Origin of the sequence: Arenicella chitinivorans (assembly GCF_014651515.1) — a bacterium.
GTDB lineage: Bacteria > Pseudomonadota > Gammaproteobacteria > Arenicellales > Arenicellaceae > Arenicella > Arenicella chitinivorans.
This window is the reverse complement of record NZ_BMXA01000002.1, coordinates 403700-634385: the sequence shown is the minus strand read 5'-3', so window position 1 is coordinate 634385 and position 230686 is coordinate 403700. Positions and strand designations below refer to the sequence as shown.

Below are 230686 nucleotides of genomic sequence, written 5' to 3'. Positions count from 1 at the left end.
CTGCTCATCGATCTCTACCATGCCCTGATAAATCTCGGTATCCGGCTTGAAATAGTCGATGAAGCGGTTTTCTACGGTGAGATTAGCGATTCCATAGATTGCCGCCACAGCGATCACGGTAAAGAACAAACTGACTAACACGCCACGCTGGTGCATAGATTGCGCGCCATTTAGAATGAGTTTGCTCAATGGATCGCGATTGTGTTTCACCGCCCGCGGTCGCATCCACACTGCCAATGCCGGAAACAGGGTAAAGGTGGTAATAAATGCCACCACGATGCCCAAACACATGATCCAGCCAAAATCGATGACTGGACGTATGCCGCTCACAATCAGGGACGCAAAAGCAACAATGGTGGTCAGCGCAGTATACAAACACGGTATAAATTTCGAACGCACCGTACTGCTCAACAAGGCGGTTTGATCATGATCTGGGTGCAGCTTAGCCAGCTCACGATACCGTACAATTAAATGGATATTCAGTGACAGTGTGATGATTAACAGCAGCGACAGAAAATTTGATGACACTACGGATATCGGCCAGTTCAACAAACCAAGTAAACACACAATAATGAACCCGGTTGCAGCGCAGTTGATTAAAGGCATCACGATCCAACCGAACTGACGGAATGCGATCGTCAGTATCAGGACGATGACGGCGAGTGCGGCGAGGCCGAACGTCATCACGTCTGCATTTATATATGCCACAGAGTCGGCCACGATCATTGGCAGTCCACCCAAGAACAACTTGGCATTAGCTTCATGCTCTTGCATGATGCCGCGCACCTGAGCAATCATCGCCGCTTGACGAGCTTGTGCCGCATCCGCCTTCACCTGGTGCTCTTTGGTGACTGCCTCGAGCTCGGCCGCCTCCGCCGACGACAATGTACCTTCGGCACGCTTTTCACGCAGCGCGTTGCGCTTGTCCAGCAAAGCCGACACTTCCGCATCCCCAGCTAAAGACATCACAATCGCGGTAGTCGACAGGTCGTCACTAACCAAGAGGTCGCGATATAGAGCACTGCCGGTCAACTCTTGCTTTGCCAAGTCGAGGTCAGTACGCGCGTCGCGAAGCGTCTGTGGATTCGTGGCAAGCTCTGCCAAGGTGACTGGCGGGCTTTGTGTCAGCGGGGCATCGAGAATTGAGATGATCGACTTAACTAGATCCAGTGTTAGCAGTTTTTCACGCAATGCGCCGAGATCATCCAAGGTCGCGCTGGCAAACAAGTCACCATGAGGCTTGTAAGTCACAAGCAATAATTCATCGCCCGCGTATTGGCTGACAACCTCGCGGAAGTACTTCAGCGATTCATCATTTTCCAGCACCAACGAGTCCGACGATGCGTCCAGGCGAAACTCTTTAGCATACGGCGATAAGGCACCGGCAATCAGAATAAAGAGCAGTAACACCCATTTTGCATGGCGAAAAACCAGGGTGTCGTAAAGAGAATTTGATTGAGACATATGATGTGATCGGAAAAGGCACTCGATACCTGAGTGGCTGCTATAAACGTGTGAGAATAACGAAATCCCGAGGGAAAGTCTTGATCGAAAAGATTATCCGCTCAATCAAATAGCAAGGCCAGCGATTGCAGTCACAATCGCTGGCCCTTTGGGAATCTGATGTGATTATTTCGCTTGCATAGTGAATTCGCCTTCGATTTCCACTTTAACATCGGCACCGATATTGGGTGCGTAATTACTTAAGCCCCAAACCGTGCGGTCAATGGTGGTAACAGCAGAAAATCCAATCAACGGCACCTTCTTAAATGGGTGACTCGGCGTGAAACCGTTCAATTTTGCGTCCAAAGTCACTGGGTGCGTGTTACCCATCAAGGTCAAATCACCTTCGATCGTAAAGGTATTATCTTCCGCCAAGGCACTGACCTTTTTAGAAACAAAGTTGATGGTCGGGAACTCGCCACCTTTGAACCATTCCATCGACAGTTTTTTATTGAAGTCTTCTTTTTCTGGAAATGGGAACGCCGTCTCCAGCGAATCAACTTGGATCTCAACGTCGACCGAGCTCTTAGTAAAGTCCTGAGTATCCAACACCAGGTCCGCATCGAAGTTTTCAAAGCGGCCGATATAGGTTGAAAAACCCAGATGGCTGACTTTCCACAGTACACTGGCGTGAGTCAGATCGAGATCATAGGCGCCAGATGGCATCTCACTGAGTGATGCAGCCATGCTGTTGGAGAAAGGAACCATCATGACCGCCGTCAATGCGATCAATACTTTTCGACGCAAGGTATTTTTTATGTTCATAAAGCCTTTTCTGTGTGGTGTTTGGTTATACGAAGACCGACCATTGTACTCCTTAACAAGTGAACGAGAGGTATTACAAATTTGACAGGTTCACAGGTTTTGCACGACCTCTTTGCTTGGCGGCAATACTGTCGCAATGTCATTCTTGCCGCGGCGGCCAACTCGAGCACATTCGATGTGTCAGTCGCCCCACATAAAGCGCCAAGCCCGTCGATTCCTAATTATTTGGTTACACGGGCGAACCGTACACCTCAGTCGCGGGTACCCCCGACTGAGGTGAGGTGGGTCAACTACCGATAAATTGCGTGTCTGCCATCTGTACGAACGTATCGTCCAATTCAGCCACGAGATCGAATTTGGCAATCGCAGTGGGCAGTTCGTATTTAAAGAAGAACTTACAAGCCGCCAGCTTCCCGTGATAGAAAGGTTGATCGTGCGCACCACTCTTGGCCAAGCCATCGAGCGCGGCCTGCGCTTGTTTTAACCACATCCAGGCAATCACAACATGCCCCATCGCATCAAGGAACGCGGTTGCATTGGCAAGGGCCAGTGTCATATCAGGGGCCTTACCTATCGCCCCCAACGTTGCCTCTACTTTAGACAAAGCCGCTGCAAGCTGTTGGCAGTAATCACCTAATTCAGGATGAGACTGCGCCGCAGTGAGGCTCTGCTGAATCTCTTCGGCCAGAGCTTTTAATGCCGCCCCGTCGTGCATCCGCACTTTGCGACCCAAAATATCCAGGCCGTGTATCGCGTGCGTGCCTTCGTGAATATGATTCAAGCGATTATCTCGATAGTAGCGCTCAACTGGGTATTCGCGAGTATAACCGTAACCACCCAAAATCTGGATCGCCAGCTTGTTGGCTTCGAGACAAAATTCCGACGGCCAGGATTTACAGATCGGCGTCAACAAGTCCAATAGCAACGCGGCACGCGTTCGCTCAGCATCAGTGGTCGCCAGTTTCTGCTCATCCAGTAATTTAGCCGAATACAGGATCAGCGCCTGCGCGCCTTCAACATAGGCTTTTTGAGTGAGCAGCATGCGTTTTACATCCGCGTGCTCCGAAATCATCACCATTGGCGTATTCGGATCTTTATTGGTTAGATGTCGACCCTGAGGTCGATTACGGGCGTAGTCCAGCGAGTACAAATAACCACCTAAGCCAATTACCGTGGCCGCAGCACCAACCCCAATCCGTGCTTCGTTCATCATGTGAAACATGTTTGCCAGACCCTGGTTTTCCTCGCCAACCAGGTAACCGATGGTGTCGCCGCTCTCACCAAAATTTAATAGACAGTTGGTGGTGCCACGGTGCCCCATTTTATGATTCAGGCCAGCCAGGGCGATATTGTTGTTGTCACCGATGGTACCGTCATCGTTCACGCGATGCTTGGGTACCAGAAACAATGAGATGCCTTTTACCCCTGCCGGACCACCAGGAACTTTCGCCAATACCATGTGAATGATGTTATCGGTCATTTCATGATCGCCACCCGAAATCCACATCTTCGTGCCGGTTATTCGATAACTGCCATCGGGTTGCTTTTCAGCCTTGGTGCGAATATCCGCCAACGAGGAACCCGCTTGCGGCTCGGACAAGCACATGGTGCCGAACCACTCGCCTTCGACCAGTTTGGGTAGATACTTTGCTTTAAGCGGCTCCGAACCGCAAGCATGCAGCATATTCGCGACACCTTGCGTTAGAAAGGCATAGCTGGACACACCGGTATTGGCAGTCACAAACATCCCGTTCAATGCCTGATGCACAACCCAAGGCAATTGCATACCGCCAAGATCCTGGTCATAGCCAGTGAGGAACAAACCCGCGTCGCGGTACGCCGCCAGAGCCTGTTTCACCTCGGGTATGATCTCGACCTTACCATCGACGTATTTAGGCTCGTTTTCATCCAAGTGACCGGCAAACGGTTGAAACTGTTCTTCCGCAACCGACTGTGCCAGGTCGAGAATCGCAGCGATGGCCTCGCGGTCATAATCCTGATAACGCTCAGTGGCGAGGATTGAATCCAAGCCCAGCGTTTCATACATCAAAAAGTCCAGGTCGCGTCGATTAATAATGGTAGACATACATTCTTCTCACTGAATTCGAAATTAAAGCTCGGGCCATTATTGTAAAAACTCGACTCGCCAGCGCCTATGACATTTCACACCAACTTATGTGCGAGTCTTGACCTTTTCACCGCCAACAAGTGTGCGAAAGGACACGTTATAGTTGCGCCCGCAGCGCTTTTTTATCAATTTTCCCAATGTTCGTTAGAGGAATTGCATCCACAAAGTGCACCTCCTTCGGTACTTTGTACGGCGACATATGCTTGCGACAAAATGCCACCAGCTCGGTTTCGAGCTCTTGAGGATCTCGGTTGGCGTGCTCGGGCGACAGCTCAACGAAGACCACCACGATATCATTACCTGAGCGCTCAGCATCCGCCTTACCAACCACCGCGGAGTTCGCCACGAAGTCCAAAGTAATTAGCTTATCTTCGACCTCCACTGAGAAAACTTTGTAACCACCAACAATCAGCATATCTTTGGCACGATCGGCGATGTAGACATACCCTTCATCGTCCATATAGCCGACATCGCCAGTGTACATCCAAGTCTTGCCGTCAAGCTCGCGCATGGCCTTGGCGGACTCCTCCGGCAAATTTAAATAGCCCTTCATGACATGTGGCCCAGAAGTGATAATTTCACCGGCCTCGCCCACCGGCATCTCGCGGGTCCCGGTTTCCACATCAACGATTTTCACGTCTGCGCCCGGCACTGGAATGCCAAGTGCAGCAGGTTTTATTCGATGTGGCGGATTGACGATATAGACCGGCGATGTCTCCGTCATACCAAACGCGTCGCAAACTTTATCTTTGCCGATCACCGCTTCAATTTTGCGACGATCATCAGCGGTCAGCGGTGCCGCGCCGGATACCGCCATTTTCAAGTTGGACCAATCGATCTGGTGGAATTCTTCTTTTTGCAACAGCATTTGATACAACGTCGGTACCGCACCAAAGATCGACGGTGGATTCTGTTTGAGCTGCTGGCAGATATAGTCCAGATCCCTAGGATCGGGCACCAAAATACCGCACAAGCCGGAACGCAAACCACTCACCGCACCACCGACACCAGCGATATGAAACATGGGGAATGGGGTCAAAAAGACATCCTTACCGGCCTCTCGATGCGTAAACGCGTATTGCGTCACTGGGCAGCGAACGATGTTTCGCACTGACAGCATCGCCCCCTTAGGTCGCCCGGTTGTGCCACCCGTGTACTGAACCAAAAACGTGTCGTTCCAATCTACCGGTCGTTGCGCAAATTCATCACTTGCTTGTGCCATCTCGGATAGCATACGAACCATAGCTACCCCGCCAATCTCGGGCAGGTCAAATTCAGCCGGTTGCAGATAGTCGGTCGCACCGGTCACCACCACGGTTTGGAGACATTCCGGCACTGTTTCCATGCCGGCCAGACTAGCGTTGGCCAAGGCATCCAGAGACACCATGACACGGATGTTGGCATCTTGTATCTGATACGCTAACTCACTCGGGGCCAGCATCGGCGACACACCAGAACCGGCACAGCCAATCTTTGCCACAGCTAATAAGGCAATTACATATTGTGGAATATTCGGCATGTGAAACCCAACCACATCGCCTTTAGAAACCCCCAAACCAGTCAACACATTGGCCATCTTATTGGCTAACTGATCAAGTTCCCGGTAACTCATATCACGTGAGTAAAACTTCAAGGCTGGGAAATCCGGAATACTCGACGCAAACTCCTCAACATAGAGACTTAATGCCTTTTCATCGAACGGCGGCACGCTGACACCAGCGTCTCGATAGATAAATTCCCAGGGTTTTGACTGCTCTGACATACTTTTACTCCTCACTGCATTTTGGTAGATCATTTTTGTTCTTATAGTACGCGCACCACACGATTTGTTGACTCACGAAAACTGGTAGTCATCCGGGTTGAATGCCGCTAAGCGCCGTTGGTACTCCCGCGTGCCGCCGACCCAATTGTTGGTTATCTTGCCATGATGCATATACCAACTAGTATCAATCTCACTAAACGCTAATGACTGCATACGTCCTTGCACCTCGGCATTAAATTCGGTTTCTGGCGCAACTCGCACTTCACCACACAGTTGACCCAATTTCTGCTGGTGCGTGATCAAGCGAATCACGTAGTCCGCTTGCGCCTCAAGCATAATCAGAATCGAGGTGTGCCCCAGATTGGTATTCGGCCCATAGAGAAAATGTAGATTAGGAAAGCCATGCGTTGAAATACCAAGGTAGGCATGGGCACCATCCGCCCACGCGGAATGCAGTCGCTGTTGGTCTCGGCCAAGCACTTCAATGTCGGCTAGAAACGGATTGGTCCTAAAGCCCGTGCCATAGATTACAACGTCGCATGCTATCTCGTGTCCAGCCTTGGTTCGTAGGCCGGTTTCGGTGAACTCGGAAACAGGATCCGTGCACAGCGTCACATTATCGCGCGTCAACGCTGGAAAATACTGATCCCCAAATAGGACTCGTTTAGCACCTACGGGGTAGTCTGGTGTAAGCTTATGCCGCAATTCGGGATCCTTCACAGCACGTCGTAAGTTGCGCAAACACAATTGCTTTATGAGCCAGCGACGCATGGGCTTACCCTGGATCGCTGGGAACAACACGTACTCACCCAAGGCCCAGATAGCCCAACGATAAAGTTTAGTAATCGTCGGGACCCGAGCCGAAAGTCGTTGCTCCCAGCGCGAATAGTGGCGATCCACCTTCGGTAAAATCCAATTTGGACTGCGCTGGAATACCGTCAACGCTGCTGCCTGTTCAGCCACCTTCGGAATGAACTGAACCGCACTGGCGGCATTGCCAATCACCGCGACCCGCTTGCCCTTAAGGTCGAGGTCATGCCGCCATTCGGCGGAGTGGAAACACTTGCCAGTATAGGCCGCGGCGTGCGTAATATCTGGCACCGACGGATGATGCAGTTGACCAACCGCAGACACCACATGCCGAGCCTGATACTGCGTACCATCGATGGTGGTCACATTCCACACAGCCTGGTCGGCGTCAAACTGTATGGCATTAATATGTTGCCCATACCGAATGTGCGGCGCCAGTTTATGCTGCTCCGCCACGGCGTGCTGATACGCTAAAATTTGCGCTTGGCCGGACCAAATTGATTCCCAGCCCGCGTTGTGCGCGAACGAATAACTGTAAAGTGCAGATGGAATGTCACAGGCCGCGCCCGGGTAGGTATTCTCACGCCAGGTACCACCCAGATCGTCCGCCTTTTCTAAAATGACAAAGTTCTGGAGGGCGGCTTCGCGCAGTTTCACACCCATACAAAGGCCGGCGAAGCCAGCGCCAATAATAACAACGTCGTAAGGGTTACTTGACTCATTGTGCATCAGTGGTGCCACTCCAAGCTAAAATAGACAGATCGAGGCTGACCTGGGAAATACCGATCTCCAGTGAAACTGGTAAAGTCAGCACGCTCCGCATACCGCTTGTCCAACACGTTGTTCAACTGCATGGAGAGCGCCCATGTTTCATTCAACTTGAGCTGACTGCGCAGGTGTAGCAAATTATGCCCCGGGTAGCGATGCTCATTTTCAGGGTCGGTAAAATAGTCGCCCATATGTTGCCACTCAACCTGCATCGAAAAACCGGTGTTGGGTGACCAACCAAGCTGCGTACTACCAAACTGCTTCGGTGCAGTATCGACTAGATTACCGTTCAGGTTCACTTCGCCGACCAGTTGCTCAGACGCATAACGATGTGTCGCCCAACTGCCGTTTACAGACCATTGCCACGCTGAATTAATTTGCCATTGTACGGCCAGCTCCAAACCATGACTGTCCACGGCTTGACCATCCACGTTGAAAAAATCGCTGTCGCGGATAATCAGGTTTTTAAATTGCGCGTCGAACGCGACCAACGATGCCACCAATTGATCTGACGTGTAACGCACGGCAAACTCAGTACTTAACGCATTCACCACGTCCAGCTCGGCCACGTTTTGTGCGCGCTGCAAACGGTATAGCTCCGTTGCCTGGGGGGCTCTAAACGCATCCGCAAGTCGCATCGACCAGCGCCAACGCGAATCTGGCTGATAACGCAATTCGAGCTTGGGCGAAACATGCTGAAACTGATCTCGTCGATCTGCTGGCCGACTGTAGCGACAACCGCCAAAACCGCACTCAGAACCATCGTCACGCGTACGGCCGGCCAATGTCAGGTTGTCGTAGTCATAGTGCATCGATTCCCAGCGCAGGTCCGCTACCACACCCAGTGTCTCGGTCAGCTGCCACTCCATCTGACCGAATAGTGCCAGTTGCCGTGCGTCCACCTCATAATCATAGTGAATTCCGGTCGGGATGGTCTCGCGCAAGAAGTCTGACCCCGGTGTCGGCTCGGCTTGAGACTGGGTTAAGGTCAGCGCGTTCAATTCACCATCAAACCCCATTGCCCACTGGAGTGAGGCCGACTGCTGATGGCGCCAGACCGACTGCCAACCAAAGCCGGTCTGTGTGTTTTCTTCCAGCGGATCACCAGGCAGAAAGTGTTGCAGGAATTCCATCGACGTGTCTCGAATATACAGTGTGGCGTTGACTTCGTCGTCGGTAGTGAGTTGACGCGTCGCGCCCAGCCAAGCACGCGCAGAGCGCGAGTGACGGTAGGCTTCCGGGTCTAGGTTTTGGCGTGCAAGACGCGCATCCAAGTAGCTGTTTTCACCAATAACAAACCCGGCTGTCTCCTGATCAAGTCGCGTCATAGTGGCACCAATGTTGACTGTCCAATCGTCAAGCCGATGTTGGTGTCGCCAACTCAGCTTGCGCTGATCGTAGCCTGCCTCATCCCGATATCCACCATCGTCGGTGAGCGTCAAAAACAACGCACCAAGGGAGTCTCCAGCGGTCTGATAACTGGTCGCCGCGCCAAGGCGTCGATAATTGTGAGAACCGAGTTCGACGCGCACATGGTCAGAAACATCAGGCGACAACACCACATTAACGCTGCCGTTTAAGGCGTTACTGCCATAGAATGCAGAATTCGCACCACGCACCACTTCCAGACTCGCTGCTTGTTCGAAATGTGTATCGAATAATTCATTCACATTACATGCGCCCGCACCGCGCACCGGAATGCCTTCTTCCATCACCAACACACTGCCACACGCTCCAGCGCCAGTTTGCACCGCCGATCGAATCGCCGGAAGTGACTCTTGCCCGTTCCCGCGCTGCATACTGACGCCGGGGATCTGGCTTAGCGCTTGCTGAATGTGTACCGCACTGAGCTCACGTAAACGCTGATTACCAAGTACCGACACATTCGCGGGCAGATCAACTACCGGGGTCGCCACTCGGCGACTGATCACCGCCACTTCTTCCAGCGGACGCGCAGAATAAGGACTGTCGTCACTCGATTGTGCAAACGCTGCGACGCTGCTGGTGACCATGACCAACGGCAAACAAATTTTCGAACACTGCATGAGCTTAGTTTGGGAGCCTATGGGTTAGATTATGGTTCTTCTTGGGGCGGCGCGGCAGCATCAGCTTGGTACTGCAAACCAGCCAATTCAGTCATCAGGGTGACCATATCCGCACCTTCACGGACGCGCTTTGCATGATACAACACGTACGCCTTGATCTCGTCAACCTCACCCGGCTCCAAAATATCGGCGAAACTGGGCATACCCTGCTCGGCAAAAACACCCTGCTGCAAAATTTGCTCGTACATCGCAAACACACCATCATCTGAGCGAATAAGATCCGGCACTGCACCTCCGCCCAGTCCCAGTTCGTGACAACTGGAACACAGGTTCAGGAAACTGCTAACACCACGCCCGATTGTCAGCGGGTCAGCGGTGCTGGGCAAGGTAGTTATCGGCTTGATAGAGTCGGTTGATCGCGACGGCGCAATGGCATTACCACCGATTTTCCAGGTGTAAATTGTGCCCGGCGCCAAGATCGGCACAGCCTTTGCTAGCATACCCTGGCTGCCGCCCCAACCGACCGCCAGAGAAATGTATTGCTCACCATCGACTGCATACGTCACCGGTGGTGCTAATACCCCAGACCGCACATCGGCCTGCCATAACGCCTCTCCAGTGGTCGCATCACGGATGGTGAACATACCCTCAGCATCACCCTGCATGACCAAGCCCGAAGCCGTGGTTAACACACCACCATTGTAGAAAAATGGCTGATCCACACCCCAAACTTCTTTATGCTGTACAGGGTCATACGCGATTAAGCGACCGCTCCGTTGCCCCGGAGGTGGGGCATTCGGGTCAAACAACGGCGGATTGTAGAGTTTGCTTTCTAAGCTAATATTGGCTCCAGTGCGCCCTGCAATCGCTTCGTGCGATGCGTACCCGATCGCTGGATTGTAGGTGTAGGCCATCGACTGCCTTCCCGTTGGGATGTAAACCAACCCCGTATCGCGATTGAACGCCATCGGAAACCAGTTATGACCACCCAGTGGGCCTGGTGTGAGCCAATGCGACTGACCACTCAAATAACGTGCACCCGGTGCTTCGATTGGGCGCCCTTGGTCATCCAGTCCCGTGGTCCAGTTTTGATACACGTAATTATCACCAGAAATAAACTCACCGGTGATGCGATCTAACACGTAGAAGTAGCCATTTTTAGGTGCTTGCATCAGCACTTTGCGCGCCGCACCATCGATCTCAAGATCGGCAAGAATAATTGGCTGCGTGGCCGTGTAATCCCAACTGTCGCCCGGTGTGGTTTGAAAATGCCAGCGGTATGCTCCAGTGTCGGCGTCCAACGCCACAATGCTGGACAGATACAGGTTGTCGCCCCCACCGGGGCTGCGAATTTCACGATTCCAATGTGAACCATTACCGACGCCGATGTAAACCAGATTCAGTTCTGGATCGTAATTGATGGCATCCCAGACGGTACCGCCGCCGCCTTGCTGCCACCACTCACCGTTCCAGGTTTGTGCTGCTGCTGCCAGATCCGGATGTTCGAACTCAGCCTCCGGGTTGCCGGGTACGGTGTAAAACCGCCAGGCCTGCTCACCCGATTCGGCATCATAAGCCGTGACGTAACCACGCGCCTTAAATTCTGCGCCACCATTCCCGATTAGCACGCGCCCTTTCACAATTCGCGGTGCGCCGGTAATCGAATAAAACTCACCGGTCGGCACCGTTTGTACGGACCAATTTGGCTTGCCGGTAGTGGCGTTTAATGAAATCAATCGGCCGTCGAGTGTGCCGACGAAGACATCGCCTTGATAGATCGCCACACCACGATTGACCACACCGCAACACAGTCGAGCGGCGATGTCACGCGGGACGTCAGGATCGTACTTCCAAAGTATCTGACCATCACGCGTATTGATGGCCCAGACTACTGACCATGGCCCGGTCACAAACATGATGCCGTCGACCACGACCGGCGTGGCTTGAATGCCCCGCTTGGTACCCAAATCTAAGGCCCACGCTAGACCTAAGTCGGGCAAAGTTTGTTGATTAATTTGGGTGAGCGGTGAATAGCGATCTTCTCGATAATCACGGCCGTAACTTAACCAATCTGCGGATTGACTATGCGCGTTCTCCAGTTGCGACTGGCTGACCTGCGTCACCTGTTGCAGGTGCGCGTCACTGCCTTTGGCTACGATCTCTGTTTGGGTCCCAGGATTATCTGCTACCGGTTCTTCAGGCGCACACGCTGCCAGCACCAACCATACCAATACAAGCGCGATTAATCGCGCGCCTCTCTCCGCCATACTGTGCCTCCGCTGATGCGCTAGCGAGCAAAGTCGAGGATAAATTCAGTCCCGTCTCTCTCTCGATAACGTTGGAAATTGCCATCTTTTAGCTGATGGTCTGTCCAGAATCATAGCACCTGCATTTCCTATTTTGAAAGCATCATGACCATTAGATTGTATTAAGCGATACAAATCCAGACCTGCGCTGTAGGCTGCAACCGTCGTTATTCGACCATATCTGGCCGTAAATTGCGGTCGAAAAAATTGCTAATCGTATAAAACAAATGAATCTGTGTGTTCTTGCCACGAATGCTGTGTTTCTTACCAGGGTAGTCCATCGACTCGAACGGAATCGCACTATCCTGCAAGTGCTTGTACAGCATAGTCGCATGCGTAAACAGCACGTTGTCGTCGGCCATCCCATGGTAAATCAACAGCGGCCCGCCTAAGCCGTCAGCGTGCGGAAACACTGAAGCGGCCGTGTACGCATCATCGACCTGACGTGGATCGCCCATGTAACGTTCTGTGTAATGGGTGTCGTAGAGCCGCCAATCTGTCACTGGGGCACCGGCAACACCAGCGGCAAAATAGTCTGCGCCTTTGAACATACTCATAATGCTCATATACCCGCCATAGCTGTGTCCGTAAATACCAATTCGCTGCGGGTCCACGTAAGGCAATGTGCGTAAAAACTTAACGCCTTCTATTTGATCTCGCACTTCGACCTCACCCATCTTGAGGTACAAGGGGTCTTCAAAGGCTTTACCGCGATATTTCGAACCACGATTATCAATTGAGAAGACGACGTAACCCTTGTTGACCCAATGCTGCATCAGCAAACCACGCTGACCGTACCATTTGTTCGTCACGACTTGTACGCCCGGCCCACCGTAGACAAACACAATCACTGGGTGTTTGTGTTTGATCGTTTTAGGCTTGTATAAACGGTAATGAAGCCGTGCGTCGTCCTGCGTGGTGAGTGTGCCGAACTCAGGCTGTACCCATTGCGTTTGGTAAGGTGCTAATGGGTGCTCGGCATTGATCGCGTTTTCGGCCAACCAGGTTAGCTGTTTGCCATTCGCCTGATGCACGCTGACCTGCGGTGGCGAATTAATGGTCGAAAAGTTATCGACATAAATCAGCGCATTCTCACTGAACTTAACGGAGTGGAACCCATCACGTTGACTCACGCGCACGACCTCACCACCACCCAACGGAACCCGGTAAACGTGGTTCTCGATCACGGAGTCCTTGCGGCCGCTGAAATAGACCTGCTGATTCGTTTCATCCACCGCATCCAGCGAGGTCACCACCCAGTCCCCCTGCGTGAGCTGTCGTACCAAACCATGTTGCAGATGATAGAGGTACAAGTGTTTATACCCATCGCGTTCCGAAGCCCAGATAAAATGTGCCTGGTCGTCCAAGAATCGCAAGGCTTTATGGAGATTTACCCAGGTATCGCTCGTTTCGGTAATCAGCGGCCGTTGTTGATCAGTGTTGATATTGAAGGCCCACAGCACTAATTGCTGCTGATTGCGCGATTGGATTTGATAGGTGAAGTGCACATTGTCTTTGGCCCATTCGCCCCGTGCCAGATAAATGTCTTTCTCCTTACCCAGATCAATCCACTGACGCTTACCGGACGAGACATTCTGAATCGCTAACTGCACATCGACGTTGTCGGTCCCGGCCAAGGGGTATTTTTGCTCGATCATCTCAATCGAATCGGCGTAGATTTCACTGCGCGTAATCACCTCCACGGGGGCTTCATCGACTCGCGTGAACGCAATGTGCCGCTCGTCTGGCGACCACCAGTAGCCAGTTAATCGCCCCATCTCCTCCTGCGCAACAAACTCCGCCATGCCGTATTTAATGTGACCGCCGCCTTGACGCGTGATTGCGGTTTCTTTGCCGGTCTCAATGTTCAGAACATATAAATTCTGATCACGAATAAAGGAGATATACGTGCTGTTGGGCGACAACTGAATGTCGGTTTCGAACTCTGGCGTATCGAGTAGTTTCTTCACGCTCGCCGCTCGTTTGCCATCCGCCAGTTGGTAGTAATACACATCTCCAGCAAGGGGAAACAAGAGCGCCTTACCATCGCTGGACCAGCTGTAATCAACAATGCCGCTGCCCGACAAACGCAAACGCTCCCGGCGTGCTTTTTCCTCGTCAGACAACTGCTCATCACCCTGATGCAGATCGTCTGAATTTACCAGCATCTCCGTCTTGCCGGACTCGATCTGATACGCCCATAAATCGTAGCGCTCGTAATCGTCTTGCTTGCCACGCAGAAAGGTTACGCGTTGCCCATCCGGTGAAATCGCCAATGTGCGCGGCGCAGAACCATCCAAGGAGGGCGAGCTGAAAATACGTTCGATACTGAGCGGCGTCTGACCAAACGCACTGACACTGACACTAAGTAGCAGCAAAAATGCCAAGAGATGTTGCATGAGATTTGTCCGATTACATTGAATGCGGACTAGTGTAGAGCATGGGGATGCAAAGCCCAAGCATGCAACGTGCTGGGACTAGCACGAAAAAAATCCCCACGCTTGGTGGGGATTTTTACTCGTTTGGTTTAGGCGTCTAGCTTTTGATAATAGTCCATCAAAATTTTGGCCACTTCCGGACGCGAGAATTCGGGTGGCGGTGCGATACCGTTGCCAAGCAATTCGCGCACCTTGGTGCCGGATAAAATCACAAAGTCTTCAAACGCATGATCGGGCACGTCGCGCATCATCACTACTTTGTTTAACTTCTTCGAGTAAGCAGTGTGATCGGCACGAAAAATCTCGATCTCCAACGCGCCTTCGGGCACGTCGGTATCGAAAATGGTCTGTGCATCGAAGGCACCATAATAATCGCCCACTCCGGCATGGTCACGACCAATGATGAAATGCGTGGCGCCCATATTTTGGCGGAACAGCGCATGCAGAACCGCTTCACGTGGGCCGGCATACAACATATCAAAACCGTAACCAGTGACCATCACTGAATTTTCCGGAAAATAGTTTTTCACCATCTCGCGAATAGACGCATCGCGCACGTCGGCAGGAATATCGCCTTCCTTCAATTTGCCGAGCAGCATATGGATCACGCAGCCATCTGCGTCGGTCGCTTCCATGGCCATTTTGCACAACTCTTCGTGCGCGCGGTGCATTGGGTTACGGGTCTGAAATGCCACTACTTTATTCCAGCCACGCTCTTCAATTTCAGCACGAATTTGCACCGCAGTACGAAACGTTTCGGCGAATTCGGTCTCAAAATAGCTAAAGTTCAATACCTGAATTTCACCAGCAACCACATAACGACCTTGCGCTAAAAAGGCGGCCACGCCCGGGTGTGCGGCATCGGTGGTGCCATACACCGCTTGCGCCACCTGCATCAATTCTTGCTCTGTTAACTCATCGATAGCCGAAATGGTTTGCACTGCAATGACCGGGTTGCCTTCGACATTCGGGTCAAGCAGGGCGATCTGATCACCAACTTGCGCGTTGATTTCTGGCAATAGGTTTAATACCGGCACAGGAAAGAATACGCCATCGGTGGTGCGCATCGAATCAGCGACGGACAGCGCATCCGCTTTAGTCATATAACCTTGTAATGGGGTAAAGTAGCCGCCGCCCAACATCACGGCATTGGCCGCAGTGGCGGAGCTAACCAACACTTGCTGAAAGTCTTGCGCAGCCGCACCCAGTGCATCGCGCTCAGCGGGGTCGACAACAAACAATGGCATCAGGGCATCTGCCCCATGAGGTTTAATCACGGTAATCTCCGAGTAATAATCAGTGGCTTTAGCTGTGAAAATCGGGCACAGCTGCGTTAAATTGGTTAGTCAACAGAGCTTACTTGTACAGAATCAAGTAACGATGCTCTTGCAAATAATTCAGAATGATTTCCACCTCTTCTTCCAGACTCATTTTGTCGGTATGCAAGGTGATTTCTGCGGTCAATGGCGGCTCATAAGGGTCATCGATCCCAGTAAAGTTTTTTATTTCGCCGGCACGTGCTTTTTTATACAGCCCCTTCGGGTCGCGTCGCTCAGCACAGGCCAGCGAACAATCAACGTGGACTTCGATAAAGTTATAACCACCTTCTTCATGAATTCGACGAACCTGATCTCGGTCTTCACGGTAGGGGCTGATAAAACTATTTAAGGTGATGATGCCGGTGTCGCAATAAAGCTTGGAAATTTCCCCGATACGACGAATATTCTCGGTGCGGTCTTCGGCTGAGAAGCCCAGGTTTTTATTGATCCCTAGACGGATATTGTCGCCATCCAATCGGTAGCTGAGCTTGCCCAATTTGTGCAACGCTTTTTCAACGGCTACTGCAACGGTACTCTTACCGCTCCCAGACAGACCCGTGAACCAGAGTGTCACGCCCTTCTGGCCTAAACGGTTAAAACGATCAGCACGGGTAACTTCACCTTCGTGCCAGGTGACGTTGGTTGCGACTTGCGGTGTGGTCGGAGTATTCATAATAGTTTGTAATCGGTTAAAAGTATTAATTCAGTACACCGCGCAAAACTAGGTCTGCGCACTGCTGGATTGTGTCAAAAAGATCAAGCGACTCATCACGCACCAGATAAGCGCCCCATGAGTTGCACATGCCAATGATCGAGTACGCAACAAAATGCGTGTCAATATCAGCGCGAATAGTTCGCTGCTGCACACCTTCCTGTAACGTGTTCTCGAGCATCTGGCGATACCGTGTTCCCAGTTCTTTCAGGTGTTGTCGTCGCTCTTTCGGCAAGTACAGACGCTGATCGTTGTGAACTTTCATTGCGTTATTTTTTTGTCGGTATGTGGTGAGGTGCGAAGTAATAATCATTTGCATCTTGGCTTCAAACGGTTGCGCTTTACCGCAAATTTTTTCCATCTGCTGCACATAGTTTTCAAACCCATACTCACAAACGTCCTGCAAGGCCTGCTCTTTTGACTTGAAGTAGTAATACAAGCTGCCTTGTTTAATGCCCATCACCGTCGCAATATCTTGCGTGGTGGCGCCATGAAACCCTTTTTCTGCGAATACCTGCGCCGCCGCCGCGATGGCCGCAACCTTTTTGCGCGCGTATTTTGTTCCTGCCGCCGTCGACGTGGAGTGCAGTTCAAATGGGGTATCAATGCTAGACATGCGGCGCATTATAGCCAGATGCATCATTTTTTCTATAGGTTTATAGATTATTTTTTATTTGCTGCTTATAAGCCCATATTATTAGTCGTTTTCTTTCTATAGCGTGACTGAACTATCGGACTGTTACCCTTACAGCATTCGAGCTACCATGTAGTCTGGCTCAGATTGACAACATACGAACAAGAATGCGACTTAAACTTCCCACACTTGGCCCGGGCGTTATGGTGACCGCGGCATTTATTGGCCCCGGCACCGTCACAGCATGCACTTTAGCGGGCGCCAACTATGGATATGCTCTGCTCTGGGCTCTGCTGTTTGCTACCCTAGCCTGCATCGTGTTTCAAGAAATGAGCACACGCCTTGGCACCGTGACACAGCAGGGACTGGGAGAGTTTCTACATAACGCATTACGTGCGTCTCCATGGAAATGGCCATTGATCATTCTATTGTTCATCGCACTTTTCGGCGGCAACTCAGCGTATCAAGCAGGCAATCTGGCCGGTGCAGCCCTCGGTGCCGGCGTTATTACTGATTCGCCGAGCGCGAGCAACTGGATCATACTTGGGCTGGCGGGAGCCGCCGCGAGCATCCTATTGCTCGGCAAATACCGACTAATTGAGCGCCTTTTGCTGAGTTTGGTGACACTAATGAGTATCGCTTTTTTAATCAGTTTCTGGGCAACACGACCCGATTTTTCCGCGTTGGTATTCGGTTTGATTAACCCCAAAATTCCAGACGGCAGCCTGCTTACGGTGGTTGCACTGATCGGCACCACGGTGGTGCCATACAATTTATTCCTACACGCGGCTGCGAGCAAGGCACGTTGGCACGGCGTCGACGATTTACCCAACGCACGCACAGACACGATAGTCTCGATTAGTTTGGGCGGGTTAGTTGCGATCCTGATCGTATCGACTGCCGCAGCCAGCATGTTTGCACACGCCATCAATGTTCAAAGCGCGGCCGATATGGCAATTCAGTTAGAACCACTATTTGGCAGCGCGGCCAAATACATGTTAGGGCTGGGCCTTTTGGCCGCTGGCCTCAGTAGCGCCATCACTGCCCCATTGGCTACCGCCTTTGCACTGACCGAGTTGAGTGGCCAATCATCCGACGTGCGCAGCACGCTGTTTCGTGGACTTTGTTGCCTAGTGTTGCTGATCGGAACGGTGTTTGCGTTGGCCGGAATTAAGCCAATCAAGCTGATACTGCTGGCGCAGTTTGCTAATGGTCTGTTACTGCCCATTATTGCTGGCTTTTTGTTGTATGCACTGAACCAACGGACCCTGCTAGGCGTTCACCGAAATGGCGTCATCAGTAACCTGTTGGGCGTGATCATCTTGCTGATCACCATTGTGCTCGGCGCGCGTTCTATCCTAAGCGTGCTGGGTCATATTTAAACCACAGACTCGTCGATAGCTAGCCATCGACGCATCAACACCGCAATCAGATAGCCAAGCAATAAGCCCAACCCATTGGCCGCCAGATCCAGCCATTCTCCATAGCGATTTACCATAGGTTGAATCAATTCGATACTGCCACTCCAGACAAAGAAGCCCAACGCGAGCCAAACTCGGTGGCGCAATTGAGCGAAAGCCACCGGAAACATCAGCGCTGCATAAGCGATAAAATGATGCAGCTTATCGGTGCCCGGCATCTCAGGCAATTGTGGCAATGGGGTCAATGACAAGACCGTGATCACCACCAGCAGCCCGAGTGAGCAAAGGAGCGCATGGGCTTTGACCCAGGCTAACAGCGACACCAGCTTGTGAACCAGAAGTTGTGGAATTCGCATGCAGCGTTAACGCGATCGTCGAGTGCTGCTGAGAGAATCTCTGCGCACTCGACGAAGCAAATCCTAAGCTGCGTTCATGCGTTCGCTAATTAGGGTTTCAAGCTTGACCTGATCCACTGCAAAGGCGCGAATTCCCTGCGCCAATTTCTCGGTCGCCATGGCGTCTTCATTCTGCATCCAGCGGAAAGTTGCTTCGTCCAATGATAATTTTGTTTGTGGATCGCCGGTGCTTTCAGTCGACAATTGACGCACCAACTCGCCGTCATCGCTACGCAATTCTTCTAAGTAGTTTGGACCGATAGTTAGGTAATCGCAGCCGGCCAGTGCTTCAATTTCACCTGTGTTACGAAAGCTCGCCCCCATCACAATGGTCGAGTAACCGTGTTGTTTATAGTAATTATAAATCCGAGTGACCGACAACACGCCGGGGTCTTCCAACGGTGCGTACTCTTGCTGACCGCCATTGGCTTTGTACCAATCCATGATGCGACCGACAAACGGCGAGATCAGAAACACTCCGGCTTCGGCGCAAGCCACGGCTTGTGCAAAACTAAACAATAAGGTCAGATTACAATTAATACCTTCTTTTTCCAGTTGCTCGGCGGCTTTAATACCTTCCCAGGTTGACGCAATTTTGATCAACACACGCTCACGCTCAATCCCACGTGCCTGATACAGCGCGATCAGCTTCTTAGCTTTTGCCACGGTTGCGTCAGTGTCGAACGATAAACGTGCATCCACCTCAGTCGACACACGACCGGGAATGATCTTTAGAATCTCGCAGCCGATATCGACGCCGAAGTTATCCACCGCGTCGACCAAATCACCATTGGCTTTGGCGATAGCACGATCAATAATCGGTGCGTAGTTCGAGTCCATCGCCACTTTCAGTAACAGGGACGGATTGGTGGTGGCATCCTGCGGTTTGTATTCTTCAATCGCAGGCAGTTCGCCAGTATCCGCCACAACGACGGTCATTTCTCGGAGTTGTTGTAGTTTGTTCATACGTTTTCTATGCGTTGTGAACCCAGAGCTTAAGCACGCTTACTCGCGCAGCCACTCGGATTCTTAGTCAATTTGAATTTCGTCTGGCGTCGCAGACGCCTTCTCAGTTGTGATCGCTTTTACGGCCTGGAAACCCTTAGGAAGTTTGCGTCCGCGTTTGCCACGTTCGCCCATATAATGATCAAGGTCCTGCCCTTTTAGTCGCAGATAGCGCTTGCCAGCATGCACCAGCACATGTTGCCCCCGTTTGAAGGTCGTAGCCCCTAACACATACTCATCGCGCGCTTTTAACAACTTGGACGGAATATTGATCAGTTTAACACCCTTGCCTTTAGCCAGCTCAGGAAGTTCAGTAACCGGATAGATCGTCAAGTAACCCGAGGTTGTTACTACCGCGATATACACTTGATCCAACTCGGCAATTGGCAGTGCCGGCAGGGCGTGTGCTCCCTTGGGTACGCTCAACGTGGCCTTACCTTTCTTGTTCTTGGTGAGCATGTTTTCGACAGCGCAAATAAACCCATAACCCGCATCGCTCAGCATGACATATTGGTCTTGATCCGCGCCCATCATGATGGCTTTGAAGGTCGCGCCCGATGGCGGAGTGACGCTGCTAGTCAACGGCTCACCCTGGCCACGCGCAGACGGCAACTTATGGGCTGGCACGGCGTATGTACGTCCAGTGGAATCCAGTGCCACCAGCATTTGATTAGATCGACCGCGCGCAGAACTGGCGTAGCCATCACCAGACTTGTAACTCAACTCACGCGGATTGATGTCGTGACCTTTGGCGGCACGAATCCAGCCTTGGGTCGATAATACTGCGGTGATTGCTTCACTTGGAACCAACTCACTGGCATCGATGGCTTTGGCAACATCGCGCTCCACCAAGGGTGAACGGCGCGCATCGCCGAACTCCTCGGCGTCGTCACGCAATTCATTTTTAACCAGGGTTTTCAATCGTGCGTCGGAGCCTAACAACAATTCAAGTCGCTGCCGCTCTTTCTCGAGCTCGTCCTGTTCACCGCGAATTTTCATTTCTTCGAGTTTGGCCAAATTGCGCAACTTTAGATCGAGGATCGCATCCGCCTGAATGTCAGAAATACCAAAACGCGCCATCAATGCCGGCTTCGGTTTATCTTCACTACGAATGATTTCAATCACTTCATCAATGTTCAAATACGCCGCTAACAAGCCTTCTAAAATATGCAGTCGATCAACGACTTTGTCATAGCGGTATTGCAAACGTCGACGCACGGTATGCAGCCGGAAGGTGATCCACTCTTTTAGCGTTTCGCGCAGATTGTAGACATGCGGTCGGCCATCGAGTCCAATCATATTCATGTTGACGCGGAAGCTTTTTTCTAAATCCGTGGTGGCAAACAAGTGGCTCATTAAGGACTCTACGTCAACTCGGTTAGAGCGTGGCACCACGACCAAGCGAATGGGGTTATCTTGATCCGACTCATCTCGCAGGTCGGTCACCATCGGTAATTTTTTCGCCTGCATCTGCTGTGCAATCTGCTCCAACACTTTAGAACCAGATGACTGGTACGGTAAGGCATAAATCACAATATTACCGTCTTCCATTGAGTAGACGGCACGTTGACGTACCGAGCCGTTTCCAGTCTCGTACATCTCGTGAATCTGCGCACGCGGCGTCACGATTTCTGCTTCGGTCGCAAAGTCAGGTGCTTGAACAAACTCGCACAAGTCCGCCACTGTGGCTTTGGGGTTTTCAATCAAGTGCACGCAAGCATCGACCACTTCACGCACGTTATGCGGCGGAATGTCGGTGGCCATACCAACCGCAATTCCGGAGCCACCATTCAACAAGATATTCGGCAGACGCGCAGGCAAATTGGTTGGCTCCTGCATCGTGCCATCAAAATTTGGCTGCCAATCCGTAGTACCTTGCCCCAACTCTGACAACAAGCTCTGCGCATACGGGGCTAGACGTGATTCGGTATACCGCATGGCTGCGAAGGATTTGGGATCATCAGTCGACCCCCAGTTACCTTGTCCGTCAATCAAGGGATAACGATAGCTGAATGGTTGTGCCATCAACACCATGGCTTCGTAACAAGCGCTGTCACCATGCGGATGGAACTTACCGAGCACATCACCAACGGTGCGTGCCGATTTCTTGTATTTGGCTGCGTTATGCAGGCCTAATTCGGACATCGCATACACGATCCGCCGCTGCACTGGCTTGAGACCATCACCGATAAACGGTAGGGCTCGATCCAGTATCACGTACATCGAATAATTGAGGTAGGCTTGCTCAGCGAATTCCGCTAGCGGTTGTTGTTCGAGATGTGTACTCATAGAGTATTCAGTATCCGGGTATGCTTTTTATTTGAGACTCGACTCGGGCTTTGACGACTGTTTAATGTGTCCTACTGCGCCGAGCAATTAGCAACAGGAAGACTACTCAAACCGTCAGCAATCAGCAATGCCAATTTAAAGTTTAGCGGCAAATTCCCCCCGTAGTCGCACCGGATTGATTACAATTGGAGGATCATCACTTACCCCACCTCGGCATGATCTATCCGCGCGACGTACAATTTGATATCGACACTCTAATTAACGATGCACAACCGAAGACTATTTTGGCCTTGGGTGATTTTGACGCCGCCCTGTTCGACGAATATCGTGCACAAAAAAGTCTCCTCCAACAACCCTGTGAAGTCGAACATGTGTCGGTGTCGGATTGCATGCAGGTCATGCGCATGGCGACGCGCTTTGACGTGGCGGTGGCGTTTAATTTGTTTGAGCACATCAGTCGGCAACACGGCATGCAGATTCTAGCCCGACTGCGAGACGTGGTCGCAGCGCAGTACTGTATCTGTCTGCCACTTGGCAAACACGACGATCAGAGTCACTGGCAACTGACTGACTTATTCAGCTTCGCCTTGAAGCGAGTGAGTACCTACACCACACCAGAAGCCGAATTCAGCCTGTTCAAGTACAGCATATACGATTACAAAAGCACACCAGACTGGCTCAACCCAGACAACTGGGCCAACCCGCACATGTGGAATAAATTTCGCTGGTAAGCTCATCGACTGGCGCTGTAACACGATTGTAAAAATACGCTATACGTGCTAACAAAAGCCATGCTAACATCGCACAAATGGTTCGCACCGCGTCTCGTTCAGCGCAGTTTGAACCGTCCGCTTAAAAGCAAACAAAAACAGACTGAGTACATAGCTAAATGAAAGCTACTGATATCAGCAATCCGGAGTACTTTCATAAAGTAGTCGATTGCCAGTATGCGTGTCCTGCGCACACTCCCGTCCCCGAGTATATTCGTCTTATTGGTCAACGTCGTTACAGTGACGCCTACATGGTTAACTGGGAATCTAACGTATTCCCAGGCGTGTTGGGGCGAACCTGTGACCGCCCTTGTGAGCCTGCTTGTCGGCGTGGTCGCGTGGACGAAGAGCCAGTGGCCATCTGCCGTCTAAAGCGTGTTGCCGCTGACCACAAGGACGATGCCAATGTTGCCATGCGCCTGCCAACCATCCCTACCGAGAAGAATGGCAAACGCATCGCATTGATCGGCGCTGGACCTGCGTCACTGACGGTTGCGCGCGACCTAATGCCACTGGGGTACGAAATCGATCTGTATGATGAAAATGCCAAAGCCGGTGGATTCATGCGCAGCCAGATTCCCTCCTTCCGTTTGCCGGAAGAAGTACTGGATCAGGAAGTTGGTTATGTATTGGATATGGGTGTCACCCAGGTGTTCAACACCCGCGTCAACAGTCTGCGAGAGATTCTAGATAAACAATATGATGCCGTGTTTGTTGGCACCGGTGCGCCGAAAGGAAAAGACCTTAGGATTCCGGGCCGAGAAGCAGCCGATGCCAATGTGCATATCGGCATTAATTGGTTGGAGAGCGTGGCCTTCGAACACACCGATGGCATCGGCAAAAAAGTAATCATTGTTGGTGGTGGTAACACGGCGATGGATTGCTGCCGAACCGCCAAACGCATTGGCGGCGAAGAAGTCACTGTGACCGTGCGTTCAACGTATGAAGCAATGAAAGCCTCGCCTTGGGAAAAAGACGACACACTGGCCGAAGGTATTCCTATATTAGCGAACCACAGTCCACGAGAATTCATTGTCGAGGATGGCAAGCTGGTTGCCATGACCTTCAATGTGGTCGAATCCAGTTACGACGAGAACGGCAAACGAACGATTTCCGAAACCGGCGAGATCGTGAAAGTCGAGTGCACTGACGCGATTATGGCCATCGGTCAGGACAACGCGTTCCCCTGGATCGAACGCGACCTGGGTATCGAGTTCGGCGATTGGGATATGCCAGTGGTCGACAAACACAGTTTTCAGTCGACTAACCAGAAAGTTTTTTTTGGTGGTGATGCGGCCTTTGGTCCGGAGAACATCATTACCGCAGTGGCGCACGGACATCAAGCGGCAATTTCCATCGACCTTTTCTTGTCAGGCAAATCCGTTCATGATGAACGTCCCACGCCTGGCACTAACCTCGTCAGCACCAAGATGGGCATCCACGAGTGGGCGTATGACAGTCAGGTAATCGATGATGACCGCCAAGCTTCCGCCCACCTCCCTGTTGAGCAGGCGCTATCAAGTCGTAAAATTGAGTCTGAACTCGGCTTCTCAGCAGAGGTCGCCTTCACCGAAGCAGAGCGTTGTTTGAACTGTGATGTGCAGACCGTGTTTGTGGAAGAAAAGTGTATTGAATGTGATGGCTGCACTGACATCTGTCCAACCAACTGCATCACCTTCACCGAGAATGACGCGGAACAAGATTTGCGTCACAAACTCAATGCACCGAGCAATAATAAAGAGCAAGATCTGTATGTATCACACGGCCTGCCAACGGGTCGCGTGATGGTCAAAGACGAGGATGTGTGTCTGCACTGTGGCCTATGCGCAGAACGTTGCCCTACCTCCGCTTGGGATATGCAGAAATATTTGTACACAGTCACCAAGGCGGGGAATCAGCCTGCCCCGATTCTGGTTGAACAGGCCGGTCGTGGTTCCAAACAGGAGGAAGCCGCATGAGTCCGCTGAATACGCCACCGGCACTGGCTCCGGTCATCAATGACTTTGTTGTCAAATTCGCCAACGTCAACGGTTCAGGCTCAGCCAGTGCCAATAGCATGTTTGCCAAAGCCATTTTCCGTATGGGCATTCCAGTCAGCCCGCGCAACATCTTCCCTTCCAATATTCAAGGTGCGCCGACCTGGTACGAGGTCCGTGTGTCAGAAGCCGGTTTTCTGGGACGACGCGGCGGTCAAGTCGAATTAATGGTGTCGGTGAATCCACAAAGCATGGCGGAAGACGTAAATAGCGTCTGCCCTGGCGGCTATTTCTTTTACGACAATACGTATCCGCTGGATTTCAAACTCATCCGTGACGACATCCACTATATTGGTTTACCGTTAACACAGATCACCAACAATACGTTCACTAATCCGCGTCAGCAGCAGCTGTTCAAAAACATTATTTATGTCGGCTCATTGGCCCACTTGATCGGCATTGAATTCAGTGCGCTTGAGAGCATTGTAAACGACACGTTTGCCCGCAAACCTAAGTTGATTCCGCCGAACATTCAGGCGCTGCAACTTGGCTTTGATGAAGCTAAAACAGCGCACCCAGACCCATTGCCGCTACAACTGCAACGCAGAAATAAGAACGACGGCAAGGTCTTGCTGGAAGGTAATGCAGCCTGTGGCCTTGGCGCGGTCTATGGTGGCGCGACGGTGTGCGCTTGGTACCCGATTACGCCATCGACTTCGGTCGCGGAGGGCTTCGAGAAATACGCTAAGAAATTTCGGGTTGATGCGAAAACGGGCAACAACAATTTCGCCATTATTCAAGCAGAGGATGAGTTGTCCGCCATCGGCATGGTAATCGGGGCAAACTGGAATGGCGCGCGCTCTTTCACCGCCACCAGCGGCCCGGGCGTGTCTTTGATGCAGGAATTTCTTGGTCTGGCGTATTTCGCAGAAGTGCCCGCCGTGCTGATCGATGTGCAACGCACCGGCCCATCCACCGGTATGCCAACTCGCACCCAGCAATCCGACATTCTGATTTCAGCCTATGCATCCCACGGCGACACCAAGCAAGTGTTGTTGTTTCCCGCCACACCAAAAGAGTGTTTTGAGTTGACTGCGCAGGCTTTTGATATCGCCGAGCGCTTACAAACCCCCGTGATCATGTTGACCGATTTGGATCTTGGCATGAATGAGCACATATGCGACGAACTAGCCTGGGACGACACACACAGCTATGATCGCGGTAAAGTATTGTCCGCAGATGAGCTCGAGTCCGGCGCACGTTTTGGGCGTTACCTGGATGTCGATGGCGACGGTATACCGTACCGAACCATTGCCGGCACACACCCCGAGAAAGGCGCATTTTTTACGCGTGGTACATCACGCGACGAGTATGCGGCGTACACCGAGAAAGGCGAAGCCTACCAACGCAATATGGAACGGCTCTCGGTTAAATGGGCGACGGCACCCAAGTATTTGCCAAAACCAGTATTAACCGAGCGGGACACCACGCAAGCAATTGGTGTTATTCATTTTGGCACGAGCCACGAAGCCACGCGTGAAGCGTTGGAAACGTTGGCGACATCAGGCCATGCGGCAAACGATTTGCGAGTCCTGGCGTTTCCGTTCCACGATGAGATTAACGCGTTTATCGAGGCACATGAGCAGGTATTTGTCGTTGAACAAAATCGTGACGCGCAGTTTAAATCTCTGTTGGTGAATGAACTTGAAATCAATCCAAAATCGTTGATCTCGGTGCTGCATTACAACGGCGACCCGATCAGTGCACGAGTTATTCACGACACCATCGAATTGCACCTGGCGGCACCCGTTTCGTCAGCGGCCCAGAACCGAGGCTGACCTATCAGAACGTAATCATGAGTTTTTATAAACCTAGTTTTCGACACCCGGATTCACCGACCAATCAGCTTGGGTTGACGCGTAAAGCCTACGAAGGTGGTATCTCAACATTGTGCGCCGGCTGCGGTCACGACTCAATCAGCGCCGCGATCATACAAGCGGTGTGGGGCCTCAACATCGAACCGCATCGGGTCGCCAAAATGTCCGGTATTGGCTGCTCATCAAAATCCCCCAATTACTTTCTAAACAAAGCACACGGCTTTAACTCGGTACATGGGCGCATGCCGTCCGTCACCACCGGTGCCAATGTGGCGAATCGCGATCTATTGTACATCGGGGTCAGTGGCGACGGTGATACCGCGTCCATTGGCATGGGGCAGTTTGCCCATGTTATTCGACGCAATCTAAATATGACCTACATCGTAGAGAACAATGGCTGCTATGGTTTGACCAAAGGTCAAGATTCAGCGACCGCAGACGAAGGGTCACAAAGCAAAAAGGGTAAAATCAATCCATTTGAAGCCATCGACCTAGTGGCACTTGCATTGGAACTCGGAGCCACGTTTGTGGCACGGAGCTTCTCGGGTGATAAACAACAACTGGTGCCATTACTCCAAGCCGCAATGTCACACAAAGGTTTTGCCTTGATTGACGTGGTGTCACCTTGTGTCACTTTCAACAACCATCCTGGCTCAACCAAAAGTTATGACTACACACGTGAGCATGTGGAAGCTGGCGCCGTCGTAGACTTTGTGCCGATGGCGCAAGAAATCACGCTGGATCAGGTCAAAGGCTCAACTCAGAAGGTCGCACTGCACAATGGCGACTCTGTTGAACTCAGCAAGCTCAGTGACAATTACGACCCAACTGATCGCGTTAAAGCAATTCAAACTTTGCACGAACACAAGTCAAAAGAACGTCTACTAACCGGTCTGATCTATTTGGAGCCTGAGTCCGATAATTTTCACGACATCCTTAACATTCCGGATACACCACTGAACCAACTCGATGAAAAAACGTTATGCCCAGGCTCAGATGCACTGTCGCAGATCAACCTCGGTTTAAAATAGCTTAAACCTAGATTTACCAGCCATACCACGCGAGACGTGCGTATGGCCGGCAAACCATCAACGGAAAACACCTGACCGCCAAGGCAGCGGCATCCGTAAAGCCACCACCTTGTTATCCAATCCTTGAAACAGGGCAGACTAGTTCAGCAGCGTAACAAGAGTAGTCTAATTTAATATCATCAATATTGCTGATGTACTCCGGTTAGCGTGCACAACACAAGTTACGCGTATCACTTGTGTTTACACACACTATCAATGTTATACTATTACATTGAACAAAAAACGGACTCATCGCGCGATAGCCGCCATGCCTAATTCAACCTCTCTCGACAAATTTGCGATTCTATTATCAGGCGTGTGCCTGGTGCACTGCTTGATTGCGCCAATCGCACTGACCCTATTGCCCATGGTCTCGATCAGCGCCGTGGCCGAAGAGGTTCTATTCCACCAATTACTACTCTGGCTGGTAATCCCCATCAGCATCGTCGCCCTGTTCATCGGTTGTCGTAAACACCGTCGCTGGCCAATCGTCATCACTGGTATAATCGGTATGGCCATCCTGATTCTGGTGGCCTTCGTTGGTCATAGCGTATTTGGCCTGACCGGCGAAAAAGTGGCCACCTCAGTTGGTGGGTTGGTTCTGGCAGCATCGCACTATTTGAACTACCGCGCCTGTCAGTCCATTACCTGCGCATCGAGTAACTGCGAAACTCGCCATCATCATTAAGAACCTCTGCCGAGCCGTTGCTCAATAACTGACACGAGGCTATAGTGAGCATCAACTTACCTCAAGCCGGCGCTTGCCGGCTTTGAGTGTCGACTGCCACTATTGGTCCCCCGACCAAATACTGAGGAGCCTTATGAAATTCTGCTTGCGTCTTACCTTCCTGCTGTTGATCAGCCTGCCCGCTAAAGCGCAGGTTACGGTTGTAACAAATGCGACGATCTACACTGTGGACCAACGTCGCCCAGTGGTGTCTTCCTTTGCTTATCAAAACGACAAGATCATTGCGGTAGGTAATGAACAGGCATTGCTCGCCACCTATCAGGGTGCGCAGCAACTAGATCTAAACGGGGCGACCGTGGTGCCTGGGTTTATCGATGCGCACGGCCACCTGTTAGGTCTGGGTCAAAGCTTGAGTTACGCGAACCTTATGGGCACTGAGAGCAAACAAGAGATCATTGCGGCGCTTAAAATCAGCGCTCAATCGTTGCCTGAAGGCGCTTGGCTACTGGGGCGCGGCTGGGATCAAAATGACTGGCCCGAAAAAAACTTACCAACTGCTGCTGATTTGAATGCAGCCTTCCCTAACCGACCCGTGTGGTTGGAGCGCGTTGATGGTCATGCAAGTTGGGGCAACGACAAAGCCATGGGTTTTGCCACCCGTGACCTTAACGGCGCGTGGCAACCAGAAGGCGGTGAAATCATTCGCGATGAAAAGGGCAACGCGACAGGCGTATTTATCGACAATGCCGCGCAGTTAATCCAAGTCCACGTTCCCGTCGCGGATCAAGCTACGCTGGCTGCGCAGCTCAAACTCGCTATGGCAAAAACTGCTGAGGTCGGACTCACCGCGATGCACGATGCCGGCACCTCTTTGCAAGTTTGGCATCTGCTCGAGTCATTGCAACAGGAGAAGCAACTTAAGGTTCGCGTCTACGCCATGGCAGACGGCGCGAATCAGATGTTGAATTACCTGTGCGAAAAAGGGCCGATTGTTGATCCGTCCGCCATGCTGAGTGCGCGCGCCATCAAATTATACAGCGACGGAGCCTTGGGTTCGCGCGGCGCGGCCCTATTAGCTGACTACAGTGACGCACCAGGCAATAAAGGGCTGTTAATTGAAAGTGAGCAAAGCCTTACCCAGCATGCAACTCGGGCTGCTAAATGCGGACTGCAAGTCAATATCCATGCCATCGGAGACCGTGGTAATCAAGTCACTCTGAATGTCTTAGAAGCGGCGACTAAGCTGGACAATCCTGGCCGACACCGCATTGAGCACTCTCAGATAGTGGCGCAAAGCGATTTCGCGCGATTCAAACAACTTGCCTTGATTGCCTCGGTTCAGCCAACCCACGCCACCAGCGATATGTACTGGGCAGAAGACCGAGTAGGCGCCGAACGAATCAAAGGTGCGTACGCCTGGCAACGCTTTCTCGAACTAGGAATTCCGCTGGCCTTAGGTTCAGACTTTCCTGTAGAGCGACCCGAACCCCTGGAAGGCTTTTACGCCGCCGTAGCACGCCAGGATGCCAAAGGCTGGCCCGACAATGGTTGGTATGCAGAGCAGTCATTGACTCGTGAGGAAGCACTGTACGGATTTACACTCGGTGCCGCATACGCTGCATTTCAAGAAGACAAGCTCGGCTCCATCAGCGTCGGAAAACAGGCTGATTTTGTGGTGCTGTCACAAGACATCATGCAAATACCGGTCGATAAACTGCTGGAGACCAAAGTAAAAGCCACCTATTTAAATGGACAAGCTATCTACCAGTCTGAGTAAACAGCTGCGCCTTACGCATGAATTCTCTTCGCGGCTTGAAACAAAGCTAGACACGCTCATTTGAATATGTGTACACTATTCAAATGAGCGACATAAAAAACACACATGGTGGTGCGAGACCTGGCGCAGGACGCCCCAAAGGCAGCGGTAAATACAATGAACCGACCAAAGCCATTCGTGTGCCTGAAAGCAGCGTTAGCTACATCAAAGAGTTTCTAACAGGGTACCCAGACGTCATTGAATTTGGGCATGCTGCGCCAGAGCAGGCCGCCAATGTGCATCGACTCGAAATACCCTTATTCAGTTCGCGCGTCGCGGCAGGCATACCCTCACCTGCCGAAGACCATGTTGAAGATACCTTAGACCTGAACGATTATATGGTTCGTCGCCCAGACAGCACCTTTATGTTGCGAGTTGAAGGCGAATCCATGAAAAATGCGGGAATTCTGCCCGGCGATATCCTTATCGTGGATCGGTCTCTTAAAGCCGAACATAACAAAATTGTGATTGCTGCAATTGATGGAGAGCTAACGGTTAAGCGCCTGTATCATCGCGGCGGCTTGGTCAAACTTCTCCCTGAAAATCCCGCCTACCCGGACATCGAACTGGAATCTGAATCAGATCTGGTGATCTGGGGCGTTGTTATCGGCAGTTTCCGCCGCTTTCAATCATTTTGAAACTGGATTCATCTTCCCAAGAGGCACTGATTATGGAACGTATTGATTACCTGGCTGCGCAAACGTCATTAGCCAAAACCATGCGCCGTGTCTGTGAAACCGAACAGGCCATTGCCATTGATGGCGCGGGGAAAGACCAAGTCGTGATGCTCTCATTGCAACAGTATCAAGCACTCGCTGCGCAGTGCTGTGCGCCCGAAACCGAGAGCAGCCCTCAACGTCAGGGCCGACCTTGAGTACACCTCAGCTCTCAACAACCGCAGGTGCTTAACCACAGCATTCAGTAGTAGTCGTCAGCGCGAGTATCTATCGCTATAATTCGGCAAATGACGACCTGCCTGCGATTAACGCTCTTGACGCTACTGCTGTTGCCCGTTTCCTCAGTTGCGCAACCTTCAGCTATTTCACCTTCAGTTCAGCTCTTATTACTGGACGATAACAATTCGCCGCATACGAGCATTCCAGAATTTGGTGCCCCACCCGTCGATGAGTCGAGCCGACCGAAACGAGACTGGATTAGCGCCTTTGATGGTGTAACCGCAACACCGCTTTCAGGGTCACTACAAGCGGCAATAGACGATTGCGATGGCAGCACACTCTGCGTTATCGAAATCGGCCAACTGCAATTGAGTGGTACAGTCTACCTGTATCGATCTAACCTTAAGCTGATCGGCGCGGTTGACAACAAAGTCACTTACACGGGCACTAACAGCGTTTTTTTGATCCCCAGCGGGGTCCACAATATCATTATTGAAGGCTTACAGATCGACGGACGAATTAACAATACACCAAGTTCCCGCGACCCTGATATCTATGGCATTCTGCTATACGGCGACAGCATTGACCGCGTCCTGATTAAAAATAACCATCTACACTACTTACATGGCAAGGACAACGCGCACGGTATCGCAGCTTTGGGTACAGGCAGCAGTGAGGGCTCAGCAATTAGCAATATTATTATTGAACAGAACCGTCTGGAAGACCTGCGCACAGGTTCCAGCGAAGCGATCGCGATCAATGGCAATGTGCGCAACTGGGAAGTCACCCACAACCAGATATCGCGCACGAACAATATCGCGATTGACGCCATCGGTGGAGAAGGCACCTCACCAACACAGACAGTCGCAGGCAGAATATTGCCTGGTAGGCTGGACGCCGCACGCCATGGTTTTATTGAATATAACCAAGTCACTGATATGAGCACGGTGACGAACCCGGCCTATGGCAATCAACATTCGTGGGCTGCGGGAATTTACATCGATGGTGCACGGGACATCACCGTGCGCCACAATACGGTGCAAAATGCACCCTGGGCGTTTGAAGTCGGGGCTGAAAATTGTATCGAAACCAGCAACATCACCCTGACAGACAATACTGCGTCGGACAGTCGATATGGCGACCTGCTAATCGGTGGTTACGCCAGCCGTGGCTACCTTGAGCACTCAGACATAAATTGTGACCCCAACGCCAGCGCGGATGCCGAAGAAGGCCATGGCTACGTGCACCACACCACGATCAAACAAAACAACTTGCAAACCACATCGCCGTTGGAGAGCACGCTCGAAATTTCTAACCGTGTTCGCAATACCATGATCATTCATCCCGGGATCAACGCGCAAAACCCGCAAGGTCAGGTTACCGGCGACCAAAACTCGATTCGGGTCTCGGAGCCTTGATAACAAGAAGAAACTAATCGTTATGAAAATCACTGCACTGCTCATAATCTCAATGACTTACATGATGCTCGGCACAGCTGTGAGCGCAGCGTCCGGCAATAAAGTGAACAACCAACCACCTGCCAGCGTGGTTGAGCTAACCATTCTATCGCAACAACAACGAATGCCGGGCCTCGCGTATTTAGCTCGTGGTCACGGCCCACATCCAACGGCGGTTCTATTGCATGGTTATCCCGGGAATGAAAAAAACCTCGACGTGGCACAAGATCTGCGTCGCCAAGGTTGGAATACGGTGTTTTTCCATTATCGCGGCGCATGGGGCGCGGAAGGTGAATTCTCATTTCTGAATGCTGAACAAGATGTGCAAGCGGTCATCCAGTACTTACAGGCGCAAGAAAACGCGCGCAAACTGCGCGTCGATCCGGCACAAATTTCACTGATTGGACACAGTATGGGTGGGCATATGGCGCTCGCGGGCCTGCTTGACAACCCAAGCGTGCGTTGTGCAGTCAGCTACGACGGCGCTAATCTTGGTGCAGGAAACAAAGGCTTTCTGAGCTCGCCGGAGTCCGCCAGTCTATGGATGGATTACAGCGACACGCTGTTCATGCTCTCTGGCTGGTCGGGCGCCAAGATGCAGCAGGAAGTACTGCAGCACGCAGCACATCTGAACCTAGTGAACCGTGCCAGCCAAGCTAAAGGGCGCCCGATTATGATGATCGTAGCGGACACTGATGTTATTCCGATTGATGAGCACATCACGCCCTTGCGCAATGCACTCAATAATGACGGAGCAACGAACGTGTCGTATCACTTATTATCGGATGATCACAGCTTTTCCAATACACGACCACGTTTAAGCGATCTGACCTACGAGTTTATCGATGGGAACTGTCGCGATTGATGAGTCAGGAAAGCCAGGACAGCGCGGGACAGCTCACGCCAATTCAGTGACTGCAACAGTCGCGCCCTGCACGGTTACTGCTGATGGAAAGCACGTGTTCGATGCTCACTCTGGGTCCGGCATCAACGCAATCATCTGCGCCGAGCTTGTATCTGACTTAGAGGATAATGCGTCGCGCACACTACGCCGATTCTCGACGGGTTGGTTTTGGCTGAGCTTCCATTTTCCTTCGATCGAGTCTATCTGCAATTCGAGACCGACAATTGCTCGCAATAAGGTTCGTGTGTATTTTTCTGGCGCGTCTTCGATGCCCCAAGGTTTGCGTTGGTCGGATTCATGCTGAGACGTAAGCGCCTGTAAAATCGTTCGTATCTCATCGGCATCGTGCTTGAAATAGACGCGACCGCGCACGTGTACCACAGCATAATTCCATGTTGGCACGACGCGCCCATGCTCCTGTTTAGTGGCGTAGTAGTTTGGCGATATATATTGGTTCGGACCGTGAAATATCGCCAACACGGGATCACCGTCTGGTACGGCTTGCCACACTGAATTAGCCTTGGCGACATGGCCAAGCAATCGCTGCCCACTGTCGCTGCCGCACAGCAAAAGCGGCAGGTGCATGGCGTCAACGCCATCGCTGCCAGACCAGGCGAGCGTGGCAAATGGATGATCGCGAATCAGGGCACCTAATTCATCGGCATCCGACTGGCTAAAATGTTTAGGCACATACATGACGCGGTATACACAGTGCAGGAGACTTATCTTCCAAGTCTATACCAGAAGCCAAGCACCCATGCCAAGAAAACTTAAAAATCCAATCACATCGGTCAAGGTGGTCAACACCACCGAACCAGATAAAGCCGGGTCTAGTTTTAATTTCTCTAACGCTACCGGTATTAGCAGTCCGGAAAATGCCGCAGCGAGTAAATTTATCAAAATTGCACAGCCAATCACCAAACCCAGAGTCGCGTTACTAAACCACCAAAACGCGACCAAACCAACCGTCACCGCCCACAAGATACCGTTCAACACGGCGACGCCGAGTTCCTTGACTAATAACGGTCGAATATTGCTGTCGTTAATCTTATCCAATGCTAGCCCCCGAATCACAATCGTCAGTGTTTGACTACCCGCGATCCCGCCCATGCTGGCGACTACAGGCATCAGCACCGCCAGTGCCACGACTTCCTGTAACACAGCTTCAAACTGACCAATTACGAACGAGGCCAAAAAGGCAGTCAGCAGGTTGATACCCAGCCACACTGCCCGTCGTTTTGAAGAAGACACCACTGGGGCAAACAAGTCGTCTTCTTCATCCAGGCCTGCCATACTCATAAACTGGTGATCGGCCTCATCCTGCATAAATGAAATGGCATCGTCGGCGGTAATTCGGCCAAGCAACGTGCCGTGCTCGTCCAACACCGGTGCAGAGATAAAGTGCTTGCGTCGAAATACCATGGTCATATCGGCCAGCGACATCTCTGGGCTGAGAACCGTCGTGCTGTCGATCAGCGGCAGTTCTTTGAGCTGTTCCCCCTCTTCCGCTTGAAGAATGCTCGCTAACGCCACTGCGCCTCGATACTTTTTATCGTGACCAACAATAAATACCTGATCCGTATAGGTTGGAAGATGGTGTGTCCGAATATAACGTAATACTTGCGCGACAGAACGATTCGCGGATAAGGCAATAACATCCCGTTTGAGCCAACGGCCAACCGTGTCCTCGTCATAGTCTAACGACGCTTCGACCGAGGCTTTATCAGCATCTGACAAGCTATCGATAATTTCCTGTGCGACATTGTCCGACACCAAGTCAATAACATCCGCGACATCACTGGCTTCCATGTTTTCTGCCAACTGGACCAGCTCATCCGCCGACGTATTGTCGAGAAGCGCGATCTTGATCTCGTCATGCAGATACGGTAGTGCCTCGCTACGCTCCTTCTGCGACAACGCCAGCCACGCCTCGGCTCGCTCAGCCAGCGGCAAGCTTTCGAGGTTGTGCGCCAGCTCGGTTGGCGAGATACTTGTGTCAAGCGTTTCAGTTACTGCACTCATAATGTTCCGGTCATCGATCCGGCAATGATTGGTTAGCGTTTGTGTGTTGTTGACTGCTGGATAATGAATCAGACAACCCTAACTCATTGCACCCTGGGCAGATCTTATTGTGTCAAATTATGGTCGGTCTTTAGCGGCATCGAGTGTGCCTTTAGTCGACTCAGTGTCAGGCGAATCTGCCTCCATCAAGGTTGATTTACCCAGCGGTTCTGCAGGTTCAATACCCATATTGGCTCGGTAGTCCGACAGACAATTCTCGATGTAAGTGGCAGCGTCTTCTGGCAATAAGCCTTCTGCCGCCTGTTGGCACAGAGCATGTGGATCATACTCCTGAGCCAACAACGAGGTGCTTAGCGGCGTCAAACAGAGCACGACACCGCCGAAGTAGTAGACGGTCTTCAACATATTGCTTCTCCTACGCTACTTGATAGCTGTTCTACTCCACTATTGTTACGAGCATCCGCGTTCCGGGTCAAGCATTGGGACTACACCTGTCCCATTTCGCCCAACAGGCTGGTTGACATGGTTTGGATGTTATCTGCAATGTCTTCCTCTTCTTCGCTAAAGAACGCGATATGGAACATCGCATCCCCTTCTTGCACCAAAGGGATGTTCTGTTTCCCGATGATAATCCCAGTTTTATTCGCCACCACCGAGCCGAAATTCTCTCCCAATGGGTTGCCAATACGAGCCAACACGTCACCTTTTTGCACATAATCGCCTAAGTTGCGTTTGCTCGTGCTCAAACCGCTGTGGCTGGCACGCACCCAGGAACTGTTGTTTGCCACATAGGGCGTAACCTTAGCCCTTGGGGTTTTCAAACGGATCATACCAAGCTTCGACAAGACGCGCTGGATACCGCGCACGCCCGCGCGTATCGACAACTCATCGTAGCGCAGGGCCTGGCCAGCCTCGTACAATAAAATTCGTGTGTCTTGCTCCAAAGCCGCCTGACGTAAAGAACCATCGCGCAAATTGGCATTCAATAACACCGTGACACCGAAGGCCTCAGCCAATTCCAGCGTTTCATCATCTTTTAAATTGGCACGAATCTGCGGCAAATTGGAGCGATGAATTGCGCCCGTATGCAAATCGATGCCGTACTGGCAGTGCCGGACAATCTCATGCATGAATTTGTGTGCCACGATACCCGCCAGCGAGCCCTTAGACGAGCCAGGGAAACAGCGATTTAAGTCCCGTCGATCTGGCATATATCGACTCTGATTTAATACCCCGTAAACATTTACTATCGGTACCAGTATCAACGTTCCTGCGGTCAGTTTAAAGCTTTTCATGCGGATCAGGCGTCGTACGATTTCAATCCCATTAAGTTCATCTCCATGAACGGCAGCCGACACAAACATGGTTGGTCCGGGCTTGCGGCTGCGCATGACATGAACGGGCATGCAGATGTCTGTATCGGTGTACAAACGCACCACCGGCAACTCAATTTGGCGAGTGGCACCAGGTGGAATCGAATGCCCGCCAATAACGAGAGGCGTGAGCGTGTCAGGCTTGACCGCCACTAACCTTTGCCTCGCGTACGAGTGCGATGCGGCTTCGCATTGTCCTCAATAAACTGAAAAATCAGCTCCCCCACATCTTTTCCTGTGGCCTTTTCAATTCCCTCAAGACCGGGAGTTGAATTGACTTCCATCACGACCGGACCGGACGCAGATTGTAAGATGTCGACACCACAGACGTTCAAGCCCATGACCTTAGCAGCATTAACGGCTGTGGCGCGCTCTTCTTTACTGAGCTTAACCAGCGTGGCAGACCCGCCGCGATGCAGGTTAGAACGAAACTCACCGTCCGCCCCTTGGCGTTTCATTGCTGCGACCACTTTACCGCCAACCACAAAACAGCGAATATCGGCACCGCCTGCTTCCTTGATGAATTCCTGCACCAGGATATTGGCGTTCAACCCCATAAAAGCTTCGATAATACTTTCAGCGGATTTATTGTTTTCAGCCAGTACCACACCAATCCCTTGCGTACCTTCTAACAGTTTCACCACCAACGGCGCACCACCAACCGTTTTAATCAGATCCTTAATGTTGGTGGATTTGTTCGCAAACCCAGTCCGAGGTAAGCCCACATTGCGGCGTGACAACAATTGCAGAGAGCGTAGTTTATCGCGCGATCGACTAATGGCCACCGATTCGTTCACAGAAAACGTGCCCATCATTTCAAACTGACGGACCACTGCCGTGCCATAAAAGGTAATCGAGGCGCCAATTCTTGGAATGATCGCATCGTATCGTGGCAACTCCTTGCCGCCATAACGCACTACCGAGCGACTTTTGGTGATGTCCATATAACATTGGAGCGTATCAATCACATCGACCTCATGACCACGAACTTGGCCTGCCTCGACCAGCCGTCGCGTTGAGTACAGTTTTTTATTGCGAGATAAAATCGCGATTTTCATTCAGATTCCCTGACAAGATAAGAGTTTGATGGCGCAAAATTGCGATCACGACTATATCAGATCGGGTCTAATCACAATATTGCGATAAACTGGTTTTTAGCGTTCACACAGCCATTTAACCAACGGAGCTCGCACATAGAATAGACGCACAAATGCCAAAAACCGGTATACTTAGCGGCGCTCTAACACATGACCTCCGACCGGTTTGCCAAGCGCCGATGCAGCCATGGAAATAAAGTTATTTTTTGCCATTTTTTTCTCAGTATTTCTCGCCGAACTAGGTGATAAAACGCAGCTAGCAACCATGTTGTTCGCGGCAGACAAGGATGTAAATAAGTGGCTGATATTCGCGGCTGCCAGCAGCGCGCTGATTGTCGCCACCGCATTAGGCGTTGCCGTCGGCGCCTGGTTGTCGCACCATATTGAAGAACGGTACCTTCACCTGGCCGCCGGCATCGGCTTCATTGCCATTGGCGCCTATACGCTAATGGGTGCAGTCAGCGCGTCGAACTAGTTTGACGCACTGATTTTATCGAACAGTGAACGAGACCGCCGGTGTCAGCATTGGCCGAGCAGCCATGCTGAATACCCGCGCCTGAACTCTAAAATGCCCGCCTTGAAGGGGCCAATCGTAGTGCGCTGTGTGCGTCGTCGCCACCAACTTATCATTCACCAACCACTCCACCTGTTGCACGCGTTCAGACTGATTTAGTCGCAACTCGAGCGCCTCAAACTCGTCGGGTATTCTTGGGTCGCGCGCAACCAGCATCTGATCCACTGGCTGAGCCAATCGATACTCAAGCGCTTGCTCGTGAGTGCGCTTTTCAGCCGGCAACGAGGTTGGCAGAAACCACTCATCCCGCGAAGCGCAATTACCGTCACTAATCAAACCGGAGTCGATACACACCGCGTGTCGTTGTAAATCACGCGCTAAGCGTAAAGGGCGCGTGGCCGTGTGACGATTGAGCTCATTAAACATCGCCCGCATAACCATTGCTGGCCCGGTTGACCCGGTAATATTCTGCATTGGTTGACTGTCGAGGTTGCCCATCCAGACACCGACCAAGTAACGATGATTAAACGCCATCACCCAGGCATCTCGGTAGTCACTGGACGTGCCGGTTTTTACTGCGGTCTGGATCGGCAAATGCAGTGCGCCGCCACGCCCGAATTCTCGACTTCGTGCATCCGCATCGGACAGAATATTAGCGATCAACGTACTGGCCGCATCCGAAAATACACGCTGCCCACTCGCCTTCGAAGCAGCCGAGGTCAGCACGGATAACGGTCGGTAAATACCGCCGCGCGCGAGGGCAGCATAAGCTTCGGCCAACTGGAACAAGCTCAGTTCCGCATTTCCCAATGCGATACCATGCCCATAGTCCACCGAACGCAATGCCAAGTCACGGATGCCGAGCGCGTGAAGACGCGCCAATAAAGGCTCAACACCAACATATTGGGCCGCTTTGATCGCTGGAATATTCAGTGAATTCCCCAGTGCCTCACGCAGTGGGACTTCACCGTAATACTTATTACTGTAGTTCCGGTAGGCATGGACCCCACGCCCCACACCTTCGGTCAACGGGCTGTCGTCAATCAGCGTCGCGGCCGTCCAGCCTTGCTCTAACGCACTGGCGTACACAAACGGCTTGAGTGTGGAACCGGGTTGTCGCTTTACCAGCAGGGTGTCATAGGCAGTCGGCTCTGGGTTAGTGTCAGCGTTGCCCACCGCCCACACCAATACCTCATCTTGCTGATGATCAACCACAATTAACGCCCCATGTTGAACTTGTTGAGTGGCGAGCTGACTCAAGCGACGGTTTAATAACTCTTGTCCAAGAAACTGCAAAGGTGAATCCAAGGTGGTGACAATCTGTGATTTTGGGTCCGCCACCTGACTCTGAACAAACTGTGCAAAATGCTGAACATCCAACGTCGGGCTAGGACGTTGTACTGTCAGTGTCTGCTGCTTCACAGACATCGCTTGTGTCACCACGCCAGCATCCACTGCACGGTCGATCAACAGATTCAACCGACCTTCAATTCGCGCCGTGCTTTTGTATAAATCGAATCGCGATGGTGCCCGTACAAGCACCGCCAGCGCCAGCATTTCTTTTTCGCTCAGCGTTTCAAGATCTCGATCAAAATAGTACGCGGCGGCTTGCGCTACCCCACGCCGTTGAGCGGCATAGGGAACCTGATTCAGGTAGAACTCTAAAATGGTGGCTTTGTCGAACTGACGTTCCAGTAGACGGGCTTCCCAACCTTCAAGCCAGCGCGCCCAAACCGACCTTGGTCGTGGATGCACCATGCGCACCACCTGTTCACTGATGGTGCTTGCACCGCGCACGCCCTCGAATGCCAGTATGTTTTGCAATAGCGCGTTGACACGTGCAGTCCAGTCGATGCCGGCGTGCTGATAAAATCGCTTATCCTCGGCCAAGATAAACGCGTGTTGTAACACCTCAGGGATTCTTTCTAAACGTACTTGCTGATGCACATTCCATTGGTTCTGAAAGGTGACTGTCAACGGCCGATGATCACGATCTAGAAGCTGCGGCTTATTGATCTGGTTGACCACAGCATGAAGGTCTGTGGGTATTGGCCGCATGGCGCGTTCAGTTACCACCGCAAGCACCACTGCCGCAAGAACGCTAATAGCAGCGGCAACCCGCAAGGCTTGACGCAGCCAACGTGGCACGCGACTACTCAGCATGTTCGACCTTTAGGCTGGCGGGAACGCCCATCCCGTACACATCGGGGTCATACATTTCCTCTACTTTTAGTGGCATAACGGAAAAGGTACCGCCCGCAATTGCCTGCGCAGTGTAGCTCAGATAATAGTCACCGGCAGGCAAGTAATCAGAGTAAAAGCGCGCGGCATTGTGGCGCAACTCCTGATGATAAAAACTATACCCAAATCGTCCATAGCCCTGCCAGCTATCGCGTGCGTACCACCAGGAACTTGATGCCCGACCAACTGTGGCCTTATTTGCATCGACCACGGAACTGGTCGCCAGATCACGATTCACCGGCTCCAATCCGCCTGGCACTGGATCATCGATGACCACGAAGTGCCGTGCAGTCGGGGTTGACACAAACAGATCGACCCGCACCAGTTCGCCCTTACGCAATTGCATCGGGCTGGATAATAACTGCCATTGCCCGTCCCGTTCCACCGAGTACTCGCGTCGCACCTCCAACCCCGCATTGACCGGTTCGGCCGCGTCTTCCGTCTTGGCGTAGCGCATACGCACGCTGTAATACACCCGGCCATCACCCTCGCGATCAAGCACCACATCACCGCTTAAACCCGGTTCAACGGGCAGCGCCTCGTCGGCCAGCACCGCCGGCGTATCGCGTAGGTCAGAAAAAACCGCTGCACCTATTGATTGAGATCCGTAGGCGTTGGTGTGCATACTTGCCGTGACGCGAAAATCCGGTTTTGTGCGCTCGTAAAGTCGACTGTAGTCAATCAACGCATTCAGACAGAATAAGTTCTCTTGCGTGTTCTCCCAATGCGCACGGTTGCCGCGAGTCTGAGAGATAGCACGCACTTGCTTAAATGGGATGTCGCCAACGGTATTTAAGGCCGCCGCCGAACGCTGCGATAGGTCGAGCAGCGTTGTTAGAATGGCACAATTAGAACGCAACGGCGTGTGTAACATTTGCGCGTAACCGGGCGAGAGTGTCTCGTTGAACTGAAATTTTCCGCCGGATTGAACACTGTAAGACAGCAAGTTCTGCGTCAAGTTTAAGACCTCATCCTCGGGCGCACCCAATTCCGTCGCCGCCTGCAGAAAATGGGCTTTGCCGAATAAGTCCATGTTTTCCCAATGGGAGCGAAAACGATTTACTTCCGCCAGGTCAACTTGCTTGCGTGCTGCCAATGCAGCCAGCGCTACCGCACGAATCGAAGACCGCATCCCATGCATCGATCGCTCTTGATTGGTAAGGTTGGTTTCATCTCGCCGCAAGTAGGTTTTAAGATACGCATGCAGTTTCTGTTCCACGGTTTCCGGCACGTCATACCCTGCGTCACGCAGCCACACAAAACCCATCGCGGTATACGCACTCAGGTAAGGACTCACGTAGCGATTGTCGTTAATCCAGTAGGTCATGCCGCCATTCGGTGCTTGAAAACTCGCGGCACTGGCTAAGGTTTCGGTTACCAGCTGCTGGTTATTCTCCCAAGCCAAACTCGCTGGCAGATACGCCTTCAACTCCGTGTATTGTGCGGCAGCAAGTCCTTTACTTAGGCGCTGTTCCCAGCAGAAATATGGGTAATCGCGTAGGTATTCAAAAGCACCGCTGATATTCGCGATAACCGAGGGCGATACATGTACACTCAAGCCTCCAACATCTGAGTAAATACCACTCGGGAATGCGAACGGTTCCTGCACGCTGGCTTGCGTGGTGGTGCCATAAGTTGCCGCGGTGACGAGCGATCGCCGCTGACCAACCGTCAAATGATGCTCGATTGCGTCCTTATCTTCAGCGTCGCCGGCTTGTGCGTAAAAGGCAATTTCGCCGGGCTGATCTGCGGAGATATCCATCCACACCTGAGCGCGCTGGTACGGCTCAAGATCAAGCCTCATGGATTTGCTAACCGGGTGTGCTAAGGCGCTCCCGGCGGCACGCAGGTCGACATTCAACGTACGCGCTTTGTCGGTTCGATTCATCACACTGAAACCGGCCTGTACAGTGTCCGATGCCGTTAGTTGGTTCGGCATCACTGGTCGCAACTCGGTCGGCCGATTGACCTTAAACTGCGCTTCCCCCAAGCCCATTTTCTCATCTTTGCTGACCGCCATCGCAAACACACGCCAGCCGGTCAGATTGTCGGGCAGCGTGAAGTCCACCTCCGCACGACCACGCTTATCCAACGCCAGCGCTGGATTCCAGTAGGCGACAAACTTCATGATGTTTCGAAGATCAGTACTTTCTTCACTGCCACCCCCGCCTGGGCTGGCACCTTTCTTTTCAAACTTCTGACGCCCGACTAAGCGCATTAACAGGTTATAGTTCATCACGCCAAGTGACTCTAGGTGATTAAACCCGTGAAGTGGATCATAATAACGCTTGCCACTGAGATTAAGGTCGAATACGGCTTCATCAATCACCACCAACGCGACTTCAACTGGCATTTTTTTACCGATTTTTGGTTCAGCAGCCAGCTCGATGGTGACCTTCTCGCGTGGGCGATAAATTTCCTCATTCGTGGACACCGACACCACCAGTTCTTTGGCATCGTCATTCACGGTCAGCTTTGTGTACCCCAGCTTGAATGCCGGCTTGCCAAGGTCTACTTGATTCTCGCCTAAAGGTCGATCCACGCGGGGCGAGGCCAGCAACACAGAAACATAAATACCAGGGTAATCATCACCTTCGATAGGAACTTGGATAATCGGTGTACTTACGTCCAGTACTTGCGTCCACTGACGGCGTACACCATAGCGCTCCACCGTGATTAGCGCTTGTGCGCCGGGGTACGGATTTTTCACCAGAATGTTGGCAGTATCACCAAACCGATATTGCTCCGCATCAGCTATTAACTCCAGCTCTCGGTCGCTATTTCCCCAAACAACATGCCCCTTGCCGGTAACCCAGGTTGACAACACAGCACTGTTCGAGCGCTGATGTGTATCGTTGATCTGTGCTGTGACCCGGTAGCTTCCAGCCTCGCTGGGGGTAAATTCACAGACTTGAGCCTTTGCCTTTCCGGTGAGCTGGCATTCTGCGACGTTAACCCATTTTTGCGTGTATTGGGTCAAGTATGCGCTACCGGCACTTTTAACGCGTGCAGCCTTAGTTGCAAAATATTCCACGACCACGCTAACCGGCGTGTCATCAACTGGTGTCCCGTGTGCGTCGACCACCAATACCTCGGTGCTCGCGATTTTGCCGGCGGTGTGCACCCATTTGGTATTTTTAAGACCAACAAAACGATCGCGGCCAATAAAGTCCGCCGTGGCACTGCTGGCAACGTATTTTCCGCGCTCGTCTCGCACTGCGGTTTCAACCATTATGCGGCCAAACTGCGTACTGTATTCTTCCAAACCAACCTGCGTGACCAATTCGCCTTGTGGGTTCACTTTGGCTACCGATTGATGGACGGTGTGCCTACCCTGACTCGATTGCGCGGCAAACCGAAACCCTTTGGCAACAGGGTGCGAACTGCTGAACTGTCTGGGCCGCAATATAGCCGTCACGCGTGCCTCCGCATCCGCGTACGGACCACCAGCATGCATGGCAGCGACTGAATCGACTGTCATCATGTCATTAGGACCAAACTGGTCACCATTCAGTTCTGTCGTTACGCGAAATGGCGCTGGCGTAAAATCGCTGATCAGTACCCGCATGGGCGACAAACTGGTTGTTTGATTCCCCTCTTGGCGCCGTAGGTTAAACTGATACCAACCGACCGGCGCAGTCTCTGGCACGGTGAATTCGCCGTCCACGGCGCCGAACTCAGACAGCGTTAGCGCCTTGCGCTCTGCCACCACCTGCCCTTTCGGGTCGATGATTTGCAAGGCGTAGCCCGAACTCGGTGGCGCTACCCAGTGATCATTGCTCTGGTTACGGACGTAGATTTTGTATTGCACGGTATCGCCAATTTTGTACACGCCTTGTGCAGTAGTCCCCCAAGCGTATAAATACCCATCGCGGGCCTGCATTTGCGGCCACACATTACTCCAGACGAGATAACTATTATCCAACGGCAACACAGCCATGTCAGCGCCTTTACTGAGCTTGAGGATGAGGCGTTGATCATCGAAATAGTTCACGTAACGCCATTTCAGTGTTGGGTCTATCTCCGCCTGACCAGGCAACTCGGCAACGCCATGGCGGTCAGTGATGACGACATCTGTGACCGCCTTAGTCTCGTCACTCAATGCCGTCATTCCGCTGTAACGATCCAAATCCAATCGCACCTTCACACCGGCAACTGGTTTTCCGGTCTGTAAGCTGGTAACCCAAACCATACTTTTGAAATGCCCGAACTTTAGGTGCACTTGAAACGGGGTTACCTGCGCCACAAATTCTGGCCGGTAGTGATCCAAGCCCGGATACGTAGACTCCGCACTCAGGGTGCCCGTTACCAACCCGGATTTGCCGCCCAGCATCGCGCGCACGCCCAGCGGCACGGCGTAAGCAATGTCCTCCACCTCGGGGAGTGGTTTGCGGTAACTCAACCCGGTTTCTGCCTCGCTCATCGTGGTTCGTGTGTACCCATCAACCACAAGCTCGTCCAGATTGGTGACCGTCACCGGCAGCTCGGTATCCAACGTTTTTTCGAATACCGCATGACGGTGATCCAACTGGTAATTAGGCAGCCGATGCGCGGTCAAAAAACTCATGCTAATGGGCCTATCGAGCGTTCGATGTAACTCATCACGTAACTCAGCGACAGACTCCAGTTTGTACTCGTCGTAGGCTTTTAGCACTTCCGGCAGCACCATTCGATACGGTCGATTGTCGCCGAACCGAAAACGGCGGTTAAAAAAGTTCTCGATGAGGTAACGATCCTGACGCGTCGACCAAGGGTCGTAATCGGGTATGCCTCCTGCCAAATCCGGCGTGACGCTAAGATGTGCTTTTGCTGTTTGATAACTCACAGGCGTCGAAAAAACCAACGCAGCAGATTGCAATGGTAGACATTCCGCCAAGCCATCGTAGGCGTGATCACCTGTGTCCGATTCGCGCAACTGAGTTTGCGCTGAATATCGTGGTTGAATTCGATTGGAGGTGACCCGCATGTTACCGTCAGTGTATGACTGCTGTCGGCACTCAACACCCAGAAACTCAAATTTGGGCAAGGCACTGAATGTGTGTACTTTATTGTCTGTAGTGCCGCGCACCGCCCCCCACACCGAACGGAGTCCAGCAGTCAGTTGCAATCGAACTAAGGCACCGGCAGGCAACGCGTTCACCGGCGATAAATTCCACGCATAACGAGCTTGATCGTAGGCATTTCTGCGCGCTTGCAAGGCCAACTGCACTTCGGGCGCAGGTTCGGCATCGTCACGTGGTTTAGGCAATGGACTCTGGCTTTCAAAAGCAGATTGCGCGGTTGCCTGCAAGAATAAGGCGTCGTAGTCCGAGTTGTGCGCGTTGTCGGCTTGTAAGTCGATGGCATTCCCCTTAGATCTGAGGCGCAAACTGGCCAGTACCGACGCGCGACTTACTGGCTGGTTGAACTGAACCCGCATCACCGGCCGCGCTGCGTCAGTCCACTGGTGCAGGTACACACCTTGGATTGCGGGTCGAATGGTGGTGAAGCTGAATTGCTCAGCGTGCGGCATCGTGACGCCGTCCAGTGTTTGAATTCCAGGGTTAACGTGTATCGTGTAGCGCGTGGCAAGCTGCAGCGCATCGGCTTTATCCAATTGGCATGCTAACGAGCTGGTGTCCAGCCAGAGCCACGCACAATTCACTTTCGGCGTGATCGAAATAGGCACTGCGTCGGATTCGCGCTGCATATCACCTACCGCCACCACCGGCTGATTGAACTTGAACACGATCTGTCGATTGGACACCGGCACTTCCTCGCCGCTCGGCGTCACGCGCAACAAGGCAAGTTCATCCTTGGCTTGATTGAACGTTGCCGAATCAAAAGTGGCTTGTGCCCACGCGCCATGACTGACGCTTAGACACAACCCGCAAAGCAATTGAGAGAAAAATTTTAGAGTTTGCATCGACCAGATCTCGTTTTGGATTTCCTTACTGAGTATGAGTATGCCGACACACACCGGCATCCTGCATGGTGTTTTTGTGAATAATGTGTGTGGTGGTACTACATCATGGCACTCCGTGTCCCATTGAGGCCACCCAAATGCGGTACCACTGTTCCTGACTTAAACTCAGATTTAACGCGTCTACTGCCCGCTGAACTCGCGTAATATCACCACTGCCGATAATCACCACCGGTTTAGACGGCAGGCGGCGTACCCAAGCGTAGACCACCTGATCAATCGCGTCGACGCTAAGTTCATTGGCAATATCTTCCAGCGTATGGCGTAGACGCGTCATCTGCGTGGACTGATCACCAAAGATATGCCCACCGGCCAAACATGACCAGGCCATTGGGCGAACGCGATGCTGTTGTAGAAATTCCAGCGTACCGTCGTTCACGGTGTTCAAATTTACGGGATTGATTTCCACTTGATTGGTCACCAATGGTTTTTCGAGTCGGGACTGTAATAAGGCAAACTGCGTGTTGGTGAAGTTGGACACTCCGAAGTGTTGCACCTTGCCCTCTTGGTGCAGCTCGTTGAAAGTGTCCGCCACGGCGTCGGCGTCCAACAATAAATCTGGTCGATGGAGCAGCAGCACGTCCAAATAATCCGTGCCAAGTCGGCGCAGTGAGGTCTCCACTGACGCGCGTATCGCGTTTGGGCTCGCATCGTAGTGATTGACCCGCACATCCTGATGGTCGACCAACTCAATCCCGCACTTTGAAACGATTTCCAGCTTACTGCGTAAACTCGGTTGCAGTTTTAGCACGTCACCGAACAACGCCTCGCAACTCGGATCACCGCCATAGACATGCGCATGATCAACCGTCGTGATACCTAACTCTAGGTGTTGTTCAAGAAAACGAAGATGCGACTGCAATGAACGATCCCACTCGCCCATTCGCCAATACCCTTGCACCAATTCGGAAAAAGCCGGTCCATCCGGCACAACATGTACTTTTTGCATTTTTCAAAGATCCAAAAGGATTAGGAAACCACCGAGACATTAAAACGGTCTCAGATTGATGCGCATTGCCAGTGTATCAATGTGTTTCACATCTTGTGCAGAAAGCGACTGTCCACGAGTAACACATTGAGTCACGACACACTCAAAGACCATGCACCGACAGCAATAACCGATCGATGACTCCCTAGGTTGTCGAAGTCACCATGGTAACGCACTCCGTTGCTAGAACGAACTCCAATCCACTGACGGTCAAATCATACTGGACGCCACACTGCTTCCGAATTAAGCTAGTGGCCCCGCGTATGGGATGCACTCAACAATACAGAGGAATTTATGAAAAACTGGCTCTCCAAATTCACACTGGCTGCGGTACTTCTGCTCGGGTTAACAGCCTGCATCGAGGAACGCGTCGTTGTCAAAGTTAAAAAAGACGGCTCCGGTTTCGTCGAGCACTATTCGTATAACAGCATGGAAGATGCGATGAGTGGTTTTCTCTCAGGGTTAGCCGATGAACAAGGTGTTGAGGGCGGAGCCGATGCGGCCGAAGCCAAACTCAAGAATGAGTATGATGATCAGTATTTCGAAGACTTTGCGCGCGAAATGGGCGACGGCGTGACGGTCAAACAGTATCAGTTGGGCAGTAATGAAATGGGAATGCGCGGTTACCACGCCACGTATGCGTTTGATGACATCAATAGCATTGCAGTGAAAATGCGTGAGTCATTGGGTGATGAAGAGAAAGGCGCCGAAGTCGCAGAGCAAAAAGATGCACTGACCCAAGTGCCGGACTTCTCGATGCAGGATGGTGTGTTGAAAATCCGCATTCCACACGAATACGACGCCAACGACCAAGTCAATGTCAGCGACGATGGCATGGACGATATGCCACCACAAATGTTGGGCATGATGGCTGCAATGTTCCAAGGTATGCGTATCGCCATCAGCATTGAAGGTTTGGACGACATCAAATCAACCAACGCGATTCACCACGACGGCAACACTGTCGTTTTGACCGACTTCAAAATGGATAAACTGATGAGCAATATGGATAACCTGAAAAAAATGCAGTCCTTTGGTTCGCTACCACGAGAAGAAATGCAAGCACTCTCCAATCAGCTGGATGGGATGGACATCGATTTGCAGGAGCAAATAGTTATCCGCTTCTAACCTCGCTATTTTCGGCCTGAATCATGTCCAAGATTCAGGCCGCTTCGCTCGGCTTAAATCATGCCATTTCGACCAGGATGATCGAAAAAATTAAAAGCCACACCTCGTTGAACTTTTACGGCTCAAGGCGACACTCATGATTGAGACCAGCGCTTTGCGCACTGGCTTCAACAACGGCGACATTCTGCAATTACCCACTGATAAGCCCGATAAACCAACATTTTTAAACGCAAATTGCGTCATGATTCATGGTCATTCGCTTTGAAGTCTGGTGAGAAATATGCTCATATGCTGAGCAGTGGTCCTCGAAAATGGTCCGATCAAGTGCAATATTTTTTTCAATGTGACGGTCAGAAGTAATCTCGCTCTGCGATTCTACTTTGTATCGGAGCCGCAATTGTTCTAGCCCTTGGACGAGAAGTAAGCAGTGATAATGCCGACCTAGGTCGCACAATCTAAGGTCATCCGACGCAAGTTCAACATTGCTAGCGAGTATGAACGCGCAGATGATCACCGACAACAACTAACACTAATACACAACATTAGTACTCCAGCACATAGGATATATCGTTATGGGTTACATTCGGGTTTACTGTGGTAATGAGTTAAAGACACAACTGGAACTGGGTGAAGAGCGCATCACACTCGGTCGGGTCGACGACAACACGATCGTCCTGCCCGACCCTGGGGTATCGCGCGTTCACGCCGCCATCGAATACCAGGACGGCGATTATTACGTGGTTGACCTTGAGAGTCAGAATGGTGTTTTTCTCAACAATGAAAAAGTTAACCGCGAGAAACTGAAATACTGGGATGAAATTCAAATTCATAACTTTGTCATCAAATTTATGGCGAAGGCTGGCATTGGCGCCACGAACGACCAAGATTTGGATGCTTCACAAAGCGTCGCGTCAGACAAAACAGAGTTCTATAACCTGACCGACAAGACTGAGCTTGATAAGCTAAGACAGAAGACCAAGCAGTGTTATGTGACCTATAAAACGGCATCCGGCGAACCGCAAAAACTGCTCATCCAGAAACCGCGAACGATTATTGGTGGCGGTAAAAATGCCGATATCAAAACGTCCGGCTGGTTTGCCCCGGCAATCGCGGCAACGATTGAACGCCAAGGCAGCAGCTACGAGCTAGTTCCGCATAAACGTGGAAACGCTATTTTTCAGAACAAGCAAGTTGTCGACCCCGTCAAACTGATCGATGGCAGCGGATTCATCGTGCGAGACATTGAATTCGAATTCTTTAATCGACTCGATTAAAGCTCGAAACTCAGCGTCATGCCCTGGAATTGCGTAGTCGATACCGAGATCGGCGATCGAGATGAGCAACAAGATCGCTTTTTGATGGCACAAAGCCCCACGGGTGAACGGTGCCTGTTGGTGGTGGCGGACGGTGCCGGCGGACACAAAACCGGTGGCGCGGCGGCGGAAGCTGCGATTGAATACATACATGCACAGCTGACGAACTTGCTAAACAGTCAGAATCCACAAACCGCCCTGCACGAACTAATTCAGGACTGTAATGAACGCGTTCTCAATGTCGGTGGTGACGAACTGGCATGCACCACACTGGTACTCGTGCTAACACACGAAGACCAACTATTCTGGGGGCACGTTGGTGACAGTCGCGCCTACTTGATTCGAGATGGTGAAACCGTACTCAGAACCACAGACCACTCCATGGTCGAATTGCAGCGTTCGGATCCGACAGCCGTGCCTGAGACTGAGGATGCGGTAACGCCAAATCAACTTTATATGTGCCTGGGAGCGCTCGACGACGTGCTCCCCGATACTGACAGCAGCGTGGCGCGCGAAGGAGACACCTTACTGCTTTGTAGTGATGGCCTTTGGAGTCAAGTCGATATGCAATCGGTAACTCGCGCGCTCAGCAGTGCACCGATGACCACAGAATTGCTACGCAAATGGGCAGGTTTGGCAAAAGCGGGCGGTGCAGGCCAGAGCGACAATATAACTCTGATCGCAGCGCGATATTACACCAAACCAAGCCTGCTTGAACGTCTCTTCTCCGCCATCAGAAAGCCAGTAGACAAACTACGTAATTGAAAAGCCGATAGCGGTTATCACTGCTCAGCAGCCCGGCCGCCGAACACCCTCCATGACAAAACTGGACGGACCAAATGAATAAAAACACACCACGCCTACACCAATACAACCACCTCAAATGCCTACCTCTGCTGTTGACTGCATGGTGTGCGACACCTGCGCTCAGCGAAACGCTCGACGTGCAACTTGAAGTCAAGGCAAACTACCGCTATAGCGACCAAACACGGTTCCCAACTGGCTTTCCCTTTAGTCCAATTCAATTACCCGTCGGTGCAGAGTCCGCATTTATTGAAACTGTCGACGAAGGCGGCCATGCAGAGATTTCGCTCATTAGCGCCGCAGGCAAGTGGCAACTCGCTGACGCCGTGCAGTTGCAATTTAAGCTTGACGCCATTGACCTGTACGATCGAAACCCAACCTCAGGCGACCACAAAATAGATGTCGATGCTCTGTTTCTGCGCTACGGAGATGCCTTCGGAGCCACTCGCCTTCCAACACGCAACAGCGCGTACGCGCAGATCGGAAAATTCAAGAAGTTTGAGCAACAACGCGAGCGCCGGACCGAGAGCTATGGCGTGGTGTCAACCGCATTTAATCGGTTGGAAGATAGCGGTATTGAAGCCGGTTTTGACCTGGCTTCCGGTTTTTACGGTCGACTCAGTTACACAACCGGTAACCCAGTCTTTATCCGCGATGCACACGCGTTAGCCGGTGACAATGGAACGGAAGAATTCCGCGTCCCACCGAATAGTAACCCCGACCCCGAGCTCAAAAGCGGCATCGTCATGTTGTACGATGCCGAGGTTGAGGACTTTGATTTATCGAGCAACCCGGAGCTTGGCATCGGCCTCGGATATCGATTCAATTCCGCTGATCAAAAACACAGACTCGGACTGCTCGCATACCATTATGAGCGTGATCTGGCGAAGACACGCAAATTAAATGGCACTTTTTATGGCGGCGACTTGGATTTACTGGACCTGAGCGATGTTCCGGGCGCAGAAGGTATTCGCTTGCCCACCACGTCCACGCAGAAAACGGAGAGTGGTATTAACGCCTGGTACTACATGGGTGATTTTGCTCTCTTCTCTCAATACGTCAAACAGGACTTGGCTGGCCTGGATCGCGACGGTTTCGAAGTGGAAGCCAGCTATGTGTTTAATACCCCGATTGCCATCACACCGGTGATTCGATACTCCAAACTAAGTAATGATTTCGCTGGCCACCCTGCGTTTCCAACCCCCAGCCTAACCTGGGACTGGCGCAAAATCGATTATGCGCTGAATGTGGATTTTTCCGACCGGCTGCGCCTGATCATCGAATATGCCGACAATCAAGTAGAACGTGCCGGTCGCTGGGAGGACCACGATGAATGGCTACTGACATTACGCTGGCAAATGGGCTTCAAGCGCTAGGCTGATCGCACTAGACTTGGCTGAGCTGTTCCAACATCTCGCGTACCGATTGGTAGCGATTGGCCGGATTTTTCTCGGTGGCCTTACGAATAATCTGATCAAGCTCACCCGTAATGAGACCGTCCACGCCTTGAATCAACGGCAGATCTTGGTGCACATGCATCTCAGCTAGCTTCATGTAATCTTGATGTGTGAACGGCGGCTCACCACTCAGCAGGGTGTATAGAATAATGCCGATGGCGTAGATATCGGTGCGCTGGTCCAGCTCTTCGTGCAAAAACTGCTCTGGTGCCATATAGCGCGGCGTGCCCATAATCTGAGTCCCAGTTTGGTCGGCAGAGCGCACTTCCTGACTGGCCACGCTGCGCGCCAGACCAAAATCCATGATCTTTAGAATACCCTGCCGATTAACCATCATGTTACCTGGTTTCAAATCCAAATGAATGACGCCCTCCTCATGCGCGGCGTTCATGGCTGAGCAAATTTGCCGCCCCATCAACAGCGCAATATAGCGATCCTGCGCACCGCGTTTTTTAAGTAAAAAATCCAGGTCATAGCCGGGCACATACTCCATACTGATATAAGTAAACCCATCCCAACTCCCCATATCAAAGGTGCGAAGAATATTTCGATGCGTGATCCGACGCGCCAATCGAATTTCTTCTTTAATACTCAGTGCATCATTGTCTGAAAACAAATCGCGTGGCAGTAATTTTAGTGCGGTGCGTTCATCCAGGTCTCGATCCTGCACCAGAAGCACCAGTCCCATGGCACCTCGTCCAATCGGCTTGAGCACCTCGTAGCGGTCTGCGATCACCGTACCCGGTGCAATCGATGGTGTCGACTTACCAACAGCTGTGTGGTCTGCAACGGGAGCGGCTTCCGCACTCATGAGTGCGACCCCGCCCGGCTTTAGGGTGTCATCCAACGCCATGCCAACACCCAAATCACTGTTGGTAAGCGCCGTGTCTGTGTTCAGTTCATTGGACATCTGGGCCAGATAGTTCTCCAGTTCCGCCTTCTCTTTTAAGGTGTTCCCCATGTCCACCACGGCGCGGTACAAGACGCCTATCTCATCGTTGGTCTTGGGCGCAGAGTCTTTGCTGGGAAAAACTCCTTCTCGAATATCGCCGGTCACCGAGACCAATTCAATAATTGGGCGACTGATACGAAACGCTACAAACGCCGCCAGCATGAACGCCACAATTAGGCACAGACCACCAATCACCAGCACGGTATTTTGAATTCGCGTGAACGGTGCCAGCAAGTCGGCACTGGAACGCAGAATCAACACGAAACCTAAGGGGTCACCACCCGCGTTTCCTACTCGTCGAGCAACCGCAAAATACTCCTGCTCATTGAGGGTCATCTGCATGTTCTGAACCGCCGCCTTGGTGTCAAACATGGGCCTCCAGCGCATGCTGTCGTCCTTAAAATACTGATTCAACGCGGTGCTCAAAGCATCGTCGGTAACATAAATATTGTTCACACCGCTGACTTGACGACTTGCATCTCGAGCAAAGCTGAAGAAACCAATATCACTCACTGTAAGCGAGACAATTTCATTCGCCATCGCATTACTAAACTCATACGCGACGGCCACAGTGCCACGAACCACATCCGTAGCGACATTATCGAAGATCGGCTCAGTCACGATCTGCATCAAGCGTCCTTGACTCACGAAATAGCCCTGCCCAGATTTTCCGGATAACGCCGTATCAAAAAACGGTGCCTTCCCGGCCATATTCTGACCGACCGCATCAGGTCGATCTGAGCGTGCCAAGATATTTCCCACGCCATCAGTAAAAAAGAGGATGTCAAAATCCAACTGCTTCTGAAATTCCTGGCTTTGATCTTGCAACGTCAATACTTCGCTTTCATACACCAACGGCAGTATTCGACTGTCCCGAGCAATACTCCTAGCGACCTCGCCGATTGAGTTAAAACGGCTCTCGATCTTGGTATCGAGCACGGTACTGGATTGTCGCAATGATTGACCAATGGTATCCGCTGAGACCTGTCGAGCTTGTACACCTATCTGCCAGAATGTAGTCAGTATTAGCGCGCCAAAGGCGACCAATATCAGAAAAAATAGCTTCTCACGAAGCCCAAACCGAATCTTGGGGGTCGACATTAGTAGAACTCATCTTCGAACAACGTGGCGTTTTTAGAATATTTTCCCCCAAATTTATTCTTATGCGGCTCGACCTTGAATGCCGTGGTATCAATACGATCAATCACGTTGGTAGTCTTCCCGGCACTCACTTTAATCTCTTGTTTTGTTTCACCACGAATATTCCAAATACTCATCTCATAGGTACCGGGCAAAACATCCTGAATACGATAGCGGCCTTGGTCATCCACTTTAGTACTCAACCCCTGATTACCGACCGCAATGAAAGTCGCCATCTCGGAATGAATATTACAGTAGATTTTGACGATACCGGGTTCCTTTAGTGCCACAGCGCGCTTCAGCCCAGCGCCGTAAGTTCCCAGGTCGAACGCATTGTTCCCAGACGACGAAAACACGTTGTGCCGAATATTATCTTTATTCACAAACACGACCTGATCGCCAGCATGGATCGCTGAATAACGAGGTTGGTAAGCTTTATCTTCCATATCAATGATGTGAACTTGCGGTTGGCGATCCAGCTCATTTTGACTCATCGTTGTGGGCGTCAATGTAATCATGGTGCCGGTGCTGGGCAATGCTTGACCTTCACCACCGGTGAGTACCACTTTTCCCGCCACAGAACCGTATTCGATGGCAATTTCATTGAGCGCGGTCTCATGCTCCGTTGGCGCTGCGCTGGGGACAGTCGCCACCGGTTTAGGTGGTGTTACGCGTGGTGTTGGTTTTGTTGGACTGCTATCAACGGGTGATGAATGGGCTAGTGGCGCTGCTGGCGCTTCCTGTTTGTCGACAGCTGTAGCCGCCGCATTCTCTGGCCTGCTTACCTCTTCAACTTCAGCTACCTCTTCAACTACAACTACCTCTTTATCTGCAGGTGTTGCTTGGTTGCCGCCATCGGCACTGATCTCGGTTGGGTACTGTTGCTCGGTGGTTACCAACGGTCCGACTTGGGCTGAGCTGTTTCGAAACAATACCCGGTCGACACCCGGAATAAATGTGGTACAGCCAGTCTGCAGGCCGCAAATCAGCGTCAACCAAAGCATGCGTTGTGAAACGACCAATTTGGCGTGTGCGCGGGTCTGTCCTAATCTAAGAGTCATAATCGCAGTGTTAACTAATTTGGATACAGAATGACACCCAAAGTACAACGTTAATGAGCAAAGGACAATGAGTTCATCAAAAATACCCAGATACCACCCAGCTCTTTATTGGTCCCAGTGACTCGTGTGTCACAATCCTTGTTCCATTGGGAGCCATCAAAGGGTTGTTTGCAGAACCTTAAATTGAGTGCCCTCTGCCCCGGAAACCACAAGCGCGCAGGCTCCGTAAGACGCAGGTATTTTAAACTCGGCGTCAACACGAACTGGTAGTGATACACGTCGCGCAGAACACTTGAGTTTCAAATCCGAGATTTCACCGCGTACGTCGTGCAAGCTAAACCGCATTTTAAATAAATCGAATCGCCAAATACCAGACTCCGCCAACTCACCAACCACCTGATAGCTTCCCGGCGTAGACTTCAGTGCCAGAATTTGAGTGTGAAGTTGCTGGTACTTTGCTTCCAACCCTCCACTTTCATCGAGCTTTGTCATCCTGCGATAGGTATGTAACGCAGACACATAATCTTTGGTCTGTACCTCTAGGTTAAATTTTAGCTCCATCGAACCAAGGTAAAGCTTTGAGGGGAGATAGCCTTCTTGACCCTGACCGTCCACCGCACGAGACAAGAATCGTAGTTGTGTTACATCCGGTTGATCAGTCGCGACGGCGTAATTAAACCGTGCGATATTCAGGTATGCATCCTCGTACAAGTTTCGAATGTCCATCGTGTCAAGCTTGGCCATGATTCGAGAGGCTTTATCCACATCGTTACGCTTCAATGCGTTCATTAAACTGCGAAAGCGGCGCACGAACTTTGGATAAGCAGCTTTCAGTGAGCCTTGTATCTGAAATCGAACGCGCATTTCCTGACTTGCTTCAATGGGTACGCCATTTTGCATCGCCGGAGAGTATAGCCCCTTCTCCAATGCCTGCACCGCTTGCTTAATAAATGCCTTGGCGCCACTGCTGTCGGTCACCTCTATGTCAAATGGCTGCCCGGTCTCGCTCACCATAAAACTGAGATCGACCCAAGCCTCTTTGCCATACAACTCTTCAACAGGCGGGTATTCAACGATGACGGACCCTTTAACCACTTTAGGCGCAGTGTAGCTCAGGATCTGATCCGAAGCTGCGTGAGCGTTCGTGCAACTAAATAAAAACCAGCCTAGGGCCGCCATTCGAAAGAGAGTTCTCACCATAATCTGATACCGAGGTTGATCAATGCGACAAGGCTTGAAGGTGATTAGATTGATTAATCGGAAAGAGTGTCAGTTTACAAGAATATCCAGTACCGCAGGCAAGGTCTGAGGCCAAGTCGGCAATAAACAGAACCTCTCCGTGCATAACTGACCTAACGAGGCAGCGCGCCCCGTTGTTAGGCCCTCAAGATATACGTCTGCCAATGCCTTCTTACTTGAAAGGCGTTTAATCGCTTTCGTTTCGGGTTCAATCAGCCAATGGGTCACCCGTTCAGGTTGCGGAGCATATTCATTCACCGGTGAGCTGTAGACCAACAGCTGGTCTTGCAGGCATTCCACCAGCCCTACTCGCTGCTTTGGATCATGTGAATCCTGCTTAATGACAGACACGGTTCCATTACCACCTATTGACACAACACGGTGGGCAGAGTTTGAAGTGAGCACAGCGTGCGCTTTATTATCGATGACACACATTTGCTCTTGTCCGAATGTATTGCTGACATTAGCAAACTGAAAAACTTGGCGCTCTTCTCCAGCAACGCCAGTGGTCATCCACAAACCTGTTGCGTCCTTGTACACAATCTGGTCATTTACAACGGTGAGCGCGCCAACCACACACTTGTCTGCCAGCTTCTGCAATGAATCATTATTGGACAGTCGCCATAATGCGCCGTTGTCATGTAGCTTGCCATCGAGTTCGGTGCAAAAGAAATGACCCTGTGAGTTCGACACCACCTGAAATTGTTGACCTCTGTTGTACGTGTAAGACCAAGATGTAGTCGGGCCAAGTTGACCAATTTTGATTACCGCGCGATTACTGTTGGTTTTCCAAAGCTCATTAGAATCTGGCCGGAAAAGGTACACCGAACCTGGTTCATTTTTTGCTGCGAAGGCCCCCAACTCAGTCCATATGCCGTCTGACCCGGAATACTTCCATGTGCCTGCGGCTGTACCATCACTTCGCCAGAGCGCTGGTGACTCAGCGTACTCACCAAACACACCATTCGAAGCGACTTCTTCTGAGTATTGAAAATAGAAAACGCCATCGATCACAATGCCCTTTGATATCGCATTGAATACACCGTCTTTGGTGTTGTAGACACCAAATTGATCAACCAGGGTCGTGCCACTTTTTGTGCCATCGGAGACGTAAAGATCACCGTCTAAAACAATATAGGCGACGGAACCATCCGAATAGACCTCAGTGTAGATAGCGTTGTCTTGATAATTGGTTGGGGTTGGAACGACTAAAATATCGACGGACTGGTAGCTCTTAAGGTCATAGACAAACACTTTAGTATCGCCCTCGAATTGCTCCGTGGCAAACAACACTCGATCGCCCTCTAAGCGGCTACGACTACCAGGTGCTATTGACCCCTCTATCTCAAGGTTGGGCAGCTGGGTTGCACGCAGGCTGGCTGCGTTCAGCGTTAGTGAGTAAAAAAGAGTGATAAGTCCGATCCCTAAACCGAGTGCTTTCATAGCAATCCTCCATAGCAGCAAAACTAGAATGTGTACGTTATCACGTTCCAGTCACCGCAGCCACTTCCACTTGATAGAGCAAACGATCAACACAAAAACCACTATATATTGCGGTTTTATTTCTATTAAAAACAAGATATAGTGCAATCACTTTGCAGGGGAAGCTGGTGAAAATCCAGCACTGTCGCGCAACGGTGATAGCCTGAACCGTATTGGTTTACGCTTTAGTCCGATTACCTGCCTGGTCACGCAATGCCTCGCGTCAAGGTACGTTGATCGACATCTCACCAGCCCTGTCTGGCCACCAGTGCGTCCGCATTGGGTCGAGCACACTCTTTGATCCTGGCATTTGCCAACTTCTTAGCAACCATCAAAGAGGCGTCAAATGCACACACAACCGGCTCCTTCTGCGCCGACAGAAGCCAATCCGATTATTAAATCGAATACCAAATCGGAATCCAACTACCAAGTCAAAAAACGCTCCGGCCAAACCGTCCCCTTCTCGGCCGACAAAATCACTGTGGCAATCAGTAAAGCCATGCTGGCCGTTGAAGGCCAAAAAGCCAGTGGCTCACAGCGCATCCATGACGCGGTTCAACAGCTTACTGATCAAGTACTGTCAGCCTTGCAGCGCAGCTTGATCGCCTACCCTGTCGTGCATATTGAAGATATTCAGGATCAAGTCGAACTCGCACTCATGCGTAGCGGCCACCACAAGGTAGCACGCGCCTATGTACTTTACCGCACTGAACGCGCACAGCAGCGCGCCTCATCCGAGGCCTCCCCTAAAGTTGGGTTCTCGATCCTTGAGAGCGATGGTCAACACTCCATTTGCAGCTTAAATGACATCGAGGCGCTATTACACGATCACTGCGATGATCTCACGGATGTGTCCGTCCCAAAGCTTTTAAAACTGATCGAAAAAAGCATCTTTGACGGCATTTCACGCAATGATTTTAATCAATCATTGGTTCTGGCGGCACGCGGTTTGATCGATCTCGACCCGGATTACAGCAAGGTCACGGCACGACTTCTGTTGCAAAACTTGCGGGATTCCGCCTTCAGTTACCTCGCGGTTGCGATCGACAATAGTCAAGACCTCAACTATGCCGACTATTTCCACCGCTATATTCATACAGCCTGCAAGCACCAATATCTTGACGAGGAACTGAAGTCGTACGACCTTGAACGTTTAGCAGACGCCCTTAACCCGTCACGCGATCGGCAGTTTGAGTATTTGGGGCTGCAGACATTGACCGACCGTTATTTTATCAAGCACAACACCGTGTGCTTGGAACTACCGCAGGCGTTTTTTATGCGAGTTGCCATGGGTTTGTCAATCAACGAGGTCGACCGCGAAGCACGCGCCATCGAGTTTTATAACGTGCTCTCAAGCTTTGACTTTATGGCATCGACACCAACCTTGTTCAATTCCGGCACCCTACGCCCTCAGCTTTCATCCTGTTATCTCACCACGGTGCCGGATGACCTGAGTGGCATTTATTCAGCCATCCACGACAACGCACTGCTCTCAAAATTTGCAGGCGGGCTAGGCAATGACTGGAGTCGAGTCCGCGGACTCGGTGCGGTCATCAAGGGCACGCATGGCCAATCTCAGGGGGTTGTACCGTTTCTCAAAGTGGCAAATGACACGGCTGTGGCGGTAAACCAGGGCGGTAAACGCAAGGGTGCGGTGTGCGCGTATCTGGAGACCTGGCATATCGATGTCGAGGATTTTCTGGATCTACGCAAGAATACCGGCGATGAGCGACGTCGCACACACGACATGAATACCGCAAACTGGATACCCGACTTGTTTATGCAGCGCGTGGTCGAAGATCAAATGTGGACACTATTCTCACCGGACGACACGCCGGACCTCCACGACCTGGTCGGGAATGCCTTCAAACAACGCTATGAATACTACGAAGCCCAAGCTGATGCTGGCCAGATTCCTCTGTTTCGCCGACTCAAGGCGGTAGACCTGTGGCGCAAGATGTTGAGTATGTTGTTCGAGACGGGGCACCCCTGGATTACCTTCAAAGACGCCTGCAATGTGCGGTACACCAATCAACACCAAGGTGTGGTCCATAGTTCGAACCTGTGCACCGAAATCACCTTACACACGAATGACGATGAAATCGCGGTGTGTAACCTGGGGTCAATCAACTTAGTGAATCACCTAGTCGACGGCGAAATCGATCAAAGCAAGCTTGAAACCACGGTTCGCACCGCCATGCGGATGCTGGATAATGTGATTGAGTATAACTATTACAGTGTGCCGCAAGCGCGCCGCTCAAACCTCAAACATCGACCCGTTGGTCTGGGCGTTATGGGCTTTCAGGACGCATTGTATTTACGTGCGCAAGCCTATGACAGCGATGAGGCAACGCAGTTTGCGGATAAGTCGATGGAGGCAATCAGCTATTACGCGATTCAAGCATCGAATGAGCTTGCTCAAGAACGCGGCACTTACCCAAGTTACGACGGCTCACTTTGGAGTCAAGGCATACTACCGATCGACTCAATCGACTTGCTAGAAAAGTCCCGCAGTAACTACTTGGATCAAGACCGATCTCAAACCCTGGATTGGGATAGTCTACGCAGTAGCATCAAGCAGACTGGTATGCGGAACAGTAATTGTTTGGCAATCGCGCCAACAGCGACCATCTCTAACATTTGCGGTTTGAGTCAATCGATTGAACCGACTTACCAAAACCTATACGTCAAATCGAACTTATCGGGCGAATTTACTGTAGTAAACAAACACCTGGTGACTGCGCTCAAAAACCTGGGGTTATGGGACGACGTCATGGTGAACGACCTCAAATATTACGATGGCTCAGTACAAGCCATAGAACGTATTCCCGACCACGTAAAAGCGTTGTTCAAAAACGCGTTCGAACTCGACACCCGCTGGCTAATCGAAGCCGCCTCCCGGCGTCAAAAATGGCTCGATCAGGCACAGAGTCTCAATCTGTATCTGGCCGAACCTTCGGGTAAAAAGCTGGATCAGATTTACAAACTGGCCTGGGTTCGTGGTCTCAAAACTACTTACTACCTACGTTCATTGGGCGCAACTCAGATGGAAAAAGCCACCTCGCAGTCGATTGAAACCGAGCCAACTGAAACCAAGGTTTGCTCGATTTTGGATCCGGACTGTGATGCCTGCCAATAGCAACGGAGATAGATTATGAAACACAACTGGGACGACCCGATCGCCGCGTTTAACGGCATGAACACCAACCAATCTCCGTTGCAAGACACAGAGGCATCGCTAAACTCAACTACAAACAGACCGACTTTGTCTCAGCACGCGGCGCCCAAACCCGTCGACGTCAGCGATAAGCGTGTGGTCAACGGACATGGTGACATCAATCAACTCGCGCCGTTTAAGTACCCATGGGCTTGGCAGTATTTTTTAAATGCCAATAAAAACCATTGGACGCCGTTAGACGTCAACATGACCAAAGACGTACGAGACTACCATCACGTACTCACTAGCGAAGAAAAACATGTTTATGAGCACGTGCTGGCGTACCTCACCACGTCCGATATTCTAGCGATGCGGAACATCGGCTTGGCGGTCATGGAAAAAATGACTGCGCCGGAACTGCAAATCTATCAAGCGCGACAAGTGTTCGAAGAAGCGATGCATACCTGGACCTACCAGCACTGCATCGAAACCATCGGGCTTGACCAGAAAGAAATTTATAATCGGTATCGCGTCGTGCCGGAGATTTATCAAAAAATCAAACTGGCGAACGACCGACTCGACACCGTACTTCGCCCGGATATCGATCTGAACCAACCCGACGAATTAGACACCTTTGTGCACTCCTATCTGTTCTTTGCTGGCGTGTTCGAAGGGTGCTGGTTCTATAATGGCTTCAGCCCAATCTTCGCCTTGCAACGGCGCGGTTTGATGAACGGCACTGCGGAGCAATTGCAATACATTATGCGTGATGAAATCCTGCACAGCGGGTTTGGCATACGCGTGGTGCGAGAGATTGTCAAAGAAGAGAACCTTACTCTGGATGAGGCGCGTCTACGCCGAATGTGGGATGAGTGCGAAGCCGCCGAAGAAATCTACGCTGGCTTTTTGCTTGCCGATCCGATCGTTGGCTACAACAAAGAAGACCACATGGAACAGTTTCGCTTTATTGCCAATCGCCGCGCGCGACAGCTCAAGATTACTGAACCGTTTCCTGGTGCTGAAAACCGCTTAACCTGGCTGGACGAACAATCCAATCTACGCAAAGAAAAGAACTTCTTTGAGACCCGTGTTATTGAGTACCAGACCGGTGCGGCACTTAACTGGGATTAAATAATTCTCACGGGCGGCCAGCCGCATGACTGACCGCCCGTGTGAGGCGCTAAAAAATAGCTTGGCTACACTTAACTAAGGCGAAACCAATACCGCCAAATAACGCGATTCGACCAAGCCAAACCACCGCGCGATACCAGCCTTTTTGCCGCATCTTGGCTATTCTGATTTCGTCGAGATCCAAAGCCAGCTCATGCTCGAGCTGTTGTTCTTGGTTCAACGCGATGTAGCGAAGTAAGGTACTGTCTTGCTCAATCGAGTCCTCGGCCAGCTCACTGAGCGCGGTAAACACGGGTGAAAAGCTCGACAGCATTTCTGCTTTGGTTGGCTGTACGAAACGGAAAAACAGCGCCGAGCTGTCCTGCGTGTTAAATGTATGAATATAAAATGGTGCCGCCGTCATACCACGCAACCTCACCATAATCTGCTCTAACCAAATAAAACTCACACTCGGAGCAGCTTCAAAAAACAGGGTTAGTGTAGGCGCTTCAAAACGCGGCGCACCGTCAAGACTCAAGGTACCCTGTCGACCAACCAAGGCCTGCTCGTCTAAGCCGAATACCAACTCAGGGACAGACGCAGTTCGATCCTGCATAGCACGCTCAGTGCTCGAAACCAACGATTGCGCCACAGCCGTGTCACAATCAGGTATATGGATTACCAAATAGGTGGATGACATCCTTTTCTCCAGATTGTATCAAGGCCCCACTGCGTCAAGTCGTGCGGGGCCGAGATAATTACACGTTAAATCGAAAATGCACAACATCGCCGTCATGCATCACATAGTCCTTACCTTCTAAGCGGAAACGGCCGGCCTCTTTGGCACCTTGCTCGCCACCGTACTGATCATAATCGGCAAAGCTGATTGTCTCGGCGCGAATAAACCCGCGCTGAAAATCAGTATGAATCACGCCTGCAGCTTGTGGCGCGGTATCCCCAACGCGAATAGTCCAGGCGCGCACTTCCGTTTTGCCCGCAGTAAAGTAGGTTTGCAGCCCCAGCAGCTGGTAGCCAGCGCGGATAACGCGATTCAGTCCTGGTTCTTCCTGACCAATTTCTGACAGAAACTCAATTTTCTCATCATCATCTAGCTCAGCAATCTCTGACTCCAGTGCAGCGCAGATCACCACCACATTCGCATTCTCTTTTGTGGCAATAGACTGCACGGTGTCCAGGTGTGGATTGTTTTCAAAGCCAGCTTCGTCGACATTGGCGATATACATGGTTGGTTTGGCTGTCATCAAGCACAAGTGTTTGATGAGCTGACGGTCGTCTTTATCAAGATCCAGCGAGCGCACCGGCTCACCGGTATCTAAGTGCGCATGGACTTTTTCAAGCACGGCCTTTAATTTGATCTGGTCTTTGTCGCCCGATTTAGCACGCTTAGCGGCACGCTCAATACCCTTGGCCACCGTGTCCATATCCGCTAACGCGAGTTCGGTGTGAATCACTTCGATGTCAGACGCTGGGTCCACTTTGCCCGCGACGTGCACCACGTTCTCGTCGTTAAAGCACCGCACCACATGTGCGATGGCATCGACCTCACGGATATTCGCCAAAAATTGATTACCTAAGCCCTCACCTTTGGACGCGCCCTCCACCAATCCAGCAATATCCACGAACTCCATCGTTGCGGGAATAGTCTTGTTCGGCTCTGCCAGCTCAGTCAGACGCTGCAGCCTTGGATCAGGTACCTCAACAATGCCGACATTAGGCTCAATGGTACAGAACGGATAATTTTCGGCCTGAATACCAGAATTAGTTAATGCATTAAAAAGCGTCGACTTGCCCACGTTAGGCAGCCCGACGATGCCACATTTAAATCCCATATCAATTCCCAGATGGCCCGTTATTTAGCCAACACAGTATGTAATTCATTCATTGCACGCGGAAACTCACCGTGTGCGACCAGGTCCAATACACGCAAGCTTTCTGCTATCGCATGCTCTATTTTTGATTGCTCATCCCGGTTTGGTTGCTTAAGGACATATGCGGATACATCTCGCCCAACGCCCGGATGCCCAATACCAATGCGCAACCGCGCAAAGTCAGTCGTCGCACAGCGCTGTGCAATATCTCGGAGACCATTGTTGCCGCCGTGCCCGCCGCCCAGTTTGAGTCGTGCAACGCCAGCACCCAAATCGAGGTCATCATGCACAACCAATGTTTCTTGCAGAGTAATTTTATAATATTGCGTCGCTGCCAACACCGATTTGCCACTCAGATTCATAAATGTATTCGGTGCAAGCAATCGAACATCACCACCGGCAATTATTGCGTTGGCGCTGTGCCCAAACAGCTGTTTATCTGCCTTCAGGCGAATGTCCAGTTGTTCGCACAAAGCGTCCAAAAACAAAAACCCGGCATTGTGCCGGGTTTTCGCATACTTCTCGCCCGGATTGCCTAAACCGACAATCAGTTTGATCGGCGATGATTCCATTGATCTACTCTTCAGAGTCGCCCTTATCTTCAGCTGCCTCAGCACCTGCTTCACCGCTTTCTTCAGATTCCGCCGTTTCAGTTTGCGGTTTCTTCGGCGCGAGGACAGAGGCGACCGGCAACTCCAGGTCAGCTTCCTGGATGGTGGTTGCGAACTCAACACCTTCTGGTAGCTTAAGTTCACCCAGGTGAACCGACTCGCCCATACCCAAAGCAGAGACATCGACCTCGATATACTCAGGCAGATCGCTACCCAAACAAGTGATGTCCACAGACACCATATTGTGTGTCATGATGCCATGCTCAGTTTTCACACCCGGCGCGTCTTCTTCGCCCATGAAGTGCAACGGCACCGTCATGGAGATCGTGTCTTTACGACTGACACGCTGGAAATCTAGGTGCATGATCTGTGCTTTAAAAGGATGCATTTGCACATCACGCAGTACTGCGCGTTGCAGGTCATCACCAACATGCAATTGAACCAATGCGGAATGGAAAGCTTCAACCTCTAACTGATGGATCATCTTGTTGTGATCAACCAGTAAGTATTGCTCATCTTCTCCACCGCCATAGACCACCACTGGCACTTTTCCATCACGACGTGCACGACGTGACGCAGCGCTACCAGATCCGGTTCTTACTTCAGCTTCTACTATAAAATTAGCCATTACTTCATCTCAAAAATAAAACTGAGCAAACTCGATGCCTACTCAGCGTTTCCAAAAACACATTGGCAAATTGCCTCTATGCGTAGACTTCAAATTGTTTGTCTGAGCTTAGTCCTCATCCACAAACAATGAACTCACCGAATCACTTACCGTGATCCGACGAATTGATTCGCCCAGCAGGTGCGCAATCGACAATTGTCGGATTTTATCACTTGCTGCGGCCGCGTCAGACAGCGGAATCGTGTTGGTAACCACCACTTCATCCATGCTGGACGCATTAATTCTATTTACTGCCTCACCCGACAACACGGGGTGAGTACAATACGCACGCACTGCTGTTGCGCCCTGCTCTTTCAAAGCATCAGCGGCTTTGCACAGCGTGTTTGCAGTGTCGACCATGTCGTCAATCAAAACACAGCTACGACCATCCACATCACCGATAATGTTCATCACCTTTGCTACGTTCGCTTTCGGACGTCGTTTATCGATAATCGCCAAGTCTACGTCCAATCGTTTTGCTAACGCGCGGGCGCGAACTACACCACCGACGTCCGGTGAAACCACCACTAAATCTTTCGTACCTAGGCTGCGAATATCATCCAACAACACGGGTGAGCCGTAAATATTATCCGTTGGAATGTCAAAAAAGCCTTGGATTTGATCGGCATGCAGATCCATCGTCAACACACGGTCTGCACCAGCGGTGCTCACCATCGATGCAATCAGTTTGGCACTGATCGGAACCCGTGAATTGCGTGGGCGTCGATCTTGTCGTGCATAACCGTAGTACGGCATAACCGCCGTGATGCGGTGCGCTGATGACCGGTTACAGGCATCAATCATCAGCAATAGTTCGATTAAATTCTTGTGGCTTGGAGCACAGGTCGGCTGGATAATGAAAACATCACGCCCGCGGACATTTTCCTGAATCTCCACCGTGATTTCTCCATCGCTAAACTGCTCGACGCGCGCTTTGCCAAGCGGGACTTTAAGGTAGTCAACCACTTGGGCTGACAAGTCGGGGTTAGCATTTCCGGAAAAAACAAGTAGGTTGTCGATCGCCACAGTGACCTCGCTCTCGTAATTATGATGCTTTTTAGACTAGGGATAATATCAGACCGGTTCGAGAAACTTAAATCGCCCGGAAGTCTCGAAGCCTGTGCCTCGAATCGTTAAAGCGGGTCCACACTATTGACCAGTCTAGTGGCGGATCGAATAATCAGGAATTACCGCAAACTTACATCAAAGCAGCGAGATGGATGGCTGGGGTGGAAGGATTCGAACCTTCGAATGCCGGAATCAAAATCCGGTGCCTTAACCGCTTGGCCACACCCCAGTATCGGAGTCATCCAATTTCGAGCTTGTCACAGCCTCTCGATACACGATCAGCCGATGCTGACTTGACGCTCAAAATTGATGGTATTGAGTGTACGTATTCTGACTACGTCGTTTCAATGCTGAAAGTTTATGCTTCCGACATCAATAAAGGGTGAATATTCATCCCTTTGGCAACGAAGCCAGCTGTATTTAGAGGCTTGTCGGCCAACAACTGCAAGCCCTGTTGCTGAGAACTGAGCGCCATAAAAACACAGCCCCCAGACCCAGTCATACGCGGATTACCATGTTGACCAAGCCACTCGAGTACGTTATTCACCTCTGGATACTCAGCGCGAACAATCGGTTCGAGCTGGTTATCTCCAAGTGATAACAAGGTTTCAATGTCAATCACATCGTCGCCTTCATCGAGAGCGCGTATTTTCTTCATCTGAGGGGTCGCTGTCAAATGTTTATTGGAAAAAATTTCACCTGTTGACACCGACACAGGCGGGATTAAAACCAGATACCAGGGCTCTTGCAATCGAAGCGGCGTTAATAGCTCACCGATTCCCTCTGCCCAAGCCGCGTGACCGTGAACAAAAACCGGCACATCAGCGCCCAGCTGTAACCCTATGTCTGCCAGTTGCGTGCGAGTTAATCCAAGCTTCCACAAAGAATTAAGCGCCAACAGCACCGTGGCTGCGTCAGAACTGCCGCCGCCCAGACCGCCCCCCATTGGCAGACGCTTAATCATATCGATATGCACACCCAAATTATTTGTTACTAAGGGCTTCAACAAGTTTGCTGCCCGCAGACAGAGATCAGACTCCAAAGCGAATCCTAGATCGTAGCCTCGAGTAATCGCACCATTGTCAGTGATCGTGAAACGCAACTCGTCGCCGTAATCCAGAAACTGGAACACGGTTTGCAAATCATGATACCCGTCCGAACGCTTACCAGTTACGTGCAAAAACAGATTTATCTTGGCGGGTGCAGGCCAGGTGCGATTATCGGTATCTATTGCCACGACTTGCTCACCAGACGCACAACAACTTCGCCTTCGCGAACTGGTTTGCGAGCCACCACTTTTCGGGGTAACCAGTCGCCATTCTCAAATTGCCGGTACGCGGAATAGCGAATTTCCCAGCCCTGTTGGCGTAGCGCTGACACACGCCCATCATCGCTCAACTGATACTGATAGACTGCTGCGGGGTTCGGCAGGGCAAAGAGCCAAAAGGTCAGTGCTTCCAACGGAATCGGCCACCCAACAATTCGATTCAGCAGTCGCTCAGCACTCCGACCTCGATGCACCTCACCTTTGTTGTCACTAACAACCACACCTTTTGAGTCAAAATCGATAACCACAGCGCCCGCACCCAGCGGTCCGTAGAGTCGAACCCTGTGCGAATCGTCATCTCGCTGCCATACCAAATTAGCGTTCTCGTTCGCTTTGGGTGTGCGCACGCCAACTTTGGCGTTATAACGCCAACTCAAACGCTGATCATGATGTTCTAATGCGGTACTAAAAAACTGTTTGTCACGCGACCATGCCTGTGAATTGTCACCTGGGACAGACGGCAGAGAGGTGCAGGCACTCAACAATAAAATACCACTGAGCGCTAAAATTCTACCAGCGCTATTCATCTGAATCATATTATTGCTTCGATACCGTATTGGATGGAAACTGAATCCCATATCGTTTGAGCGTTTTATTCAGCAACGGATTGTCACTGTGCTCTCGAAACGATTGCTCCCACAGTAACGTAGCCCGCTCTTGCTCACCAGCCTCCCATAACACCTCACCCAAGTGCGCGGCAATTTCGACCTCAGGACTGATCGCATAGGCACGCTCCAAATAAGTGATCGCCTGAGGGTATTCTCCCATTCGGTATAACACCCAACCCATGCTGTCCAGAATATGCGCGTCATTGGGTCGCAACGCTAATGCCTGTTCGATGAGGTCTCGCGCTTCTTGAAAACGATCAGTACGATCTGCCAAGGTGTAACCCAGTGCGTTTAGCGCATTCGCGTGCTTGGGCTGTTGCGCTAATACCGCGCGCAGGTCCTGTTCGGCCATCGGTACGCGATCCAGTTCAGCGGCCACCAGCGAGCGCGCATACAACAGGTCGACATGATTTGGCACATACACGATGGCTTCGTTGATGTATCCCAGCGCCTCTTCGTAACGGAAAGCACGCATCAACAGAAAGTGCCGTGTCTCAACCAGCTCCAACCACTCTTCGTTGGTGGTCGGCTCCAATCCCCATAGATACTCCACGGCCGCGTCCACACCGTCGGTTTCAAAGCGCATATTTGCTACCTGGATCTGAGCACGAAACAGCATGTCCGACTGCTGTATGTCGCGAAAAAACCGTTCGGCTTTGGCATACTGACCGCGAGACGCTGCCATTCGTGCAAGCGACCACCGCACATCATCGTTGTTCGGCTCATACTGCAGCACCCGTCGATAATAATTCTGCGCCTTATTCGGCTCCTCCATAACTTCAGCCAACGCACCTGCATATTGCAGTGCGCCCACGTTGTCGGGGGCGTCTTTCAGCACTGCTTTCATTAAAGCGTAGGCCTCGGCGAATTTTTCGGCGCGTGCTAACTCCGCCGCGTGATTAATACGCATTGCGATCGAGCGCGGGTTATTTTCTACAAATTGTGCAATGAACGCCGCCCGTTCATCGAGACGCTCCTCTGAATACAGTAAATTTGCCTTCATCTGGGCCGCCAGATCCCATCTCGGGCGCAAATTGAGCGCCTGATCGACCCACGCCTGAGCGGCTTCCATCAAATTGAAAGATTCGGCCACGTAAGCGGAACTCAATAAAACCTGGGCAGAGTTCGGATTCTCCTCGACTAAATAGCTGGCGATGGCGAACCCGGACACATCATTTTTTTGTCGCACTAACAGCGCTGCGAGCTGTTTTACATATTCGTCAATGTCACGCTCATCTAACGCCGCTTCGATTACGTCGATAGCTTCAGATGTCTGACCGGACCCGACCAATGCCATCAACAGCATATTATGCGCATCGACACTGCTCGGTTTCAGTTCATGCCACAATCGTGCCATTTCAGCAGCGGCTCGATAGTCATCTTTGCGCATCGCCAGCATGGTCGCCAAGCGTGCCACACGATAATCCTGTGTGGTATTCGCCGCCTGCTGCGCATTGCGCGTAGCTTGTTCCCAATCGCCAACAAACGAGGCCAGATTCATCACCAGCAGCTTTTCCAACAACGCTGCATCAAGGTCAAGCTTTGGCAGTGCGGGGTCCTGCGCCAGCTCATGATCTGGTATGACTCGGACTTGATCGGGGTTTGCTTGTATCACCTCATCTGGCGCGGCCGTTTGGTCCGGCTTCAAGGCAGTGCTAGCACAACCCAACATACTTACACCAATCACACCACAGGTGATTGATCGAATGAAAGTAGCGGTAAATTTGGGCAAAGTAAACGTGTTCGACATCGGGTGACGGTATCCTTGGAGGCACTCTGGTGTGCTTTAACGACAATTATATACTTAACTTTAACAGGCTGAGTAACTACAATCTTCACCTTACTAACTTGTAAAGTTGCAGATCCACCATGCCGACTAGCATCACAATTCTATTAGCCGCACTAGGCTTTATCGCTTTTGGCTACTTGAGCTTGGTGCGCAGTATCAGCAAGCACAGCTTCGCTGCACACGACGGAAAGGTAACGGTCGCGGGCTTTTTCGGCGGAAAGTTACTACGTAATCTGGGCAGCAGCGCCTTTTTTGTGAGTTTGCCAGCGACCAGCTTACTTTTATTTTGGGGCTGGGGACCCGCTGTCATGTGGTTGCTAGCCTTTCACTTACTGATTGAATCGCTATGCCACCTACAATATAGCGCACAATCTACTGAACTCGGTGTTGCTGATCACCTGTTGCGTGCTCAGAAACCACTACATGCGGGTATTGAGCAAGGCCTGATTCAAGCCTTCTTCCTTGTATCGATGGCGGTGGTTACTGCACTGATGGCCACGCTGATCGACCGACAATCCGGCCTGCTGTTTGCGATTTTGTTTCTGCTCCCAGCGCGAGCCCTGTGGCGACACCCTAGCACTAGCTTTCCAACGATAGCGCGTATTGTATCCGGTCTTGTCCTATTAGGCATGGGCCTGGCAATGAGCGACCGGCTTGGCTTCTCTATCTACGGCGACTGGGCTCCCTTTGGTGACACACTGAGTTGGCTAAGATTTAACAACCCGACCGTGATCGCGGCGGTTTTAATCGTGGCGATTCTACAATTGGAACAAAATCAGGGTTTTAAACAGGATCTGTCGTCACTGGCCGGATTAATCATTTGTCTGCTGGTGATTATCGTTTGCGTCACCATTGTCTGGCAAGCGCCGCTGCTGGATGCCCCAATGAACAGCGCACAGGTCCGGAGTGAGGGCCTCCCATTATTCGTTAGTATTTCTCTGTTTGTTTTTGCCGGTTTCTCGGCATTATTAATCCGTCTATTGATCGAAGAAGAGAACAGCACTGCACACTCGAAGCAGCAATTCTATCGCTTGCAATTTGGCAGCTTCATACACTTGGCGTTCTTGATTTTGCTGATACTGAGCTTGGCCGCGGCGATTGGAATTGGCGCGTGGAAAACACACTATATCGAGTGGACTGCATCGCTTAACATACTCGATCAGCTCAACTTGAGCATTACCACGATTCTAAATTTGGTACACGATCAAGCCGAGACAGGTAGCGTAATGCATACGCTGTTGCTGGCAGCGCTGTGTTTTACCGGGTTTAGCTTTATGTTGATGTGTGCCGACCAATTGAGCCTGGAAGAGCGCGAGCCAGCGACCCTGACCTCCCTGGTATTAGAAGCTAAGATCCCACAAGCAATTCTTATCTTCATCGCCACAGCCTATTTCATTGCGCATGGCATCAGCCTGCAGGTATGGCTGCTCATTGGCATGCTCGGCTGGGTTCTGTTTACACACTTAATGCTTGGCATGACACTATCGCAAGCACCCTCAGGTCGACGCAAGATCTATGCCGGCGTGTGCGGCCTCTTAATTGTCACAGGGTACATCCAAGCCTGTCTGGTAATTTTATACTGGGCACTCGCAGGGCAGATCGTTTTTGTTGGCTGCGCACTGGTAATTCTCATTTGCACCACCCTACTGTGGCCAAGCGCTATTCGTGAGTTGCTCACCGCATTCCAGTCAGCACCCGAAGAGCAGCTGTTCTAGCGGGTTGATAAGCTAAGTAAATGATAACGATCTGGTAGGTAAAAGCGCTCAAAACAAGGTAAAATGCGTGCAACTATCGGGGTCGTTGCCCCGACACAATACTGATCATGCACGTATTATCCGTAGGCCTAAATCACACCACTGCTCCCGTTGAGGTGCGCGAACGCGCGGCCTTCGCGGCCGAGCACCTGGACGAAGCGCTGGCCGACATCGCAAAACAGACCGACATCGAAGAAGCCACTATTCTATCGACCTGCAATCGAACGGAAGTGTATTGCCACGTCTCGGACCCAAAAATCGATGCCGTTCGTCACTGGCTGTGTAACTATCACGCTTTAAACCCGGATCAGGTGAATCCGTTTCTGTATACACTGCCGGACCATCAAGCAGTACGTCACGCGTTTCGAGTTGCTTCCGGACTGGACTCCATGGTTATTGGCGAACCGCAAATCTTAGGACAAATGAAAACTGCCTTTGCGACTGCGCACAAAAACGGCACCACCGGAAAAGTTCTGAATCGGCTGTTTCAACACACGTTTTCCGTCGCTAAGGAAGTTCGTACCAGCACCCATATTGGCAGTCATGCGGTTTCTGTGGCTTACGCAGCGGTGGCTTTATCGAAGCAGATATTCTCTGACATTTCAAAACAAACAGTGTTGCTGATCGGTGCAGGCGAAACCATTGAGCTGACTTGCCGTCACCTTTATGCGCAGGGTGTGCGCAACATCATCATCGCGAATCGCACGGTATCACGTGCTGCCGGACTGGCTGCCGAATTCGGTGCTACGGTGATATCCCTGCATGAATTACCGACCCGCCTTCCAGACGCCGACATGGTCTTTAGTTCCACAGCCAGCACGCTGCCAATCCTTGGAAAAGGCGCTTTTGAAAGCGCATTGAAGAAACGTCGAAACAATCCAATGTTTGTGGTCGACTTAGCCGTCCCACGTGACGTAGAAGCCGAAGTCGGCAACCTAAACAACGTGTATCTTTATACCGTGGATGACCTGAACCAGGTGGTCAATGAGAACCTGAAATCACGACAATCTGCAGCACTGGAAGCCGAAAAAATTGTCGAGCAACATACTCTCAACTTTATGCATTGGTTTGATAATCTCCAGTCGATCCCAACCTTACGCCAGCTTCGTGACCGCACTAGCCAAATCACACAAGGCGAATTGGAGGCAGCTCAACGTCGTTTGCAGGCAGGTGATGACCCCAGCAAGGTGTTAGAGCACTTTGCCCATGCTTTGTCGCAGAAATTTATGCACCACCCGACTGAATCACTCCGTCAAAAGCACGACGACCGCTTATTGGAAGCAACGCGTGAGCTGTTTGGACTGGATCGCAGAAAGTAATCGCATAACAATAATAAAACCCTTTTAAGAGAACACTTTGTGAAAGATTCGATACGCTTCAAATTAGAAAACCTGGTGGACCGTCAGGAGGAACTGAACGCCCTCCTATCACAACCAGAAACCATGAGTGACCAGAATCACTTCCGCAAGCTCAGTATTGAGTTATCAGAAATCGGCCCGGTGATTGAAAACTACCTTGAGTACAAAGGTTTGGAAGACGACGCCGAGGCTGCGCAAATGATGCTTGAGGAAGACGACAAAGAAATGCGCAAAATGGCGCACGATGAGTTGCAGGAGATCAAAGGGCGGCAAGAAGTGCTGCTCGCTGACCTGCAGAAGCTGTTGTTGCCGAAGGACCCCAATGACGACAACAATATCTTTTTGGAAATTCGTGCCGGTACTGGTGGGGATGAAGCCGCAATATTTTCTGGCGACCTCTTCAAAATGTATCAGTCGTATGCCGAATCTCAAAAATGGCGTGTGGAAGTCCTGAGTAAAAACCTCGGCGAGCATGGCGGCTACAAAGAAATCATTTCGCGAATTGAAGGTCACGGTGCGTATTCCAAACTGAAGTTTGAATCAGGGGCACACCGAGTTCAACGTGTGCCCGAGACTGAGACTCAGGGGCGGGTTCACACCTCCGCCTGCACTGTGGCTATCTTGCCAGAAGCAGATAATGTGGACGATGACATGGAGATCAACCCAAGCGATCTGCGGATCGACACGTATCGTGCGTCTGGCTCCGGCGGGCAGCACGTGAATAAAACGGACTCTGCAGTTCGACTTACACACTTGCCTACTGGCACTGTGGTGGAATGTCAGGACGAACGTTCACAACACAAGAATAAAGCGCGCGCAATGTCGATGCTCAAAGCTAAGATTTTGGATGCAGAGCGTCAGGCACTGGAGGCAGAGCAAGCACAGACTCGAAAAAGTCTGGTTGGCAGTGGTGATCGCTCTGAACGTATTCGCACTTATAACTACCCGCAAGGGCGTGTCACGGACCATCGAATCAACCTCACGTTGTACAAACTGGACGCAATTTTGGCAGGTGACCTCGGTCAGATCGTCGACCCGCTCACGACCGAGCACCAGGCAAACTTGTTAGCAGAGCTGGGCGACGATGCCTGATGTCTACTCAGCCTGTCAGTTACAAACAGCTGATTGAGCTCGGCTACCAACGGCTATTTGACAGCAGCGACACGCCACGGATCGACGCTGAATACCTGTTACAACACGTTACCGGCCAATCCATGGCCTGGTTGATTGCATGGAGTGATTCGTTCGCCAGCACCAACCATGTCGCAGCGTTTCTAGCCTTGCTCGCACAACGTGAGCAAGGAACCCCTATCGCGTATCTGATTGGGGAGCGCGACTTCTGGACACTTACGCTCACCGTTAACCGACACGTATTGATACCGCGCCCAGACACCGAGGCCTTGGTCGAATGCGCACTCAACAAATTGCCAACAGATCAGCCACTTCGGCTACTCGACCTCGGGACCGGCAGTGGTGCGATCGCCCTGGCATTGGCTAAGGAGCGCCCGCTCGCTAGTGTGTTTGCGGTCGACTCACAGGCCGACGCTCTGGCCGTGGCGAATCACAACGCCGAGCGTAACGCCATCACGAACGCGACATTCTTGCAAAGCGACTGGTTTGAGCAGATCGAGGGCCGCTTTGACTTGATCGCCTCAAATCCGCCATACGTTGCTCCCGGTGACCCCCATTTGAGTCAGGGCGACTTACGCTTTGAGCCCGACAGCGCGCTGTCGGCAGCCAATAATGGTCTGGCCGACTTAGAATCAATTATTCAATCGGCACCCGACTACCTGCACCCGAATGGCTGGTTAGTCGTCGAACATGGTTTTGATCAGGCCGAAGCGGTCAGAGATTTATTCACGCTTAATCACTTCCGCGAAATTCACCTGCATTCGGATCTCAATGAGCTGCCTCGTTGCACCGCTGGGCGCCGCAGTTAGCTCACCTGCGGCAGTGTGTGTAATCCCCAACCACTGCGTGCCTAATCCACCAACCGCCACAGCGAGATCAGAATGCGAGCCGAGCACGGCCCGTTTTAGAAAGCCACACTTCACAATATAAACAAAGACTTAAGATCTAAATAAAGCTCACAAACACGCACTGGCACGCTCTATGCTTGGTTCATGATACTTAGACTATCTCAACAGGAGAAACGAATCATGATCGAAACAATACTTGCCATCATTCACCTTGCATTAGCGCTTTGGGCAATTATCAATATCTTTGGAGCCAAAGTCGGATTAGTTGAGAAACTACTGTGGCTGGTGTTAGTGCTGGTGCTGCCATTGATCGGATTGATTATCTGGTACTTTGCTGGGCCCAAGTCGGCCTAAGCGCCGCCCTCACAACCTCACTCAGGATACACATTCATGACGGAACTCGACTTACGCAAACAGGGATCACCACCAGCGCATGTAGACTCAGCGCTGGTGGTAAGGTCGGTGTCAATTACCGGCATCTTCGTCATACTCGCCGTGTTTGCATTGCACGCGGCGGCGGACATCCTGATTCCCATCACCATCGCCTACTCGCTTAACCTGCTGTTGTCACCGCTGATCAGAAGACTCAGCAAGTTGCGCATCCCTGCGCCGCTGAGCGCAGCCGTTGTCGTGATCAGTTTCCTGGGCATTTCGCTACTGAGCATTTACGCTCTTTTCGAACCTGCCGAAGAATGGATTCAACGAGGCCCGCAACTAACCGAACAGGTAAAACAAAAAATACGCCCAATGCTGGGTTCAATCGAAGGCGCGCAGAAAGTCGCCGCGGGCGTCGACACGCTGATCGAAGACAAATTGGCTCAGGAGCCACCACTGAACGTCAAAGTTCAGCCTGACGCCAGCCGGCTAGAGCGAATGCTAACAAACACTTCGAGCGCCTTGGCCAGCATCGGCATCGTTGTGGTGTTGCTCTACTTTCTACTGGCAGCTGGTGACACTTTTTTAAATAAGCTGGTGTCTATCATTCCTAAGTTCAAAGATAAACGCCGTGCAGTTGAAATCATTCGTGAAATTCAACGTGACACTTCACGCTACCTGATTACTCGCACCTTGATCAACATTGGCCTCGGTGCAGTGGTGGCATTCGCATTGGCGATGCTTGGCATGCCCAACCCTATTTTATGGGGCACGCTGGCTGCATTGTTGAACTTTGCACCGTATGTTGGCCCCGCAATCAGCCTATCAATTATGACCGTGGCCGCTATCATCAGTTTTGATACATTGCCGGAAGCCTTACTTGTGCCACTGACGGTGTTACTGATCAATATCCTCGAAGGCGAGTTTATTAGCCATCAGCTCATTGGCAAGCGACTCGCGCTCAGCCCAGTGATCGTATTTATGAGTATTGTATTTTGGGGTTGGATCTGGGGCATCGCTGGGGCGCTGATGGCAATCCCGATCATTGCAGCGATTAATGTGGTTTGTCAGCATGTGGATAGCCTGAATCCAGTCTCTGAATTTATTCGTGACACGAACGACTAACCACCACACCACTCACCACAATGGCGTTCCTAAAACTCCTTCTGCAGGCGTCGAAGCAATGGTACCGAGATGACCCTTGGCGCCATGCGGCGACCATTGCCTACTACGCGATATTTTCCCTGCCTGGGTTGTTAATCATTATCATCTGGACCGCTGGCACCTTGTTCGGACAGGACGCAATTCAGGGCCAACTCAGTCGCAACCTAGGCGACCTATTGGGAGATAATGGCGCACAAGCGATTGAAACACTGATTGTCAATGCCCGCTTGGATCAGGAAAACTACTGGATGCGTGCACTTGGTGTGGGCACTCTCGTGTTTGGTGCTACCACCTTATTTCTTCAATTACAGACCTCATTAAATTCAATTTGGGGCGTTCGATCGACACCGAAACATGGTGCGATCAAATTCCTTGCCGACCGCGCCACCTCACTTGGCATCATCGTTGTGATCGGCTTTCTGCTTCTGGTATCACTCATAATTTCAACCGCACTGTCAGCATTTGGACTTTGGTTTGCGGCATTCTTTGGCGAGCATGGATTGGTGATTGTCAGAGTGTTGAATGTGTTTCTTTCTCTAAGCGTAATCAGCCTATTATTCGCTATCATGTTTAAAGTTCTGCCCGACGTAGAGATTGGTTGGCGATCAGTTTGGGTCGGGGCACTCTCTGCGGGAGTGCTGTTTACGATCGGAAAAACAATCCTGAGTCTGTACTTTGCGTATAGCAACCCTGGGAGTGGTTTTGGTGCCGCCAGCAGCGTGATCCTGATCATGCTTTGGGTTAATTACACCTGCTTGATTCTGTTTTTTGGCGCCAATTTAGCACAGGCATATGCGGTGTCACACGGACACCCAATTACACCATCTGACCACGCAACCTGGATTAACGGGCAACCCGCCAACTAATCCAACCCCGGAGTATGCGTCAAGCCGACAACGGTGGTGGAATTCCCCCGCTACCAAACCACCGGATTGGGGTTTATACCCAGCATCATCCTGCCTCAACATCGTCCATACCTCTTCCCAAGTAATATTTATTCCTTAATTAACAGGAACTTACGATATTTTCACCAAATTCCTTAAGTTGGCACGGGGTTTGCTGAACCGTTACTGAGCGGTCACCACCGGGTGACCAAAATTTAAACCACTCAACAACTGAGTGAACGGATTAAACAAACAGTGAGATTATTATGAAGAACATGACCAAAACAAAATCAAACAACCCATTGACGAAACTTGCCTTGTCATTAGCACTGGCTGGCGCGGCCATCACAGCACCAAGCATTGCGGCTGCGGATGACGACACCGGTTTCTACCTTGGTGCCACCTACAACGATGTCGGCATCGATTATAACGCCGGCGACCGAATTCGTTTCAGCGATGATGAAAAAACCGTAGGTTACCGCGCTGGTTATATGTTCAACAACACACTGGGTGTTGACCTTGGTTATATGGATCTAGGTACCTATGCAGAGTCGAATGTTGGCTTGCTGGATGGTACGCGGCTAGAAGCAGAAGCGACCACACTGTCACTGGTACTTAATTTGACGCCGGTGGACTATCTTGACGTGTACGCCCGTATCGGTGCGGCCAAGATTGAGCAAGACCGTTCTATTGTGGTGGCGGGCGCACCCGTGAACTTCGACCCTGAAGACGACACGAAGCCTTTTGGCGCTATCGGTATCGCTTTCGACCTCGGTGCGATCGATATCTTCGCTGAATACTCAAAACTGGACACCGATAACAACGACACCGACCTCGACATTGTTAGCGCAGGTGTGAAGTTTGAATTTGGTTCGAACTAAAAGACGATCGATCAGCCAACTAGGCGGGTCCGAGAAAAGCGGTGGACAGTCCACCGCTTTTTCATTATCTGCGCCATTCGTCTGTACATCAGAAACCTGAACCGGGTCACAGTGCGCCATCGCCTCCACGTAAATCAGTGATTCCCGAGCTGCCAAAGATACAACACCAACACCCGTAGTCGCCGGGTGTCGAGTCGCCCAAATACTTGAGCAAAACTAGCCTCAGGTCGGTGCTCAGCGAGTTCTTCGCCCACATCGACACGCGGTTGCAGAATATCCGAAATCGACGCCCCAGCTGCGGCCAACGCAAGATTTAGAATCGCCAAAGCAGCTTCCATTTGACTCACTCTTTCCTTCCATCTACTTGACCTGACACGAACACCAGCCGCGGCAAACGCTCAACGATGGGCTGTGAAGGCCCGTTGATCGAACTGCCATAAAGCCCCTCAGGGTTGCTTCTTTAAATTGCCATCATGTTCTCCACTTGGTCAAAATTAATGCGGCAACAACCTAGGGTTCACACGGACTTCGACACACAAGCAGGGCTTGCAGCCATGACTAACCGGTGTTCAGTCACGCATTCGATTTCTCTCGTATTTGAGATAGGACCCATGCCAAAAAAGGGTCGCCCTTAGTGCTCGGATGATATACGACACTCACCGCAAAACCGGGCGGCGAAACCGCCAACGGTACGACCGAAAGCCCGTCGATTAGCGGCAGGCGGGTTGGCAGCAAGGCAACTAGCCGGGTCTGCTGAACGGTACGCTGCGTCGCTTGAAAGCATGGGGATGACACCTGAACCTGATGGGGAAAACCAACCCGATCGAACCAGTCATCTGCGGCCCCCTTGAAGCTCCCAACACTGGGGGAGGTCACCACAAACGGGTACTTTGTTATCTCTTGCAATGATACTGGCGAAGCTCTATGCAGTGGGCGAACCAACGTCACGCATTGGTGCATTTTACGAGTCAGCTCCGCACTTTCTATGCTGGATACCACCACTCTAACTTTTGGCGCCAGCTCGGCGACTTGCGTGATTAACGACGATACCACCGTATGTTGGGTGCAATCCGTCGCAGCAATCGACAGCACCTGATTGACTGATATCGGTGAAAATGCGGTCGGCAACGGAATGTTGTGCATGGCCGCCAGCACTTGCTGAACATATGGTTCAATGTGTTTGGCATACGACGTCGGCACCACGCCTTGGCCACTGGCGACAAACAGGCGATCATCTAGAATTTGCTGAATTCTCTTGAGCAGTAGGCTGACTGCTTGTTGTGAAATGGCAAGGGATTCTGCCGCAGCCGACACAGTATCAAATCGATACAACGCATCTAAGGTCTTTAAATGACTAATCTCTAAATCCAGAATCATGGATAAGACTACGCAGTTGTTGTCAACGGGTAGTCCATAAGTATCCCTAGATTGAGCGCGTTCTAGATAAAGCCTGCCAATCAGCAAAGTAATACGCTCTCTAAATCCTAAATCGTCACATTAACAGGCAAAAAAAAAGCCAGGGACTTTGCCCTGGCTCTCTTTTCTAATGATGGAGAATTGCTTAGTTGTTGGTAGCGTCTTCCACGTCATCCGCCGCGTCTTCGACTGCATCACCGGCATCGTCAACTGCTTCGTCGATTGATTCACCGGCTTTCTCCATTGGTCCTTTTTCTTCACAACCGGTCAAAGTCGCCATACCAGCAACCAGAGATAACAAAAGTAATAGTTTCAAATTTAAGGTTTTCATAGAGGGTCTCCCAAGTTAATTGATGTTGATTCCCATGGCATTTATCAAATAGAGAAGTTCGATTCAATGATGCCAGGGTGTGCGACTCATGCCGCTCACTTTAGACCTAGCAGGGATCATGCCAATTTATTGTTATCACCTCATAAAACCAGCTAAGTGGCTGTATTCAATAGATTATGCACAAGGTCGCACCTGTCGATCGCGGTTTGGACTCACAAACTATAAACCAACAACCACCAAAATCGGGGCATATCGCCAACAGGGTGTGTGATTACCCCAATTTTAATCTCATCCAAACTATGCCTCAGATCTGAACTCAACGAGTTAAGATAATTTTTAACGCATATATATCAATGACTTAATAAACAAATTGAGCGATTAAATAGCGAGTTGGCACGGTCCCTGCTGAGTGGAGACCGACATCAAGACAAACGCAGTACACGCTCTTGACGACACAAGCGGCGATCAATCGCCGACCGTTTAATCAATAAAATTTAGGAGAATATTATGCTTAGCTGGGCACTTACTTTTTTTATCATTGCAATCATCGCTGGTGTACTCGGCCTTTCAGGTATCGCAGGCACAATGAGCTCAATCGCGTACATTCTGTTTGTTGTTGGCCTAGTACTTGCAATCATCTTTGCAATCACTGGCCGAAAACCGAGCATCTGATATCAGGCGCAAAGAGTAAGGGCGGAGTCATTTGACTCCGCCCCTTTTAGTTTTATCGATAACTCGTGCCGCGCTACACACCAGCGCGCCTCAGACGAACCAACCCCAACTTGTTTGCACAGTAGGACCCGTAAATGCGTCATACCAAGAATTACAAAGGAATCCGATCCAGCATCACTGTACTGGCACTGTTCGCCAATGCCATAACAACGGCGTCAGCCGACGAAATATCAAGCTCGGAACTGTTTCAACAATGCCTGTCCGAACTGGTTATTACAGCCGACCCCAATACGACAATCAAGGAGCTGCACGCCACCTGCAATGCACAACTCGAACCGGTCGCTGACAGCATCGACACGGCAACGGAAAAACGGCAACTCGGTCAGCAAGTGGTGGCGCACAATCAGTTTACTCTGCTACAACACCGAGCCAACTACTTATTGCCATTGGCCTACAACTTCAAAGCCGCCGACAACGAACCGATTGGACCAAATGGGGAACTACGCAATTTAGACCCAACCGAATTCAAATTCCAAATCAGCTTTAAGAGTTTGCTTTGGGACAACATCCTAGGCAGCGACACTAACTTGTACGCTGCATACACTAACACCTCCTGGTGGCAGGCCTACAATAAAGACAACTCCAGCCCGTTTCGTGAGACCAATCATCAACCGGAGTTGTTTATTGATATCCCCAATGACATCTCGATTGGCGACTGGGAACTGGCAAATATACGACTCGGGATCAGTCACCAGTCTAACGGCCGCGCAGGCGACTTTTCACGAACTTGGAACCGCGCGTTCGCTGAATTCGCGATCTCCGACGAGTTCAACGAAATACGTCTACGCCCCTGGACCAGTTTGTCAGACATCGAAGATAACCCCGACATCGAAGAGTATCGCGGTCGCTTTGAGCTTGGCGGCACGCATCTAGTCGGTGACCACACATTCGCTTGGGCCGCACGCCACACACTGGATCGCAATAGCCGTGGCTCGTTCAAGCTGGACTGGAGCTTTCCGATCGCCGAGCGCGATGACCTACAATTTTTTGTTCAGTACTTCGATGGCTACGGCGAAAGCTTAATTGATTACGACGTGAAAAGTCGTCGTTTAGGCTTGGGCTTTAAGCTCGGGAATTAACCATGCGTATTTCTAAGTCTGTCAAAATTGCACTGCTGAGTTTACTTCTTGTCGGATTAGTGATTCGCGGATTACTTCCTGGCTTCGTGCGAGATCACTTTAATTCGATGATCGCTGAAAACGCTAAGACGAGCGGCGGCGTCAAGGATGTTGATCTGTGGTTGTTAAGCGGCCGTATCGAACTGCATGAGCTGTCGATAAGCAAAGCCGATGCTGAAATTCCAGCGCCGATATTTACCGCAAGTCGAATCGCATTCTCAATCTCTTGGCGCGATTTGTTTAAAGGTCGATTGTTTGGTGACATCGCCATGACGCAACCGGTATTGAACATTGTCGATGCGCCGTCACCTAACAAAACCCAAACTGGCACTGAAGTCGACTGGCGCGCCGCATTACAAAGTTTTTATCCCTTTGAGATCAACCGAGTCTACATCGAGGGCGGCGAGGTACATTTCCGTAATTTTAATTCAGACCCGCCGGTTGATCTGTATCTGGCCAACATTGACGGGTCAGCGCAAAATATCACCAACGATCTTCGTCAGAACCAGAATAAACAAGCGCACATTCGCGCTACGGCGACCACCATCGGCAATGGCGATGTTGAAGTCGATGCCAGCTTTAATTTACTCAAGCAACCGTCGGTCGGTGACTTGACGGCTAAGGTGAATAAACTTCAACTCACCGCACTCAACGATTTTACCCGAGCTTATGCCAACCTGGACATTCAACGCGGCGAACTAGAAATCAATGCGCACATTAATGCCGAGGAGTCGGATGGCAAAACCAAGCTCGATGGAGAGTTAACGCCTGTGGTTACCAATATGAATATTCTACGCTGGCGGACCGACGTCGAACAACAGCACGACCCGGGCATCATCTTGGTGTGGGAAGGCAGTCTCGATTTGATCACGCGCATCCTAGAAGTTGGCGAACTCGATCGCATGGAAACTTCGGTGCCAATCGAGGGCACACTAAAAGAGCCAGATGTCGGCGTCTGGAGCGGTCTGTTCGGTCTGGTGAAACACGCTATTCTTGGCCGGCTAGAAAACGACTCATTGAGAGAGACAGATTAAGGGTCCGGAGTCATACTGCACTGACCCAACACCGCAAGACCCGCGCTCTAATGCGCCTCGCTTTCACTCTGGATTTATGTCAAGATTATAGCCAGGTACAACACCGACAGTTCATGGATAGGAATTCGTATGAGCATCACACTAAGAATACTCGGCATTGTCGGTGTGGCGTTGTTCGGCATCTTATTTACCCTCACCTTTTTGAGTCCCACCCAACTAGAAACCTCCGCCAAGCGGTTTGTTCAACACCAAATTGAGCAGGAGATTCGCACCAAGTACAACGCCGCGCAAGCGTCTTCTGTAACACAAAAGGCCAAAATTTTGGCTGACAAACTGGGCCTTGAGACCGACGAAATCGAACAAAACCTGGATGATGAATTACCACAAAAGATTGCCAGCGTCATCGCATCCATGTGTGGCTTTGACTGCGAGCGCAAAAAAGCGGTGGCATCCTCCATCACACAGGGCTACCTGGACCGCATCAGGAATATCAAAATCGCCGAAGACTCCCTCGGCAATATCATCAAAGGCAAGTACCTTCAAATCGTTGAAAACTTACGCTTCGACCTGCGAATTTTTCTCGGCACGAACCTCTTATCGTTCCTAGTTTTGCTGGTTGTTTCCTTCGCCAAGCCGCGAGCCATTCAGCATTTATTCTTACCCGGCATCCTGTTATTGGTGGCCACGGTGATCTCAGCCACCATCTATATCTTCGGGCAAGACTGGTTCTACACCATCTTGTACAACGACTACATGGGCTACGCCTACTCGGTTTATCTATTGCTGATCTTCGCCTTCTTTATGGACATCGTGTTCAACCGCGCACGCATCACCACCGAAATCATCAACGCCATCGCCAATGCCATCGGCTCCGCCTTCTCGGTGGTGCCGTGTTAGGTCGTAGGTTAAGCAAATATAACCATACGCACTGCTACCAAAAAACTGTCGAGAAGGTAGATCGCAAATCATCTAATCGGTACTCAGGTACGATTCATCGTTTTATTAACAGGGCCACATACCTAGAGTAAAACACTTTTAGCACTACCCAACTTAGTCATCCTGAGCGCAGCGAAGAATCCAATATCATTGAAACGATCAAGAATTGACCTCATGACAATCGCATGTAGCTACTTTCGTCTGTTTGCCTTCAAATCAAATACAACGGCAATAAAATACCCTACCGCAGCCCCGGTGATTGAACCGACTAATAAATCCTCAAATTAAAGGCGCCATGTTTTTCGCTCCTATTAAGAGGCCGATAGTTGCGAAAAAACCAACCCAAAATAGATATCTCTTTGTCGTTGCTGACATTTGTTAGAACCGAATGTAATAAGACAACGATTTTATACTCGACATTCCTATTTGTAGACAGTCACTTTTCCATTTATAGCGCGAGTCTTGCGCCCAATGGACTCCTGCGTCAACCATGGTTCGTCGGTGACAACCCCTTGTCCTCCGGCGCGCCCGCATTGGGCGGTGCTTGTTTATGAAGGGACTGACTCAACCACCGTGTCGCTTCCGCTGCCACTAAACTAAGACCAATGCCGACGAGTTCTTTGGTCATGCCGGAGACGAGCGAGTGAGGCTCGCTTGCGGGTTTTGCGTCTGATTTGGTCTCGTCTTGGGATTTTTCTGTCTTTGTTGGTGCTGGTTTGGGTCTTAGCATAAACCAGCCGGCGGTTGCCCCAGCCGCGAAGGACGAGACCAAGGCCATGGGTGAGGTGAGTAAGTGATGTGTTTGAGATTTGACCTGACTAACATTATGGTCGAGTTCGGTCTTTTTTTGTTTTACCAGCTCTGCCTGTTGCAGGATCTGTTTGCGCATCGAGAGTAAGCTCATCATGTCACCTAGTTTAAGTCTTTGTGGTCATGTGATCGCAACATCTCTCGGGTCTGCGGGAATGCCAGCGGTTTGGACAACTGTGCCAACCATACGAGCAATACAAGCGCGGCGAGCAAATTGATGCCTGCGACCAGTAGCGTCGACTGCAACAATGAAAGTATATCCGCACTGGTGAGCCAAAGCACGAGAGCGTAGTTGAGCAATCCCCAAGCGCTGAACAATAAAAGCACCGACAGCAGGCCCGCGATTAGCATAAGGATCACGCTGTGCGCCGCCAGCCTCGCTTCGAGCATGGCAAGATCTATGTTCGCTCGAACGTAGCCGAGTGCCGACGCAAATGCGGCAGTGAGGCCATGCAACAACGTGTGATCTGGCTGCGGCGAGGAATGACCGGCGGACGGCTGACCGTCATCGGCCAGCCGTTGCTCTGTTTTCGATTGCTGCGCCATCTACTATTTACGCAATATCGCGGTTGCAATCACGCCCGCACCAAAAGCGATACCCAGTGCTTTCATTGGGTTGTCGTTAACATAGTCAGTGACTGTTTGCTGCGCGTTAGCCGAGGCTGTTTTCATGGTGTCGACTGATTCATTGGTTTTGGCTTTGACCTGTTCTGCGGTTTCTCGCACACGCGCATCCACGTTTTCTGCAGCGTCGGCAGTTTTGTCTACTGCGTCATGCGCTTTGTTTGCAACCTGTTGAATTCGTGTTGTGCTTGATTTAGCCATGATTTTCTCCTAATCAATTGTAAGTTAAATATAACACTGTGATCCCATTAGGATGTCAGTGTACTCACTAAACACTGAGCAAAGCCCATGCCAACATTGATGTTTTGTTTAATTTCAACAACTTACAATAGATGCCCTGCGATTTCGGCCCAAGTTGGTTCAACAACCGGTGGATATCCACAGTAACAGGCTGTGCTTTTCCACCGATCTGACGACTGCGCGTATAATACCGGCTCGTCGCCACCGCCATTTCGTTTTGAACGCACTTTAAAGCACCATGCAACACGTCAACCGTCAACTTCTGAATCTAATCCTAGAAACAGATCCAAAACAAAAGAGTGAAGGCGTGCTGGCCTTGGCGCTGTCGGATGAGATGCTGACTCAGGGCAGTCGAGATGACACACCGGCCCGTAAGATTGACCAACCCGGCTACCCGTCGGCCCTTCAATTGGTTGCGCCAAAGGACTTAAAACGCCGTGGTATCAGCACCCAACAAGGGCGCAACATCCTGATGCATTCAGTTGCGCACATCGAATACAACGCCATCAATTTGGCCTTAGATGCGGCCTATCGGTTTCGCCAACAACCACGACAGTATTACATCGATTGGCTTCGTGTTGCGCAAGATGAGGCACGCCACTTTCAACTGATTAACCGTTATTTGACCAACCACGATTGCGAGTACGGTGCCTATCCAGCTCACAATGGCTTGTGGTCCATGACTGTCGAAACCGACTACGATGTGCTGGCGCGCATGGCGTTGGTGCCGCGCGTACTTGAAGCACGTGGGCTGGACGTGACGCCTGGCTTGATTGCGCGACTGGACCGAGTTGAAGATCAAGAGGCTATTGATATTTTGAAGGTTATATACCAAGACGAAGTGGAGCACGTGCGTATTGGCTCTCATTGGTTTAAATACCATTGCGGGCAACGAAATCTGGACCCACGCACCACGTTTAAGGCGCTTATCCAGCAACATTTTCATGGTCAACTGCGCGGGCCGTTCAATATTCCGGCGCGCTTGCTGGCGGGGTTTGACGAAGAAGAATTAGCTGAACTCGAATCAATAAATCACCCTTACCATGCAGTCGATTCGCCGCGTTCCTAATCTACTCAGACTGGCTTTAGCGCACTTAAATGATGCTTGACTGCATTTATGGCCATGGTTTGCCAGTCCCACTTGGGCTTCGTATGCGTGTGATGCACGATACTCACGTAGCCATGTAAAATCGCCCAAACATCCATCGCTAACACCCACCGGTCACCCTGCAGTTTCTCGGTTTGCAAAAACAAGCCGAGATGAGACACCAGACTACCAAATGCGGTTTCAGCAGCGGCGCGCGCACGCTCAGACGGTTCGTATCCCGCGTCTGCTTCACCAAATATAAGTCGGTAATGCGCCTCATGCTGCTTGGCAACACGCAGATACCCACGCGCGGCCGCTAACACATGCTCCAGTGTGACATTCTCATCCTCTGCCACACTCATCGCTGCGGACACCAGTTCAAACCCTTCGATGTAGAGCGCATCCAGAATGCCCTGTTTGCCCTGAAAGTGACTGTAGATACCAATGGTCGAAAGCCCAGCCTGCTTGGCAATTGCACGCACGCTCAACGCCGCCACACCACCGGTGAGAAACAGTTCGGACGCCGCATTTAGAATTTTGGTTTGTGCACTCATTCGTGATTTCAACAAAATCATAACTTGACATAAATAACACTGTTATCATATTTTATAACACTGTTATTCACCAGCTCAAAATTCACAGGAAGTTATTATCATGCCAGTCACTCAACTCGAAACGGACTACCTGATCGTCGGCTGCGGCGCGGTCGGGATGGCGTTCGCCGATGTGCTCTTACAAGAGACCGACGCCAACATCGTAATTGTGGACAAACACCATAAGCCCGGCGGACATTGGAACGATGCCTACTCGTTTGTCACCCTGCATCAACCTTCGGCCTTTTATGGGGTAAGTTCCCACGAACTCAGTACCGGCCGCAAAGACCTCGTCGGCTTAAATCAAGGTCTGCATGAACTGGCCTCCGGTGACGAGGTACTGGCGTATTTCGATCAAGTCATGAAACATACCTTCTTGCCTTCCGGCCGAGTTCAGTATTATCCCATGTGCGCGTACCAAGGCGACGGGCGATTTTCGTCCATGCTGTCGGACACCGAGTACTCGGTAAAGGTGAACAACAAAATCATTGATGGCACATACTTTAAAACCTCAGTACCGGCTACACACACGCCGAATTTCGAGATTGAATCCGGCGTTAACTTTGTGCCGCTAAACGCCCTTCCGAATACCCATTCACCTCAAGACGGCTATGTAGTTGTTGGCGGTGGAAAAACTGGCATCGACGCATGCTTGTGGCTGCTGCAAAACCAAGTCAATCCCGATGACATTACTTGGATTATGCCACGCGATGCTTGGTGGATTGATCGCCAGAACACACAACCGACTCGCGAGTTTTTCCAGCACTCCATCGGTGCGCAGGTAGCCCAATTGGAGGCAATGGCGACCGCCAAAACGCTAGATGAATTGTTCGAGAAGCTAGAGAATAGTGGCGTGTTGCTGCGTCTCGACCCCACGGTCAAACCATCCATGTTTCATGGCGCGACCGTAAGTCAGGCAGAAGCCGCTCTGTTACGCAAGATCAAAAATGTGGTGCGACATGGCCGAGTTACTCGACTCGGATTAAATGACATTCAATTTAACGGGGTCACGATCCCAACCACACCGAACACCCTGCACATTGACTGCTCAGCGCGCGCCGTTCCGATTACCGAGCAGTACCCGGTGTTCGAAGGCAATACAATCACGGTGCAAACGGTACGCTCCTACCAGCCCGTGTTCAGTGCCGCTTTCATCGCGCACATAGAAGCCAACTATGACGACGAGGCAATCAAAAACGACCTCTGTAAAGTAGTACCATTACCCAATCACGATGTCGATTGGCTGGTCGGCGCGGCGGCCCAAATGCAGAATCAGTACCGCTGGTCGCAGGAACCCGGCCTTCGTGATTGGCTGATTGAAAACCGGCTTGATGGCTTTACCGCGCTGGTTCAACAAACGGATGAGGCGACACCCGAGCAGCTGGCGCTGTTGGGCAAAATGAAAGCACTGGTGCCTGACGTCATCGCCAACATTCCGACTTTAATGGCCCAGGCCATGCAACAACACCAACGTTACGCCACCCAAGCGTGAGGAATACCATGCAAGAACTACAAACGAATAAAAAAGACTTTAACCAATGTCGCCTGTGCGATGCACCCGATGTCGACCTGGCAGATGGTGAGATCAAATTAAAGGTCGACCGCTTTGCGTTTACAGCCAATAACATAACTTACGCGGTCATGGGGGAAAAACTGAAGTACTGGGACTTCTATCAACCCTCCGGCACAGACGCCAGCGACTGGGGCATTATTCCGGTTTGGGGATTCGCGGACGTGGTCGAATCCAAGACTGATAAAATTACGGTTGGTGAACGTTTATTTGGCTATTTTCCACCGGCGGAATCACTCACGCTTAAACCAGTCAACGTCACACCCGGTACGCTGATCGAAGGTGGCGCATCACGTGCGCATTTGCCAGTTGGTTATAACCTGTATCGCCGTGTCAACAACGAGCCCGGTTACAACCGATCACAGGATGATGAACGCATGCTGTTATTCGTGTTGCACTTAACAGCGTTCTGTATTCACGACATGTTGGAAAGTGCCAACTGGCATGGTGCTGAGCAAGTGGTTATCATCAGCGCATCCAGCAAAACCAGTTCGGGTCTTGCCGCCGGGTTATCCGTGGATGAGCAAGCTCCAACCGTGATCGGACTGACATCTGGCCGCAACCTACCCTTTGTAGAAAGTACCGGTGTTTATGATGAGGCGTATACTTACGATGACCTGACTCAGATCGACGCAGCAAAACCAACCGTGGTGGTGGACATGTCAGCCAACACTGACGTGCTCAGTCGATTGCACACGCATCTGGGTGACAATATGCGTTTTTGTAGCAACGTTGGACTGACACATTGGGAAGAGCCGCAACACGCCGCCGGCATCAACCAAGCTCGTAGTCAAATGTTCTTCGCGCCGGGTCACATTCAACAACGCATTCAAGATTGGGGCGGCGAAGAGTTTGAACGCCGGTCCACCGCTTACGTGATGCGCACCATTGGCATGAGCCGAAAATGGCTTTCCATCACCGAATTAGATGGTCTTGCTGTACTTGCAGAGCGTTACCCAGATATCTGCGCCGGTCGAATCCCAGCCGAAGAAGGGTTAGTCGTACAACTCTAAGTGAGCTGCTTCACGATCCATACCATTTTTTAACGTCTCCAATTGGTGTTGTTGTTACAATGCTGTCACGTTTAACCAATTGGAGATTCACATGCCTAAATCAACGGCGCAAACTTCCGCCACGCGGAGCCCTTCAAAGCTAAGATTATCGCTCGTCACTCTGTCAGTCGCCGCTGCGCTGACTGCTTGCGGTCAAGCAGACCAACCCGCAGCAAATGTTGCGACCGAGCCCGCGCCACAGGTAAGTGAATCGGTAGTCGATAACGTTGCCGAAACGATCTCGGAATCTGAAAAAGCCAATGCGATGTATGAGCGCTTCTTTGAAGAATCCGTCGCCCGTAGCCCGGAAACACTGACTTATTTGGGTCGTAAAGAACGAGCTGATGAGTGGACTGATCGGTCAGACAAAGCAGCAGAAGAGAACCTTGCGCTGACCAAAAAACAGCTGGCAGAATTGCAGACGCTGGACAAAGCCAAACTCGATCAAGCAACCTCGTTGAGTTACGACTTATTGAAACAAGCACTGGAAGAGGAAATCGAAGACCATAAATGGCGCTTGTACAATTATCCGGTTAATCAAATGTTTGGCACGCATTCTGGCGTTGTCTCACTCTTGATCAACCAACACCGCATATCCAGCGTGAAAGACGCGGAGAACTATGTGGCGCGTCTCAATGGTGTCAAAGGCTTATTTGATCAATTGGTTACCAATATTGAAGCGCGCACGGCGGCCAATATTATTCCGCCAAAATTTGTGTTCCCGCATGTCATTCGTGACAGCAAAAACATTATCAGCGGCGCGCCGTTTGATGATGGCGAACCAAGCACGCTGTTAGCCGACTTCACTGGCAAACTCGATGCACTTGCGGCGAAAGAAGGTTCAGAACTGACCGAGGAAAAGAAAGCTGAACTGCTCGCAGCGGCCACCTCCGCGCTGACTACCTCAGTACAACCCGCCTATGAAAAACTGATCGCCCACTTGACCGAACTGGAAACCAAAGCCACCACCGACGACGGTGTTTGGAAATGGAAAAATGGCGATGAGTTCTACAACGTGGCGCTCAAGCGCACCACCACGACTGACCTCACTGCGGATCAAATCCACGAAATCGGCTTGAGTGAAGTAGCTCGCATTCACGACGAAATGCGCGCCATTAAAGACAAAGTCAAGTTTGACGGCGAATTGAAAGCGTTTATGCAATTTATGCGCGAAGACGATCAGTTCTATTACAACAACGACCAAGCTGGCAAAGACCGTTACCTGGCCGAAGCCACTGCGTTGATTGACAATATGAAAGGTCAGCTTGATGCGATGTTTATCACCAAGCCCAAGGCGGACCTGAGTGTGAAAGCCGTGGAACCGTTCCGCGAGCAGTCAGCGGGCAAAGCGTTTTACCAACGGCCGTCTGAAGATGGCTCACGCCCAGGTTTGTACTACGCCAACCTGTATGACATGAAAGCGATGCCAACGTACCAGATGGAAGCTCTGGCTTATCACGAAGGTATTCCAGGCCACCATATGCAACTGGCGATCCAGCAAGAACTGCAAAATGTACCAAAGTTCCGTAAGTTTGGCGGCTACACTGCGTATACCGAAGGCTGGGGTTTGTACTCGGAGTATTTGCCCAAAGAATTCGGCGCGTATGAAGACCCATATTCAGATTTTGGTCGCTTGGCGATGGAGCTTTGGCGCGCTTGCCGTCTGGTCGTCGACACCGGCATCCATGCGAAAAAGTGGACGCGTGAAGAAGGCATTGCTTACTACACCGACAACACGCCCAACGCGGTGTCTGATGGCGTCAAGATGGTCGAACGTCACATTGTGATGCCGTCACAAGCCACGGCCTACAAAATTGGCATGATGAAGATATTGGAGTTGCGCAAACAAGCCCGTGATCAATTGGGTGACAAGTTCGACATTCGTGGATTTCACGACGAAGTACTGAAATACGGCGCGCTGCCGCTAAATGTACTGGAAGACAAAATTAACGCCTGGGTAACCAAACAACAGGCCTGATTTAGTCGAACCACGTCATCCATGACGTACGGATAAAAACGCGCTCATTGGTGATCACCATGAGCGCGTTTTTTTATGGTCGATCAGTTGGCTTGAGACTGATAATCAATGGTCAGTTCAACCAGCGCCTGAACACCTTTAATCAAGGCTGATTCATCCACATAGAATAAGGGTGAATGATTGCTTGGCGCGGCTTTCGGATCTGTTCCAGCAGGAGTTCCACCCAAAAAGAAAAACACACCCGGTGTCTCCAGCGCGTAATATGAAAAATCTTCCGCCCCGGTAATCAGTCCAGGATCCACAACACGTCCTTTGCCAAACACACGTTCGAGCGTCGGCATCATTTGAGTTGTTAAGCTTGGGTCATTCACGGTCACTGGGTACCCGAGATCAATTTTGAAATCGACTGTCGCACCCTGTGCTTCGGCGGTATTGCGCACGATCCGTTCGAGACTCTTATGAATGTCGTTACGAATCTGCATATCAAAGTTGCGAATCGTGCCGACCATATTCACCGAATCCGGAATAATATTGCTGCGAATCCCGCCTTTAATGGCACCAACCGACACCACAGCCGGGGCTTTCGTAACGTCTGTTTGTCTCGCCACGATGGTGTGCAACGCATTCACTATTTGCGCGGACACGGTGATTGGGTCAACCCCATCCCAAGGGCGAGAGCCGTGTGTTTGTCGGCCGTGCACCGTCACATCAAACGAGTCTGATGCCGCCATTAGTGGGCCTGAACGTACACCGATCATGCCGGCAGGGATACTGGATGTGGTATGCAGTCCAAATACGGCCTCGGGTGTTTGTGGTTTGAATAACCCCTGTTTCAACATCAGCTCGGCACCGCCTTCTTCACCTTCTGGCGCGCCTTCTTCCGCGGGTTGAAAAATAAACATTACCGAGCCCTTTAGTTCGACCTGACGTTGCACCAGCACTTCTGCCACTGCCATTAGGATCGCCACGTGCGTGTCGTGCCCACAGGCATGCATCACACCCACTTCTTCACCACGATAGGTGTCGGTTACCTTGGATGCAAACGGCACGTCGGTTTGCTCAGTCACCGGTAACGCGTCCATGTCAGCCCGCAAACCAACTAACGGGCCAGGCTGCCCACCTTTGAGCACTGCCACCACACCGGTATGCGCTATGCCGGTCTGCACCTCAAGCCCTAAACCCCGCAAGTGGTCGGCAATGTACTTCGCCGTTTTGAATTCGCGATTGCTGAGCTCTGGGTTCGCGTGCAGATGTCGACGCCACTCAATTAGCTTTGATTCAATGGCACTGATATCGGCCGGTAATGCCGAGCGATCCGGCGCGGTAGCCGCTTGTGTAGTGCCAATAGACAAGATCGCTGTGAACAGCGTTAGCCAAGCCAACCGGCGCATAAGAGATGTTAAGTTCATAGATAAGTTACATAGACAATTCGTTAAAAGGAGCCCACAGTCATCCGATGATTGAGTAGCCAAGATTCAGTTGAACTAACGTGACGCTGTACAAGAGAAAGAAACCAGCTAGCAACGCGGTAACCCAAGGCTTCATAATATCAACCCAGGTAAATGTCACGCGTGCAGCCTGGCCATGGTAGAGGAAGATCACCGCAGCGGCGATCACCATAGTTACCCCAGACAACAACGCTGCCCAGCCCCAAAACGCCGTCAAATTCACTACGCCATAGCCCACATTCCACAAGCCGCAGACACTCAGCAAGAAAGCGCTAATAACCACCATTGGCAAGGCCACGGTCTTGTTTGGCTCATGACGCCACGGCGTCGGTCGCAATACGATCAAGCCAAACAGCATGGCTATAGTCACCACAATTCCCATAGATCAGCGTTCATTTAGTTACTGCGTGGCCCACAGTATAGCGAACAGTTGCATGATCTGTACAAAACTCACACAGCAACTTCGCGCGCGCGCGTTGCCAGCCGCCACAACAGCAACAAACCGACGATAAACAAACTTACCACCATGGCAAACCACATCCCTTTGGCCCCCGTTAAGCTGGGTGCGCCGTAGCCAAACGCGAGCGCCATACCTATCGGCAAACCAAAAATCAAAAAGGCCACTACTTGGTACTTCGGCGGGCTGCTGGTGTCGTGGTATGCACGCAACGCGCATATGACCGCCACTTGCAACGAATCCGCCAATTGGAACGCAGCGCCAAAGTACAGCAACACGACCGCAAGCTGAATTACGGCGGGATCGTCGTTAAATAAGCGGATCAATGGCTCCGCGAACAAAACAAACAACACGCAAATCACGGCCGCTATCGCCAGATTAAACGCAGTGCCCGTCTTGACGGTATACCATGCGTCATCAGGGCGTTCCGCACCTAAGAATTGGGATGCGCGAATTGTGACCCCTTGCCCCAGCCCCATGTAGAGCATAAAGCTCATCGACGCGACCGTGATGGCCACGGCATGAGCACCTGCCTGTACCACACCGAACAGCGCTATCATCATACCAGCACCGGCAAACATACTCAGCTCGATCACAATCGACACGCCGATCGGCAGACCTAGGCGCAACGTTTTAGCTATGGTTGGTATCGAGGGGGCCTCGAAACGGTGAAACAATCGTTTTTCGCGAACTGCGCCATGGCGATGGATTACCAGCCAACACGCAATCATCACCAACCACATGAGAGCGACTGTCGCCCAGGCGCAACCGACTCCGCCCAGACGGGGCAAACCGAATAAGCCGTTGACTAAAATATAATCCAAGGGGATGTTCAGTAAAAACGCCAAGAAGTTTACGATGAACACCTCGCGCGTCAAACTCATACCTTCCAGTGTCCCGCGCACCGCGGGGATCAAGGTAATGGGTATCGCGCAAAAACTGATTGCCAGAAGGTAGCGCTGCGCGATGGTGCGCATATCGTCTTCAAAAGGCGCGAACTGGAATAGCGCGGCACAAGCCCAGACCACTAACGTGGCTAACACACCAAGCGCGAAGCACATCCAGATAGACTGATGTAATTGGTGCTTGACGCCAGCATCATTCCGCGCACCGTAATGCTTCGCGATTAATGGCTGAGTCGCAAAACCAACGCCCATGAAGAAAAAGATAATCATATTCCAGGTATTGGCACCCAGATTCATTCCAGCCAGTTCTAGCGTACCAGCTTGACCTGCGATGGCCACATCGGTGGCTGACATACCAACCAGACATAACTGGGTCAGCGACACCGGCGCAGCCAGCATAACCAGCGACTTTAATTCGGGAATTAAACGACTCATAAACTAGAACTACGCTTAGAGAGTGCAGCAAAGATCGCTGAGCTGCAGCGCCACTGTCATGATAATGTCACAGTCAAAAAATATGTTACACACTTACACTACCCTCGCAACATGCGCCTTTGCAGTTGAACTTCCTCATGATTCGAAAAATTATCGTATTTGCCGCTTCCGCCTTATTCTCGCACTTCGCTGCTGCGGATGATAGCCAAATCACCGGCACGCAGACAATCCAATTGCGCGCCCTCGGGACATTTAAATCAGGCCCATATGATCACGGGGCGGCCGAGATTGCCAGCTACGATGTGGCCACCCGACAAGCGTATGTTGTCAACGGGTTTGCTAACGCAATTGATGTATTTAACCTCGCTCAACCAGACAAGCCGGCTTTGGTGAATCAGATCAAACTCAAGGACTACGGGTCGCCCAACAGCGTGGCAGTCAAGCGTGGATTGGTCGCGGTAGCCGTCGCAGCTAAGCCAAAACACGACCCGGGTTCAATCGTGGTATTCGACCTAACGGGTAAACACCTCAACACGTTTAAGGTCGGCGCCCTACCCGACATGGTCACCTTTACCCCTGATGGCAATGTGATTTTAAGCGCAAATGAAGGGGAGCCAAACGATGACTATACGATCGACCCGGAAGGGTCGGTCAGTTTAATTCCTGTTGGCGAGGACATTCGTCAGCAAAGTCAGGCGGATGTGCGCACCGCTGATTTCAGTGCATTCAATACCCAGACGCTCGACCCGGCGATCCGAATTTTCGGCAAAAATGCCTCTGTCGCGCAAGACCTTGAACCGGAATACATTACGGTATCAGCCGATTCCCAAACGGCTTGGGTAGCCTTGCAGGAAAACAACGCCCTTGCTGTTATCGACATTGCGGCATCGAAGGTGACGGCGCTGCTTCCGCTTGGAACCAAGTCACACGCGCTTCCGGGCAATGGCATCGACGCCAGTGACGAGGATGGCGGTGTCCACATCCGAACCTGGCCCGTTGAAGGGATGTATCAACCGGATACCATCACGAGTTATGCAGTCGACGGCGAAACCTTTATCGTTACCGCCAATGAAGGCGATGCACGTGACTACGATGGCTACTCAGAAGAAACCCGTGTCGGCAAGATGAATTTGAGTAAAACACTCATCCAGGCGTATCCGAAACTCACCAGCAAAAATCAGCTTGGTCGGCTTAAGGTGAGTAAAGTCGGTGCAGACACCGATGACGATGGCAAAGCCGATCGTTTGCTCGCCTACGGTGCACGTTCATTTTCAATTTGGTCTGCACAGGGCAAACTGGTATTCGACAGCGGTGATCAGTTTGAACAGATTACTGCGCAGCACGATCCCGGATTGTTTAATATCGACGACGACCGCAGTGACAACAAGGGACCCGAACCCGAGGCGTTAGCATTGGGCGAGGTCGATGGCCGGGTCTACGCCTTTGTTGGCCTCGAACGAACTGGCGGGGTCATGGTCTATGACATTACTAACCCCGCCGACGCAGCCTTTGTGGACTACTTTACGACCCGCAATACCGAAGCAGTTGAAGACTTACCTGAAGCTGGTGATATTGCCCCAGAGAGCATCGTATTTGTCTCTGCTGATGACAGCGCCAGCGGACAACCGTTTCTTATTACCGCGAACGAAGTTAGCGGCACGGTATCAACTTACGCCATCTCGGTTCGACCCGAAAAAGATTAGACGGTTTGTCGGCCCTTGCCCACGGTCAGCGTCCGCCGGGAGAGGCAGCCCAACGTTTGGTGGTGCCCCGGCAGTCGCTTTTTATCAAACTTCGGCTTACATTCAGGAAGCTTTTGACTTTCGCTAACGAGCGTGTTCCACTCGCGGCATGAACGCATTAATACTCGGAGTCACCGGTCAGGACGGCGCCTACCTGGCGCGACTGTTGCTGCAAAAAGGTTATACCGTCTATGGCACGTCACGCGATGCGGTTGGCAAAGTCCGCAGTAACCCCAACGTGCTGGGTATCGATCAGGACATCCACTATATGACGGTGGATATCACCGATTATAAATCGGTTCTGAGTGCGTTGAACGAAGCGCAGCCCGACGAAATCTATAATCTGGCTGGGCAAAGCTCGGTCGGCATCTCCTTTCAATTGCCGTTTGAAACCATCCGATCCTTTACGCTGGGCGTATTAAATGTGATGGAAGCCATGCGGTTTCTGGGACTCAAAAGCCGCCTGTTTAATGCTTCTTCCGGTGAGTGCTTCGGTGATACGGATGCACTGCCAAATCACTTGGCAACCGAGCACAGCCGCTTGGCACCCAAGAGCCCCTATGCGGTGGCTAAAGCATCGGCGTACTGGTCGGTGATTAATTATCGCCAGGCCTATAACCTATTCGCCTGCTCCGGAATCTTGTTCAGCCACGAATCGATATTACGCAACCCGAACTTTGTCTCCAAGAAAATCGTTGCTGCGGCCTGTCGTATCTCCAGAGGGCTCGAGGATTCGCTGACGCTTGGCAATCTAAACATCAAACGCGACTGGGGTTGGGCGATCGATTTTGTGGAAGCGATGTGGCTCACATTACAAAACGACAAACCTGATGACTTCATCATCTCTACCGGTGCCGTGTACACCCTAGAAGACTTTGTGCGCTTGAGTTTTGAGGCAGTAGATCTAGATTATCGCGATTATCTTACGGTCTCCGACCAATTTGTGCGCCCGAATGATGTGACATGCAGTGCGGGATCACCTAAACATGCGTACGATAAGCTGGGTTGGCAGGCCAAATCAACCTTACCGGATGTTGTTGAGCAGATGGTCGCCGCTGAACTCTCGGCGATGCATGACTAATCCTGAGCCAATTCGAAGTCAAAGACCCGCTCAGCATCTGATTCAAACTGCGACAAACTGACTGGCGCGCGCCATAAAAATGCAGGCGGTAAAGTAACGCTCTCAGTCTGCGTTTGCGCCGTCCATTTCTCATGCTCAGGTTTTAGCCACTCATCGCTGCGGAACAGTCCGACGATAGTTAAAACCAGCAACGTAGAAAACACCCATTTTGAACGGCGCTGCATATGCGTGGCAAAAGTCAGCGCACCGACCAGCAATAAAATCGCAATAGCAGAATACGTCACTGTCGACAGCAGACTGCCGACATCAACTCGCTGCAAATTGAAGCGCAGAATTGCCAGTAGCAAGGTGGCTATCTCAAGCAAGCCCAGAATCAGGCAACCGAGCACCCAAAAAGCGCGCATATTACCTTCGCCTCGCAGCAGCTTGCTCCCGAAACTCATCAGCAGTGTCCAAGCTACCAACACCACAAGAGCGGTAATCACAATGGTCACCACATCATTGGCCAGCACTGGTTCACTGGCGAATAGCCAGGACGAAGCCAGATGCAGCGCCAGTGCGACCAGTGTTAATCCGAGTACAGCCGGCACCCCTTTGAATCGATCGATGAGTAGAAACCAGCTGGAACGGACTGCCGCTGGAGCCACACCATCCGCCGCATCGTAAATCTGCAGATTAGTATCGCCAATCCGAATAACGTCCCCAAACCGATAGACAGCACTGCCCTCGACTGGCTTACCCGCAATGGTCGACCCGTTAGTCGAATCAAGGTCGCAAACGTGTAATAAGCCTTCATCGGAAAGTTGGATACTAAGGTGGTCCGCCTCGACAAACTTGTCCTGTACAATGACATCGCTATGCCAGGCACGACCAATCACACTCGCCTGCGTGTTTTTTAGCCTGACCCGCTCCATACGCTCACCGCTTTTATCATTCACCAGTACGATCAGCGTTCTCATTGTACGTGCTCCAAAAACTTGTGATTTATTTGCTGAATTTGGTCTTTCTCAACGGCCGAGACAGACAAATGCGCGACCCACTTTTGTTCGTTCTCAACCTGCTCCAATAACAACAGAGAGTCGTATAAACCTGCCATTTTCTTGTATGTTCGCACGCACACGGTTGCGCGCTGAAACATGTTCTCAGATGCGCTACCACGCAAGAAATCTACATGACATTGATAATTGGTTGAGTGTGTAAAATTCGAATCATTATTGGCCGACATCCAGGGCCGAATGGTGCTGGCAAACTGCGTTGGCGAGAGCGTTAAAGAGCGCGAGTGTGCAAAACTGAAATACAGCTCACCGGCGTTAAGGTCATGGTTTAGATACAGTGTGTTGCTGGCCCGACAGGATTTAGATGCGTCGGCGACTTTGCGTGCTTCCTCGTCGTCATTGGTGTAACCCCAACATTGAAAGTCTTTACGAATCTCGCCGAACAACGGTTTACCCGCGAACTCTTCGGTTGGCCAAGGGCTGTCTATTAGCGCTTGCACACGCACGCGTTGCCACACTTTGATTTGTCGCGCGATCTCAGCTTGGTAGTCCTGCTGCAATACTTCACGATCGGCAGCCACCAGCGCTTTGGCTTTTGCCACCGGCACCAAAAAGCTCAACTGGCTTCCCGCAGTCGCCACGTTCACACCGACTACCTCACCATCGCTGTTTAGAGCTGGACCACCACTCATTCCGGGATTGAGACTGGCTGAAAACAGAATCTGTGCGTCGTAGCTGTGTTCCACCAACCCATTGTTCGGACCTTGAACTAGACTGGTACCATAATCGCGAGGATTACCCAGCGCGTAGACAGTTTGGCCTTTCAGCAAGGCGACATCAGACATGCGCAGTGTCTTTTCACTTGGGTTCGAGTGCCGAAGCAGCGCCAGATCATTGACGACATCAAAGTCTAACAGTGTCAGGCTGCCCTTTTGACCGGTGTGTGACTGATATTCAATTTTGTGGCGCTCAGGGGCGTGTACATAGGCGGCAATCACATGGAAATTCGTGATGATCAAACCATCTCGACTGACCTGAAATCCAGAACCAATCGACGACTTACTTCCCGCCTGCGGCGAAATCACGCGTATCTGATACACCTGGCTGTAATACTCGGCGAAATCTTCCTTGGCCCCACTGGTTGGCGACCAAGTACTTAAAATGAGTAGCAGCACCAAAATTTGGTGACGCGTCACAGACCTAAGCCGCACATCAAAAGCGGAGCTGGCCGATTGTTTCATCATGTTCCTCATGCGTCCTGCTGTGTCAACCAGCAACATCGTAAAGTCTCGATTATACATAGGGAAACCGATAAAACCTTAGGAGCGACCATTTCACGACGATTGTTAATTTTTTATCGGTCAGCATTGTAAAACGCACCGACAGCCCCCAAAGTTTATACACTAACTAATTTTTTGAGGTGCCCTATGTCAGATCAATATGAAGGAAATACTGGATGGATGCGCGTGCTGTTTGTTGCCGTGTTCTGGTTCATCTTTTACCTGACTCAACTAGTGATTGCCGCCGTGGTGATTGCACAATGTCTGTTCACCCTGTTGACATCTAAACCGAATGACTACCTGCTTAAATTCGGCGAAAGTTTGAGTAAATACGTACAGGAAATTCTTCGTTACGTCACCTTTAACACCGACGTGCGTCCGTTTCCGTTCTCGGACTTTCCGAAATCCGATATTGTGATTACCGCAGAGTCTGGCGAGTCGCAATAACACTCTGGGTACAGCGTCCTCAGTTACTTTTCGTAACTGGGGACCACGGCAAACCAAACCTCACCTCACTCATGGGCTTTGGGTTTATCGCCCAATAAAAAACGTGGGCCAGCCCCAAATTCGCTGGCACTGTCCTCCTGATTGTAGAGATGACAGTTCTTCAGTGACAAACAGCCACAGCCGATACAGCCACTTAACTTCTGTTTAAATCGGGTTAGTCGGGCAATTTGTTGATCGATGTCCTGACTGAATTGACGCCCGAGTCGATCCCAATCCGCCTTGGTTGGCGTTCGGTTGTCCGGCAAGGAAGCGAGTGCATTACGAATCTGTTGCAGACTGTAACCTAAATTCTGCGCAATCAAGATAAATGAAACCCGCCGAATCACCGAACGCGCAAAATATCGATGGCCGCTGGCGCTGCGCATACTCGGAATTAAACCCTCATCTGCATAAAACCGGATCGCCGACACATTCGTCCCGGTGCGCTTTGCCACTTGCCCAATACTGAGACTTGGATCGTTCACCATAGAAAACTCACACTCCACTATTGATCTAAAGTTAAGTTTAGATATTAGAGTACAATTTTCAACCTCTAATACGGAGATTTTCACACATGCCAAAACTCGAACACACCAACTTAACGGTGACCGACCCTGATACCCTTGCAGAACGCCTGTGCCAGTTATTTGATTGGCAGGTCCGCTGGTCTGGCCCCGCTTTGGATGATGGCTACACAGTCCATGTTGGTGGCCCAGAGAGCTACCTGGCTTTGTATCGTCCACCAAATCACAAAACCAGTGACCTCAATCATCTCGTGATTGGTAATCTAAACCACATTGGTATCGAGGTGGATGATCTGGCGAAAACCGAACAGCGTATGCTTGATGCTGGGCTTAAACCATTCAAACATGCAGATTACGATCCAGGAAAACGATTTTACGTGATGGTGGACGACAATCTGGAGCTTGAATGCATCAGTTACGCGGCATAAACGCTCATCGCCAGCGCTGGCTCGAACGAGCATAGGACACCATCGACAGCAGCATGAGTCCGGCTAGAGCAAGCCCGGTTACTGTGAGCAGCAGACGATACCACAAGCCAAGTTCGCCGGTGTGTAACGGATAGCTGAATCGAAACAGACGCTCCAGTGCCGTCCATGACTGGGCATCGGATTTGGTAATGGCTGTCTCATCTTCCGCTATGGCAAAACGTAGCGAAGAGATGCCAGTCGGATTCAGCGAATCAGATTGTTGAAACCCGATACTGTGTGCTGGAAATCGCTCGCTCGCAGGCGAGATCCAGCGCACCTCGGCGCCGGGAAACTGTTGGTGCACAAAGGTGATCCGTTGACGCCAATCAGCAAATTCCTGATCGCTATGGATCGTCGTCGGCGTCGCGGCCGGTACCCAGGGGCTCACCAATACCGAACGCGACTCACTGGGATAAACCAGAAGTACACCAGTGAATGCAAGCAACATGATTGGTAGCGCGAAACTGACCCCGAGATTACCATGACTTATTAGCCAGGCTTCGCGCCGCGTGCTTTTAGGGCGGATCCCTAGCCGGTAGCTACGGCGTCGTGGCCACCAGATAATGCCGCCAAGAATGCACAGTAAAAACACCAAGATACCCGATACTCCGGCAATGTTGAGTCCGACAGTATTGCCAAGAAGAAATCGGTGATGCAGATCAAGCAACCAGTCTTCAAAACGCTCATTGGAATGCCACTGCTGTACAAAATGACCTTGCTGATCAAACCACGCATAGCGGCGTTCAGTCAGATACACTTTGTGGATCGCCAAACCGAGGCTGTACAGCCGCACCGAACGCACTTCGCCAGGTGCATAGTGGGCCTGGATACGATCCATCGCCACCGGCACCCATTGTCGTTCCACCTTAGCCTTTGCACCAGGCACGCTAAGCCAGAGGAATTCCTTTTTCCACACCAGCAAGACGCCGGTCACACTCATGACGAGCACAAACGCGCATACCGAAATGCCAAGCACACGATGAATCCGCTGCAACTGGCGACGCCAAGTTAGCATTGACACCAAGACCGTTAAACCGTAATTCTATCAGCTAATAACCAGCCGCATGACCGTCTTTACGCGTTTCGGTCGCGCCCCAGTAAACGCCATTGTCCGCGCGATGAATGGCCTGATAGCCTCCATAAGGGCCATTTGCGAATTGCACTTTGTGACCCAAACGCATAAGTTCGCGAATGGTAGCGTAGGGGTATCCGGTTTCCAGATTCAGTATACCGCCGTCCATCATCTGCTCGCCGGTTGGCTCAGAGGATCCGGTGTGGTGGATACGAGGCGCATCGCCGGCCGCCTGCACATCGAGATCAAAATCAATCATGTTCACGATAATCTGCACGTGCCCCTGTGGTTGCATGGCACCGCCCATCAAACCAAAACTCATCCAAGGCTTACCGTTCTTGGTCACAAATGCAGGAATAATGGTATGAAAAGGTCGTTTACCGCCTTCAAATTGATTGAAATGGCCCGGTTCCAGCGAAAACATTTCGCCGCGATCCTGCAAGATGAAGCCCAGGCCCGGTGGTGTCATACCTGACCCCATGCCGCGGTAATTACTTTGAATCAGAGATACCATATTGCCTTCAGAGTCGGCCGTGGTCAGGTAAATGGTGTCGCCTTCCGACAGAATATTACCCGCAGCGAACGCGTCACTGGCATCGCTTAAATCAATCAGCTTGAGCCGCTCGCGAGCGTACTCTTTGGACAACAAGGTTGCCAACGGAATCGTGTTGAAATCTGGGTCTGCATAATATTTTGCACGATCCTCGAATACGACTTTTTTGACTTCGGTAAATAGATGCACGAATTCAGCTGATTCGCGCCCCATGGCCTCCAGGTCAAACTCTTCCAGCATATTCAGCATCTGTAATGCGGCAATACCCTGCCCATTGGGCGGTAATTCCCAAACGTCGTATCCACGGTAATTGGTACTGACTGGATCCACCCAATTGCCCCGATGTTCAGCCAAATCCGCTACCGATAAAAAGCCGCCATTCGCTTGCATGTACTCGGCAATCACCTTGGCAACTGGGCCCGTATAAAATCCATTTCGACCTTGTTCAGCAATTATTTTAAGAGTTTTAGCCAAATTCGGATTACGCCAAATCTCCCCTTGCTTTGGTGCGCGCCCTTGCAGCGTGAACTGCTCCGTAAAACCCGGCCATTTTGACAGGATTGGTACTGAGCGATTCCAGTAATAAGCGATAAGCTGTGTAACCGGAAACCCTTGCTCAGCATACCGAATCGCTGGGGCTAACAACTCAGACATCGGTTTGGAGCCAAAACGATTATGCAGCATGAACCAGCCATCCACAGTGCCTGGTACCGTTACCGGTAGTGGCCCGTGCGACGGAATGGACTCATAACCCTGATCGTTGAACCATTGCAGGCTCAGTGACTTGGGCGATCTCCCCGACCCGTTCAATCCGACCAATTTTTTGCTTTTTGCATCCCACACGATAGCGAACAAATCACCACCGATTCCGTTACCAGTCGGCTCAACCAGCCCCAGAACGGCGTTGGCCGCGATCGCTGCATCGATGGCATTGCCTCCGCGCTGCATTATGTCTAGCGCCACTTGGGTGGCCAACGGTTGCGAGGTGGCGGCCATCGCATTGCTGGCCAACACCGGAGATCGAAGGGCGAATGTCTCACCACTAACGCGATCAGCAGCCGTCGTAGTGCCTGCGCTAATCAATGTTAATACTGCTGCGAGAGTAGAATAAACCAAACGGAAAGAGATCATGGGCATAAGCTCCGTTGATGAATGTATCCGGACCTTAACACAGGTCTGAAAGTTATGTGCCAGCCAAACTCCTGCCTACTCAACCGCTTTCGCAATGGCGCGTTCGAACGCCGGTCGCGCACGGCATCGCCCCAAATACGCCTGCAAGCTGGGATACGAGGTAAGCAGGCCCAGGCGCTCGGCCATGGAAACCATGTAACAGATACCAAAGTCAGCACCGGAGAATTCTTGTCCTAGGATATACGGCCGATCTCCCAGTTGGTCCGCGATGTGCGCAAAATGCAACGCGATTTCAGCGTCACTGAACGGGCTAATTACTGGATGATCGACACCACTACGCAGCGTCAGCATCTTAAGCAACAAAGGCGCGAACACCGAGCCTTCTGGATACGCTAACCATTGGTTGTACTGCGCCCAAACAGCGAGATCACCTCTGTCCGGATGCAGTTTGTGCTCGGTATCGAACTTTTCAAGCAAGTAAGCGGTAATAACATTCGATTCGGTGAGCAACAGCGGCCCATCTTCAATGACTGGGCTTTTACCCAGCGGATGTACCGCCTTCAAATCCGCCTGTGCACGCATGGTGTCCGGGTCACGATGGTAGACCTTGAGTTCATAATCAAGCGCCAGCTCTTCGAGTAACCAAACAGTAAAAATGGAACGCCCAATACGCAGATGATGAAGTGTAATCATGATTTGAATCTATTCGTTAGGTGGAAATTATTCGGTGTTGTGAGCGCCGAGTATACGTTGCCTCGGCATGACCAGTGTGAACTGAATTGCTAGGGTAGAAATGGCACCAATGCTTGCCGATATTTTTCGGTCTGCGCCAACTTGCGTACTTGCCGCATGGTGTCGTACGGCGTATCGACCATCAGTAAGTTGGTGAGCCACGCCGGAATCGCACCATTTGGGTCAGCATACACGAAGCTTTCTACCAATACCCGGCCCTCGGCCTGCGGCGTAAAGCGCCATTCAGACATCGCATCAGTCACCCGAATCACGCCCCGACGAACGTGATATTGATCATCCGACAGCGCGTGACTGCGCATTAATACGATGCCTGTGTGCGCATCAACCGTCCAAACGACTCGGGAATACGCAACACGATCTCGAACAGGGAACGGCAAATTATTATGTGAGTAAACAATACTCTCAGTCGGCGATAGGCGCGTCACAATGTGCGCCCGCTTACAGGTCGGCGCCCACTTCTGACAGTTTTCCAGATCCGTAATCAACGCGACTAGGCTGCGTACTGGCGTCTCCACCACCATCTGGGCTCGCATGGCTTTGAATTTGGAGTCAGCGACCTTACTGACATACACTTGAATGCCGTCACGATCACGCTTTAAATGCCACTCATACTCAACCTCGGTGTGTGTCGAGCTAGCCGAACTCAACACCGCAATGCAGAGCATTCCCACGATCACCGGAACTTGAATTCTATGCATTGACCCCGAGCCTGTGTGGCAACCCGCGCAAAAATCGACTCGCCATGCTTGCCGCCATGATTTTCGCTGAGATTACTCTTGTAGTTATGAGCCAACATCATACTTAAGTTGCGTCAAATAGGAAGTCACGCGTAAGTTGGTTTACACTATTGTAAATATAAGAAACCGCCAATGAGGAGATCATGCACGCAAATTTCAATAAAATGTCAGACAGCACCGCCGATGACTGGCAGGCGATTATGGGCGAACAGATGCAGTTTTTTTCCAAGCTGCCGGACCGTATTCTTGCTCACATGCAATTGCTAGACGATGACTACGGTGGTTTCCCTGTGGATCGCTTGCAACACAGCCTACAGACGGCAGAGTTGGCGGCCGAGGCTGGCGAAGACGAACAGTTTGTGGTGTGCGCCTTATTGCATGATATTGGCGACACGCTCGGCAGCACCAACCATGCCGATGTTGCAGCGGCAATCTTGCAACCTTTCGTGTCCGAAGCTAATTATTGGATGATTAAGCACCATGCGATTGTTCAAGGCTATAACTTCTTTCACCACATCGGCTTGGATCGTAATCTGCGTGACACACTTAAAGGCCATGCTCATTATGCGCAAACAGAACGTTTCGTTAGCAAGTATGATGATTTAGCATTCGATGCACGCAAACCAAAGCTGGCGTTAAGCCTATTTGAGCCGATGGTCAGAAACGTATTCGCCAAACCGATTAACAGCATCTACCAAAAAGCATTGAATAAAGCCAGTTAACCTCCTAATCTAACACTATGTACAAAGGCGAATTTTTCAACAGCATCAGCCACTTGGTGGGCACCGTGTTTGCATTAGTGGGCTCATCGGTATTGATCACGCTGGCCGCGGTTGAAGGCAATGCACTGAAAATTGTGAGCTACAGTGTGTACAGTTCAACCTTGTTTACTCTGTACCTTAGCTCCACGCTGTATCACAGCTTTCGTGGTCGAGTAAAAGAGCTGTTTCGTAAATTTGATTATCACGCGATTTACTTACTGATCGCCGGAACCTATACCCCGTTTGCCCTGATTGCCCTGCAAGGCGCAACAGGTTGGTGGCTATTCGGCGTGGTTTGGGGCCTCGCAGTGGTCGGGATCATCGTCGAGAATCTGCCGATTCCCGGGCCGCGGGTCCTGCCGATTGTGATCTACATTGCCATGGGCTGGGCGTGTGTCTTCACGCTTGAATCCATGATCGCAGGCATGTCACCACTGGCATTTTATTTTTTGTTAAGTGGCGGCCTGATCTACACGGCGGGCGTGGTGTTTTACGTGCTCGATCATTGGTATCCTTGGTGCCACGGCGTGTGGCACCTGTTTGTTATCGCGGGCAGCGTGTGCCATTACATCGCCATCATGATGTTATGATGCAGCGCGCATACGCACCAACTTACCCGGCCTTGCGTCCAGCACCGCATCATTTGCCACCACTTGCTCACCACTAACAAATACCGCTTTGTAACCGCTTACTGGTTGCAATAAACGCTGACCGCCAGCGGGTAGGTCCTGCACCATTTTTGGCACACCCAGATTCAGTTGCTCAAAATCGATGATATTGACGTCGGCTTTGAGCCCAATCTTTAATCGACCTCGATCAGTTAAACCCAGGTAATCCGCACCATCCGCCGTGAGCATCTGAATGGCGCGCGATAATTCGATACTAGAACGGTTCTTTTTAGCGCGATCTCGTGCCCAGTAAGTCAAAAGGTAGGTCGGAAAACTGGCATCACAAATAGTGCCAACATGCGCCCCACCGTCCGACAGCCCAGGAAGCGCATCTGGGTGCGTGAGCATGGTGTAGACATTGTCGTAATTCATCTCGGTGTAATTGAACACCGGAAAATACAGCAGCGCATGACCGTCATCTTGTAACAAAATATCGTAGGTTGTTTCCCACACGGATACGCCATCAGCCCGCGCCATACCGGCAATCGATGTGTCGCTGTTTTGCTCGTAATCCACCACACCATCGCGGTCTAGCTTAAAAAACTTTTCAGCCAATTGCGGGTACTGCGCAATCATCATGTCGGCTAAGGGTGGTACTGATGACCCCTTACCCGCCAAGGCTACCGGCGACTCGGACAACAAGCGTTGTTTAAACTCTGGGTCACGCATAATCGCCACGCGCTCGGCGAGCGGTTTGTCCCGGATTGTTAGGTAACTCGGATGCGCCATCAACGGATGAAACGTGCAGTTTAAGCCATTGAAAACGCCAATCGCTCTGGGTGCCACCTGCAGTTTGATGTCCAGTCCTTCGTTGTTCAACTGTTCACAACCAGCAATAATCTTTCGCCAATCATCAGGCGCGAAGTCGCGCTGCATTAATGACATCGAACCCGGTCGACCACCCGCACGAAAAAAATCTGACATCAGGTCAAATTCTTTATCAAAATTGTCTTGTGGTCGAACCATGTCAAAATCATTCACTGCTTGCAACACACCGTACGACAGCCCTTGAAACGCTTCCGCAATCCCAACTAACTCGGCACGACTGGCTTCACTCGCGGGCGTCCAATCACCGTCCGCAGTTTTATGTGAATCACTACGTCCAGTGGAAAACCCAACCGCACCGGCTTCCATTGCTTCACGTACGGTGGCCTGCATCTGTTGAATATCGTCATCGGTCGCCAACTCATCGAACATCGCTCGCTCGCCCATCACGAACACACGCAATGGGTCGTGCGGCACCATCACAGCGAAGTCCAGAGTGTGAGGAATTTTTTCAATTGCATCCATGTATTCGGGAAAAGTCTCCCAGTCCCATTGAATGCCCTCGTGCAGGGCCGTGCCGGGAATATCTTCCACACCTTCCATCAGCTTGATGAGTTGGTCACGGTCTTGCGCTCGGCAAGGTGCGAATCCAACGCCGCAGTTGCCTAACACCACCGTAGTCACACCGTGATTAACGGATGGCTGCAACTCCTCGTCCCAAGACACCTGACCGTCATAGTGCGTGTGCACATCGATAAAGCCTGGCGTGACAATCGCGCCTTCAGCATCCAACGTGTGTTTTGCCGGTGCATTACAATCACCGATCTCAGTGATAATACCTTGACTGATCCCAATATTGGTTCGCACTGGTACGCCTCCGGAACCATCGTAAACCAAGCCATTAATAATTTTTGTATCAAACATTGTCTACCTCCTCCTGCAGTGCACAAACTTGGCACTGCACTCCTCTAATCGAAACCCGCTGCATGTATTATTATTCGCAAAGGTCTAATATTATGGTTATGTCATTAGTTTGGTGTCGTGCCAGCATTGCTCAGTCGAAACACCATAACCAGTACCAGACCTGCAATCAAATGCCAGGTGCCCCACAATCCAACCACGGCTGCGGCGCCGCCTAACCCACCCAGTTGCGTGAGCAGTATCACGATTCCTAAACCACTATTCTGAATCCCTACTTCGAATGTGATTGCACGCTGTTTAGCCTTATTGGCACCAACTGCTCGGGCCACCAGGTTTCCCAGTCCAAAGGCCAAAAAATTATGCATCGCGACGACGCCGAGCAAGCTGACGCCGATCTGCAAAAACTCGTCCAAATAGCGTAGCACACTGACCGCGATGATCACCATTAACGCGACGCCACCCAAGGCCACAACTGGGCGTCGAATCGCATCCGCGAAACGTGGTGCAAAATGGGCGATCAACATGCCTACAACCAAGGGTAATCCGAGAATAGCGCTGGTGTGTATTAAAAAAGAAAGTGAATCGAACTCCAAGGTGGTCAGCAAGTTTGCGGTAGGTGGATACAGACTACTCCAAAACACAATCATGACTGGCGTGATGAATGCGGCGCAAATGCTCGATGTGGCAGTTAACGACACCGATAAAGCGACATCCCCTCGCGCGAGTAAGACCAGCAGATTGGAGACATTTCCGCCGGGACAACACGCAATCAGAATCATGCCCAAAGCCACTGAAGGAAGCGGACCGAGAATAAAACACAAGGCCAGCGTCAGTAGGGGAAGCCCTAATAGCTGGCCGAGCAAGCCCGCAAAAAATACCCGAGGCTCGGTACGGAAAAATGCAAAATGACTGGTTCGCAAACCGAGGGCAACGCCCAGCATCATCAGTACTAGAGCAACAGAAAGACCAATTTCGGAGCCTTGACCCAGATCAAGGGTGAAGTCGTCGATCGCCGCCCCATTCACGATGGCAAGCTCCGTGGTCTCTTCAGGGTAGCCCGCACTTATTCGGGCGTCACGCGTTCGACTTCGTACAGCTCGATTTTTGCTATGTCACCTTTGGGCACGGTGTAGGTCATCACTCCAGTATAACGATAAATCTCTACCGCAAGCGACGAGCCAGTGACCGTCAATAAGCGGCCTTCGATTGGGGATCGGTCCTTGGTTCGCTGAATCCGCACATGCTTATTGATGTAGTCGCGAGCCTGGCCAACGCTGATGGCAGTGTAAACCACTTTCTTCTTCGGCTTAACTACGGCCTTTGGTTTTTCCTGCTCTTTAATTTCTATTGGAATCGCTAAGCCATCGACGCTGACCTTAAGGTTCAGCTTTTTAATTATGTCTTTGCTTTTCATTGAACGCGATCCGCCCATCTTCAACAGTTCTTTACTCGGTTTCATCACGAGATCGGCCTGCACGCCGCCCTGCATAAACTTCACCAACGACTCACGAAACTCCGGCCCGTAATCCACACCAAAGGAGTTGAACGAATATTTGGCAGATCCAATGATCTTGTTGAAGTAATCTTCCGAACTGATTTTGAAGACACCCGCACAATATTCGCCCACTGCGGCTGAGACCTCGGCATTCAAGTTCGCGGTAAGAGAAATTTCTTTTAATGGTGTATCACCGCCTACCATCGCCAGTTCTAGCGCACCGGAATCAAACACCCATTCCATGCTCAATGAGCCGGTATCGTCCTGATAATAGAGGTTCATGCTGGCGTTATAGGGGTCACGGAAATCAAAACCGAACTGTGCATCAGCCTCGATACGGTCCAAACCAATCTGCGTGTAGGCGTAACTAGACCAGATATCCCGACACGGCTTAGTGTCGGTCGACATATCAAACATCGCCGAATCAAAGCCCATACCATCAATGTTCAAGTTTAATTTATCCGGAAACTTGCCGTCTTTGAAATACGACTTGCCGCGCAACAACAGAAAGCGATCCGACGAGGACAAGGATATTTTTGAGATGCTAATATCGTGATCTAGCTCGGCCGGTTTAACCACCACACCCGTCACCGTCAGGGAACCGTCGTAGCCCACCTTAAGATCTTGATACCGCGCATCCACCATCGAACGCGCACTGATGAGCATTTGATCAAGCTCCTTCTTGTAACTGTATTCGATATAGTATTTGCCTCCCACCACAAGTAGCGCCAACACTACGAGTACAATCACTAGGTTTTTCATGTATATGCCATCAGTATAAAATTGGTCGTCTAGATTATGACGCGCAACGCAGAGAAAATCCACGCGAGTTCATGATTGCCTGCGGTAATGTCCAGCAGAAAAGGACATCGAGCGAGCAGCCATGCATCACGCGCTAGACAGTGGTTGCCGAAGTCGCTTTTACGTATTTACGCACAGCGAGTCGAATCAGAACCGTACCAATAACGGTTGGCGCCAACCACGGCAGCATCGACCAGTAGCTCTGGAACACATCACCGATAAGCCGTGTTGCCCCAAACGCCAGAAACGCAGTGTGTGCCGCGATCCCACTGGTTCCCATACCTTCTATATGACGATGCAGCCAGTGTCGCCCAGCGTACGGTGCGCCACGCAACTGTGCGACCACCTCCCCAAGGTTAATCACCCCCAAAAATCCAAATACATACATCAGGATGGCAGTACCCAGAGACGGCAGCGACAGACCAAATGCGATAAGCCCGAAACCCGCCACCACATTGGCGACATTCAATGCTAACAAAGTTCGCTGGTAACCTGGTTTCACGCTGCGCTTGTTCGACAGAATCGCTACGCCCATCCACAAAGGTTTGCCCGTAAGCAAGGTCAGAAATCCCAAAAATGCCGCGTTAACCAGCTCAACTTGAACCAGGTTAATGATGCAAAGCAACAACGACGTCCAGACCACAACCCACATCGCCTTGACATAAATGCGCCCAGTTTGGCGATGCACACGCCCACCTTTGCGAACCAATACCGGCAACCAAAATGTAAGCAAAGCAAGCGTACCAGCCAATACATGGGCAAGTAATAAAACCGGATCGAGAATAGCCATAACGAGTTGCTCCTGAAAGTGAAATAACACACAAGGAGCTTAGCGCCAGCGCACTCCCAGCTGGTCCTAAAGTGACAAATCGCAAAGTGGCTGTGACGAAGTCACAATTTAGTGGGCTGAATTCCACAACGCTGGGGCGGATAACAAGTTAAATTACCAAAACTACCACTCAGTCACCCTAAACAAGAAAGTACATCATTCTGAGCTAAACCTATCCGTGACTCTGAGCGAAGCGAAGAATCTTCCACCTCACCAATCAACTCAGTCACACGCAATTGAATAAGAGCGCGAACTATGAGACCGTATCCTTTATTTATTGACTATTTATTGTTATCAGGGTGTCCTTTCATTCCCTCTTCCTTTTCTTACTTATCCTCATTACAACGCTGCTTGGCTTCAAGCAATCGAGACTCTACGTGACTCTGGATATCTCGCCAGTGCGGAAGTGCGGATCGAGCAAAGTCGTATTCAATTATTAAACTTTCGTCGAAAATCTGTCTAAACCTACATTCAAACTGTAACCCTGAAGCAGTGGTCGGGCAGTCACCTACGTAGTAAGTGCTTAAAGGCACCTCCGAAATAGAATCATCTCCCAGATTCAGTGATTCAGCCAAAAAAAAGTAATCGCCTCGAATGCTTTCCTGTTCAACTTGATATACAAGTAGGCCTAGCTCTTCGTTGAGTAGAGGAGAAACCTTGTTTAAAAAGTTGGTAATGCGCTTGTCTCGCCGAAGATATTGATCACCGCTGACATTTAAATCGTTAATCCACATAAACAAAGAAGTCGCTGTACTCGGGTTGCGCTTATTGGCTTGGCGCACGGCGACGTTAAATCCGCTAACCTTAATAAATATTTCGTGCTTCGGAGACCTTGATTTTTTAGGACTACGATGCTCGTATACTTCTTGCGACGAAAAACAAAGTCGCCCTTTATCGTATTTATAGGTGCTAAATTCCGCACTGAAGCTAACGTCAGAAATCAGAAAGATGGAAAGCAAAATAAATTTCCACATTTATAGTACTACTCCATTAGTTTGGGGGATCAAATAAATCAAAAAGTACCCCGAACGTTACCATAACAGCATCCTCCTCTGGTTTTCCTAGGAACGGGGTTCCACCATATAGCCCCCTTGGAATACCCTACTTATCAAATACATTGTGGTGAAAATCTGTAGCTTGTTGGTTTGAGAGCACTCCAAAATATACGCCTCTTCCTGAGCGGTCAGCTTCAAAGGGAGGGTATTCAATCTTTTTTGCGACGAATAACAAAGCCACACACACCAATTCATCTGGAATTTATCATATCGAATTGCTGCATTGAATATCGGTATAAGTTCAACTAGATTCCTAAATTTTCCAGCTTAAATAGCTCTCGTACATCTTCAGAACTCAATTCACCATCGAACTTTCTTGTAGCCGCCTCTGGACACCGTCCAGATTCTTTAAGCTCGAAAACCATCCTGTAAACTAAATTAGAGATTTCTTCTCCACACGCGACTTTATGGCTACCCAGCTTATAATTGCAACCAACAAAGTAACTCTCCAAGTCGTCCACCACGTCACATTTACCTCGTTCATTGTGGATTTTGGCCAGCTTGAAAGACGTCCACGGGTCGTAAGGCTCCGCTGAGAGTAGTCGCTCGTATAAGGACTCAGCCCACTCCAAATCTCGCCCCCTGGAAACAACCTCATTAGCCACATTATTCAAAACTCCTGATCCTGTCCTACCATACGGCTCCAGAGCAGCATAATGTTTCTCAAAAAGGTCTTTGCGCCCCAAACTACCGTAAACTTCGGATGCAACCAAATTTGCCTCAGGCGCGAACTCTGATAAGTTGAGTGCTTGTTCGACGTAAGAAGCGGCTTTCTTATAATTTGGATAGTACAGCCAGGCCCTCGCTCTTCTTATCAACAGGTCATAGTCATTGGGCTGATAGCGAGCTACTATTTCCAAAAGTTCGTCGCCTCGTGTGTACGATTGAACACTAGTAAACGCAGATGCCAGTGCCTTTCTGTAACGCATCGACCCCGGGTTGCTCTTAAGCGCTCGCTCAAAAGACTCTCGAGCTGCCCAAGTTTCACCGCCAATCAATAAGTCTCGTCCTCGATAATACTCAACTATTCCTGATAGTTCCGAGAGATTAGGGTTATCTTGAGCAAGGTTATCGATATACCTCAACAAATCTAATTCAACCGCCTTGCTCTCACTGCTCTCTCGAAGAACGTCGACAGCCGCAAAATAGAGATCAACCGACTCTGGAGATTTCTGAATCGCATTTGCTACTAACAAGCTGGTTGGCTCATTAGAAATTTTAGATTCACACCGCAATCGAAGATCTGCAAAGAGATCGTCATATAGGCCTAGCTCGTCACTCTGTTTGAATAAGCGGTGTGCGCGACGAAGATTACGCTGATACTCAGCCAAGCTTCGTTCCGGGAGTTCCTCTAAAGGCTGCCGCCCTCTCCAAGCCAATGCGTCCATATAGTAGTGCATTCCCAACGCCACACTACTGGACCATGACGCGCTCTCAGAATTCCATTTGATAAGCGCTTTCCGTAACTCGGGCGAAACGAGTCCGAACGAGTTAAACAAGTATCGGATATCTCTCTCGTGCAAGCGCTTATCTTGGTAGTCACCTAAGTTTGACTGCAGAGTCGTCTCAAGCTCAGCATAATCGCCGGCTTTTGCTAACTCTATGAGGGTAAAACGAAGGTCAGGATCAACTCGTAATTTACGTCCATCGTCCTCCGGGTCATCAAACTCAGGTTTCCACGTGTTGTGCCAAGGGTTGAATCGATCTCTGGCCAAATTCTCCGGCGGCGTCTCCACGAAGCTCGGTTCGTCTGGCGCAGTCGCCATAAAAAAAACGGCCCCACCTAGGCAAGTGGTGACCACCAAGGTGACTAACAACCAAAAAGTCTTTGAATATTGCATTAATAAATCGACCTCCGAGCTAAATCGTGTCTTGTTCAGGAATTAAATGTTCTAAGTCGTACTCCTTAATCAGATCGTCGAGAGGGATTTCGCCATCGAATGTTTTTTCGAAAACTTTTGGACAGTTTTGAGCGTCCTTCAGCTGTTGTACAGTTTGCCATGCCCAATCCTGGTTTCTGGTCGTACAATAGTATTCATGTTGCCCAACTTGGTTATTGCACCCGATGAAATACGTATCGAGCGAGTCCACGGCATCGCAACTCCCGTTTTCTAAATATATTTCAGACAGTCGGAAAGACGCCCACGGATCAAAGCGCCGAGCTTCGAGTGCGCGCTTGTAAAATTTTTCGGCTAACTCAACCTCGTTAAGATGGTTTCGGTACATAGATGCGATTAAGTTGAGCTCGTATGGCTCCTCGCTGGCGAAATAAAGTACTCTCTGTATCGCGTTTTCCGCCGCTTCTTTGTTACCGGCGGAGGAATGCAATCGTAGAGCAAACAAATTTGCGTCCCGATGATTGAGATCCTGTTGGAATAGACGGTCTAATACAGTCAGTGCCTCTTCGGTCTTTCCTAACCCATTTAATGCCTTGGCCCGCAGGTGTAACAATTCGACTCTATTTGGGCGATACCTATCGACGATATCCAACACCTCGAGGGCTTTCTCGAACCTCCTTATCTCGATATATAATTCAGCAATTGCAACTCGATAAGCGGTCGATTTTGGATTCTGCTTGATCGCCTCCCGATAGCTTTGGATGGCCTGCCAACTGTTCGCTTTCTCGAAGCCTATTGCTTCGTAATAACTGGTTAACCCCTTCAAGGAGGAAAGTTTCTCATCTTTATTGGCTAATTTCTCTGCGCGATAAATTAGCTCTCGTCTCTCCATCTCTTTCCCCCCCCATTTGGGTTGCATAAAATTTGCAGCCAGATGGTACAGTTTATCTACATGAGGGTAATCTTTGAGTGCGCTGGTGATAATCGTTTGCTTCGAATCAAGCCCCAGATTGAGTTTGGTAGTCACAAGGTAATTAATAAACACATCATCCCTAGGCTTGCCCGTCAACGCTTGCTGAAAGTGATCATATGCATATTGCAGATACTCCTTGTACTTCCTGCGATTCAATTCAGGCACATCCCGCCAGTAAGACGTATCACGCCACTCCCAGGCATTCCTAAATGAGTAAACTCCGTTCGCCACTAAAGAAGACCATGTGCGCGAGTGTTGCAACCAAGAGGCTAATTTCTGTTCATAGTCGGGGTTTGCAACCTCAAACGTTTTGAAGAGATACTCGATGTCTTTACGCCTCAATTCTCCAGAGTCAAAAAGAGAGACGTACTCCTCCAGTGTACTCTCAAGAGTTTCGAAGTCACTTTGTTGGAGAAGTTCCATTAGTTGAAACCGCAGGTCAGGATCGATCGAGAGCATGATATCAGTGGCCTTCGGGTCTTGTATTTCCGGAGGAACTGGGGCTTTATAGCGCTGCGATGCCTGTGCTCTGGACTGCTGCTCCGTCGAGTAGTGCGATCCATTAAGCATTTCTGAGATCCGAGGGGCAGATAAGATGATCAGCAACAGAGTTAGAAGGCTGAGTAGCAGGAGTTTGGGGTTCACAGAGGTTCACCGTTTTGGGTAAATCGAAAGTTCATTTAAAACTCTAAACAATACAAGGTCAATACAATACGCTGTATATCCACCTACACTGGGGTCACCGTACTACTTAGTTCCACCGAGGAAGACACATTTCCATCGTATTCCCCTGACCTTTCAATGCTTAAATCTAGGCACAAATGAGTGTCTTCAACGTTAAATAGATCAACGTACTTTCCAAAGAAATCACGCATTTATCCAATCACCTTCACGACACCAATCACCTTCACGACACCAATCACCTTCACGACACCAATCACACCACGTTGCCATAACGCGCGTTGGAGCTGCACTCGCATGGACATAAGTTTTTCGTCCACTCTGTCGCAACTCATCCTCCTTGGCGAATCGATCATTTTCTAAACGGGGCAGGGGCGAAAATTTAATCGCATCTCGAAATACGCGACCACCCATGTCTCCCGACCAAGGAAGGTGACAGATGTGACAGTGAGTTTAGCTATTTAAATATCCGTATCTTAGGACATCCATGGTTCGTAGGTTTTTTTAGATTACCACACAATTTAAAATAGACATACCGTACAGTTGACTGTTTATTAACATCCCGATCAACAACAGGAATGCAGAATAGTCGAGACCGCGTCGTACGTCAGATTGATCAGTACTCAACCTCGAGAAAGCTCATCATTTGATCCCACTCCCGAACCATCTCATCATACCCCTGCCCGCGAAAACGCACTTTCGCACCCGGCAATCGCTGACTCAGCGCGGCACCGGATCGCTGGCTAATGCAACCGAGTTTGGGGTAGCCGCCCATGGTTTGGCGGTCGTTGAGAAGCACAACTGGGTTGCCATCTGGCGGTACTTGAACGGCACCGTAGGCGATGCCTTCCGAATAGAGCTGCTCGATTTCATGGGCGACTTTAGCCCCTGCCAATTGGTAGCCCATGCGGCTGCTGGCGGGTTGTACTTCGAACTCAGTTTTAAAAAATGTTGCAATGCTTTCGGTGGGAAACAAATGCGCTTGGTATCCGAGCAGTAGGTCCAGTGTGAGCGGTTCGTTGTAATCCGGGACAAAGCGTGTGGGCACTGCTGTTTGGAAAGCATGCGGCTGGATTTGATACAAACGCAGCACACCTCCCGGCTTGAGTACTGGGGTTCCGGGTAACGCTTCTTTGTCGACCCAGGAATAACTGTCGTAGATTTGCGGCCAGTCAAGCGCTCCCGCGAAGGCTAGGTAAGCGCGTAGACCGGAGCGCGGAAAACCAAATGCAAGCGTGTCGCCACACCGTAAGTTATATGACTGCCAACCGTCCATCGGCGAGCCATTCAATGTTGCATTAAGGTCGGCGCCGGTGAGCGCAATGCGTACATCGTGCAAGATATCGAACGCAACATCGCCGACGGTAATTTCCAGCATGGCGGTATCGTGCTGCTGTTGCAACAAGCGATTCGCCCATAGAAAGGCCTGACGGTCCGCAGCACCGGACTCGGTGATTCCATGATGCATACTTTGTTTGCGCCCAAGGTCTTGCACCTGCACCACACCGCCCGCTCGCGTTAATCGACAGACCTGTGTCATACCATTGATACGCCAGCCAGTCGGTCGAAGTGAGCGCGGTCTATGGGCACGAATTCGACGGTGTCACCGGCACTAAAGTCACCCGGTGTGGGCAACTGTGGTGCGCGCCCAATAATCTGCCAGCCGCCCGGGGACGCGCTCGGGTAGATTGCAGTTTGACGATCAGCAATTGCCACACTGCCAGCAGGAACAGTCGCACGAAAAGTGGCTCGTCGCGGTGCCGACAGACGCTCATCCACGTGACCTAAGTAAGCAAAACCAGGTAAAAAGCCAACGGCAAACACGGTGTAGATTGCCTGACTGTGGATTGCCGTCACGTCGTCAGGCGTGAGCTGTTTAAGGGCTGAAAATTCGTGCATGTCCAGCCCGAGATCAGGATCGTAACACACCGAAATTCGATGATGACGGCCAGCGAATTGAGACGTTGACTCGAACTCAGCGAGCCAGGTTCGAATGGCCGCCTCAACGTGAACCCAATCAATCGACCGCAGATCGATCTGCACCATCAAACTGCAATACGCGGGCACAGTATTGACCATGGCTGCACCGAAATGTGTACGCAAATTGTTCGCCAATTTACCGATCACGGCAACCAAATGTGCGTCTGGCAAGGCGCCTTGATCGAGCGGCCAAGTCAAAAGCCAAGTATCGACCGATACCGGCGCGATATGAACGTCGGAACTCATGCCGATCCAAGCTGACGGCCTAATTGCTTCGCGGCTTGGACCGAAGCTGGGTTGTCCCCGTGTAGGCACACCGAATCTGCCTTCACAGGCACGGCCTCACCACCGAGTGCAATAACCTGCATTCGATGCTGTAATTCATCGACCTGCGCCAAAATTACATCGACAGAACCGTGGACCGCATTTGAATCTGTCCGAGCGGTTAGCTGGCCATTGACTTGATACAAGCGGTCTGCGAAGGCCTCGAAGCATAAAGGCACACCCGCCTGCTCTGCTGCTGAACGCATGGCCAGCGTGGTAGCCGTCGCAGACACCATCCATATCAGAGGCAAATCATAATCCATCAACCACGCCAACACGCGCTGAAACAAGTCGACATCGCGACTTACATCGTTGTACAACGCGCCGTGTAATTTAAGATAACTGAGAGGCGCGGCGGCACGCTCACACACAAGACGCAATCGGTTAACTTGCTCGGTCAATGTTTCTCGAAGTGCGTGATCAGACATTGCCATACTGCGGCGCCCGAAGTGATCACGATCTGGGTAGCTGGGATGCGCTCCGATCGTTACCGAATACGCCAGACAGGCTTGTACTGAGCGAGTCATGGTGGCGCTGTCACCAGCGTGGCCACCACAGGCGATGCTGGCCTGATCCAGATGCGGGTAAAGTGCCAGATCGGTATCTAAGCCTTCGCCGAGGTCTGCATTGAGAAGCAACGGTCTGTCTGTCTTTTTGGTAACGCGAGTCATGCGCCGAGCTTGCCATGCACACCGCGATCTCGCAATCACCTTAGGCAAAAAAAGATGAGCATAAAAAAACGGCCACCCGAGACATCGGGTGACCGCTTATTCTTAGACAACGCGAGCTGAGTTACCCGCGCTGTGATTTGCCAATCAATTAATTGGACGAAGCCTGTAATCGTACACCAGAGTACGCTCTATAACCGCGTATTCGAATGTACCAGGTTCCCGCTGTCGGGCTATTGATCGTACAGGTTTCATTATTGCCAGTAAGGTATGGACGGCAATCGTAGGTGGATGTGGTTGGGCTACTGCCGTAACGCACATACAAGTCCGCATCGCCCGAACCACCGCTGATTTGCACCACCAGTTGGGATTGACCGGCGGGTACATCCAGCGTGGCTTCTTGCCAGCTGTTACGCGCACCAGAGATACCAGAGATATCGATGCTCTCAGCTTCACCGCCACCACCAGTTGTGTAGTCAGCAACCAACGTCACACCGGAGTACGTCGAGTAACCTCGAACCATCACGTGATAGGTGCCCGCACTTGGCGCGCTGACCGTGCACGTTTCGTTGTTACCGCTCAACCATGGACGACAATCGTAGCTTGACGTTGTTGGCGCAGAGCCAAAGCGTGTGTACAGATCCGCATCGCCGGTACCACCAGAGATGGTGAACGTAAGATCACTGGCGCCTGCAGGGACTTCCAGTGTGAAGCGCTTCTCATTACCCGCTGAGCCAGACAGACCCGTTTCAGGCACGCCTTTCTCCAATACACCGTCACCGCCAGGAGGTGGCGTGATACCAGAGGCTGCGGCAACCGCTGCAGCCGCATCGACAATGCCAGTACCACAGCTAGAGCATGACCCTGGAAAGCTGCGTGCAGTTGACTTCAGAATGCTCTCAACTTCCGCGGGCGTGATCCCTGAATCCACGGCATACAACAGAGCCGCTGCTCCAGCAACGTGCGGAGCGGCCATACTGGTACCCTGAAAGTAGGCATAGCCGTCACCCGCTGGGGCACCTGAACCGGTGTTCACAGTAGACAACACACCGTCTGAGGTGCCGGTGCTTTGATCACCACCCGGTGCAGCCACGTCGACCACACTACCAAAGTTAGAGTAGTACGCTTTCGAACCAGAACGGCCCACGGACGCCACAGTCACCACATTGTTGCAGTTCGCCGGATTGGCGTTCGAGGCGTTAACGTTGGAGTTACCGGCCGCAACCACCACCGTGGCACCGAGGCTCACCGCAGTGTTAATCGCGCTTTGTGTGGTTGACCCACATGAACCGCCGCCACCGAGACTCATATTAATGACGTCAGCTGGATTCGCATTGGCTGGGACCCCAGGCACCGAACCGCCGGCTGCCCAGATAATGCCATCAGCGATATCTGAGGTGTAACCACCGCATTTGCCGAGTACTCGCACTGGCACAATCTTGGCATCATACGCGACACCAGCCACACCGACACCGTTGTTGGACACCGCGGCAACCGTACCGGCCACATGCGAACCGTGCCAGCTGCTACCACGTGCGCCTCGCCCGTCGCCACACTCATTGGCTGCGGTCGCATCCCCAGTATCACGAGCATCTGAATCACGACCATTACCGTCGTTAGCGATGCCTGAGTCACTGATCATATCGTAGCCTTGAAGGATGTTGCCCATCAGATCTACGTGCTCGGTATAGCCGGTGTCTAACACCGCTACGACCGTACCAGAACCGGTTGAGTCATCCCATGCATCTGGCAAGTTCAAACCTGCAGTTGACTCATAGTAATGCCATTGATTTGAGTAGCTTGGATCGTTAGGCGTCGCCATTGGCTGCATCAACTGGTCGATTTCGACGGAGGCCACACCAGCCTGAGAAGCCAACTTAAGCATGGCTGCTTGTGCTTGTGCTTTGTCGAGTCGTTTGTCGAGCTTGAATACATGCGAGCCCATCGCAGTTTTACGCACGTACTTCATACCTACCCCGGCCGCACGAGTAGCGGAGGCAGCCATACTCGATGCTGAATTTGTGGTAAGAAGCTGGGCGTTGGCGCTGGATTGATCGTAGGTAACGATGAATCGATCAGCAAAAGTGGATGTGGAAGTGGAAAGTGTTGTGTTGGAAGATAGTGCGGTTGCTAATTCTGCTGCGTCGTCCTGCATGACGACAGCGTTGGCGGTCATTGTTATAAGGGTTAATGACGCACCACAAAGTGTGCCCCGTAGAGCACTTTTTCTTATTTTCATGATTTTTGTATCCTGAGTTTAGCGTTGTAGGAGTCACGCAGATACTCACAATTTTGCACCAAACGACAGTACAAAATAACTGCGTGCGCTGTTTCTGATAAATCAGAAGCCAATCAATCTATACAAATTTTTCACAATCAAGAAATAATTAACGTTTTGTTAATCTTTGTCTTTATGTAATGCGAATCGACTAACCCGAGCTAACGCTTCCTTGTGGGCCTTTTGTGCGGTGCGCGATGCTTGAATTCACTGGGTTTAACGAACCGCCACTGCCCTTCTTCCAGTCGCCCAAGACGCAACTCACCAATCCGTACCCGTTTCAGACCTGTCACATGCAAACCGACGGCTTCGCACATACGTCGAATCTGTCGCTTTTTGCCTTCCCGTAAAATAATCTGCAATTGTTCTGGGTTAATCTGCCTGACCTTGGCACGTTTTAACGGTTTGCCATCCAGCCGTAAACCGAAGCATAATTTCTCAATGCACGCTGGTGTAACATCGCCTTGGACCCGCACCAAGTATTCCTTCTCCAACTCCGAATCCGCACCAATCAGCTGTTTGGCAATACGACCATCCTGCGTCAACACCAACAAACCTTGCGAATCAATGTCTAATCGGCCAGCTGGCGCTAAACCACGGAACATGGAAGGTTTGAGTTGCTTGGAGGACGCATCCGTTTGCGAATGAGTCTCCGCGGTAATCAAACGAACCGCTGGAATGTAGCCGTCTTCGGCCTGCCCGGAGACGTAACCCACCGGCTTATTGATCATAATGGTGACTCGTTCGGCTTGCTGCGCCTGACCTTGTTGCGTCAGTTCAATGCTAACTGATTCGGGAAACTTAGTTCCGAGCGTCGACACGACCTCACCATCGACTTTGACCAACCCCTGCTCAATCAAACGATCCGCTTCACGACGTGAACAGAGCCCACGTTGCGACATCAATTTAGATAAGCGAACTGGATCAGACACAATTAACTGCGCGCGAGCGTTGCCGCTAGGCCAACATAAGACGACGGGGTCAGTTTTGCCAGTTCGTCTTTGACAGATTTCGGCACATCAAGCGTGTGAATAAACTCCGCCAGTGCGGCCTGATCAATACCTTCCTTACCGCGTGTCAACGCCTTCAACTTTTCATAGGGCTCAGGGATGTCATAACGACGCATCACGGTTTGAATCGCTTCACCGAGTACCGCCCAGTTTTGCTCTAGATCTGCTCTTAGTGCGGCTTCGTTGACCGCCAGTTTGCCGATGCCTTTGAGCGTTGCGGCGCAGGCCAACACGGTATAACCGAACCCAACACCAATGTTCCGTAAGACCGTCGAGTCCGTCAGGTCTCGCTGCCAACGACTGATCGGCAGTTTATTGGCTAAGTGATCGAACACCGCGTTAGCGAGACCTAAATTGCCCTCAGAATTCTCAAAGTCAATCGGATTTACCTTATGCGGCATGGTAGATGAACCTACCTCGCCAGCGACCACTTTTTGCTTAAAATATCCGATCGAAATATAACTCCAGATATCGCGATCAAAATCCAGCAAAATAGTATTGAAACGCATCACGGCATGAAACATCTCGGCCATGTAATCATGTGGCTCAATCTGCGTGGTTAAGGGGTTCCAGGTCAGCCCTAAAGACTCAACGAAGTGTTTGGAAAACTGCGCCCAGTCGACCTCCGGGTAAGCCACTGTATGCGCGTTGTAATTTCCAGTAGCCCCGTTGATCTTGCCTAACAAATCCACTTTTTTGATCAATTGCAGCTGCCCTTCGAGGCGCGCTACCACGTTGCGCATTTCTTTACCCAGCGTGGTTGGTGACGCCGGCTGCCCATGTGTGCGCGCCAACATGGGAATATCCGCATAGTTGCTGGCGAGCTGACTGATCGCATCGATCACACTCTGGAATGTTGGCACCACCACCTGGTCACGTGCGTCCAACAGCATCAACGCATACGACAAGTTATTGATGTCTTCAGAGGTGCATGCAAAATGCAAAAACTCGGAAACTTTGTGCAATTCCGGGATCGATTCGCAGCGTTGTTTGAGAAAATACTCGACTGCTTTCACATCGTGGTTGGTAGTCGCTTCGATGGATTTGACGACTTCCGCATCTGCCACGGAAAACTGATTGATAATGTCTTCCAACGCCGCCACCGCAGCGTCGGAAAATGCCGGCACCTCGGCAATATGTGGCTCCTTGGCCAAGGCTTGCAACCAGCGGACTTCCACTAAACATCGATACTTAATCAAGCCAAACTCACTAAATATAGGTCGAAGCTCAGCAGTTTTGCCGCCATAGCGACCATCAAGTGGGGTCAACGCGGTGGTTGCAGAAAGGTCAAGATCAAGCATGTTAGAAAGCCCTGTGTCATGCCCGTGAATCACGGAAAAGGTAACTATTTGAGGAGCGGAATGGTACCATACTTTGATGCAATTTGACTGGTCAAACTACAGCGTATCCGAGCTGCGAGCGCACGCAATTCAATCGTTTCGCGACGGCGGCGGTTCCCGTCCAGATGTGCTTCTGATTGAGATCGACGGGCAACGCGCTGTGTTAAAAGATCAAGCCGGAGCTGACAAATGGTTTGCCTTGTTAATCGGCCCAATTTTAAACTGGCGTGAATGCAAAGCCCTGCGTAAACTTGCCTCGCTGAGAAGCGTTCCGGACCTGTTGGCGGTGCCAAGTCGGCGGGCGTTTCTCATGAGCTATCATGAGTCCGAACAAATCACACGTCTACAAAACAACACGCCAGACTGGCCAGTTTTTTTCCGTAAACTCAATCACGAGATCAACTTAATGCACCAACTCGGTGTCGCACACAACGACCTGCGCAACCCGACTAACACCTTGGTCACACCTCAGGGCGATCCTGTCATGGTGGACTTGGTCGCGTGCTTTTGTCGCGGTCACCGTTGGAACTTACCCAATCGGTGGCTATTCAATAAATTCAGTCAGGTTGACCAATCCGCCATCACCAAGTTGAAAAGCAAGGTTGCACCGGCGTTAATTACCAGTGATGATGTGATCGCGGAACAAATTGCGGGTAAAGCGGGCATGGCCGCCAAGGGGCTCGGTCAATGGATTCGACGCGTTGCGCGTAAGCTATTCACCTAAATTCGGGACTTGTTTGGCGCAGCTATTAAACTTGCCCCAGCGTCCAAAGCACTATGCGGTCCCAGAAGTAATGGTCAACCAACATCGCTGCAAACAAATACATTAGGTACTTGATCGAGTAAAAGAAGGTTTTGCGTGACAAGGCATCACTGTAGTTGCGATACAACGTATACACGTAATACATAAACCGCGCATTCAAATACACCGCTGCAGCCAGATACAACGCCCCAAACATATGGATTGTGAATGGCAAGAGCGTGACTGCTACCAGAATGTAGGTGTACAGCAGAATTTGCAGGCGCGTAAACTCTTCACCATGTGTGACGGGCAACATCGGCACACCGGCTGCCGCATATTCCTCTCGTCGATACAAAGCTAACGCCCAAAAATGCGGCGGCGTCCAGGCAAATATAATGAGAAATAATAAACACCCTTCCGGCGTGATGGCATTCGTCATCGCTACCCAGCCGAGTAGCGGAGGCGCAGCACCGGCAGCACCACCGATTACAATATTTTGGGGCGTGGCTGGTTTTAGAAATACGGTGTAAATAATGCCGTAGCCAACCATTGAAATAAAGGTAAGCACCGCAGTCAGAACATTGACCCAAAGCACCAATACCAACATGCCCAACCCACACAGCAGCAAGGCAAAGACGACCGCCTGCCAGACTTGCAATCCACCGGTTGCCAACGGACGATTCTGGGTCCGCGCCATGATAGCGTCGGCACGCATATCGATAATTTGATTCATCGCCGCGCCCGATGCGGCCGCCAACCAGATGCCGACACAGGCCAGCACCACGGTTTTCCAGTCTGGCATACCTGGGACCGCCAACAACATCCCAACGAATGCTGTAAATACGATGAGCATCACCACCCGAGGCTTAGTCAGGTCATAGTACTGCTGAATAGCGCCACTTAAACTGGCGTCAACAGGTGCAGGTTTTGAGGTCGATTGCTCTGACATGGTTTAACCAATTTGTGATGCTTTGAGTAAACGCTTGATGTCCTTTTTCATCAGGTTTGGATCGGCAGATGGCGGGTAGCTCATCATGAGATTTCCAGCCGGATCAATGATATAAAAACGGTCATCTTGCGCCTCAGCTGGTGCGTCCGGAATGTTTAAAATTTCAGTCCACTTTTTATACGCTTCGGCTTCCACTGCGTAGGTTTCAACCGGTGTGTATTTGGCCGCCAGATCTGTCGCCTGATCCGCACTCAAATTGGTGTGAATAAACACGGTCCGGATCCGCGACATGTCATTGTTTTGCATAAAACGTAGTTGTCGCGTCTTTAGGACATTGCCTTCACAGTCGGCATTGCATTCACCATCGGCCACCACCAGAAACACCCATTGGTGGCGCAGGCTATCCATTTCCACTGGCCCATCAACACCCTGCATTTGTAAATTCGCGACCGGTCTAACGGGCTGATAAATATCGCCATAATTGTTGAACTTGGTCGGCTTATAGAAAAATGCAGCGACAATCGGCGCCGCGAATACAACGAGGATCAAAATCATCTGCACGCGGTTCCAAAACTGCGCACGTGGTTTGGGTGAGGCCGAGGTTGGTGAAGACTGACTCATGAGCGATCGGGTCTAGGGCTTTTCAATAATTAACGTGGTCACGCAGCTGCACTGCGCATCTGGCACCGCATCATACACGGAAGCGCGTAGAAACACAGCGTCGAAACAGTAAACCATGACATGCATGCTAAGCGTCTTCGTTTGCGGTCTTACGGTGTTGACGACGAAAGACCAATACCAAGCACGCCACCACAAACGCAGCCGCCATCGCGAACCATTGAAATGCGTAAGCTGAATGCTTAGCCACCCATTGATCATCAATAGCCGGCCATTGGATTTTAAAACCGACTGGTGCCGGCGTCGACGGCGCTAATTCTAACATCAACGGCAATACCGCAAAGCCCAAACGGGCCTCTAGCTCGGCTTCCGGCAAAAACTGCCAGACCTCATCTAGCATAACCGAATACCGCTCATCCCATAATGGGGGCGGCGGTGTGAGTACGTTTAATCGGCCGCTCAATTCGACCGATTCAACGGGCGTGCGTATATCGGGCAACGCCTGACGGTCATCGCCGGCAGGGACCCAACCGCGAGCGACTAGCATAACGTCATCTGTCCCAGTGGGACGAAAGGGCGTCACCACCAAGTATCCGACCTTCGTTTGCATCACCTGTCGGTCTACAAACAATGTGTGTTCGGGTAAAAATCTGCCATCAATACGTACTTTTCGGTAGCGGTAGTCTGACTTGAACCCTGATGATTGAATTGCTGCACGTAAGGACTTGGCGTCCAACTCGTCTGCTTTACTTCGTGTCTGCAATTCAATCAGAATTTGTTTTTTCTGCTCAGCACGATCCATTTGCCACACTGCTAGTCGCAGCATAACCAGCACTATGATCACTGCCAATACCAACAGAGCTGGCAATTTCCACACGGAACTGGTTTTACTCTTAGACATCGTTCGCACCTTATTGATTGAAATAAGCTAAACTCAGCGCACTGAGCCGCAGGCTCCTAACTATCTGCATGAAATTATGAGCAAAATTGTTATTGTTGTCTTGTTACTCGCCATGATTGCCAGCCTAGGTGCGGGCTTGTTTCACCTGTTAAAAACACCCGATGAGCGTAACCAGGGTGATCAGTTGTTTAAGTCCCTTACCTGGCGTATCAGCATCTGGGTCGTGCTATTTTTATTCATATTGTTATCAATGAAGCTGGGCTGGATAAAACCTAGCAATTCCGTCAATCCGAAGAACTTTAACGAGCAACAGCAACAACGGATAGAACAACAATAAAGACATTCACATACACCTTAAAATTAGCACGTAGACAAAAAAAAGGGCGCCATAGCGCCCCTTTTTATGCGGTTTTTTCGAGCGTTTATAAGATATAAACGAAGATAAACAAACCTACCCAGACGGTATCCACAAAGTGCCAATACCAAGCACCTGCCTCAAAAGCAAAGTGACGCTCAGCGGTGAAATGGCCCTTGATGCATCGAATTAATACAACAAGCAAAATAAACGCACCCAAACAAACATGGAAGCCATGGAAGCCAGTTAATAGGAAGAAGGTCGAACCGTAAACACCAGTCCCCATGGTTAAACCAAGGTGTTGATAAGCCTCAATATACTCTTCGGCTTGGAAGAACAAAAACACAGCACCCAGAGCGACGGTGGCCGCCAACCAAAAAATCAGGCTACCACGCTTATTCTCTCGAATCGCGTGATGCGCGATCGTGAGAGTCACGCTTGATGCCAACAATAACACCGTATTTAGAAGCGGCAGATGCCAAGGGTCAATGATGGCGTATTGAGTACCTTCAGAAATAGCGTCAGCGGACGGGGCAGAACCATCAGTTAACAATGCAGCACCCTGCGGACCAGTAGATGGCCACGAGGCTTCAAAACCAGGCCAGAGTAACTCAGTCTCAGCCAACCAAGGAATTGCGAGGTGTCGCAAATAGTACAGCGCGCCAAAAAATGCCGCGAAGAACATCACCTCAGAGAAAATGAACCACGTCATGCCCATACGGAACGATTTATCTACGTCCATATTGTAAGCAGGGCTCTCGATGATCACTTTACGAAACCAAATGAACATGAGGGACGCAATTCCGATCAAACCAACCGTCATCATTTTTGGTCCGAATGCGTAGCCGTTCAACATACTGGCAGCACCCATCGCTATGAAAAACAAGGCGATCGAGCTCACGAATGGGTAAGCACTAGAATCGGGGACAAAATAATGGTCTTGTGAATGTGAAGACATCTGGTTTTCCTCTTAAGTCAACCGTGTTAAATCGAGTGTAACTGGTTTAAGCCAGCTTGTTAAAATTATTGCCCTGCATATTTTGAATTATCAAAAAATGTATAGGACAACGTCAATTCATGCACGTCATCCGGCATTTCGGTATCCAGCATGAATCGAACTGCCATTTCTTTCTCTTCGCCAGGCTGCAAAACCTGTTTGGTAAAACAAAAGCACTCCGTTTTTTTGAAATGAAACCCTGCGCGCGGCGGAGTAACATTAAACGTGGCCATGCCGGTAATCGGCTTATCCGAGTAGTTTTTGACGTAGAACACCGCGTCTTTTACCTCACCAACCTTAACGTTCATCGCGCCGGTGAGTGGTTTGAACTCCCAAGGCAACGCGGTATGACTGTGTGAAGTGAACGTCACATCAACAACACGATCACTAGCCTCAATTGCGCTCGCAGCGGCCTCTTCAATAATATCGGTCTTGCCACCGAAGCCCGTGATCTTACAAAACGCGTCATACAGAGGCACCAGTGCATAGCCGAAGCCGAACATCAGCATCGCAATAAGCACCAGTTTAACGACAATGTTTCCTGATTGACGGTTCATAGTTAACGTTGAATAAAAAACGAGGCCACAAACAACGCAACGGGAATCAGCGCGATCAATAACGCTAAACGCGCATTGCTACGCTTTTTTTTGTTGCTAACTTCCTGCTGTGGCAAATTATCGGATGACACGACTACCTCTCGATCGACTGCGACACTGAGACTAGGACAGATTATGTCACCAGCCTCAGTGGCATACTCGGCCTATTTTACTGTTGGTGGCTCATCAAACGTGTGGAAAGGAGCCGGACTAGGCACCGTCCATTCCAGACCTTCTGGATTATCCCAAACTTCTGCAGTGGCTTTTTTACCGCCGCGCACCGTTGAAATAATGATGTAGACGAACAACAGTTGTGAGAATCCCAAAACAAATGCGCCGAATGACGAAACTTGATTAAATTCTGTGAATTGGATTGGGTAATCCGCGTAGCGGCGCGGCATACCTGCAAGGCCTAAAAAGTGTTGCGGGAAGAACGTGATATTAAACGCGATGGCAGTAATCCAGAAGTGGATCTTACCCAAAGTCTCGTTGTACATATGCCCGGTCCACTTAGGCAGCCAGTAGTAGGTACCACCCATCATCGCCATCACCGCACCGGCAAACAACACATAGTGAAAGTGCGCCACTACAAAATAGGTATCGTGGTACTGGAAGTCCGCCGGTGTAATGGCCAACATCAAGCCGGACAATCCCCCCATAGTGAACAGGAACACCACGCCAATAGCGTACAACATAGGGGTTTCAAAGGACATCGACCCGCGCCACATGGTGGTCACCCAGTTAAATACCTTCACACCAGTTGGTACTGAGATCAGCATGGTTGCGTACATAAAGAACAGCTCACCTTGCAACGGCATACCAACGGTAAACATGTGGTGCGCCCAAACGATGAACGACAGGAACGCGATAGCCGCGGTCGCAAACACCATGGAGCTATAACCGAATAATGGTTTGCGCGCAAAGGTCGGAATGATGTGCGAGATAATGCCGAACGCCGGCAAGATCATGATGTACACCTCAGGGTGACCGAAGAACCAGAAAATGTGCTGGTACAACACAGGGTCACCACCGCCGGCTGGATTGAAGAAGGCCGTGCCGAAGTGACGATCTGTCAGCAACATGGTCACCGCGCCAGCGAAAACAGGCATTACTGCAATCAACAAGAATGCCGTGATCAGCCAGGTCCATACGAACATCGGCATCTTCATCAGTGTCATGCCAGGCGCACGCATGTTCAATACTGTTACGATCACATTGATCGCGCCCATGATGGATGAGATACCCATCATGTGAATTGCCACGATCCCCATGTCCACACTCATGCCGCCTTGAATCGTCAGTGGCGCATAAAGAGTCCAACCAGAAGCTGGTGCACCGCCTGGAACGAAGAAGCTTAATAGCAGAATACTGAACGCGAACGGCAGAATCCAGAAACTCCAGTTATTCATCCGTGGCAGTGCCATGTCTGGTGCACCAACCATGAGTGGCAGCATCCAGTTTGCGAAACCCACAAAGCCCGGCATAACTGCACCAAACACCATAATCAGTGCGTGCACAGTGGTCATTTGATTAAAAAAGTGTGGATCAACAAATTGCAGACCCGGCTGCCAAAGTTCTGCGCGGATTACCAGAGCCATGGCGCCGCCAACAAACAACATGGTCAGCGAAAAAATCAGATATAAAGTACCGATATCTTTGTGGTTGGTAGACATAAACCAACGCTTGAAACCAGTTGGCATATGGTGATCATGATCGTGATGATCGTGCGCCGCTGCTGCGTGTGACATGGTTATTCTCCTACTCTCTAAGCTTAATTACGCTTGGCTTTGATGTCGGATGGCAAAACCACATCCCCAACATCGTTACCAAATGCATTACGTTGATACGTGATCACCGCAGCGATCTCTTCGTCGTTCAATTGACCCGCAAAGGCAGCCATCGGCGTACCAGCGCGACCAAACATAACGATATTGATGTGCTCGTCAACCGGGCCGGTTGCGATTGGGCTTGCTGCGATTGCTGGGAAGACACCGGGCATCCCTTTACCGTCGACACCGTGGCATGCATTACAGGTAGCAGAGACCTGCTCGCCTTTTGCCATCAGTTCATCTTTAGTCCAGGTCTTTGCAGCGACCGGCTCAGCTACCACTTCGTCACTCGCTTCGGCTGCTGGAATAATGGCGTCAACCACCGCCTCAGCAGCGGCTTCAGTTGCGCTTGGCGCGTCGTCGCTGGCAAGCGTGGAGGCATCGAAGCTACCACCAGCAGCAACCCAGGCATCAAACTCTTCCCCGGTAACCACCTTAACCACAATCGGCATGTACGCGTGGTCTTTACCGCACAATTCGGCACATTGCCCACGGTAGTAACCTTCTTTACCCTCGTCGACCTTGAACCACAACTCGTTGATATAGCCGGGAATCGCATCTTTCTTAGTACCGAAGGCTGGAATCCACCACGCGTGAATTACATCGTTGGCGGTAATCAAAGCACGGACTTTACGCCCCGAAGGCACGACAACCACATTGTCTGTTTCCAGCAAATAGTTTTCACCTTGTTCTTGCGTATTCTCTTTATCGAACTGATCAATCTGCGCACGTGGCGTGGACAGCGTGCTGTAAAAGCTAATACCACTGTCTAAGTACTCGTAACCCCATTTCCACTGATAACCAGTGATCTTGATCGTGAGATCAGACTTGGTGGTGTCTTCCATGTCGATCAGCACTTTTGTCGCAGGAATCGCCATAACCACCAGAATCAAAAATGGGATAACGGTCCAAACGATTTCAACTGTGGTGCTGTGGCTGAATTGCGCAGGCACGTAGTTTTTGCTCTTACGGTGTTTGAAAATCGAGTAAAACATAACGCCGAACACACCAACAAAAATGCCCACACAAATGTAAAAAATGACCATGTGCAGCCAATAAATGTCCCGTGCCACTTGAGTAACCGGGTCCTGGAAGTTCAAACGATATTCAGCCCAAGCCAAACCGCTGAATAAAGATATTGCTAGTAGCGAACCAAGCGCGCCTAATTTGACGGCCAGTCTAGCGTGTTGAGAAAACACCATAATTAGAGGTACTCCAATTAAAATATTGTTTGGACAATAAAGGCAATCAATTCAACAGCTTAGAAAAAACCAAACCGGCGACAACCGAGCCTGTTTTGCGTCAGACTGTCGCGAACCGAACACCGATTATCTCGCTGTTGGATATTATCATTATGATTTGTTGCGTCTTTCACCTTAGTGATGACCACCGAGTCGCGTCGAATCAGGTCCAACAAAAACCCAAAAAACGCCCAAATCGGGGCGGTGGAAAGGTATCACAGGCACACTTGAGCATCAACAAATTAAGCCGCTAATCTTAACAAAAAGTTAGACCGCACGAAGTGCTTCGACCCAGTCCATCCCAGCTCGGATTTGCACCTCGACATCCGCTTCCTGGCTTGCAAACGGCACTTCAAACAGCAGCGGCGCAGCAATTCTTGCCACCAGTGTTTCTCGATTCTCAGCCGCGCACTCGAAATCGGGTGTTACGTGGTTCGCCACCCAGCCAGCCAACCGCACACCACTGGCTTTAATCGCATCGACGGTAAGCAATGCATGGTTCAAGCAACCTAGGCGCATTCCAACAACCAGAATGACTGGCAGACCCAGCCGAGATGCCAACCCCGCGATACTGGCCTCCGACTCAGTATTGCGCATACTCAGTGGCACATGCCAGCCGCCAACGCCTTCGACCAAGACCCAATCCGCCCGCTGTCTAGCATATCTCACGTCATCCGACACCAAGCCGAAATCGAGCTCAACACCCTCCATTGCAGCAGCAATATGCGGTGCGATAGCCGGCTTAAACCCGTATCGATTAACCCGCTCCAACGGTAGATTGCACGAGGATGCCGCGCACAGCTGATCAACATCGGCATTTCGCCATGCGCCGTCGACCAGCTCAAAACCGCTAGCAATCGGTTTCAAACCAACGACGTTGTGCCCTTGAGCCGACAACGTGCGCAACAACAATGCGGTGATGAAGGTTTTTCCGACATCTGTGTCAGTGCCAGTTACAAAGAAGTTTGTTGACATATCGCTACCTTGGGGATGTACCGATTGATTGCTGACCCACGCTTAACAGCAAAGACTCGGGTCACGTGATAAGGCAGCACAAAGAATCCCTCTTGCGCAATTTCTGCTTCTACATGCCGACGGATTTGGCGATACCTATTTGGCGACATTAGACCAGCCTGATTCGTTGCACCTGCACCCAAACCACGAATGCTAGCAACCGCATCCGCAAACGACCTGAAGCGTGGACGATATACCTCAGTCTGGATCTCGAACGACTGTAATTCTAAACTCGCAAGACAGTCGCGGATACCAGTCGGCGTGACAAACCATCCATCATCCTGAATTCCCCAGAGCGATCGCCAGGCAGACAGCGTGCCACGTGTGAAGGTACTAATAAGCAAACGTCCACCGGGCCTAGTGATCCGCACCGCCTCTGCCAACGCAAGTTTCAAGTCACACCATTGTAATGCTGAGCTGGACACCACCAGATCCGCGCAGGCCTCTGGCAGGGGAACCGCCTCGATGTCAGCCAATACCACGCCGGCCTGCGGAACTCGATGGCGCGCATGCGTGAGCATCGCCGGTGCGATATCGATTCCGACCAGCTGCTCATGACCGGCAGCCGCCAGTATTGCTAAGCCTTGACCCGTTCCGCAACCCAGATCCACTGCCAACGCACTCGGCGCAATGGCTGTTTGTAGCAGGTCAGCAAGTATCTGTTGCTGAAGGCTGCCAAGCACGTCATATTGCGCTGCACCATGATCAAACTGGCGCTGAATCCGCGACTTTTTCATACACGCGATCTCTCGGCTGCTTTGACATCAACAATTAGGGAATGCACCACATCTATAACTTCTCGCTGATGAGATAGAAACGGAGCATGCCCACTGTGCAGTTCAACATATGGACAGCGCAATGCCCTCGCCAGTTGCATGCCCGCTTCAGGGTGTGCCACCCGATCCAAGCGCCCCGAAATCACTCGCGCAGGTATCGCGAGCTCCGATAATCGGTCTCGCAAATCCACTCGCTCAAGACACTCAAGCCCCCAGCGCAATGTCGCCAGAGCCGGTGCCGGATGGCCACTCACCAGTTCGACTATCTGCCTAACCTGATCACGCGCTCCTTGTACTGAACCCGTTTGCATCAACAAAAAGCGCTCTAGCATGGCGCAGTAATCGCGGCCAAGCGCATCAGCAAACTTATGAAATGTTGCTAATTGAACACCGTAGCGCCAATCATCAGACTCGACGAACTTGGCACTGGCACCGATCAACACTAACCCTGTAACCACGCTTGGCTGAGCTTGCAGGGCCGCTTCTAGTGCGAGCATACCCCCAAGAGACCAGCCAACCCAGATTGCATTATCTGGTACCCGTTTCCGGCACTGCTCAGCCAACGACTCAAAACTGTTCGGCAACGCACTATCGATCCGACTACCGTAGCCGGGTAAATCTAGATGATGGATACGCAATTCAGGCCGCATTTCAGATAAAGCAGCCGAGAATTTAACCCAAACGGCGGAATTTAAACCCCAACCATGCACCAAAACGACGTCGCGGAACTCAGACATTGAGCACCTCGTGCAAGGTTGTGGCAAGCGCCTGGACCAACGCTTCAATTTGACTGTCCGTGTGAGATGCACATAAGCTAACGCGCAATCGTGCGGTCCCCTTGGGGACCGTTGGCGGCCGAATCGCAACCACCCAGAAACCCATATGCTCCAAGCGTTGACTGATCTTCACGACCTGGTGCTCGCAGCCGACCTGTATCGGCTGAATCGCGGATCGAGACGCGCCCAGAGTTAGGCCATGCAACTTGGCCAATTGCCGAAACAAGGTAATATTCGAGTCCAACCTAGCGCGCAGATGATCACCACGTGTTCCAGCGATCACTTTCACCGCCGCCCGATTTGTTTCGGCCACGTATGCGGGCACCGCCGTGGTGTACACGTAACTTCGGGCAAATTGCTCAATATGGGCGATTAAGTCCGCATCACCAGCAACGAACGCACCAAACCCACCCACAGCTTTGCCCAGCGTCCCAATCATTAGAACATTGTCGCGCGGATTCAACCCAAGCGACTCCAAGGTACCCGCACCGCGTTCTCCACACACACCAAAACCATGCGCGTCATCCAATACTAACAGCGCACCGACTTCATCCGCCAAACGCTTAAGATCAACGACAGGCGCAACATCACCATCCATGCTAAATATGGTGTCGCTCACCAACATGCAACGCTGCCTGCGCGACGTAAACGTTGCTAACCTTTTTCGCGCGTGGTTCGCATCACCGTGTGCATACCGCAGACTCGTGGCCGAACTCAATACGCCCGCATCGATAATAGAGGCGTGGTTTAACTTGTCTTGCAGGATCACATCACCTCGTGCGAGCAGTGCGGACACCACGCCAAGGTTTGCCATATACCCGGTTGAAAACAAAAGCGTACGCTCTGCGCCAACGAGGCTTGCGATGTCGGCTTCGAGATTTTCATGCGGTGATTGGTGACCACACACCAGATGCGACGCCCCAGCACCAACGCCCCAGCGAGTAACAGCCGAGGCCGTGACCTGCTTTAACGCGGGATTATTTGCTAAGCCCAAATAATCATTACTGGAAAAATTAATCAGGTCTCGCCCACCGACGACACAGGACACCGATTGCGGCGAGGTTAATTCGCGCCGTTCACGCCACAAACCGGCTGCATCGCGCTCTTGCCGCTGACCAATAACGAAATCCGACCAGTTAGAAAACATCTATATAAAGGAAGCTAGACTTCGACGGCCATTCCTAGATTGCTGAGCAACGCCTTGTCATGCGCGACACTCGCATTCCCTGTTGTCAACAACTCCTCGCCGTAGAAGATCGAGTTCGCGCCAGCCAGAAAGCAGAGCGATTGCATTTGATCGTTCATGGCTTCACGCCCTGCTGATAATCGCACATAGGACTTGGGCATGGTAATTCGAGCCACAGCGACGGTACGGACAAACTCAAACTCGTCAACCGGTTCTGAATCCTCAAGCGGTGTACCGGCGACCCGGATAAGATTATTGATCGGCACACTTTGCGGCGGTTCTGGCAGACTGGCAAGCGTCGCCAACATACTAGCGCGATCTCGGCGGGTCTCCCCCATTCCAACAATGCCGCCGCTGCAAACGTTTATACCTGCACCTCGTACGCGCTCCAATGTATCCAACCGATCTTGAAACGTGCGTGTCGTGATTATCTCTGAATAAAAGGATTCTGAAGTATCCAGATTGTGGTTGTAGTAATCCAAGCCTGCTGAACGCAAACGCGCTGCTTGCTCATCATCCAGCATACCCAGCGTGGCACAGGTCTCCATTCCCAATTCTTTCACTTGACGGATTGCGTCCTCGACAACGCTCAGGTCTTTATCTTTTGGACTCCGCCAAGCCGCTCCCATACAAAATCGCGTGGCGCCGGCTTGCTTAGCCTGCTTGGCCGCAGACACGATGTTTTCCAGCCGCATCAATCGCTCAGCCTGCAAACCTGTCTTATAGCGTGCACTTTGGGGGCAATATTTACAGTCTTCAGGGCACGCACCGGTTTTAATGCTCAACAAACTGCTTAGTTGCACTTGATTCGGATCGAAGTGAGCTCGATGCACTGACTGCGCCTCAAAAACCAAATCATTGAACGGTTTTTCATATAAGGCAAGAACGTCGTCATCAGACCAACGTGGTCGGCTGGGTTCCACGACGATTAACGGATCCTGTGGTTGCGGATTAAGCATGGTATTATTTGGTGGTTTGATCAGGATAAGGATTTCCGTCGCACCAAGCGTGGCTTCAAAGACACGCCGCCGGCAACGACAACTCGCTCAGATCAGGTTAAATACAAACGACAGCAAGGAGCTGTAAACCAAAATGGATTCTACACTTTACAAAGAGTTTCGCAACACTCGTCTTAAAAAATTATTAAACTGGTTGACGCCAAAAACGTGCATCGAATGTAAATCACCGCTCGCTAACACTGCGCTTCCCTGTTGCACAAGGTGTTACCCCGAACTTCCGTTTCAAAGTGATGCGTGCACCTACTGCGGCCAGCGATTCAGTGGACCGACTGAAGTATGCGGACCGTGTCTCACTCAGCCCCCACCTTATGACCGTTGCTTTTGCCCGTTTGAATACGCACCACCAATGGATGAACTCATCAGAAAACTGAAGTATCAAGGGAATCCCTACATCGCGCGCGATATAGCCGCGATGCTGGCTACCGAACTACGAGAAGCCAACATTGACTTACCTGAGATGCTCATTCCAGTACCGCTGCATCGCCAGCGCCTGTTTCAACGCGGATATAACCAGTCAGCCTTACTGGCCAAGCAACTCGGCAAACAATTTGGCATCGCGGTCGACTATCGAAGCCTGACAAAGCACAAATCCACGGCAAATCAAGCTGAACTTTCGCTCAAGGCACGACAAAGCAACCTAAAAAACGCCTTTAAGATCGCACGTCCAATTATCGCTTCGCATGTAGCAATTATTGACGATGTCATCACCACTGGCTCAACCGCGAGAGAAATTGCTAAAATTTTAAAACGAAACGGTGTAGACTATATTCAAGTTTGGGGAGTTGCTCACACTCTCTAGCTGGGGGAAAAAGAACAGGTAATACAGAGGCATACGTGATTTTTACGATGCCCCCTCGAATCACAGCCCACGCGACCATAACGAATAAATCTATGACCACCAAACCAACAGATTTAATTGCAATCGCCAACCCAAATCTAGCTCGCAAGCTGGCGGAAAAAGAGGAAAAAGCCCAAAATACCGCCACGCAACCCGAACAGAACAACAACGACGATGGCTTCCACAAAAGCTTTCGCAAAGACATTTGGAAAGCGGTTTTTATACTCAACATCATGCGCTACGCGCTGGCGTTATTTTTCCTATTTTTGCTAGCCCTGCCTTACTTGATACCCGGCGTGGTTGCGATCGATGACCTTATATACCCCAACCTCTTCTTGGCAGGAAGCGTGGCGTTGGTCGTGTCTGCGGTTTGCTTTACGATTTTTACCAAAACTCGAAGATTCGCATTGGAACAAATCTTGGTCACTCAATTTGCCACGGATTTAGTCATCACGGCCACACTTGTCCACGCCACGAGCAGTATCGGCAGTAGTTTTACGATGTTGTTCTTTTTGATTGTCACCACTGGCAGCGTGGTACTAAAAAGAAAGCACGCACTCGGACTCGCCTCTGGCGCAATAATTCTATTATTTTACGAGCACACCTACAGCATTTTCATGTCTAACGTGAATGCCAGCCCTAAGCTCGGCATGATGGCAGGCTATGGTATTTTGCTCATGTTCTCAGCCTGGATTATTTCTTACATGGCTCAGCGTGTTAGGCTCGCGGAGCGCAGTGCGTACATCCCCAACAACGAATCCATTGAGGAATACTTGATCCGAGAAGAGATTCGAGCACTAAAATCGGCCTTAGCAAGCACCGACGGAAACAAAACAGAGGCCGCCAAGCTTCTCGGTATGACGTTTCGCTCGTTCCGCTACAAATTAACCAAGTATGAGATAAGCTGACAATAATTGTCAGGCTTTTCGATAGTAAAAAACACACAGTGACAAACAATATTTCGCTTTATTATCAATGACTTACAATGAATTAATTTTTTACACAAAGTGTTGAAATAAATTCTTACAAACCCCGCCAGATTTGATATAAATACCACCACTGGGGCGACAATTACCCAAGTACAGATGAGCGGGTTCACTGACTCAAGCGTTCTCTCTCTCAATTTTTCGGACAACCTCAAAGAGGAAATTTTACGATGAAAACTATTCAAATGAAGCGTGCAAACGCAAAGGGTTTTACCCTGATCGAATTAATGATCGTGGTTGCGATCATCGGTGTATTGGCTGCAGTAGCATTGCCAGCATATTCTGACTACACAGTTCGCGCTAAAGTGAGTGAGATCATTCTTGCTGCTTCTTCTTGCCGTACTGACGTAACCGAGTTTGCACAAACAAACAACGCTCTGCCTTTGACTTCTGAAGCTAACTGTAGTGGTTCTTCCAAGTTCGTTGATTCAGTGGATTGGACAGGTACGGGTGGTACTACTGGCGTGGTAACTGCGACAGCCACGAACGACGCTGAGTTAAAAACTGCTGCGGGCGGAACTATCACTCTGACACCAACTTTCGTAGCCAATGATGGCATTCGAGAGTGGGAATGTAGCGGTACGATTCCTGAGCAATTCCGCCCAGGTAGCTGCAGATAATCTGCTGAGTATCTTCGGTGATCTGATTTAGGTCAGTCACTGACTAAAGAAGGGAGCTGCTAAAGCAGTTCCCTTTTTTTATGCCCAGACCGGCAAAAAGTGCCGCAGCCAAGACACCATCAAACGCACTCAAGTTTGACGCCAAGCCCACTTATTGAAAATAATGAAAGCTGAACTATGATTCAGCATGATACTTACAGCGGACGGATTTCACATCGTTATGACATCCCATGACCAAGCAAATATTCAACTACGCCCGACACTTCTGGCAGTCTCGGCGGCACTGTTACTCACCGCAGGGCTCTTTAGGAGCATACCCACTGGAATTGAGCTCGCTTTAATCACCTTAGCCTGCATAGCTGCGCTCACGGCCACATTGGGGAAAACAGAACTCAAGGGCACGGCATTGTTACTCTTGGCCACCGCCCTTTTGCTCATTATCCATACGTTTTGTTTCTCGCCATTCCTAGGCAGATCTTTAGTTCAAGCATTCTACTTTTTCTCGGCCACATTGATTTACATCTGCTTTGATACGGCCCAAAAAACCGCTTCTAAGCAGCTCGAAAGCACCTACACTGTGTTCTTAGGATTTAGCATTCTCCACGCAGCGGCATTGATCGCGCTTTACTTAGAGAAGCCGATTCGAGTTACGGGTCTGATGGAAGACTACAGCCAAGCATCACTACTGATACTCTTCGCGTTCGCCCTAAACTATTCTCGGCTCAAATCAACCAGATACTTCGGCGCAATCAGCCTCGTGTTGTTTATTGGTTTTTTCACAACATTCTCACGGACTGCGAATGCAATTCTGATCTTGTTTCTAGTGAGTTTGGCGTGGTTTGAGTGGCGACACGGACACATCAAACATCTCGTGAAAACCTCAATCTTTGCGCTGCTCAGCGCCATCTTAGTTTATTGGTACCCAAAACTAATCAACCTAGCCGCAGTCGACCGCGGTGGACTCTCTCACTTTAGCACTCTAAACTCTAGGACAATCTATTGGCAAAGTGCCTGGGATGCAATAAAGGAAAAGCCATTTCTGGGCCACGGTTTAGGTAATTTTGAGTGGACTGGAATTAAAGAGGCCCGCCCATTCAAGGCCATACACCATGTACACAATGATTACCTGCAGGTGTGGCATGACCTAGGGGTAATTTGGTTTTTAGCACTATTACTGACTCTCGCTTGGCTTGGCATCAAGCATCTACCGATGCGAACATTGTTTGGCTCAGGGCATTCTGAATCTCAACTGAGTGAGGAAGGCTATTTTTCTTGGGTACTGTTATGTTGTCTATCGCTGTATATGATGATTAATTTCGCTCTCTATTCAATACCTATTCAAGTGGCCATTATTCTCTGCTTACTGAAGATTCGCCATGCACATTAAGACCTCTATTTTCGTCGCTTTATTGACAGTGACAATCGCCTGCGTGGTTCAGTTTTGTTCGTACACGAGTGCGCTGAGCCCAAACAATGAGTTTTGTAAAAAACCGACTGTAAAGCGTCTAGCGCCTTGGACAGCTGGTTGCGTGTATCAGGCCTATTTTGAGCAGAACCCAGCACTAGAAACAGTGCTTGATGAGGCGAACAGACTAGCGAATTTCGCACAACGGAACGGAAAAGCAGCTGACGTACTCTGGTATCGATCAGTATTTCATCAACGATTTCAAAACGAACTGAGAACTTCTTATCAAGACATCCATGGAATGCATCTACAATATACACGTGCACAGCACATTCGCATTGACTTGCAAATGAACTATCTCCAGTTTCTTCTCGAGCGTGACTTAGCTCCCTTAGCCCAAGCCACGCTGGATAAATACTGTGCGACTTATATCCCTCAAAATCGTCGCGACTTGATTGAAGAAATAAACTGGCGCATCGATAGAAGAGGCCTCAAGTTGTCCTCGACCAAATGTGAAGCAAGAGTGGGAAGCTAGCAACAAAAGAGACACTCCGCAGCATCAACATTGCTTTTTCGCAGGCGCAGATTACCACCTCTTGCTTCGTCGTATTAATTCACCGCTAAGCAAAACTAAGACTCTATATCAAACTATGCTAAAGGCTAAACTTAAAGCGTCACTTATCCGACTCGTTATCAGTGGACTGTTGTTAATACCGCTGGCAGTAGTCAGCCTAACCCATTGGTATCCCAACGAACTAATGTGGGCTGGAGGCATACAGGGTTTAAAGTTGATATCACTAGTTGATATCGTTCTTGGACCCATTCTGACTTTTATCGTTTATCAGCGTGGCAAAAAAGGGTTGCTTTCAGACCTAATCATCATTGGTTGCTTACAGTGTATCTGTTTCGCCTTGGGGTCATGGGCACTCTACGATCGACGTCCTGTCGCTATCGTGCTTGCGGATGATGGTGTTCACATATTGTCCAATCACACCGTCAGGCAATACACTTTAAAGCTCCCGGAATCCGAACCCAGTCCAACCCTGGTGTTTCTGGAACTTCCGTCCGACAGTTCAACTTGGGGAACGATCAAGTTTTCAACTGAATTTGCCGACGGCATACCTCTCTCGTACAGAGACGATCTGTACAAACCACTTACCTCAATTTCGGACATCGCCTTCAAGGAGAGAATAGATGACATTCGAAATTTCTCAGACTATAGCAAGCCATCTAATCGGTCAGAGACTGAACACAAGAATGAAACACAAATGCCTTGCTTCTGGATCCCCATGTACTCAAAGGATTTAAAAGGCGAAACTTGTTTTAATAAAGCTACCGGCTTAGTAACGCTTGTCAGCCACCCTGACTCGAGACCTTAGAGCACCTATGAACAGCGTCAGCACGCCATATTACAAACTACTGGATTTCTCTTTGGTATTGGTTGCATCAATCGTTGCATATTGGATGCGATTTGGAGATTGGGGCCTTCCACCTGAGTATGTGGCCCCCTCATTGACCCTTGCCGTGTTTTGTACGTTCGGTTTTTCAGCGACCGGTTTTTATTCCGAAACAAATTCAATCGTTTCATTTCGACACTTCTATGCAGCAGCAATGGGCATTGTTCTTGCCGCATTCGCCACGGCAAGTTTTCTGTATTTGACTAAAACGGGCGAGCTTTTTTCGCGGATATGGTTTGTAACAGGAGTGGCACTGAGTTTCAGTTTTGTCACGACTGCCCGAGCATGTATTTTTCGCTTCTTCTCAACCAGTATCAGCGGTAAGGTAATTGTAATCGCTGGCGGTAACCAAACCGCGTTTGCGGCATTAGAAAAAATCAAAAAGCACCTCCACGATACAAGTCACATCCAGGTTTTAGAACATTTTTCTCCGAATGAAGGACAAGAGACCAAGAACTATCTTGAAAGAATAGTAAGATGGGTAAAAGAGTTTCGACAGACTCAGCAACATGGAGACTACGAAATTGAGATTTGGGTTACGGCCGACATATTTAATTCAATTGACTTTTCGCTAGTACAACTAATGCTTAGCGATACCGCTGCGAACGTTGCCTATATCCCCGAATATCCCCACAATGAAAACACGGACGTGCTGGAAGTTCAAAACGTGCTTGGCATCCCGGTAATCAACTCCAGTCTTAGCAAAAGAAAAAAAATTAATAGTGCACTGAAGTACCTGGAAGATAAATTACTGGGCATCGTATTGGTTGTGGCCCTGAGCCCATTGCTCGGCTTGATCGCGATTTTAATTAAAATTGACTCCGACGGACCGGTCTTTTTTAAGCAACGAAGGCATGGTTTCGGAGGAGATGAGTTTAAGATATATAAGTTCAGAACAATGACTCATGAAAGCTCAAGAGGCACGTTTAGCCAAGCCACTAGAGACGACGCCAGAATAACGCGCATGGGCAAACTACTAAGACGAACATCTCTAGACGAGCTACCTCAATTAATTAATGTGATTAACGGTACTATGTCGCTTGTTGGGCCACGTCCCCATCCAATCGAGCTTAACAACAGCTTTCAACATAGGATTGATCGATTCATGACTCGTCATTGTGTCAAACCTGGCATCACCGGATTGGCACAGATACGAGGATTCAGAGGAGAAACGTCCACTCTCGAAATGATGGAAGGCCGAATTAAATACGATCTGGAATATGTTCAGAATTGGAGTGTATGGCTGGACCTAAAAATCATGATTAAAACAGTCGCTCACGTTATTCAAACGGACAAAGCATACTAACCGAAACTAACTGCGCCAAAAACCCTTTCTATAAACAACACTTACACTGATCACAGTGATGCCAAAAAAAGTACTCGTCGTTGCACAGACACCGCCTCCACACAATGGTCAATCGATCATGAATGAGAACTTGCTCTCACTGGAATTTCGCGACGTAGAATTGCTGCATGTCCGCATGGCGTTTTCGACCACAAGTCGCGACATAGGCCGATTTCAAGTATTAAAACTCTGGCACTTGGTTGCAACGATCGCAAAAATAGTGTGCATTCGAATTAAATACAAGCCCGACGCTCTGTACTACCCACCCGCCGGTCGCAACTTGGTCCCCATGTATCGAGATATCATCATTCTCTGTACAACCAGGTGGTTATTCAAACAAACCATTTTTCACTTTCACGCGGGCGGCATATCTGAACTCTACGACACACTGCCAAGACTGATAAAATGCTTGTACCGCCGCGCGTACTTCTCTCCGAACACATCCATCATTTTGTCTAGATTAAACCCACCCGACGATCAATTCATCGAGTCCAAAGCGTCATTTGTTGTTCCCAATGGTATCCATTGTGTTCGTGATTTCAAAAGTGAAGATAAGCCAGACCACCACGGCATCAATATATTGCATGTAGGCTTATTATGCGAATCAAAAGGCGTACTGGTTTTACTGCGATCTCTTGCGACATTGGCAAGCGAAAATGTGAGGTTTCAAGCCTGTTTCGTTGGCAACTTCCAATCTCGCCAGTTTCAAGATACTTGTGAGGCTTTTGTAGAGTCTAACAACCTTCAAGAGCGAGTCGAGTTTAAGGGCGCATTGACCGGTCGTGATAAATGGCGAGAATTTCACCGCGCCGACATTTTTTGTTTTCCGACATTCTATGAAGCCGAAACCTTCGGCTTAGTGGTTCTCGAGGCAATGCAATACAATCTGGCAATCATCGCAAGTTCGTGGCGTGGCGTCCCTGATCTGATCGAGCATGAGGAGACTGGTCTACTCGTTGAACCACGAAGTAGTGACGAGCTTACCCACGCACTTCGCAAGCTATCACAAGACCGAGCACTCATGAGCAAGTTAGGCCAAAACGCCCACAGTCGATTTACAGAAAAGTTCACAATCGACAAATTTAGAGAAAACATGCAAGACGTATTCGACCAGCTAAGCTAAAAGAGGTTGTATCTTGCCCCAATGAGTATTGATTGTGATAACGATAAAGCGTAGCAAATTCCCGCCCAACGCAGCCAAATACATTCACGCCAACCTTTGGCTGATCTCGGAGCGATTAACAAGTTTCATTGCGGCGTTTCTAGTTGGTCTTGCAGTAATCCGATACCTTGGGCCAACGTTGTTTGGAACATACAGCTACGTGCTCGCATTTTCGTCGCTCTTTGCCATACTGACGAAGTTTGGCACAGACATGATTATTGTCAGGCGACTCACGGATGAGCCTGATACTCCCGGCGCAACATTGTTGTCAGCATGGACAATCAGGTTTCTGACCAGCACTCTGATCTTAGTGATACTGATCCCAGTGGTTATTTGGTCATCATCGACCGACACACGATACCTGCTACTGATCGCGGCGATCGGCGTACTCCAATCCAGTTGGGTGATCGAGCCAGCGATGCAAGCCCATCAAGAATATAAACAATTAGCGTTCTGCAAAATAGCTCAAAACGTATTATCCTCGATCGTTCGCTTAACACTGATTCTGTGTGATGCGGACATTGCCTTGTTCGTATATTCAATCGCACTGGACACGGTACTGCTTACAACCATATATCTCTTCGTCAACCATAAACAGCGCGCGTATATTGCTGGTTGGCAAACCGCAACTGTCAACCAAGTGTGGGCCATTACGAAGAACTCATTACCGGTATTTTTTTCGTCACTGTCCGTGATTTTGTATACAAAGATGGACCAATGGATGATCGCGCACATGCTTGGCATTAGCCAACTTGGTATTTACTCTACCGCAGTAAGAACCGTTGAGGCTACCTACTTTATTCCGGTAGTAACCGCAACTGTGGCACTTCCACTCCTACTCAAAGCCAACAAAGCGAACTCGACCACGTTTTTAAATTTGTTGCGTCAACTACTGACTTTAATGTTTTATACGGGGTTGGCAGTCACGCTGTTCATCTCGCTTCTAAGCGATGAGATAGTTTTGTTTTTATTTGGCCCCGAGTACACCGATGCAGCCTCATGCTTAATGTTGTTATCGCTTGCTACCATATTTGTGTACTTTGGCACGATCACCACACCGGCATTGATCGCAATAAACCTTGAAAACTATATCTTCATCAGAACAGCAACCGCAGCGGTCGCTAATTTCGGATTAAATTTTACATTGATACCTCTCTACGGGATCAATGGTGCGGCATTGGCAACCCTCATAAGTGCCTTTTTGGCGGGTTTTGTTTTCGACTCGCTCGCCGCAAAAACCCGTTTTTTAATCCCCCTAAAATTGAGGTCCGCCTCGCCCAAATCACTCTTGCGTGCGATCAATTGATTCAAGATATATCAATACCCCTATTACGAAATACATAAAAATCTGGCGTAACACTAAGCATACTTTGATAGCTCCGGGACTCAGTTCACTCCGTCAAGGTATTCTCGATCCCAATAGCAAAGCGCTCAACCATATTCGCTAAGGTAAACTGAGTAGCACTCGCCCTTCCACCTTCTTGCAATCGAGCATGCAGACCCTGGTCTTTAAACAGCATAACCACCTGCTTCGAAAACTCATCGATATCAACCTTCGTAATCAACGAGTTCTCACCAGAGATCAAATAGTCGAATTCTGGACTGTGAGTTTCAATTTCTGTGGTGACCATCGGAGTGGACGAAACAAAGGAATCAATAACGACCAAACCAAGCGCTCCAGGCATGACGAGGCACCGAGCCAAAGTAAAGTAAGCCGCTTTTTCCTGACCGGTTATGGGCCCGACTACATGCACCCAAGGCCTGCTGGCAGCAAACTCCTTAAGTTCCATCATTTTAGGACCATGCCCAATAAATATGATGTTGAATGCACTCAACTCATTTTTAATCCGATCACAGGCCTGAAACAAGAAGTCAAACTCCTTCCGTTCGTCAAGTCCCCCACAAAACAAGCCGATTGTGTCTGAGTCAATCTCAAGGTCACGTCTGATTTTTTCAATCTGCGCATCCGAACACTGCGATAATTCGAATTGTAGCTTTGTCGTGTCGATACTGTTGTCTACAACGGTGACATTGCGCCGATCGAAACCTCTCTCAGTCAAGATATTCATCGACGAGGTAGTGTATGCAAAGAAGTGATCAACTTGCTTCAAAAGCAAATTCTTTAGGACACTCTTGATACCAACTTCCGGACATTGAAAGTTTTGCCCATGCCCCCAATAAGCAAGCTTAAAGCCGTAAGTACGTTTCGATAAATGGATCAAGTAATTCAGTGTTAAACGGCTCGCCTGCTCGACAATCACTAAACAAGGTTTACCCCGAAGAGCGCTAAAACCGCCCTGAAATACAATTTCCTGCCCGAAAATACTCAGGTATCGGTTATTAACCTTGACCGCCCATTCCTGATCGATATCAACACCTTCAGGCACATAGCCGTCCCGGTGATTTCCGTACACCAGTTGCATTTCAATGCCGACTTTCTTGAGACGCGTATGCAACGCCTCAAAAAATCGAACTCGATAATGAGGAACTATTCGTTGATAAATTAGAACACGCACTCTTTATTTCACTCTCTTAATTGCCAAACTGCCTCGAGATAAATATTGCCCCGGCGTTAGAGTCATTTTTTCAGCCCAAGTGTGTGCTTGGCAAGTGCCCCAATCGCAAGCAGAACGAACAAACTATTGGTGTACAAATACCGTTGCCACAAGCGCCTTGGCTCTTGGCCTAATCGAAACAACCATTCCAACCCGAAATCCTGCATCCACCCGGGCGCCGTTTTTTGATCTCCGGAGAAAAAGCTAAATGCCGCGCCAACGCCCATCAGGGCTGCGGAGATGTCATGCTGTTGTTGCGCTATCCACTTTTCCTGCTTCGGGCAACCCAGTCCAACCAGCACCAAATTCGGTTGCGTCGCGTTCACCATCGCCGCGGTAAGGGTCTGCACATCAGCGCTATCCTCACGATACCGACCACAGACCCGAACATTGGTATAGGTGGTCTCAATATGATCAATAAAGGCCTGCTGAACCGCCGGTGTCCGGCCGCCGTACACATACACTCGAAACTCTTCAGTGTGGGGGCCAAGCAGTACGTGGCGAAGCAACGTCGGTCCGTAAACGCGATCAGCTAAGTTTGCATCATGCAACCAATTCATCATCCAGCGTATAGGCTGACCGTCAGGTACGATCATGGTTGCAGAATCGCACGCCTGTGCGAACTCGTTATCCCTTCTGCGTTCTATGACACCGTGCACCGGCAATGCGTACAAGGAAAAATGTCTTTTTTCATGGGCAGCTTTCAATACCAAATCAGTCGCAGCCTTATAGTCCGTGACTGAGTATTTAAGACCCAAAACATCAACGGTTCGAGGTAAATTCATTTTAGATGACTATTTTTGTTGCGTTTCCCTAGCCGGATACTAGCGCAGTTTCACTCTATTTACTTAATGGCTCACGTTTCAGTAGACTGCAGACATTAGCCAGCCCATTAAAGTTTGAATACACTGTATTTTAAGCACTCAACCAATATTTAGAGTATATTTGAATCAGTCAACTTATGTTCAAAGCTCAGAAATTCTCAAATGAATAAACCACTACCAGCACTCGCGCAAACGCTCATCAACCTCGATCTCGCGGATCGGAGTGACATTGAAGAAATAGTCGTAGAACATAATGAGCCCAAGGAAATCGTTCAACAGCTAAACCAGCGAGGTGTTCTGTCAAGCTATGATCTGAGCAAACAGTTCTCTGATCGATTTGGAAGTCCGCTATTCGACTTAGGTGCTTTTGATCTGACTCAAATACCGACAGACTTAGTCGATATGAAGCTGGTCGAGCGGCACACCGCGCTGCCATTGTTTAGGCGTGGAAAAAATTTATTCGTGGCAGTGTTTGATCCGACGAATAAATCAGCCATTGACGAGATTAAGTTCTACACCGGACTCCAGGTTCTACCGATACAAGCCGAGCTCTCCGCGCTTGAAGGTGCAATTCAAAAAATTCAGGAAGAGCAGAGCGCCACACTTGAGGACTTCCTGGGTGATGGCGACATGGAGCTGGATCTTGAAGATGACACAGGAAGCGACGACAAACCAAGAGATGATTTAGACTTCGATCCCAACGAAGCCCCCATTGTAAAGTACGTCAATAAAATCCTAGTAGACGCGATCAATCGTGGCGCTTCAGATATTCACATCGAGCCGTTTGAGCGCGAGCTCCGAATTCGTTTTCGTATCGACGGCATCTTACATAAAATCACCACGCAGCCGATCTCGTTCGCGCCTCGCATTGTGGCGCGCGTCAAAATTCTCGCCAAACTCGACATAGCCGAACGACGTATCCCGCAAGACGGCCGGGTAAAATTAAAAGTCGCGCGCAATAAAGCCTACGATTTTCGTGTAAATACCCTGCCAACAGTGTATGGCGAGAAAGTTGTTATGCGTATTCTGGATTCCAGTGCAGCGAATTTGGACTTGACAACACTTGGCTTTACGAAAGAGCAGTTGGGGCTTTATTCCGCCGCCGTTGCACGACCGTACGGCATGGTACTTATTACGGGGCCGACCGGTTCTGGTAAAACCGTAACGCTGTACTCCGCGCTCAATATGCTTAATGAGCCCACTAAGAATATTTCCACCGTGGAAGACCCGGTTGAGATTCAACTCCCAGGGATTACGCAGGTAAACATCAACGAGAAGGCGAACATGGGCTTCGCTGACGCACTTCGCGCCTTTCTTCGTCAGGATCCAGATATTTTGATGCTGGGTGAGATTCGTGACCTCGAAACCGCAGAAATCGCCATCAAAGCCGCACAAACAGGTCATATGGTACTGAGTACACTGCATACCAACGACGCACCAGCAACGCTGACTCGATTACTGAATATGGGGGTTCCTGCATTTAACGTCGCGTCTGCGGTGCAACTAATTGTGGCCCAACGACTAGTGAGACGTCTTTGTCAGCAGTGCAAAATAGACGCAGAACTACCCGAGAAAGCGCTTCTTGATGCTGGCTACAAGCCCGAAGAAATCGGCACATTCACTCCGTTTACCGCGAACCCCAAGGGTTGCGCTTCTTGCACCGAGGGGTATAAGGGTCGAGCTGGTGTATTCCAGGTCATGCCAATATCAGAAGCGATTAAGACCATGATTATGGAGGGCTGTACCGAGCGAGATATTGAACGACAAGCTGAAAAAGAAGGTACGATAGACCTCCGGCGGTCCGGCCTGATCAAGGTGAAAGGCGGTTTAACCTCACTTGAGGAAATTGAACGCGTCACCAACGTATAATATACTCTACTGGCTATTTCTCTTTTTACATCAGTGGTTTACTATAGGAAAACCATGCTCAACGTTAAGTTTTAAGAAGTTCAGGTTGTTTACTGAATCGGCACCGATATAGCCGACTGCTTGTCATACTTGAATCCGTGAGCTTACCGACAGCAATAAACTTGTACCCACGTTTAAAAACCAAGAATAATCAATATGGCCAAAACCAATCAGAAAAAAGTTTTCGAGTTTGACTGGGAAGGAGTGAACCAGAAACGCGCCACCACCGGTGGTAGCATCGAGGCCCCAACGCTCTCTCAAGCACGTGCGATATTGCGGCAACGTGGAGTGCGCGTCACCAAGATTAAACGCAAGCCCAAACCGCTTTTTTCAAGCAGCAAACCGATTAAGTCGGTCGACATCTCATTCGCATCGCGACAGATGGCCACTATGATTGGTGCAGGTATTCCGATTGCTCAGACCCTGAGAGCAATCGGTAAGGGCCATGACAGTCAATCCATGGAAAAGCTGATGATGGAGCTGGCACGCGAAGTTGAGTCTGGAACCTCGCTCAGTAATGCGTTAAAAAAACATCCCAAGTACTTTAATCGGCTGTTTACCAGTTTGACAGAAGCCGGTGAAGAATCCGGTAAGCTCGATACAATGCTGGATCGCGTAGCGACCTACAACGAAAAACTTGAGGCAATCAAGAGCAAGGTTAAATCTGCGATGATGTACCCGTTGATTGTATTGTTCGTGTCTGTCGTCGTTACAATCCTGCTTTTACTGTTCGTTATTCCACAGTTTGAAACTTTGTTCCAAGGCGTCGGGGCAGACCTACCCACATTGACACGCATAATCGTAGATATGTCCGAGTGGATGCAAGAATACTGGTGGATGTTCGTACTCGGGATAGCGGGCGTGGCAGTTGGTTTCGTCTTCTCCTACAAACGTTCAGAAAAGCTGAAGTTCACGATGGACAGAGTGCTCATTCGGCTGCCTGCGTTCGGGGTAATTCTTCAGAAATCCGCTCTTGCAAGGTTTGCCAGAACCCTGTCGATTATATTCGGGGCAGGTGTTCCATTGGTTGACGGCATGGATACAGTTGGTGCATCAACCGGTAATCGAGTTTATCAAAAAGCCGTCAGCGACGTGAAAGCCGATATCAGTACCGGTCGAGGACTCGAAAACTCCATGGCGCAAACCAAAGTTTTTCCTAATATGATGCTGCAGATGGTAGCAAGCGGCGAGGAATCAGGTGAACTCGAAATTATGCTCGATAAAGTAGCCGATTTCTACGAGCGTGAAGTTGACGACGCTGTCGATGCATTAAGTAGCATCATCGAGCCGATGATGATTGTCTTCCTTGGCGGTATTATTGGCACAATGGTATTAGCCATGTACATGCCAATCTTCAAAATGGCTTCTGTATTCTAGAACTTTTTTTACTATGCTAGAACAGCTTTCGACGCTGCCCAACGGTGCACTTGCTTCGTTGGGCATGCTATTTGGCTTGCTGATTGGCAGCTTTCTGAATGTCGTCATATTTCGTTACCCTAACATGATGATGCACCAATGGACTGTCCAATCTAAGGAGTGGTTAGAGTTACCGGTTGACGATACCGATCCGCCCACATTAATGAAACCAGCGTCACACTGCAGTCAATGTAAGACGCCGATTAAAGCTTGGCACAATATTCCCTTAATTAGCTATCTGCTATTACGTGGAAAATGCGCGTCATGCGGTGCACAGTTTGGTCTACGTTACCCCTTAGTTGAACTTCTAACCGGCGTTCTGACTGCGATCGTCGTGTACCAGCTAGGTTGGTCACTTCAAACTGTATTCGCGGTACTTCTGACTTGGGTTTTGGTTGCTCTGGCATTTATCGACATCGATCACAAACTACTGCCAGATGACATCGTTTTACCCACGCTGTGGCTCGGCCTTGCCATGAGCCTATGGCCAGTGTTTGCCGACACACGAAGCGCGATAATTGGGGCGATCGCTGGTTATCTCGTGTTCTGGATTGTGTTCCAGGTCTTTCTCCGAGTAACCGGCAAAGAGGGCATGGGTTTTGGCGACTTTAAACTGATGGCAATGCTCGGCGCGTGGCTTGGCTGGCAGTATTTGCCACAAATGATACTGGTTTCGACAGTCCTGGGCAGCGTGTTCGGTGTTACGTTTATGATCATCAAAAAAGCCAGTAGCAAACTCGAAATCCCGTTTGGTCCGTACATAGCCGTCGCAGGATGGGTCGCTATGTTATGGGGCGAAGAAATCAATCGTGCTTATTTGAATCTGACTGGATTCTAGGCACTCACACATCAATCACAGACTCGAAGCGATGAGTTTTATAGTAGGGCTAACTGGCGGTATCGGCTGCGGAAAAACAGTCATCTCGGACTATCTTGGCGGCCTTGGCGTGCCAGTCATCGACACCGACGTCATCGCACGTGAAGTTGTTCGCCCCGGACAACCTGCGCTCGAGGAACTGGTGAAAGAGTTCGGTGCGCAAATACTACTGCACAATGGCGAATTGAATCGCGACAAACTGCGGGGTATCGCTTTTTCATCGCAACGCAATAAACAAAAATTAGATGGCATCACACACCCAGCAATTCGTCGCGAGTGTGAGCAACAGATCAAGCAGATCGATAGCGCTTATGGATTGGTTGTTGTGCCCCTGCTCACTGCAAGTTCACCTTTCTTAAAACTCATGCAACGGGTATTGGTGGTGACCGCCGAACGAAAATTACGCATCCAGCGTGTGCAAACCCGTAGCAGCCTGACGCGTGAACAGGTAGAAGCCATCATGGCCACGCAAATTAGCGACGAACAACGCTTGGAGTTTGCCGATGACGTGATCGCCAACAACGGTACCATTCAGGAAGCGCAACGTGCCGCACAACGACTGCACGAAACCTATCTAAATCTAGCCCAAGGTCAATAGCTGCCTTAGCGACTCAGGTACCGTAGCGGGCTTTAAGTGCCTCAATTATCGGCTGATTACCAGCGAGAAAGTCCAGTTTCTCTAATTCGTCAAAGTTCACCCAAGCCAGTGCTTGACCTTCGAGGGGAGTAACTTCACCACTGAACTGCGAAATTAAGTGCACGTGTAAGCGAACATGTCGATCAGGGTAGTCGTGCTCCAGCTCGATTAATGGCTTGGATACCGTCACTGAGATGCCAACCTCTTCGCGAAACTCACGATCTAAGGCAGATGAAACCGATTCGCCGGCTTCTATCTTCCCACCGGGAAATTCCCATTTGTTAAAATAGTGATCCTCCACTACGCGCTGTCCCACTAGCAATCGACCGGTGTCATCCATAATGACGCCCACGGCAACTTCAATCCTTTGCATTTTTGCTATTAACTGCGATAGTCCGCATTGATCGACACATAGTCATGCGATAAATCACTGGTCCAAACATGAAAACTTGCTGCGCCAAGCCCCAGATCAATGGTGATACCAATCTCGGCCTGCGAAAACACCTGTTTACCCAGAGCTTCATGGTAAGTGGTAGCCGGCTCTCCTTTCACAATCAGCGCAACATCTCCAATCTGGATGTTAACCCGGCTCATCTCAAGCGCACTCACATCAGCCTTACCCAGAGCCATAAGTATTCGTCCCCAATTCGGGTCACTGGCAAACAGCGCAGTTTTAACAAGTGGCGAATGGGCGATTGAAAATGCGATCGCTTTTGCATCGTCTACCCGCTCAGCATGACGCACGTCAATACGCACAAACTTGGTCGCACCCTCAGCATCACGAACAATCGCGGTCGCTAATTCCACCAGCACTCGCTCAAGGGCATTATAAAACTGTTGGCCAACCTCAGACTCGAGGTCCTTAAGTTCAAATCCTGACTTACCGGTAGCCATCAGCACTAAGGCGTCATTTGTCGAGGTATCGCCATCCACGGTAATTCGATTAAAACTATCATCAACACCACGATGCAAGCATTCCTGTAATAGCGCTTGAGGCAAAGCCGCGTCGGTAGCTACATAAGCCAGCATGGTTGCCATATTTGGACAAATCATGCCGGAACCTTTTGCCATACCGGTGATGGTCACCGGTTTACCCGCCAACGTTACCGTGGTAGAGACTGCTTTAGCGATAGTGTCTGTGGTCATTAAGGCTTCGGCGGCCGAAAGCCAGTTATCAACATCCAGATTTGCTACCGCCTGCGGTATGCCCGAAGTCATAGCCGACATATTGAGCTGCTCACCAATCACACCGGTGGAGAACGGTAAGACCTGGCTGGCATCGACGCCCATCGCTTGAGCGACCATGGCACAACTTTGCTCAGCATTACGCATGCCCGTCTCGCCGGTGACCGCATTTGCATTGCCAGAATTAATTACCAGTGCACGTACTGACGCCGCAGCAAGATGGTCTCGCGCCAGCGTCACCGGTGCAGCACAGCATTTATTCTTAGTGAATACCGCCGCACACGTCGACCCTTCACACAAGCTCAACACCACTAGATCAGCGCGATTCGAATAACGGATACCCGCTTCAGCGATCCCCAATTCAATGCCCTGTACTGGCGCTAATTTTGCGGGCGGATTTAAACCTACAGCCATTTCAAAACCCTCTGCTAGCCGTTCATCCTAGGTTAACTTTCCATGGCATTGCTTGTATTTCTTGCCAGAACCACATGGGCAGGGCTCATTTCGGCCCACCTTGGGATGCTCACGCACAAATGGTGCTGCCTCACCACCGCCATTTGGATCAGACTGAGCTTGCGCACCGGCGTCAGCATGTTGCATTTCAAGATCACGCTGTGCGGCCTCTTGTTGGCGCCGTTCCAGCTCACCGACTTCCGATTCTTCACGCAATTGCACCTTCGCCAGGATCGTCACGACTTCAGTTTTAACCCGCTCCAACATGGCCGTAAACATCTCGAAAGCTTCGCGTTTATATTCTTGCTTTGGGTTCTTTTGCGCATAACCACGCAAGCCGATCCCCTGACGTAAATAGTCCATTTCAGCCAAGTGTTCTTTCCATTGCGTGTCTAGCGTCTGCAACATAATTACTTTTTCAAGATGTCGAATGATCTCGCTACCATATTTAGCTTCTTTGGCTTTGTAAGCATCTTCAACTTCATCCAGAATTCGATCTCTAAGCGTTTCTTCATAGAGTTTTTTATCATCCGCCAACCATTGAGACACCGGTAGCTCAACACCAAACTCAAGCTTGAGGTCATCTTCCAATTGTTCGATGTCCCATTGCTCCGGCATACTTTGCGCCGGAATACTGCGATCAATTACTAAATCAACCACCTCTTCACGCATAGACTCGACGTTCTCCGACACATCATCGGTAGACATAAGCTCATTACGCTCGGTGTACACGAGCTTGCGCTGTTCATTAGCCACATCGTCGTATTCAAGCAGCTGCTTGCGGATATCGAAATTGTGACCCTCGACTTTACGTTGGGCATTTTCAATCACGCGAGACACTAAACGGCTCTCGATGGCTTCGCCCTCTTCCATGCCGACCCGTTGCATCATGTTTGAGATGCGTTCCGAACCAAAAATGCGCATCAAGGTATCATCCATGGACAGATAAAAACGCGTCTCACCGGGATCACCTTGGCGGCCTGAACGTCCACGCAATTGGTTATCAATACGCCGCGATTCGTGACGTTCGGTACCGATCACGTATAAGCCGCCATTGTCCAACACTTGCTGATGGTCCTGCTCCCATTCACGCTTGATCTCAGCGCGCTTGGCTTCGTCTTCCACGCCTTCAAGTCGCATATCCAGATTACCGCCTAAGACGATATCGGTGCCACGACCAGCCATATTGGTTGCAATCGTTACCGCACCGGGTCGACCCGCAGTAGCAATAATCACGGCTTCGCGTTCATGCTGCTTCGCGTTGAGGACTTCGTGCTTGATTTTATGCTTCTTAAATTCGCGTGACAGCAGCTCGGAAACTTCGATCGAAGCCGTACCGAGCAATACCGGTTGCTGTGCCTCATTACGCTCACGAACATCTTCCACGATAGCGGCAAATTTTTCCGGCATAGTCCGGAAAATAACGTCGGGCTGGTCCATTCGAACCATGGTCTTATGCGTCGGGATAACCACTACTTCTAGCCCATAGATTTCCATGAACTCGACCGCTTCCGTGTCTGCCGTCCCGGTCATGCCAGACAGCTTGTCATACAAACGGAAATAATTTTGGAAGGTGATCGATGCTAACGTCTGATTCTCACGTTGAATCGCTACTTTTTCTTTGGCCTCAATTGCCTGATGGAGGCCATCTGACCATCGCCGACCCGGCATTTTACGCCCGGTAAACTCATCAACAATCACAATCTGATTGTCTTCGATCACATAGTCGACATCTCGATGGAACAAGGTATGCGCGCGGATCGCCGCGTACAGATGGTGCAGTAAGGTGATGCTGCCAATGTCATACAAACTTGCATCGGCGGGCAATAAACCGATGTTAACCATCAGTTGTTCAGCCTTTTCATGACCGGCCTCGGTCAAGTACGCCTGCTTGGACTTTTCATCCACTGTGTAATCACCGTCACCATCTTCATCTTCTTGACGCGTCAACTGCGGCACGATCACATCAATCTTACTGTAAACGTCAGCTGCCGTATCTGCAGGACCGGAAATTATAAGCGGTGTTCGAGCCTCATCAATCAGGATTGAGTCGACCTCATCCACAATGGCAAAAGTAAGCTCTCTCTGGACTTTCTGGTCCGGCGAAAACGCCATATTGTCGCGTAAGTAATCGAAACCGAACTCGTTGTTAGTCCCGTAAACAATGTCACAGGCGTAGGCAGCTTGCTTATCTTCAGGGCTTTGCCCAGAGCGAATAGTGCCTACCGTCAGCCCCATGAAATTGTAAACCTTGGCCATCCACTCAGCATCACGTGCGGCAAGATAATCATTCACGGTCACCACATGAACGGTACCTGCCAGCGCATTCAAATAGGCAGCCAACGTTGCCATTAACGTCTTACCTTCACCAGTGCGCATTTCTGAAATCCGACCATCGTGCAAGACCATCCCGCCGATCATCTGCACATCATAGTGGCGCATACCCAGCGCCCGAACCGAGGCTTCTCGCACAGTCGCAAACGCTTCATTTAAGATGGCATCCAAGGTTTCGCCCGCATCGAGCCGCTGACGGAACTCAGTGGTCTTCGATTTTAGGTCTTCGTCGCTTAATGCCTGGAATTCCGGCTCAAGATCATTAATTTTTTTAACACGTTTCGACATTTGTCGAACCAGTCGATCATTGCGACTGCCGAAGATTTTTTTAAACACTGGGGAACCTAATTATTGTTATTGCAGGACGTTGTTATGACTCCGGTCATCTGGGCCGGCATGGATAGATGTTAGTAATAGGCAAATGTGGCCAAATAATACACCAAGTATAAGGCTTTGATTCCAAATTCCAACCCAGTGACTGGTAACAAATTCAGGAACCTAATTCAAGACGGGTAAAAAGCAAAAAAGGGCGCAATGCGCCCTTTTCGGATTCCGCGACCCAGACTGATCGACCAACTAGATAATCGCCTTAGGACTTTTTGTAAAGATACTTCACCGGATTGATGTTTCTATTATCCTTGGCGACCTCAAAATGCACATGCGGCCCAGTCGAACGGCCTGTGGAGCCAATTTCAGCAATGCCCTGACCTTTGACTACTGTCTCACCAACCTTTACTAGGTTCTTACGGTTATGCCCATACAAGGTGGTATAACTGTCACCATGATCAATTTCAACCATCCAGCCATAATTACCATTTTTCTCTGATCGCACCACAACGCCATCCGCTACCGCAAGCACCAGCGCACCCGGCTTACCGGGTATATCTACGCCGCGGTGGAATTGCTTTTTCCCGGTCATCGGATGCATACGAGATCCAAAGCTTGAGGATACCCAACCGCCTTTAACAGGCCAGCCGGCGGGAGTTTGCTGAGATTCAAGATTATTGCGCGACAACAAAAAATCAACCGCAGCAATTTCAGATTCACGGATCGACAATTCTTTCTCAATCTCACGAATCGCATTTTCGATATCGACTTCCTCTGAATCCGATTCAGACGAACTGGCACCACCAATAGGCGGATCTTGTTCAAATTCGAAGTCGCTCAAGTTAACGCCAGAGGTCTCGGCAATACGCATCTCGACCGCTTTAATACGAGAGACCTGTGCTTGCAAGCTGCCAATTCGTCGCCCAAGAACGTCCATATGTTGGCGTACATATTCTCGTGTTTTGAGCATTTCTTCCTGCTGCTCGTTGACGCGTGTCTCCACAGCTATGCGGTACTCTGGGTCTACAAAAGGGTTCAAGGCACGGTCGATTTGCGACACAACCCAATAGCTGCTCAGACCTAGAGCTAGGGGTAAGGCGATGAAGCAAACAGCGCCTAACGCGATTAATTTGCGACCTGACCAGCAAACTGCGCCATTTCGACATGCATCATCTTTTATTAAAATTACTTTCAAAATAAACCCAACAACTTTTATTGAACACCAATGAGTCACACCGAATCCAGCAACATCAGCTGCAAAGACTACTTGCAACCGGCGCTGCTCTAAACACAATACACTTTACACAGCATATTCCGTCAAATCAGCTAAACTACACTTATGGCCAAGTTAAAATCAACCGACAATTCACAAGCGACCAGCCCAGAAACCGCTATGGCCAGCAAAACAACGTCGTCAGAACCCAACTTACCGCCAGTTCGTCGCAAACGCCATTACGCGCAAAATCTCGCGAATATCGTCCATAGGCTGCCTTTTCATCAACAGCTTAGTGCTTCACAGTCTCTGTTGTTGAAGCTCACACCGGTCTGGCACGACTGGTGTGAACAACAACGAAAGCAACGAGGAAAACAACAGTTTTCAGCGACGAACGATGCGCAGTTGTCACACATCGAGCAAGAACGCCTCACTATCAGTTGTCGCAATCAACACTCAGCCACGATGCTTAACCACCTCAAGGTCAGTCTGCTTACCGCGATTCACCATGCCGGATTCCAACAAATCCAGCAGATCAAAATTCGCATGGCACTGCAAACACATACCGGTGCTCAACATTCGAGCGAAGCAATGACTCGACTCCCTCTAAAGGAGTTCGTCAACCGCAAAAAACCGCCTGTTGCTTCGATACAATCTGTCGAAGCAGTTCAACATCGCGTCAAACATGAGCCATTGGCGAAAGCACTAGAGCGTTTAGCACAGACCCTTAAAAGCCAATAGGTCGACGCTTTGTAACGCTGCGGCCTAGCAGCATCGTCCACGTGGGCAAAGTCGACACCATCATTAGCGACGACAACCCCACACCAAAAAAATGGACTAGCTACTGAGACTCCGCTGTCTCCACCATTACTGATCATGCCGGTCGGAGCAATCCGACCAAAACACGAGGTAAAACGGTTAAATCTCTTCTTTTTGTTATTTGTTTTTATTTATCAAGCATTGGCCAAATGCATAAATGCAATGGGCGCATCCGCCGGGTCATCATACGTGACCAATTCCCACGCTTCTGGCTGAGCCATGAGTGCGCGGATTAATTTATTGTTCAACGCGTGACCTGACTTAAACGCGCTGAATTCGCCGATCAACTGGTGCCCTAGCAAATACAGGTCACCAATAGCATCGAGAATTTTGTGTTTCACGAATTCATCTTCGTAACGAAGACCATCATCGTTCAAAATCGTGTAAGAATCCATCACAATCGCGTTGTCATGCGAGCCACCCAGCGCCAAGCCTGCTTCGCGCAGGGCTTCGACTTCATGCATAAAGCCGAATGTGCGAGCGCGACTGACTTCTTTTACGAAAGAGGTGGTTGAAAAATCAACCGTGGCTTTCTGGGGAGACTTTGCGAAAATAGGATGATCAAAATCGATGGCGAAAGAGACCTTGAAGCCATCAAAAGGTTCGAACTTAGCCCATTTATCACCGTCTTCGACGATGATAGGTTGTTTCACACGAATGAATTTCTTTGGCGCATCCTGCTCGACAACACCCGCAGACTGAACTAGGAAGACGAACGGTGCTGCGCTGCCATCCATGATTGGCACTTCTGGGGAAGACAGTTCCACGTACACATTATCAATGCCCAACCCAGCCAAAGCGGACATTAAATGTTCAACTGTGGAAACCGTCACATCACCCTCTTGCAATGCCGTAGAGAGGCGTGTGTCGCCGACGCCAAAGGGTCGAGCTGAGAGCTCAACCACAGGATCCAAATCGACTCGACGGAACACCACACCGGTATCAACCGCGGCGGGTCTGAGTGTCAGATAAACTTTTTCTCCGGTATGCAACCCCACACCGGTGGCGCGAATCACGTTTTTAAGCGTACGCTGATTAATCATGCCTTATGCCGTTTTTTTTGTATTTGCCAACTGCGCATGTGCATTCAAACACCTTTAACCCAAAAAAGATGAGATCGATGGAAGCGTCGTTCTTCCAAAAGCACAGTGCAAAAAATCGAGTCTTTTCAAGCACATAATTTGCATATTCAGGTACCTCTTAATGCATGGAGACATCCAGCACCCAGCAAATATATAGCCAAGCCGCAAATCCTACACGAAACGGGAGAAATTGTGTAGCTTCGCAGCATAACATTAATAATGCAGTGCATAACGCCTCCAGACACCGACGACCTCACTCAACACGACTACTTTAAACACCTGAGAGAAAGAACAAGCGCTTAACGACTCATAACGAGACTCACATTTAGTCAGCCTGACGCCGCAAAAATGTCGGCACATCCAAACCCGATTCACCTTCGGAATCAAACAACGGCAGTTCACTTGAACCTAACCCGCGTCGACGCGTCATCAATTGTGGCTCGGCCGGGCCGTCATTATCCAGCATGGACTCATATGAGCTACCAACGGCTTTCGCAATCGGCTCAACGACTTCCATCTTGCGTGGCGCGGCCTGAACCGACCCGTCCATAATCCCCGTCGCCACCATGGTAACGCGCAGCTCATCTTTCATTTCAGGGTCAATCGAAGTACCGATCACAACCGTTGCATCATCGGATGCCATGTCACGAATCATCCCACCGACTTCACCAAACTCGCCAATTGATAGGTTCGGGCCCGCGGTCACGTTGACCAAAATACCTTTCGCACCTCGGATATTGGTGTCCTCTAGCAACGGACTGGACAACGCATTGCGCGCGGCTTCGGCAGCTCGATTTGCACCGGTCGCTGAAGCGGCTCCCATCATTGCTTGGCCCATTTCTGACATCACAGTTTTCACGTCCGCAAAATCCACGTTGATTAACCCAGGGCTGGTAATTAACTCCGAGATCCCTTGAACTGCGTTTCTTAATACATCATTCGCCATCGCAAACGCATCCTGTAGGGACGCTTCTTTACCCATGACTTCCAATAGCTTTTCATTCGGAATCGTGATCAGCGAATCAACAGAATCTTTTAATAATTTCAAGCCCTGATCTGCTAATTTAGAACGACGCTGGCCTTCAAAACCGAATGGTCGCGTGACTACCGCCACCGTTAAGGCGCCGATATCGCGCGCAATTTCAGCAATCACCGGCGCCGCACCTGTCCCCGTTCCGCCGCCCATGCCAGCGGTAATAAATACCATATCAGCGCCGGCCAACGCCTCCGCTATTCGCTCACGATCTTCGATCGCTGCCTGACGACCGATGTCCGGATCGGCGCCTGCGCCCAACCCTTTGGTGAGGTTCGCACCAAGCTGTAAGATCGTGCCACATGGCGAGCTTTGCAGCGCCTGTACATCGGTGTTGGCGTTGATAAACTCAACCCCTTCGATGTTGGACTTTTGCATATAATTGACGGCGTTACCGCCACCTCCACCAACACCGACGACTTTAATGATCGCCTGTTGGTCTACGGTATCTAATAATTCAAACATTTCGTTCTCCCGTTTTTAAAAAAATAAAGTGCAGTACCATCACGTAAATTGGTTGTTGCGCCTGGTACGCACACTTCGCATGGCTAGGTTAAAAATTACCTTGAAACCAGTGCTTTATTCTTTCGAATAAAACCCGGAATCGAGATTCTGATTGAGCCTTTTCTCGAGGCTCTGACTGATTTCGGTGGCCGAATAACACCAGACCGACGCCAGTCGAATAAATTGGATTCTTTACTACTTCGCTCAGTCCGCCCAGATACTTCGGCATCCCAAGGCGAACTGGCAAGTGGAATATCTCTTCGGCCAGTTCGATCATGCCTTCCATTTTCGAACTGCCACCAGTGAGTACCACACCGGACCGTATCAGGTGCTCGAACCCATTACGTCGAAGATCGGTTTTAATCAGCTCAAACAATTCCTCAACTCGCGGCTCAACCACTTCGGCCAGCGTTTGCTTTGACAACTTACGTGGCGGTCGGTCCCCAACTGTCTGCACCTCAATGCTCTCGTCCGCAGGTGCGAGTTGACGCAGCGCGCAGGCATATCGCTTTTTGAGGTCTTCTGCTGACGCGGTAGGTGTCCGCAATGCGATGGCTATATCGTTGGTAATCTGGTCACCGGCAACTGGAATCACCGCCGTATGACGCACCGCGCCCTCGGCATAAACCGCAATATCCGTTGTACCGCCACCGATATCCACCAGGCACACGCCTAGCTCTTTTTCATCATTGGTCAACACCGACTCGCACGATGCCAATTGCTCAAGAATAATATCGTCCACCTCTAGTCCACAGCGGCGAATACATTTTTCAATATTCTTTTCGGAGCTCACTGACGATGTCACCATGTGCAGGTTTGCTTCGAGGCGGATCCCGTTCATGCCTATTGGATGACGGATACCTTCTTGGCCATCGATAATGAATTCCTGCGGCAACACATGGAGAATGGACTGATCATTCGGAATGGCAACGGCTTTCGCCGATTCGATTACACGATCGACATCGTTCCCGTCAACCTCGCTGTCCCGCACCGCGACCACGCCGTGCGAATTGAAACTGTTAATATGCGCGCCAGCAATCCCGGCATACACTGAGTAAATCTGGCAGCCCGCCATTAACTCGGCTTCCTCTACGGCGCGCTGGATTGCGGTCACGGTTTCCTCAATATTGGCCACAACACCCTTGCGCATGCCGGTTGCTGGGTGATGACCGTAACCGATAATCTCGACGTCTCCATCTGCATTAACTTCCCCCACAATGGCAAGCACCTTGGAGGTTCCAATATCCAAACCGACAATTAATTTACTTTCGTTCTTTTTGCTCATTACTGTTCTACCTTGGGCATTCAGTGATTGGCAGCCAGAGCATCAGGGCCCATGGCAAGGTCAGGTTCTATTGGTTCAAACTTCACGGCTAAACCGTCTGGGTAGCGGGCATCCACGTGTGTCAACCGTCGCGTACCATCCCGAAATTTTTGATCAAACAGAAATTCAAAGCGCGCCAAACGATTTGCAACATCATTGCGTCCCAATTGAATTTCAAATTGCGCTTTCTGTGGCACATAAACCACACCCAGCGTCCACGCCTGGCTACTACTTAGGCTGACAGACTTCAGCTTAAGGTGCCGTGTAGCCAATTGCTGCTTCCAGTTGAACGCTGCCTGCAACATACGGCTGGCATCCGCCTCGCGGCCGTGCAAAACAATCGCATTACTGAGCTCGATGGCATCTTCCGGGGCAATCACCTGACCAACCGAGCTCACCCATTTATCCTTACCCCAGCGCATTACAGGCTTGTGCTCCTCCACATAAAGTTCAAGCGTATTTGGCCATTCTCTGCGCACATTCGCACGGTAAACCCAAGGCAAGGCTTCAACCACGGACTTAATTGCCAGCAAATCAACTGAGAAAAAGTTACCTAGGTCTTCATCTGCCAGTGCTTCACGCACCTGCTCAGTGGTCACGTGGTTAAACGCGCCACGAATTTTAAGCTGACTTATCATGAAGGTATCAGGACGATACAGCTGATCAGCCGCCAATAATCCGACCGTGGCAAAAGTCAATGCGGTTGCCATCGCCAACAACAGCCCACGCGCTAGTTTCTGCAACCGCTGTAGTTGCATTTCACGTTTCTGGTTGGCAAAAGCGCGCTCTTTAGCCATTGCTGCCCTCCGACTCAAGCGTCTGTGCCAGAATCTCAAGCACCAATTGTGTGAAATCGATACCTGCCGCCGCCGCTGCCAACGGCACCAAGCTGTGATCAGTCATACCCGGCACGGTATTCGCCTCAAGCAGTAACGGCTGCTGCTGGGCATCCAACATGACATCTACTCGGCCCCAGCCATGACAAGCCAGCGCCTTAAATGCGGACACAGCCAAGTCTTGAACAGTCTTGCTCAAGGTGGAACTTAACGCTGCAGGGCATTCATAGATTGTGTCATCTGACAGGTACTTGGCCTCGTAGTCATAAAATTGGTTAGCGGTACGCATCTGAATGATTGGTAGCGCTTCGTCATGCAGGATCGACACTGTTAATTCCGCACCGGGAATGAATGTCTCCGCAATCACGTCATCACCACATTCTGCTGCTGCTTGGTAGGCAGCGAGCAAACCGTGTTGGGTTTCCACCTTGCCAATGCCGACGCTGGAACCCTCACGCGCAGGTTTTAAAAACAGGGGCAGGCCGAGTGACTCAACCAATCCATCCAGATCGGCTTCGGACGTGAGCACTCGAAACGCGGCCGTTGGCAACCCAAGCGATTGCCAAATTTGCTTACTCCGCACCTTATCCATGGCCAGCGCACTGCCCAGAACCTGACTACCCGTATAGGGCAAACCAATCGCTTGCAACGCACCTTGCACAACACCGTCCTCGCCCCAACGACCGTGCAGCGCGATAAACACACGATCAAAGTCATCGGACTTTAAAACAGCGATATTATGTGGGCCAGCATCTATGCCATGCGCGTCCACGCCGGCCTGCTGCAAAGCGGCCAAGATTGCCCCACCGCTTTTAAGGGACACCTCACGCTCCGCAGAAATGCCGCCCATCAGCACCGCAACTTTGCCAAAACGAGTGACATCAAACGTCATAGGTCACCCCCAGATTGCAATGCATCGAATAACTGTCGCGACGCTTTTCCGATGGTACCGGCGCCCATGGTGAGTACGACATCGCCATCTTGCACAATGGGTTCTAATACCGAGCGCAATTGATCGAGCTCAGCAACGAAAATTGGATGACTGGTACCCCGCACCCGGATTGCTTGACACAGGGCTTGTCCGGTTGCACCACTTATCGGCGTTTCCCCAGCGGGGTACACTTCACAAATCAACAAATCAGTCTGACTTGCGAGCACACTGACAAAATCATCGAATAAATCAAACGTACGCGAGTAACGGTGTGGCTGAAACACGGCGACAATGCGCCGATCGGGCCAACAGCCACGTGCCGCGTTCAGCGTTGCGTCCAGTTCAACCGGGTGATGCGCGTAGTCATCCACCACCGTGATGTTGGCTCCATTGACATCCACATCGCCAAATATTTGAAAACGACGCCCAACCCCTTGAAACTCACGCAATCCGGATTGAATCGCGGTGTCGTCGACGCCTAAATGGCTAGCAATCGCGATCGCTGCAGTGGCATTCAGGACGTTGTGTGTGCCGGGGATCGACAACTCAACATCCAGTTCCGGTGTGCGATTTGGACGACGCACTTTAAAGCGCATCCGCGTTGCGTCCTGTGAAAGGTCATAAGCCTGATAATCACTCGACTCACTCAAGCCGTAGCTAACTACTGGCTTATGCACATCAGACCGAATAGCGCGCACGTTTTCATCGTCTTCACACAAGACCGCGAGCCCGTAAAACGGCAAGTTCTGTAAAAAGGTCACGAATGTCTTCTTCAAGGTATCGAGATTGCCTTGATAAGTCACCATGTGATCTTCATCAATATTCGTAACGATGGCCATCTGCGGTTTCAAATTGAGGAACGACGCATCACTTTCGTCTGCCTCCGCCACCAAATAGTCGCCCTGACCAAGCTTCGCGTTGACACCCGCGCTATTGATCAAACCGCCGACCACAAACGTAGGATCCAACCCGCCTGCAATCAAGATAGCCGACACCAGACTGGTTGTCGTCGTCTTGCCATGCGTACCTGCGACCGCAATCCCATGTTGAAAACGCATCAACTCACCCAACATCTCAGCACGCGGAATCACCGGAATGCCGGCTTCTATAGCCCCGTGCACTTCAGGGTTGGTTTTATCTATGGCTGACGAGACAACGACCACGTCACTGCCTTTGATATTGTCTACATGATGACCAATCACCACGCGGATACCTGCATTGCGAAGGCGCTGAGTAACCGGCCCATCAACAATGTCCGACCCGCTCACTTGGTAGTTGGAATTAACCAGCACCTCGGCGATACCAGACATACCACTACCACCAACACCGACGAAATGTATATTGTTTACTCGGTTACGCATCTAAGTACTCCTGGCACACTGCAACCACATCCCTCAAAGCATCTGGCTTATGTAATGACTGTGCTTGCAAGCCCATCGCACGCAAACTGTCGCGGCTCGATAACATGTCCTGCAACGTAGCAATCATTTCAGGTTGCTCGATTTGCTGGTTCAACAACATCCGTGCACCTCCCGTAGCGACCATCGCCTCGGCGTTTTTAACTTGGTGATCACCAGCCGAAAAAGGATACGGGATCAGCAACGCAGGCTTGCCCGCAGCGCAACATTCGGCCACTGTCATTGCACCGGCTCGACAAATCAACATATCTGCCCAGCGATACGCTTCTGCCATATCATCAATAAACTCGGTAACTCTGGCGGGCACACCCTGCGCCGCATAATTTGCGGTCACCTCGGCACTATTCCCGCGACCGGACTGGTGCCAGATATCAATATTCATCTCCGACAACGCGGACACTACCGCTGGTAGCTTGGTGTTAAACGAGTAAGCTCCCTGGCTACCGCCTACGACCAGCACCCTCAGCTTGGTACGCGATTCAGTCTGCCCATCAATGCTTGGTTTGATCGTCTCTCGCACCGGGTTCCCCACCCAGTCTGCGGTACCTGGCAAGCCCTGCACCTGTGGAAAGCCGGTGAGTACACGACTGGCTATTTTTGCTAGGTATTTATTGGTCAAGCCCGCAACTGCGTTCTGCTCATGCACGATCAATGGTCGCCCCATCAAGCGCGCCATTAGGCCACCCGGGCCAGCAACGAAGCCACCCATGCCAAGCACACAATCCGGCTTGACACGACGGATTACGCGCATGCTCTGCCACATTGCGCGCGCCAACTTGAATGGTGCGAGCAGCAACGTGAGCGCGCCTTTACCTCGTAAGCCCTCCACCGATACCCAGTGCATCGGTATGTTGTGCGCAGGCACAACCCGTGATTCCAAACCACGATGCGTACCAAGCCAGGACACCGCGACGCCCTGCTTACGCAGCTGGTTGGCCACCGCCAGCGCAGGATAGACATGCCCACCAGTGCCGCCGGCAACTACCAGCAAGTGTGGAACACGACTCATCGCGCCCCCCCCTTTTTCAGCTCGCCGGAACGATTTTGGCGGTCCACACCAAACAGCAGCCCGATGGCAATACAGCACACCAACATACTGCTACCACCATAGCTAATAAACGGCAGTGTCAAACCTTTAGTCGGCAGCACGCCTAAATTAACGCCAATATTTATCACCGCTTGAAAGACCAGCAAAATCCCAATACCTTGCGCCAATCGCGCTGCATAGACGCGACCGACCAGCTCCGCCTGACGCGAAATCAATAGCGACCGTTGCAACAACGTCCCGTATAAGCCGATGACGAGAAGGATACCGACCAGTCCCAATTCTTCTCCTATCACGGCCAGAATAAAATCGTTGTTCGCGTGCGGCAGGTAATACAATTTTTGAATACTGGCACCGAGCCCGACCCCAAAGATTTCACCGCGCCCAACGGCAATTAATGCTTGCGTTAACTGGAACCCGGCACCGTAAGGATCCGCCCAAGGATCGAGATAACTCATCAAACGATCCATACGATACGGCGACATACTCACCATAAAATACATGGCAATCGCAACCACAGTCAGGCACAACAAGGTATGACTTACGCGAATTCCACCCAGAAACATCATCAGACCCACGGTCGCGGTCATGACCACAAAACTACCGAAGTCCGGCTGCATCAAGAGTAAGCCCCCCATCAACGCGATAACGACGGCTATATTGACAATACCCTTAGAGAACTTTTTGATTTCCGCTTGTCGGCGTGTCAAGTAACTGGCGGTGTAGAGTACGATGGCAACCTTGGCAAATTCCGCTGGCTGAAAACGGAATCCAGCCAATGAAAACCAACGGCGTGAGCCATTGACTTCAATACCGATAAACAACAAGACCAACAACAGCAGGAATGACAAGCCTAACAATGTCCAGCTTAACTTGTCCCAGACCCAAACAGGGATAGAGGCCACCAGCACGGTCAACCCAACACCCACGATCACATGTATCAACTGGCGCCAAAAATGCGCGGTATTGGTGTTTAAGTTTTGATCACCCATCGCAATGGTTGAAGAAAACACCATGATTAACCCCAACATTAGCAACGAAATGAATACGCCAAGCAACACCGAATCAACGCCGACGGAGTTGTCTTGCGGCGTGAAACGTGTCGCTTGTAGAGCACTACCACTCATGCGGCACCTCGCTCTATGTGGTTTCGCACACACGCAGCAAAGGTATCGCCACGATGTTCAAAGCCACGATACATGTCGAAACTGGCACAGGCTGGTGATAACAGTACGACTTGCCCAGGCTTTGCAGCTTGCGCAGCAAGTGCCACTGCCTCCGCCATATCCGACGCCGATACGATACGCGTACGCCCATTGAGCGCGGCCTCAAGTTTTGGCGCGTCAATTCCAAAGAGTATGAGCAACTGAACGTTGTCCGTGACCGCATCAGCCAATGCGGTGAAGTCTGCCCCCTTGCCCTGACCACCAGCGATCCAGATAACCGGCTGCTCCAGGCTCAGAAGCGCGGTACTTGTGGCACCCACATTAGTCGCCTTCGAGTCATTAACCCAACGTACACCGCCGTGCATTGCAACCGTTTGCATTCTGTGCGGCAGACCGACAAACTCTTTTACCGCACGCACTCGCGCGTCCAATGACAACGCCAAGAAATCAGTCAGTGCGAACGCACTCAATACGTTTTTCACGTTGTGCAGCCCAGTCAGCGCAATGTCGCTGAGCTTCATTAAGCGTTTCTTGCCCTGCATTAACCAGCGCCCATCGTGTTGCCGCTTGACACCGAATTCATCTTCATTGGCCGGTTCATCCAACTCAAAGCTCAATAGCCTGGCAACTTGGGTTATTTGCGACAACTGCTCGTCATGCCTAGGGAGTATGGCGCGTTGCGCGCCTTTTAAAATACGGCTTTTCGCCAATACGTAATCACCCATGGAACGGTAACGATCCATGTGGTCCTCACTGATATTTAGAATTGCGGCCGACGCCGCACCGACGTGAGAGGTTGTTTCCAGTTGGAAACTGGACAGCTCCAGAATCGCAACATCGTAATCCAGTGCATTTGTTATCGCATCAAGTACAGGCACACCAATATTACCGGCAACCAGTGGCCGCAAACCGCCCGCAGCGACCATGTCACCGACCAATGTGGTCACGGTACTTTTACCATTCGAACCCGTAATAGCGATTACCGGTTTGGTATTTGCTGCCAAAAACAACGCCACATCACCGACAATTTGGGCGCCTTGTCGCCGCACCGATTGCAACATGGGTTCCTGTAACGACACGCCCGGACTGGCAACAATTAAACTATTCGCATCAAGGCAGCCATCCACAAACGCGCCGCAACGCACATCGACGTCAGGAAAAGACTCGGCTAACTGCGCGGCTAATGGCGGGTTGTCGCGTGAGTCAAGCACAGACACAGCAAGCCCGCACGAACGCAAATAACGTACCGCGCTAAAGCCGCTAATTCCCAATCCAATTACCGTAGCACGCTGATAACGAGCTAACAGGTCTGGGCTAATATTGTGTCGTTGATCAACCATTTAAATTAACGCACCTTCAAGGTCGCCAAACCAATCAACACCAACACTAGGCTGATGATCCAGAATCGTACAATCACACGTGGCTCCGGCCACCCCTTCAATTCAAAATGGTGATGGATCGGCGCCATCCGAAAAATTCGCTTACCAAAAAACTTATAACTAAATACCTGCAGAATGACCGACACCGTCTCCAACACGAAAATGCCGCCCATAATGAACAGCACCAGCTCCTGACGCACGATCACGGCCACGACACCTAACGACGCACCCAAGGATAGTGAACCGATATCCCCCATAAACACCTGTGCGGGATACGTGTTAAACCATAGAAACCCGAGTCCAGCCCCCACTAATGCCGCACAAAAAATAGCGACTTCACCGGCTCCGACAACTAAAGGGATTTGCAGATAGTCCGAAAAAATCACATTGCCAGAGAGATAACAAAATACCGCCAATGCGCCCGCCACCATGGCAGTCGGCACGATGGCCAATCCATCTAATCCATCGGTCAGGTTGACCGCATTGCTAGTTCCCACAATCACAAAATACGTCAGCGGAATAAACAAAATACCGAGCTGCCATACGACGTCTTTGAAGAATGGAATGATCAACGCCGTCTCAATCGGAGCCTGTGCCGTTTGGTACAGGAATATAGCTGCAATTGTTGCGACCACACTCTGGCTAAGAAATTTGTTACGTGAACCCATACCACGCGGATCTTTATTAATGAGTTTCTGATAGTCGTCGTACCAACCAATCACACCAAACAAGGAACATACGAACACGGTAATCTGTACAAATCGATTACTCAAATCAGCCCACAACACGGTAGCCAGCAACACGGAAGCAAGGATTAAAAGCCCGCCCATGGTTGGCGTACCCACTTTGTCGAAATGGGTTGGCGGCCCGTCCTGCCGCACGGTCTGCCCGATCTGGTGAATGCTCAATTTTCGGATCATGATCGGCCCCACCAGCAACGACACAACCAAGGCCGTCAGAACCGCACAAATTGCGCGCAGTGTTAGATACTGAAACACATTGAAAAAACTGTACTGTTCGGCAAGCATTTCAAACAATGCGACTAACATGCGTTATTCCCCGGGGCTTTGCCTGCAAGAGGCATTGAATTATTTTTAAATAACATTTCTAGCTCACTGACAACACGCTCCATACGCGCAGAGCGTGAGCCTTTAACCAACACGGCGCCAACGGGTAGCGTGGTTTGCAAATGTGTCAACAGCGCTGATTGCGAATCAAAAGCCAGACCCGCCGAGCCAAAGCCTTCGACAATGTGTGGCGCAAATTCACCACAAGCTAACAAACAATCGATCTGCGCCTCGGCGGCCAATGCACCCAAATCATGATGCGCCTGAACCGCCGTTGCTCCCAGCTCCGCCATATCACCCACGATCAGTGTGGTCTGCTTAAAATCGCGCAAAACCTTGATCGCTGCAGCCATCGAAACAGGATTAGCGTTATAAGTGTCGTCAATTACAGTACGCCCCCCAAAACGACGAATCGCAAGTCGTCCATTTGGGGCTCGGTAGGCGGCCAGTCCACGTTGAATCAGGTCAATCGGAATATTGGACACCCACGCCAAGCTAATCGCCGCCAAAGCATTGCGGACATTATGCTCGCCAACTGTCTCCAGTCGCACCGAAAACGCTTCATTTGGCGTCGTCACGTCTAAGACTAAGCCGCCCTCTGCGACTGTGTAGGTGGCACTGATATCTGCCGAATTCGTCAACCCAAACGTCACCACATGTCGACCTTGTGCGGTAACACGCCACTGCTCTGCGTACGCATCATCGGCATTAATTACCGCAACACCATCGTCCGCTAACCCTTCGAATATTTCGCCTTTGGCAGTGGCGACGGCGGCGACCGTCCCGAGTCCTTCAAGGTGGGCTGCACCGGCGTTGGTAATCAGCGCCACAGTTGGTCTGGCTACGCAACTCAACACAGCGATTTCTCCAGGGTGGTTCATACCCATTTCAACAATCGCATAACGATCATCAGCCTTTAGTCGCATCAGTGTCAGCGGTACGCCAATCTGATTATTCAAATTACCAATCGTGGCAACCCCTTCGCCAAACGCGGAGAAGATCGACGCAGTCATTTCTTTCACTGTGGTCTTCCCCGCGCTACCTGTAATCGACACCACAGGGATAGAAAACTGGGCTCGCCACCAAGCAGCCAAATCCAGCAGACTACGATGCGTGCTGGCCACCTGTATTGTCGGCAAATCAGAGTCCACAGCACGCTCAACCATCAAGGCAGCAGCGCCAGCCGCCGCTGCCTGTGTCACATAGTCATGCGCATCGAAATTGTCACCTTTTAGGGCCACAAACAAACGGCCTGCGCAATCATCACGAGTATTGATCGACACATTGTGAAATAAACAGTCGTCACCAAACATAACGCCGCCCACGGCATCACACACTTGAGAAAGCTGCATCATTGCGCCACCCCCATCAATGTTGCGACAAACTCACGATCGGAAAAGCCCAGTACGTGTTGTCCGATTGTTTGTGTCGACTCATGCCCTTTACCGGCTACCAACACCCAATCTGACTCGTCCGCATGTGTAACGGCGTATTCAATAGCGTCGGCACGATCCAAAATAACCGTATGCGCTCCCTCGACACCCAATGCAATTTCATTTGCTATTCGCTGCGGGTCTTCTGATCGAGGATTATCGTTGGTAATCACCACGTGACTTGCATACGCTTCGGCCGCCTTGCCCATAACCGGCCGCTTGGCGCGATCGCGATCACCGCCGCAGCCGAACACACACCACAGCGCGCCTTCGCAATGCGGCGTAATAGAACGCAGGGCCTTATCCAATGCATCTGGTGTGTGTGCATAGTCCACCACCACGCGCGGTTTCCCATTGGCGCTGAACAACTCCATGCGCCCGGGCGCTGGCTTCAACTCAGCCAGAATGCGTTGAATACCATCTAGGGGCGTGCTCAAGCTCAACAAGCAAGCCACCAACATCTCTAGGTTCGGGACGTTGATTGATCCAATCAGCGGCGTGACCACCTCAAAATCCACGCCATTGCCTTCAATCACAAATTGCAGGCCTTCAGCGCTGAGCGCAACGTCATCCGCATACACATCACCACCCTGACCGAAACCCACTACAAATTCAGCGCTGGCTTCGTCGCATAAACGCCGACCAAACTCATCCGCAACATTAATCACGGCTAACTCACTGGTAAATTCGGTAAACAAACGACGTTTGGCATCACCGTAGGCAACCATATTGCCATGATAATCCAGATGATCATGCGAGAGATTACTGAACAACACACAGTAAAACTGGGTCCCTGCCACGCGCCCCTGATCTAACGCATGAGACGACACTTCCATGCAAACCTGGGTGATTCCGGCATCTCGAAATTCAGCCAATAAACGATGCAGTGACACAGGGTCAGGCGTCGTATGACTGGCACTGCTCAAGCCAGACAATTGCCCAACACCAATTGTCCCAATCATGGCAGCTTGCAATCCAAGTGCGCTGAACGCCTGTGTTAATAGATAGCAACACGTCGTTTTGCCGTTGGTGCCCGTGACACCGAATACTTGAATATCCGCACTGGGCTGACCGTAGAACGCGCTGGCCAACAACCCGACCTTGCCCTGAAGGTCATGTACACCAATGGCCGGCACAACGATCTCCGGCGGCAACGCGAAGCCATCTGCCTCGTAAATAATCGCTGCAGCACCCGCTTGCTGTGCTTGCAATAGATACTGTCGACCATCCGAGCTATGACCAGGATAGGCGAAAAACAAGCCGCCCGACTCCACGAGTCGCGAATCAATACTCAGCGAACTCACGGTAACATCGTCCACACACGGCAAATTCAGCAGCGCCATCAAATCAGAAAGTTGCGCTTGATATTGATTCATCCTGCCCCTCCGCTTTGCAATTGCGAGGCACGACTCATGGACGCGGTTGGTCTTGCAATCATTAGCTTTGCAGGCTCTTTCTGCTCTGACTCAAGCGCATCGGGCGGCACATCGCGGAACCGCAGCGCGCCGGCCATGACCGCCGAAAACACTGGCGCGGCGACCAAGCCCCCGTAGTAGTCTACGCCTCGCGGATCATCAATCGCTACCACCAACACCACCTCAGGGTCGCTGATGGGCGCAAACCCAGCGAACAGAGACATGTAGGCGTCATCTTGGTATCGACCGTTCAATACCTTGTGTGCAGTTCCGGTTTTACCGCCTACGCGGTACTGATCGACACGCGCCTGCGGTGCCGTACCACTGTCACTCACTGCAGCTTCCAACATCAGCGCCACTTGATCCACAACACCTTTACTGAACACACGCTCGCCCTCGGGTGGCTCTTCAAGTGGACTCAAGGTAACGGGCAAAATCACGCCATCGTTTGCTAACGCGATATAGCTGCGCGCTAATTGCAAGGTGTTCACCGACAGACCATATCCATAAGACATGGTCGCGTGCTCTATCGGTCGCCACTTTTTACGCTTCGCGAGGATACCGCGCTGCTCACCGGGCAACTTCAATTGATTCGTTTGCCCAAACCCCAGTGCACGGTAGGTGTCGTATAGATCACGCGCAGGTAACTTCATTGCGATTTTGGCCGCACCAATATTACTGCTTCGTTTGATCACATCACTCACCGTAATCTCACCCAGCGCTTTTGTGTCGTTAATCCGGCTGCGGCCGATATAAAAGAAACCCTGCTCCGCATCAATGATTGACTGCGGCTCGATCACGCCCTCCTCCAGTGCCATCGCCACCGTGAACGGTTTGACTGTAGACCCCGGCTCGAAAGAGTCAGTAATCGAGCGATTCCTGAATCGCGTACTTTTAAGTTCCGCGCGATCATTGGGGTTAAAGTCCGGCATGCTTACCATGGCCAGAATCTCACCGGTTTTTGCGTCCAACGCCACTAACGAAGCTGATGCGGCGTTGTGTTTTTTGACCGCTGCTTGCAGATGACGATAAGCCAAGTACTGGATACGCGCATCGATACTCAGTTTGATATCTTCACCGTGCTGCACCTGACTCAACTGTTCAACATATTCAACAACATGTCCTACTCGATCATGTAACACATGCGTGCGTCCGGGCTGCCCCTTAAGTGACTCATTAAATGAGAGTTCCAGTCCCTCTTGACCTTCATTGTCGATATTGGTAAATCCAAGCACGTGACCCAATACGGGCCCCGCCGGATAGTAGCGCTTGTATTCACGCACCGAATTTATCCCGGGCACGTCGAGCGCCAATATCTGGTTGGCTAGCTGCGGCGAGATTTGCCGCTTGAGATAACTAAACTCTTTGGCTTTGGCTTTTTCAGCACGCGCCAGCAACTCATTACGAGAGATGCCTAATAAGCTCGTTAGCTTTTCGTACGAGTACTCGTTTTGCTGGCGCAAAATTGTTGTCGGATGCATCCAGATTGAATCGACCGGCGTACTGATCGCTAACGGCTGATTATTACGATCCAGTATCATGCCGCGTGTCGGCTCTTCTTTTTGTACGCGCAGATATCGCGCATCGCCCTCCGACTGAAGGTAATCATTATCGATGACCTGTAAGTGGACAGCGCGCACAGCAAAGGTGACAAAGATTGTCCCAAACACGAGCCCGACCACCCGATAGCGCCAGGTCGACACCGGGACCACAACTTCTTTTTGGCTGCGACGATCAGTGGTTTGATTTGCTTTACCGCGTGCCATCTTGCACCTCGCTAGCACGGGCGTTTATGCCAACAAATTTTATCTCGTCTTTATTGGGAGCGCGCATCGATAGTGACCTGCTCGCATCACGCTCGATCCGATGCGGAAATGCCCACAGGCTTTCTTCGACCAACAACTGACCCCACTCGTCATCCAGCGCATCACGGCGCGCCTGTTCGGTTTGAAATGCCACATACGCAATGCGATGCTCATGGCGCACATTGACGACAAATAAAGCACTTACCACCACACTGGTAATCAAAAACCACATCACACTGTCACGCATGCGCACCTCCTGCGTAGGGCACATCCGTACGTTCCGCAACACGCAACACGGCACTTCGAGCACGCACATTGCGCGCAACCTCTTCCGCACTTGGCTTGATAGGCTTGCCAATCTGCTTTAGGGGCGTACGATACATGTCCGCGCTCACTGGAATATTCTTTGGCGGTAAGTTTGGCGTCGATAAATCTCGAATAAAGCGCTTCACGATCCTGTCTTCCAACGAGTGAAAGCTGATCACCGCCAAGCGACCGCCCTCATTGAGCAGTTCAACCGTCTGCGGCAAAACATCACTGACCTGTGCTAATTCCTGATTCACATGCAGGCGTATGGCCTGAAAGCTTCGTGTTGCTGGATGTTTATGCTTGTCCTTTTTCGGGATTGCTTGAGCAACAATATCCGCCAATTGATGTGTGGTCGTAATCGGAGTTTCTGCGCGCTGCTCCACGATCGCGTGCGCAATACGACGCGCAAACCGTTCTTCCCCCAGATCAAACAGCACCATCATCAAATCACGCTCATCAACCCGTGCCAACCAGTCTGCGGCCGACTCACCCTGCGTGGTGTCCATACGCATATCCAGCGCGCCATCGCGCAGAAAGCTGAAGCCGCGCTCGGCCTGATCGAGTTGTGGCGATGAAACACCCAGATCCATCAAGACACCGTCGATACCACTAATATCCGAAAACTGCTTAATTTTATGCTGCATACGCGCAAACTCACAGTGCACGATGCTGACACGCTTATCGTCCGCGAACGTGGCACGCCCCAGCTCAACCGCACGTAAATCGCGATCAAACCCAATCAAACGACCTTCGGGACCTAATTGTTCTAGAATGGCACGCGCATGCCCGCCACGACCGAGCGTGGCATCGATGTAGACGCCAGACGGGCGCACGTTCAACGCGGAGAGAGCCTCTCGCTTCAGGACAGGGATATGTTCTTCAACCGGAGTCATGGCGCGCTCTAAAAAGAGAGTGATTCAAGCTCGGCCGGCAATGCCGATTCGTCGAGCTCTACTGACAACATGGAATCTCGTTGCGCTACCCAGTGCGCCTCATCCCAAATCTCATACTTGTCGCCTTGCCCAACCAAGACCGCTTTTCGATCAATACCTGCAAATTCTCGCAACTGCGGTGGCAGCAGAATGCGTCCACTCGAATCCATCACACAGTCGTCAGCATGCCCAATCAACATGCGTTTCAATTGGCGCGTCTGGGCATTCAAGGTCGGCAACGCCGTCAGCTTTCGCTCCACCTGCTCCCAGTCTTCCAATCGATACAACAACAAACAACGATCACTCGGACTAATCGTTACCACGAGCGCACCCTCGGACTCCCCACGTAGGGCGTCACGATGCCGGGTCGGAATAGACATCCGCCCCTTGGCATCCAAACTCAGATGGTTACTGCCTCTGGCCACGACTAAATAGTTCTCGCCTGTTGATTGGTTCTCTGTTTCGTTTTTCTAATTTTGGGTCAGGATTTGGGCAATTTCATCCACAAAACCCCACAATTACCCACATTTCGCCACTATCTACGACGCAGACATGACTGTCAAGGGATAAATGATCAGGAAAACCTTTTTCTTTCAGTAAGTTAGCGCACATTCCATGGCGACTTAAACTGATAAGTTAAAGTGTTACTTTAACTTGATGTGGCAAGATTTTATTTTTGATTGATTAATTTTTAGGCATATTAACCAAAAATTGTGTATTACGACGATAATTACGGTTTTGTTATTACCCCGATACTCGTATGTTCTCGCCTACTCGATGAAACCGAGATCCAAAACCACGATTTCATCCGAATAGACGATAAAGAAGTTAGCCTGTAAGCCGGGTTCTGTCGAGGACAGTCATTCATCTAGGGCGCACATCGCTGCACGCCTCAAGCAACCTACCCGTGTCCAACGCGGGCCGCGCCATCTGGACACCTATTTGGTCTTGCTCCGAGTGGGGTTTACCTTGCCGCTCATGTTACCACTCGCGCGGTGCGCTCTTACCACACCATTTCACCCTTACTTCCAGGCACTGCCCGAATTAACGAACACCACCTTGTGTGGAAGCGGTATCTTTCTGTTGCACTGGCCGTCGGCTCACGCCGCCCAGACGTTATCTGGCACCCTGCCCTGTGGAGCCCGGACTTTCCTCCCCCTGCATAACAGGCGGCGACTGTCCGGCTAACTTCGCGCGCAGTCTACTCAAACCAGCGAGGTTTAGCAAAAGAATCACAACGAATTGAGTAAATTCAGGCCAATTACTACTTTGCACGCAGCGCGTGCATGGCACTCGGCAGATCGTCGAAGCCCTGATCAGCAACACGTTTAGATAAACCACTCACGATCTCACGAATCATAACCGGCCCTTGGTAGATGAATTGGGTATAAAGTTGCAGGTAATCCGCACCAGCCAACAGCTTCTCCCACGCATCATCCACCGATTTTATTCCACCAACGCCGATTATTTGCACTTTGCCATTCAGTAAAGGATAAAAACGGCGAATGCATTCGGTAGCCATGGATTTAACCGGCGCACCACTTAAGCCACCCATTTCAGTCGCATGCACACTGCGCAAACTATCCGGTCTCGACACAGTGGTATTGGTCGCGATTATGGCATCGAATTGGTGTGACACAACGAGTTCTGCAATGGTCTCGATTTCATCTCCGCTTAGGTCTGGTGCGACCTTCAGCGCAATGGGCACACGTCGCTTGTGCACTTTCTCACATTTGGCTCGTGCTGCCATCAAATGTCCCAGCAACTCATCCAAAAATGCTTCATTTTGTAGGTCGCGCAACGATTTCGTGTTGGGCGATGAAATATTAACGGTAATGTAGTCGGCACTAGCGTATACGCGCTGCATCGCGCTCACGTAGTCGAAATGCGCATCGGCAATCTCAGTGGACGCGTTTTTGCCAATATTGATCCCCGCTACCACAGGAATTTCAGGCCGCGTCAAGTTCTGCACGAACTCATCGACGCCACCACTATTAAAACCCATACGGTTGATGATGGCTTCGTCTTCCGGCAACCGAAACATTCTGGGTTTATCATTGCCTGGCTGAGGTTTGGGGGTTACGGTCCCCATCTCGACGCCACTGAACCCAAGCGCTGCCAACGCGGGTAGAGCACGCGCCGACTTGTCGAGACCCGCCGCCAGACCGACAGGGTGGGGAAATTCCAGCCCCATACACTCCACCGACAATGACGGTACTTTGGCCCCAAAACACGAATGCAGCTGCCGCGTCATCCAGGGTGAGCGCGAAATCGTCGCCAGCTGTGACAGCGTCAAGTCATGTGCACGCTCGGGATCGAGCTGAAATAAAATCGGGCGAACGAAGGAATACATAACACGATATCGCGGTTGGTGAAATCGGCGCTATGATACCAGAGTCGGCATCTTTAGCAGGCCCCCTTCATGCTAATTCACTGTTTTGCAGTCGCCATGCCGCAGCATATGCGCCCTTATTCGCCAGCAATTGATCATGTGTTCCAGTTTCTATTATCTCGCCTTGGTCTAGCACGATAATTTGGTCTGCGTCCACGATGGTAGACAAACGGTGCGCGATCACCAGGCTGGTGTAGCTGCCACGCACCCGCTGCATCGCCGCTAAAATTCGCTGTTCCGAACGACTGTCGAGTGATGAGGTCGCCTCATCAAACACCATAATCTTTGGCTGCTTCAAAATGGCGCGCGCAATCGCCACGCGCTGCTTTTCGCCGCCCGACAATTTAAGCCCGCGTTCACCGACCTGCGTGTTTTCGCCTTCCGGCAACTGGGCGATAAATTCATCCAAATACGCCATGCGAATCGCCTCGCAAACTTGTTCTCGACTGGCATTGACATTTCCGTAGTGAATATTCTCGTAAATACTCGCATTGAACAATACCGTGTCCTGTGGAACCACGCTAATCGCGCGTCGCAGGCTATCTTGAGTCACCTCAGAGATATCCTGACCATCAATCCATATCTGGCCAGCATTTAGATCGTAAAACCGAAACAGTAATTTCATGATGGTTGACTTACCGGAACCGCTGCCGCCAACGATTGCGACTTTTTGTCGGGCCGGAACCGTAAAGCTAATGCCCTTTAATATCGGGCGGTCAGCATGGTAATGAAATGCCACCTTTGAAAACCGAATTTCACCCCGTTGCACCTGCAAGTCTGGGGCACCCTCGCTGTCCTGGACCGCGGAGTCGACGCGCAGCAGGGCAAACATGGCATCAATATTTGCCATGGCTCCTTTCATCTCGCGATAAACGAAACCGAGAAAATTTAGTGGGACAAATATTTGCATCATCAGAGCATTGATCAATACAAAATCACCAATACTCATCGCACCAACACTGACTCGATACGCAGCAAGAACCATGGCAGCAGTAGCGGCACAGGCAATAATCATTGACTGTCCACCATTGAGTCCAAACAAGGTAAGTCGGTTACGACGCCGCGCCTGCTCCCAATCAGCCAGATTGTCATCGTAACGCGCTGCTTCAAACGCCTCATTATTAAAATATTTGACGGTTTCAAAGTTCAGCAGACTGTCTACAGCGCGCGTGCTAGACTGACTTTCCGCCTGGTTCATGGCGCGGACTGTGGCCGTTCGCCACTCGGTGGCAACAACGGAAAAGCCGACATAAGCCACCACCGACACCAGCACAATCACAGCAAACCAGACCGAATAGTTCCAAAACAAAAGTACTGCGATCATGCCTATCTCAATAAAAGTTGGCACTATATTGAACACCATGAATCGCATCAGGAAGCTGATACCCGCCACGCCACGCTCGATATCCCGTGACACGCCACCAGTACGACGATTGAGGTGGTAGGCTAGATCAAGCGAATGCAAATGCCGAAACACCTGATGACCGACTCGACGCATCGCGCGTTCCGTTACTCGACCAAACAAGGTATCGCGCAGCTCACCGAACAACACATTAGCAAAACGCACCATCCCATAGGCTATCAATAAAGCCAACGGCACGATAATGACCGCATTGTCTTCATTGAGCTGATCCACGATGTGTTTGAGAATAAACGGCAAACCAACACTCGCCAGCTTCGCGGCAATCAAGCACAGCAAGGCCAGCACAATGCGCCCACGAAATTCAAGTAAATAAGGCACAAGCTGCTTTAAGCTACGCCAATCAACTTGGTCTACCACGTCAGTATGCCGCATTCCACGCATAATCAGCGCACCTCAGATCGCAACGTACCGGCTTGCAACGCGGTCACTAAATCACGCAATAGATGCTGCCGAAACTGGTACGGCATTGGACGGTTAAAAATGAACACAAAGCGCAGCGGCCGCTGATCTAATTCAATGTAGCCGGCAAAGCTGTGCACCCCATCCAGCGTACCGGTCTTAGCGTAAACACGCACGTCATCTCGTTGCGTCAAATACGGTTTGAGCAAATGACGATGCACTTGAAACTCACCTAAAATCTGCGCTAACTGGCGCGCCGAAAAGCGATTGTCGCGGGTTAAACCAGCGCCATCACGCATAACAAAGTTCGACCAACCAAACTGGCTTTTCAACCTTGTTTCTGCCGCAGTAACCGCCACCTCAAAACTCACCTGCTGCGATTCTGGCGTTTCCGCAAGCTTGAGAAACAGGTGATTGGCAATCACATTGTTCGAGTATTCGAGTGCACCGCGCAAAGTCTCGGCCAGATTCCGTGAGTTGACATGCACGTAGGCCGCTTTGAGGCCGCTCGGCACGCGCTGATCAACTTCGATTTTCGGCGATGACCAACCCGCTTTGGCAGCCAGAAGCTCGGCAAAATAGCGTTGCGCATTCTGTGCGGAGATCAAGTTGATTCGACTGACTTTGGTACCCACTTTGGCACCGAATGCCTCAGCCAGAGGAGTTAATGGTGTCTGCGGTTCAGCACTCACCACCTGCTGACCGTGCCGCTGCAACATTACCGTATTAAAGTTAGCGCTCAACGCGGCAAGCGGTGCATTGTACGGGTCATCAACTCGACTGCGCCCCGGAATTGCCTCAAGATCAAAGAAATGACTGTCGGTTCGGATAGTCTTGACGTCTGCGACCTCCCGCGCAACCAGAGCAGCGGCGATATGCTCGATTTCCTCAGAAACCAGGTATGGATCACCAAAACCTTGTATCCAAAGAGTTTGGTCCTGGTAGTAAAACGCGGTTCTAAATTGATGTGATGCTCCCCACTTTTCCATTGCCAGATACGCAGTCACTAACTTGGTCAGCGAGGCCGGAATCAGGGGCTGCTCACTACGCCAATCGAACAGCGTTGCATCGTCGGCGTCCAACACCAGCACCGCATCTTGATCAGTCAACTCATGCGACTTGAATCGCGCTGCATCCACATTGGCGGCCACAAAAAAGCACGTCAAAACGATGCAAACCAGGCATCCACGCATCATGATTTGAGACTCAAAGCGAGTTGATACACATCATTTTTGCGCCGACCGGTCAGTTTGGCTACTAAAGCGGCTGCTTGCTTAACGGGTAATTCGGCTAACATGACATCCAGCATTCGACTCACTTGAGCATCGTCTTCCCCCTTGATTACAACCCCCGCCAACATCAACACGAACTCGCCGCGGGTCTGATCTGAATCAGACTCTAAGGTTGCCAACACCTCGGCGGCTGTCCCAGCCAAAACTGTCTCAAAACGCTTGGTTAGCTCCCGTGCCAACACGATTCGGCGTGAATCCCCGAGCACAGCGACGATATCACGCACGGCCGCGACGATACGGTGTGAAGACTCTAGCAGGACCGCTGTTCGAGGCTCGCGCAAGTACGCGCGCAGCGAAGTTTGTCTAGCCTGCGCCTTGGGCGGCAGAAATCCGTCAAACACAAAGCGATCCGTTGGCAACCCGGCTATCGACAACGCTGCGATGATCGAGCTGGGCCCCGGCACCGTGACCACTTGATGACCCGAGTCCCGCAAAGCTCGCACCAACACAAACCCTGGATCGCTGATCAACGGCGTGCCCGCATCACTAATCAGCGCTAGCTGCTGCCCAGCGGTTAATTGCGCTTGCACCCAATTGGTTAATTCACGTTCGTTATGCTCATGACAAGACCGTAATGGCGTGTTAATCCCAAAGTGTGCCAAAAGCCGTTTACTATGCCGCGTATCTTCTGCCAAGATCAGATCGGCGGACCGCAGCACATCGAGTGCACGCTGGCTAATGTCCGCCAGATTTCCGATGGGTGTCGCAACCACCTGCAGACAACCTAAATCGACGGTGTTTTGGCTGGAGTTTGAGCCGCTTACTTTGCTAATTGGGTCATTCACTCGGTATACTTCGCGTTTAAACAGTTGGATATCGACGCACGCCAACACAGCGCACAGAACAAGGCGTCGAGAATAATCGGAATACCATCATAATGCATCTTCAATTACGTCGTTGTACACACAGCTTGATGATTGTCCCGCTCCTGGGACTGCTGGCAAGTTGCGCATCCACACCGACCTATAATCCAGCGCAAGTCGAAACACGGGATGTCGTGCAGGACGAGCCATTCGCAGCCCCATTACCACCCGGCAGTTATGATGGATTCGTTAATGACCCGCTGATTGCCGAAGACATGGAATCCGAACGGCATAATTCACGAGCCCGATTCTACGAACAGCAGGCTCAACAGAGCGACAATGATAATCGCGCAAATGCCATCCTCAGTGCCGCTGAATACTACATCCAGGCCAGTGATTTCTCACAAGCTCAATCAACCCTAGATGCCCTTTACGGTGCCAAGCTCGACACGGTGCAAAGCCATCGTAAAAATGTGGTGCTCGCATACATCACCTACGCATCGGGCGACTACCAGAACACACTGCAATTACTGGCGCCGGTGATTAGCTATCTGCCCCCGGTGGAACCGACGGTGTCAGACCCGTTACAACCTGAACAAGTTGTGATTCCAACACGCCCACGATTGTCCACGCAGCAGGTCGACGCCTTATTACTCAGTTCACTAGCACATCAAGCACTGGGCAACTACGAATCTGCGATTCATGCCCTGATCGAGCGAGAAGGTGCGCTGGTTGGCGCTGCTCGTAGCGAAACCACTCGCTATTTGTGGCAAGTCATTAACCAAATACCAGTCGAAACGCGGCAACAAATGATCGCGGCTACGCAACGGCCATTAGTTCGAAATCGACTTGAGCAAAGCCTGGGCAGTGAACTCAGTAGCGCCGCACTCGAACCACAGCAATTCAATCGTTGGCGCGAAGAGCCGGTGACCGAAAAGCAAGCGATTAGTTCCAACTGGAATGCCAACTCACCCCGTCGGATCGCCGTATTGCTGCCCATATCATCACGCTTCAACAAAGCTGCTCAAGCGGTAAAAGAGGGCATACAATTCCAGCACGAAACCAACAACTCATCCTATCGCCCGGATCTTGTGTTCTACGACATTGGTGACAACCCTTACCAAGCCGTACAGTATTACTCGGCCGCCGCCCAGTCTGGCGCAGACTTTATTATCGGGCCGTTAGGACGAGACTACGCCGACCAGGTTAGCGCTGTCGCTAATGGTAGTGTCGCGACCCTGTTGCTAGGCGGCGAAGCCGCACTGACCTCCGGTGTGGCGCGGTTTGCCATGGGCCCCGAGCAAGAAGGCAAGCAAGTTGCTGAACGCGCCTGGAAAGACGGACACTTGAGCGCCGCAATCATCGCCCCCAACGATGCAGTCAGCCTGCGCACCGTCAGCGCGTTTCAACGGCAGTGGTTAACGCTCGGAGGCAAGATTACCTCCAGCACACGTTACTCACCCAAACAGTTCGATCACAGCGTGGAACTAAAACAACTGTTCGCGATCGACCAGAGCAACTATCGCTACAATCGCCTGCGCCAGGTGTTGGGTTACCGCCCAGAGTTTTCCCCCTATCAGCGCGAAGACATTGATTTTATCTTTATGCTGGCGGACGACGACACAGGCCGTTTGTTGCGCCCACAGATTAATTTTTTCACTGGCACCCGCTTACCCGTGTACGCCACCTCCAGCGTGTTCAACGGCATTCAAGACAGCGTCAACAACATGGATTTGGACAACACGGTGTTTCCGGTAATGCCATGGGTGTTAAAGTCGGCCCAGGTGTCGCCCTACGCCGGACAGCTGAATATGTTGTTTGCCATGGGCAGCGATGCCTACGAAATCGCGGGCAATTTTCGCGCACTGACTGGCCCCGGCCAATTGGCCATCAATGGCAATACCGGCCAGATATCGATCAACCGATTCGGCGAAGCGGTGTACACACCAGTGTGGGCCAAATTCGAGCAAGGCGAAGCCAAACCAGAAGCCACGCTAGGCATGGATTTAAGCCCCATCGAGTCTGACAACAGTAATCACAGCCTGAATTCAAATGTAAAAGGAGTTTACAATGATTCGAATTGGAACCCGAGCGACGGGAAACCACGCAGAAGACCTGGCAGTTAGATACCTGCGCAAACGCAGGTTAACGCTAGTCGAACGTAACTACTTCTGCAAAGTTGGTGAGCTCGACCTAATAATGATGCACTTCGACTACTTGGTATTCGTCGAAGTACGACATCGACGCGACAACCACTTTGGTGGGGCATTGGAGAGCGTCGACCAATTCAAACAAGCCAAACTACGCCGGGCAGCCGAACACTATCTGCAAGCGACTAAAAATACAGACTGTCCCTGCCGTTTTGATATACTCTGCGTCAACGGAAATCTCAACCAGCCAGAGTTTGAGTGGATTCGAAATGCGTTTTAACACCGGTCGATTTAGCTCATCAAACCTTGGCGTCAATTTTGTTTACTCATGTCGATAATTTCACAACACTTTCAAGAAAGCGCAGCCAGCATCTTGAATAATATCCATCTCGAATCTCAGATCGAAGCGGCGGCAAAAGCCATTTACGCCAGCTTTGAGACGGGCAACAAATTGCTGATCTGCGGTAACGGCGGATCGGCGGCCGATGCGCAACATTTATCATCTGAGTTGCTCAACAGGTATAAACGCGAGCGACGCGAACTGCCGGGTATTGCACTTACTACTGATGGTTCTACCCTGACCTCGATTGGTAACGACTACGACTACAGCGAAGTTTTTTCCAAACAAGTCAGCGCACTGGGCAATGCCGGCGATGTGCTGATGGTGATCACCACATCGGGGAATTCTGCCAATATCATGAAGGCGGTCGAGATCGCGCATGAAAAATCAGTCACGGTTGTTGCCCTGAATGGCAAGGGTGGAGGAAAATTGAGTCCATTACTGACCGACTCCGATTTCGACCTGGTGGTCGCCGGTGATGTCACCGCCCGAATTCAGGAAGTGCACGGCTTGATTATCCACTGCCTGTGCGAGCTCATTGACAGCTATATTCTGGACTAATCGTATTTGTTGCCCACTCAACTGACCCAACCCGGAGCCACTATGCCGCAAGCCACATCCTCATGCCATTCCAGATCGACTCGTCGAACTTGGAACCGACGCCTGCGCACACTTGGCAGCAGTTTAATGATGGCTGTCGTATTGAGCGGCTGCGTGGAAGCACTGATTGGTGTGGTGGCCGTCACCACGGTCGACATCATCCATGACCGCCGCACCGTCGGGGAATACATTGACGACAGCGCGATTGAAATTAAGGCACGCAACATTCTGGTCTCCAGTGACGAAATCCGTCAGGCCGCACACGTGAAGCCAGTATCTTGGAATGGCATCCTGCTAGCCACTGGCGAAGTTGACAATGAAGCAATCAAGCGTGACTTGGTTGCACGTTTTGGGCAAATTCAGGGTGTGCGCCAGGTGGTCGATGAAACCACCATCACCAGCAAGACGGACCTCGGTACACGCACCAATGATGCTTGGATCAGCAGCAAAGTCAAAAGTCGACTGTTACTCAAAACCGGCCTTGATGCAAACCGCGTGAAAGTCGTCACAACCCGCGGCAGCGTTTACTTGATGGGCATCGTGACCCGTGCGGAAGCCACCGATGCGGTAGAATATGCACGTACGGTGCGCGGCGTAAAACGCGTCGTTAAAGTGTTCGAATATCACGAAGAATAAGCCCTCAGGTCTCATGCACACGGTCAATACCCAACGCAAGCTTATCAACCCTGAAGCGGATAAGGCCACCATACGCCAAGCGGTGGAATCTTTGCCACGACCACTGGTGTTCACGAACGGCTGCTTTGACATTCTGCATCGCGGCCATACTACGTACTTGGAACAAGCACGTAACTTGGGGGCTGCGTTGATCGTTGGTGTGAACAGTGACGCGTCGGTCAAACGCCAAAACAAAGGCGATGACCGGCCGATCAACAACCTTGAAGATCGGATGGCGCTATTAGCCAGCCTCGAGTGCGTCGATGCCGTCGTCAGCTTCGATCAGGAAACACCTTACGATTTGATCAAATTGGTGCAGCCGGAACATCTAGTCAAAGGCGGTGACTGGCAACCTAAGGACATTGTTGGCGGCGACATTGTGCAAGCCGCCGGCGGTCAAGTGCACTCCATCGCATTCCAATTTGAACGTTCGACTACGTCGTTATTAAATAAGATCCGGGGTTAAGCTTAAAGTACGCTTGATCCAACCTTTACGATGCAAGCTTTGTTATTTTCCGCTTCAGCAGTCTTAACAGAAATGGCATCGCGCCCAGCAAGGTCAACGACAAAATCAATTCAACACTGAATATATCGCCAATTGAGTCTATTTAGCTGAGGTTGTTCCCAGATCTGAGCCGAGAATCGATATCAAACCTGCACCCAACAACTGTACCGTTGGACCCGGGTTATCAACGCTGTGAGGTGTAATACCCTCTATCAACGTCGATCGACGTGTAATAGTAAAGCGACTCAATATGATCGTAGAACACCCAAAAAGGGCGTGGATCAATGAACTCTTTCAAGACCGAAATTATTAAAATGGGAATAAACGCAATAGCCGTAATCAATAACGACTCTGAAAACGATTTTCTACTCATGGGGAGAGTTTGCAGCTGTTTTTTGCGCTACTCGTCAACTCACTCTGCCACCGCAGTCTGCATGGCGCCTTCTTTTGCTTTAGCCTGCATTTGCTCGGTGAAGTAGTGGTAAATAAATTGGCGTGCAACGTAAGCGCTGCGCACGTACCATTTTTCCTTGTTGATAATCAGTGATGCATACGCGACTTGGCGGCCGTCTTTCTCTGCATAGCCGACAAACCAGTCGTGCCGACCACGTGGGGATTCACCGGTAAGCGAGCCAGTTTTGCCGCCGATCTGCATGTCGTGGTACACCTTGTAACGGTTCAAACCCTGGAATGATTTGCGGGCTGAACCGATGCGTGTGGTAGCGTTCATCAGCGACCGAAGGGCTTTCGCGGTGCTAGGTTTGACCACTTGGGTGGATTGCTGCTCGGCCGTATCGGCTTGGTACAGAACAATCCCATCGCCGTTGACCACCGAGTCCACCATATACGGTGTAACCAGCTGACCATTGTTGGCAATCGTCGCTGCCATCTGCGCAGCGTGAATCGGGCTCAACGTAATGTCACGGGTGAAACCTGAAGCCGCTTCCGCCACTTCCCACTTATCTTCCATACTGAGACCGAGCTGACTCACCGGCAACATAAAGTCGCTATTTAAAGGCGCACCAAAACCAAAACGCTCGGCATAGCTTCGTAGGTTAGCGGCGCCAATCTTATCAATACCGAGTCGTGCAAACACGGGGTTCACCGACTTCGCAAAGGACTCTTTAAAGGTTGGTGTCCGCGTCCATTTGGTGGTTTTGTGTCGCAAGACCTGGCTTTTGTACAAGGTAGTGGACTTGCCATTGAATGGGATCACACTCTCTGGGGACACTTTCCCCAAGTCAATCCCGGCCGCGGCAGTCACCATTTTGAAGACTGAGGCCGCCGGATAATCGGCGCGCATCACCAGATTGTCCCATTTTTCGTCCGATTTAATAAAGCTCGTCAGATTGAGGATGGCACCGGTCTCGACATCGATGGCCACAAAGCAGGCATAGTCTGGCTGATAACGCAGATACACGTCCGCCATTTCCGCATGCACAGATTCGTCGAACGTATATTTGACGTAACCAGTCTGAGTCGCACCATTCACATCTTCAAATTGAAGCTTGGTTGGGAAACGACTCTTACGCGCATGTTCGGTAATGGTCTTGGCGACCGAGAGTTTCGTGAGTGCAGCGGGGGCCGGCGACCGCCCAGACTCCGCAGATACAGATCCACAGATCGACAACGATACAGCGGTAAAAATTGTCAGCGCAGCAGGCTTAACAGTCTGAAACAGCGTCATTCAATTATCCAAACAGGCAATTAGTTGGTTGGCAGGAACTCGCGGAGTTCAGTTAGTGCCTTCTTGTAAACCGTTTTCTTAAATTCCACAATATTATCAATGGCATGGTGCATATCAACCCAACACCATGAATCGAATTCCGGTGTTTCTTGGCCCGCCTCCAGGTTCACGGCAGAATCATCTTCGATCAGCTCTAGCAAGAACCATACTTGTTTTTGCCCACGAAATTGAATTTGTTTGCGGTTGGCGCGCTGCACCCGACGGCGTTGATTACGTAACAGTCGACGTGGTAAGTCATAATGCAGCCATTCTTTGGTGTGCGCAACGAGTCGGACTTGATCATGCTTTAGACCAGTTTCTTCTTCCAGCTCACGGTACATCGCGTCAATCAGAGTTTCATTGCGGCTGACTCCGCCCTGCGGGAATTGCCAACCATCCTGATTAATACGTCGAGCCCAGAAAACTTGCCCCTTGTCGTTACAAATTATGATACCTACATTCGGTCGGTATCCATCATTGGCAAATATTGGTTCGAAGTTCTGCATGCCTCAGTGAGATTAGATACGATCGGCGCTATGCCAAGCTTGGTTAGGTCATTATAATCAAGTCGCCGTGATTTGTGCATTACTAAATCAGCATTCTGTAAACTTAAGGAGTTCGACATGGCACTGGCCTTATTTGACTTAGACAACACCCTACTTAATGGAGACAGTGACCACGCATGGGGGCTATATTTGGCCGACCTTGGCGTCGTCGATGCGGAAGAGCAGCGGCAAAAGCAAGACTATTTTTATCAGCAATACGTCGCTGGCACACTAGATATTCATGAGTTTTGCGCCTTTCAGTTTCAACCGTTGACACAGAACTCGTTAGACCAGTTGCATGCCTGGCATGCCGATTACATGCAAACGATCATCGAGCCCATGATCGAATCCGGCAAACCTGAGCTTATCGCTCAGCATCGAGCGCAAGGCGACGAAATTGTTATCATCACCGCCACAAACGACTTTGTGACCGGCCCGATTGCAGAACGTCTGGGTGTTGAACATTTACTGGCGACCAAAGCGGAATTCAAAGATGGGCGCTACACGGGCCGCATACAAGGCGTTCCCTGCTTCCGCGAAGGCAAGGTCACCCGTCTAACACAGTGGTTAGAGGCACGCCAGATCACGCCCGAAACAACCTATTTTTACAGTGACTCAATCAACGACTTGCCCCTACTTGAGCTAGCGGATGTGCCCATTGCAGTGACACCGGATGAGCGCCTCCGCACACACGCCGAAGCGCTTCACTGGAAGATCATAGACTAACCGTATACTCTCGCTAGACTTTATACTTAGAGAAACCAAGACAACTTAAATCATGACTATTGCAATTGGCGACCAGATTCCCGACCTGACGGTCAAGACCACGCAAAACGAGGCACTAGAGCTACGCAACCTTAAGGGTAAAGCATTGGTATTGTATTTTTACCCTAAGGACAACACACCAGGGTGTACGACGCAAGGGCAGGCGTTTCGTGATGCGTATCCCCAGTTCCAAACTGCCAACGCGGAAATTCTCGGCGTGTCTCGCGAAAGCATTCGTTCGCATCAAAACTTCATTAACAAGCACGAATTTCCATTCGACTTGATCTCAGACCCAGACGAAGAGCTATGTAACGCGATGGACGTGATCAAAGAAAAGAACATGTATGGTCGCAAATACATGGGCATCGTGCGTAGCACATTTATCTTCGACAAAGACGGGAAGTTACGCCACGAAATCCGTAACGTGAAGGTCAAAGGGCACGTGGACGAAGTTCTAGCATTGGTGGAATCACTCGACTAAGCTGGGTCAGGAATCCGGTAGGCCGTGATCAGGCACGGTCTACACCAACCTCTTCTTCGGACAAAATTTCTGTCTCGTGTCGTGCATCTGTAACCCACTTCTGCAAAGACGGATGCGCTAACATGCTGTTTAGGTACGCTTGGGATGCTTGGCTTATTGCAACATCGTAGGTTGTAAACCGCATAATCACCGGGGCAAAAAAGCAGTCCGCTATGCCGAAGCTACCAAACAGTCTTAAATTCCCTTCGGTATCTGGGCGTGCGTACTGCGACCAAATTGTATCAATTCGCTGGATATCACGACGCACCGCTGGTGAGATTTCAATCTCACGTTGCGCGCGGCAGTTCATCGGCAGATGCTGACGCAAGGCAGCAAAACCAGCGTGCATTTCCGCCACCACAGCACGCGCCACAGCACGCTGCTTGGCGTCTTGAGGCCAGGCGCTATCTGACAGGTACTGAGCATTCAAATACTCGCAGATTGCCAGCGAGTCCCATACGCTCAGATCTCGATCCACTAGAACTGGCACTCTTGCCGAATCCGAATGCTGCCGAAGTCGTTCGGATAAATCATCTCCGGCTAGCGATTCGAGGTGCTCATCAAACGGGACGCCGAACGCATGCAACAACAGCCATGGCCGTAAAGACCAGGACGAATAGTTTTTGTTGCCAATGACCAGCTTCATGTGTACTAAAAGCCTTTCAACTTCAACGCCAGATCGGTCGAGCTTGATGCATTGGTCAACGCAATTTCATCAGTAATGACATCATCACGCACCAATTGCATCAAGTGCTCATCAAAGTGCAACATGCCCTCCACTTTATCACCACCTTTAATCAAGTCTTTGATCTCCTTGATTCGCATGGGATCCACAATCAACTCACGCGCCAGCGGTGTCACGGTAAGCACTTCGCAAGCCACGGTGCGACCGGCACCTTCTTTTTTCGGCAACAGTCGCTGCGTCACAATCGCACGCAAGTTGTGCGCAAGCTTGGCACGAATCGTGGGCTGCTCATCGCCTCCAAAACTCGACACCATTCGAGTAATAGCATCGGCCGAGTTCGGTGCGTGCAGAGTACTGAATACCAAGTGACCGGTCTCGGCTGCGGTTAGTGCAATCTCAATACTCTCTGGATCACGCATTTCGCCCATCAGAATCACATCAGGATCCTCACGCAGTGCAGCCTTCATCGCGCGCGCAAAGTCGGGTACATCAATGCCAACCTGACGTTGAGATATCACGCAGCGCTGCTCGGTAAATACGTACTCGACCGGGTCCTCAATCGTCAAAATGTGTTGGTAGCGATCACGGTTTATCTCATTCAGTAACGACGCCATCGAGGTTGATTTCCCAGAGCCCGTGGCGCCCGAGAAAATAATCAGCCCTTGACGCATCCGCGCAATATTGCGGACCTGCTCCGGCAAGCCCAAGGCATCTGGATCGGGAATGACATTTTCGATCACTCGCATAACGACCGCCAATTGACCAAGCTGACGGAACATGTTGACCCGCACGCGGTTGCCCTTGTTGTCACTCAAAGACAAATCGACCTGGTTTTCTTCTTTAAACAGTGAAAGATGGTATTTCGACATCAGTGGATAAATCAATCGCTCGATCATCTCGTCGCTCATCTCCGGCGAACCTTTCACCTGGCGAATGCGGCCGTCAAGCCGCATCATGATCTGATGCCCTGCGCGGATATGGATGTCAGAGGCTTTAAACTGACACGCAGAGCCCACGATACTGGTGAGAAATTCAAGCGCTTCTTTAACTTGTGGAGTATCAGGAAGCTGCTCAGTAATACTATTCGGTTTGGCGGGCATAATATGTCACTCGTTTATTTTTCTTGCATCGCATTACTGCGCGTTAGGCGATTCACTCGCCATGATAGGTAAACGCTATTTACAACTGTGTACCAGACTGTCGAAATGCGCTTTCGCAGAGCCATTATCCAAGCAGACCTGAACTTTTTCAACAGCTTGCGACAACGAGAGTGTCGGATCTCGAGAATCTAAAATCTGTCCAGCCGCCAGACACAAACTTTCACGCGCATGGCCTGATTCGCCTCGCAGCACTGCGAGCCCGGTTTCCAGACACTGTACCACGGGGTCGCTGCTATCGCGCATGGGTGGGCCGGCCACATCAGTGTCAGATAATATTGGAGATACATCGACGATCTCTTTTTGCTCATCAACATTGTGTAGCCGATCAGCGTCAATAATAAATCGACGCATCGGCTTATTCAGTGCCGGCGCTAGGCCTCCTTCAACTCCTTTAATCAATACCACCGAATCATAACCACATTCCATCGCCATGGAGGCGTAGACCTGTGGGAATGCCTTGTGGACATAGCCTAACACCAAATGTGTCTGCCGCTCAGCACGTAAGGGCATTAGTAGGCGCTCAAGGGTGGTCAATGCGGTCCGTTTTACAATACGACCACGCAGAGATTGCAACTGATGCAAGGCCGGTGCGTAAACCGATTGATCGAGATAACTCCAGCCGTGATTTTGAACTTGCTCAGCAGCACTACTGGCAGTGGCAAGGACCGACATCCCCGCCGCTCGGTACACTTTATGCGCGGTGACACCGTATTTTGGCCCCACACTTTCAACACCATGTTGCATGCTAGGCACACCACAAGCCGCCAACACAGGCGCGATAAAGGGTGTCATACTCTGAGTGCGAACAAATCCATCAAATGGATCCGCCAGACAGATTAACTCTGGCACGGCAACAGTCTGCACCTCGACGACGCTTTGCAAGGCAGTCAGAATACCGGAAAATTCGGCCAATGACTCTCGTTTCATGCGCATGGCAATAAGAAACACTGCGGCCTGCACCTCATCTGCCTCACCATCCAGAATAGCGCGCATAACTTGTTGCGACAGTGCGGCACTGATATCTCGACCACGATCCGGCCCGACGGCGATCTCTTGGATAGCCGATTTGATCGCCTGATCTGTGCTTAGTTGTGTCTCTGACATCGGTTAATAATGCCACAACATGACGCGACTGAGCCAGAAACTATCGCCGCAACTCAGCCTCGACAACTTGGGCGATTAACGTAGTTTTTCCCAAGCATCGCAGTTGTTAGTTACGAGCGTAACTGCTTAAATCACGCAATCCTCACACACTGGTAAATCAAGCCCACCACTGCAATAGTTTTATTCACATGGACAAGGGCTATAATATCCGTATGCAGCATTTTCCGATATTTGTCACACTCAACTCTCAACCCTGCCTGGTCGTTGGCGGTGGTCCGGTGGCGTTGCGAAAAATTCGTTTACTGCGTAAGGCAGACGCCGCAATCACGGTGGTTGCCCCGGCGATATGCACCGAATTGGAAAGCGAATTTGGCGCCGAAATCACACACATCGCACGCGAATTCAACCCTGATGATATCGGTGGCTATCGACTGATCATTGCCGCAACCAATGTCGCGGCGGTTAATCAACGGATTTCAGAACTCGCACAAGCGGTCAACGTACCAGTCAACGTAGTCGACCAACCTGATCTATGCAGCTTTATAACACCGTCGATTATTGATCGTTCGCCCGTGCTGATTGCTGTCTCAACTGGCGGTCAAGCACCAGTCTTGGCACGCACCCTGCGCACTCGCCTCGAAGCTTTTATTCCTGCCAGCTACGGTACGCTTGCGAGCGCCATGGGCCGGTTCCGAGACAAATTGAAAGGCGTGTTACCGGAAGAAACAGACCGTCGGCGTTTTTGGGATCGTGTCGTCAACGGTGCGATTGGCGAGATGTACTTATCGGGCCGTCAAACCCAGGCCGATGAGCGGCTCGCGGACGCGGTCACGCATGCCAGCCCCAGCCAAGCACAAGGTGAAGTATGGCTGGTTGGAGCCGGACCTGGAGATCCTGACTTACTCACCTTTCGCGCACTAAGACTCATGCAGCAAGCGGATGTAGTCTTGTACGACCGCTTAGTCAGCCCAGAAATCCTCGAATTGACTCGCCGCGATGCTGATCGCCTTTACGTCGGCAAAGCACGCTCTAACCACGCGGTTCCACAGGAAGAAATTAATCAATTATTACTGCAACTTGCGCTTGAGGGCAAAAACGTACTGCGACTCAAGGGTGGAGACCCGTTTATTTTTGGGCGTGGGGGCGAAGAAATCAGTTTGCTAAGCGAATCCGGTGTGAACTTTCAAATCGTACCGGGCATTACCGCTGCCAGTGGTTGCGCTACGTACGCAGGGATTCCCCTAACACATCGTGACCATGCGCAGTCTTGCCTCTTCGTAACTGGTCATTTGAAAAACAATACCGTCGACCTGAACTGGCCGCTCCTAGCGACGCCCAATCAAACCGTCGTCGTCTATATGGGACTCATCGGCCTGCCCGTGATTTGTCAACAACTCATCGCACATGGCGTTGCGCCGTCAATGCCAATCGCATTAGTCGAACAGGGCACTACGCGGGAACAAAAGGTCTATACCGGCACGTTGGAAACGATGCCGGACGTAATCGCAAACCAACAGGTAAAAGCGCCCACCTTAATTATCATTGGCTCCGTTGTGTCATTGCACGACAAACTGGCGTGGTTTGATGGCCAATGCCTTGCATCACACCGGGCCGCCACAGCACTAGACCGTTAATTAGGCTACTCCGACGCCCCTGTGTGGAAAGGTGGTGAGAGGATTTTCACCATACTCGCACTATTAGGACACAAGCCAAATCGAAGTGGCCATTCGGCCCATTGCGTATTTTGCAATGAATGACGAATACTTAGGTCTTTTTTAGCTTCCGGATAAATGAAGCTGAAAATTCCACGGGTCAACGAGGCCGAAGTTATAAACTATCGGAGCAAATATGAACACATACGCCAATACCACTAGGCCAATCAAGCCGACTGAGCATTCAATTCTACCTATGCCCATGCCAGTCCAAGGTGCGTCTCCACACTCGGCACTAGAGCCTATTCTGCATTTATCCCTGCCTGTATTCTTAATCGATAACGCGTTGCGAGTCGTCGAGTTGAATACTGCTGCCCAGCATGTGGTGAACGACAATTGGCTTAGTATCGAGGGCACCAAGCTAACATTCAGAGAAGATAAAAACGCACTACAGATACGCATGGCAGGTCAACGCGTGTTATGTCATGGCAAAGAGAATACAAACTCACCAAAATCAGAACGGCTTTACCTCAATACTAACGATGATGAGCTTCGCGCGTTTACGCTGACACAATGCCCTATTAAACCGGAACTCCTGTTAGTAACAATAGAGGGCGACCTGCACCACGACGGCCAAGCAATGCAGCGATTTGCTAGCGCCTTTGGTCTGTCAAAGTGTGAGACACGCGTTATCTCGCTGATGGTCAGTGGTCAAAAACCAAAGCAGATTGCGTACACTCTGAACATCTCGATTCACACAGTGCGGTCACACTTGCGTTCACTGTACAGCAAGTTACGAGTACGAGATTTCAATGACGCACTGATACTGGCAGTTCGCCTGCTCAGTTAGATCAAACCAATTCAATTGCGCACAAAAAAGCCCTGCTTAGCAGGGCTTTTTTATTGCTTCGTATCTGCGCTGTGCTTAGGCAGCAACGATACTTACATGACGGCGATTTCTCGGGCCTTTCTTTTCGAATTTGACCACACCTGTTTGCAATGCAAACAGGGTGTAATCACGCCCCATGCCAACATTGTCACCCGGATGAAATTCGCTACCACGTTGACGAACGAGAATGCTGCCAGCATTCACTGTTTGACCTGCGAAGCGTTTGACGCCGAGTCGTTTCGATTCTGAATCGCGACCGTTCCGTGAACTACCGCCTGCTTTCTTATGTGCCATTTCTCTACCTCACTGTTGCTGATTCGTGCAACTAATCAGTTTTGCTCAGAATTAACCTTTCAGGAACTCTTTTGCTTGTTTAACCCATTCGTCACGCTCGATTCGACCTTTGAAGTTCAATTCTTCATCGATGCGTGTGATATCGTCTGCTGTGAAATCTGCAATTTGTTGGAATGTGGTGATACCCATCCCTTCCAACTTGCCAACGATCACAGGACCAACGCCTGAGATTTTGGTCAAATCATCTGCATCAGCAGCAGCGGCTTTCTTAGGGGCTGCTTTCTTGGCAGGTGCTGGCTTTTCAGCAGCTTTCTTCTTCGCAGCAGGTTTGCTGGCCGCTTTACCACCAATCGCTGTGATCTCCAGCTCGGTGTAATTTTGGCGATGCCCGGTACGAGTACGTGAATTTTGACGACGACGAAACTTAACAACGCGCAGCTTTTTGCCACGACCATTGCTCAGAACCGTTGCCTCTACAGATTTGTCGAGAGTTGGTGTGCCGACTTCAACCTTGTCGCCATCACCAATCATGAGAACGTGATCTAACGTGATTTTGTCACCCGCTTCCGCTTGTAGTGACTCCACTTTCACTTTGTCGCCGACTGCGACACGGTATTGCTTACCGCCGGTTTTGATTACCGCGTACATAGTTTGTCTCCGATCTGTCGATCTCTTTACGTTCAGAAGGGGATTGGCAGTAACTGTACCACCGCAACTTTCTTCCCAATACGGACCCAGCGAACAGGAAGCGAATTCTAGTGTTTACGCTACCTCAGGTCAACCTTCGAGGTGGCATTTCCCGTTCTTTTCTACCCGTCGAACATCGCGCTGGATTGCGTTTAAAAACAGCCGATTTTCATTTCCCTCGGTTATAATGCAGAGCATGACCCTAAAAACTACTCCTATCAGCGATTCACAATCGCAAGCCGTTGATGTCAAAGAGATAATTGCTCTAGTTCAGGGTGATATGGCATCGGTTAATGAAACCATTATGCGCCAACTGAACAGTGAAGTAGCCCTGATTAACCAACTCGGTGCCTACATCATTCAAGCCGGAGGCAAACGGTTACGACCCGTGGCGTTGCTCTTAGCAGCCAAGGCGTCAAATCCTGAACTTACTGAAATAAATCCACAACAGACTCTGTTAGCAGCGATTGTGGAGTTTATCCATACCGCGACTTTGTTGCACGACGACGTAGTGGATGAGTCAGAGTTACGCCGCGGACGCGAAACTGCGAACGAACTATTTGGCAATGCGGCCAGCGTCTTAGTTGGCGACTATCTGTATTCGCGCGCGTTCCAAATGATGGTCGAGGTCGGCAGCATGCGCGTCATGGAGATTTTGTCGCGCACCACCAACCAGATCGCCGAGGGCGAAGTCATGCAGCTGATCAACTGTGGTTCAGCGGACACCACTGAAGCACAGTATATGGACACGATCCAATCGAAGACAGCCATTCTATTTGAAGCCGCGACTCAGCTTGGTGCAGTGATTACCAAACAGTCTCGCTCAGTGGAGGACGCACTTGCTGCCTATGGCCTGCATCTCGGCACCGCATTTCAGTTGATGGATGACATCATGGATTACACGGCCGATGCTGAAGCGATGGGCAAAAACGTCGGCGATGACCTAGCAGAAGGCAAACCAACTTTACCATTGATCAATGCAATCGAGCGGTCATCCGCTGCAGATCGCGCGGTGTTGATAGACGCCATAACGAATGCAAACCGGGAAAATCTGGCCGCGGTGCTCCGCATCATCGAGAGCACTGGCTCACTGGCTTACACTGCGCGTAAAGCGCATGAACAAGCGCAGTTAGCGCAACAGGCGTTGGACGTGCTACCGGACTCCGACTACAAAACGGCCTTATCCCAGTTGGCTGCGTTCTCGGTCGACCGTGCTTTTTAGTGACCTTAGACACTTAAATATTGGGGTCACGAGTTCACCGCTGACTCGCCCTCTAAAGGTGCAGTAAGTTTCGGTGGATGACCTTGAAAACTCGGGTATAACTGTGCAAGCGTCACGGAGCGGCCCGTATCAATCACGATACGCGCATGCTCACGCGTAAAATCACGAGGTCGTTTTAAACCACACGAATTTGCAATAATACGAATCTCCTTCTCCAGATTCTTGATGTAGTGCGCGACCCGCTTCTGCTTGTTCTCGACCACCAGGCCTTTCTGTAACTCTCTGTCGTGTGTTGTGATGCCCGTGGGGCAAGTATTCTTATTACACTGCAATGCTTGAATACAACCGAGAGCGAACATGGGGCCACGCGCAGTAGAGACAAAATCTGTGCCGACACATAAGGCCCAGGCGACTTCGGTTGGGTTAATTAGCTTGCCAGACGCATTGACCTTGATCCGGTCGCGCAGTTGATACTCGTCTAGCTTATCCACCAACATCGGCAACGATTCTTTAATGGTCAGGCCGACATCATCCATGAGCGACATCGGTGCTGCGCCAGTTCCGCCATCCGCGCTGTCAACAGTAATAAAGTCCGGGGCATATTCCAGACCTTTGGCGCGAATCAAACCAAATAATTCATCCAACCAAGCGGAACTCGAAATAACCGCTTTAAACCCCGTAGGTTTATCGGTTATCTGACGCACGCGATAAATCATTTCAAGTAGATCTTCTGACGTAGCCAATTCATGGTGTCGATTTGGACTGATCGCATCTTGGCCGATTTCCAGCCCTCTGATTTCAGCAATTTCAGCCGTCACTTTTGCGCCCGGCAACATGCCGCCCTTGCCCGGTTTCGCACCCTGACTCAGCTTAATTTCGAACATCTTCACTGCTTCATGCTGCGCGATACCCGCAAGCTTTTCTTCAGAGAGATTCCCGTGACGATCTCGCACACCAAATTTGCCGGTGCCGATCTGAAACACAATGTCGCAACCACCTTCTAGGTGATAGCGAGACAGTCCGCCTTCTCCGGTATTAACCCAGCAGCCAGCTGCTTTGGCACCGTGAGATAACGCTCGGACAGCAGGTTTGGAAATCGCACCAAAACTCATCCCGGATATATTCACAATAGCACTGGTCTCATAAGGCTTACCACAATAACCATCGCCCAAACGAATCGGTTTGGGTGGCAGTGATTCGTCCGTCAACGGTGGAAAAGGTGAGTTAATAAACATCACCGTACCCTCAGGTCTTAGATCACGGGTAGAACCGAATGCGACAGTTTGATCTAAGTTCTTAGCCGCTCGATACACCCAGGATCGTTGGGCTCTGTTGAATGGCATTTCCTCCCGGTCCATGGCAAAAAAATACTGCCGGAAAAATTCACCAAGGTGTTCAAAAAAGTACCGAAAACGGCCAATTACCGGATAGTTGCGGCGTACCGTGTGCTCTTTTTGCGTGCGGTCGATTACGTAAAGCACAACGATGTAGCAACACAACACGATAAACAGAAAAACAAACAATATCACTGTGTACGTGATAAATATTTTTGCAATGTCAGCAAGAACGTTCACAATAGCCTCATAGTTCACTCAGGAAACATAGCCATATTAAATCAGTTGCGCGGCAACGTAAAAGGTGAAGTACGCGTGTCATAGGAAATAAAAAAGCCTGCATGAAAGCAGGCTTTTTAAAATGACTTTAAGTGGCGGGCTTACGCCGCGTCCTCTTCAAACTCTTCATCGTCGTCTTCAAACAAAGCAGCGTGTGCTTCCAGGTCGAAGTCAACTAATTGGATGTAAGCCATCGGTGCGTTGTCACCTGGACGGTTACCGCATTTCAAAATACGCGTGTAACCACCTGGACGATCTTTCATGCGCTCGCCGATTTCATCGAACAACTTAGCAACAATGTCACGATCGCGCAGTTTTGCGAAAGCGGCTCGTTTATTAGCCAGGGTTCCGTCTTTACCTAGGGTAATAACCGGCTCAACGAACATACGTAGTTCTTTGGCCTTTGCAACGGTGGTTTTAATTTGCTCGTGTTTCAACAAAGACACCATCATATTGCGAAACATCGCTTGGCGGTGGCTTGAATTACGGTTGAACTGACGGCCTGATTTTCTATGTCTCATGATAGAAACCTCTGTTCTTTCTCTATAGTTCGTTGTGTTCTTAGCGGTCGCTGTCTACACGAAGTGCAGCAGGTGGCCAATTTTGCAATTGCATGCCCAAAGACAAACCACGCTGTGCCAGAACGTCTTTAATTTCTGTGAGTGATTTTTTACCCAAGTTTGGCGTCTTCATCAGCTCGACTTCAGAGCGAAGAACCAAGTCACCGATGTAGTAAATACTCTCGGCTTTCAAGCAGTTCGCAGATCGAACAGTCAGCTCAAGCTCGTCAACAGGTCGTAACAATACCGGATCAACTTCAGGCTCTTTCTCTTCATGCGCTACTGCAGCGATTTCTTCCAAGTTAACGAACACTTGGATTTGTTGACTCAGTGCAGTTGCTGCTTTACGAATTGCATCTTCGGGATCGATAGTGCCATTCGTTTCGATGTTCAGTGTCAGTTTATCAAGGTCCGTGCGTTGTTCTACACGTGCGTCGTCAACGGAATATGACACTTTCAAAACTGGGCTGTAAGTTGCATCAAGTTGCATTAGACCAATTTCTTTATCATCGTGCTCAGACTTACGAGCCTCGGAGACTTGATACCCTCGACCGCTGCGAACAGTCAATTCGGCATGAAACTTTGCGTCTTTTGAAAGATGCGCAATAACATGTTCAGGGTTAGCAACCTCGACGTCAGAGACAGTTTGAATATCGCCCGCTTTAACAACACCTTCGCCAGACGCACTTAGAGTCAAGGTCACAGGTTCATCAAAGTCTTTCTTAATCGAAACGCCTTTCAAATTTAACAAAATATCGATTACGTCTTCTTGCACGCCTTCTATCGAAGAATACTCGTGCAAAACGCCATCAATCTTAACTTCGGTAATGGCCGCGCCAGGAATGCACGACAACAGAATGCGTCGCAACGCATTACCTAAGGTGTAACCAAAACCGCGTTCTAACGGCTCAATAACCACCTTGGAGCGAACACCATCTTCGGTATTTACGTCCACGAATCGCGGGGTTAGCAGCTGTTCAATAGTGTCTGACATGTCTTTGTGTCTCCAGTATCTACCCAATTCCTCTGGCGGAATGTAGGTGAATGTTTAGATGAATTCAGTCGATTTGTTGGCGAAGAACCACCGTAATCAGCGGCACTTCAGCACACAATTACTTAGAGTAGAGTGCGACGACTAACGATTCGTCGATGTCTGCAGACAACTCATTACGCTCTGGTGCAGTTTTGAATACGCCTTTTTTGGCAGCGGCATCAACACTGACCCAATCAGCCAAGCCAACTTGTTCGGCGATTTCGAGTGCCGCACTGATGCGTAATTGCTTTTTAGCTTTTTCGCGAATCTCAATTTCATCGCCAGGCGACACGTGAAAGGAAGGAATATTGACAATCTTTCCGTTCACTTTGATTGATTTGTGACTGACCAACTGACGTGCTTCTGCACGAGTGACGGCGAAGCCCATGCGATAAACTACGTTATCGAGACGCGACTCCAACAATGTCAACAGGTTTTCACCGGTCGAGCCTTTAACGCGTGCAGCTTCAGCGTAGTACGCTCGGAATTTCTTTTCTAAAACCCCATAAATACGACGCATTTTTTGCTTTTCACGCAATTGCGTACCGTACACAGTGGTGCGCGGGCGACGCGCTTGAGCGCTTTGCCCTGGGATCTTGTCAATCTTGCATTTTGATTCTAACGAACGTGCTGGGCTTTTCAGAAACAGGTCTGTGCCTTCACGACGTGCCAACTTACAGGTTGGGCCGATATATCTTGCCATGTCTATTCTCTGTCTTTAATGTTGCTCTCGACCGATGTGACGCACTGTTGATGATCGTTGCTTGCATTAACGATCAACTTACAAGTCATCGAATCGAACGGGTTATACGCGACGCTTCTTAGAAGGGCGACAACCATTGTGAGGGATTGGAGTAACATCCGTAATTTGAGTTACTTCGAATCCGCAGTTATTCAAAGCACGAACCGCAGACTCACGACCAGGACCAGGTCCTTTGACGCGAACCTCAAGGTTCTTCATGCCGAATTCTTGTGCCATTTTGCCGCAACGGTCAGCAGCAACCTGAGCCGCAAATGGGGTACTTTTTCGTGAACCACGAAACCCAGAACCACCAGCAGTTGCCCAACACAGGGCATTTCCGTGACGATCGCTAATAGTGACGATGGTATTGTTAAAAGACGCCTGGATATGGGCGATTCCATCCACGATGTGCTTTTTAACTTTCTTTTTTGTTTTGCTAGTGTTCTTAGCCATTTTAAACTCTCAAAAACAGATCTTTTAACGAATTAAAAGCTGGCGCTTAGCGCTTGATAGGTTTACGTGGCCCTTTACGGGTACGTGCGTTTGTTTTAGTCCGTTGACCGCGCAGCGGTAAACCACGACGATGACGCAGACCGCGATAGCAACCCAAGTCCATCAAACGTTTGATGTTCATGGATACGTCACGGCGCAAGTCACCTTCCACTTCAAACTTGGCCACTTCGGCACGCAGTTTTTCAGCTTCTGGCTCGCTCAAAGTACTTACTTTAGTAGAACGATCAATACCTGCCGCATCGCAAATTTGTTGCGAACGAGTTTTACCGATACCGTAGATCGATGTAAGTGCGATCTCGACATGCTTATGGGATGGTAAGTTAATACCTGCAATACGTGCCACTGTGTGTCTCCGGATGCTTCTTGTAAAAATCGGTAACTGGGTTTAAAAAAACCGAATTACCAACTAGATTCTTTTGGTCCTAACCGACCTTCGGAAGGCGCGCTAGGATACTGTTTAGTGCCTTTGAAATCAACCGATTCGAATTCGAAACTGGAAAATTTTTCAAGCGTTATTTTATTCAATTTACCCCTTAGTTCGGTCTGCCTTGCTAGAACCTGGCAGCCGTTCAAGGCTGTAGTGTAATTAACCTTGTCGCTGCTTGTGGCGTGGATCGGTACAAATCACACGAACCACACGATTACGGCGAACAATTTTACAGTTACGGCAAATTTTCTTTACTGATGCGCGAACTTTCATAATATTCCTCGGTACTTACTCAATGCGTCTTCGACGCGTAACTCTGTCTCAACCAAGAACACAGCGAACTGTGCTCGATCTTTAATCTCGACTATCGACGACGTTTACGGCCACCGCCGGATTTACCAGTCAAATTAGTCTTTTTCATCAGGCTCTCATATTGTTGGGACATCAGGTGTGACTGAACTTGCCCCATGAGATCCATGATAACCACCACAATAATCAGCAGTGATGTGCCACCAAAATAAAATGGTACGTTGTAGTTAACGATCAGCAGTTCTGGCAGTAAACACACAATCGCCAGATAAATCGCACCAACCAGAGTTAGTTTTGAAACAACGCCATCAATGTAACGCGCGGTCTGTTGCCCTGGTCGAATACCTGGAACGAACGCGCCTTGCTTCTTCAAATTTTCGGCTATTTCTTTCGGGTCAAACGTCAACGCCGTATAGAAAAATGCGAAAAACAAAATCATACCGATGTAAAACACGGTATAAATTAGTTCACCTGGCTGCATTTTGGTCGAAATATCCCGCAGGATACCCGCCACGCCGCCGGCAGACTCACTGCCAAAAAATCCGACTAAACTCGCTGGGAACAAAATGATGCTCGATGCGAAGATTGGCGGAATGACACCAGCCATATTCATTTTCAGCGGAAAGTAACTACTCGGCGCCTGCATGACTTTATTACCACGTTGTTGACGCGCGTAGTTGACAGTCAACCGCCGCTGACCGCGTTCCACAAACACCACAAACGCAGTAACCAGTACGACCGCGACCATCAAGAACACCACAAACAAAGGTGAAAACTCACCACTGCTTGCCAGTTCAAAAGTCCCAGCGATTGCACTTGGCAGCCCAGCCACGATACCCGCGAAGATGATCAGTGACATGCCATTGCCAATACCGCGATCAGTAATTTGCTCGCCAAGCCAAACCAAGAACATGGTGCCAGCGACCAGCGCCAATACGCAGACAATAGTAAACTGAAAGCCAGTAATCAGCGTGACTGATGCGCCGCCAACCTCTTGGCCTTGTACTGTACTTGCAACACCGAGCGCCTGGAACGTGGCCAAAACTACCGCAGCGTAACGAGTCCATTTCTGGATCTTACGCCGTCCTGCTTCGCCTTCCTGCTTGACTTGCTTCAAACGTGGTTCGACCGCCGTCAACATCTGCATGATGATGGACGCAGAGATGTATGGCATCACACCGAGTGCCAAAATAGACAGACGACTTAATGCGCCCCCTGAAAACATGTTCAGGACATCTAAGATTGAACCTCGGTTCTGCTCAAACAAAGCTGCGATCGCGATTGGATCCACACCTGGAACCGGGATATGCGTACCAATGCGGTACACAATAAACGCACCCAGCACGAATAAAATTCGTGACCAGAGTTCTTGTAGTTTGCCTGATCCAGCCAGGGCTGCTGCTTGTTCACGTGCCATACTTAAACCTAAGCGTTTTATGCCTTTTATTTGTCGTTATAGCTTTATCGGGACGTATTCGAAGGTTAAAAGACCAAAGTCTAATTAGTCTTCGACTTTTCCGCCAGCGGCTTCAATCGCTGCTTTTGCGCCCGCTGTCGCACCAACGCCTCGTAAAGACACTGCTTTATTTAATTCACCTGATAAAACTACCTTAGCACGCAGATGGCCAGCATTAAGCAGACCAGCTTTACGCAGTGCAGCCAAATCAGCTACGTCGCCTTCAACCAGATTGAGCTCGTGTAAACGAATCTCAGCAATGTTGCGAGACATCGCAGAACGGAATCCGCGCTTTGGTAAACGACGTTGAATAGGCATTTGACCGCCTTCAAAACCGATTTGAACTTTACCACCAGAACGAGACTTTTGACCTTTATGGCCGCGACCCGCAGTTTTGCCGGTGCCAGAACCGATACCACGACCGACACGTTTTTTAGCGTGTTTAGCGCCTTCAGCTGGCTTAATCGTATTTAAACGCATTGTCTTAAACCTCTTCTGTTTTTAGAAGGTAAGAAACTTTATTGATCATGCCCCGATTCTCAGGTGTATCGATCACCTCAACAGTTTGGTGCATGCGACGCAGACCTAAGCCTTTCACACATGCCATGTGCTTTGAACCACGACCAAACATACTCTTTACCAGAGTTACTTTAATTTTCTTTTCGTTAGCCATTTGTCTATACCGAAAGTTTTATGCTTGTTTTGTAAAAGACCTGCGGAACGCAGTGCGCTCCGCAAGGATTACAAAATCTCTTTAACCGACTTACCGCGTTTCGCTGCAACCGCTTCTGGGCTGTTGATCGAACGCAGGCCTTTGATCGTTGCACGTACCACATTAACCGGATTGGTTGAACCGATACATTTAGCCAACACGTCTTTCACACCAGCGGCTTCAAATACTGCTCGCATGGTGCCACCAGCAATAATTCCAGTACCTGCAGAAGCAGGACGCATAATAACGGTAGAACCAGCATGAGTGGCAACAACCGGATACTGCAATGTGCCATCAACTAAGTGAATCTTTTTCATACCACGTCGACCTGACTCCATTGCTTTGGAAACAGCCAAAGGTACTTCTTTAGACTTACCGCGACCGATACCGACGCTACCTTTGCCATCACCGACCACGGTCAGTGCGGAGAAACCGAAGATACGACCACCCTTAACAACTTTAGCAACGCGTCGTACGTTGATTAGCTGCTCAAGGCTTTCATCTACAGGTTCACGATCATTTCGAGAATTTCTTTTTGGACCAGCCATGATTATCTCCTGGTAGTACGGTTACAGCTGCAAGCCAGCTTCGCGAGCGGCTTCAGCGAGTGCTTTAACACGACCGTGGTAACGGAAACCAGATCGATCGAATGCAACAGACTCAACACCTGCTTTCTTGGCCAGCTCAGCTATTTCTTTACCGACCAAAGCAGCTGCTTCACAGTTACCGGTGTTCTTCACATCTTTCTTGATGCCTGGGCTCAAGGTCGATGCTGCCGCCAATACAGTACCGCCCGTGGCGTCAATCACCTGCGCGTAAATGTGCTGTGAAGTACGGTGAATGCTCAGTCGAGTTACACCTTGACGGGCGATTTTCGCGCGTAGCTTACGAGCTCGACGCAAACGTGCTTGTTTTTTATCTTTCATCTCAAACTCCCCGATTACTTCTTCTTAGCTTGCTTGCGCATTACATATTCGTCGGCATAACGTACACCCTTGCCTTTATAGGGCTCTGGTTTACGGTAAGCACGAATCTCAGCAGCAACTTGACCAACAACCTGTTTGTCGATACCTGTCACAACGATCTCAGTGTTGCTTGGGGTTTCAACTTTAATGCCTTCCGGCACTTCGTATACAACAGGGTGTGAGAAACCCAACGTCAGGTTCAGTTTTTGTCCCTGAGCTTGAGCACGATAACCAACACCAACGATGGTCAGTTTCTTTTCAAAACCGGCAGTCACGCCAGTGACCATGTTGTTAACCAATGCACGGGTGGTTCCTGCCAACGCGACAGCTTGTTTACTGCTGTCGTTAGCCGATACTTTCACTTGCGCATCTTCTTGTTCTACTGTTACGAGTTCGTGGACATTCCACTCTAACTCACCCTTTGAACCTTTGACCTTGACCCGTTGTCCATCCAGCGTCACTTCGACGCCGCTTGGCAATGTCACAGGTGCATTTGCAATTCTAGACATAATTTCAATCTCAATTAATGCAGCGTTTAGACCTTTTCGTCGCAGCTTACTTAATATTAAAAGCTAATAAATTAGCTAACGGAGCAAAGGACTTCACCACCAACGCCCGCTGAGCGAGCAGCGCGGTCGGTCATAATACCTTTACTGGTAGAAACAATCGCAATACCCAAGCCGCCGTTTACTTTCGGTAGCTCTTCGGCGCTCTTGTACACACGCAGACCAGGCTTACTGATGCGGTGAATTGTTTCAATAACTGGCGCGCCTTCGTAGTATTTTAATTTGATCGTTAGCATCGGCTTACCGTCTTCGGTAGTCGTATCAAAACTCTCGATGTAACCTTCGTCTTTTAACACCTTCGCAATGGCTGATTTAATTTTTGAACCAGGCATGGTCAACGCAATTTTCTCAGCATGGTGCGCGTTGCGGATTCGTGTTAATAGATCCGCGATTGGGTCTGTCATCATGGTGCTGTACCGTTTCTGTAACTGTTATAAAGGATTGCTGTCAGTATCCACTGTGTTACCAGCTGGACTTAACAACACCCGGCGCTTGGCCTTTTAAAATGATTTCACGAAGCTTGTTACGGCTCAGTCCAAACTTGCGATAGTAGCCGTGTGGACGACCAGTCAAACCGCAACGATTACGCTGGCGAGCTTTGCTTGAATCTCGCGGCAATTTTTGCAGCGCCATCATCGCTCCCCATTTTTCATCATAGTCTGCGTCTTGATTAGCAACGATTGCCTTCAACTCTTCACGACGCTCTTGCAGTCGATTATTGAGCTTGGTGCGTTTCGCTTCGCGAGCGATCATTGATTTTTTAGCCATAGCTGTTTCTCTAACTCTATAAACCTTTTAATTTCAAAGGTGTTTGATTATTTGGTCTTAAGTGGGAAGTTGAAACCACGTAACAAGGCTTCGGCTTCTTCATTGTTCGCCGCGCTAGTAGTAATGGTCACGTCCATTCCGCGCAATGCATCGACTCGGTCGTAATCAATTTCTGGGAACACAATTTGTTCCTTCAAACCGAAAGTATAGTTTCCGCGTCCATCGAACGATTTTAGGTTCAAACCACGGAAGTCACGAATACGAGGAATCGCAATTGTGATCAATCGATCAAGAAACTCGTACATACGCTCGCGACGCAAGTTTACTTTGGCACCAATCGGCCAACCGTCTCGAATTTTAAAACCCGCAACTGATTTGCGCGCCAGAGTAACAACTGGTTTTTGACCAGTAATCGCCTCTAAGTCAGCTACTGCGCTTTCGATAATCTTTTTATTACCGACCGCTTCGCCCAAACCCATGTTGATCGATACCATCGTAATACGTGGAATCTGCATTGAGCTTGAAAACTGGAATTTCTCTTGCAATTGAGGAACTACATTCTTTACGTAATGTTCTTGCAATCTTGTCATTGTTCTTTACCTGTCTGGACGCAGCGCGCGTTACGCGTCAACTTTGCTGCCGTCTGATTTAAATACACGATGCTTGTCTTTGCCCTCGCCTTCAATGCGAACCTTATCCGCTTTGTTGGTTTTTGGGTTCAACAATGCAACGTTAGACAATTGAATCGGCGCTTCTTTAGATAAGATACCGCCTGTCACACCGGCCATTGGATTTGGCTTGGTGTGCTTTTTCACCAAGTTAACATCGTTAACCAGTGCACGGCCGTCATCCAAGATTTGGAGAACCTTGCCAATTTTGCCTTTATCGCGACCACTGATTACGATCACGGTATCGTCTTTTTTAATCTTGTTCATCTTCTTCTAACCTGTCTTGAATCGTCGTTTACAACACTTCGGGTGCCAGTGAAACGATCTTCATGAAGTTATCGCCACGCAGTTCGCGTGTTACCGGGCCAAAGATACGCGTGCCCATTGGCTGGCGAGATGCGTTCAGAATCACGGCTGCGTTTTTATCAAAACGGATTACTGAACCGTCAGGACGACGCACGCCTTTACGTGTACGAACGATCACTGCGTCATAAACGCCACCTTTCTTTACACGAGAATTGGGGAGCGCTTCTTTGACGCTGACTTTGATAACGTCACCGATACCGGCATAACGACGTTTAGAGCCACCTAACACTTTGATACACATAACTTTACGTGCACCGCTGTTGTCAGCTACTTCTAAAATACTTTGCATTTGAATCATGGGTTTACTCCAATTCTATTCAGTGCGTTTAAATTCGGTTCTGCTTTTGCTTTGTACGAGGTGCAAAAACGGCTTAAACAATAACCGCTTTTTCTACAATTTTAACCAGGCGCCAAGTCTTGTGCTTAGACAGCGGACGGCACTCTTCGATTAAAACTGTGTCACCTTCGCCACACTCATTAGCTTCATCGTGCGCAAGAAACTTGCTGGATTTGCGAATGTACTTGCCATACAAAGGATGTTTTTCACGTCGCTCAACCAGCACTGAAATTGTTTTTTCAGCTTTGTTACTCACGACTTTACCTTCAACGGTACGTGCACCAGTATTCTCAGTCATCTTGATTCTCTCTTAACTATGAAGCAGCTTTAGCTTGCTCGTTCAGGATGGTCTTGATGCGAGCAACATCACGGCGAATCTTTTTGAAACGCGCGGTGTCCGCCAGTTGACCAGTTCCTCTTTTCATACGCAGGCCGAATTCTTCTTTGCGTAATTCAACCAATTCATTTTTCAGTTCTTCAGCCGACTTAGCTCGCAATTCAGCTGCTCTTGATTCAGTAGCCATGTTTCTAATCCCAGCCTTAACCGACTTGACGCTTAACAAATTTACACTTGAAAGGAAGCTTTGCAGCAGCCAGCTCGAATGCTTCGCGCGCTAGCTCTTCGCTAACACCTTGCAATTCGTACAACATCTGACCAGGCTTAACTTCCATAACCCAAAACTCAGGGTTACCTTTACCTTTACCCATACGTACTTCTAGGGGCTTTTTCGAAATTGGCTTGTCTGGGAACACGCGAATCCACACACGACCGCCACGTTTGATGTGACGGGTAATGGTTCGTCGAGCTGCCTCAATCTGACGCGATGTCATGCGACCTCGCGTAGTAGATTGCAGACCGAATTCTCCGAAGCTCACCTTGTTACCAGTATGAGCTAGACCGCGGTTACGCCCTTTGTGCGCTTTGCGGAATTTGGTACGTTTTGGTAATAACATTTCTATTAACCTCTATACTTTTCTAAACCAGTCCAGTCTTAAGACTTGGCTGCTGGCTTGGCTTCTTCCGCAGGCGCGCTGTTAAGGGCTTGAAAAACTTCGCCCTTGAAGATCCATACTTTGACACCGATGATGCCGTAAGTAGTTAACGCTTCTGAAGTGGCGTAGTCGATATCTGCACGCAATGTGTGCAGGGGAACACGTCCTTCGCGGTACCACTCTGAACGCGCAATTTCAGCACCGTTCAACCGACCAGAGATCATCACTTTTACGCCTTGAGCGCCGGCACGCATAGCAGATTGTACCGCTCGTTTCATAGCACGACGGAACATGACACGCTTTTCTAACTGCTGACAGATACCGTCCGCAACCAACTGAGAATCTATCTCAGGCTTACGTACTTCTTCTACCGACACTTGCGTTGGCAAGCCAGTCATTTCCGCAATCGCTTTGCGCATACGGTCGATATCCTCACCTTTTTTGCCAATCACGATACCTGGACGAGCAGTGTGGATGATGACATTAATGTTTTGCGCTGGACGTTCGATCGTGATTTCACTAACTGCAGCATTTTTCAGCTTCTTTTCCAGAAATTCACGAACTTTTAAGTCTTGCAGTAAAAACTTTGAATAGTCAGTTTTATCGGCATACCACTTAGCATTGAAGTCTTTAACAATGCCCAGACGCATTCCGTTTGGATGTACTTTCTGACCCATTACTGGCCTCCCGCTTGATCATCGCTCACCGCCACAGTGATGTGGCTAGAACGCTTTAAAATTCCGAACGCGCGGCCTTTTGCCCGCGGACGCATACGCTTCATAGTCGGGCCTTCATCAACAAAACACTTAGACACGAAAAGCTCGTCGATATCGGCGCTTTCATTGTGCTCAGCGTTTGCAATGGCAGACTCCAAGGTTTTCTTTACCAGGTTAGACGCTTTAGTCTCACTGAAAGAGAGGACCTCAAGCGCACGGGCAACTGACTTACCGCGGATCAAATCCACCGCTAAGCGCGCCTTTTGTGGCGAGATACGTACGTTTTTTGCAGTAGCTTTAACTTGCATTTTAAATGCTCCTATCGACCTTTCTTATCAGCAATATGGCCTTTGAAGGTACGAGTTGGTGAAAACTCACCCAACTTGTGACCAACCATATTTTCCGAGATCAACACGGGTACGTGCTGACGACCGTTGTGGACCGCAATCGTCAAACCAACGAATTCCGGCATAATCATGCTGCGACGAGACCAAGTTTTGATCGGCTTGCGGTCATTGCTCGCAACTGCCTTTTCAACCTTTGCCCACAGGTGATGGTCTACAAATGGACCTTTTTTAATTGAACGTGCCATAGTGTTTATCTAGACCTCTATCCCTTATTTCTTGCGACGACGAATAATCATCGAATCGCTGCGTTTATTGCTTCGAGTACGGTAACCTTTGGTTGGCACACCGGTTGGCGACACAGGATGACGACCACCTGATGTGCGGCCTTCACCACCACCGTGAGGATGGTCTACCGGATTCATCGCCACACCTCGAACGGTTGGACGAATACCGCGCCAGCGTTTAGCACCGGCCTTACCGAGCTTACGCAATGAATGCTCGGAGTTACCGACTTCACCCAAGGTTGCACGACATTCCAGGTGCACTTTACGCATCTCACCAGAACGCAAGCGAATCTGAGCGTAGTTACCTTCTTTACCGACAAACTGAATTGACGTGCCCGCTGAACGCGCCAACTGCCCGCCCTTGCCTGGCTTGAGTTCCACGTTGTGAACCACCGAACCAACAGGGATGTTACGCAGCGGCAATGTATTACCAACCGCGATTGGCGCATCGTTGCCAGAAATAACTGAATCACCAGCTTGCAAGCCTTTTGGCGCAAGAATGTAACGACGCTCGCCGTCGGCGTAGCACAACAATGCTAAGTGGGCGCTACGATTCGGGTCATATTCCAAACGCTCTACTTTCGCAGGGATAGCGTCTTTATTACGACGAAAATCAATAACACGATATTTGCGCTTATGACCGCCACCACGATGACGGACAGTGATGCGACCTACGTTATTACGGCCACTAATTGCGCGCTTCGACTCCAACAAAGGCTTGTAGCCTTCGCCTTTGTGCAAATCCGAGTTAACGACTCGAACCGTGCCGCGGCGACCAGGTGAGGTAGGTTTTAACTTTACCAATGCCATTTTCTAAATACCTTTCTTTATTACTACCGACTTAAGCTTGGAACTCAGCGAAATCAATATCGCTGCCTTCTTTCAAGCGGATGTATGCTTTTTTGCGATCGTTACGTTTACCCAGAGTGCGACCAAAACGCTTGGTTTTACCCTTCACGTTCAGGATCTTTACTGACTCAACTTCAACGTCGAACGCTTGCTCAACCGCAGCTTTAACGTCGTTGCGTGTTGCGCTGTTGGCTACATGGAATACGGCTTGGCCATGAAACTCAGCTGCACGGGTACTCTTCTCAGTAACCACAGGTGAAATGATCACCTGGAACAGTTCATCTTTACTTAGCTTAGACTGACTCATGCCAATTTCTCCTCGATTTGCTTGATTGCTTCTGACGTGATCAACACTTTGTCATAGCCAATCAAACTCAACGGGTTAATTTCTTGTGCTTCCAAAATACCGACGTGATACAGGTTACGAGACGCCAATACCAGATTCTCATCCAGCTCATGCGTTACGATCAAAACATCGTCCAGCTTGAGGTCTTTCATTTTGGCGACCAGCTGTTTTGTTTTAGGCTCGTCGACTTTGAAGTCTGCCGCCACCACCAAACGCTCTTGGCGAACCAACTCAGACAAAATCGAACGGATCGCAGAGCGATACGCCTTGCGGTTCATTTTTTGTGAGAAGTCTTGCGTCACAGCCGGGAAAGTCTTACCACCACCACGCCAGATTGGGCTACGTGACGTACCAGCTCGGGCTCGGCCGGTACCTTTTTGTCGCCAAGGCTTAGCACCACCACCAGAGACAGCGGAACGATTTTTTTGTCCGCGCGTACCTTGGCGTGCACCAGCTTGATATGCAACCACAGCTTGATGAATCAATGCTTCGTTGTAGTCCGCGCCGAAGACAGCGTCAGAAACTTTCAAAGCTGATCCGTTTTGTTGTTTAAGTTCCATGATATCGACCTACTTCTTTGCTTTTACAGAAGGTTTGATGATCACGCTGCCACCTTTGGATCCAGGGACAGACCCCTTCACCAGAATGACATTACGCTCTGCGTCTACGCGAACCACTTCCAAACCTTGTTGAGTACGTTTGCGCGCACCCATGTGACCGCCCATTTTCTTGCCTTTAAAGACTTTACCTGGGTCTTGACATTGACCGGTCGAACCCAGTGAACGGTGAGAAACGGAGACACCGTGCGTCGCACGCAAGCCACCGAAACCCCATCGCTTCATACCACCGGCAAAACCTTTACCAATCGTCGTACCTTGTACGTCTACTTTCTGGCCTGCCTCAAACAGATCGACATTGATTTCAGAACCAACTTCTAGCTCAGCATCTGTCGCATTGACTCGAAACTCGACCAATCGAGTACCTGGGGCCACATTCGCTTTTGCATAATGGCCAGCCATTGCTTTTGAAACGCGATTAGCGCGACGTTCGCCACTGGCAACCTGCACCGCTTCGTAACCGTCGGTTTCTACGGTTTTGACTTGCGTTACACGGTTGGCAGAGACCTCGACCACCGTAACAGGCACTGAACGTCCGTCTTCCTGGAAGACGCGCGTCATACCTACTTTTTGTCCAATTAATCCAAGTGACATTTTTCTATCAACTCTATTAGTGATTGGTTAGAGGGACTTATCAGTGAAAAACCGAAGTCCTAGTTAACCTTAATTTCAACGTCTACACCGGCTGCCAAATCGAGACGCATAAGCGCGTCTACTGTTTTGTCAGTTGGCTCAACAATATCGACGATGCGCTTGTGCGTACGCACTTCGAATTGATCTCGTGCTTTCTTGTTCACGTGTGGCGAACGCAGCAGAGTCAGTCGCTCAACGCGAGTTGGCAGAGGAATTGGGCCACATACCATTGCGCCTGTGCGCTTAGCTGTATCCACAATTTCTTGTGCCGAGCGATCGATCATACGGTGATCGAATGCCTTCAGTCGAATACGAATTTTTTGATTTTCGACGCTCATAGTTAACCTATAACCTTAAAATATAAATATTCTTATAGTGACTTATCGTAGAGCTCCCGACAGAACAGGAGCTCAACTCTAAATTAGTCAGTAATCTTCGCTACAACGCCCGCACCAACAGTACGGCCGCCTTCACGAATCGCGAAACGAAGACCTTCTTCCATCGCGATTGGCGCAATCAACTCAACTTGCATTTTGATGTTGTCGCCAGGCATAACCATCTCAACTCCTTCTGGCAATTCACATGCACCCGTTACGTCTGTCGTACGGAAGTAGAATTGTGGACGGTAACCTTTGAAGAATGGCGTGTGACGACCACCCTCTTCTTTACTCAACACATACACTTCTGCTTCGAACTTCGTGTGCGGTGTAATTGAACCAGGCTTGGCCAATACTTGACCACGCTCGATATCTTCACGCTTAGTACCGCGCAACAGAATACCAACGTTGTCGCCCGCACGACCTTCGTCCAGCAGCTTACGGAACATCTCTACGCCGGTGACCGTCGTTTTCGTTGTATCTTTAATACCAACGATTTCAATCTCTTCACCAACTTTGATGATGCCGCGCTCAACACGACCTGTTGCTACAGTACCGCGACCTGAGATAGAGAATACGTCTTCGACTGGCATGATGAACGCACCATCAATCGCACGCTCTGGCTCTGGAATGTATTCATCCAACACTTTGCCCAGCTCAATGATTTTCTCAACGTATTGCGCATCGCCTTCCAATGCTTTCAAAGCAGAACCAATCACGATTGGCGTGTCGTCGCCTGGGAATTCATACGAATCCAACAGCTCACGCACTTCCATCTCAACCAGCTCCAACAACTCTTCATCGTCAACCATGTCCGCTTTATTCAGGAACACTACGATGTAAGGCACACCAACCTGACGTGCAAGCAGGATGTGCTCACGCGTTTGTGGCATCGGGCCGTCAGCGGCAGAACATACCAGAATCGCGCCGTCCATTTGGGCCGCACCAGTGATCATGTTCTTTACATAGTCCGCGTGACCTGGACAGTCAACGTGTGCGTAGTGACGATTATCTGTCTCATACTCAACGTGTGCGGTTGAGATAGTGATGCCACGCTCGCGCTCTTCTGGCGCATTGTCAATATTCTCGAACGCTACCGCTGCCCCGCCGTAGGTCTCTGACAATACTTTCGTAATCGCCGCCGTCAACGTCGTCTTGCCGTGGTCTACGTGACCAATCGTGCCCACGTTAACGTGCGGTTTGGTTCTTTCAAATTTTTCCTTAGACATAGCGTTTCACCTATCTTTTGGTTTTTTAAAATACTGCTTAACTAAATTCGTTTACTTGCCGTACCCAACACTGGAACGACTAGTATCTGTTTACAATCGCGTCGACGACATTTTTTGGCGCCTTGGCATATTTTTCGAACTGCATGGTATAGGATGCGCGACCTTGCGTGGCACTGCGCAGAGCGGTGGCATAGCCAAACATCTCTGCGAGCGGCACTTCACACTCGATCAACTTGCCCGAAGGCGTATCATCCATACCTAAAATGACACCGCGGCGCGAATTAATATCGCCACTCACGTTGCCCATATATTCTTCAGGGGTCACAATTTCGACCGCCATAATAGGCTCTAAAATATCCACACCTGCTTCGCGACAACCCTCTCGAAAGGCCTGACTAGCAGCTGCTTTAAACGCAAACTCCGAGGAGTCTACATCGTGGTAACTTCCGTCGTACAACGCAACGCGCACGTCGATCAATGGGTAGCCGGCTAACACACCACCTTCCATTGCTTCTTCAACACCTTTTTGAACAGAAGGGATAAATTCACGCGGCACAGCGCCACCTTTAATTTCATCCACAAATTCAAAACCAGCGCCACGCTCAAGTGGCTCAATGCGAAGATATACGTGACCATATTGACCACGACCGCCAGACTGTTTCGCATACTTAGTTTCATGCGTGACCGCCTTGCTTACCGCTTCGCGATATGCGACCTGCGGCTTACCAACATTGCACTCCACGCCAAACTCGCGCTTCATACGATCAATGATGATATCCAGATGCAGCTCACCCATACCTGAAATAATGGTCTGACCTGACTCTTCATCTGTGCGGACATTGAAGGACGGATCCTCCTGCGCCAGCTTGCCTAACGCAACACCCATTTTTTCCTGGTCTGCCTGCGTTCTTGGCTCTACCGCTTGTGAGATCACAGGGTCCGGAAACTCCATGCGCTCTAGAGTGACAACGTTCTTCATGTCACATAACGTATCACCTGTGGTGACCGTTTTAAGCCCGACCGCTGCAGCGATATCACCAGCGCGAACTTCATTAATTTCTTTGCGATTATTCGAATGCATTTGCAGAATTCGACCAATCCGCTCTTTCTTGTCTTTTACGGGGTTAAAAACCGCATCTCCAGTCTTCAGCGTACCTGAGTAGACCCGGAAAAATACCAGCTGACCGACAAACGGGTCAGTCGCAATCTTGAATGCTAATGCAGAAAAAGGTTCGGCATCATCAGACGCACGAGTTACCTCTCTCTCTTGCGCATCCACGCCTGCGATTGCAGGAACTTCAAGCGGCGAAGGTAAATAGTCAACAATACCGTCAAGCATGGCTTGAACGCCTTTGTTTTTAAACGCACTACCGCACATCACCGGCACAATTTCGTTACCAATAGTCAGCGCACGTAGAGCAGCTTTAATCTGCTCATCGGAGAGCGATCCGTTCTCCAGATACTCATCCATCAGCTCCTCAGAGCTTTCAGCAGCAGCTTCAACCAACTGCTCGTGATACTCTGCAGCAAGGTCTTTCAGATCCGCTGGAATATCTTTTTCTTCAAACATGACACCCATCGGGTCTTGATCCCAATAGATGGCCTTCATTTTGATCAGATCAATGACACCAGCAAAGGTTTCTTCTGCACCAATCGGCAACTGCAGAGCAATCGGGTTTGCACCCAAGCGCTTTTTCATTTGCCCTACTACGCGCAAAAAATCCGCACCTGAGCGATCCATCTTATTCACGAACGCCAAACGCGGCACATGATACTTGTTAGCTTGTCGCCAGACGGTTTCTGATTGAGGCTCTACACCACCAACCGCACAAAAAACCGCAACCGCGCCATCGAGGACTCGCAGCGAGCGCTCAACCTCAATCGTGAAGTCAACGTGCCCGGGGGTATCGATGATATTGATACGATGCTCTTCAAGTGAAGCATCCATACCGCGCCAAAAGGTTGTCGTGGCAGCTGATGTAATCGTGATTCCACGTTCTTGCTCTTGCTCCATCCAATCCATCGTCGCCGCACCATCGTGCACTTCGCCGATTTTATGGCTGATACCCGTGTAGAACAAAATACGCTCGGTCGTCGTGGTTTTACCCGCGTCGATATGCGCCATAATGCCAACATTTCGGTATCGATTAATTGGAGTTGAACGTGCCATCTTTATTCAGTTACCAGTTCCAGTAAAAAGCTATGTCTAATGACTAATCTCTATCTCAAATTTTAAAAGAGCAAACCCGAGATACCTATTTATCTGCGGGGCGCCTGATGCCACTTACAACACCAGGCCTACAAAATTTCGCGAAGCGCCCGCAGTTCGCACCGACTTGTCGGCTTAATTGCGCCAGCGAATCTTGTGATGACTTTAGAAGCGGAAGTGACTAAACGCCTTATTCGCCTCTGCCATACGATGCACATCTTCAACTTTACGCATCGCACCGCCACGTTTTTCAAACGCATCGATCAACTCACCAGCCAAACGCTGCGTCATTGACTTCTCTGAACGTCCACGGGCGTATTCAACAATCCAGCGCATAGCCAGCGCAGTACGACGTGAAGCACGAACCTCTACAGGCACCTGGTAAGTCGCACCACCAACACGGCGACTCTTAACTTCCACCATTGGCTTTACGTTTTCCAACGCTTGATCGAACACTTCCAACGGGTCTTCGGTACGACGCTCACCGATCAAATCCAGCGCATCGTAAATAATTTTTTCAGCTACCGACTTCTTACCATCTTTCATCAAGATATTGACGAACTTAGCCAGAGTTACATTTCCAAACTTTGGATCAGGCAGAATTTCGCGTTTCGGGACTTCTCTTCTTCTAGGCATAACGTGCTCTCTGTAGCAGTTTATTCTCAGCTGCGCATTAATAGCTCAGCCAATACTTATGACAATATTAGGACTTAGGACGCTTGGCACCGTACTTAGAACGGCCTTGGCGACGCGCAGCAACACCAGACGTATCCAGCGCACCACGAACAGTGTGATAACGAACACCTGGCAAGTCTTTTACACGACCGCCACGAATCAACACAACACTGTGCTCTTGCAGGTTATGACCCTCACCACCAATATAGCTGGTAACCTCAAAACCGTTCGTCAAACGCACACGCGCAACTTTACGCAATGCGGAGTTTGGTTTCTTAGGTGTGGTGGTATAGACACGAGTACAAACACCACGACGCTGTGGACACGCCATCAACGCAGGAACATTTGACTTTTGAACCTGCTTCTTACGCGGGTTCCGTACTAACTGATTAATAGTAGGCATAATCTAATTTTAGTTTTTCAAAAAATCGTTAAAAGCCACACGGGGATGCAACCTTCAGAGCGACAAAAGCCCATCTCGCCAGCTTCTCAACTGCGAAATGAGAAAATTCAGTACCTCGAACACACAAACACGTACTCGCGGGAGCGCGATTCTATGGACTCGCACAAGCAAAGTCAAGGCGCGGCGCAAGCAAATGTGGCGCGGACGCTAAAAAATCGGATTCTCGAGTAGTTTTCTCTCTGCCTTCGCGAAAAAACGACCTGCATATGCAAGGAGCGAAGGCGACCGTCTTACTAAAGAGGCTAGTATCAACTGACCACAAGGTCTCTAGCAGTAACGGTGTTCAAGTGGAGCGGATTCTATGCCTGCGATGCTTTCAATGCAAGGAAAAGCAAAGGAAAAACAGGGGTTTTTATCGCTTTCGCCCAAATCTCAAAACACGGCGACATTCGACCGCAGTTTCTGCTGTGACGAACTAAGCAGCCGCAGATTCTCCGGCTAGCGCCAATACTTAGCGATCAGCTCAGCCAGAATTGGTAACACTGATGCGACCAACAACAACGCCATTACCACATTAAAAAGACGACTATGCACTGGATTGGTTAACACACGTTGCAACCAAACACCGCCCATCATCCACACACCAGCACTCGGGAACGTCATTAACCAGAACACGAAGACCAGAACCAGCACTTGCAGATAAAGCTCCGCGCCCACCGTGGTGTAAGCCGCAATCGCGCTGGTACCCATAATCCAGGCTTTGGGGTTGACCCATTGAAATAACGCGGCCTGCAAAAATGTTAATGGCTTGGATATGGATTTTCGCTCGTGGCGTGGGGCCGCTCTAAAAATCAACCAGGCCAGATAGATTAAATACACTATTCCAACAAGCTGAATCAGCGCATGCAGCCAGGCGTAACGCTCAAACACGTAACCCAAGCCAAAACCGACAGCGAGAATCATACTGGGAAAGCCAAAACATATACCGAAAAAGTGCGGTAAACTGGCTTTGACCCCGAAATTCAAACCTGAAGCCATAATCATGATGTTATTGGGGCCAGGCGTAAAAGCAGCGGAAAATGCGAATACGAGAAATGAAGGGTGAAGTTCCACAGCAGAGGTCAGTTTTGCAAGCAATATATAGAAACATAATATCTGACCTGCTTGATTCGTGTCGATCTCTTTCCGCTCGACATTTCCACACAATCGTAAACAGGCTGCTCGCTACCCAAAGTGGCCATCACCACCGAATTCAAAATCGTAAACTCACTGGACTTACATTATGCGTTCAAGCCAATCTCTTCGACCTGCAGTCCGCTCAACTCTATTCGCATTTTGCATTGCGCTCCCATTCGTTACGCCAGCAGTTGAACTGACCGACCCCATACCTCGCGCTAAAATAGACGCCGCCATCGCTGCCACGCAGGCGCGTCAAGCCCGAGCCGCAAAGCAAAACCCGAAACTCGACCCGTTACTAGCGCAACTTGTTGTCGAGGATCAGCATTTACGCAAATTCGGACATACTCAATCAGGCCTGCGCTTTAAAGGTAATAATCAAGTACAGGTCTATATCAAAACCAAATCCGCACCAGAACACGCAACCCCCTATCTGCAAGCGCTGGGAGCAGAAATTGAAGTCACTGTGCCGTCGTTGAGCCAGATTCAGGCTTGGGTCCCAGTCAGTGCGATTACCGCGATCAGCGAATTAGCGCAAGTAAGCGCCATTTCTCGACCGGTCTATGCAACCAATCGTGCCGGGCGCGTCGTCACACAGGGCGACGCCATATTAAAAGCGAATATATTGCGCGACATGGGCGTCACCGGGGAAGGAATCAAGGTTGGCATTATTTCTGATGGCGCCAACAGCTGGACCTCTGCTCGCAACTCAGGGGACCTACCCCAGAACATCACCGTGTATGGCAGCTGCTCAACACGTTCAGCAAACCCATCGCAATGCAGCCCAGCTCTTACCTGCAATGAGGGCACGGCAATGGCAGAAATCATTCACGACCTAGCACCCGACGCTGAGCTCGCCGTTGCCGCAGTAAGCACCTCAATGGAGTTCATTAGCCAAGCAAACCGACTAGCAAACACATTTGGTGCCAACATCATAGTTGACGACCTCGGCTTTTATGGCGAACCTTATTTCTCCGATGGCGATATCGCAAACGCGGTGGCCAGACTGCCCGCTGACGTATTATACGTTTCTTCTGCTGGCAACAGCGCAGCCTCGCATTATGAGCGCAATTATCGACAGTTTCCGGGTGGTGGTGGCATCCACAACTTTGGCACTGGAAGCGGTAACAGATCAGATGACGCAATGGGTTTTCTTATTCCACCCAACCGAGGCACCGTCGCACTGTTGCAATGGGACGAGAACTTCAACAACCCGTCAAGCAACTACGACTTGTATATATTCAACACCGACGGACAAATCACGCAACAGAGTACGTTTACCGGCGGGCCTGCGTTTGAAGCAGTATGCGTGCCCAACACCGGCGCATCCGACGAAGTTCGTTTCGCCGTGGTCAACAAGCAAAGTGGCGCGGCACGCAAACTAGAAATGTTTTTCCTCGGCGCAGGCGCGATCGAATACGAAATCCCTAGCGGCAGCATTTTTGGACACCCTGGCGTCACGCGCGCACTGGCAATTGGCACCACTAATGCGGGCAGCAACACAGCCGCGTTCTACAGTTCACGCGGCCCGGCACAACGCAATCGAGCCAAACCGGACCTAACCGGCGTGGATGGCGTCTCGGTCACCGGGGCCGGCGGCTTTCCGTCCACTTTTTTTGGCACCTCTGCGGCAGCACCACACGTCGCCGGGGTTGCTGCATTATTGATGAGCGCAAGTCGCAAGAACACCACCGCACTGGTACGCCAGGCCATGCTGAGCACCGCCACCGATCTTGGCAGTGGTGGCCGTGACTCCGTGTACGGATACGGCAGGGTCAATGCCGACGCAGCCATCAAACAGCTCTATATAGATGGCAACCGTATCAATATTGGCAGTTTACTACCCTTGCTGCTGGAGGACTGATTAACAGCAGGCGCCACCGCTGGCGGTAGCTGACTCGGCAAATGGCAGTTCAGTGCCACATCCATCGAAGATGCCATAGTGCGTATCCCAGTCGCCGAAAAACTCGAAATGCGGCGCAAAGCGGGTTTCGGCTAGCATGCGGTAGGTATTTCCACAGACCGGAAACATTTTTCCGGTCTCGATAACATGATGCCCGTCAAGTACAAACTTGTCTGGATGATGCGCGATCGTGCCACGGTAACGCACAGCTTGACCATAGTCTTCGCAGGCCGGTTCTAAATCGTCTAATTTGAACAGACGGTAGGTCGCCGAGTAAAAGCGTCGATCACCCAGTTTCGCCTGCAGTGCGGGATTCTCGATTGCTAAAGGTCGACTCTTGACCAGACGCGGATCTTTGAAACCAGACTGTTTTGCTAGATTAATAAAATCGTTCCAATACAAGGCACCAGAAATACACTCACCATAGAGTTCTTCATCATCGATCAAATGCTGCGGAGTACGGCGCTCGGCGTACACATCCGAAAAATACATTTCACCACCCGGTTTCAACAAGTCATAACACTGTGACAGTACGGCTTGTTTGTCGGGAGATAAGTTAATCACGCAGTTTGAGATCACCACATCAAATGACGCCGGCTCTAACCTCAGTTGGTCTAACCGTTCGATATAGCCTTGATGGAATGTCGTGTTCGGTGAGCTAAAGCCAAACGCCTCCGCGTGATACTCGCGGTACGTGTTAGCAACGGCCAATTGTTCTGCGGTCATGTCGACACCGACTACCTGCCCCTGCGCACCAACCAATGCTGATAAGGCATAGACATCGCGGCCAGCGCCAGACCCCAGATCAAGTATTCGCGCGCCATCTAACTCTTCTGGTAACACCAAGCCACAACCGTAGTATCTGACGAGCACTTCGTCATGCACTTTAGATAAAATCGGCTTCAAATAGGCTGGCATCCCCTCGTCGGTACAACACGCATCGGTTTTCAAATCCGAACTGTTTTGTAACACTTGACCGTAGTAGTCTTGTACTTGTTGGTAGGTTAGTTTTTCATTCATGTGTATCTGTACGAGTCACGTTGTTGGCTCAATTCTATCGAGTCTCTACCGAGGATGACAGGCGTGGTGGCCCTACCCGGTCGGTATCCACTACAACCATTAACGTACCGATGGAATTGAGGTAGATTGTCATGATCTCACACAAACTGGTTTATAGTAGAGTACCCATTGCGGAAATCAAAACTAACAGACCCAACTTCCCTTAATTCCATCACAAAAAAGATATGAAAAACGTCTCACTTGCCATCGCCGCTGCTTTAATCGCATTCTTGATCTACTTTTTCGCCTTTCATCAAACCCCGACACCAACCGCCGCCCCACAAGACACGACGCCGAGTCAGACTGAAACAACGGCGGCCCCATCCAACCTGATCACTCCCGCTGCACCTGGCGCGGATGTGTTTATCATCAGCCCTGGTGACGGTGCCGTAGTGAGCTCACCAGTGAAAGTCGAATTTGGAATCACCAATATGACCGTTGCCAAAGCAGGCGACAATATTGAGTTTAGCGGCCATCACCATCTTCTGATCAACCTTGAAGAGCTGCCGCCAATGGACGCTCCGCTGCCGGCGACAGAACAAATTATCCACTTCGGTGGCGGCCAAACGGAGACCACACTAGAATTGGAGCCTGGTGAATACACGCTACAGCTCCTACTTGGTAACTACCTGCATATTCCGCATGCGGAACCTGTGTTATCGAAGAAAATCACCATCACTGTCGAATAAGCTACACCATGGCATCACGCCGATCTTTCTTGCTGGCCAGCGGCATGGCTGCGGCCGGCTTGGGTTACAGCTACCACCGCGGTCTGCGCTACCCGCGTCTATCACTGGAGCCGCGTGCGCTCGACAGCGCCCTGAACACCCAAGGTGCACAGCTTAGGCTGACCGACCTAGTTGCGATAAAGCAGCGCTCGTCTAATTCGAGCGTCAACTTCACTCTGCGCGCGGTCACACCAACACCTAGCTTGCATCTCCTAACGCAGGGCACACAGCTCGAAGTCGAGATTAACAATGTGCTTCCAAACGCCAAGTTACGTGTTCAAACCCAGGCTAAGAGTGACATTCAAGAGCAAATCGACGGGATCAATCGCCGCCTAAAAATCAGTAGCAAGTCCCACGACGAAATAACACTGAGCTGGGAACATGGCCTAGACGACGGTTTCGATTTCGCGGTCATCGGCGATACCGGCGGTGGTCTCGAACTGGATTGGTGCCTAAACCGCGCCGTAGAGCTGGGCGCGCAGTTCCTATTGCACCTCGGAGATTTCAACTACACCGCCGGCGAATATGACCGCGCCATCCACCAATTTCACCACGCCCCACTACCCTGTTATATCAGCCTTGGTAACCATGACTTCAATGACAGCGGGCTGATGTATCACCGGTTTCTTGCCGAACTTGGTCCATTAAACGCCCACTTCACCGTCGCCGGAACCCGGTTTATAAATATTGATACCGCCGCTGACTTCTTCCCCGCGCAAGCCGGGTTACGCGGGGACATGCTACAAAGATTAGCAAAAGTGCCGAGCTCGGTGGAAAATACACTCATGTTCAGCCATAGCCCACTGCGGGATCCACGCCCAAACGATGATCATGAAGTTGGCGGTATCAACGAAGTGGCCTGGTTGTTGTCGATGGCAAACAACCTAAATACGAGTGACTATTTGTGCGGACATGTTCACCATAGTGCCGAACTTGATATCGGCGGACTACGGCAGTGGACTGCAGGTGAAGGCTTGGGGCATGAAGATCTTATTCATCAAAGACAGGTCGCACAACTACTCCTAGGTAGAGTTGAGATAGGCCGAGCAGTCGCGTACCGTTGGCAGGACCTGTCTATGCCGTGGTCAATGCACACTAGCCCAACACATCAACATAAACTGCGCCGGGATCAACGTGAGCGCCAATGGAAGTGGTATTCGGACACACATCTGGCAATGTCTAAGACATAGAAAACCCCGATGCGTTCTCAGGAAAGCGACATCATTAAAAAGCCAGTAAACGCTGCATTAGTTGGTGACAAGCTCGGATCGACCCGTTGCTTAGCCGAGTTTACCCAGTCTCGATACCCCGTATAGAAGGCCCAACTAGGCCTTGGCTTATACGCCAAGCCCTCTAGCTCTAAGTACGCAATAATACCCTTGGCGGTAGTCGGCTTAACAAAGACCTCGTACTGTGGTGCGTAGTAACTCGGGATAATCGTCATCAAGCTCCACTTGGCTAGTTTCTGCGTGTCTAGTAGACTAAGCATCGCATCAAAACCGGCCGCTTGATCATCGTGCAAAAAGCGCATCAATGAATCAGCCAAAAACCCGGCTTGCATGTTATCTAGCCGCTGGCAAAAGTCACGAAACTTGGGCTTCTCAAACATCGACACCATCGATGAACGACTCACCAACTTGACCATGGCGTCAATAATTTCAGCATCGGTTGCGGTCGAATCTGGCGCAAAATGTTGTTGCGCAAACTCGCTCAACTTAGCCTTGCTATGACGCGTCATCACCTCCGCCAGCGACGCGTCCTCAAAGCCTTTCGGGTGCTGCTGTAGAAAGTGTTTGGCGGCCGCCTGTAATCGTGTGTTATTCATCAGCTCACCTACGCCCATGCAACGCATCAGTCATTGTCAGTAATCACGCTAAAACTCAGTCCCGCGTTGTCCTGCAAACGCGTCAACAGCGCGTCACCCATCGCACTCGCTGGCGTCCAAAATCCACCATCCACGGAAATCGAGTCGTGAGCCAAACATACTGCGGACTCGGCCAACATCTTCGAGGTCGAGCCATAACCTGGATCGGAATCCCCCTTTAAGCGCATTACCACTGACTCACCACCACGTGTCTCGCCGTTAAACTGAATCACATAGAAACCCGGACTGTCTGGGTTTACTTCAGGCCCCTCGCCTTGTGCGGGCAGGAATCGCCGCAGCACACTGCGACCCAGTCTGGTCACACTGGTCAGGGTCATCGCTTTCAGACCCAGCGAAATGGATTTCGCCGCCAGGTAACCTTTAGTACCCGCACCAGTGGCCATCGACTCACTGTAGCGAAAATCGGTTCCATAACGAAAACCGAGAAGCGCATTGGAACGGCGCACGATCCGCGTATTGATGCCAGCCATAAGAAACGGAGCAGTCCAGCGCTGCACATCTGGACTGAATCTGACACCAGTTTGATCGCGCTTATCACCACCGTTAAATTTGAGGTCTGGGTTCAACGCGTACGGGTTGCCTAGCAGCCGTCTTACCTTTCTGTTATTTACTGCCAATTTAATCACATTCATCATGCTTGCGATGGTGCCGCCACTCATACCGCCCTTGGCCTTTATTAGGGTGTAGCGCACACACTTTAAGCTCTCAGCAAAGTGCTGCTGAGCGTGTTGCTGAATGTAAAAGGTACCCATATCTGACGGGATCGAATCGAAACCACAACTGTGCACAATGCGCGCACCGCTTTTACTTGCATACTCAGAATACTCATCAATCATATCCCGCATCCAAGGCACTTCACCGGCCAGGTCAACATAGTCAGTGCCCACCATGGCGCATACCTTGACTAACAACGAACCATAGTCGGAATAGGGGCCGACAGTGGAAATAATCACCTTCGTCACTTCGGCCATCGCGGTTAACGACGCTTGATCTGCGCTGTCAGCAATTAGAAGATCGACAGACTCCTTTGCATCGCCAATAAAATGCCGGACTTGCCTAAGCTTTTCCTCATTACGTCCGGCAATCGCCCAACGTAGTTGCTTTTTGCTATACCGATCAAACAGATGCTTTGCTACCCATTGACCAGTAAAACCGGTGGCACCCCAGACGACAACGTCGTATGTGCGTGTTGCCATGAAATCTCCTCGAATCGAAGGTTGGAAAGTTATGCCCTTAGCTTACCAGTCTAATCCGAACAACGGTAGCAGCCGAATTCGATCACCCAGAGACTTGGCTTTACCTCGAACATCGATTTATCGCGAACTGCCGCATCAATTATAGGTGACATTTATCTACAACATTCACTAAAAAAGCTATTCTCATCATACAGTTTTACTGGATAGGATGTGCAGTAAACGGTACTCTTTAAGCACCAGAACAACAAAGGTTTGCAGTGACTTTTTGTCATTCGCGAACATAGAGGAGAGATATCATCAATATCACTGATTTTAAAGTTACGCCGATGCAGGCGTTCGCTCAACAGGTCCAGGAACAACCTGATCAAATCTTCCTCCGACAGCCTAAAGGTGGTGTTTACACAGAGTACACCTGGCAGCAAGCGTATGACATGACTCTGCGCCTTGCCAACGCCTTACTTGCCATGGGGCTGAAGCCTGGTGATCGCGTTGCGCTATTATCCGGCAACTGCGCGGAATGGTTTATTGCCGATTTTGCGATTGTCGCTGCAGGCATGATTCCCACGCCGATCTACGCCACAGCTGGCGATGATGTGATTCGCTACGTCATCGAGCACAGTGAGTCGAAAGCGATTTTCATTGGTAACGTTGCCGATACCGACATGGCACTGACCGCGATACCAAACGGCGTTACGACTATCTCGATGGCCCAAGGGCCCGAGGGAGCCGAAAACACTTTCAGTGACCTAATTGCCAAGCACGAGCCGCTATCCGATGTGGCATCACCTGACCTGAGTGACACCTGGTCGATTGTGTACACATCCGGGTCCACCGGCAACCCAAAAGGCGTGGTATTAACTTACGGCAATATCAGCTATTCAGCCGCGGTCAGCATTCGCCTGTTCTCCAATGGTGAAAAAGGCCGGTTTCTGTCTTATCTTCCCTTAGCGCATGTCACGGAACGCGCACTGGTCGAATACAGTAGCCTGTATTCCGGCGCCACCGTCTCCTTTACGGAATCACTGGAAACCTTCATCAATGACTTACGAAACGCCAATGTGACTTCGTTTATCTCTGTGCCTCGCCTTTGGGTCAAGTTCCAGTCTCAGGTTCTGGCCAAGGTGCCACAACGCAAGTTGAACACCTTGCTCAAGATCCCATTTATTGGCGCTAAGGTCAAAAAGAAAATTCGCACCCAACTCGGTCTCGATAATTGTCTCACGTTCGGTAGCGGGTCCGCACCAATTTCGCCGTCCATCCTCAAGTGGTATCAAAAGCTAGACATTCCAATTTCAGAAGGCTGGGGTATGTCAGAGACCATTGGTCTGGCCACTACGAATTATCCATTCAAACTCGAAAAACTCGGCACCATCGGTAAAGCAGTCGAAGGGTTTGAGGTTAAAACTTCGGAGGAAGGTGAGATATTAATCCGCGGTGCCGGTATATTTAAGGAATACTACAAAAACCCTGAAACTACGGCTGAATCGTTTACCGAGGACGGTTTTTTTCGTACTGGAGACAAAGCTGAAATGGACGCGGATGGCTTTGTCACCATCACCGGTCGCGTGAAAGATTTGTTTAAGTCTGGTAAAGGCAAATACATTGCTCCGGTGCCGATTGAAGCAAAATTGGCTGACAACCAACTGATTGAGCAAATCTGCGTTATGGGCAGCGGACTCCCAGCGGCAATCGCCGTGGTGGTACTTTCGGACGAAGTCGCGAATGGAATGAGTCAGGCTGAAATTGAAGAGAGCCTGACTGAAACATTGGAAGCGGTCAATAAGGTCGTCGAAAAACACGAAGTGGTCGGTGGCATTCGAATCGCGAAAGACCCTTGGACTATCGAAAACGGCCTGCTAACGCCGACACTCAAAGTCAAGCGAGCCGAATTAGAAGCCAAATACATGGATTTTTGCGCACAACCCGCAGACAAACCCGTCACCTGGGAATCGTAACCACGACAAAAACTGGCCTCCTCTATAAAAGGAGGCCACGCGTTCGTCCGCTAAGGCTACGTCAGCCCATGTTTACTAACGT

The 230686-nt window shown here is 50.5% G+C and carries 219 protein-coding genes, 1 tRNA gene, 1 other RNA gene and 1 riboswitch (2 of these 222 cut by a window edge); of the genes, 69 read left to right on the top strand and 152 right to left on the bottom strand.

Annotation, left to right across the window (positions count from 1 at the left end; genetic code table 11):
* The 11 genes from IE055_RS08030 to IE055_RS07980 form a co-directional block, all read right to left on the bottom strand.
* A protein-coding gene (locus IE055_RS08030) for an efflux RND transporter permease subunit (protein WP_189399619.1) crosses the window boundary here: on the bottom strand, positions 1 to 1464 show its 5' portion. 1056 nt of this gene lie to the left of the window's left edge; 1464 of the gene's 2520 nt are visible here — the first part of the coding sequence; it begins with the start codon at positions 1462 to 1464; the stop codon falls past the left edge of the window.
* A 165-nt stretch (positions 1465 to 1629) separates the two neighbouring features.
* Positions 1630 to 2268, bottom strand: a complete 639-nt coding sequence (locus IE055_RS08025; protein WP_189399617.1) for a YceI family protein — start codon at positions 2266 to 2268, stop codon at positions 1630 to 1632.
* Between the two features lie 286 nt (positions 2269 to 2554).
* Positions 2555 to 4354, bottom strand: coding sequence for an acyl-CoA dehydrogenase (locus tag IE055_RS08020; protein ID WP_189399615.1), 1800 nt, complete (start codon positions 4352 to 4354; stop codon positions 2555 to 2557).
* A 139-nt stretch (positions 4355 to 4493) separates the two neighbouring features.
* The gene (locus tag IE055_RS08015) at positions 4494 to 6158 is read right to left on the bottom strand and encodes an AMP-binding protein (protein WP_189399613.1); all 1665 of its coding nucleotides are present in this window, start codon (positions 6156 to 6158) and stop codon (positions 4494 to 4496) included.
* Between the two features lie 72 nt (positions 6159 to 6230).
* On the bottom strand, positions 6231 to 7697 hold the full coding sequence (locus IE055_RS08010) for a flavin-containing monooxygenase (protein WP_189399611.1): 1467 nt from the start codon (positions 7695 to 7697) through the stop codon (positions 6231 to 6233).
* Positions 7697 to 9781, bottom strand: a complete 2085-nt coding sequence (locus tag IE055_RS08005) for a TonB-dependent receptor (protein ID WP_189399610.1) — start codon at positions 9779 to 9781, stop codon at positions 7697 to 7699. The genes IE055_RS08010 and IE055_RS08005 overlap by 1 nt, the downstream gene beginning before the upstream one ends.
* Positions 9782 to 9810: 29 nt before the next feature.
* Positions 9811 to 12048, bottom strand: coding sequence for a PQQ-dependent dehydrogenase, methanol/ethanol family (locus tag IE055_RS08000; protein ID WP_189399609.1), 2238 nt, complete (start codon positions 12046 to 12048; stop codon positions 9811 to 9813).
* Between the two features lie 206 nt (positions 12049 to 12254).
* The gene (locus tag IE055_RS07995; protein WP_189399607.1) at positions 12255 to 14486 is read right to left on the bottom strand and encodes a S9 family peptidase; all 2232 of its coding nucleotides are present in this window, start codon (positions 14484 to 14486) and stop codon (positions 12255 to 12257) included.
* Between the two features lie 128 nt (positions 14487 to 14614).
* Complete coding sequence (gene sat / locus IE055_RS07990; RefSeq protein WP_189399605.1) at positions 14615 to 15802, bottom strand: sulfate adenylyltransferase; 1188 nt, start codon at positions 15800 to 15802, stop codon at positions 14615 to 14617.
* Positions 15803 to 15881: 79 nt separating this feature from the next.
* Positions 15882 to 16517: an adenylyl-sulfate kinase gene (gene cysC / locus IE055_RS07985; protein ID WP_189399603.1), complete on the bottom strand. Its 636-nt coding sequence runs from the start codon at positions 16515 to 16517 to the stop codon at positions 15882 to 15884.
* Positions 16518 to 16542: 25 nt separating this feature from the next.
* A complete protein-coding gene (locus tag IE055_RS07980; protein WP_189399601.1) occupies positions 16543 to 17172 on the bottom strand; it encodes a TetR/AcrR family transcriptional regulator in 630 nt (209 codons plus the stop codon).
* Positions 17173 to 17357: 185 nt separating this feature from the next.
* On the opposite strand from IE055_RS07980, the gene IE055_RS07975 reads away from it, so the two are divergent.
* Positions 17358 to 18572 carry an Nramp family divalent metal transporter gene (locus IE055_RS07975; RefSeq protein WP_189399599.1) on the top strand — a complete coding sequence of 405 codons (1215 nt, stop codon included), beginning with the start codon at positions 17358 to 17360 and terminating at the stop codon, positions 18570 to 18572.
* Here the strand turns inward: IE055_RS07975 and IE055_RS07970 are convergent.
* The 3 genes from IE055_RS07970 to parC all read right to left on the bottom strand — a co-directional run bounded on the left by IE055_RS07970 (position 18569) and on the right by parC (position 22300).
* Positions 18569 to 18967, bottom strand: coding sequence for a VanZ family protein (locus tag IE055_RS07970; RefSeq protein WP_229794196.1), 399 nt, complete (start codon positions 18965 to 18967; stop codon positions 18569 to 18571). The genes IE055_RS07975 and IE055_RS07970 overlap by 4 nt on opposite strands.
* Before the next feature lie 63 nt (positions 18968 to 19030).
* On the bottom strand, positions 19031 to 19972 hold the full coding sequence (gene tal, locus IE055_RS07965) for a transaldolase (protein ID WP_189399597.1): 942 nt from the start codon (positions 19970 to 19972) through the stop codon (positions 19031 to 19033).
* A 63-nt stretch (positions 19973 to 20035) separates the two neighbouring features.
* Positions 20036 to 22300 (bottom strand): DNA topoisomerase IV subunit A, encoded by a 2265-nt coding sequence (gene parC, locus IE055_RS07960; RefSeq protein WP_189399595.1) that lies wholly within the window; start codon positions 22298 to 22300, stop codon positions 20036 to 20038.
* 215 nt (positions 22301 to 22515) lie between these two features.
* Between parC and IE055_RS07955 the strand changes: the two genes are divergently transcribed.
* From IE055_RS07955 to IE055_RS07910, 10 genes are all read left to right on the top strand, one after another.
* Positions 22516 to 23031 carry a DUF6231 family protein gene (locus IE055_RS07955; RefSeq protein WP_189399593.1) on the top strand — a complete coding sequence of 172 codons (516 nt, stop codon included), beginning with the start codon at positions 22516 to 22518 and terminating at the stop codon, positions 23029 to 23031.
* A gap of 158 nt (positions 23032 to 23189) precedes the next feature.
* Positions 23190 to 25028: an FAD-dependent oxidoreductase gene (locus IE055_RS07950; RefSeq protein WP_189399591.1), complete on the top strand. Its 1839-nt coding sequence runs from the start codon at positions 23190 to 23192 to the stop codon at positions 25026 to 25028.
* Entirely contained in the window at positions 25025 to 26884 is a 1860-nt protein-coding gene (locus IE055_RS07945) for a 2-oxoacid:acceptor oxidoreductase subunit alpha (RefSeq protein WP_189399590.1), read from the top strand. Before IE055_RS07950 ends, IE055_RS07945 begins: the two co-directional genes overlap by 4 nt.
* A 17-nt stretch (positions 26885 to 26901) precedes the next feature.
* The gene (locus IE055_RS07940; protein WP_189399589.1) at positions 26902 to 27954 is read left to right on the top strand and encodes a 2-oxoacid:ferredoxin oxidoreductase subunit beta; all 1053 of its coding nucleotides are present in this window, start codon (positions 26902 to 26904) and stop codon (positions 27952 to 27954) included.
* Positions 27955 to 28261: 307 nt separating this feature from the next.
* Positions 28262 to 28681 (top strand): MerC domain-containing protein, encoded by a 420-nt coding sequence (locus IE055_RS07935; protein ID WP_189399588.1) that lies wholly within the window; start codon positions 28262 to 28264, stop codon positions 28679 to 28681.
* Between the two features lie 133 nt (positions 28682 to 28814).
* Complete coding sequence (locus IE055_RS07930) at positions 28815 to 30458, top strand: amidohydrolase (RefSeq protein ID WP_229794195.1); 1644 nt, start codon at positions 28815 to 28817, stop codon at positions 30456 to 30458.
* Between the two features lie 83 nt (positions 30459 to 30541).
* On the top strand, positions 30542 to 31135 hold the full coding sequence (locus tag IE055_RS07925; RefSeq protein WP_189399586.1) for a LexA family protein: 594 nt from the start codon (positions 30542 to 30544) through the stop codon (positions 31133 to 31135).
* A gap of 32 nt (positions 31136 to 31167) precedes the next feature.
* Positions 31168 to 31371: a type II toxin-antitoxin system Phd/YefM family antitoxin gene (locus IE055_RS07920; protein ID WP_189399584.1), complete on the top strand. Its 204-nt coding sequence runs from the start codon at positions 31168 to 31170 to the stop codon at positions 31369 to 31371.
* Positions 31372 to 31461: 90 nt separating this feature from the next.
* Entirely contained in the window at positions 31462 to 32811 is a 1350-nt protein-coding gene (locus IE055_RS07915) for a right-handed parallel beta-helix repeat-containing protein (RefSeq protein ID WP_189399582.1), read from the top strand.
* Between the two features lie 22 nt (positions 32812 to 32833).
* Positions 32834 to 33715 carry an alpha/beta hydrolase family protein gene (locus IE055_RS07910; RefSeq protein ID WP_189399580.1) on the top strand — a complete coding sequence of 294 codons (882 nt, stop codon included), beginning with the start codon at positions 32834 to 32836 and terminating at the stop codon, positions 33713 to 33715.
* A gap of 105 nt (positions 33716 to 33820) precedes the next feature.
* Here the strand turns inward: IE055_RS07910 and IE055_RS07905 are convergent, their stop codons facing one another.
* The 5 genes from IE055_RS07905 to rimK all read right to left on the bottom strand — a co-directional run bounded on the left by IE055_RS07905 (position 33821) and on the right by rimK (position 38207).
* Positions 33821 to 34450: an FMN-binding negative transcriptional regulator gene (locus IE055_RS07905; RefSeq protein WP_189399578.1), complete on the bottom strand. Its 630-nt coding sequence runs from the start codon at positions 34448 to 34450 to the stop codon at positions 33821 to 33823.
* Between the two features lie 39 nt (positions 34451 to 34489).
* Complete coding sequence (gene mgtE / locus IE055_RS07900) at positions 34490 to 35776, bottom strand: magnesium transporter (protein ID WP_189399576.1); 1287 nt, start codon at positions 35774 to 35776, stop codon at positions 34490 to 34492.
* 117 nt (positions 35777 to 35893) lie between these two features.
* Positions 35894 to 36181 carry a hypothetical protein gene (locus IE055_RS07895; protein WP_189399574.1) on the bottom strand — a complete coding sequence of 96 codons (288 nt, stop codon included), beginning with the start codon at positions 36179 to 36181 and terminating at the stop codon, positions 35894 to 35896.
* Positions 36182 to 36261: 80 nt separating this feature from the next.
* Complete coding sequence (locus tag IE055_RS07890) at positions 36262 to 37302, bottom strand: succinylglutamate desuccinylase/aspartoacylase family protein (protein WP_229794194.1); 1041 nt, start codon at positions 37300 to 37302, stop codon at positions 36262 to 36264.
* Positions 37302 to 38207: a 30S ribosomal protein S6--L-glutamate ligase gene (rimK, locus tag IE055_RS07885; RefSeq protein ID WP_189399573.1), complete on the bottom strand. Its 906-nt coding sequence runs from the start codon at positions 38205 to 38207 to the stop codon at positions 37302 to 37304. The genes IE055_RS07890 and rimK overlap by 1 nt, the downstream gene beginning before the upstream one ends.
* A 226-nt stretch (positions 38208 to 38433) precedes the next feature.
* Between rimK and IE055_RS07880 the strand changes: the two genes are divergently transcribed.
* Entirely contained in the window at positions 38434 to 38721 is a 288-nt protein-coding gene (locus IE055_RS07880) for a TMEM165/GDT1 family protein (RefSeq protein WP_189399571.1), read from the top strand.
* Between the two features lie 15 nt (positions 38722 to 38736).
* Here the strand turns inward: IE055_RS07880 and IE055_RS07875 are convergent, their stop codons facing one another.
* The 3 genes from IE055_RS07875 to IE055_RS07865 all read right to left on the bottom strand — a co-directional run bounded on the left by IE055_RS07875 (position 38737) and on the right by IE055_RS07865 (position 47912).
* Entirely contained in the window at positions 38737 to 40923 is a 2187-nt protein-coding gene (locus IE055_RS07875; protein WP_189399569.1) for a transglycosylase domain-containing protein, read from the bottom strand.
* Positions 40913 to 46906, bottom strand: coding sequence for an alpha-2-macroglobulin family protein (locus tag IE055_RS07870; protein WP_189399567.1), 5994 nt, complete (start codon positions 46904 to 46906; stop codon positions 40913 to 40915). Before IE055_RS07870 ends, IE055_RS07875 begins: the two co-directional genes overlap by 11 nt.
* Positions 46907 to 47009: 103 nt before the next feature.
* Positions 47010 to 47912 carry an aldo/keto reductase gene (locus tag IE055_RS07865; protein WP_189399565.1) on the bottom strand — a complete coding sequence of 301 codons (903 nt, stop codon included), beginning with the start codon at positions 47910 to 47912 and terminating at the stop codon, positions 47010 to 47012.
* Positions 47913 to 48245: 333 nt separating this feature from the next.
* Between IE055_RS07865 and IE055_RS07860 the strand changes: the two genes are divergently transcribed.
* From IE055_RS07860 to IE055_RS07845, 4 genes are all read left to right on the top strand, one after another.
* Positions 48246 to 49079, top strand: coding sequence for a hypothetical protein (locus IE055_RS07860; RefSeq protein ID WP_189399563.1), 834 nt, complete (start codon positions 48246 to 48248; stop codon positions 49077 to 49079).
* 572 nt (positions 49080 to 49651) lie between these two features.
* Positions 49652 to 50353, top strand: a complete 702-nt coding sequence (locus IE055_RS07855) for an FHA domain-containing protein (protein WP_189399561.1) — start codon at positions 49652 to 49654, stop codon at positions 50351 to 50353.
* 18 nt (positions 50354 to 50371) lie between these two features.
* A complete protein-coding gene (locus IE055_RS07850; RefSeq protein WP_189399559.1) occupies positions 50372 to 51157 on the top strand; it encodes a PP2C family protein-serine/threonine phosphatase in 786 nt (261 codons plus the stop codon).
* 74 nt (positions 51158 to 51231) lie between these two features.
* A complete protein-coding gene (locus IE055_RS07845; RefSeq protein ID WP_189399557.1) occupies positions 51232 to 52572 on the top strand; it encodes a hypothetical protein in 1341 nt (446 codons plus the stop codon).
* A 10-nt stretch (positions 52573 to 52582) separates the two neighbouring features.
* Here IE055_RS07845 and IE055_RS07840 read toward each other — a convergent pair whose 3' ends face one another.
* The 4 genes from IE055_RS07840 to IE055_RS07825 all read right to left on the bottom strand — a co-directional run bounded on the left by IE055_RS07840 (position 52583) and on the right by IE055_RS07825 (position 58488).
* Positions 52583 to 54706: a serine/threonine-protein kinase gene (locus IE055_RS07840; protein WP_189399555.1), complete on the bottom strand. Its 2124-nt coding sequence runs from the start codon at positions 54704 to 54706 to the stop codon at positions 52583 to 52585.
* A complete protein-coding gene (locus tag IE055_RS07835; RefSeq protein WP_189399553.1) occupies positions 54706 to 55806 on the bottom strand; it encodes a hypothetical protein in 1101 nt (366 codons plus the stop codon). Before IE055_RS07835 ends, IE055_RS07840 begins: the two co-directional genes overlap by 1 nt.
* A gap of 156 nt (positions 55807 to 55962) precedes the next feature.
* Positions 55963 to 57006 (bottom strand): energy transducer TonB, encoded by a 1044-nt coding sequence (locus IE055_RS07830; RefSeq protein WP_189399552.1) that lies wholly within the window; start codon positions 57004 to 57006, stop codon positions 55963 to 55965.
* A 69-nt stretch (positions 57007 to 57075) separates the two neighbouring features.
* A complete protein-coding gene (locus IE055_RS07825; RefSeq protein WP_189399550.1) occupies positions 57076 to 58488 on the bottom strand; it encodes a hypothetical protein in 1413 nt (470 codons plus the stop codon).
* A 117-nt stretch (positions 58489 to 58605) separates the two neighbouring features.
* A riboswitch (cobalamin riboswitch) is annotated at positions 58606 to 58747 on the top strand.
* A 126-nt stretch (positions 58748 to 58873) separates the two neighbouring features.
* Here IE055_RS07825 and IE055_RS07820 point away from each other — a divergent pair.
* Both IE055_RS07820 and IE055_RS07815 read left to right on the top strand, forming a co-directional pair.
* A complete protein-coding gene (locus IE055_RS07820; RefSeq protein WP_189399548.1) occupies positions 58874 to 61666 on the top strand; it encodes a ribonucleoside-diphosphate reductase subunit alpha in 2793 nt (930 codons plus the stop codon).
* 15 nt (positions 61667 to 61681) lie between these two features.
* Positions 61682 to 62815 carry a ribonucleotide-diphosphate reductase subunit beta gene (locus tag IE055_RS07815; RefSeq protein ID WP_189399546.1) on the top strand — a complete coding sequence of 378 codons (1134 nt, stop codon included), beginning with the start codon at positions 61682 to 61684 and terminating at the stop codon, positions 62813 to 62815.
* Between the two features lie 49 nt (positions 62816 to 62864).
* On the opposite strand, the gene IE055_RS07810 is transcribed toward IE055_RS07815, so the two are convergent.
* From IE055_RS07810 to IE055_RS07770, 9 genes are all read right to left on the bottom strand, one after another.
* Entirely contained in the window at positions 62865 to 63494 is a 630-nt protein-coding gene (locus IE055_RS07810; protein WP_189399544.1) for a hypothetical protein, read from the bottom strand.
* Positions 63495 to 63552: 58 nt separating this feature from the next.
* Positions 63553 to 64644, bottom strand: coding sequence for a redox-regulated ATPase YchF (gene ychF, locus IE055_RS07805; RefSeq protein WP_189399541.1), 1092 nt, complete (start codon positions 64642 to 64644; stop codon positions 63553 to 63555).
* A 20-nt stretch (positions 64645 to 64664) separates the two neighbouring features.
* Complete coding sequence (gene pth, locus IE055_RS07800; protein WP_189399539.1) at positions 64665 to 65255, bottom strand: aminoacyl-tRNA hydrolase; 591 nt, start codon at positions 65253 to 65255, stop codon at positions 64665 to 64667.
* Positions 65256 to 65259: 4 nt separating this feature from the next.
* Positions 65260 to 65922 carry a 50S ribosomal protein L25/general stress protein Ctc gene (locus IE055_RS07795; RefSeq protein ID WP_189399537.1) on the bottom strand — a complete coding sequence of 221 codons (663 nt, stop codon included), beginning with the start codon at positions 65920 to 65922 and terminating at the stop codon, positions 65260 to 65262.
* A 108-nt stretch (positions 65923 to 66030) separates the two neighbouring features.
* Positions 66031 to 66981 carry a ribose-phosphate pyrophosphokinase gene (locus IE055_RS07790; RefSeq protein WP_189400301.1) on the bottom strand — a complete coding sequence of 317 codons (951 nt, stop codon included), beginning with the start codon at positions 66979 to 66981 and terminating at the stop codon, positions 66031 to 66033.
* Positions 66982 to 67182: 201 nt separating this feature from the next.
* A tRNA-Gln gene (locus tag IE055_RS07785) sits at positions 67183 to 67258 on the bottom strand.
* A gap of 129 nt (positions 67259 to 67387) precedes the next feature.
* A complete protein-coding gene (gene ispE, locus IE055_RS07780; RefSeq protein ID WP_229794193.1) occupies positions 67388 to 68266 on the bottom strand; it encodes a 4-(cytidine 5'-diphospho)-2-C-methyl-D-erythritol kinase in 879 nt (292 codons plus the stop codon).
* Positions 68257 to 68892, bottom strand: coding sequence for a lipoprotein insertase outer membrane protein LolB (gene lolB / locus IE055_RS07775; RefSeq protein WP_189399535.1), 636 nt, complete (start codon positions 68890 to 68892; stop codon positions 68257 to 68259). The genes ispE and lolB overlap by 10 nt, the downstream gene beginning before the upstream one ends.
* Position 68893: 1 nt before the next feature.
* On the bottom strand, positions 68894 to 70714 hold the full coding sequence (locus IE055_RS07770; protein WP_189399533.1) for a tetratricopeptide repeat protein: 1821 nt from the start codon (positions 70712 to 70714) through the stop codon (positions 68894 to 68896).
* A 119-nt stretch (positions 70715 to 70833) separates the two neighbouring features.
* Between IE055_RS07770 and IE055_RS07765 the strand changes: the two genes are divergently transcribed.
* From IE055_RS07765 to IE055_RS07730, 8 genes are all read left to right on the top strand, one after another.
* The gene (locus tag IE055_RS07765; protein ID WP_189399531.1) at positions 70834 to 72468 is read left to right on the top strand and encodes a hypothetical protein; all 1635 of its coding nucleotides are present in this window, start codon (positions 70834 to 70836) and stop codon (positions 72466 to 72468) included.
* Between the two features lie 107 nt (positions 72469 to 72575).
* Positions 72576 to 73826, top strand: coding sequence for a glutamyl-tRNA reductase (hemA, locus tag IE055_RS07760; RefSeq protein WP_189399529.1), 1251 nt, complete (start codon positions 72576 to 72578; stop codon positions 73824 to 73826).
* A 39-nt stretch (positions 73827 to 73865) separates the two neighbouring features.
* A complete protein-coding gene (gene prfA / locus IE055_RS07755; protein WP_189399527.1) occupies positions 73866 to 74957 on the top strand; it encodes a peptide chain release factor 1 in 1092 nt (363 codons plus the stop codon).
* Positions 74957 to 75805: a peptide chain release factor N(5)-glutamine methyltransferase gene (gene prmC, locus IE055_RS07750; protein ID WP_189399525.1), complete on the top strand. Its 849-nt coding sequence runs from the start codon at positions 74957 to 74959 to the stop codon at positions 75803 to 75805. The genes prfA and prmC overlap by 1 nt, the downstream gene beginning before the upstream one ends.
* Before the next feature lie 219 nt (positions 75806 to 76024).
* Positions 76025 to 76198, top strand: a complete 174-nt coding sequence (locus tag IE055_RS07745) for a PLDc N-terminal domain-containing protein (protein ID WP_189399524.1) — start codon at positions 76025 to 76027, stop codon at positions 76196 to 76198.
* A gap of 36 nt (positions 76199 to 76234) precedes the next feature.
* Positions 76235 to 77344, top strand: coding sequence for an AI-2E family transporter (locus IE055_RS07740; RefSeq protein WP_189399522.1), 1110 nt, complete (start codon positions 76235 to 76237; stop codon positions 77342 to 77344).
* A 20-nt stretch (positions 77345 to 77364) separates the two neighbouring features.
* A complete protein-coding gene (locus IE055_RS07735) occupies positions 77365 to 78249 on the top strand; it encodes a YihY/virulence factor BrkB family protein (RefSeq protein ID WP_189399520.1) in 885 nt (294 codons plus the stop codon).
* Positions 78250 to 78533: 284 nt separating this feature from the next.
* The gene (locus IE055_RS07730; RefSeq protein WP_189399518.1) at positions 78534 to 79148 is read left to right on the top strand and encodes an outer membrane beta-barrel protein; all 615 of its coding nucleotides are present in this window, start codon (positions 78534 to 78536) and stop codon (positions 79146 to 79148) included.
* A gap of 134 nt (positions 79149 to 79282) precedes the next feature.
* On the opposite strand, the gene IE055_RS07725 is transcribed toward IE055_RS07730, so the two are convergent.
* The 3 genes from IE055_RS07725 to IE055_RS07715 form a co-directional block, all read right to left on the bottom strand.
* Complete coding sequence (locus IE055_RS07725) at positions 79283 to 79495, bottom strand: hypothetical protein (protein WP_229794192.1); 213 nt, start codon at positions 79493 to 79495, stop codon at positions 79283 to 79285.
* 226 nt (positions 79496 to 79721) lie between these two features.
* Entirely contained in the window at positions 79722 to 80525 is an 804-nt protein-coding gene (locus IE055_RS07720; RefSeq protein ID WP_189399514.1) for a LysR substrate-binding domain-containing protein, read from the bottom strand.
* Between the two features lie 184 nt (positions 80526 to 80709).
* On the bottom strand, positions 80710 to 80895 hold the full coding sequence (locus IE055_RS07715) for a hypothetical protein (RefSeq protein ID WP_189399512.1): 186 nt from the start codon (positions 80893 to 80895) through the stop codon (positions 80710 to 80712).
* Positions 80896 to 81402: 507 nt separating this feature from the next.
* Between IE055_RS07715 and IE055_RS07710 the strand changes: the two genes are divergently transcribed.
* From IE055_RS07710 to IE055_RS07695, 4 genes are all read left to right on the top strand, one after another.
* Positions 81403 to 81567 carry a DUF1328 domain-containing protein gene (locus IE055_RS07710; RefSeq protein ID WP_189399510.1) on the top strand — a complete coding sequence of 55 codons (165 nt, stop codon included), beginning with the start codon at positions 81403 to 81405 and terminating at the stop codon, positions 81565 to 81567.
* Between the two features lie 134 nt (positions 81568 to 81701).
* A complete protein-coding gene (locus IE055_RS07705) occupies positions 81702 to 82706 on the top strand; it encodes a phospholipase A (RefSeq protein ID WP_189399508.1) in 1005 nt (334 codons plus the stop codon).
* 2 nt (positions 82707 to 82708) lie between these two features.
* On the top strand, positions 82709 to 83779 hold the full coding sequence (locus IE055_RS07700; RefSeq protein WP_189399506.1) for a DUF748 domain-containing protein: 1071 nt from the start codon (positions 82709 to 82711) through the stop codon (positions 83777 to 83779).
* Between the two features lie 129 nt (positions 83780 to 83908).
* Positions 83909 to 84676, top strand: a complete 768-nt coding sequence (locus IE055_RS07695) for a hypothetical protein (protein ID WP_189399505.1) — start codon at positions 83909 to 83911, stop codon at positions 84674 to 84676.
* 523 nt (positions 84677 to 85199) lie between these two features.
* On the opposite strand, the gene IE055_RS07690 is transcribed toward IE055_RS07695, so the two are convergent.
* Genes IE055_RS07690 through IE055_RS07680 form a run of 3 tightly spaced genes read right to left on the bottom strand, consistent with a single transcriptional unit; the run spans position 85200 to position 86350 of the window.
* Positions 85200 to 85619 (bottom strand): hypothetical protein, encoded by a 420-nt coding sequence (locus IE055_RS07690; RefSeq protein ID WP_189399502.1) that lies wholly within the window; start codon positions 85617 to 85619, stop codon positions 85200 to 85202.
* A gap of 8 nt (positions 85620 to 85627) precedes the next feature.
* On the bottom strand, positions 85628 to 86071 hold the full coding sequence (locus IE055_RS07685) for a phage holin family protein (RefSeq protein WP_189399500.1): 444 nt from the start codon (positions 86069 to 86071) through the stop codon (positions 85628 to 85630).
* A 3-nt stretch (positions 86072 to 86074) separates the two neighbouring features.
* Positions 86075 to 86350 carry a DUF883 family protein gene (locus IE055_RS07680; RefSeq protein WP_189399498.1) on the bottom strand — a complete coding sequence of 92 codons (276 nt, stop codon included), beginning with the start codon at positions 86348 to 86350 and terminating at the stop codon, positions 86075 to 86077.
* 277 nt (positions 86351 to 86627) lie between these two features.
* Here IE055_RS07680 and IE055_RS07675 point away from each other — a divergent pair, with 277 nt between their 5' ends.
* Entirely contained in the window at positions 86628 to 87458 is an 831-nt protein-coding gene (locus IE055_RS07675; RefSeq protein WP_189399496.1) for a ferritin-like domain-containing protein, read from the top strand.
* 5 nt (positions 87459 to 87463) lie between these two features.
* Here the strand turns inward: IE055_RS07675 and IE055_RS07670 are convergent, their stop codons facing one another.
* Positions 87464 to 88030, bottom strand: coding sequence for a TetR/AcrR family transcriptional regulator (locus IE055_RS07670; protein ID WP_189399493.1), 567 nt, complete (start codon positions 88028 to 88030; stop codon positions 87464 to 87466).
* Positions 88031 to 88130: 100 nt separating this feature from the next.
* Between IE055_RS07670 and IE055_RS07665 the strand changes: the two genes are divergently transcribed.
* From IE055_RS07665 to IE055_RS07655, 3 genes are all read left to right on the top strand, one after another.
* Positions 88131 to 89561 (top strand): NAD(P)-binding protein, encoded by a 1431-nt coding sequence (locus tag IE055_RS07665; RefSeq protein ID WP_189399490.1) that lies wholly within the window; start codon positions 88131 to 88133, stop codon positions 89559 to 89561.
* Positions 89562 to 89569: 8 nt separating this feature from the next.
* Positions 89570 to 90652 carry a DUF2855 family protein gene (locus tag IE055_RS07660; RefSeq protein WP_189399488.1) on the top strand — a complete coding sequence of 361 codons (1083 nt, stop codon included), beginning with the start codon at positions 89570 to 89572 and terminating at the stop codon, positions 90650 to 90652.
* Between the two features lie 91 nt (positions 90653 to 90743).
* Positions 90744 to 92669 carry a DUF885 domain-containing protein gene (locus IE055_RS07655; RefSeq protein ID WP_189399486.1) on the top strand — a complete coding sequence of 642 codons (1926 nt, stop codon included), beginning with the start codon at positions 90744 to 90746 and terminating at the stop codon, positions 92667 to 92669.
* Positions 92670 to 92752: 83 nt separating this feature from the next.
* On the opposite strand, the gene IE055_RS07650 is transcribed toward IE055_RS07655, so the two are convergent.
* From IE055_RS07650 to IE055_RS07640, 3 genes are all read right to left on the bottom strand, one after another.
* The gene (locus IE055_RS07650; protein WP_229794191.1) at positions 92753 to 94078 is read right to left on the bottom strand and encodes an amidohydrolase; all 1326 of its coding nucleotides are present in this window, start codon (positions 94076 to 94078) and stop codon (positions 92753 to 92755) included.
* Between the two features lie 40 nt (positions 94079 to 94118).
* A complete protein-coding gene (locus IE055_RS07645; protein WP_229794190.1) occupies positions 94119 to 94487 on the bottom strand; it encodes a hypothetical protein in 369 nt (122 codons plus the stop codon).
* Between the two features lie 80 nt (positions 94488 to 94567).
* On the bottom strand, positions 94568 to 95914 hold the full coding sequence (locus tag IE055_RS07640; RefSeq protein WP_189399483.1) for an MATE family efflux transporter: 1347 nt from the start codon (positions 95912 to 95914) through the stop codon (positions 94568 to 94570).
* Positions 95915 to 96051: 137 nt separating this feature from the next.
* Here IE055_RS07640 and IE055_RS07635 point away from each other — a divergent pair, with 137 nt between their 5' ends.
* Both IE055_RS07635 and IE055_RS07630 read left to right on the top strand, forming a co-directional pair.
* Positions 96052 to 97617: a choice-of-anchor I family protein gene (locus tag IE055_RS07635; protein ID WP_189399482.1), complete on the top strand. Its 1566-nt coding sequence runs from the start codon at positions 96052 to 96054 to the stop codon at positions 97615 to 97617.
* A 148-nt stretch (positions 97618 to 97765) separates the two neighbouring features.
* On the top strand, positions 97766 to 98737 hold the full coding sequence (locus IE055_RS07630) for a GDP-mannose 4,6-dehydratase (protein ID WP_189399480.1): 972 nt from the start codon (positions 97766 to 97768) through the stop codon (positions 98735 to 98737).
* Here the strand turns inward: IE055_RS07630 and IE055_RS07625 are convergent.
* The gene (locus IE055_RS07625) at positions 98734 to 99696 is read right to left on the bottom strand and encodes an FHA domain-containing protein (RefSeq protein ID WP_189399478.1); all 963 of its coding nucleotides are present in this window, start codon (positions 99694 to 99696) and stop codon (positions 98734 to 98736) included. The genes IE055_RS07630 and IE055_RS07625 overlap by 4 nt on opposite strands.
* Positions 99693 to 100976: a S1C family serine protease gene (locus tag IE055_RS07620; protein ID WP_229794189.1), complete on the bottom strand. Its 1284-nt coding sequence runs from the start codon at positions 100974 to 100976 to the stop codon at positions 99693 to 99695. Before IE055_RS07620 ends, IE055_RS07625 begins: the two co-directional genes overlap by 4 nt.
* Positions 100977 to 101159: 183 nt before the next feature.
* Between IE055_RS07620 and IE055_RS07615 the strand changes: the two genes are divergently transcribed.
* Positions 101160 to 101459 (top strand): DUF4389 domain-containing protein, encoded by a 300-nt coding sequence (locus IE055_RS07615; protein ID WP_189399475.1) that lies wholly within the window; start codon positions 101160 to 101162, stop codon positions 101457 to 101459.
* A 65-nt stretch (positions 101460 to 101524) separates the two neighbouring features.
* On the opposite strand, the gene soxR is transcribed toward IE055_RS07615, so the two are convergent.
* The gene (gene soxR / locus IE055_RS07610; protein WP_189399473.1) at positions 101525 to 101986 is read right to left on the bottom strand and encodes a redox-sensitive transcriptional activator SoxR; all 462 of its coding nucleotides are present in this window, start codon (positions 101984 to 101986) and stop codon (positions 101525 to 101527) included.
* 86 nt (positions 101987 to 102072) lie between these two features.
* Here soxR and IE055_RS07605 point away from each other — a divergent pair, with 86 nt between their 5' ends.
* Positions 102073 to 102450 (top strand): VOC family protein, encoded by a 378-nt coding sequence (locus tag IE055_RS07605; RefSeq protein ID WP_189399472.1) that lies wholly within the window; start codon positions 102073 to 102075, stop codon positions 102448 to 102450.
* Positions 102451 to 102454: 4 nt separating this feature from the next.
* Here the strand turns inward: IE055_RS07605 and IE055_RS07600 are convergent, their stop codons facing one another.
* The 4 genes from IE055_RS07600 to IE055_RS07585 all read right to left on the bottom strand — a co-directional run bounded on the left by IE055_RS07600 (position 102455) and on the right by IE055_RS07585 (position 106696).
* Positions 102455 to 103504, bottom strand: a complete 1050-nt coding sequence (locus IE055_RS07600) for a PepSY-associated TM helix domain-containing protein (protein WP_189399470.1) — start codon at positions 103502 to 103504, stop codon at positions 102455 to 102457.
* A 34-nt stretch (positions 103505 to 103538) separates the two neighbouring features.
* A complete protein-coding gene (ggt, locus tag IE055_RS07595; RefSeq protein WP_189399469.1) occupies positions 103539 to 105245 on the bottom strand; it encodes a gamma-glutamyltransferase in 1707 nt (568 codons plus the stop codon).
* 75 nt (positions 105246 to 105320) lie between these two features.
* Positions 105321 to 105938, bottom strand: a complete 618-nt coding sequence (locus tag IE055_RS07590; protein ID WP_189399466.1) for a glutathione S-transferase family protein — start codon at positions 105936 to 105938, stop codon at positions 105321 to 105323.
* A gap of 89 nt (positions 105939 to 106027) precedes the next feature.
* Positions 106028 to 106696: an START domain-containing protein gene (locus tag IE055_RS07585; RefSeq protein ID WP_189399464.1), complete on the bottom strand. Its 669-nt coding sequence runs from the start codon at positions 106694 to 106696 to the stop codon at positions 106028 to 106030.
* Positions 106697 to 106878: 182 nt separating this feature from the next.
* Here IE055_RS07585 and IE055_RS07580 point away from each other — a divergent pair, with 182 nt between their 5' ends.
* Positions 106879 to 107457, top strand: coding sequence for an HD domain-containing protein (locus IE055_RS07580; RefSeq protein WP_189399462.1), 579 nt, complete (start codon positions 106879 to 106881; stop codon positions 107455 to 107457).
* A 17-nt stretch (positions 107458 to 107474) separates the two neighbouring features.
* The gene (gene trhA / locus IE055_RS07575) at positions 107475 to 108086 is read left to right on the top strand and encodes a PAQR family membrane homeostasis protein TrhA (RefSeq protein ID WP_189399460.1); all 612 of its coding nucleotides are present in this window, start codon (positions 107475 to 107477) and stop codon (positions 108084 to 108086) included.
* Here the strand turns inward: trhA and IE055_RS07570 are convergent.
* From IE055_RS07570 to purB, 14 genes are all read right to left on the bottom strand, one after another.
* Entirely contained in the window at positions 108081 to 109853 is a 1773-nt protein-coding gene (locus IE055_RS07570) for an N-acyl-D-amino-acid deacylase family protein (protein WP_189399458.1), read from the bottom strand. The genes trhA and IE055_RS07570 overlap by 6 nt on opposite strands.
* A 104-nt stretch (positions 109854 to 109957) precedes the next feature.
* Positions 109958 to 110875 carry a bile acid:sodium symporter family protein gene (locus IE055_RS07565; protein ID WP_189399456.1) on the bottom strand — a complete coding sequence of 306 codons (918 nt, stop codon included), beginning with the start codon at positions 110873 to 110875 and terminating at the stop codon, positions 109958 to 109960.
* A 38-nt stretch (positions 110876 to 110913) separates the two neighbouring features.
* Positions 110914 to 112095 (bottom strand): hypothetical protein, encoded by a 1182-nt coding sequence (locus IE055_RS07560; protein ID WP_189399454.1) that lies wholly within the window; start codon positions 112093 to 112095, stop codon positions 110914 to 110916.
* Between the two features lie 145 nt (positions 112096 to 112240).
* Positions 112241 to 112936 carry a hypothetical protein gene (locus IE055_RS07555; RefSeq protein WP_189399453.1) on the bottom strand — a complete coding sequence of 232 codons (696 nt, stop codon included), beginning with the start codon at positions 112934 to 112936 and terminating at the stop codon, positions 112241 to 112243.
* Between the two features lie 365 nt (positions 112937 to 113301).
* Positions 113302 to 113949 carry a hypothetical protein gene (locus tag IE055_RS07550; protein WP_189399450.1) on the bottom strand — a complete coding sequence of 216 codons (648 nt, stop codon included), beginning with the start codon at positions 113947 to 113949 and terminating at the stop codon, positions 113302 to 113304.
* A gap of 326 nt (positions 113950 to 114275) precedes the next feature.
* Positions 114276 to 115871 carry a tetratricopeptide repeat protein gene (locus IE055_RS07545; RefSeq protein ID WP_189399449.1) on the bottom strand — a complete coding sequence of 532 codons (1596 nt, stop codon included), beginning with the start codon at positions 115869 to 115871 and terminating at the stop codon, positions 114276 to 114278.
* Positions 115872 to 115890: 19 nt separating this feature from the next.
* Positions 115891 to 117486 (bottom strand): tetratricopeptide repeat protein, encoded by a 1596-nt coding sequence (locus tag IE055_RS07540; RefSeq protein ID WP_189399447.1) that lies wholly within the window; start codon positions 117484 to 117486, stop codon positions 115891 to 115893.
* A 230-nt stretch (positions 117487 to 117716) separates the two neighbouring features.
* On the bottom strand, positions 117717 to 117842 hold the full coding sequence (locus IE055_RS17935) for a hypothetical protein (RefSeq protein WP_268244531.1): 126 nt from the start codon (positions 117840 to 117842) through the stop codon (positions 117717 to 117719).
* A 296-nt stretch (positions 117843 to 118138) separates the two neighbouring features.
* Positions 118139 to 119062 (bottom strand): 5-oxoprolinase subunit C family protein, encoded by a 924-nt coding sequence (locus IE055_RS07535; protein ID WP_189399445.1) that lies wholly within the window; start codon positions 119060 to 119062, stop codon positions 118139 to 118141.
* Positions 119059 to 119748 carry a 5-oxoprolinase subunit B family protein gene (locus IE055_RS07530; protein ID WP_189399443.1) on the bottom strand — a complete coding sequence of 230 codons (690 nt, stop codon included), beginning with the start codon at positions 119746 to 119748 and terminating at the stop codon, positions 119059 to 119061. Before IE055_RS07530 ends, IE055_RS07535 begins: the two co-directional genes overlap by 4 nt.
* Positions 119745 to 120497 (bottom strand): 5-oxoprolinase subunit PxpA, encoded by a 753-nt coding sequence (gene pxpA, locus IE055_RS07525; protein ID WP_189399441.1) that lies wholly within the window; start codon positions 120495 to 120497, stop codon positions 119745 to 119747. The genes IE055_RS07530 and pxpA overlap by 4 nt, the downstream gene beginning before the upstream one ends.
* Before the next feature lie 148 nt (positions 120498 to 120645).
* Entirely contained in the window at positions 120646 to 122733 is a 2088-nt protein-coding gene (locus IE055_RS17995) for a S8 family peptidase (RefSeq protein ID WP_189399440.1), read from the bottom strand.
* Between the two features lie 200 nt (positions 122734 to 122933).
* Positions 122934 to 123704, bottom strand: a complete 771-nt coding sequence (locus IE055_RS07515) for a pseudouridine synthase (RefSeq protein ID WP_189399438.1) — start codon at positions 123702 to 123704, stop codon at positions 122934 to 122936.
* A gap of 2 nt (positions 123705 to 123706) precedes the next feature.
* Positions 123707 to 125083, bottom strand: a complete 1377-nt coding sequence (gene purB, locus IE055_RS07510; RefSeq protein ID WP_189399436.1) for an adenylosuccinate lyase — start codon at positions 125081 to 125083, stop codon at positions 123707 to 123709.
* 76 nt (positions 125084 to 125159) lie between these two features.
* Between purB and IE055_RS07505 the strand changes: the two genes are divergently transcribed.
* A complete protein-coding gene (locus tag IE055_RS07505; RefSeq protein ID WP_189399434.1) occupies positions 125160 to 125846 on the top strand; it encodes a hypothetical protein in 687 nt (228 codons plus the stop codon).
* A 25-nt stretch (positions 125847 to 125871) separates the two neighbouring features.
* Here IE055_RS07505 and cyoE read toward each other — a convergent pair whose 3' ends face one another.
* From cyoE to IE055_RS07490, 3 genes are all read right to left on the bottom strand, one after another.
* Complete coding sequence (gene cyoE / locus IE055_RS07500) at positions 125872 to 126813, bottom strand: heme o synthase (protein WP_189399432.1); 942 nt, start codon at positions 126811 to 126813, stop codon at positions 125872 to 125874.
* Positions 126814 to 126816: 3 nt separating this feature from the next.
* Entirely contained in the window at positions 126817 to 127434 is a 618-nt protein-coding gene (locus IE055_RS07495; protein WP_189399430.1) for a redox-active disulfide-containing membrane protein, read from the bottom strand.
* A gap of 127 nt (positions 127435 to 127561) precedes the next feature.
* Complete coding sequence (locus IE055_RS07490; protein WP_189399428.1) at positions 127562 to 128332, bottom strand: SURF1 family protein; 771 nt, start codon at positions 128330 to 128332, stop codon at positions 127562 to 127564.
* 76 nt (positions 128333 to 128408) lie between these two features.
* Between IE055_RS07490 and IE055_RS07485 the strand changes: the two genes are divergently transcribed.
* Positions 128409 to 128669, top strand: a complete 261-nt coding sequence (locus IE055_RS07485; protein ID WP_189399426.1) for a twin transmembrane helix small protein — start codon at positions 128409 to 128411, stop codon at positions 128667 to 128669.
* An 85-nt stretch (positions 128670 to 128754) separates the two neighbouring features.
* On the opposite strand, the gene IE055_RS07480 is transcribed toward IE055_RS07485, so the two are convergent.
* The 10 genes from IE055_RS07480 to bioB form a co-directional block, all read right to left on the bottom strand.
* Positions 128755 to 129645 (bottom strand): cytochrome c oxidase subunit 3, encoded by an 891-nt coding sequence (locus IE055_RS07480; protein WP_189399424.1) that lies wholly within the window; start codon positions 129643 to 129645, stop codon positions 128755 to 128757.
* Positions 129646 to 129710: 65 nt separating this feature from the next.
* Entirely contained in the window at positions 129711 to 130241 is a 531-nt protein-coding gene (locus IE055_RS07475; protein ID WP_189399422.1) for a cytochrome c oxidase assembly protein, read from the bottom strand.
* 2 nt (positions 130242 to 130243) lie between these two features.
* Positions 130244 to 130372 carry a hypothetical protein gene (locus tag IE055_RS17925; protein ID WP_268244530.1) on the bottom strand — a complete coding sequence of 43 codons (129 nt, stop codon included), beginning with the start codon at positions 130370 to 130372 and terminating at the stop codon, positions 130244 to 130246.
* 72 nt (positions 130373 to 130444) lie between these two features.
* Entirely contained in the window at positions 130445 to 132028 is a 1584-nt protein-coding gene (gene ctaD, locus IE055_RS07470; protein ID WP_189399420.1) for a cytochrome c oxidase subunit I, read from the bottom strand.
* A 23-nt stretch (positions 132029 to 132051) separates the two neighbouring features.
* Complete coding sequence (coxB, locus tag IE055_RS07465) at positions 132052 to 133311, bottom strand: cytochrome c oxidase subunit II (RefSeq protein ID WP_189399417.1); 1260 nt, start codon at positions 133309 to 133311, stop codon at positions 132052 to 132054.
* Positions 133312 to 133617: 306 nt separating this feature from the next.
* Positions 133618 to 134325: a dethiobiotin synthase gene (gene bioD, locus IE055_RS07460; protein WP_189399415.1), complete on the bottom strand. Its 708-nt coding sequence runs from the start codon at positions 134323 to 134325 to the stop codon at positions 133618 to 133620.
* Complete coding sequence (locus tag IE055_RS07455) at positions 134304 to 135101, bottom strand: class I SAM-dependent methyltransferase (RefSeq protein ID WP_189399413.1); 798 nt, start codon at positions 135099 to 135101, stop codon at positions 134304 to 134306. Before IE055_RS07455 ends, bioD begins: the two co-directional genes overlap by 22 nt.
* Positions 135098 to 135877, bottom strand: coding sequence for an alpha/beta fold hydrolase (locus tag IE055_RS07450; RefSeq protein ID WP_189399411.1), 780 nt, complete (start codon positions 135875 to 135877; stop codon positions 135098 to 135100). Before IE055_RS07450 ends, IE055_RS07455 begins: the two co-directional genes overlap by 4 nt.
* A complete protein-coding gene (gene bioF, locus IE055_RS07445) occupies positions 135870 to 137063 on the bottom strand; it encodes an 8-amino-7-oxononanoate synthase (RefSeq protein ID WP_189399408.1) in 1194 nt (397 codons plus the stop codon). Before bioF ends, IE055_RS07450 begins: the two co-directional genes overlap by 8 nt.
* A gap of 14 nt (positions 137064 to 137077) precedes the next feature.
* Positions 137078 to 138061 carry a biotin synthase BioB gene (gene bioB / locus IE055_RS07440; RefSeq protein WP_189399407.1) on the bottom strand — a complete coding sequence of 328 codons (984 nt, stop codon included), beginning with the start codon at positions 138059 to 138061 and terminating at the stop codon, positions 137078 to 137080.
* Positions 138062 to 138467: 406 nt separating this feature from the next.
* On the opposite strand from bioB, the gene IE055_RS07435 reads away from it, so the two are divergent.
* The 8 genes from IE055_RS07435 to IE055_RS07400 all read left to right on the top strand — a co-directional run bounded on the left by IE055_RS07435 (position 138468) and on the right by IE055_RS07400 (position 147240).
* On the top strand, positions 138468 to 138920 hold the full coding sequence (locus tag IE055_RS07435; RefSeq protein WP_189399405.1) for a ComF family protein: 453 nt from the start codon (positions 138468 to 138470) through the stop codon (positions 138918 to 138920).
* Positions 138921 to 139012: 92 nt separating this feature from the next.
* Positions 139013 to 139867 carry a helix-turn-helix domain-containing protein gene (locus IE055_RS07430; RefSeq protein WP_229794188.1) on the top strand — a complete coding sequence of 285 codons (855 nt, stop codon included), beginning with the start codon at positions 139013 to 139015 and terminating at the stop codon, positions 139865 to 139867.
* Between the two features lie 248 nt (positions 139868 to 140115).
* The gene (locus IE055_RS07425; protein ID WP_308428187.1) at positions 140116 to 140565 is read left to right on the top strand and encodes a pilin; all 450 of its coding nucleotides are present in this window, start codon (positions 140116 to 140118) and stop codon (positions 140563 to 140565) included.
* Positions 140566 to 140785: 220 nt separating this feature from the next.
* A complete protein-coding gene (locus tag IE055_RS07420; protein ID WP_189399401.1) occupies positions 140786 to 141952 on the top strand; it encodes an O-antigen ligase family protein in 1167 nt (388 codons plus the stop codon).
* The gene (locus IE055_RS07415) at positions 141942 to 142505 is read left to right on the top strand and encodes a hypothetical protein (protein WP_189399399.1); all 564 of its coding nucleotides are present in this window, start codon (positions 141942 to 141944) and stop codon (positions 142503 to 142505) included. Before IE055_RS07420 ends, IE055_RS07415 begins: the two co-directional genes overlap by 11 nt.
* An 851-nt stretch (positions 142506 to 143356) precedes the next feature.
* Complete coding sequence (locus tag IE055_RS07410; RefSeq protein WP_189399397.1) at positions 143357 to 144733, top strand: exopolysaccharide biosynthesis polyprenyl glycosylphosphotransferase; 1377 nt, start codon at positions 143357 to 143359, stop codon at positions 144731 to 144733.
* Between the two features lie 58 nt (positions 144734 to 144791).
* On the top strand, positions 144792 to 145895 hold the full coding sequence (locus tag IE055_RS07405) for a glycosyltransferase family 4 protein (RefSeq protein WP_189399396.1): 1104 nt from the start codon (positions 144792 to 144794) through the stop codon (positions 145893 to 145895).
* 34 nt (positions 145896 to 145929) lie between these two features.
* Positions 145930 to 147240 (top strand): flippase, encoded by a 1311-nt coding sequence (locus tag IE055_RS07400; RefSeq protein ID WP_189399394.1) that lies wholly within the window; start codon positions 145930 to 145932, stop codon positions 147238 to 147240.
* An 85-nt stretch (positions 147241 to 147325) separates the two neighbouring features.
* Here the strand turns inward: IE055_RS07400 and IE055_RS07395 are convergent, their stop codons facing one another.
* Positions 147326 to 148450 (bottom strand): glycosyltransferase family 4 protein, encoded by a 1125-nt coding sequence (locus tag IE055_RS07395; RefSeq protein WP_189399392.1) that lies wholly within the window; start codon positions 148448 to 148450, stop codon positions 147326 to 147328.
* Between the two features lie 62 nt (positions 148451 to 148512).
* Entirely contained in the window at positions 148513 to 149274 is a 762-nt protein-coding gene (locus tag IE055_RS07390) for a WecB/TagA/CpsF family glycosyltransferase (RefSeq protein ID WP_189399390.1), read from the bottom strand.
* A 201-nt stretch (positions 149275 to 149475) separates the two neighbouring features.
* On the opposite strand from IE055_RS07390, the gene pilB reads away from it, so the two are divergent.
* The 4 genes from pilB (at position 149476) to coaE (ending at position 154112) form a co-directional block, all read left to right on the top strand.
* Complete coding sequence (gene pilB, locus IE055_RS07385; RefSeq protein ID WP_189399389.1) at positions 149476 to 151182, top strand: type IV-A pilus assembly ATPase PilB; 1707 nt, start codon at positions 149476 to 149478, stop codon at positions 151180 to 151182.
* A 195-nt stretch (positions 151183 to 151377) separates the two neighbouring features.
* Positions 151378 to 152598, top strand: coding sequence for a type II secretion system F family protein (locus IE055_RS07380; RefSeq protein WP_189399388.1), 1221 nt, complete (start codon positions 151378 to 151380; stop codon positions 152596 to 152598).
* A gap of 13 nt (positions 152599 to 152611) precedes the next feature.
* A complete protein-coding gene (locus tag IE055_RS07375; RefSeq protein ID WP_189399386.1) occupies positions 152612 to 153475 on the top strand; it encodes a prepilin peptidase in 864 nt (287 codons plus the stop codon).
* A 31-nt stretch (positions 153476 to 153506) separates the two neighbouring features.
* Positions 153507 to 154112 carry a dephospho-CoA kinase gene (gene coaE / locus IE055_RS07370; RefSeq protein ID WP_189399384.1) on the top strand — a complete coding sequence of 202 codons (606 nt, stop codon included), beginning with the start codon at positions 153507 to 153509 and terminating at the stop codon, positions 154110 to 154112.
* Positions 154113 to 154125: 13 nt separating this feature from the next.
* On the opposite strand, the gene mutT is transcribed toward coaE, so the two are convergent.
* From mutT to IE055_RS07350, 4 genes are all read right to left on the bottom strand, one after another.
* Entirely contained in the window at positions 154126 to 154524 is a 399-nt protein-coding gene (gene mutT / locus IE055_RS07365; RefSeq protein ID WP_189399382.1) for an 8-oxo-dGTP diphosphatase MutT, read from the bottom strand.
* An 8-nt stretch (positions 154525 to 154532) separates the two neighbouring features.
* Positions 154533 to 155750: a bifunctional glutamate N-acetyltransferase/amino-acid acetyltransferase ArgJ gene (argJ, locus tag IE055_RS07360; RefSeq protein WP_189399380.1), complete on the bottom strand. Its 1218-nt coding sequence runs from the start codon at positions 155748 to 155750 to the stop codon at positions 154533 to 154535.
* A gap of 27 nt (positions 155751 to 155777) precedes the next feature.
* Positions 155778 to 158459, bottom strand: a complete 2682-nt coding sequence (gene secA, locus IE055_RS07355; protein ID WP_268244529.1) for a preprotein translocase subunit SecA — start codon at positions 158457 to 158459, stop codon at positions 155778 to 155780.
* A 253-nt stretch (positions 158460 to 158712) separates the two neighbouring features.
* Complete coding sequence (locus IE055_RS07350) at positions 158713 to 159645, bottom strand: M23 family metallopeptidase (RefSeq protein WP_189399378.1); 933 nt, start codon at positions 159643 to 159645, stop codon at positions 158713 to 158715.
* Positions 159646 to 159789: 144 nt separating this feature from the next.
* Between IE055_RS07350 and IE055_RS07345 the strand changes: the two genes are divergently transcribed.
* A complete protein-coding gene (locus IE055_RS07345) occupies positions 159790 to 160404 on the top strand; it encodes a hypothetical protein (protein ID WP_189399377.1) in 615 nt (204 codons plus the stop codon).
* A 212-nt stretch (positions 160405 to 160616) separates the two neighbouring features.
* On the opposite strand, the gene lpxC is transcribed toward IE055_RS07345, so the two are convergent.
* The 21 genes from lpxC to rsmI all read right to left on the bottom strand — a co-directional run bounded on the left by lpxC (position 160617) and on the right by rsmI (position 184452).
* The gene (gene lpxC / locus IE055_RS07340) at positions 160617 to 161525 is read right to left on the bottom strand and encodes a UDP-3-O-acyl-N-acetylglucosamine deacetylase (RefSeq protein WP_189399375.1); all 909 of its coding nucleotides are present in this window, start codon (positions 161523 to 161525) and stop codon (positions 160617 to 160619) included.
* 364 nt (positions 161526 to 161889) lie between these two features.
* Positions 161890 to 163062, bottom strand: a complete 1173-nt coding sequence (ftsZ, locus tag IE055_RS07335) for a cell division protein FtsZ (protein ID WP_189399373.1) — start codon at positions 163060 to 163062, stop codon at positions 161890 to 161892.
* Between the two features lie 88 nt (positions 163063 to 163150).
* Complete coding sequence (ftsA, locus tag IE055_RS07330) at positions 163151 to 164386, bottom strand: cell division protein FtsA (protein ID WP_189399371.1); 1236 nt, start codon at positions 164384 to 164386, stop codon at positions 163151 to 163153.
* A 20-nt stretch (positions 164387 to 164406) separates the two neighbouring features.
* Entirely contained in the window at positions 164407 to 165222 is an 816-nt protein-coding gene (locus IE055_RS07325) for a cell division protein FtsQ/DivIB (protein WP_189399369.1), read from the bottom strand.
* Positions 165215 to 166153 (bottom strand): D-alanine--D-alanine ligase, encoded by a 939-nt coding sequence (locus IE055_RS07320; RefSeq protein ID WP_189399367.1) that lies wholly within the window; start codon positions 166151 to 166153, stop codon positions 165215 to 165217. Before IE055_RS07320 ends, IE055_RS07325 begins: the two co-directional genes overlap by 8 nt.
* Entirely contained in the window at positions 166150 to 167553 is a 1404-nt protein-coding gene (gene murC / locus IE055_RS07315) for a UDP-N-acetylmuramate--L-alanine ligase (protein WP_189399365.1), read from the bottom strand. Before murC ends, IE055_RS07320 begins: the two co-directional genes overlap by 4 nt.
* Complete coding sequence (gene murG, locus IE055_RS07310; RefSeq protein WP_189399363.1) at positions 167546 to 168619, bottom strand: undecaprenyldiphospho-muramoylpentapeptide beta-N-acetylglucosaminyltransferase; 1074 nt, start codon at positions 168617 to 168619, stop codon at positions 167546 to 167548. The genes murC and murG overlap by 8 nt, the downstream gene beginning before the upstream one ends.
* Positions 168616 to 169782: a putative lipid II flippase FtsW gene (ftsW, locus tag IE055_RS07305; protein ID WP_189399361.1), complete on the bottom strand. Its 1167-nt coding sequence runs from the start codon at positions 169780 to 169782 to the stop codon at positions 168616 to 168618. Before ftsW ends, murG begins: the two co-directional genes overlap by 4 nt.
* Positions 169779 to 171161, bottom strand: coding sequence for a UDP-N-acetylmuramoyl-L-alanine--D-glutamate ligase (gene murD / locus IE055_RS07300; protein WP_189399358.1), 1383 nt, complete (start codon positions 171159 to 171161; stop codon positions 169779 to 169781). Before murD ends, ftsW begins: the two co-directional genes overlap by 4 nt.
* A 5-nt stretch (positions 171162 to 171166) precedes the next feature.
* Positions 171167 to 172249, bottom strand: coding sequence for a phospho-N-acetylmuramoyl-pentapeptide-transferase (gene mraY, locus IE055_RS07295; RefSeq protein WP_189399356.1), 1083 nt, complete (start codon positions 172247 to 172249; stop codon positions 171167 to 171169).
* Positions 172243 to 173622 (bottom strand): UDP-N-acetylmuramoyl-tripeptide--D-alanyl-D-alanine ligase, encoded by a 1380-nt coding sequence (locus IE055_RS07290; RefSeq protein WP_229794187.1) that lies wholly within the window; start codon positions 173620 to 173622, stop codon positions 172243 to 172245. The genes mraY and IE055_RS07290 overlap by 7 nt, the downstream gene beginning before the upstream one ends.
* Positions 173619 to 175076, bottom strand: coding sequence for a UDP-N-acetylmuramoyl-L-alanyl-D-glutamate--2,6-diaminopimelate ligase (locus IE055_RS07285; RefSeq protein ID WP_189399352.1), 1458 nt, complete (start codon positions 175074 to 175076; stop codon positions 173619 to 173621). Before IE055_RS07285 ends, IE055_RS07290 begins: the two co-directional genes overlap by 4 nt.
* Complete coding sequence (locus IE055_RS07280; RefSeq protein ID WP_189399351.1) at positions 175073 to 176881, bottom strand: peptidoglycan D,D-transpeptidase FtsI family protein; 1809 nt, start codon at positions 176879 to 176881, stop codon at positions 175073 to 175075. Before IE055_RS07280 ends, IE055_RS07285 begins: the two co-directional genes overlap by 4 nt.
* The gene (ftsL, locus tag IE055_RS07275) at positions 176868 to 177167 is read right to left on the bottom strand and encodes a cell division protein FtsL (RefSeq protein WP_229794186.1); all 300 of its coding nucleotides are present in this window, start codon (positions 177165 to 177167) and stop codon (positions 176868 to 176870) included. Before ftsL ends, IE055_RS07280 begins: the two co-directional genes overlap by 14 nt.
* Positions 177160 to 178122 carry a 16S rRNA (cytosine(1402)-N(4))-methyltransferase RsmH gene (gene rsmH / locus IE055_RS07270; protein ID WP_189399349.1) on the bottom strand — a complete coding sequence of 321 codons (963 nt, stop codon included), beginning with the start codon at positions 178120 to 178122 and terminating at the stop codon, positions 177160 to 177162. Before rsmH ends, ftsL begins: the two co-directional genes overlap by 8 nt.
* Before the next feature lie 8 nt (positions 178123 to 178130).
* Positions 178131 to 178586, bottom strand: coding sequence for a division/cell wall cluster transcriptional repressor MraZ (gene mraZ / locus IE055_RS07265; protein WP_189399347.1), 456 nt, complete (start codon positions 178584 to 178586; stop codon positions 178131 to 178133).
* A gap of 395 nt (positions 178587 to 178981) precedes the next feature.
* Positions 178982 to 179353: RNase P RNA component class A (gene rnpB / locus IE055_RS07260), an RNA gene on the bottom strand.
* Between the two features lie 72 nt (positions 179354 to 179425).
* Entirely contained in the window at positions 179426 to 180514 is a 1089-nt protein-coding gene (gene pyrD, locus IE055_RS07255; RefSeq protein ID WP_189399346.1) for a dihydroorotate dehydrogenase (quinone), read from the bottom strand.
* 67 nt (positions 180515 to 180581) lie between these two features.
* Positions 180582 to 182357 (bottom strand): ABCB family ABC transporter ATP-binding protein/permease, encoded by a 1776-nt coding sequence (locus IE055_RS07250; RefSeq protein ID WP_189399344.1) that lies wholly within the window; start codon positions 182355 to 182357, stop codon positions 180582 to 180584.
* Between the two features lie 2 nt (positions 182358 to 182359).
* On the bottom strand, positions 182360 to 183571 hold the full coding sequence (locus IE055_RS07245; RefSeq protein ID WP_189399343.1) for a D-alanyl-D-alanine carboxypeptidase: 1212 nt from the start codon (positions 183569 to 183571) through the stop codon (positions 182360 to 182362).
* Positions 183568 to 184452: a 16S rRNA (cytidine(1402)-2'-O)-methyltransferase gene (rsmI, locus tag IE055_RS07240; RefSeq protein ID WP_229794184.1), complete on the bottom strand. Its 885-nt coding sequence runs from the start codon at positions 184450 to 184452 to the stop codon at positions 183568 to 183570. The genes IE055_RS07245 and rsmI overlap by 4 nt, the downstream gene beginning before the upstream one ends.
* Before the next feature lie 128 nt (positions 184453 to 184580).
* On the opposite strand from rsmI, the gene IE055_RS07235 reads away from it, so the two are divergent.
* From IE055_RS07235 to rfaE2, 5 genes are read left to right on the top strand one after another with little or no spacing between them, the layout of a single operon-like run.
* A complete protein-coding gene (locus IE055_RS07235; RefSeq protein ID WP_189399342.1) occupies positions 184581 to 186596 on the top strand; it encodes a penicillin-binding protein activator in 2016 nt (671 codons plus the stop codon).
* On the top strand, positions 186541 to 186900 hold the full coding sequence (locus IE055_RS07230; protein ID WP_189399341.1) for a YraN family protein: 360 nt from the start codon (positions 186541 to 186543) through the stop codon (positions 186898 to 186900). The genes IE055_RS07235 and IE055_RS07230 overlap by 56 nt, the downstream gene beginning before the upstream one ends.
* A gap of 48 nt (positions 186901 to 186948) precedes the next feature.
* Positions 186949 to 187521 carry an SIS domain-containing protein gene (locus IE055_RS07225; RefSeq protein WP_189399340.1) on the top strand — a complete coding sequence of 191 codons (573 nt, stop codon included), beginning with the start codon at positions 186949 to 186951 and terminating at the stop codon, positions 187519 to 187521.
* A 42-nt stretch (positions 187522 to 187563) separates the two neighbouring features.
* Positions 187564 to 188196, top strand: coding sequence for a BON domain-containing protein (locus IE055_RS07220; RefSeq protein WP_189399339.1), 633 nt, complete (start codon positions 187564 to 187566; stop codon positions 188194 to 188196).
* Positions 188197 to 188209: 13 nt separating this feature from the next.
* Positions 188210 to 188701 carry a D-glycero-beta-D-manno-heptose 1-phosphate adenylyltransferase gene (gene rfaE2, locus IE055_RS07215; protein ID WP_189399338.1) on the top strand — a complete coding sequence of 164 codons (492 nt, stop codon included), beginning with the start codon at positions 188210 to 188212 and terminating at the stop codon, positions 188699 to 188701.
* Between the two features lie 223 nt (positions 188702 to 188924).
* Here rfaE2 and IE055_RS07210 read toward each other — a convergent pair whose 3' ends face one another.
* The 3 genes from IE055_RS07210 to IE055_RS07200 are packed head-to-tail and all read right to left on the bottom strand — an operon-like array spanning position 188925 to position 190972.
* A complete protein-coding gene (locus IE055_RS07210; RefSeq protein WP_189399337.1) occupies positions 188925 to 189113 on the bottom strand; it encodes a hypothetical protein in 189 nt (62 codons plus the stop codon).
* Between the two features lie 39 nt (positions 189114 to 189152).
* On the bottom strand, positions 189153 to 190427 hold the full coding sequence (locus IE055_RS07205; RefSeq protein WP_189399336.1) for a penicillin-binding transpeptidase domain-containing protein: 1275 nt from the start codon (positions 190425 to 190427) through the stop codon (positions 189153 to 189155).
* Positions 190428 to 190447: 20 nt separating this feature from the next.
* Positions 190448 to 190972 carry an RNA pyrophosphohydrolase gene (locus IE055_RS07200; RefSeq protein ID WP_229794183.1) on the bottom strand — a complete coding sequence of 175 codons (525 nt, stop codon included), beginning with the start codon at positions 190970 to 190972 and terminating at the stop codon, positions 190448 to 190450.
* A 117-nt stretch (positions 190973 to 191089) separates the two neighbouring features.
* On the opposite strand from IE055_RS07200, the gene IE055_RS07195 reads away from it, so the two are divergent.
* Positions 191090 to 191737 carry a histidinol-phosphatase gene (locus IE055_RS07195; protein WP_189399335.1) on the top strand — a complete coding sequence of 216 codons (648 nt, stop codon included), beginning with the start codon at positions 191090 to 191092 and terminating at the stop codon, positions 191735 to 191737.
* A gap of 52 nt (positions 191738 to 191789) precedes the next feature.
* Positions 191790 to 192257, top strand: a complete 468-nt coding sequence (locus IE055_RS07190) for a peroxiredoxin (RefSeq protein ID WP_189399334.1) — start codon at positions 191790 to 191792, stop codon at positions 192255 to 192257.
* A 28-nt stretch (positions 192258 to 192285) separates the two neighbouring features.
* Here the strand turns inward: IE055_RS07190 and IE055_RS07185 are convergent, their stop codons facing one another.
* From IE055_RS07185 to IE055_RS07175, 3 genes are all read right to left on the bottom strand, one after another.
* Positions 192286 to 192942: a glutathione S-transferase family protein gene (locus IE055_RS07185; RefSeq protein WP_189399333.1), complete on the bottom strand. Its 657-nt coding sequence runs from the start codon at positions 192940 to 192942 to the stop codon at positions 192286 to 192288.
* Positions 192943 to 192947: 5 nt separating this feature from the next.
* Positions 192948 to 194081, bottom strand: coding sequence for a type IV pilus twitching motility protein PilT (locus IE055_RS07180; protein WP_189399332.1), 1134 nt, complete (start codon positions 194079 to 194081; stop codon positions 192948 to 192950).
* A 75-nt stretch (positions 194082 to 194156) separates the two neighbouring features.
* Positions 194157 to 195245, bottom strand: a complete 1089-nt coding sequence (locus IE055_RS07175; protein ID WP_189399331.1) for an anthranilate phosphoribosyltransferase — start codon at positions 195243 to 195245, stop codon at positions 194157 to 194159.
* 212 nt (positions 195246 to 195457) lie between these two features.
* On the opposite strand from IE055_RS07175, the gene cysG reads away from it, so the two are divergent.
* Both cysG and IE055_RS07165 read left to right on the top strand, forming a co-directional pair.
* On the top strand, positions 195458 to 196879 hold the full coding sequence (gene cysG / locus IE055_RS07170; protein ID WP_189400284.1) for a siroheme synthase CysG: 1422 nt from the start codon (positions 195458 to 195460) through the stop codon (positions 196877 to 196879).
* Positions 196880 to 197093: 214 nt separating this feature from the next.
* Entirely contained in the window at positions 197094 to 197747 is a 654-nt protein-coding gene (locus IE055_RS07165) for a helix-turn-helix transcriptional regulator (RefSeq protein WP_189399330.1), read from the top strand.
* Positions 197748 to 197822: 75 nt separating this feature from the next.
* Here the strand turns inward: IE055_RS07165 and rpmA are convergent, their stop codons facing one another.
* Positions 197823 to 198080 carry a 50S ribosomal protein L27 gene (rpmA, locus tag IE055_RS07160; RefSeq protein WP_189399329.1) on the bottom strand — a complete coding sequence of 86 codons (258 nt, stop codon included), beginning with the start codon at positions 198078 to 198080 and terminating at the stop codon, positions 197823 to 197825.
* 51 nt (positions 198081 to 198131) lie between these two features.
* Entirely contained in the window at positions 198132 to 198728 is a 597-nt protein-coding gene (gene rplU / locus IE055_RS18075; RefSeq protein WP_189399328.1) for a 50S ribosomal protein L21, read from the bottom strand.
* Positions 198729 to 198963: 235 nt separating this feature from the next.
* On the opposite strand from rplU, the gene IE055_RS07150 reads away from it, so the two are divergent.
* Positions 198964 to 199989, top strand: a complete 1026-nt coding sequence (locus IE055_RS07150; protein WP_189399327.1) for a polyprenyl synthetase family protein — start codon at positions 198964 to 198966, stop codon at positions 199987 to 199989.
* A gap of 26 nt (positions 199990 to 200015) precedes the next feature.
* Here the strand turns inward: IE055_RS07150 and IE055_RS07145 are convergent, their stop codons facing one another.
* From IE055_RS07145 to IE055_RS06980, 34 genes are all read right to left on the bottom strand, one after another.
* The gene (locus tag IE055_RS07145) at positions 200016 to 201563 is read right to left on the bottom strand and encodes an FMN-binding glutamate synthase family protein (protein WP_189399326.1); all 1548 of its coding nucleotides are present in this window, start codon (positions 201561 to 201563) and stop codon (positions 200016 to 200018) included.
* A gap of 140 nt (positions 201564 to 201703) precedes the next feature.
* A complete protein-coding gene (gene rplQ, locus IE055_RS07140; RefSeq protein WP_189399325.1) occupies positions 201704 to 202123 on the bottom strand; it encodes a 50S ribosomal protein L17 in 420 nt (139 codons plus the stop codon).
* 40 nt (positions 202124 to 202163) lie between these two features.
* Positions 202164 to 203156, bottom strand: coding sequence for a DNA-directed RNA polymerase subunit alpha (locus IE055_RS07135; RefSeq protein ID WP_189399324.1), 993 nt, complete (start codon positions 203154 to 203156; stop codon positions 202164 to 202166).
* A 118-nt stretch (positions 203157 to 203274) separates the two neighbouring features.
* Positions 203275 to 203898, bottom strand: coding sequence for a 30S ribosomal protein S4 (gene rpsD, locus IE055_RS07130; RefSeq protein WP_189399323.1), 624 nt, complete (start codon positions 203896 to 203898; stop codon positions 203275 to 203277).
* Between the two features lie 102 nt (positions 203899 to 204000).
* Entirely contained in the window at positions 204001 to 204390 is a 390-nt protein-coding gene (gene rpsK / locus IE055_RS07125; RefSeq protein WP_189399322.1) for a 30S ribosomal protein S11, read from the bottom strand.
* A gap of 46 nt (positions 204391 to 204436) precedes the next feature.
* Positions 204437 to 204793, bottom strand: a complete 357-nt coding sequence (gene rpsM / locus IE055_RS07120) for a 30S ribosomal protein S13 (RefSeq protein WP_189399321.1) — start codon at positions 204791 to 204793, stop codon at positions 204437 to 204439.
* A gap of 243 nt (positions 204794 to 205036) precedes the next feature.
* On the bottom strand, positions 205037 to 205150 hold the full coding sequence (gene rpmJ, locus IE055_RS07115; RefSeq protein ID WP_189399320.1) for a 50S ribosomal protein L36: 114 nt from the start codon (positions 205148 to 205150) through the stop codon (positions 205037 to 205039).
* A gap of 91 nt (positions 205151 to 205241) precedes the next feature.
* Positions 205242 to 206603: a preprotein translocase subunit SecY gene (secY, locus tag IE055_RS07110; RefSeq protein WP_189399319.1), complete on the bottom strand. Its 1362-nt coding sequence runs from the start codon at positions 206601 to 206603 to the stop codon at positions 205242 to 205244.
* Positions 206604 to 206687: 84 nt separating this feature from the next.
* Positions 206688 to 207122 carry a 50S ribosomal protein L15 gene (rplO, locus tag IE055_RS07105; RefSeq protein ID WP_189399318.1) on the bottom strand — a complete coding sequence of 145 codons (435 nt, stop codon included), beginning with the start codon at positions 207120 to 207122 and terminating at the stop codon, positions 206688 to 206690.
* Positions 207123 to 207126: 4 nt separating this feature from the next.
* Positions 207127 to 207315, bottom strand: a complete 189-nt coding sequence (rpmD, locus tag IE055_RS07100; protein WP_189399317.1) for a 50S ribosomal protein L30 — start codon at positions 207313 to 207315, stop codon at positions 207127 to 207129.
* A gap of 68 nt (positions 207316 to 207383) precedes the next feature.
* Positions 207384 to 207902 carry a 30S ribosomal protein S5 gene (rpsE, locus tag IE055_RS07095; protein ID WP_189399316.1) on the bottom strand — a complete coding sequence of 173 codons (519 nt, stop codon included), beginning with the start codon at positions 207900 to 207902 and terminating at the stop codon, positions 207384 to 207386.
* 21 nt (positions 207903 to 207923) lie between these two features.
* On the bottom strand, positions 207924 to 208280 hold the full coding sequence (rplR, locus tag IE055_RS07090; protein WP_189399315.1) for a 50S ribosomal protein L18: 357 nt from the start codon (positions 208278 to 208280) through the stop codon (positions 207924 to 207926).
* A gap of 14 nt (positions 208281 to 208294) precedes the next feature.
* Positions 208295 to 208828: a 50S ribosomal protein L6 gene (gene rplF / locus IE055_RS07085; protein ID WP_189399314.1), complete on the bottom strand. Its 534-nt coding sequence runs from the start codon at positions 208826 to 208828 to the stop codon at positions 208295 to 208297.
* A gap of 71 nt (positions 208829 to 208899) precedes the next feature.
* On the bottom strand, positions 208900 to 209289 hold the full coding sequence (rpsH, locus tag IE055_RS07080; protein ID WP_189400282.1) for a 30S ribosomal protein S8: 390 nt from the start codon (positions 209287 to 209289) through the stop codon (positions 208900 to 208902).
* Positions 209290 to 209347: 58 nt separating this feature from the next.
* On the bottom strand, positions 209348 to 209653 hold the full coding sequence (rpsN, locus tag IE055_RS07075) for a 30S ribosomal protein S14 (protein ID WP_189399313.1): 306 nt from the start codon (positions 209651 to 209653) through the stop codon (positions 209348 to 209350).
* A gap of 47 nt (positions 209654 to 209700) precedes the next feature.
* A complete protein-coding gene (gene rplE, locus IE055_RS07070; protein ID WP_189399312.1) occupies positions 209701 to 210243 on the bottom strand; it encodes a 50S ribosomal protein L5 in 543 nt (180 codons plus the stop codon).
* A gap of 30 nt (positions 210244 to 210273) precedes the next feature.
* Entirely contained in the window at positions 210274 to 210588 is a 315-nt protein-coding gene (gene rplX / locus IE055_RS07065; protein ID WP_189399311.1) for a 50S ribosomal protein L24, read from the bottom strand.
* Between the two features lie 28 nt (positions 210589 to 210616).
* The gene (gene rplN, locus IE055_RS07060) at positions 210617 to 210985 is read right to left on the bottom strand and encodes a 50S ribosomal protein L14 (protein ID WP_189399310.1); all 369 of its coding nucleotides are present in this window, start codon (positions 210983 to 210985) and stop codon (positions 210617 to 210619) included.
* Positions 210986 to 211058: 73 nt separating this feature from the next.
* Entirely contained in the window at positions 211059 to 211322 is a 264-nt protein-coding gene (gene rpsQ / locus IE055_RS07055) for a 30S ribosomal protein S17 (RefSeq protein WP_189399309.1), read from the bottom strand.
* A gap of 16 nt (positions 211323 to 211338) precedes the next feature.
* Positions 211339 to 211548, bottom strand: a complete 210-nt coding sequence (rpmC, locus tag IE055_RS07050; RefSeq protein WP_189399308.1) for a 50S ribosomal protein L29 — start codon at positions 211546 to 211548, stop codon at positions 211339 to 211341.
* Between the two features lie 16 nt (positions 211549 to 211564).
* Positions 211565 to 211978 (bottom strand): 50S ribosomal protein L16, encoded by a 414-nt coding sequence (gene rplP / locus IE055_RS07045; RefSeq protein ID WP_189399307.1) that lies wholly within the window; start codon positions 211976 to 211978, stop codon positions 211565 to 211567.
* Between the two features lie 38 nt (positions 211979 to 212016).
* Entirely contained in the window at positions 212017 to 212694 is a 678-nt protein-coding gene (gene rpsC / locus IE055_RS07040) for a 30S ribosomal protein S3 (protein ID WP_189399306.1), read from the bottom strand.
* A complete protein-coding gene (gene rplV / locus IE055_RS07035) occupies positions 212694 to 213041 on the bottom strand; it encodes a 50S ribosomal protein L22 (protein ID WP_189399305.1) in 348 nt (115 codons plus the stop codon). The genes rpsC and rplV overlap by 1 nt, the downstream gene beginning before the upstream one ends.
* Positions 213042 to 213052: 11 nt before the next feature.
* A complete protein-coding gene (rpsS, locus tag IE055_RS07030) occupies positions 213053 to 213325 on the bottom strand; it encodes a 30S ribosomal protein S19 (RefSeq protein WP_189399304.1) in 273 nt (90 codons plus the stop codon).
* 24 nt (positions 213326 to 213349) lie between these two features.
* Positions 213350 to 214174 carry a 50S ribosomal protein L2 gene (rplB, locus tag IE055_RS07025; protein WP_189399303.1) on the bottom strand — a complete coding sequence of 275 codons (825 nt, stop codon included), beginning with the start codon at positions 214172 to 214174 and terminating at the stop codon, positions 213350 to 213352.
* Between the two features lie 31 nt (positions 214175 to 214205).
* A complete protein-coding gene (gene rplW / locus IE055_RS07020) occupies positions 214206 to 214520 on the bottom strand; it encodes a 50S ribosomal protein L23 (RefSeq protein WP_189399302.1) in 315 nt (104 codons plus the stop codon).
* Entirely contained in the window at positions 214517 to 215119 is a 603-nt protein-coding gene (rplD, locus tag IE055_RS07015) for a 50S ribosomal protein L4 (protein ID WP_189399301.1), read from the bottom strand. The genes rplW and rplD overlap by 4 nt, the downstream gene beginning before the upstream one ends.
* Positions 215120 to 215128: 9 nt before the next feature.
* A complete protein-coding gene (gene rplC, locus IE055_RS07010) occupies positions 215129 to 215770 on the bottom strand; it encodes a 50S ribosomal protein L3 (RefSeq protein WP_189399300.1) in 642 nt (213 codons plus the stop codon).
* A gap of 59 nt (positions 215771 to 215829) precedes the next feature.
* Positions 215830 to 216147: a 30S ribosomal protein S10 gene (gene rpsJ / locus IE055_RS07005; RefSeq protein WP_189399299.1), complete on the bottom strand. Its 318-nt coding sequence runs from the start codon at positions 216145 to 216147 to the stop codon at positions 215830 to 215832.
* 83 nt (positions 216148 to 216230) lie between these two features.
* A complete protein-coding gene (gene tuf / locus IE055_RS07000) occupies positions 216231 to 217415 on the bottom strand; it encodes an elongation factor Tu (protein ID WP_189399280.1) in 1185 nt (394 codons plus the stop codon).
* Positions 217416 to 217494: 79 nt separating this feature from the next.
* The gene (gene fusA, locus IE055_RS06995; RefSeq protein WP_189399298.1) at positions 217495 to 219585 is read right to left on the bottom strand and encodes an elongation factor G; all 2091 of its coding nucleotides are present in this window, start codon (positions 219583 to 219585) and stop codon (positions 217495 to 217497) included.
* 204 nt (positions 219586 to 219789) lie between these two features.
* Positions 219790 to 220260, bottom strand: a complete 471-nt coding sequence (gene rpsG, locus IE055_RS06990; RefSeq protein WP_189399297.1) for a 30S ribosomal protein S7 — start codon at positions 220258 to 220260, stop codon at positions 219790 to 219792.
* Between the two features lie 67 nt (positions 220261 to 220327).
* Positions 220328 to 220702, bottom strand: a complete 375-nt coding sequence (gene rpsL, locus IE055_RS06985) for a 30S ribosomal protein S12 (RefSeq protein ID WP_113954798.1) — start codon at positions 220700 to 220702, stop codon at positions 220328 to 220330.
* A 498-nt stretch (positions 220703 to 221200) separates the two neighbouring features.
* Positions 221201 to 221815, bottom strand: a complete 615-nt coding sequence (locus IE055_RS06980; RefSeq protein WP_189399296.1) for a LysE family translocator — start codon at positions 221813 to 221815, stop codon at positions 221201 to 221203.
* Positions 221816 to 221984: 169 nt separating this feature from the next.
* Between IE055_RS06980 and IE055_RS06975 the strand changes: the two genes are divergently transcribed.
* Positions 221985 to 223742, top strand: coding sequence for a S8 family peptidase (locus IE055_RS06975; RefSeq protein ID WP_189399295.1), 1758 nt, complete (start codon positions 221985 to 221987; stop codon positions 223740 to 223742).
* On the opposite strand, the gene IE055_RS06970 is transcribed toward IE055_RS06975, so the two are convergent.
* Positions 223743 to 224801, bottom strand: a complete 1059-nt coding sequence (locus IE055_RS06970; RefSeq protein ID WP_189399294.1) for a methyltransferase domain-containing protein — start codon at positions 224799 to 224801, stop codon at positions 223743 to 223745.
* Positions 224802 to 225025: 224 nt separating this feature from the next.
* On the opposite strand from IE055_RS06970, the gene IE055_RS06965 reads away from it, so the two are divergent.
* Both IE055_RS06965 and IE055_RS06960 read left to right on the top strand, forming a co-directional pair.
* A complete protein-coding gene (locus tag IE055_RS06965; RefSeq protein ID WP_189399293.1) occupies positions 225026 to 225529 on the top strand; it encodes a DUF4399 domain-containing protein in 504 nt (167 codons plus the stop codon).
* Between the two features lie 8 nt (positions 225530 to 225537).
* Positions 225538 to 226758: a metallophosphoesterase family protein gene (locus tag IE055_RS06960; RefSeq protein WP_189399292.1), complete on the top strand. Its 1221-nt coding sequence runs from the start codon at positions 225538 to 225540 to the stop codon at positions 226756 to 226758.
* A 17-nt stretch (positions 226759 to 226775) separates the two neighbouring features.
* On the opposite strand, the gene IE055_RS06955 is transcribed toward IE055_RS06960, so the two are convergent.
* Together IE055_RS06955 and IE055_RS06950 are read right to left on the bottom strand one after the other, a co-directional pair.
* Entirely contained in the window at positions 226776 to 227393 is a 618-nt protein-coding gene (locus IE055_RS06955) for a hypothetical protein (protein ID WP_189399291.1), read from the bottom strand.
* 26 nt (positions 227394 to 227419) lie between these two features.
* On the bottom strand, positions 227420 to 228649 hold the full coding sequence (locus IE055_RS06950; protein WP_189399290.1) for a saccharopine dehydrogenase family protein: 1230 nt from the start codon (positions 228647 to 228649) through the stop codon (positions 227420 to 227422).
* A 326-nt stretch (positions 228650 to 228975) separates the two neighbouring features.
* Between IE055_RS06950 and IE055_RS06945 the strand changes: the two genes are divergently transcribed.
* On the top strand, positions 228976 to 230604 hold the full coding sequence (locus tag IE055_RS06945; protein WP_189399289.1) for an AMP-binding protein: 1629 nt from the start codon (positions 228976 to 228978) through the stop codon (positions 230602 to 230604).
* 61 nt (positions 230605 to 230665) lie between these two features.
* Here the strand turns inward: IE055_RS06945 and IE055_RS06940 are convergent, their stop codons facing one another.
* On the bottom strand, positions 230666 to 230686 hold the 3' end of the coding sequence (locus IE055_RS06940) for a hypothetical protein (protein ID WP_189399288.1). The gene runs 612 nt beyond the window's last position; only the last 21 of its 633 coding nucleotides appear in the window; its start codon lies beyond the right edge, outside the window; the stop codon is at positions 230666 to 230668.

Excerpts from the sequence above, each read along its gene's own strand:
- IE055_RS07555 (WP_189399453.1), bottom strand. The coding sequence starts at position 112,936 with ATGGCTATTCTCGATCCGGTTTTATTACTTGCCCATGTATTGGCTGGT.
- IE055_RS07770 (WP_189399533.1), bottom strand. The coding sequence starts at position 70,714 with ATGTCGAACACGTTTACTTTGCCCAAATTTACCGCTACTTTCATTCGA.
- pyrD (WP_189399346.1), bottom strand. The coding sequence starts at position 180,514 with ATGTATTCCTTCGTTCGCCCGATTTTATTTCAGCTCGATCCCGAGCGT.
- IE055_RS07585 (WP_189399464.1), bottom strand. The coding sequence starts at position 106,696 with ATGCATAGAATTCAAGTTCCGGTGATCGTGGGAATGCTCTGCATTGCG.
- cysG (WP_189400284.1), top strand. The coding sequence starts at position 195,458 with ATGCAGCATTTTCCGATATTTGTCACACTCAACTCTCAACCCTGCCTG.
- ftsZ (WP_189399373.1), bottom strand. The coding sequence starts at position 163,062 with ATGTTTGAATTATTAGATACCGTAGACCAACAGGCGATCATTAAAGTC.
- IE055_RS07995 (WP_189399607.1), bottom strand. The coding sequence starts at position 14,486 with ATGCAACATCTCTTGGCATTTTTGCTGCTACTTAGTGTCAGTGTCAGT.
- bioF (WP_189399408.1), bottom strand. The coding sequence starts at position 137,063 with ATGTTTTCTAACTGGTCGGATTTCGTTATTGGTCAGCGGCAAGAGCGC.
- IE055_RS07550 (WP_189399450.1), bottom strand. The coding sequence starts at position 113,949 with ATGTGGAAATTTATTTTGCTTTCCATCTTTCTGATTTCTGACGTTAGC.
- IE055_RS07615 (WP_189399475.1), top strand. The coding sequence starts at position 101,160 with ATGTCAGATCAATATGAAGGAAATACTGGATGGATGCGCGTGCTGTTT.
- IE055_RS07175 (WP_189399331.1), bottom strand. The coding sequence starts at position 195,245 with ATGTCAGAGACACAACTAAGCACAGATCAGGCGATCAAATCGGCTATC.
- IE055_RS07705 (WP_189399508.1), top strand. The coding sequence starts at position 81,702 with ATGCGTCATACCAAGAATTACAAAGGAATCCGATCCAGCATCACTGTA.
- rplF (WP_189399314.1), bottom strand. The coding sequence starts at position 208,828 with ATGTCTAGAATTGCAAATGCACCTGTGACATTGCCAAGCGGCGTCGAA.
- IE055_RS07665 (WP_189399490.1), top strand. The coding sequence starts at position 88,131 with ATGCCAGTCACTCAACTCGAAACGGACTACCTGATCGTCGGCTGCGGC.
- coxB (WP_189399417.1), bottom strand. The coding sequence starts at position 133,311 with ATGGTGTTTTCTCAACACGCTAGACTGGCCGTCAAATTAGGCGCGCTT.
- bioB (WP_189399407.1), bottom strand. The coding sequence starts at position 138,061 with ATGCTTAATCCGCAACCACAGGATCCGTTAATCGTCGTGGAACCCAGC.
- IE055_RS07840 (WP_189399555.1), bottom strand. The coding sequence starts at position 54,706 with ATGTCGACCCCCAAGATTCGGTTTGGGCTTCGTGAGAAGCTATTTTTT.
- IE055_RS06955 (WP_189399291.1), bottom strand. The coding sequence starts at position 227,393 with ATGAATAACACACGATTACAGGCGGCCGCCAAACACTTTCTACAGCAG.
- IE055_RS07875 (WP_189399569.1), bottom strand. The coding sequence starts at position 40,923 with ATGCTGAGTAGTCGCGTGCCACGTTGGCTGCGTCAAGCCTTGCGGGTT.
- rplQ (WP_189399325.1), bottom strand. The coding sequence starts at position 202,123 with ATGAGACATAGAAAATCAGGCCGTCAGTTCAACCGTAATTCAAGCCAC.
- IE055_RS08005 (WP_189399610.1), bottom strand. The coding sequence starts at position 9,781 with ATGCAGTGTTCGAAAATTTGTTTGCCGTTGGTCATGGTCACCAGCAGC.
- IE055_RS07230 (WP_189399341.1), top strand. The coding sequence starts at position 186,541 with ATGATTCGAATTGGAACCCGAGCGACGGGAAACCACGCAGAAGACCTG.
- ftsA (WP_189399371.1), bottom strand. The coding sequence starts at position 164,386 with ATGAGCAAAAAGAACGAAAGTAAATTAATTGTCGGTTTGGATATTGGA.
- rplE (WP_189399312.1), bottom strand. The coding sequence starts at position 210,243 with ATGACAAGATTGCAAGAACATTACGTAAAGAATGTAGTTCCTCAATTG.
- rplU (WP_189399328.1), bottom strand. The coding sequence starts at position 198,728 with ATGTACGCGGTAATCAAAACCGGCGGTAAGCAATACCGTGTCGCAGTC.
- IE055_RS07245 (WP_189399343.1), bottom strand. The coding sequence starts at position 183,571 with ATGATGCGTGGATGCCTGGTTTGCATCGTTTTGACGTGCTTTTTTGTG.
- rfaE2 (WP_189399338.1), top strand. The coding sequence starts at position 188,210 with ATGCACACGGTCAATACCCAACGCAAGCTTATCAACCCTGAAGCGGAT.
- tal (WP_189399597.1), bottom strand. The coding sequence starts at position 19,972 with ATGAACAAACTACAACAACTCCGAGAAATGACCGTCGTTGTGGCGGAT.
- rplP (WP_189399307.1), bottom strand. The coding sequence starts at position 211,978 with ATGTTATTACCAAAACGTACCAAATTCCGCAAAGCGCACAAAGGGCGT.
- rplB (WP_189399303.1), bottom strand. The coding sequence starts at position 214,174 with ATGGCATTGGTAAAGTTAAAACCTACCTCACCTGGTCGCCGCGGCACG.
- IE055_RS07880 (WP_189399571.1), top strand. The coding sequence starts at position 38,434 with ATGGAAATAAAGTTATTTTTTGCCATTTTTTTCTCAGTATTTCTCGCC.
- ctaD (WP_189399420.1), bottom strand. The coding sequence starts at position 132,028 with ATGTCACACGCAGCAGCGGCGCACGATCATCACGATCATGATCACCAT.
- IE055_RS08015 (WP_189399613.1), bottom strand. The coding sequence starts at position 6,158 with ATGTCAGAGCAGTCAAAACCCTGGGAATTTATCTATCGAGACGCTGGT.
- IE055_RS06975 (WP_189399295.1), top strand. The coding sequence starts at position 221,985 with ATGCGTTCAAGCCAATCTCTTCGACCTGCAGTCCGCTCAACTCTATTC.
- IE055_RS07415 (WP_189399399.1), top strand. The coding sequence starts at position 141,942 with ATGCACATTAAGACCTCTATTTTCGTCGCTTTATTGACAGTGACAATC.
- IE055_RS07820 (WP_189399548.1), top strand. The coding sequence starts at position 58,874 with ATGCACACACAACCGGCTCCTTCTGCGCCGACAGAAGCCAATCCGATT.
- parC (WP_189399595.1), bottom strand. The coding sequence starts at position 22,300 with ATGAGTACACATCTCGAACAACAACCGCTAGCGGAATTCGCTGAGCAA.
- rplN (WP_189399310.1), bottom strand. The coding sequence starts at position 210,985 with ATGATTCAAATGCAAAGTATTTTAGAAGTAGCTGACAACAGCGGTGCA.
- argJ (WP_189399380.1), bottom strand. The coding sequence starts at position 155,750 with ATGGCTGTAGGTTTAAATCCGCCCGCAAAATTAGCGCCAGTACAGGGC.
- IE055_RS07970 (WP_229794196.1), bottom strand. The coding sequence starts at position 18,967 with ATGCGAATTCCACAACTTCTGGTTCACAAGCTGGTGTCGCTGTTAGCC.
- IE055_RS07650 (WP_229794191.1), bottom strand. The coding sequence starts at position 94,078 with ATGAACTTAACATCTCTTATGCGCCGGTTGGCTTGGCTAACGCTGTTC.
- IE055_RS07910 (WP_189399580.1), top strand. The coding sequence starts at position 32,834 with ATGAAAATCACTGCACTGCTCATAATCTCAATGACTTACATGATGCTC.
- IE055_RS08000 (WP_189399609.1), bottom strand. The coding sequence starts at position 12,048 with ATGGCGGAGAGAGGCGCGCGATTAATCGCGCTTGTATTGGTATGGTTG.
- IE055_RS07180 (WP_189399332.1), bottom strand. The coding sequence starts at position 194,081 with ATGCCCGCCAAACCGAATAGTATTACTGAGCAGCTTCCTGATACTCCA.
- IE055_RS07630 (WP_189399480.1), top strand. The coding sequence starts at position 97,766 with ATGAACGCATTAATACTCGGAGTCACCGGTCAGGACGGCGCCTACCTG.
- IE055_RS07570 (WP_189399458.1), bottom strand. The coding sequence starts at position 109,853 with ATGTTTGATACAAAAATTATTAATGGCTTGGTTTACGATGGTTCCGGA.
- IE055_RS07740 (WP_189399522.1), top strand. The coding sequence starts at position 76,235 with ATGACGGAACTCGACTTACGCAAACAGGGATCACCACCAGCGCATGTA.
- ggt (WP_189399469.1), bottom strand. The coding sequence starts at position 105,245 with ATGATCTCTTTCCGTTTGGTTTATTCTACTCTCGCAGCAGTATTAACA.
- IE055_RS07405 (WP_189399396.1), top strand. The coding sequence starts at position 144,792 with ATGCCAAAAAAAGTACTCGTCGTTGCACAGACACCGCCTCCACACAAT.
- rpmJ (WP_189399320.1), bottom strand. The coding sequence starts at position 205,150 with ATGAAAGTTCGCGCATCAGTAAAGAAAATTTGCCGTAACTGTAAAATT.
- rplD (WP_189399301.1), bottom strand. The coding sequence starts at position 215,119 with ATGGAACTTAAACAACAAAACGGATCAGCTTTGAAAGTTTCTGACGCT.
- IE055_RS07850 (WP_189399559.1), top strand. The coding sequence starts at position 50,372 with ATGCCCTGGAATTGCGTAGTCGATACCGAGATCGGCGATCGAGATGAG.
- IE055_RS07455 (WP_189399413.1), bottom strand. The coding sequence starts at position 135,101 with ATGAAAAAGTCGCGGATTCAGCGCCAGTTTGATCATGGTGCAGCGCAA.
- IE055_RS07925 (WP_189399586.1), top strand. The coding sequence starts at position 30,542 with ATGAGCGACATAAAAAACACACATGGTGGTGCGAGACCTGGCGCAGGA.
- rplR (WP_189399315.1), bottom strand. The coding sequence starts at position 208,280 with ATGAAAGATAAAAAACAAGCACGTTTGCGTCGAGCTCGTAAGCTACGC.
- IE055_RS06965 (WP_189399293.1), top strand. The coding sequence starts at position 225,026 with ATGAAAAACGTCTCACTTGCCATCGCCGCTGCTTTAATCGCATTCTTG.
- IE055_RS07485 (WP_189399426.1), top strand. The coding sequence starts at position 128,409 with ATGAGCAAAATTGTTATTGTTGTCTTGTTACTCGCCATGATTGCCAGC.
- IE055_RS07280 (WP_189399351.1), bottom strand. The coding sequence starts at position 176,881 with ATGGCACGCGGTAAAGCAAATCAAACCACTGATCGTCGCAGCCAAAAA.
- IE055_RS07935 (WP_189399588.1), top strand. The coding sequence starts at position 28,262 with ATGCCTAATTCAACCTCTCTCGACAAATTTGCGATTCTATTATCAGGC.
- IE055_RS07325 (WP_189399369.1), bottom strand. The coding sequence starts at position 165,222 with ATGGCTAAAGAGCGCGCTTTTGCCAACCAGAAACGTGAAATGCAACTA.
- IE055_RS07290 (WP_229794187.1), bottom strand. The coding sequence starts at position 173,622 with ATGATGCAGCTTTCTCAAGTGTGTGATGCCGTGGGCGGCGTTATGTTT.
- IE055_RS07655 (WP_189399486.1), top strand. The coding sequence starts at position 90,744 with ATGCCTAAATCAACGGCGCAAACTTCCGCCACGCGGAGCCCTTCAAAG.
- IE055_RS07920 (WP_189399584.1), top strand. The coding sequence starts at position 31,168 with ATGGAACGTATTGATTACCTGGCTGCGCAAACGTCATTAGCCAAAACC.
- murG (WP_189399363.1), bottom strand. The coding sequence starts at position 168,619 with ATGAGTCGTGTTCCACACTTGCTGGTAGTTGCCGGCGGCACTGGTGGG.
- IE055_RS07195 (WP_189399335.1), top strand. The coding sequence starts at position 191,090 with ATGGCACTGGCCTTATTTGACTTAGACAACACCCTACTTAATGGAGAC.
- IE055_RS07640 (WP_189399483.1), bottom strand. The coding sequence starts at position 95,914 with ATGAGTCGTTTAATTCCCGAATTAAAGTCGCTGGTTATGCTGGCTGCG.
- IE055_RS07690 (WP_189399502.1), bottom strand. The coding sequence starts at position 85,619 with ATGAGCTTACTCTCGATGCGCAAACAGATCCTGCAACAGGCAGAGCTG.
- IE055_RS07865 (WP_189399565.1), bottom strand. The coding sequence starts at position 47,912 with ATGCAAAAAGTACATGTTGTGCCGGATGGACCGGCTTTTTCCGAATTG.
- IE055_RS07895 (WP_189399574.1), bottom strand. The coding sequence starts at position 36,181 with ATGTTGAAGACCGTCTACTACTTCGGCGGTGTCGTGCTCTGTTTGACG.
- rplO (WP_189399318.1), bottom strand. The coding sequence starts at position 207,122 with ATGCGTTTAAATACGATTAAGCCAGCTGAAGGCGCTAAACACGCTAAA.
- IE055_RS07475 (WP_189399422.1), bottom strand. The coding sequence starts at position 130,241 with ATGAACCGTCAATCAGGAAACATTGTCGTTAAACTGGTGCTTATTGCG.
- rpsN (WP_189399313.1), bottom strand. The coding sequence starts at position 209,653 with ATGGCTAAAAAATCAATGATCGCTCGCGAAGCGAAACGCACCAAGCTC.
- IE055_RS07425 (WP_308428187.1), top strand. The coding sequence starts at position 140,116 with ATGAAAACTATTCAAATGAAGCGTGCAAACGCAAAGGGTTTTACCCTG.
- fusA (WP_189399298.1), bottom strand. The coding sequence starts at position 219,585 with ATGGCACGTTCAACTCCAATTAATCGATACCGAAATGTTGGCATTATG.
- rimK (WP_189399573.1), bottom strand. The coding sequence starts at position 38,207 with ATGAAAATCGCGATTTTATCTCGCAATAAAAAACTGTACTCAACGCGA.
- cyoE (WP_189399432.1), bottom strand. The coding sequence starts at position 126,813 with ATGTCAGAGCAATCGACCTCAAAACCTGCACCTGTTGACGCCAGTTTA.
- IE055_RS07945 (WP_189399590.1), top strand. The coding sequence starts at position 25,025 with ATGAGTCCGCTGAATACGCCACCGGCACTGGCTCCGGTCATCAATGAC.
- IE055_RS07635 (WP_189399482.1), top strand. The coding sequence starts at position 96,052 with ATGATTCGAAAAATTATCGTATTTGCCGCTTCCGCCTTATTCTCGCAC.
- IE055_RS07715 (WP_189399512.1), bottom strand. The coding sequence starts at position 80,895 with ATGAAAACCTTAAATTTGAAACTATTACTTTTGTTATCTCTGGTTGCT.
- rpsC (WP_189399306.1), bottom strand. The coding sequence starts at position 212,694 with ATGGGTCAGAAAGTACATCCAAACGGAATGCGTCTGGGCATTGTTAAA.
- IE055_RS07165 (WP_189399330.1), top strand. The coding sequence starts at position 197,094 with ATGAACACATACGCCAATACCACTAGGCCAATCAAGCCGACTGAGCAT.
- IE055_RS08020 (WP_189399615.1), bottom strand. The coding sequence starts at position 4,354 with ATGTCTACCATTATTAATCGACGCGACCTGGACTTTTTGATGTATGAA.
- IE055_RS07955 (WP_189399593.1), top strand. The coding sequence starts at position 22,516 with ATGATCTATCCGCGCGACGTACAATTTGATATCGACACTCTAATTAAC.
- ftsW (WP_189399361.1), bottom strand. The coding sequence starts at position 169,782 with ATGAGTGGTAGTGCTCTACAAGCGACACGTTTCACGCCGCAAGACAAC.
- IE055_RS07620 (WP_229794189.1), bottom strand. The coding sequence starts at position 100,976 with ATGATGAAACAATCGGCCAGCTCCGCTTTTGATGTGCGGCTTAGGTCT.
- IE055_RS07625 (WP_189399478.1), bottom strand. The coding sequence starts at position 99,696 with ATGAGAACGCTGATCGTACTGGTGAATGATAAAAGCGGTGAGCGTATG.
- IE055_RS07670 (WP_189399493.1), bottom strand. The coding sequence starts at position 88,030 with ATGAGTGCACAAACCAAAATTCTAAATGCGGCGTCCGAACTGTTTCTC.
- IE055_RS07495 (WP_189399430.1), bottom strand. The coding sequence starts at position 127,434 with ATGAGTCAGTCTTCACCAACCTCGGCCTCACCCAAACCACGTGCGCAG.
- IE055_RS07795 (WP_189399537.1), bottom strand. The coding sequence starts at position 65,922 with ATGGCTAATTTTATAGTAGAAGCTGAAGTAAGAACCGGATCTGGTAGC.
- IE055_RS07285 (WP_189399352.1), bottom strand. The coding sequence starts at position 175,076 with ATGAATCAATATCAAGCGCAACTTTCTGATTTGATGGCGCTGCTGAAT.
- IE055_RS08025 (WP_189399617.1), bottom strand. The coding sequence starts at position 2,268 with ATGAACATAAAAAATACCTTGCGTCGAAAAGTATTGATCGCATTGACG.
- IE055_RS07200 (WP_229794183.1), bottom strand. The coding sequence starts at position 190,972 with ATGCAGAACTTCGAACCAATATTTGCCAATGATGGATACCGACCGAAT.
- IE055_RS07710 (WP_189399510.1), top strand. The coding sequence starts at position 81,403 with ATGCTTAGCTGGGCACTTACTTTTTTTATCATTGCAATCATCGCTGGT.
- IE055_RS07490 (WP_189399428.1), bottom strand. The coding sequence starts at position 128,332 with ATGTCTAAGAGTAAAACCAGTTCCGTGTGGAAATTGCCAGCTCTGTTG.
- IE055_RS07860 (WP_189399563.1), top strand. The coding sequence starts at position 48,246 with ATGAAAAACTGGCTCTCCAAATTCACACTGGCTGCGGTACTTCTGCTC.
- IE055_RS07975 (WP_189399599.1), top strand. The coding sequence starts at position 17,358 with ATGCGACTTAAACTTCCCACACTTGGCCCGGGCGTTATGGTGACCGCG.
- IE055_RS07930 (WP_229794195.1), top strand. The coding sequence starts at position 28,815 with ATGAAATTCTGCTTGCGTCTTACCTTCCTGCTGTTGATCAGCCTGCCC.
- IE055_RS07320 (WP_189399367.1), bottom strand. The coding sequence starts at position 166,153 with ATGACGTTTGATGTCACTCGTTTTGGCAAAGTTGCGGTGCTGATGGGC.
- IE055_RS07700 (WP_189399506.1), top strand. The coding sequence starts at position 82,709 with ATGCGTATTTCTAAGTCTGTCAAAATTGCACTGCTGAGTTTACTTCTT.
- IE055_RS07380 (WP_189399388.1), top strand. The coding sequence starts at position 151,378 with ATGGCCAAAACCAATCAGAAAAAAGTTTTCGAGTTTGACTGGGAAGGA.
- IE055_RS17995 (WP_189399440.1), bottom strand. The coding sequence starts at position 122,733 with ATGAAAATAAGAAAAAGTGCTCTACGGGGCACACTTTGTGGTGCGTCA.
- IE055_RS07250 (WP_189399344.1), bottom strand. The coding sequence starts at position 182,357 with ATGCGTGGAATGCGGCATACTGACGTGGTAGACCAAGTTGATTGGCGT.
- prmC (WP_189399525.1), top strand. The coding sequence starts at position 74,957 with ATGTCTACTCAGCCTGTCAGTTACAAACAGCTGATTGAGCTCGGCTAC.
- IE055_RS07720 (WP_189399514.1), bottom strand. The coding sequence starts at position 80,525 with ATGATTCTGGATTTAGAGATTAGTCATTTAAAGACCTTAGATGCGTTG.
- IE055_RS07580 (WP_189399462.1), top strand. The coding sequence starts at position 106,879 with ATGCACGCAAATTTCAATAAAATGTCAGACAGCACCGCCGATGACTGG.
- IE055_RS07530 (WP_189399443.1), bottom strand. The coding sequence starts at position 119,748 with ATGAGTTCCGACGTTCATATCGCGCCGGTATCGGTCGATACTTGGCTT.
- IE055_RS07480 (WP_189399424.1), bottom strand. The coding sequence starts at position 129,645 with ATGTCTTCACATTCACAAGACCATTATTTTGTCCCCGATTCTAGTGCT.
- IE055_RS07660 (WP_189399488.1), top strand. The coding sequence starts at position 89,570 with ATGCAAGAACTACAAACGAATAAAAAAGACTTTAACCAATGTCGCCTG.
- IE055_RS07225 (WP_189399340.1), top strand. The coding sequence starts at position 186,949 with ATGTCGATAATTTCACAACACTTTCAAGAAAGCGCAGCCAGCATCTTG.
- IE055_RS07345 (WP_189399377.1), top strand. The coding sequence starts at position 159,790 with ATGGCCAAGTTAAAATCAACCGACAATTCACAAGCGACCAGCCCAGAA.
- IE055_RS07375 (WP_189399386.1), top strand. The coding sequence starts at position 152,612 with ATGCTAGAACAGCTTTCGACGCTGCCCAACGGTGCACTTGCTTCGTTG.
- tuf (WP_189399280.1), bottom strand. The coding sequence starts at position 217,415 with ATGTCTAAGGAAAAATTTGAAAGAACCAAACCGCACGTTAACGTGGGC.
- IE055_RS07675 (WP_189399496.1), top strand. The coding sequence starts at position 86,628 with ATGCAACACGTCAACCGTCAACTTCTGAATCTAATCCTAGAAACAGAT.
- cysC (WP_189399603.1), bottom strand. The coding sequence starts at position 16,517 with ATGAATACTCCGACCACACCGCAAGTCGCAACCAACGTCACCTGGCAC.
- IE055_RS07535 (WP_189399445.1), bottom strand. The coding sequence starts at position 119,062 with ATGACACAGGTCTGTCGATTAACGCGAGCGGGCGGTGTGGTGCAGGTG.
- rpmD (WP_189399317.1), bottom strand. The coding sequence starts at position 207,315 with ATGGCTAACGAAAAGAAAATTAAAGTAACTCTGGTAAAGAGTATGTTT.
- rpsS (WP_189399304.1), bottom strand. The coding sequence starts at position 213,325 with ATGGCACGTTCAATTAAAAAAGGTCCATTTGTAGACCATCACCTGTGG.
- lpxC (WP_189399375.1), bottom strand. The coding sequence starts at position 161,525 with ATGATTAATCAGCGTACGCTTAAAAACGTGATTCGCGCCACCGGTGTG.
- rplC (WP_189399300.1), bottom strand. The coding sequence starts at position 215,770 with ATGTCACTTGGATTAATTGGACAAAAAGTAGGTATGACGCGCGTCTTC.
- soxR (WP_189399473.1), bottom strand. The coding sequence starts at position 101,986 with ATGGTGAACGATCCAAGTCTCAGTATTGGGCAAGTGGCAAAGCGCACC.
- IE055_RS07590 (WP_189399466.1), bottom strand. The coding sequence starts at position 105,938 with ATGATTACACTTCATCATCTGCGTATTGGGCGTTCCATTTTTACTGTT.
- pth (WP_189399539.1), bottom strand. The coding sequence starts at position 65,255 with ATGGAATCATCGCCGATCAAACTGATTGTCGGTTTAGGCAATCCGGGC.
- rplX (WP_189399311.1), bottom strand. The coding sequence starts at position 210,588 with ATGAACAAGATTAAAAAAGACGATACCGTGATCGTAATCAGTGGTCGC.
- rsmH (WP_189399349.1), bottom strand. The coding sequence starts at position 178,122 with ATGACTCCGGTTGAAGAACATATCCCTGTCCTGAAGCGAGAGGCTCTC.
- IE055_RS07605 (WP_189399472.1), top strand. The coding sequence starts at position 102,073 with ATGCCAAAACTCGAACACACCAACTTAACGGTGACCGACCCTGATACC.
- mraY (WP_189399356.1), bottom strand. The coding sequence starts at position 172,249 with ATGTTAGTCGCATTGTTTGAAATGCTTGCCGAACAGTACAGTTTTTTC.
- IE055_RS07685 (WP_189399500.1), bottom strand. The coding sequence starts at position 86,071 with ATGGCGCAGCAATCGAAAACAGAGCAACGGCTGGCCGATGACGGTCAG.
- rpsH (WP_189400282.1), bottom strand. The coding sequence starts at position 209,289 with ATGACAGACCCAATCGCGGATCTATTAACACGAATCCGCAACGCGCAC.
- IE055_RS07835 (WP_189399553.1), bottom strand. The coding sequence starts at position 55,806 with ATGACTCTTAGATTAGGACAGACCCGCGCACACGCCAAATTGGTCGTT.
- IE055_RS07235 (WP_189399342.1), top strand. The coding sequence starts at position 184,581 with ATGATTGTCCCGCTCCTGGGACTGCTGGCAAGTTGCGCATCCACACCG.
- pxpA (WP_189399441.1), bottom strand. The coding sequence starts at position 120,497 with ATGACTCGCGTTACCAAAAAGACAGACAGACCGTTGCTTCTCAATGCA.
- rpsJ (WP_189399299.1), bottom strand. The coding sequence starts at position 216,147 with ATGAGCGTCGAAAATCAAAAAATTCGTATTCGACTGAAGGCATTCGAT.
- secY (WP_189399319.1), bottom strand. The coding sequence starts at position 206,603 with ATGGCACGTGAACAAGCAGCAGCCCTGGCTGGATCAGGCAAACTACAA.
- rpsQ (WP_189399309.1), bottom strand. The coding sequence starts at position 211,322 with ATGACTGAGAATACTGGTGCACGTACCGTTGAAGGTAAAGTCGTGAGT.
- IE055_RS07450 (WP_189399411.1), bottom strand. The coding sequence starts at position 135,877 with ATGTCTGAGTTCCGCGACGTCGTTTTGGTGCATGGTTGGGGTTTAAAT.
- lolB (WP_189399535.1), bottom strand. The coding sequence starts at position 68,892 with ATGATTCAGATGAATAGCGCTGGTAGAATTTTAGCGCTCAGTGGTATT.
- IE055_RS07905 (WP_189399578.1), bottom strand. The coding sequence starts at position 34,450 with ATGTATGTGCCTAAACATTTTAGCCAGTCGGATGCCGATGAATTAGGT.
- rpsE (WP_189399316.1), bottom strand. The coding sequence starts at position 207,902 with ATGGCTGGTCCAAAAAGAAATTCTCGAAATGATCGTGAACCTGTAGAT.
- murD (WP_189399358.1), bottom strand. The coding sequence starts at position 171,161 with ATGGTTGATCAACGACACAATATTAGCCCAGACCTGTTAGCTCGTTAT.
- IE055_RS07420 (WP_189399401.1), top strand. The coding sequence starts at position 140,786 with ATGACATCCCATGACCAAGCAAATATTCAACTACGCCCGACACTTCTG.
- trhA (WP_189399460.1), top strand. The coding sequence starts at position 107,475 with ATGTACAAAGGCGAATTTTTCAACAGCATCAGCCACTTGGTGGGCACC.
- IE055_RS07220 (WP_189399339.1), top strand. The coding sequence starts at position 187,564 with ATGCCGCAAGCCACATCCTCATGCCATTCCAGATCGACTCGTCGAACT.
- rplV (WP_189399305.1), bottom strand. The coding sequence starts at position 213,041 with ATGCAAGTTAAAGCTACTGCAAAAAACGTACGTATCTCGCCACAAAAG.
- rpsD (WP_189399323.1), bottom strand. The coding sequence starts at position 203,898 with ATGGCAAGATATATCGGCCCAACCTGTAAGTTGGCACGTCGTGAAGGC.
- IE055_RS07190 (WP_189399334.1), top strand. The coding sequence starts at position 191,790 with ATGACTATTGCAATTGGCGACCAGATTCCCGACCTGACGGTCAAGACC.
- mgtE (WP_189399576.1), bottom strand. The coding sequence starts at position 35,776 with ATGAGTGCAGTAACTGAAACGCTTGACACAAGTATCTCGCCAACCGAG.
- pilB (WP_189399389.1), top strand. The coding sequence starts at position 149,476 with ATGAATAAACCACTACCAGCACTCGCGCAAACGCTCATCAACCTCGAT.
- IE055_RS07825 (WP_189399550.1), bottom strand. The coding sequence starts at position 58,488 with ATGAAAGCACTCGGTTTAGGGATCGGACTTATCACTCTTTTTTACTCA.
- rpsK (WP_189399322.1), bottom strand. The coding sequence starts at position 204,390 with ATGGCTAAGAACACTAGCAAAACAAAAAAGAAAGTTAAAAAGCACATC.
- IE055_RS07600 (WP_189399470.1), bottom strand. The coding sequence starts at position 103,504 with ATGCTAACTTGGCGTCGCCAGTTGCAGCGGATTCATCGTGTGCTTGGC.
- IE055_RS07940 (WP_189399589.1), top strand. The coding sequence starts at position 26,902 with ATGAGTTTTTATAAACCTAGTTTTCGACACCCGGATTCACCGACCAAT.
- IE055_RS07150 (WP_189399327.1), top strand. The coding sequence starts at position 198,964 with ATGACCCTAAAAACTACTCCTATCAGCGATTCACAATCGCAAGCCGTT.
- IE055_RS07410 (WP_189399397.1), top strand. The coding sequence starts at position 143,357 with ATGAACAGCGTCAGCACGCCATATTACAAACTACTGGATTTCTCTTTG.
- IE055_RS07185 (WP_189399333.1), bottom strand. The coding sequence starts at position 192,942 with ATGAAGCTGGTCATTGGCAACAAAAACTATTCGTCCTGGTCTTTACGG.
- IE055_RS07915 (WP_189399582.1), top strand. The coding sequence starts at position 31,462 with ATGACGACCTGCCTGCGATTAACGCTCTTGACGCTACTGCTGTTGCCC.
- IE055_RS07390 (WP_189399390.1), bottom strand. The coding sequence starts at position 149,274 with ATGAATTTACCTCGAACCGTTGATGTTTTGGGTCTTAAATACTCAGTC.
- ychF (WP_189399541.1), bottom strand. The coding sequence starts at position 64,644 with ATGGGATTTAAATGTGGCATCGTCGGGCTGCCTAACGTGGGCAAGTCG.
- IE055_RS07765 (WP_189399531.1), top strand. The coding sequence starts at position 70,834 with ATGCCGACTAGCATCACAATTCTATTAGCCGCACTAGGCTTTATCGCT.
- IE055_RS07505 (WP_189399434.1), top strand. The coding sequence starts at position 125,160 with ATGCAATTTGACTGGTCAAACTACAGCGTATCCGAGCTGCGAGCGCAC.
- IE055_RS06950 (WP_189399290.1), bottom strand. The coding sequence starts at position 228,649 with ATGGCAACACGCACATACGACGTTGTCGTCTGGGGTGCCACCGGTTTT.
- IE055_RS07695 (WP_189399505.1), top strand. The coding sequence starts at position 83,909 with ATGAGCATCACACTAAGAATACTCGGCATTGTCGGTGTGGCGTTGTTC.
- coaE (WP_189399384.1), top strand. The coding sequence starts at position 153,507 with ATGAGTTTTATAGTAGGGCTAACTGGCGGTATCGGCTGCGGAAAAACA.
- IE055_RS07950 (WP_189399591.1), top strand. The coding sequence starts at position 23,190 with ATGAAAGCTACTGATATCAGCAATCCGGAGTACTTTCATAAAGTAGTC.
- rplW (WP_189399302.1), bottom strand. The coding sequence starts at position 214,520 with ATGAGTCAGTCTAAGCTAAGTAAAGATGAACTGTTCCAGGTGATCATT.
- IE055_RS06945 (WP_189399289.1), top strand. The coding sequence starts at position 228,976 with ATGCAGGCGTTCGCTCAACAGGTCCAGGAACAACCTGATCAAATCTTC.
- IE055_RS07430 (WP_229794188.1), top strand. The coding sequence starts at position 139,013 with ATGACCACCAAACCAACAGATTTAATTGCAATCGCCAACCCAAATCTA.
- IE055_RS06960 (WP_189399292.1), top strand. The coding sequence starts at position 225,538 with ATGGCATCACGCCGATCTTTCTTGCTGGCCAGCGGCATGGCTGCGGCC.
- IE055_RS07815 (WP_189399546.1), top strand. The coding sequence starts at position 61,682 with ATGAAACACAACTGGGACGACCCGATCGCCGCGTTTAACGGCATGAAC.
- IE055_RS07735 (WP_189399520.1), top strand. The coding sequence starts at position 77,365 with ATGGCGTTCCTAAAACTCCTTCTGCAGGCGTCGAAGCAATGGTACCGA.
- rpsG (WP_189399297.1), bottom strand. The coding sequence starts at position 220,260 with ATGCCTAGAAGAAGAGAAGTCCCGAAACGCGAAATTCTGCCTGATCCA.
- IE055_RS07135 (WP_189399324.1), bottom strand. The coding sequence starts at position 203,156 with ATGTCAGACACTATTGAACAGCTGCTAACCCCGCGATTCGTGGACGTA.
- rpsL (WP_113954798.1), bottom strand. The coding sequence starts at position 220,702 with ATGCCTACTATTAATCAGTTAGTACGGAACCCGCGTAAGAAGCAGGTT.
- purB (WP_189399436.1), bottom strand. The coding sequence starts at position 125,083 with ATGCTTGATCTTGACCTTTCTGCAACCACCGCGTTGACCCCACTTGAT.
- IE055_RS07745 (WP_189399524.1), top strand. The coding sequence starts at position 76,025 with ATGATCGAAACAATACTTGCCATCATTCACCTTGCATTAGCGCTTTGG.
- IE055_RS07210 (WP_189399337.1), bottom strand. The coding sequence starts at position 189,113 with ATGAGTAGAAAATCGTTTTCAGAGTCGTTATTGATTACGGCTATTGCG.
- IE055_RS07855 (WP_189399561.1), top strand. The coding sequence starts at position 49,652 with ATGGGTTACATTCGGGTTTACTGTGGTAATGAGTTAAAGACACAACTG.
- IE055_RS07810 (WP_189399544.1), bottom strand. The coding sequence starts at position 63,494 with ATGTCATCCACCTATTTGGTAATCCATATACCTGATTGTGACACGGCT.
- mutT (WP_189399382.1), bottom strand. The coding sequence starts at position 154,524 with ATGCAAAGGATTGAAGTTGCCGTGGGCGTCATTATGGATGACACCGGT.
- IE055_RS08010 (WP_189399611.1), bottom strand. The coding sequence starts at position 7,697 with ATGCACAATGAGTCAAGTAACCCTTACGACGTTGTTATTATTGGCGCT.
- IE055_RS07730 (WP_189399518.1), top strand. The coding sequence starts at position 78,534 with ATGAAGAACATGACCAAAACAAAATCAAACAACCCATTGACGAAACTT.
- IE055_RS07845 (WP_189399557.1), top strand. The coding sequence starts at position 51,232 with ATGAATAAAAACACACCACGCCTACACCAATACAACCACCTCAAATGC.
- IE055_RS07205 (WP_189399336.1), bottom strand. The coding sequence starts at position 190,427 with ATGACGCTGTTTCAGACTGTTAAGCCTGCTGCGCTGACAATTTTTACC.
- IE055_RS07980 (WP_189399601.1), bottom strand. The coding sequence starts at position 17,172 with ATGTCTAGCATTGATACCCCATTTGAACTGCACTCCACGTCGACGGCG.
- rpmC (WP_189399308.1), bottom strand. The coding sequence starts at position 211,548 with ATGGCTACTGAATCAAGAGCAGCTGAATTGCGAGCTAAGTCGGCTGAA.
- IE055_RS07830 (WP_189399552.1), bottom strand. The coding sequence starts at position 57,006 with ATGGTGAGAACTCTCTTTCGAATGGCGGCCCTAGGCTGGTTTTTATTT.
- IE055_RS07435 (WP_189399405.1), top strand. The coding sequence starts at position 138,468 with ATGGATGAACTCATCAGAAAACTGAAGTATCAAGGGAATCCCTACATC.
- rpmA (WP_189399329.1), bottom strand. The coding sequence starts at position 198,080 with ATGGCACATAAGAAAGCAGGCGGTAGTTCACGGAACGGTCGCGATTCA.
- IE055_RS07545 (WP_189399449.1), bottom strand. The coding sequence starts at position 115,871 with ATGCAATATTCAAAGACTTTTTGGTTGTTAGTCACCTTGGTGGTCACC.
- IE055_RS07680 (WP_189399498.1), bottom strand. The coding sequence starts at position 86,350 with ATGGCTAAATCAAGCACAACACGAATTCAACAGGTTGCAAACAAAGCG.
- murC (WP_189399365.1), bottom strand. The coding sequence starts at position 167,553 with ATGCGTAACCGAGTAAACAATATACATTTCGTCGGTGTTGGTGGTAGT.
- hemA (WP_189399529.1), top strand. The coding sequence starts at position 72,576 with ATGCACGTATTATCCGTAGGCCTAAATCACACCACTGCTCCCGTTGAG.
- bioD (WP_189399415.1), bottom strand. The coding sequence starts at position 134,325 with ATGTCAACAAACTTCTTTGTAACTGGCACTGACACAGATGTCGGAAAA.
- ftsL (WP_229794186.1), bottom strand. The coding sequence starts at position 177,167 with ATGCGTGACAGTGTGATGTGGTTTTTGATTACCAGTGTGGTGGTAAGT.
- IE055_RS07870 (WP_189399567.1), bottom strand. The coding sequence starts at position 46,906 with ATGCAAACTCTAAAATTTTTCTCTCAATTGCTTTGCGGGTTGTGTCTA.
- IE055_RS06970 (WP_189399294.1), bottom strand. The coding sequence starts at position 224,801 with ATGAATGAAAAACTAACCTACCAACAAGTACAAGACTACTACGGTCAA.